Here is a 230,686-nt window from a genome sequence, read left to right on the forward strand (position 1 = left end):
AGCGGGAGAGGGATTCGCCTTATTGAAACAAATGATATATTCATAGAAGCTTCCTTGAATGAGCACATCCAAATTGAAGGAAGAGAAACTGCCGTAAAGCTCGTCATGAAAAGTAAATCTGGAAAACCAATGAAGGTAACTGTGGAAGGACAAGAGAACGAGCGGATACAGGTAAAAGGAAAGCATGATGTGGAGATGGGGGAAGAGCAGATTCTATCCCTACCTGTTCATATATTGGATGGTGATGAACCGAATGAATGGGTGACACATCCTCGTGCAGAGCTGATGGTTTGTGTGGATGGATTCTCTACACCTTTTGCGATTGGTCTTTTTCCAAAAAAGGCACTTAAAATAAATACGGTGTATATGCCGAAGCGGTATGATTTAAATAAAAACCAATATCTCTATCTTGAATTAGAGAATCATCTGAAGAAGGATGTTCAGGTTGAGGTGGAATTACCGGAGAATTCTCATGTTCAATGGGAAAGTATAATATATAAAACAACATTCTCTGAAAAGGGTATCCTGAAAATTCCTTTTACCATTCAAAAATATGGTTTTCTTCAAGCGGAATGCCGTATTACGGTTCTGTCAGACGACGAAAAATTTGTATGGATGGAGCCGCTAGCGATTTCGCTGCCATCATTTGGTGTAAAAGCAGGCGGTTACGATAAGGAATTTATTTATCTACAAAATGGATATAATAAAGTAAGGCTAAGAAAACGAAACAATGCCCTCGTTTTCGGCAATGAAACCAATAAAGATCAAAGAACCGCGCTATTATCGCCGAAATTCGGAAAGCCTTATATTGGAGAGCTTAGTAAAAAACAGGTCTCTCATTTTGAATGGGAGTATAGTGAGTACTCCGCCACTATGAAGCTATATTATGATGTTCACAAGCCATTTGCCATGAAGCTTGTATTATGCTGTGAACTATTTGGTGACGGACTATTAAACTATTGGATGGAAGTAGAAAATCAATCGGATAAACAAGTGACGGATGTATATATCTACCAGCCTGTACAGCATCATCTTCAACAAACATATATGCCATTGAAGAATGAAGTTGTTTATTTTAATGATGCGAAAATGTCGCATTATGGTTTATTAAATAAAGAAGAAGTTACAGGTAACTGGATGTTTTCCGATGATCGAAAGGATCCACATGGAATAGCTTGGGATCCAACCGTTCAAATTGGTTTTGAAGGCTGGTACTTTTATTTGGAGGAACAGCTTGGAGTTATCGGTCTAGGTGAGAAGGTATCCTCTAAACCAATCCGGTTTTCATTAGGTGCTATAAAAACGGTCGAGGAGTTTCAAACTTTTGCGGGCAATTTAGACTCTATTCCGCCTATTGCAAAAGAAACCGAATTGAGGACCGAGCTTTCTAATCCAGTGATGAAAAACAATCAGAAGCGATTATTTTTACAGAGAATCCAAAATCGATATTTTAACGGTAAACTAACATTATGGAACAATGGAGAAAAAATGAAGGAAATCCCTGTCCAATGTGAAGACAATCAGGATTTAGAAGTGGATCTTCATTCTAGCTCATCCGGCTTTATACCGATTGAATATCATTTGGAAAGTGAATCACAAAAAGTGCAAGGTTCCTTGCTTTTATTACATCAAACTTCATCCGAAACGAATGAACTAGAAGTGAATGATGGCAAGCATGTAAGCTATGAACTCGTTAATGGAGACTTAAGCTTTAAAATGGCGAATAGCTTTTTTCCAACGCTTTACTCCTTAACTTATAAGGGAGAAGAATGGTTAGATTCTGCTTATCCTGAGCCAGAGCCTAAAGCATGGTGGAATCCATGGGCTGGAGGTATTAGGACATACTTGAGTGGAATCAGTCTATTTTCATTCTTGAAGGAAACATCACAGGCGCGTTTTGTGAAAAGAATAGATCAAAAGCAAAATGAGTGGCAAGGCCTTGTCATGGAAACGAAAATAGAAAACCATGAAAAATGGAAGGGATTAAGGATTCAGCAATACTTTTTGACGTTGCCTGGCGTGCCAATGGTCGTGCATTTTACCGAATTGGAACATGCAGACAGAAATATTAATGAGTATCTAGTAACGGAAAAGTGGTGGAAACATCGCAATTTAAGGGAAACCATTATTCAGGTGCAGAACAAATCTGGGTCCGGTCAGTTCAGTGGTGGGATAGAAGAACAGGATTTTCGAATCAGCAATCCATATACTGTTACGAATCGTGATAGTACTCAGTATTTGCAAATTTATACGAACACGAAGGATCTTGACTCCGATTGTATATTTAGTGAACAATTCGCCATGACTGCAACGGCTGATTTTGTTAATATCGAACCAGGAGTAAGGCATACGACAAACCCAGTATTTTTATTGTTTCCACAAAAGGAAATGACGAAAGAAATGCTGGAGAGTTTAAAAAATATAAGATTCTAAAGCGGGAAAAGGGGATGGACTCATATGGTGCTAGGAACCATATATGTCCATCCCCCATTATTATATTTGGATTTTCCTGCCTTCTTTTGCGGATAAGCGGACCGCATCAAGAACTCTTTGAGTCTCATGTCCATTTTCAAAATCAGCAAGATTTGGATGTTTTTTACCGGATTTTAATGTTTCATATAATGCATCAAGTGCACGGTTAAAGCCATTGTAATATCGTGCTGCGACTGCTGGCATCTCATCTGGAGCTTTAAGGTCAGACATTAATTCTACCTTATCAAGTGGTCCATTATCCGAAGATAAGAATACCTGTTCATCATTTTTCATAACAAGCGTTCCTTTATTACCAAATACCTCTAAGCGCCAGCTATTATTTATTTGCACGGCAGAGGAAAGCAATTCCAGCGTAACGGTGGCATGGTTCTTTAATTTCCCTATTATTTGATAGGCATCATCAGCAGTACGGTGCTCTACATTCCCTTGGTCATCTTTATATTCAGGAACATGAGTAGTTAAAGCCGCAAACAGCTCTTGGAAGGTAGAATTGGTCCACCAATGGAGAGAATCTACCATATGAGAACCAAGTGCTCCCAGCATACCGCCTCCTGTTTCGGTTTTTCCTAACCAGCCGCGTGGGTTCGACACTAGGGATTGATAGCTTGGGAAGGTACATTCATAACGAATATGCATGATTTCTCCCAGAACTCCACTTTCGATTATTTCCTTCACCTTGGTTCTTGCAGGGAGGAAACGGAACTCATGATTAATCAGTCCGAGCTTTCCAGATTTATTACGAGCATGGATCATTTCTTCCGTTTCGAAAAGATGAAGGGCCATTGGTTTTTCGCATACGACATGAATTCCTTTTTCAAATGCGGCTAGGGTCATTTCTTTATGTAAATGTACAGCTGATGCAATAACGACAACATCTAACGGCTCTTGCTCAAGCATTTCCTTCCAATCGGTATAGACTTTTTCTACACCGCTTATTTGCTGAGCAATTTCCACATTTCCTCTAGAAACACTGGCAATAGCGACAACATCAAAGCCTTCATGAAAATTCATCATTGGTGCATGAACTTTGGCGCCGAAACCAGTTCCGATTATTCCAACTTTAAATTTAGTCATCTGCATCCACTCCTTTTCTTTTTATAGTAAAGGAATTAAGGATGGAATGCGAATGATAAGTAAAAAATAGTTTAATAGTATTGAAAATTGAGATATTATGGATTGTATAACAAAGAAAGAGTGGGATTGATGATGAAGAAAATAACGAATATCCATTATACAAAAAACGGAGATATAATAAACAACTAATGGAGTATGGAAGGTGAATGCTCCGGTTGTGTTAAAGAGGAGAGGCATTCATGTTAAATAAACAAGGTTTTGATTTATGGGCTAATGATTATGATAAAACAGTACAATTAAGTGAAGAGAGCAATACATATCCATTTGCCGGATATAAAAAAGTATTAGGCACTATTTTCAATGAAGTAATGCAAACGCCAGGTTCCAATGTACTCGATATAGGATTTGGAACTGGAATTTTAACGCAGAAATTATACGAAAATGGTCACCATATGGATGGAATTGATTTTTCTGCAAAAATGATAGAAATTGCCCGCAAGAAAATGCCTGCTGCAAACTTAATCGAATTCGATTTTGCAATGGGACTGCCTGTAGAGGTAAAAGGGCAAAAATACGACTACATAATTAGTACGTATGCATTACATCATCTAACAGATGAGAGAAAATTAGAGTTTATTAAAGATTTACTGCCTTTGTTAAAAGTAGGGGCAAAGGTCTTTATTGGCGACATCTCTTTCCAAACCCGCGCAGATCTGGAAGAGTGTAAGCAAGAAAGCATTGCCTATTGGGATGATGATGAATATTACTTTGTAGCAGATGAATTCATGCACTCTCTAAATGGAATAGTCCAATGTGAATACTATTCGATGTCCCATTGCGGTGGAGTGTTTATCCTTTCTATCTAGGAGAAATGAAAAAGGTGCCCTAATCAATAGGGCACCTTTTTACTCGAAATCGCAGGATACTAATGTCCCTGCTGATTTCGTAACGATTGTTCAGCGTAGGCAATCAGACGTTTCGTCATTTCACCACCGACTGAACCGTTGGCTCGAGCGGTCGTATCAGCACCAAGTTGAACTCCAAACTCATTGGCAATTTCCTCTTTCATCTGATCCAGAACATTTTCCGCACCAGGAACCAAAAGTTTGTTTCTAGCCATGATACATCACTCCCGACGAAGTTTTGAGCAATTCAATTGCTCATTGTTACTATCTCCCATTTTAGCCAATCTAACACAGCATCTCTATTTTGCATAAAAATCCTCGGTATAGAAAGGCTGTTGCTCCTGATTAAAAGCCACGCCAATTCCTAAATATTTATAATCCTTCTGAAGGATATTTTTACGGTGACCTAGAGAATTCATTAATCCCTCGTGTGCGAAAATACTGCTTAGCTGTCCATAAGCAATATTTTCACCTGCTAATATAAAACTGATATGATCCTTACTCATCCGATCGAAAGGCGATTGCCCTTTTAAATTTTCATGGGAAAAATAATGGTTTTTCGCCATATCCACACTGTGATCACGTGCCGTGATTTGAACATGCTGATCCCATGTTAGAACAGATAGATGATGAACGACGCGTGAAGCATTTGTTAAATCAAATAATTGATATTCAAATCCTTTTACTAGTGCCGGACTTGCTTTCGTATAAAAGGAATTCTTGCTTTGTTCTGCATTTTTGTCCATTAGCTGAATGGCTGTTACTTTATCCTGCTGGTATTTATCATAAAAAATAGTGACGTATGCTCCATCCAGCAGGTAAACATCATAATCACTTTTTTTATCAAACTGATAAATAATCATTCCCTTTTGAATACCGGTTAGGGGAGTACCAAGCTTTGCACGAACCGTCTTTTTTGTGACACCGATTTTTATTCCGTTTGTCGAGGCGATAAGATTTTGATTAGTGAATAGCCCAATCACTTTATTGCTTTTATTATACATCGCCATAAAATAGTGCTGATAATGTTGGTGATAAGTGTACCAATTTGTTCCATATTCATTAAGGGATGCCCGCTTTGGTTTTCCTACACGATGCTCAACCTCTTTTTTCGTTGCTCCTAATTCAATATTATTGACTGAAAAAATATGTTTGGTAGGTTTTTTTAATGAAACCTTTTCTTCCTTCACTGTTTCAGCTTGCGGCTGATCATTGCTCTTTAGGCCAAGCTGATTTAATAATTGTTGGAATTTATCCGATCCGGCGATTATGTCAGTATTACTTTTTAATTCTTGGAGCTTCGTTTCCATGGAACGAATAGGTAATTCTTTTTTTATAGTTTGCCAAGAAAATGCAATCAAAACAATGCAAATTCCCAGCATTAGAAAACGCGCCATATTTCTATCCTCCATTTCTATTAAAATTATAGACAGTTTCAAGAAATTATATAATTATACCGCAAAAACATAGCATTCTAAACCTATGTAAATTTTTAACTAAAGAAAAGGAATTTATATTACTATAAAGAATATTATAAAGAGTTGTGTTGAATACTGTATAATTTGATTTACATAATGGAAGTTATTTTTATTACCTAAGGAGGTAAAGTTATGAAGGTAGCGCAAAATGTGGAAATGGTTGAATTAAATATCCAGGGCTTTCATCTTAATCTGACTCTATTATGGGATGAGGAAATGGCGATATTAGTGGACACCGGAATGCCAGGACAGCTTTCATCCATTCAGGCTGCTATGGAAAATACAGGAGTACCATTTGAGAAGCTGAAAGCTATCATTTTAACACATCAGGATATCGATCATATTGGAAGCCTGCCGGAAATCCTGCAAGCATGCGACTGGAAAATAGATGTATATGCACATGAGCTAGATAAGCCATATATTGAAGGATCGAAACATTTAATTAAGGCTGATCCTGATAAAATTAGCAAAGAAGCTTGGGACTCTTTCCCTGAACCAATGAAAGCCTTGTACTTGAATCCGCCAAAAGCCAAAGTGGATCACGTATTGGAAGATGGCCAAGTCCTTCCATATTGTGGAGGCATAGAGGTAATCTTTACTCCTGGGCATACACCTGGTCATATTAGTTTGTATTTACAGGAAAGCAAAACATTGATTACAGGTGATGCGATGGTAATCAGCAATGGAAATCTGCAAGGACCTGTACAGCGCAACACTCCAGATATGGAAACTGCCTTGCAATCTCTTGGAAAATTTGTGGATTATGATATTGAATCAGTTATTTGTTATCATGGCGGTTATTCCAATGATAATGTACAGGAACAGATTTTGAAAATTGTTCAAGATAAGTAAGCTAGTAAAGTGATGACTTTTTAGGTCATCACTTTTTTACAAAGGGGAATTCAGGTATGTCAGTTGAATTATTTTTACATGATGTTTGTGCAATCTTCAAGCGTAACTTAAGGGAAAAACTAGTAGGGGTATACCTGCACGGGTCATTGGCCATGGGATGTTTCCATCCGGAGAAAAGTGATGTGGATGTATTAGTAGTTATTAGAGAAAAACTGGTGCGTGAAGAAAAGAACAAGCTAATACAGGAAATTCTTCAGCTACAGGGCTTTCGTTTGGAGATGAGTATAATATTAGAAAAAGAGGTTCAAGAGTTTCAATATCCCACGCCATTTGAGCTTCATTATTCGGAAATGCATAAGGAAAGGTATTTGCAGGATAAGGATTATCTTTGCAGTGACGGCCTTGATCCGGACTTAGCAGCACATTTGGTTATTACGTATGAGCGTGGGGTTTGCCTTTATGGAAAACCGGTTCGTGTAGTATTTAACCCCATTGATATTAGTTATTATAGAGAATCAATTTTATATGATATTAGCAATGCCGTAGAAGAAATTATGCATAATCCTGTCTACTATACTTTAAATCTGTGCAGGGTACTCTATTATTTGAAGGAAGGAATAATATCTTCCAAAAAAGAAGGTGGAGAATGGGGGATGGAAAACGTGCCAGCTTTCTATCGAAGGCTAGTTAAGACTTGCTTATTTCAATATATAGAGCCGGATGAACATGTCACATGGGATGAAGAAATGTTAATTGGTTTTGCAGAATATATGGTAAATGAAATACAAATAGAAGTAAATTCAATACATAAGGAGAATGGCAATAATGGTATTGGATAATTTCGAGGAATATGATGATCCAATTTTATATGATAAAGAAAATGATGTTTATATAGAGGACATCCCATTCCTATTAAAATGGGCATCTAAATCGTGTGGTAACATTATCGATATAGCCTGTGGTACAGGGAGAGCGACGATTCCACTAGCACAAAAAGGATTTAAGGTAATCGGGGTGGACGTACATAAGGGAATGTTATCTGCAGCGAAAAGAAAAGCAGAAGCTCAAGCTATTCAAATTGAATGGGTAGAGCAGGATTGCACCAAGCTTAGCTTAAAGGAGAAAGCGGGTCTTATCTACTCAGTAGGCAATTCCTTTCAGCATTTTCTTACGAATGAATCTCAGGATCAGCTATTAGAATCTGTGAGCAGGAATCTGGAAATGGGAGGCACTTTCATTTTCGGAACACGCTTTCCCAGCACAGAGGAACTGCTTCAACCTAGTAAAGAAGAATTTTGGAAAACATATTTTGAGGAAGAAACCGGGATTAGGGTAGATGTGTATACCACTAGTTTCTATGATTCTCTAACCCAAATCCAACATTATATCACTATAAGAAAATGGCTAGATGAATCCGGAAATATTCTGGATGAAAAAAGAACGAATATCCGTTTACGATATGTATTTCCTAAAGAAATGGAACGTTTGTTGGGAAGTCGTGGTTTCAAGATTCAGCATGTATATAGGAACTGGAAGGAAGAGCCGTTAACCAATGATAGTGATCAAATGGTGTATGTTTGTAGGAAAATAAGGGATTAAATTCTATTAAAGGGTGTCGTTGATTTTTTTTGTCGAATTCACAGAGCAGGATATATTTTCCTTATTGTCGAATAAGAAGGTAGCCTTACTTTTTTTGAAGTAAGGCTTTGATTATTTTATGAATCTATCGGAACGATATTTGAATAGGGGTAATAAAAATTGCCATTAAGTATTTTCGAACCTTACCTAGATGATTTGAAAAAGTATTGTTTTAAGTTAACGGGTACTCCTTGGGATGGGGATGATTTGTATCAAAATACAATTACAAAAATGTTGAAATACTCTTCTAATCTTAAACATCATCCTAATCCTAAAGGCTATATCTTTAAAACTGCATCGAATCATTGGCGAGATACCATCAGAAAGAACAGACGTGAGATAGTAGGCTTGGACATAAATACGGATTTAGTTACTTTTGATACAAGCCTATTAGATTCAATCGAAGCTCTGATTTCTTTATTGCCGTTTAAACAAGCATCAAGTTTATTGCTTAAAGAGTATTTTGGTTTCACCTCCATTGAGATTGCAGAGATGCTAGGTATGACGAATGGAGGTGTTAAAGCAGCAATACATAGAGCTAGAACAACGTTGTCAAAGGTAAAAGAAATAAAAAATAATCACGAAGAAGCAATTCCATCTCTAGTAAATCGGTTATTGGATGCTTTAAAAGAAAGTGATTTTAGAAGGATAGTGACAACCTATCATATTTTAGTTTCTAAGGGAGTCACGGTTAAAAAAAGTAATACACACTTTGTATTTGAGTTGTATGATCCAGATGGTAATGTACTAACTTTTCAAGAAAAAATATAAATTTGTTCGTATCTTTTCGAGAATTTGTTTCGTTATTTTATAAAGGTGGTGATTTTGTGAAATCAGTGAAACGAATCGACGCAGTATTTGTTCCAGTTACTAATATGGAGGCTTCCGAAAAATGGTACTTGAATACTTTTCCATTTAAAGTAGTATACCGTAGTAGCGATGGTCAATATGTTGGATTTCGCTTTAATGAAAGAGGAGAGTTAAAAACGGCATTAACTCTATATAAGGTCGATAAGATGCCAGAACGAAATCATATTGCATTTAATTTCTACTGTGAAGATGTAGATGGTTTCCATACATACTTATCAAAACAAAATTATAACGTGGGAGAAATCCACGGTGGTGATGGTATGAGATTTTTTGATTTATTCGATCCAGACGGAAATGGATTAGGAATTGTTACTTTTAAGGAAGTACCGGTTGATGAAATCGAATAATTATAAAGGGGAATAATGATGAATACAATTATCAAGAGAGTTGGAACTATTTATATTCCTGTTGAGAATCCTGAATTAGCTTCAAAGTGGTATCAAGAAAAATTAGGAGCTGTAGAAAATTTTAGAAATGATGATAAGGCTATTTTGGACTTTGCCAATCAAAGTTTCTTCCTAGTTAAATCGAAAAAAGGAGAGAAAGCTATTTTCCAAGATCATAATGGGAATGAGCATTTCTTAATGACATTTGAAGTAGATGGAATGGAGCAATTAAAAAAACTACATTCATTGCTGGCGGAAAAAGGGGTATCAGTAGGGAAAATCGAAGATAGAGGCCATCCAGGCAACAATTTTGTATTTTATGACCTCGATGGAAATAAATTTGATGTTTGGAGTGAATTAAGTCCAATTTTTAAAGAAAAATATCTGATTAATCAGTAAGTCATTCATCTATTATGGTGCAATAATCGAATGAGGAATATTGCATCTTTTTCTTTGTTTTTAAAAAATACCTTATCCCTTCTAAAGTGAATGGAGTATAAATCCTAGTTGCGCTGTTTTTGTGTACTAGTAAACATTGAATCACTGTAATCATTTGATGTGGGCAGCAGCATCTTCCTGATGTTAAATAGCTAATCATTCGCAAAATTTTAATGGGATTGATTAGCTATTTTTGGTTTGGCGGAATTATGTGCTGAATCCGCGGGATTAATACTAGATTTGGCGGAATTATCCGTCAAACTGGCGGAATTACTGGTTGATTTGGCGGAATTAGTCATTGTTACGTCTTAATCATTCCGTGATTTGTTTGAATTATGACTGAACTGCCTGAATTATTTCGAGTTTTGCCTGAATAAGGAGCGGAACCACCTGAATTATTGCAAGTTACGCATGAATGAGGAGCGGAACTCCCTGATATCCATCTAGTCTTGCCTGAATTACCGTACACTTAATTCGCGAATCTTTTGATAGCAGTCACAACCAACAATATGATCATTAACAAGCCCGGCAGCCTGCATAAAAGAATAGCAAATAGTGGACCCGACAAATTTGAAGCCGCGTTTCTTCAAATCCTTGCTCATTTTATCACTTAATTCAGTGGAAGCAGGCACCTCGCTCAAATCATGAAATTGATTTTGAATCGGTTTTCCGCCTACAAAGGACCAAATATATTCCCGAAACGATCCAAATTCCTCCACAATCTTCAAGAACGCCTGAGCATTTGTGATAACTGAATGAACCTTGAGCTTATTCCGGACAATTCCTTCGTTATGTAAAAGCTCAGTTATTTTTTTATCATCATATGTAATAATTTTTTTCGCATCAAAATGGTCAAAGGCTTCACGATAATTGTCTCTTTTCTTTAATATCGTGTACCAGCTTAGACCTGCCTGTGCTCCTTCCAAGCACAAAAATTCGAAAAGTAATCGGTCATCATATACCGGCACCCCCCATTCATGGTCATGATAATCCAGATAAATAGGATCATCATTTACCCATCCGCATCTGTTCATTGTTTTTTCTCCCTTCCAATAGGTAAAACTATTTTAGCGATTTGGAGTTAAAATTACAATCTAAATAATAGATTTTTTTTCTGCTCTGCTACCAATATAGAGCCTAAACCATAATAGAATAGTAGAAACTACAGAGGAACAGGCATGAAAAATAACCCATGGAAAGTATGTATGAGATAAAATCCCATGGGAAAGGAAGAAAAATGTCTCATAAAAAGAATGAATGAGACAAAATAGCATGGAGTAGGCGCAAAAAATGTCTCATAGAACGGATATAAGAGACAAAATTCTCTGGTCAGCCACATAAATGTCTCGTAGAACAATTAAAAATAGCACCTACCACAATCAAATATAGTCATTATTATAGACAAAATTAAAAGAAAGCCTTTTAACCATACACAAAATCACTCCACTCCAATAATCCTTCTAAAAAGACTCCTGAATTTTTCCCGATCTTCATTCGTAAAAGCCTTTGGTCCCTTTGTGCGTTTTCCGCTTTTTCGTTCCATTGCGCTTATATAACGGGTTTGCAATAATTGATCGATATTTTCGTTCGTATACAGAAATCCTTTGTGATGCAATACAGTGCAGCCTTTGGATAAAGCAAGGGAGGCAAGGCCGTAATCCTGAGTGATAATAATATCTCCTTTTTCGGCCAGCTTCATGATACGGTAATCTGCTGCGTCTACTCCTGTATCCACATATATTGTTTCGACACCGGCTGGCTGAACCTCCGTAGAGTAATGGGAAAAGCTCGTCACAAGCGTAACAGGAAGGGAGGCGTTTGTGGATTCCTCAATGATAATATTTTTAACGGGACAGGCATCAGCATCAACGTAAACTTTCACAACAAGCACTCCTTCGAACATGAAATTATATTCATTACTTTACCGCATTTTCCCTATCTTTAACAATCATGCATACAGCCTTCTTCTCAACGAACTACCAATAATTTAAAGCGAATTGTTCATTTAATAGCAAAATGCTAAAATAGGCAATATATTTATATTCCTTGCTTTTGGTTTTAAGAGGAGGAAAACAAGTTGAATCTAGGAGATTTTGAGCATTTAAGAGATTATGACAATGTTTTAATCACGGATGAAAAAGGAACTATTATTTTTTATGATTTTGCCGATTTAAAGGTTCTGAAGGAAATTGGTTTTCGGCCGGAAGAATTCATGGGAAAACAAATTACTTTCTTTTATAAAAACCTTACAAATGAAAATAGTACGATCATGCAGGTGTTGAAAACGGGAGATTCTGTTTGTAATATTCAACAGGAACTCATTACGAAGGATGGGACTCCGTTTTTAACTATTAATTCAACTTATCCCATAATGGAGAATGAGAGAATTATAGGGGCAATTGAATTCTCCAAACATTTTTACAGGAAGGAGAATATCCAGTCCCTTAATCAATTTGCCGGACACAAGGTTTATCGAAAAAATAATACCATTTATACAATAGAAAATCTTATTACGATACATCCCAAAATGAAGGCTATTAAAGAAAAAATTTATAAGGTTGCCAAAACAGATTCCACTGTTCTTATTTATGGAAAAACAGGTACGGGAAAAGAAGTAGTAGCACAGTCCATTCATAATTTAAGTAATCGTTATGCTTGTCCATTTGTTTCTATAAATTGTGGAGCGGTTCCTCCAAACCTTCTGGAGAGCACATTGTTTGGAACTGTTAAAGGCAGCTTTACCGGATCAGTGGATATGCCGGGTCTATTCGAAATGGCGGAAGGCGGGACGTTATTCTTAGATGAAATTAATTCGCTGGATGTATATTTGCAGGTAAAACTTTTGAAGGCTATTGAGGAAAAAGCCATAAGAAGAATTGGCGGAAGCAAGAACATTCATTTAAATATTCGTGTCATTGCCGCAACAAATGAAGATCCTGAAAATTTACTTTTAGAAAAACGATTACGGGAGGATCTATATTATCGCCTTGGAGTTGTACAAATCGACTTGCCTGACTTAATCGAAAGAAAAGAGGATATTAACGTTCTTCTGGAAGATTTCATTGATTTTTATAATAAAAATATGAATGTTCAGATTGAGCAAATTTCTCCAGAAGTGATAGAAAGCTTTAACCTCTACCCATGGCCAGGGAATATTAGAGAGCTGAAGAATGCTATTGAAACAGGGTATAATAACGCTACCTCTAATCGGATTACCTTAGACGATATTCCAAAAAGAATTAGGAACTATAGCGAACAGCGAATGGCTCATCCAAAGGAACAGGATGCACTATCCTTAAAGGACGCAGTGGAGCAATATGAAAAAAGCTTAATTATTCAAGAATTAAAGAATACAAATAGCAAGTTAACGGAAGCTTCCAAACGGCTTGGTATATCCAAACAATTACTAAAATACAAAATAGAAAAGTATCGACTATATTGAAAAGGAAAAGTGAGATGTATTGGAATCTCACTTTTCCTTTTTTGCGTAGATTAACAAAAGATAGTTTACAGTTGCTTGATTGAGTTTCAACTAACTCCCTGAAATATCCTCGAAATTAGGGTAAGTTTTTATATCGGAATTATGCTTTAATAATTGACGGACAAACTCTGTTTTGTTTTTGGGTGAAATTGCAACAGTATTAAACCTAGCATAATTAATTTCTATTCTATCCATAGATAGAGCAGGGGCTGTAAATGGATTTCGGATTGCCTTAATACTTTGAATTTCTGCAATCCTTATGTCCTTTTTAAATGGACCATATCGTATTTTGAGTAAATGGTTTTCGATTATATATTCCGTTCTTAAACAAATCCATATTAAGCAAAAACCAAAAGGAAATAAGGTAACAATTTTCACCCATTGCTTTGCTAAGAACTCAGGGAGCATCCAAACTCCTAAGTCCGGAAAGAAAATTGGTAGAACAATAAAGAAAATAGCGAACAACCAGATTGTAATGGTTAACCATAAGTCTTTTATGGAGGAGAAAACCATTCTATCCCTTCCTTTCATTACCATTTATACGTTCTTAAGGATGCTTAAGTTTTATGTAATGTCCCAATCATTTTTATTAATTGCTGCTTAATCACTCCGATTTTTTACCGTATCCCAGAATGAAAACCAACTCCAATAATGTCGCTACGCCATGGAATCATTTTAACTAGCCTTTTTGGTAAAAAATTTTTTACAGAAGTAAAATAATTTTTACTAATTACTCATCTAATTAACTCTTCTTATTTTGAAAAAACAGTTTCTCCTAGATTTAAAAAGTTGGCATGAATATTGCAACATAATTATTCGAGTAAACCAAAAAGGAAGCTCCTTTTACTTACTCCAAATATTGTAAACGGTTTCAATTGTGAAAATGGAAAGGAGTATTAACATGAGTTACATTAACAACTTTGTTCAAACATTTATAAATGGCATAATATTTACTTCCAATCCGAAACAGCCTTATGCAAATGCAATGGTTGTACGTGACGGAAGGATTGCTTGGATTGGCGATCAAGCCCAGTTGGAGAAGATGGAAGGAAACTGCGTAGACCTAAAGGGACGCAGAGTAATACCCGGTTTGATAGATGCTCATTTGCATCCATTGTTTTTAGCAGGTGCCTCCAAGCAAATAGCGTGTACTCCACCACTTGTATGTTCCATTTCGGATCTACAGAAACAAATTCAAATGGTACGTGATTCAAAGGAAAAGAATGAATGGATAGAAGGCTGGGGATATGATGAAGGTAAGCTATTAGAGGGCAGGGCACCGACACGTTGGGATTTAGATAAGGTTGCACCAGATGTCCCGGTTATTATTACAAGAACTTGTGCTCATATTATTTCCGTTAATAGTAAAGCGTTAGAATTAGCTGGAATTACAAAGAATACACCAAATCCTCCAGGTGGAGCAATTGATCGGGATGAACAGGGGGAGCCAACAGGTGTGTTGAGGGAAAGTGCAAAGGATCTCGTTCAGCAGATCATGCCAAAAACATCGTTAGAGGAAGATGCTGTATTACTTGCTGACCTTAGCCAAGAATTATTTTCATACGGCATTACAGCCATTACAGAGCTGATGGCAAAATCAGAGCCAAATGACTATTTGCAAATGTATCAAGTAGCAGCTGAAAAGGGTCTTAGACAACGTACTGTTTTGTACTATGTTTGGGAAGATGTAGGTAAAAAGAACATGATTGATATGCAGAAGACAGCTAGAGAAAATCAAGTCCATATCGGTGGAATCAAATTATTTTCGGACGGCAGTGTGTCTGGTCAAACAGCTTGGGTCAATCCACCTTTTATAGGACAAGAAGAAAACTACGGTATTCAAGTAACAACGTCTGAAATCCTATTAGCTGCCGCAGAAGCAGCAAAGCAGCATCAAATTCAGCTTGTCGTGCATGCGATGGGTGAACAGGCAATTGATTTGGTCATTGACACCTTCTATGGTCAAAAAGGATGGCTACAGGATGGACCATCGATCCGAATAGAACATGCCGCAATGCCAACACCACAAGCGATAAAGCGTGCAGCAGAGACAGGGATAGCCATTGTATCTCAACCAATTTTTCTATATGCGGAAATTGAAAGCTATCTGAAAAATTTAGGGGAAGAACGGACAAAGAGGACGTACCCGTTTAAATCTATGTTAGAAGAGGGAATCCAATTGGCCTTTTCCTCCGATGCGCCTGCGACTGCTTGGGCTGAGCCTGTGAATCCATTTGTAGCAATGAAATCTGCTGTTACACGCTTAGCCTATGATGGAACAGACACAGGACGGGATCAAAAGCTAGACATTGAAACAGTGATTAACCTATATACACGAGCAGCTCAAGAAATTACACGCATTCCTGATATTGGTCAGCTTTCACCTGGCTACCATGCTGATTTCATAGTTTTAAATCATGATATATTAACAATACCTTCAGAGGAGCTAGATCAACTTCAAGTAACGGAAACCTATATGGGCGGAAGTCTAGTCTACCAACGGACAACAAATGACAAATAATTACTAGAAAAATAGTTTTGATAGGCAAAAGTAAAAAAATATAAATAAGCGGACAATTAAATAAAAGGATGGGATGAAATGAAGGAAAAGAAGAAGATTTTTTACGGATGGTGGATAGTAGTAGTAACGTTTTTATTGATGACATTGATATATGCTCCGATTGCCAACTTAGTTTCCCTGTTTACGTTGCCTGTTACAAAAGATCTTGGATTTGAACGATCCCAGTTTATGAACTATTTTACTATCATGGCATTAGCGTCCATGGTTACCGGGCCAATAGCAGGAAAGCTGATGAGGAAGATGGATGTAAGAGCCTATTTAACCCTATTTATTTTGCTTGGAGGAATCTCCTTTATCGGGTTTGCTATTTCTACAAAATTAATCCACTTTTATTTATTTGCGGTTTTAATGGGTGCTGGTCTTGCAGGGGGAGCGATGATTCCTGCCTCTGTTCTTATTACCAATTGGTTTAATGAAAAACGTGGACTATGCTTAGGTATTGCATTATCTGGAACAGGATTCGGCGGTGTGATTCTTAGTCCTATAGTAAATTCGTTAATTATCTCTAACGGATGGAGATCTGGCTATCTTCTTATTGGGCTATTAATTATTGTAGTACTGGTACCTTTGTCCATTTTTGTCATAAGATTAAACCCAGCAGACAAAGGATTGCTGCCATTAGGTGGTGCATCCATACAATCAAATCAAAAGACTGTACTTACGGGTACATCTCAACGAAAAGCATTACAATCTGTATCCTTTTGGTCCCTTTGCCTAGCCATACTGGTAGGTGGAGTAGTTGTTAATAGCATGTTAATTAATCTAGCACCATATTTATCCGATATTGGAGCTACAGCGGAAACAGCTGCATTATTATTATCACTAGGATCCGCAATGGTTATCGTTGGAAAGTTATTAGTAGGAAGAGTGTTCGACAAGGCAGGCTTAATCCTCACCGTATTAATCATTTCTGCCGGAAGCATTGTAAGTTTTCTATTCATAATGAAAGCAAATGTATTGGTTCCCGCTATTCTATATACTATCTTCTCAGGGGTAGGTGCTACAGCAGTTACAGTAACACCTGCTTATCTAACAGGTGCACTATATGGCGAGAAAGAATATGCCGGCAAGTATGGAGTTGTCGCTATTTTTATCTCCCTAGGCGCTGCAATCGCACCGATTGTTTCAGGAGCGGTGTATAATATAAACCATTCTTATGGATTGCTCCTAAATGTATTGATTATCCTTGCTGTTGTACAATTTGTCCTATTTTTCATATCTGTTAAAACAAAACCATCATTTACCAATAACACATTGGATGAGAATATAGCTTGAGGTGAAAAGGAGAATGAGCATGTCTGTTAAACAAGAATCGCTATTAAGCGCAGAATCAATAAAGGAAGAGCTTATCGAGCATCGCAGATATCTCCATCAGCATCCTGAATTAGGATTTGACCTGCCTAATACAGTTGCATATGTGGAAAAAGCTTTAAAAGGCATGGGCATGGAGCCGATAAAAGTTGGAAAAGCAGGACTAACTGTAACCATTGGCAATGGTAATGGGAAGACATTGTTGCTGAGAGGGGACATGGATGCTTTACCAATTAAAGAAAATACGAATTTATCATTTAAATCTACGAATGAGTATATGCATGCCTGCGGCCACGATATTCATACGACATTTATGCTCGGTGCTGCAAAATTATTAAAGGAAAGAGAAAACGAGATTAACGGAACCATCAAAATCATGTTCCAGCCTGCGGAGGAAATTGGCGTTGGCGCAAAGGACATGATAGAGAACGGAATATTAGAAAATCCGCCTGTGGATGCTGCACTTGCCTTGCATGTTGATCCAAGTCTAGAGGTTGGGAAATTCGGCTACAAGCCGGGACTTGCTGCCTCCTCTTTGGATGGGTTTTTCTTGAATGTTCAAGGGAAGGGTGGACACAGCTCTGAGCCACAAAAAGCTATCGATCCGTTAATGATCATCAATGCTGTCTACAATCAATTAAATGTATTAGTCGGAAAAGAAGTCGATCCCGGAGAAAGAGCAGTACTTGTTATTGGTAAGATGGGTGGCGGAACAGCAGCAAATGTTATTCCTGACACCGCCTATTTAGAAGCAATACTACGTTCGTTTAACCCGGATGTCCGAAATCATATTTTTAATAGAGTACAGGAAATCATCGATGCAACGGTCAAAATGATGCGTGGAACTTATACACTGGAAACTATCTCTACTCCATCCTTGTATAATAATGAGGAATTATGTGAACAAATGGTTCCATTTATAAAAGAAGTAACAGGAGAGCAAAACTTACAGGTAAATGAGGAACCATTAGCTGGAACAGAGGATTTTTCCTACATTAGTAATGTTGTTCCGACGATGTTTATGTGGGCTGGTGCCAACGGTTTAGGGGAGAAAAACTATCCGCTTCATAATCCTAATGTTGTGCTAGACGAAGGGGTTATACCGGTAGGTGTCGCTGTCTTGGTTCATACAGCTATAGAATGGTTGAAGCATCGAAACTAGGAAAGTGCCACAATAGCCAAAAAAACAGATGAACAAAGAGGACAAAGCGAGAAAGCTTTGTCTCTTTCTATTTGAATCAGATATTTGTTTTATCGAATTACCAATGTCATGAATACATAGCAACCACTTCTGATGAATATGTATCAATGGAAGGAGGAATCAAAATGAGAGCTGGTAATTTTGATACAGTGTGCGAACAGTTTGCTCATATCCTTAACGGCAAGCATAAGAAGGGGAATGGATCCTGTTCTGTTGCCTTTAAACGTCCATTTGAAATAACGATGCAGGGAAAGAAAAGTAGTTCCATTCTTGGAGTAGATGTTAATTTTGAATCACTGGATTCAAATGGCAATGCACTCAATATTGCAGAAGTGGCCATTTTAGAGGAGGAAATCCCAGCCTTTACCTATACAGCGATTCAACAGGGTATTATTATTAGTGCACTTCATAATCATTGGTTGTATACCAATCCGGTCATAATGTATATACATCTTCAATCTGTCGAACCTCCTCTTCATTTTGCACAAAAAATGGCCAATTGCCTAAGTAGGCTTAAGCAATATCCAGTACCGACTGAATAATCTCACAACTATTAAAACACGACCCCACTGCACTGTAGAACCTACCCCCAATCTGTTTATGGAAACATCGCAGAAAAAGTAATGGTATATATTGGATAGTATATTGTATACTATTTACAGAGAATTCGGGAAAAGGGGTAAAAGATAATTGAAATCATATAGAAAATACATCATGCTTATTTTGACAATGATCCTGCTGACATCCTGCTCACAACCAGAGCAAAAGGAACAAAAAAATGCGGGTTTAACGATTGAACCACTTTTTTTAAATAAAAAAGAGCAAACTCTAGTCAGCAAAACTGGAGTCAGCTCCATCGAATATTTCATTTTAAATGGTCATCTGAAGAAAAATGAGGACCTTAAAATGGAACTCGAAAAATATGTGAATGGACAAAATACAAATGAAACAATGAGTTCCTGGGATGAACCACAACGAACCTTTGATAATAGAATCCTTTCTTTCGGTGTCCAATCCATGCATGAGGGAAACGGAATAAATTTATTGATCGGTTTAACGGAAGGATTATCAAGGACTTCGGAGCCAACAAATAATATAATTGCAAGTTCGCAAGGTAATATATTAAGGGAAAAAGTGAAATTAATAAAGGGAAAACCTGTCTATTTAGCTGCATGGGTAGGTTCCTCGAAAAATGAAATTCAAAGCGTAGTTCAAACAGAGGACTGGACATTACCAACCTTCATTAAGGAATCGGAATTGGCGTTTGTCTATAAAATTACGATAGTTGATAGAAAGAAATAATAGAAGGGCATATTAGCTTTAAGCAGTTCGCTTACGTTAAGGGCAAGATTCTGCAGTTAGAACTAATTAATTTGTGAAGCTATCATGACACCTTGTATGGGTTTAGGGAGAATTATTTTAAATCAGAAAAAATAGTTCCAAATAAAATGATTATTCATCTGTAGGGGTGCGATTGTTCTATGATGGGCAATCGCTTTCTATTTCTACTAAAGAAGAGGTTAGTTTGAGTTAAAATTTACTATGAGGGGGAAACTTGTGAAAAAGCTTTGGATTTTTATTAGTTTAGCAATTATATTAGTAACTATTTTAGTCGTAAATCAAAAATTTATGTTCAATCCATTATTATTTCATAGAAACGCAGTAACGTATAATACTTGGTCTGATTATATTTATCCCTCCAAAATAGAATATCTGTACTGGGACGAAGAAAAAGGTTGGACTATTGGAAAAGATAGTAGTGATAAAAAGGAAATAAAGTATATTTTTAGTAAATTGCAAGGCAGTTTGAAACAAGGAAAGGTTCCTCCAAATGAATATCGCAATAGCGCAATGAAAAAGGAAATGAAGTTAATCATTAGGCGATATGACAGTGCTATTTTACTTCAGTTCGATTACTATGAAGGTGGTAATGTTGCAGATTTAAGTAATGGGAACTTCATCAAAATACCACCGGATCTTAAAAGGAACCTATTAAAAAGAACCTTTAATTATTAAAAATGATATTGCAATATTGGATACTTGGATAAATAATTCTATTCCAAATAAATAAGTGTTTCCATAAGTTTTACATAGTCATTTCATAATCCAGAGCAACGTTTCAATGTAACCTAATTATTCTCTACATAGTCTAATGTCCTAAAGGATGGTGAGGATTTTGAAGAAATGGTCTGTCCCTTTGTTGCTGTTGAGTGTGCTTCTATTTGCAACAGGCTGTGGAACGAATAATGCATCTGATGGCTTAGCGATAGCGAAGAATGTCCAATATGGGAAAGATGATTACACGAAAATCGTTTCTTCGCAAAACCAATTAGGATTTGATTGGCTGCAAAATATCGAGAAGGACAAGTATGGCAATGCGTTTATCTCCCCAACCAGCTTATTCCTGGCATTAGCAATGGTCTATAATGGTGCGGATGGAGAGACAAATGCAGAAATAGCGCAGGTTTTGCATACAGAAGCGTTAAATAAGGATGAACTAAGTAAAGCGAATGCCTCCCTAATGGCTAAGCTGCACCAACACACAAAGAAAATTGAGCTGAATGTAGCCAACTCCATATGGTTAGACAAGAATTACCACATTCAAAAGAACTTTTCCCAAGTCAGCAAAGATTACTATAATGCAAAGATACAAGAAATCAATAAAAATGATCCCAAATGGCCAAGCTTGATCAATGATTGGGTAAGCGGGGCAACCAATCATAAAATAAAAAAGATCGTCGACCCCTCATCTGATTCTGATTTCATTGCTTTATTAATAAATGCTATCTATTTTAAAGGGAATTGGGAGAATGAATTTGATAAAAAGAATACGGTAAAAAGAAACTTTCATTTACAAGATGGATCGATAAAAGAAGTTCCGCTTATGAAACTAAAAGAGGAATTAGATTATATGGAGAACGATAGCTTTCAGGCAGTTTCCCTTCCGTATGTCAATGGAGAAATGAGCATGAAGATTTTTCTTCCAAAGGAAAACACTACACTCGATCAATTTGAAAAAATGCTGACATCTGAACATTGGAAGGAATGGAACCTCGATTTCCGTAGTAGACCAGGAACCGTTATGCTACCCAAATTTCAATTGAATTATCAGGTGATGTTGAACGACACTCTAAAGAAGCTTGGAATGAAGTCAGCATTTGCAGCAAATGCGAATTTTTCCAAAATGATTCAGGAGGACGCCCCCATCTATATTAGTAAAGTACAACAAAAAACCTTCTTAAATGTGGATGAAAAAGGTTCTGAGGCAGCTGCAGCAACCTCTGTCGCAATGACAAAAGGGGCTCCTAGTCGCGAAGAACCATTTCAAATGAAGGTCAATCGTCCATTTTTCATCACCATAGTAGATGATGGTACCGGTACCATTCTATTTATGGGTGCTATCTCGAATCCGCAGGAGGCAAAAAGGTAATGGTTTAGACGGGGTGTTATTTCCAATAATAATATTATGTAAATCAAAAGTTCAAGAGACGTATCTGCATAGTATAGATTCGTCTTTTTTATTGCTTCTTTTAAGAAAAGCCTCATCGGATTTTGTATTTTAACAATCGATACAAAACAGCTTTTATACTTTTTCTACCAACAAGAGTGATATTGTTTTAAAACGATATTTTAATTGACGGCAAATGTCTATGCATATAATATATATCGTATACGATATATCGCATGGGATGTTTTTGGAGAAAGGAGATAAAAGTATTGGATAATGCTGTATTCATTCGTGAATCCATTGATTTTTTGCATCGCTATATGATGAAGAGCCTACAGAAGCAAGCAGAAGAGCATGGTGTAACGATTCCGCAAGCAAGGGTTATTGGCGAGGTGTATGCTCATGATACAGTAAGCATTAAACAGCTCTCGCAAAATCTGAAAATGACGCAAAGTACGGTTTCCGATATCGTAGAAAGACTAACATCAAAGGGGTTTCTTGTGAAAACTCCAAATGTAAAAGACAAACGGTTGGTCGATATTTCCTTGTCTGATAGACTAGCAGAGGAAATCAATGAGAGCATATCAGAAATTGGGAACCAATCATTAATCGGAGTATTAAGTCTTTTAAGCCAAGAGGAGCAAGAGGTAGTGCATAAGGGTATGGGTCTGTTGGTATCGGCTGTGAAGGAAAAAATGGCGGCAGAGGGAATGGACCGGAATGAATTCTTTGATGTATTGTTCTTTCCAAGTGAAACCAAACAAGGAAAATAAAGATTGAACGGGAAAATGGAGGATACAGTGTGAGAAAGATTATTAAAGGACGGTGGGCGATCTTCGCTATTTGGCTTATTGCATCAATATTGCTTACCGTCATACAGCCAGACATTAACGCTATCTTGCGACAAAAAGGGCAGCAGGGCACGAGCAGCAGCAGTCCATCCGTGCAGGCAGACAAAATCTTGAAAAAGATGGATACCACAAAAGGCACGAATAACCTGATTGTTTTTTACGATAAAAACAAAATTTCGAATGATGAAATGCAGAAAATCGGTGATGCCGTTCAATCGATACGCGATAGCCAAAAAGAGCTTGGCGTAACCGACATGATTGATCCTTTCAATATGCCTGATGCAAAAAGCTCTTTACTATCAAAAGATGAAACAACCTTGATGGTGAGCTTTAAGCTAGATAAAAAAGGCAGAGAAGTAGATGATATCAAAAAGCAGCTGGACAGTAAGCTGACAAAAGTTCCAACAGAACACTATCTTAGCGGGGAAGAATTTATCAATAATGATTATTTGAAGGCATCTCAAGCGGGGGTAGAGAAAAGTGCCGCATTGACGGTCATCTTTATTCTAGTAGTACTAATCCTGGCATTTAGATCCGTTGTGACACCTTTCATTTCCTTAATAGCTGTAGCATTTTCGTATCTTGTTTCGATGGGGATTGCGGCGCAATTAATTGATAAAGCTGGATTTCCGATTACAAGTCTTACGCAAATGCTCTTAGTGCTCATCCTATTTGGAATTGGGACGGATTATAACATCCTCCTTTTCAATCGATTTAAGGAAGAGCTTTCACATGGTCACTCCGTAGATCAATCGATTATCAACACTTATCAAACAGCGGGTAAAACAATTGCGTATAGTATTTTGACTGTATTCATTGCGTTTCTTGCCCTTGTCTTTTCCGAATCACCAATTTATAAATCAGGTGTAGTGGTTGTTATTGGTGTTACGATTCTATTGCTGGAAATCTTAACCTTTACTCCGTTCATTATGAAGGTATTAGGAAAGAAGATGTTCTGGCCTTCCAAGAGCGTGGGTGGACATAAGGAAAACAAATTCTGGGGGGGAACATCCTCCTTTGCAACCAAGCATCCAGTAATCGTCACAATCATTATTGTGTTAATCATTGCACCAATGGTGTATTTACATCAGGAAAAGCTGAACTTTGATACGGTTGGTGAGCTTGGGAATAAATATCCTTCTTCTAAAGCTATTAATTTAGTGGCGAATCATTTTGGCAAAGGCCAAGCGATGCCTGCCACAGTAGTCATTGAAAATAACAAAGCTTTGGATAATAATGAATCCCTTGCTGTAATTGATCATTTAACAGATGAGCTTAGAAATGTGAAAGGTGTGAAGAAAGTATTATCGGTTACACAACCACAAGGTAGCAAGATTGATGATTTTTATGTAGATAGTCAAATGGGCTCTGTTACTGGGGGTATATCGAAAACACAGGACGGCGTCGATCAAATTCATGATGGACTGAAGGAAGCACAAGAAAAGCTCGGTTCTGCAGACTTTTCGAAGGTGAACGATATGGTCGATGGTACAGCGAAGCTTCAAGATGGAATGACGGCTTTAACGGATGGGTTAAAGCAAATTCAAGCTGGGTTAGATGACGGTTCCAGTAATCCGCAAACCATTAGCAGTGGTTTAGCTACGATAGAAACAAATCTTTCTAAGATGAGCAGCGGTGTAAGTATCCTTGCAGATAACTATGGGAAAATGCAAGGCGGTTATAAAGAAATGGGTAATCATTATCAAGAGGCTGCCCAGGCGTTACTAGGGGTAAAAAGTGCACTATCGCAAATGCAACTGATGGTGAATGCATTAGGAAATAGCTATGCAGATTCGAATAAAGATGCGAACTATCAAGCATTAAAGCAAACAATGGATCAGTTATCCGTCTCTTTAAGTCCCATTACCCCTGAGGGAATTCAAGCTTTAAATAAAAATTACAACACCGTAACATCGGGATTTGCAACGGCAAATAAGAATCTTGCGCAAATGGGTACTGGTTTATCACAAATGGCGGACGGTTTGAAAAAGCTGAAAGATGGATTAGGAAAAGCATCCAACGGTATCAACACGATCGTCACCAATATGAACGAGGTCAATGGTGGACTTGGACAAATGAAAACCGGTCAACAGCAGCTTGCAGATGGTCTAAATGGATTCAGCGTATTTGGAGATAAGCTCTCCGATGTAAACGGCGGGCTTAAGCAAATTTCCGATGGACTTGGAAAAACAAATGGGTATCTGACTCAGCTTCATACGAATAAAAGCTTCTTCCTTCCAAAGGAAGCTCTAACGAACAATGATTTTAAAAAATCTTTAGACGCTTATATGTCTGATGATAGAAAAATCACCAAAATGACCGTTGTATTAAGTCATGATCCTTATTCTAATGAAGCGTTAACGACAATTAACAAAATCAATAAAACCGTTTCATCAGGATTGAATGGTACAGCTCTTTCCGATGCCAAGAGCGGTACGGCTGGCTCCAGCGCAACCACAAATGATATGAACGATGTATTGTCTAGAGATTTAAATAAAACAACGATCATCGTTATTATCGGAGTCCTTCTTGTTCTGTTCTTTGTAATTAGATCTTTCTGGACACCAGTATTTATCACAGCATCACTTGTAGGGGCTTACTATGCAGCGATGTTCCTAATCAATTATATATTTATAGATTTGCTAGGATATGAAGGGATTTCTTCCTTTGTACCGTTCTTCTCCTTCATCATCATTGTTGCCTTAGGAGTAGACTATAGCATCTTCCTGATGATGCGCTTTAAGGAATACCAGCATATGTCTCAGAAGGAAGCTATTATTCTCGCTTCCAAGCATACTGGTGGAGTTATTATTTCAGCTGTTATCATACTTGGCGGAACCTTCGCCACATTAATGCCAGCTGGAATCGTATTATTATCGGAATTAGCTATTGCAGTCATTACTGGATTAATTTTACTTTGCTTTATTCTACTGCCAATCTTCTTACCGGCCCTAATTGCTCTTCCGGAAGCTTTAGCAAAAGTAGGGGCAAGAAAGCAGAAAGAAGAAATGAGTTTGAAGGAAAAAGCTATATAAGTTAGAGAGGAATAGTTCAAAAATGAATACAGGCGAGAGGTCATTTTCATCCTCTCGCCTGATATTTTTTTAGTTTTCTCCTAATGAAAATATAGAAAACCTTAAAATATAACAAATTTCTAATAAAGTAATAAGTTAGCTAAGTAAATAGTATCATTAATATTCAAAAGATTGGAAAAACACTAGACAAAGTACTCTGTCACTATATATAATAAAATGGAAATTGAATTACAAGTATGACGAATATTGTAATTTATTTGAAGTGATAATTTTTGCATACTGTACATTAAAAATGAAGTCCATACATATGAAATGCAATAAATCAACTGGTTTCAACGAACTCCATGTAACATCTCTGGATGCAATCAAGTAAAAGATATTAAAATTGCAGCTGGAAGCATATTACATCCACGTTAACACTTTTCTATGACCCCACAACACGAAATAATAATTTTTTCCACTAGGAACATACAATATTTTTCTTACTATGCAATTTTCAAACAAGGTGTAGCCTCATTTACAGCAAGTTTCATCAAGTATATTTGCATTATATCAATAGTAAAAATCGGTTACATAGAGCGAATCTATTTAAGCTGCCCATTGTTTTAAAGGAGGTGAGGGAATGAAAGAGTACATAATAAAAACCCATGGGTAGACAAGTCGTAGCAGACAGTACCCAAGGGTTAAAGGCGTTGGAGTATACCAACGTACAGTAAGTATACTCCATTTTTAGTAAAAATGTAATATCTTACAAAAATAAAAAGGGAGTGTTATGTATGTTAGAGATGACAAAGTATGTTATTAATAAAAAAACCTGTATTATTTTTCCTCATTATGATGAATTCGGGAATTTGATTGCAATCGTTATAGAATCAGATCTCCACATTATCGTTAAAATGAGCCCTCTCAATATCATTAAATATAGTCTATTAAAATATGGATCCGGTTATCAAGGAGCAAAGGACGGAGCAAAGCACATACTGGGGAATACCACGATGAATCCTATTATGCTCAGCGAAAAATTTGAACTCTACGCCATCCCAACTAAGTCACCAACAAATAAAGAATGTGTTTGGTTCATGTTGGGCCAATACAAGTTTCATAAACGGGATGGAAACAATCAATTAAAAGTTATATTTAAAAACGGTTTTCCAGTCAAACTCGATGTCAGTCAAAAAAGCTTTGAAAATAAATTGCAAAAGGGTTATCGACTAAAGGATCAGATAGAAGAAATAGGGCAGCAGCCATTTAATTATTCTGCATCCCATGGGTGCTCCGTTGTTGTGGAATCGTTGGAGAATGGCTATGCAATTAGAAAAGTTAATCATGATGAGGAAATTACGGATGAGAATTTTGGAGATGTTTTTTAAAAAATAAGGAAGAAGAATCTTTGTTTTAGTAAATGTAAAGCTTAATTGTTGGTAGTATTATTGTTATCCTCTTAAGTAGTTACTAAATCATAACCACTTTCTTCGAGAGAAGGAAAGTGGTTATGATGAATTAATGGATGAAAAATTGAACGCTTCTTATTACCGTTGTGTATTAATAGAACGGCCGTCTTGCTCCAAACCCAAACCTAGCTCCACGAAAGCCACGTCTACCGACAAATCCCGGACCGAAGCGGCGGAACCTCCTAAACGGAAAAGGACCAAAAAACATAGTATTCCCCCATTCTAATGTATTTAATACTTACACATATAGTGTATGAAAATTAGACAAACACTGCGCTTGTTTACTCTGAAAATAGACTAATATAAGAATTAAATAGGGCAAATGGGATGCATGTGAATGCAATTTTAAAAGCATCCATTACAGGTATGCAAATAGGCGAGGAGTTTGCGGCGTAATTTTTTCAGTGAATAATTGGTAAGTAGATACTTTTACGAAAGTGGTAGTCAATAATAATATTATGTAAACTCAAAAAAACTCGTACTAAAATAATAGGTCATACCGGGTACCATTATGTTACTTCTGTGTTTTATAGATATTTTTTTGTACTCCTCCTACTTTAATTATAGCATATAAAAAATGGTCAATATAGACTGTTTATTCCCATTTCATACTGCTAAAATCAAATAACATGAATGGGTAGGAGGGATACGGAATGAGTTCTTTAGTACTCAGCTTTCAGGAAATAGAAAAAACACAGCTTCATCTCGTTGGCGGGAAAGGATTAAATTTAGGGGAATTATCCAGAATTCAAGGATTACAAATACCAGAAGGATTTTGTATTACAACAGTAGGATATCAAAAAGCCTTCGAAAAAAACGAAAAGTTTCAAGCGTTGTTGAATCAATTAACAATTCTAAAAGTTGAGGAACGTGATCAAATTGGTGAAATTAGCAGGAAGATTCGCCAATTAATTATAGAAGCAGAAATTCCGTCTGATGTGGTGAATGCAGTTTCTGACCAACTCACCCAGTTTGGCGAGAAACATGCTTACGCAGTGCGTTCCAGTGCGACTGCTGAAGATTTGCCGCATGCCTCTTTTGCTGGCCAACAAGATACCTATCTAAACATCAAAGGAAAAGATGCCATTTTACAGCATATCAGTAAGTGCTGGGCTTCCTTATTTACGGATCGTGCAGTGATTTATCGCATACAAAACGGATTTGACCACAGACATGTTTATTTGTCTGTTATCGTTCAAAAGATGATTATCCCACACGCTTCAGGGATTTTATTTACCGCTGATCCAGTTACATCTAATCGAAAGGTTCTATCCATCGATGCCAGCTTTGGACTTGGAGAAGCACTGGTGTCAGGCTTGGTAACTCCTGATTGTTATAAAGTACAGGATGGAAAAATCGTCGAGAAGATGCTAGCAACCAAAAAATTGGCAATCTATGGACGAAAGGAAGGCGGAGCAGAGACACAACAGATCGATCCGAGTCAGCAAAAGACACAAGTACTTACGGATCAACAAATTCTACAACTAGCACTCATCGGAAGACAAATCGAAGCTTATTTTCGCCAGCCACAAGATATTGAATGGTGTCTGGTGGAGGATGCATTCTATATTGTCCAGAGTCGTCCAATCACTACTTTATACCCTATCCCAGAAACGAATGATCAAGAAAATCACGTCTATATTTCCGTTGGTCATCAACAAATGATGACGGACGCCATGAAACCATTAGGATTATCTTTTTGGCTGTTAACGACTCCTGCCCCCATGCGCGTGGCTGGTGGAAGATTATTTGTTGATGCAACGCCTCAGCTATCTACACCTACCAGTCAAAAAAATTTACTAAATCTAATGGGACAACACGAACCGCTCACCAAAGAAGCACTAACGACCATAGTAGAGCGAGGAAATTTTATAAAAATGATTCCAGAGGATGAAAAAGCGCAAAGCTCCGGCCCAATCAATAAGGGGATGTCTGAGGACTTTATGACAGAAATCAAAAACGATTCGGCAATCGTTCATGATTTAATTAAGAGTAGTCAAATATCGATAGAAGAGTTAAAACGAAACATCGAAACGAAATCGGGAACGGAGTTATTTCATTTCATTCAAGAGGATCTCCAGCAATTTAAAAAAATTCTATTTAACCCAAAAAGTTCTGCTCTGATTAGGATTGCTATGAATGCTTCCGCATGGGTCAATGAAAAAATGAACCAATGGTTAGGCGAAAAAAACGTAGCAGACACACTTTCTCAATCGGTACCAAACAATATCACTTCGGAAATGGGTTTGGAGCTATTGGATGTCGCAGATGCCATTCGTCCTTATCCTGAAATAATAGAGTATTTGCAACATGTAAATGATGACAGCTTTTTGGATGAACTCGGTAAGTTTGATGGTGGGCAGGAAGTCCAAGTTGCTATCAAAGCATACCTAAGTAAATATGGAATGCGTTGTGTCGGGGAGATCGATATTACAAAAACCCGGTGGAGTGAAAAGCCAGCTGCACTTATCCCCATGATTCTTAGCAATATCAAAAACTTTGAGCCTAATGCCAGCCAGCGGAAATTTGAGCAGGGGCTGCGTTCAGCTATGGAAAAAGAACAAGAGTTATTAGGTCGACTGAAGCAATTACCAGATGGAGAACAAAAGGCGGAAGAAACAAAACAAATGATTCACCTAATCCGAAGTTTCATTGGATATAGGGAATATCCGAAATATGGAATGATTAACCGCTACTTTGTTTATAAACAGGCTTTGTTAAAAGAAGCGGAGCAACTCATACAAGCTAATATAATTCGGGAAAAGGAAGATATATACTATCTTACCTTTGAAGAACTTCATGAAGTCGTCCGCACAAATAATTTGGATTACCAGATTATTAGCAAGCGAAAAGACGAGTATAAATTATATGAAAAACTAACTCCTCCACGTGTCATCACTTCAGATGGTGAAATTATTGTTGGTACGTACAAACGAGAAAATCTCCCTGCAGAAGCCCTTATAGGTCTACCTGTTTCTTCCGGAGTGATAGAGGGAAGAGCACGTGTTATCTTTAACATGGAAGATGCTGTTTTGGAAGAGGAAGATATATTAGTGACCACCTTTACGGATCCCAGCTGGACACCACTGTTTGTATCTATAAAAGGTCTAGTTACCGAAGTTGGCGGACTGATGACTCACGGAGCAGTAATAGCACGTGAATATGGCTTGCCAGCAGTCGTCGGAGTGGAAAATGCTACGAAGTTAATCAAAGACGGACAAAGGATAAGGGTGAATGGAACAGAGGGGTATATAGAAATACTATAATGTATTGCATGTTGTTTTTAGTAAAGCATCATTTCTCCATTTTATTATGGAGAAATGGTGCTTGTTATATTTATATCAATGAAAATGCACGATATACAATAAATAATACTTAATATTAGCAATAATATGATAATATTGATGAGATAGAAAAAAGCAATATTAAATCCGCAGTTTCTAAAGGAGGCATCATTATGAAGCAACTTTATATAAAGCAAAAGGTATTTAGTCTAAGTGAAAAATTCACCGTAAAGGATCAGGATGGGAATGACGTTTATTACGTGGAAGGTAGTTTTATGCACATTCCTAAGACTTTCTCGATTAAAAATTCAACCAGAGATGAAATTGCACTCATTACGAAGAAGGTGTTCAGCCTTTTACCGAAGTTCTTTGTTGAGGTAAATGGTCGAGAGATGTTAACGATTCAAAAGGAGTTTTCTTTCTTTAAAGCGCGCTATAGAATTGATGCTGCCGATATGGAAGTCCAAGGAAATTGGTGGGATATGAACTTTCAGGTATTACAGCATGGTGAACCAGTTGGAAATGTGAGCAAGGAGTGGTTCACTTGGGGAGATAGCTACAAGGTGGAAATATTGAATGAAGAGATGGAAGCCATCATTATTGCGATCGTTGTGGCAATTGATTGTGTTAAGGCTGATGATGCAGCTGCTTCCTCAGCTGGAGTACATTAATTCAGGTGCCATTCGGAATATCAAAAGAATTACAGTATCCAATTTATCCAGAATATGATTAGAACTAGCCATTATCAAAATACGTTTATACAAAAAGCAATCTCTATTTCGGAGATTGCTTTTTTGTTTCTTCCATAATATTAAACATTGAAAAATATTATTTTATTATAACAAAAAGTTCTTTGGTATTAAGAAAATGGAATACTTTGGTTTTAATCTAATAGAAAATGACTATTGTTTTCGTATATTTATCAAATATGTAAATTAATTTGAAATTAGATTAAAAATAGATTAGAATTATATTAGAATAAAATTAGGAGGATATGTGAATGAAAAAGATTATTTCCATTTTAGGTGTCGGGCTATTATCAGTAGGAGTGTTAGCTGCATGTTCTGATACGAGCGATGTAAGTACTGGTGGAAAAAACAATGCAACAAACCAAGAAGCAAAGAAGCAAGCTGCAAAAGCGGATGATAGTACGAAGAAATTCAATGCTGGAGTTTCCAAAGAATTCAACGGAATGAAAGTGAGCATTGCGGACGTAAAAATTACAAAGAAAAATATTCAGGTAGGACTTAATATCCAAAATACAACATCCAATACTATTTCCATGTACCCTGATCAAGGACATCTAGTTATTGGCGATTTGCAATTAGAAGCTAATATGTTTGATGGAACAGGTGATGTATCTGGTGATATCAGCGGCGGAGTTAAAAAAGACGGCGTTATCGTTTTTGACGCTCCACAAGGAAAAACATTAGACGTGAAAAAAATTAAGTCCATCGCATTCCATATGGGACAAATCCTAGATAATAAGACTTTCAAAAATATTGATGATGCTGTAGTTACGATTCCAGTAAAATAAGACATAGTAATTAAAATAAAGATTCATAGAAAAGTTGGTTTCATTAAATGGAAGCCAACTTTTTCTTTTACCTTGGGGATTGTTCTCAAGTTATCAGTATTGCTGGAATAGTAGAAGCTCTCATGATTATAAATCCTTGTTTTCAAGTATGAATGATTCAATTAGTTAATGCTGAATATTTAGAATAATGTAGAAAAATGTCGAAAGAAAGTTTTGAATAATCAGTTAAGTTAATGCTATACTTAAGGTAACTGGTAATGACGTCATGTACTTAGTGGAACTGGTAATGACGTCATGTACTTAGTGGAACTGGTAATGACGTCATGTACATTCATCGTTTCTAGTGTGTGGGAAACCATTGTAGAAATTGGTTACAAAGAGTAGGGAATTCACTCCTGCAAACTCTAGCAACAGTAATTCTATTAAATTTACTTTATATTATTTTTTGGTTAAAACGTAAGCGCTTTCTTAATTAGTATTGAAAATTATTGTAGTGAAGGGAGGGGCATAAAAAACTTTAAAAAAGTTTTTTATTGTTAGGGAGATAGACAATTTTAGAGAAGAATCGGGGAGGACAATACAATGACAAAAGTAACTATTATAGGAGCAGGCAGCTTTTTTACTCATGATATTGTAGTCGATATTTTAAATATTGAAGGAATGGATAAGGGCGTAATCGGATTAGTAGATATTGACGAAAAACGCTTGGAAATCGCCCATCGATTGGTTGAAAAAATCATACAGGTCACAGGGAAGAACTGGAGTGTTGTTTCATCGGTGAATAGGCGGGAAGTTTTACCTGGATCTAATTTTGTGATCAATCAAATAGAGGTTGCCGGATTATCAACTGTAAAACTGGAGTATGAAATTCCGCTTAAATATGGGGTAAATCAATGTATTGGCGATACCATGGGACCAGGAGGTCTTTTTAAAACCTTGCGCACATTACCTGCATGGCGAGACATTGTAGCTGATATAAACGAATTATGTCCGGAAACGGTCATCTTAAATTACACCAACCCAATGTCTGCAGTGACATTGGCGACAACCCGATTGACAGATAACCCGGTGGTAGGTCTTTGCCATTCGATTCAAAACACATCAAGGCAGCTCGCTAGTTATTTGGATGTCCCATATGAGGAATTAAAATGGAAAGCAGCAGGCATCAACCATATGTCGTGGTTCTTAGAGCTAATTCATAATGGCAAAGATATGTATCCTGTCCTAAAAGATAAAATAGCCAATAATCCTGATTTATTAGCAAAAGATCCTGTGCGTTTGGATGCCATGAAATATTTGGGAAGCTTTGTATCCGAATCCAGCGGTCACTTTTCCGAATATATTCCTTACTACCGGAAACGTCAGGATTTGATAGATAAACATTGCAGTGCCGGATATAACGGTGCAACAGGGTTTTATGCCAATAACTGGCCAGCATGGAGAAAAGAAAGTGATGAAAGTATTTTAAAGATATTATCTGGCGAAAGCGAGATCAAACTGGAATCCAGTAATGAATATGCGGCTACGATCATTGAGGCAATGGTCAAAAATACCCCAAAGGTAATTTACGGAAATGTTCCAAACAAAGGGCTTATTGAAAATTTGCCATCTTATGGGGTAGTAGAAGTCGCATGTATGGTGGATCAGAACGGTGTACAGCCATGTCAGTTTGGAAAGCTTCCTGAACATCTAGCGGCATTATGCCGGAGTAATATGGCATTTTTCGATTTAGCTGTACAAGCCGTATTGGAAAATGATAAGGAAAAGGCATTTTATGCCCTGACAGTTGACCCGCTGACATCTGCCGTTTGTTCCTTGGCGGAAATTAGGGATATGTTTGATGAGTTATTTGAAGCTGAGCGCGAGTATATTGGAGATTTAAGATAATGATCCAAACAGTAGGAATTTATAACTACAAAAAGCAGAAAAGAGGGGAATTCATTTGAAAAGAGTAAAAGTAATATGGATTATAGCCTTGATGTTTTTACTTCCATTGTCAGCATGCAGCAACAGTAGCTCATCTAACAATGGTTCAAGTGATGGAAAAGTAACATTGACGTGGTGGAGTCATGATGGACCGGCTTTTGTTAAGGCGAATAAAAAATTTATTAAGGATTACGAAGCAGCAAACCCCAATATAAAAATTAATCTGCAAATTTACCCATATGATGCTTTCGTTCAAAAGATTAAAGCTGCATATGCATCTAAGAATCCACCTGATATGGCCCAGGTATTTGGCAACTGGGTACCACAATATACGAAAAATGATTTACTTTCTCCAGTGCCTAATGACATGAAAGATTGGGTGAAATCCAATTTTTATGAACCAGCTTTAGGTGCGTACACGCATAATGAAGTCCCTTATGGAATTCCACAGGAATTTAATATTGAAAATGGCGGTGTATTAGCCAATCCGGACATGTTCCAAAAAGCAGGACTGGAATACCCAAAAACTTGGGATGAGTTTATAGCGGATGCCGAAAAACTTACAGTGACCGAAAACGGAAAAATTAAAGTAAAAGGCTTTGACTTCATTAATACGGACAATATCACATTTACCTTTTTGTCCCTTATTCTTCAACAAAAAGGAGAATATTGGGATGGCGATAAAATTAACTTTTCTACCCCGGAAGCCGTAAAGGCTATGGAAGAACTTAAAAAATTCGTTACCGATTATAAAGTAACAAACTTCCGAGATTTTGGCGGAAAAGAAGATACTACAGATTTGTTTTTCAAGAATAAGGCTGCAATGGTCGTGAGAGGACCTTGGTCGATTGCAGAAGGGAAGGAAAATTATAATTCTGAGAAGCTAGATTATATTCCGATGCCATCCTTTACGGAAAATCCTCCTTATTTTGCGGCAGAATCCGGATGGGGAGAAATAGTTGCAAAGAGTAGTAAACATCAAAAGGAAGCATGGAAATTTATTAGGTTTATGACAGAAAAAGAGAACGCAAAATATTTTAATATTACAACGTTTACGGTTCCAGCAAACAAAGAGGTAGCCGAGGATTCAGAATTTTTGAAAGTCTTACCAAAAATGAAAGCTTCCATAGATGTTCTTCCTCAAGGTAGATTTATTGGAAACATAGATACGGATTTCTTAAAGAAAACAATTAGTGATAACTTTCAATTGATTGCAGCGGATAAAATTTCCGTTGAAGATGGCTTGAAGAAAACGGAAACAACTATCAATCAAATGTTAGGTAAGTAATAGAGTAATCTAAATGGCCGGTATATCATGCTTGGTAGAACCACCTAATTACGGTGTAAAACGAGGGGTACCATTACCCCTCATTTCGCCGGATCCGTTTGTTTGTTAGTTAACTGGAGAAAGACGATTAATGTAAGCAATGGGGGATAGCGATGTCATCAATTCCTAAATCAACACTAACTAGTTCATCTATAGAATTTAAGAATAAGAAACGTAGAAAAACATCCCAAAGTAAGGCTCAGAAGCACTTTGTTTTCTTCTCTTTGACACCAATCATGATTGTTTTCTTAATTTTCTCGGCAATCCCCATTGTTTGGGGGTTGGTTTTATCCTTTTATCAATATAATCCACTGCAGGAGCATTCTCCATTTGTAGGTTTAAAGAATTATTTGGATCTATTAAAAGATGATGTCTTTATTAAATCCTTCTGGAATACCTTTAAATTTGTGATCATTGCGGTTCCCGCAAATATCGTTTTAACTTTAATGATTGCCATTGGTATCAATCGAATTAGAAGTAAACTTTTCCGAAATTTATTTCGGACCGTTTTCTTTTTGCCATGTATTGCCCCTTTAGCGGGTTCGGCAGTGGTATGGTCAACGATGTTTAATAAGGATACAGGACTTTTCAATGTTCTGCTAAATGCTTTACATATACCTGGAGTCGATTGGCTCACGGATCCATCTATAGCCATGTACTCTGTTATTGCAATGACACTTTGGGCGGATATGGGCTTTAATATAGTACTTTTTATGGCAGGCTTAGATTCCATTCCAAAAATGTTTTATGAGGCAGCAGAATTGGATGGTGCCAATCGCTGGAAGACCTTTTGGAATATTACGGTTCCGCTTTTAAGTAGAACATCTCTTTTTGTAACCATAATGACTTGTCTTTCCTATTTCCAAATGTTCCCTCAATTTCAAATTCTAACGAATGGAGAACCTCAGAATGAAACGAGGGTCCTAGCCTTAAGCATCTATGATCACGCTTTTACTTATATGAATATGGGGTACGCATCCGCAATCGCATCGGTACTGTTTGTCATCATCTTGATTATTACGATTCTTCAGCTGAAATTAGGAAAATCTCAGTGGGAATATTAGGGGGGACATTATGAAAAGGAAACTGGATATTCCATATATTATTCTGTTTGTATTGGTGTCGATTGGTGCCGTTATTATGTTTCTTCCATACCTTTGGATGGTTCTGTCCTCCTTGAAAGGAAATCATGAGATTCTTTCAGGTTCGACTAATATCATTCCAAAAAGTATCACCTTTGAAGGGTACAAGACGGTTTTTAAAGACGCACCATTTGTAAGATGGCTAATTAATAGTTTAATATCTTCCACACTTGTAACAGTGGCCACACTATTTACAAGTGCATTAGCAGGTTATATTTTTGCCAAATTCAAATTCAGAGGGAAAAAGCTTTCCTTTTTGCTCATATTGGCAACCATGATGGTTCCATTCCAGGTCATTATGATTCCCAGATATTTAATAGTTTCTGATTTAGGATTAATTAATAATCTACTAGCCTTGATTATTCCAAATCTAATAAGCGGTTTTGGCATTTTTCTAGCAAAGCAATTTATTGAATCTATTCCCAATGATTTAATTGAAGCGGCAAGGATTGATGGAGCAGGGGAGTTCCGAACTTTCTGGAGCTTGATCCTGCCTCAGATAAAACCAGCATTATCTGCTGTAGGTATTTTTACTTTTATGGCAACATGGAATGATTACTTATGGCCACTAATTGTCTTAAACGATCTAGATAAAATGACTGTTCCACTGGCATTGGTCTTTTTTAACGGACAACATATTGTGAATTATAATGTGGTCATGTCTGCCGGCGTATTAATCATGATTCCGGTTGTCATTGTATTTTTAGTGTTCCAGCGCCAATTCATTAAAGGGATGACCATGACTGGAATGAAGTAAGACAGGAAGTGTGACGAGAGAAAAAAGGGGAAATTGTTCTTAGCATCGCAGCCGTTGTCGCCACCTTGCTTATTGAGGGTACAATCAGACTTTAACTAGATTCTTCAAAAATACTAGGAGGATAGACTTGTGGGGAAAAGCATTTTTGTTTTAGGAGAATTGAATGTGGATTTAATTTTTTCCGGAGAAAATATCACTCCAGAATGGAATAGAGAAAAGCTGGTAGATCAATTCGAACAGGTTTTGGGTTCCTCTTCGGCAATTACGGCCTGTGTTTTGGCGGGGCTTGGTCACCACGTTTCTTTTGTAGGGGTAGTGGGGGATGACCCATTTGGTCATTTTTGTATGGACCAGCTGGAAGCAAAGGGTGTTAATACAGACTATATAACGGTTGTCCCTGAATTAAAAACCGGGGTGACACTATCCTTAACTACAACAAACGACCGAGCTTTATTAACATTTATGGGCGCTATTTCAAAATTAACGAAAGAATATTTGCCGGTGAATTTATATGAAATGGCCGATCATATTCATTTTGGTTCGTACTATCTACAGCAAGATATCCGGTCGCAATGGAGAGAAATTTTTGCCGAGGCAAAAAAACATCATATCAGTACATCCTTCGATACTGGTTGGGATCCTAACAATCAGTGGTATAAAGATGATTTATTGGAATTACTTGAGTTTACAGATCTATTTATTCCTAGTGAAGAAGAGTTGTTTCATATTTTAAATATCCATAATGTAACGGATATAAAGGCACATCTTCCTGAAAAACGCGGGATGGTAGCAATAAAAAGAGGGGGAAACGGTTCGCTCTTAATCGATCATAATGCCAATTACACAAGTGCTGAGGCATATAAAGTAAATCCGATGGATACCACTGGAGCCGGTGATTCTTTTAATGCGGGATTAATAACGGGCTTTTTGCAAAACAAACGTGGAAAAGAGCTTCTCCAGTTTGCCAATGCTTGTGGCGCATTGGCAACTTTAAGAATCGGCGGGGCGACTACGGTTCCTTCTTTGGAAGAGGTTCTCCACTTTCAAAACAGGTTTGCACAATAGTAAACCGAAAATGGGAAGACATCATAAGGAGTGGTAACCTTTTCAAGGTTATAGATAATATTTGAAAAGCTACCATAAAAGGAGTTAAACATGGTCAAGATTGATTCACGAATTCCACTATATTATCAATTAATGGATATATTAGTAGAAAAAATGGATTCAGGAGAGCTGAAAGAGAATGATCAGTTGCCTTCAGAGCGCGAATTATGTGATTCCTACCAGGTCAGCCGCACAACCGTTAGGCAAACAATGCAGGAATTGGAAAAGCAAAGGTATATTTATAAAATTCACGGGAGGGGAACGTTCGTTTCACCAAGAACGTATAGCCAAAGTCTGGTGAAATTCTACAGCTTTACGGAAGAGATGAAAAAATTGAACAAACAACCGACAACAAAAGTTGTTTCATTTGAAAAAATCCTTTGCGATAAAAAGATCGCTAAAGTCGTGAATTTGATGGTGGATAGCGAAATATTCAAGATTATCCGACTTCGGCTTGCTGACGGTGAACCGATGCTGTACGAAACATCTTATATTCCTGTCCAATATTTTCCCAACCTCTCACCTGAAGAATTGGAACAGACACCGTTGTATGAAGTATTCCGTTCCCAGTATAACGTGAAAATATCTAGTGCCAGGGAAAGCTTTAAAGCTGTAAGCGCCAATAAGGTGGAAGCAGATATGTTAATGATTAAGGAAGATTTTCCATGCCTGTTGTTGGAACGAATTACATACAGCCCATCTGCAGTGATTGAATACACCGTTTCGATAGCTAGGGGAGATAAATTCACCTATACGGTGGAACTAAAATAGGGGCTGTACGAATTTCTATTTTGTTCTGCTGGATTAAAATTAAAAAACGTTTGTGGAAGAAGTTTCAGACTAGTCGTTTGCCTATCTATGTAAGATTATAAAATTTAAAAACAAATAAAGTCAGGGAACACTTAATGAGATATAAATTAAATCAAATGAACCTTCATTTTGAAGGTTTTTTGTTTGCATATTATTATTATGGTTTCTGAATCCTTCATATCATTCGCTTACCCATATGTTGCAGAATCCTTACATAAGCAAGAGATTAGATGGTTATATGAAGCTTTTTACAATCAAATAGGGATGCTCATTGAAGATTACGAACAAATTTATAGCTCTTGGTTCTTCTTTCACGGTTCAAGTTTGTACGAAAGCAAATTAGTGAAAATTTTATTAACTGTTTAAATGATATTTCTGTTCTAGCCTGACCACCGGTTTCTTTAGGTAAAAACGAGTAAATTAAAAAACGATGACCGGGACATACTGTATTAACAAAAATTTGATCTTTTGTTAATTCCAAACTAGGTATGGGATGGCTGGGACTTGGCGATCATCGCCATCATCATTGATGGTATCGTTGAATTGATGAAATATTATGGTGGGATTCAATATCTTCTAGAAAAGGTTACGTCTAGGGTGAAAAGCAAAAAAGGGGGAGAAGCAGGCATTTCAGCACTAGTAAGTTTGGAAGATATCGCCACTGCCAATAATACTATTTCAATTGTTGCGGCCGGCCCAATTGCCAAAAAGCTCACGGAGGAATATGATATTGATCCGAGAAGAACAGCCAGTCTTCTCGACATCTTTTCATCTGCATTTCAGGGTATAGTGCCATATGGTGGACAATTCCTTGTTGTCGCAAGTCTTGCGAAAATTTCACCAGTGGCAATTATGCCTTACAGCTTCTACTCTATATAATGCTTGTGTGTTGGATATTAGCAATAGCCTTTGGTATTCCAAAATTTAAAAATATAACTAAAAATGAAGTAAATCCTAAATCTAGCTCGATGTAAGGATTAATAAAATGGGGCAGGTAATTTAATATAAATTATCTGCTACGTTTTAATGTTCTCATTATTACTCAAATTCAGTTTTTTCTACTTTGGTTATAGCATAAGTATATAATATTTTGTGCTAAAATAGATTGTAATACAGAAATTACTATACTGATGAAAACAAAGAATATTGGGTACATTAATTGACAAGTAATGGTACGGGAATATAATACATAATTAATTCGGGGGAGTGAAATTCATGAGTGACAAAAATACTACCTCACTTCAATGGGACAAGGATTTGGATGAACTATTAAAGAAAATGGGCATGGAAGGTAGTCCAATAGATGTCATACATTCTAAATTAGAGGCGGAATTTAAGGACAAGCTGTATATCGGTTTTTTCGGTTCCCCTGGAGCGGGAAAATCTACCCTGATGAACAAGATAGCTGGGAAGAAGCTTGCTGATGCTGGAGTGAAGCCTGGTGTAAAGCTAACGGAATTTGCATGGGGAGAGAATGATTCAATAATTTTTACGGATCTTCCAGGTTTCGGTGGAATTCCTGAGGAACACGGTTATGAAAATTATTGGGATGAATATGAAATAGATAAATTTGATGTGTTGATTTGCATTTTTGAATCCAAATTGAATGAAATGGATGTAACATTCTTCAAAAGAGCCATTGATTTAGGTAAAAAAGTTATTTTTGTAAGAAGCAAATCGGATGCTATTTATGATGAAGAAATACCCGTTTCAGAATTAAAAAAGGAAATTGAAGAGGAATTTATTAAAAAGGTGTTTGGGAAAGAGTTTTCATTATTATTTGTTAGTTCCAAGACTGGGGAAGGGATTGATGAGTTGTTATTTGAAATCTCCAGCCAGCTGGATGAGCAGTTGAAGGAAAAATTTTTTCGTAATGCAAAAAGCTATTCAGAGTCCTTTCTTAGGTATAAAGAAAAAGCCTCGTTAAAGACTGTTTTGCTTTTTTCCACTCTTTCAGCGGGAACTGGCGCTATAATGATCCCAGGAATAGGTGCAGCAATAGATATACCTTCTACTATAAAAATGGTGAAAGAAATTGGTCGAAACTTTGGATTATCAGAAAAGAGAATTAGCCTGTTGGAAAGTAAAGCATCCAGTGATTTGAAAAAATACAATTTAATCATTTCCACTTTAAGAAATGTCGGTAAGGAAATAGTGATAAAATACGTTGTGGAAAATGCCGGTAAAGAAGCGTTGAAGAATGTAACCAAATTAATTCCTATTATAGGTGCTGGTGCAGGATTTGCGCTTACCTATAATGTTGGCAAAAATACCATTAAATCTTGTAGTGAATTAGCACATGAGATTATGAGAATTGAGCTTGAGGAGCACTATAAGTAAATAACGTAAATGGTTGTGCAGCATTGGTTAATGGACCAGTGCTGTTTTTTTTGAAACTCAATACATATTTTGCAAAGCATTGCAACTTTGGAGGATTTTAGATCAAAATGGCGAATTTTGTAATCTGTATAAAAATATAGGGGGGAGATTTAATGCTGTTTCTTGATCTACTATTAATACTGTGTATCATATCATTATTTATTATAGTTCCGTTTTTGCGATATCAACAAAATAGTTACCGAAAAGAAACAAATTATTCATTCTTGAAAGTGTATTTAGATAAGGGACTATTAGGAGAATATCTTACCTATACGATGCTTCAAAAGCTTCCTGGAGAACATAAGACGATTGTAAATACTTACTTACCAAACAGTAAAGGTGGAACAACGGAAATCGATCTTGTATTCATCCACGAAACAGGGATTTATGTTATAGAATCGAAGAATTACAGCGGTTGGATATTTGGAAAGGAAAGCGACCGTAATTGGTGTCAAATGTTGCCGAATCGCCAAAAGAGTTATTTTTATAATCCAGTAAAGCAAAATCAAACCCATATGAATGCTTTAAAAAGAGAATTACCCACAATTGCAGAAAAGAATATGTTTTCTCTTATTGTTTTTAGCAATCGCTGTCAATTAAAGAAGATCTCCGTTGATATTGAAAATGTTCGTATAATAAAGCGGGATCAATTAACTTCATTACTAAAAAAGTTAATAATTAGGTCGCCGAAGATACTTAATCAAGATTCGATTTTCTATATTTATAGCAAACTAAAAGAGTATTCAAATGTATCACAAGAAGTAAAAATGAAGCATGTTGATCAGGTTAGGAAATATAAGTAATGAAAGGCTCTGGAATTTATTAATCAAATATTTTAATTAATGGATAGATTATTTATATAGAACATATTTGCAACTTTGATTGTCTTGATTATGAAAGAAAAGTAACCCTCCCTGTGTGCTAATAGGCGAAGGGTTACTCTTTCACTTTTAGCCACTACATTTCTTGCAGAGTAGCTATTGGAACGCTGAGGTTGGAGCACCGACGTTCTTTTTTATTGTATTCGTATAATTATTATAATATACGCATTAGTAAGGATCTTTATATGAAAGGGGAGAATAATGTCTTCTTCTTTATAAAAAATGACCTTAAAAAGTGATATTTATAAAGTCAATTTTCTTCCATCAATAATTCAACTGCTGGTACATCTGCGGGAGCCCACTTCAAGGAATCTAGATTCTCTCTTTTTAGCCAAAGAAGGGAAGAGTGCTCCTTTGGTGTTGGAATTCCTTCTACAATACTACATTTAATAGCAATTAAGTGGATGAGAAAGGTATCGTATTCGTGAATGAGTTCATTGTGTATTTCATGCGTTTCAATTTTACTGTTCAGTTCCTCATCAATTTCTCTAACTAAGGCAGAATATATATCCTCCTCTTTCTCAACCTTTCCACCGGGAAATTCCCACCTATTAGGATTAACCATTTTAGGTGAGCGAAGTGCACAAAGAATTTCTTTACTGTCATTTTCTATTATTGCTGCTACCACTTTGATCGTTTTTTTCATATTTCCTCCAATGTACTAGCTTTAATAGACCATGGGATTTTTTTTATTTTTAATTAGAAAAATTTTCTTATGCAATATTATACTTATTTTTGATTTGTAAATACAAAGTCAATGTTAGTAGCTAGAACAGGCGCCAATTGATGGAAAGATAACTACTATGGTTAAAACAAAAAACCTAAGTGATTATTTTCACTTAGGTCGCGATACTACTTTTATTCTTAATGATATTTCGACTACAAAAAGTAGTAATCTTAAATTATATCTTAGAAACCTGTTCTGTTGTTTTCGAACCCTGCACTCGTATTGTAGCTTTCCGAACTAAAACAAAATAAGAAAGGAATGCCAATAAGCTTGAACAGAAGATGGTGATGCCCATCGGAACGCCTGTATACGATCCAGCTATTCCGACAAGCGGAGCTGATAACGAGCCAAGTACAAATGGCAATAAGCCCAATAATGCAGAGGCACTGCCTGCAATATGTCCTTGTGACTCAATGGCTAATGCAAAGGACGTCGTCCCAATGATACTGATGGATAAAACGAAAAAGAAAATTGGGATGGCAACGGCGATTAGCGGTGCTTTTAATAGAAGAGCAATGAGTAAGCATATCCCCGCTAAGTTAGAGATTCCTAAACCGATCTTTAAGAATGTCCGCTCTGAAATAATGTCTGTTAAGCGGCCAACCGATTGACTTCCAATAATTAACGCTAAGCCATTCACTCCGAATAAGAGACTGAATTGTTGAGGAGTGACATGGTAAATATTTTGATAGACAAATGGAATACCAGATACATAGGCAAAAATTCCAGCAGTCGTAAATCCTTGCGTGAATGCGTATCCCATAAATTCTCGATCCTTGAATAGGGAGCCGAAATTGCTTAAGAGTTGAGGCAAATTACTAGGCACTCGTCGTTCCACTGGCAAAGTTTCTTTGAGCTTCAAGGTAACAGTGAAGATTAATATAGCCCCGATACATGCCAAAACAATAAAAACTCCGTTCCATTTTGTGAATGAAAGGATGATTCCACCAGCAACCGGTGCAACAATGGGACCGAGGTTACCGACTAATACCATTAATGTAAAGAACTTAGTTAATTCTTTTCCACTAAAAAGGTCTCGGACAACGGCTCTGGAAACCACAAGTCCACCGGCTGCAGAGAAGCCCTGAATGAAACGTGCTGCAATTAGGAAATAGATATTTGGAGCAAACGAGCATGTTAAGGAAGCTAATAAGTATAAGCAAAGGAAAAATATCAAAGGCTTTTTGCGTCCTTTTACATCGCTCAATGGTCCGATAAATAATTGTCCTGCCCCAAGCCCCAATAAACAAGCGGTTAAGCTGATTTGTACGAGTGAAGCGGTTGTATGAAAATCTTTTACAATAGTAGGGAAGGACGGTAAGTATGTGTCAATTGTAAAAGGGCCTAAAAGTCCAAGTGATCCTAACAGGATTGCAAGCTGTATTCGTTGTTTTCCACTAGGTGTGTTCAATATATTCTCGCCTTTCAATTAAATTATTATTTTCAATGGTACCGGTCTTGTTTTTACAATAGAAATATTCCTTCAGGCTATCCACAACACCCCCATACGACGTGAAGCAAATTTTGTACTAACTAACCGAAATACCATGGACCATTCATTTCGAAATCCGAAATTACGTAATCCCCATTATAACTTGATTTTATTTGCGGGTAAAGATGAAAATGAGCTCAGACAGCCTAATTTTGATGTATTCATGAAAATTCTGTAACTTTTTTATTTTAAAATTGGTCGAAATGTATGAACATATTTGAAAATGCAGCATATACTGCCTACTGTGAGAATTTTTAAGGGAGAGGTATTGAAATGGAAAACATTCAGTTAAAAACATCTAGAGAAAATGAGTGCAAGGATGGAAGTAACGGATATAAGATTATTGAAGTAAATGTTACGGATCCATCAGAAAGCTTATTTTCAGTAGTTACTCCTATCAAAAAGCAATAAAAGAAAAACATTATCAGTAAAGCTGTTTTTTACTGATACATAGAAAGATGGTTTTAGAGGTGCCAGGCACCATGCTTCTGCATGGTGCTTCATTATTTCATCTGCTGGTATTCCTTATATTTCAATAGGTGTAAAAAGGGGACAAGCATTTGCAGCTGATATTTTAATCTATCAAAAATGTTATAAATAAAAAATTAATTTTAGAAAATAAAAAAAATTAAAACAAAACTATTTACAGATTGAAATTTTTGATAAATAATATAGTCAAACGTCTAACGTAACCGCTTTCGAAGGAGCTGAACAATGCTTACAATCTACGATATTGCAAAAAAAGCAGGTGTCTCTGCAGCAACCGTTTCTAAAGTACTCAATGGAAGGTCGGATGTTGGCAAAAATACCATCGAAACCGTGAAACGAATTATCGAGGAGTCTGGCTACCAGCCGAATTCCATCGCGCGCGGATTAGCAACAAAGAAATCCAATACGGTTGGTGTGTTTTTTCAGGACCATTTAAATACAGGGTTTCGTCATCATTTTTTGCAGGATATTCTGGCAAGCTTTAAGGATGTGATTGGGGAGAGTGGCTACGATCTTATTTTTTTCGCAAATAATCATCCGAACAATCATGCTGAAACATTCGAAGCACGGGCAAAAAATCGAAATGTAGATGGTTTGTTCTTGCTTGGTGTACCTCGAACAGACCCTAATCTGATGGGAATTGTCCAAAGTGGTATACCTTGTATGTCCATTGATTTGGATTTAATTGGTCCAAAGGCCAATTATCTTTGTTCTGATAACCTCGGTGGCGCCATGATGGCCATTGATCATTTAGTGGAAATGGGGCATACAAAAATTGCTTTTATTTCCGATGTTTTTGTCACGAAACCTGGTTCTGATCGCTTAATTGGCTTCAAAAAAGCAATGGAAAAGCATCAGCTGCCTATATTAACCAAATGGATCTTGCCAGGAGATTTCTCTGAGAACGGCGGCTACCTTTCTGTAAAAGAGCTGCTGGAAAGCGATTCTTTGCCTACGGCTATTTTTTGTGCAGGCGATATGATGGCAATAGGGGCTATGAAGGCTATGGAAGAAAAAGGGCTGGAGGTAGGGAAGGATATTTCCCTGATAGGCTTTGATGATATAACTCTTTTAAAATATGTAACTCCAAAGCTAACAACCATAAGGCAAAAGAAAGAAGTAATGGGCCAATTGGCAGCCAAAGAATTACTGAAGCTAATGAATGATACTAATTATTCTGCTAGCCCCTTCACGATCGAAACGGAATTAGTGATCCGGGATACGGTTGCGAAATTGCCGGTTTACAAATAGATATGCATCTTTTCGTTAGTAGAAGATTTTAAGGAGGTGGTGTGTTGGCTAAGGCTAAGCTTTAGTCAGGAGAAATGTAAACGCTTTAATTCCTGTCACATTGAAAATTTTTTATTTATTTTCGAAACCGCTTTCGAAAAATTAGGGGGTATGTAAATGAAGATTAAAAAACTAGCAGCACCAATTCTGATGATCTTTATGGCTCTCACCTTAGTCCTGGCAGGATGTACCGATAAAACTACTACAAATTCAGGAAATAACAATAGTAAAGGTGGGAAGGCAGGAAAACCATTAGTGATTGGCTTGTCACCTGCAGGTCAATGGCAAGAGAACTTCAATCCATTCTCAAACACCGCAATGGGTGGAACAAACGGCTTAATTTTTCAGCCTCTTTATTATTTTGACCCTGTCAGCGGAAAGGAAAATCCAATGTTGGCAACGAAATATGAATGGACAGACGGCAATAAGACACTCGTTGCGACCTTGCGTGACAATGTAAAGTGGTCAGATGGGCAAGCATTTTCTGCAGATGATGTTATTTTTACATTTGATTTATTGAAAAAGGATCCAGCAGCAGATACTTCTGGTATTTGGAAGGAAGTCACTTCCGTGGAGAAGCAAGGGGATAATCAGGTTGCCTTTCATTTTGATCAGCCAAACGTTCCTTTTCAATCGTATGTTCTAGGGGTGGATATCGTACCTCAGCATATTTGGAAAGACCTTGGGGAGGCTTCCAAAGCAAAAATTACGAAACAGTATGCAATTGGAACCGGCCCGTATTTGCTAGATTCCTTTTCTCCTCAGCTATATAAAATGAAGGTGAATCCAACCTTCTATGGCGGCGAATATGATGTGAAAGAGTTGCAATTCCCAGTATATGCAAGTAATGACAGTGAGCAATTAGCCTTGACGAAAGGCGAGCTTGATTGGACAGGTATTTTTATTCCTGATGCAGATAAAGTGTATGTATCTGTAGATAAGGAACATAACAAATACTGGTTCCCGCCAAGCAACAACGTGACACTTTACCCTAATTTAACGAACCCTCTTTTGAAAGATGTCAACGTACGTAAAGCAATTAGTTTAGCGATTGATCGCAAAAAGCTTTCCGAGCAAGCAGCATCTGGATATGATCCCTTATCAAGCACAACCGCACTAATTCTCCCAAGAGACCAAGAATGGGTCGATCCAAGTATTCCACAAGAAAAATTAGAATTTGTTTTTAATAAAGACGAAGCCGTGAAAACATTGCAGGACGCAGGCTATAAAAAAGGCAAGGACGGCATATTTGTTTCTCCAGACGGTAAGAAATTGTCCTTTACTTTACAAACTGTTTCCGGCTGGACCGATTGGACTACCATGGCACAGCTGATTTCTCAAGGATTAAAGGAAATTGGTATAGATGTGAAAGTCCAACAGCCTGATTATGCTGCCTATGCAACAAATGTAACTGGTGGCAAATATGACTTGGCTATTTCTTGGACCAACTCCGGACCAGATCCATACAAACAATACCAAGATATGTTGAACAGCCATGGTAATTGGAACTTAGAAAAATGGAATGATCCAGAAACGGACGCTGCCTTGAAGAAATTCCAGGGCACTACCGACAAAGCGGTACAAAAAGAAGCCATTAATTATCTGCAAAATGTCATGGTTGATAAAATGCCAACGATACCGCTTGTGAATGGACCTGTTTGGTATGAATATAGGACGGAAAACTATACTGGATGGCCAACGGAGGATGATCCATATGCGAACCCAGCTCCATTTAACTGGCCAGCGCCATCCATTGTCTTATCGAAGTTAAAGCCTAACAAATAATATTTGATTGATAAAATTGCAATACAAAAGGAAAAGGGTACTTACCCTTTTCCCTTAAACTTAGTGTGTTTTCGTATAGCTGGTTATTTATCTTAGACTTCGCTCGGGACATCTTTTCTTTGAACGTTACTCATTCTTCAGATTTTGTCTGTAAAGCAATAAGGTTTAAGAAAAGGGCCTTTCCTAATAACAGGGGGGAAAATATGCGCTACGTACTCAATCGCCTTGGTTTTTTTGTCTTATCCTTATGGGCAGCCATTACGATTAATTTTATTCTTCCACGGATGATGCCGGGCAGTCCTGCTGATGCTATGTTTGCCAAATTCCAGGGAAGGCTGACACCGGAAGCATTAGATGCAATGAAGAAAGCCTATGGGGTGGGGCAATCTACTTTATGGCAGCAATATATTGATTATCTCCACGGTTTATTTACCTTTAATTGGGGCTTGTCCTTCATGCAATATCCAACACCCGTGAAGGATATGATTCAAGGAAGTATTCCTTGGACCATTGGTTTAGTCGGTATTTCGACGGTGCTTTCTGTTTTTATTGGAACGACATTAGGGATTTATATTTCTTGGAAAAGAAAAGGATTTTTAGATAATACCTTACCGATCGTTTCTATGATATTTCAAGCAATGCCTTATTTTTGGGTAGCACTTCTATTTGTTTTTATTTTTGGTTTTAAGCTCAACTTGTTTCCGATGGCACATGGTTATGACCCGTCCTTGACTCCTGGATTTAATGGGACCTTTCTAACCAGTATTTTTAATCATGCTTTCTTACCTGGGCTTACCTTATTACTCGGAAGCTTGAGTGGTTGGATTGTGGGGATGCGGAACAATATGATGTATACCCTTGGGGAGGATTATGTCACTTTTGCCGAAGCAAAGGGAGTAAGCACCTCGCGCCTTATGTTTTCCTATGCAGCAAGGAACGCTATTTTACCGCAGTTAACAAGCTTTGCCATCGCTATTGGCAATGTTGTTAGTGGATCTATTTTAACGGAACAAGTGTTTTCCTATCCGGGAATCGGGAACCAGCTGACCTCTGCTGTGCAATCACAGGATTTCCCAATGATTCAAGCATCGTTTCTTTTAATTGCTGTGACTGTATTAGTGGCGAACTTAATTGTTGATTTATTGTACAGTCGGTTGGATCCGCGGATTCGGACTGGGAGGGGATTAGAAGGATGAATACTGAAATTACTCCATCTTCGCAAATAAATAGGAAGACACCCTACCAATTTCTTCATTTATTCAAGCCATTAAAGCTATTTTTCAGTAATGGAAAATCAGCGACCGGTTTTATTATCTTTTTACTATTTTTAGTGGTTGCTATTTTTGCTCCGGTGATTGCACCTTATTCACCGACTGCAGCTATTTATGATCCTAATTTATCGCCGACTGCGGAGCACTGGTTTGGAACGACCAACACGGGCCAAGATCTTTTTTCCCAATTTATTTATAGTGCAAGAACGACGATGATTGTCGGTTTTGGGGCTGGAATTCTTTCCACCTTTATCGGATTGATCTTTGGTGTGATAGCCGGCTATCGGGGAGGATTAATCGATTCCATTCTTTCTTTTATCATGAATATCTTCTTAGTTATGCCAGGCCTTGCATTGCTTATCGTAATAGGAGCGTATCTAAAGTCTTCCACTCCTTTTGTGAATGGTTTAATTATTGCATTAACCGGCTGGGCATGGGGTGCACGCGTATTTCGCTCGCAAACGATGACATTGGCAAATAGAGATTTCATTTCTGCGGCCAAAATGTCCGGGAAATCTCCGCTAAGAATTATGGTAACGGAAATCTGTCCGAATATGATGTCCATTATCGCCGGGAACATTATGTTTGCGACATTAGGTGCGATACTTGCGGAAGCTGGCTTAGCCTATTTAGGATTTGAAGACATTAATTCAACGAGCTGGGGGACTATGCTATATTGGGCAAGCTCTAATGCCGCATTATTAAGAGGTGCATGGTGGTGGTTTGTACCGCCTGGGCTTGGTATTGCATTAGTGGGACTCAGTCTTGTATTGATGAACTTTGCCATCGATCAAATTACCAATCCTCGTTTGAAGGTTCAAAAAAGGAGGAAGAATCGTGGAAGATAAGCAGCCTATACTAGAGCTTGAAAATGTTTCCGTTGGCTATGATTCTCCATCTGGGATGGTTCAGGCCGTTAATAATGTCTCGTTGAAAATCTACGAAAATACCATTGTTGGTTTGATAGGGGAATCTGGTTCAGGAAAGTCTACATTAGGGAATGCCATTATGCGTTTGTTAAGGAACAATGCTGTCTTGACCTCTGGAACTATTAAGGTGATGGGAAAAGACGTTTACAGCATGAATAAAAATGATTTGCGAAAATTTCGTTGGAATCAAATGTCTATGGTTTTTCAAAGTGCCATGAACGCCTTGAATCCTGTCTTAACAATTGAAGAGCAAATACTGGATGTTTTTCTTAGTCATGATAAAGGTATGAGTAAAAACGAGGCTAGAAAGAAAGCAATCGAATTAATGGAAATTGTCAGTATTGATCCCAAGCATTTAAAAAGCTATCCACATGAGCTCTCAGGAGGGATGAGGCAAAGGGTGGTTATTGCGATTGCAATAGCTCTGGATCCAAAGCTTGTCATCATGGATGAGCCGACAACTGCCTTGGATGTAGTGGTTCAACGTTCCATATTGGATAAAATTAAAGAAATTCAACGAGTAAAAAAGTATGCAATTTTGTTCATCAGCCACGACTTTAGCTTAGTTTCAGAACTTGCATCGAAAGTGGCGATTATGTATGCCGGTCGTTTTATTGAAGTGACGGATACGATATCACTAATATCTTCCGATAGACATCATCCGTATACACAAGGCTTGCTTAAAGCGATTCCTCATTTAACTTCCGAAGATGTAACGATTGAAGGCATACCTGGAAATCCGCCAAATTTGGTCGAGCTTCCAAGTGGCTGTGCTTATCATCCACGTTGTCCGTTTGCTTTCGACTTATGTAAACAGTTGCAGCCGGAAATCCGGTACGTAGAGGGCAGGGCAATCGAATGTCATCTTTATGAAACGGTACATAGAGAGGGGTGAATTCCTTGAATCCATCATCTATTTTAGTAGAAGTAGAGGATCTTATCGTTAAGTATCCTGTTCGCGGGGATCGGAAAAAGAAATATATTACTCCAGTTGATAAGGTGAATCTTCAAATTAAGAAAGGGGAAGTACTTGCTCTTGTTGGGGAGTCTGGTAGCGGTAAGACAACGATTGGACGTGCTTTAGTGCGGCTTTTAAAACCAACAGAGGGCAACATCACCGTTCTTGGAAGAAAGATTCATGAGATCAAAGGGAAGGAACTGCATGAATATCGGCAGGTTGCCCAAATGATCTTCCAGGATCCGTTTGGGTCATTAAATCCGGTGAAAACGACCGAAAGTCATTTAAAGTTCCCTTTAAAAAAGCACCAGGGCTTTAAGGCGAAAGCGTTGGACGAAAAGGTGTCAGAATTACTTTTTCAGGTCGGCTTAACTCCTGTTGAGGAAATAAGGAAAAAATATCCCCATGAATTATCCGGTGGGCAGCGACAACGGCTGGCTATTGCTCGAGCGCTAGCAGTCAACCCGCAATTTATTGTGGCAGATGAGCCTACCTCCATGTTGGATGTGTCTATCCGAGCAGGAATTCTGCAGCTAATGAATGATTTGAAGCGGGATTTAGGTCTATCTTACTTATATATCACACATGATCTGGCATCGGCACGATATTTTGGCGACCGAATAATGGTTTTATATGGTGGGAAGGTAATGGAAATCGCCGAGTCAAAGGAATTAATCAAAAATCCGTTAAATCCATATACCCGATTGCTTTTAGCTGCCACTCCCGGCAGTGAATCGCAAATCGATTTAACGAATATGACGAATGATCCTCCTGATTTGTCGGTCGGCAGGAAAGGCTGTCCTTTCGTTCATCGTTGTCCTTTAGCAACGGAAATTTGCAAGGAGACAATGCCGGATTTAGTAGAGGGAGACCATAATCATTTTGTGGCGTGCCACCATTTAGATAAAAGGGAACAGTGGAACTAATGGTTCGAAAAATCAAGGATTGAAATTGAAAGGGTGAGAAAATGAAATCATTTCCAAATTCATTTACTTGGGGAGTTGCTACCGCATCCTATCAAATTGAAGGTGGAGCACATGAAGACGGTCGAGGGGAATCCATTTGGGACCGTTTTGCCCGCCAGCCAGGGAAAGTTTACAAACAACAGAATGGTGAAATTGCCTGTGATCATTATCATCGTTATGCAGAGGATGTCCAGCTTATGGCCGAGCTAGGAATAAAATCCTATCGTTTTTCCTTTGCATGGCCGCGACTTTTTCCTGAGGAAGGAAAGTTCAATCCACAAGGGCTGGAATTTTACAGACGTTTGCTTGATGAGTTAGAGGAAAAAGGAATTACGCCATCTGCAACCATCTACCATTGGGATTTGCCAACATGGCTTCAGGATAAGGGCGGGTGGACGAACCGGGAAACAGTCGATCACTTTGTGACATTTGCTAAGGTTTTGTTTGAGGAATTTGGGCACCGTATTAAATCTTGGATTACGCATAATGAACCATGGTGTGCTTCCTTTCTGAGCTATGCGCTTGGTGTTCATGCACCGGGACGTAAGGATTGGAATGAAGCATTGATTGCATCGCATCATTTATTATTGTCCCACGGCAAAGCAGTAGAATTGTACCGTTCCATGGGATTAGATGGAGAAATAGGAATAACACTCAATTTATCACCAACTATTCCAGCAACAGATTCTCCGGAGGATGCGGCTGCTGCGTATCGATCAGATGGCTTCGCTAATAGATGGTTTTTGGATCCTGTTTTTAAGGGACGTTACCCAGAGGACATGGTGGCATTATATGAAAATAGATTTGGTCCCTTAAGCTTTATCAATGAGGGAGACTTGGATACTATTGCTGCTAAAATAGACTTCTTGGGGATCAACTATTATTCACACAATATAGTAGAAGCGGATGAGAAAAATGATATTTTGCGAGCGACAACGATTGGGGAAACGGAAAATGTGACTGACATGGGTTGGGGAATCCATCCGGAATCACTATATCACTTATTGACTAGGTTGAAAACAGAGTATACCGATTTACCACTTTATATTACGGAAAATGGGGCAGCATTTCCTGATCAAAAAATAGACGGAAAAATAGAAGACAATGACCGCATTCAATATTTGCATGATCATTTTGCTGCAGCTCATCGCTTTATCGAAGAAAACGGAAATTTACAAGGCTACTATGTGTGGTCTTTTATGGACAATTATGAATGGTCCTTCGGCTACTCCAAACGTTTTGGAATTGTCTATGTTGATTACGAAACCCTAGAGCGAACTCCAAAGGAAAGCTATAAATGGTATCAAAAGGTGATTGAACATAATCAAATTGACTAGCTTTGCACTAGAATAGCCGAAAGGAGGAGTAGGAGTGAAGATTAAGCTTATTACTACTACCTATCAAAATGGTGAAAAGAATACATTGGAAAAAGAGAAGGATTTTTCCGCTGACAATGGGGTGGAGATGCAGGTTGTTAATCTGTATCCTGATGTGGAATATCAAGAATTTGACGGTTTTGGTGCTGCCATTACGGAAGCGGCAGGCTATACTTTTTCCTTGATGAGTGAAGAAAAGCAAAACCAAATACTGGATGCCTATTTTGGTGGAAATGGCATTCGCTATCAGTTTATCCGCTCCCATATCGACAGCTGTGACTTTTCTATTAATCCATATACAGCAATGGATGACCCAAATGATGCGGATTTCAAGTCCTTTAGCTTAGAAAGAGATGAAAAGTACATCATTCCTATGTTGAAAAGGGCTGAGGAAACTGCTGGAAAACCATTAAGTGTTATGTTATCCCCTTGGTCACCTCCAGCTTTTATGAAAACGAACGGATCCAGAACTGGTGGAGGTGCTCTGAAGCCTGAGTATCGGTCTTTTTGGGCAGAGTACATATGCCATTATATTAAAAAGTATCGGGAAAAAGGTTTTTCCATTGATATGGTCACCATTCAAAATGAGCCGAATGCCAAACAAACCTGGGACTCCTGTCTATACACATCACAGGAAGAAAAGGAATTTTTGCGAGATTATTTATATCCTAGTTTAACAAAAAATGGATTAGAGGATATTGCCGTCTTTATTTGGGATCACAATAAGGAAAGAATGTATGAGCGGGCACGTGCAATCATGGATGAAGAAACGAATAAGATGGTACAGGGTGTTGCTTTTCACTGGTATACCGGTGAGCATTTCGATGCCATCCAGCTTGTTCGAGATACATTTCCAGATAAAAAATTGTATTTCACAGAAGGCTGTGTGGAATATAGTCGTTTTTCACAGGAAGGGCAGCTGGAAAACGCTCAAATGTATGCTTATGACATTATCGGAAATATCAATTCCGGAATGAATGCCTTCATCGATTGGAATATCATTCTTAATAAAGAGGGTGGCCCCAATCATGTGAACAATTTCTGTGATGCACCGATTATGTGCGACACCGAAAATGACATCGTGGAGGAAAAATTATCTTATACCTATATAGGTCATTTCAGCCGTTATATTGAACCTGGTGCAAAGCGAATTGCTACGACAAAATATACGGATAGTCTAAGCTTGACCGCATTAAAAAATCCGGACGGATCTATTGTTATCGTTTTACTTAATCGTTCTAAAGAAGATATTCCTGTTCATTTGAGATTAAATGGTGAAGTTGCGGAGTTTTCGATACCTGGAGATTCGATTATGACGGGAATTGTGTGATGGTCATTTGTAATGAAGGATAGACGATAAATAGCCCTCCCAACATTGTTTATTGGGAAGGGTTATTTTTAACTTATTAGAAACGGACTTTTACTGGTATATATTTAAGGGCTGATGATTGTACATCGGCGTTTTTTATTTCATTTCCTAATTAAAATGATTACGTGGAAGGCAGTTTATCTATACTTCTTTAAATACCTACTGTACAATGAACTGTATTGAGGAAAAGTAAGGGAGACAAGGAAAATGGCCCCAATCACTTTTCAAACGTAATAGATACATAGGATGCAAATATTAAACTAACAGCTTAAGAGAGGGAAAGTTGAATGAAATTTTTTCTGGCAGGATTATCAGTGCTAACTTTGATCGTTGTAGGAATTGCAGCGTTCGAAGTTATCAATAATCCTACACCAATGAAACAGGTGGTTAGCAGTACTTCCGCAGCAAGTACGAAAGCATCTGCACACATTGAAAAAGTGAATAAACCAAATATTGACCGTAGAAAGGGGATTGACAGGCAAGGTTTTTGGGAGCTGTATAATTATTATATTGAAAAAGATAAATTAGCTTTTCCAAAGGTAAAACTGGATGATCATATAGATATTCTTGATTTATCTTTAAAAAAGGTTCATTTAGGAAATGGTGTCTATCTAGGTTATTATCATTTGGGCGATCAGAAGGAAAAATACGGTACCGTTTATCTGATTGGAGATGAAATCGATCATTTTGATATATCCACAATGAGAGATGCGTTTAAATTAGTAGCCAAAATAATGGAAGGAGAGAATTCTTCCTTTGTTTCCAATAGTAGTAATAATTTTAAAGAGCTTATAAAAGGCCGGGCAGCATATGGAGATCATCTAAAATGGACCTCTTCCTATAAAAACGCAGAGTTGCAATTCATGGGTAATCCTGATTTCACCAATAACAAGATTGCAGATACATCGAAGGTTACCAATAAGGATAATGCTTCGAATCATGAAGTAGATAAGAAAGTAGATTCCAATTCGCAAAATGAAGGATTTACCACAGCAGAATACGTTGAACACGTGAGCAAGGAACAAAAAGAGGCTATCATTGTGGCTATTTTGGGTAAAGACTTTAAATATGACCCAAATGTAGAATACAACACAGAAAATTGGACCATCTTAGAACAAGAAGCGTTAATGATGGCGGAATCACTTTACTATGAATCTATTGGAAAAGAATCGCCTTATAATTAGTTGTATTATACGTTATGCAGGGGAGTAATTAGAATTAGAACATTCTATTTTCTTATAGTTGAAAAATGTCTTATAGAGGCGAGTTTAAGGGACAAAACTCCAACAACTCAGAGCAAAAATGTCTCCTAAAACAAGTCTATGAGACAAAATGATAACAAAATAGATAAAAATGTCTCATAGAACCACTCTATAACACAAAATCTTAACTACCAACGAAAATAATGCCAGTAAGATCTTTCCTGCTACAGGCATTCCATGCAACTATACCTGTATCACATAAAAAAAATCGTACACCTAGAATAATAACAAACACTCATGAAATAATGTTTCATGCGTGTTTTCCTTTTCTAAAAGAAAGCCCATTTTCCATTAAAGCTTCCCTCAACTTAGGTAAGGAAGAGGGACCAAAGCCATGTAATTGCAGTAAATCTTTTTCGCTATATGTAGCTAGTTCTTCCAAAGAAGTAATTCCATTGTTTTCTAACGCTCTTCTTGCCGGTGCAGAGAGCAGGGAAAGGAATCCATTTTCGGGCTTCCGTTCCTGTTCGCAGATAGGACATACTGGGCAATCGCTGGTTTTATAGTATTTATGTCCGTTGCGGCATATACGTTCGTATTTTTCCGAGACAGGCATTTAAACACACCTCCATTTCATTAGTTTTCTATTCGGTATTGTATATTGTTCATAATCTCATGGACAATTTCGGAAATATCATCTGTATTTTTTGCACTGGTATCCAGCAAATGTTTCTTGTTGATATCCAATTGTCTAAATTCTTCGAGCAAAATAATACACCGTTCTCCCATTTGATTATCAGGAGCCCTCAATTGATCCCTGTTCAAAAGTGTTTCCGGATTCGTATATAACACAACATAGATGACGGTAATTTCCATATCCTGCAGTTGGTCTTTAAACCACTGGGCATCGTCCGGAAAAGTAACAAAATCTATGATGACATCCATCTTATTTTGAATGAAATTTCGGGTAAGAGATAAGATATTATTCCAAATCAAATTTAACTCGGTTTTGCTTTCCCATGGCTTTTGGCGCCCGCGAACATGCATATGGGAAACGTCATCACCGGAAATATAAGCACAGTTTGCCATAGCATTAACTAATGCACTGGAAGTCGTTGATTTTCCAACACCAGCTGGCCCAGAAATGATATATACCGTTTGCATAATATTCTCCTTTTTATAAAAATAAACCAAATTCATTTTATCATAAAAGTGCACTATGACGTGTTAGCCCTAATCAAAAATAAAGTTGTGTACAAATTGAAAACTTTTTATGTACATTTTGTGAATGGTTTGTTACAATTTAGTAAACGATTACATATAAAATGAGTAAGGATATAAAAAGGAGGGGTTAGAATGCTTAAAGCTATGATTGGTTTTTACATTCTTGCCATCATTTATTCTGTTTTTGGAGCAGCATATAGTGTCATGACTGGACATATTGAGCTTGTTACAGTTCATGTATTTGTTGGTTTAATTAGTGCTGGATTACTTGCACTTGTGAATATGGAAAAAAAGAAACTGAATAAAACAGTGGAGCAATAATAAAAGTACTTTTTATAGAATAAAATATGGATATACAGTAAGTGCATGCCGCCATTATAGGTGTCTTGCACTTTTTTGTTATAGAAAAATTTTTCAGGAGAGTGTACATATGACTTCCGAGGTTCTAAATACTTGTACAAAGCTAATTCAACAAGCGGAAAAAATAGTCGTGCTAACAGGTGCTGGGATAAGCACGGAATCTGGTATTAAGGATTTCCGTTCAAGGACGGGCATTTATAAGTTGGCACCAGAGCACATCCTTTCCCTTGATTATTTTTATCAGCATCCTAAAGAATTCTATGAATTCGCACTCGAAAATCTCTATCATCCTAATGCACTTCCTAACAAAGGTCATGAGATTTTGGCTAAATGGGAACAGGCGAAGAAGGTGACCGCAGTTATTACACAAAACATCGATGGGCTTCATCAAAAAGCAGGAAGCCAAAACGTTATGGAGTTTCACGGGACGATGAAAACGTCCACCTGTATGAACTGTAAGAAAAAATATACGACAGATGAAATGTTAATACGTATGAATACCATGGAACATTTTTATGAATGCGACAATTGTGAGACGGAAAAACGAGAGGAACATTTTATTAAACCAGATGTTGTTTTATTTGGCGATACAGGAGAATGGTTTACAACGGAAGGCTTCCATACCATTGTTCATTACATGAATGACGCAGATTTTGTGTTGGTATTAGGCACGAGTCTGCTAGTTGCTCCGTTTTCCATGTTTCCTCAATACCGAAAGCAAGGAGTACCACTTTGTATTATTAATAAAGGGGAAACACCTTATGATTTTAGCCGGGATACATATGTTATTCACGAATCTATCGGACAGACACTGCTGCAAATGGATAAGAGTTTGTAAAATTAGGGGGTATGGAAATGGAGCAGCTTGTGAAGCAAATTCAAGATCTGCTGAATGAGACAAAGGGAACTTGGGGAATTCATTTGGAGGATTTGGTGACGAAGGAAACATGGGCTTGGAATGAACAAGAAGTTTTCTTTGCTGCCAGTATTATTAAGGTACCTATCATGGCAGCTGTTTTTGCTGGATTTGACGAAGGACTCTATCGGCTAAGCGATACGATTTCTTTAAAAAGGGAAGATCAAGTTGGAGATCCAGTTGGAGGATGCGGTGTGCTACATCATCTAACACCAGGGATAAATCTGACTATTTACGATTACATCACACTAATGATTATACAAAGTGATAATACAGCAACCAATGTACTGATTGATCTCGTTGGGGTAGAAAAAATTCAACAAATCATGAAGGAAATTGGGATGGAGCAAAGTAGCTTTCATACGAAATTAATGACGGTTCCTGTCAAAGCAAAGGGAAGAAATCGAATAACAGCTTTCGATATCGCCACCCTACTGAAAAAATTGACCTCAGGCTCCATCATCTCACAGTATGCATGCGAACAAATGATTGACATTATGAAAAAACAGCATTTTCGGGATTGTTTACCAGAAAGATTTCCGGATGAGGAATCCAACATTATTGGAGCAAAGCCACCATGGGAGTTCGCCAATAAAACGGGTTGGGTAACAGGGATTCGGCATGACATCGGTATATTGTATTTTGGTAAAAAAGCAATGAATATTGTTGTTTTATCTAAAGATGTGGAGGATAGAGAAGCAAAGGCAATAATGGCTCAAATCGGAGAATACATTTTCCATTATTTAAAACAATAATAGGGGAGGAGTAAGATACACCTGTTCATTGGAGGTGAAATAATGGAAAAGCATTCATTTGAGTTTTCAGGTGAAGTTTTGGATCAGAGAAATGATCTGACCGGTCCTCGTCCGGAAGACAAGGCAGCATATCCGGAAAGACCAAAAAATGTTCCAATTCAAGAATCGAAAGGAACTCATAAAAAGTAAATAGAGAAAGGTCACTGTCTATTTTAGATCTAAGTTTTGGAAGCAATTTTAACAAATAAAGTCTTGAAAAGGACGGAATTACCCGTCCTTTTGTTTGCTAAAGAGTTATTTATTTAATTCATCTGTTAGTGCCTTAATCGCTTCCATTACTTCTTGCCTATTTTCACTATTATTCATTTCATTTCTGGCGTGAAGTAAAACCGGTCTAACGGATTCCACAGAACGCCCAAAATCATACATCCAATCATATCGAGGAACCATCCAGGTATGAAAATGGTGCGTTGTGTCTTCGTTGTAGAAATAATATACATATTCTATTCCCAATACGTTTCTTTGCGCTTGTCTAATTTTCGATAAAATTGTTATATAGTCAAGTTTTTCTTCTTCGGTTAATTCATCAAAGCATTTAATATGGCGTTTAGAAGCTAATATGACTAATCCCTTAATTGGATATGCAACATCCTGATGAGCGTGAAAATGTTGAGTTTCCAACATCACGCCTCCATCTGGTACGATCAGCCCGCTAGTTAAAGCACAGCTTAAACACTCAACTTCTACAGTTTTGCCATTTGATAAGGTAATTTTTCTCACAGATGCTCCCCCTAGAATACTACTATTGCTTTTGTTAAAAAAGAATTTTCTACCATAATCTTTTAAATCGTATCATATTTCAAAGTAATTAGTCTCTAAATGTTTAAAGGGAACAAATTTGAACATTGTACCTTTCACTTGTAATTGTAGATACTTTTAGTTATTTCAGTTTCCATAACAAATGAAACTTTTCCATTGCTCTAAATTTCCAAGCAAATTAGTTGGTTTTCTGAATATGTATTGATACTATATTAATAATCTTTTTTGGAAAGGAAATATAACATGGCAAATATAAATATTCCTGTATCCGTATTAAATTTAGTGCCGATACGGGAGGGTCAGACAGCAAAACAGGCGATCGATTCTATGGTGGATTTAGCGCAAGCAGTAGAGGATATGGGCTATACCCGTTATTGGATTGCTGAGCATCATAACACAACGACTTTAGTTAGCTCAGCGACTTCTATTTTAATAAAACATACATTAGAGCATACGAAGAAAATCAGAGTTGGATCCGGTGGTGTGATGCTTCCAAATCACGCTCCATTAGTAGTCGCGGAACAATTTGGGACGATGGCTACAATATATCCGAACAGAGTCGATTTAGGTCTTGGTCGTGCACCAGGTACAGATATGAAAACGGCAAACGCCCTTCGACGTGCCCAAGCTGATTCTGTTTTTACTTTCCCGGATGATGTGCAGCAATTGCTTACATACTTTGGTCCGGAAGAGGAGCAAGGATTTGTCAAAGCATTTCCAGGTGTTGGTACGGATATTCCGATATATATTCTGGGTTCTTCTACAGATTCGGCACATTTGGCGGCACGTCTTGGATTGCCTTATGTATTTGCTTCACACTTTGCTCCAAGACAAATGGAACAAGCGATCTCTATTTATCGGATGGAGTTCAAGCCGTCAAAGTATTTGCAAAGGCCATATATGATGGTTTGCTTGAATGTGATTGCAGGGGAAACAGATGAGGAAGCGAAATGGTTGTCTACTACAATGGAGCAGTTTATTCTGAATGTGGTTCGTGGTTCGCAAAATAAACTGCAGCCACCAGTGGAAAGCATGGACGGTATTTGGAATTATTATGAGGCAGAGATGGCAGATTCGATGTCGAGAATGACATTGCTGGGAAGCAAGGATAGTATTCGTGAGCAATTAACTGCTTTCCAAGAAGCGTATAATGTGGATGAAATTATGGTTGTATCCTATATTTTTGACCAGGAAAAACAAAAACGCTCCTATGAAATATTAAAAGAAGTGGTAGATAATAGATAGAAAGAAGCAATGTTCGAGGTGTATTGCTCTTTTACAATGGCCCTGAAGCTAGATTGGGACATTTTTTAATAGAATGCAGATGGTAAAATATTATCATTTTCTATTAGAAAAAAATAAAATAGGGGAACATATGTTTTTATATTGAATTTTATGATAATATTAGTATAGCTACATAAGCAGGGAGGGTGGCGGCACCTGTTTGGTTTCTTGTTCTGTGGAAATGTCACAGCAAGGAAGGGGGTGTTGCCTTCTGACGATCTTCGAGGCACTGGTTTTGATGATCAGCTTTGCATCATTGATAGTTATGATGCTAAAAGAAAAGTAACCCTCCCTGATGGTTAATGGCGAAGGGTTACTCTTTTTGCATTTTAGCCGCCGCTCTTCTTGCGGAGTAGCTAGCTCGAACGCTGATGTCCCCACATCGGCGTTCTTTTTATTGTATTCTTATATTAATTATAATATACGAAATATTAAAATGAAAGGGAAGAAGCAAATCAATTAGTATTTTGGCTTTTTAGTAAAGCATGAATTTTATACATTTGCACAGGATAAAACCAATCCTTTTGAATGGAAATTCCATAACACATCATGATATCGTTATTACTGTACAGTAGAAGTAGGAGTGATACAAATGAACACAATCATTGAAACAATACAAAATCATCGTTCCATCCGACATTATGAGGATCGTCCTCTTACAGATGAACAAATTAAAATGATAGTCGAAAGTGCACAAGCAGCAGCAACATCAAGCTTTGTGCAAGCTTATACAATTATCGGTGTGAAGGATCCAGAGAAAAAGAAGGAGCTTGCTCTTTTATCAGGGAATACTCATGTCGAGAAAAATGGACATTTGCTCGTTTTTTGTGCAGATCTTCACCGCCATGAGCTTGTGGCAGAAATGGAAGAGGTAAATGTACAGCAGTCTCTGGATACGACGGAAAATTTTATGATTGCATTAATTGATACGGCGCTTGCTGCACAAAACGCGGCAGTAGCTGCTGAATCATTAGGATTAGGCATTTGTTATATAGGCGGTCTTCGTAATAACTTAGATGGAGTTTCCAAGGTGCTGAACATTCCAAAATATGTTTTACCCTTATTTGCGATGACAATCGGATATCCATCGAAGATCAACGATAAAAAGCCGCGTTTACCATTTGAGCATATTTATCATGAGGATGGATATCAAACAGATTCAAGCATTTTAAAGAAGCAACTGGGTGATTATAATAAAATCATTCATGATTACTACATGGAGCGAACAAACGGGAAACGATCGGACACATGGACAAAACAAATGGCTCTGAAATTTAAGGAACCAAGCCGCACGTATATGAAGGAATATGTACAAAAACAAGGCTTTAATAAAAAGTAATCAAAGAGGTTTTTTTATCAAAACCTCTTTTAAATTTTTCTGATTGTTAAATAAAAAAATAAGCTACAAACATTAGTATGACGATTCCCCATTCGTTTTCCATAGCAGCTAAATTTTTAGGAGTGTTTGTTGATACAATTAAAAATCCCACCATATTAATGCTTGAATGTGGTGCCCAGCACGGTATTGTTTGAACAATTTTCCATAGTTTTCTATACTTTAATTATGTTCATTATTGGAAGGAGTCGATAATTGTTATGGAATTAATAGATCTTATTAAATCCCGCCGCTCGATTGGCGCTGTTGAGGAAAGAGATGTACCGGATGAGGTGATTAAAGAATTGCTAACGGCTGCGACATGGGCACCTAACCATAAAAAAACAGAACCCTGGAAGTTTCGTGTTGTAAAAGGGGAGGGGCGTAATAAGCTTGGTGAGGAAATGTCCCGAATAATGGAAGCAAAAACAAAGGGCTTAAGTAAGGAAGATGCACAGAAAAAGATTGAAAAAGCAAGGAAAGGTCCACTTCGTGCTCCTGCAATTATTATCATGGCGGCAAGCCCTACAGGAAAAGTACCAGAAATAGAAGAGATAGTGGCAACAGGGTGTGCACTGCAAAATCTACTATTGCTTGCAACCGAGAAAGGTTTAGCAACCATCGCAAGAACAGGCGAAATTGCATATGCCACTGAATTGAATAAATATCTTCAATTGGATGAAAACGACAAAATCATCGCTTTGGTATACGTCGGCTATCCAAAACAGGATTTTTCTATAAAAGCGGAACGAGTTCCAGCAGAGGAAAAAACGGTTTGGTTTAGATAAAATGAAAAAAGTGCCCTTCGTTCTAGAATAATATAGGAGTAGGGCATTTTAATTTTTATATTCGGGATGATTATGCCATTTGCATCCTAATAAATAACAATCCGTTTTAATGGCAGGTTCGAATTTCATTTTGGGGGTAAAGTCAGCACAAGAACGTTCGTATATTTATTCCAATTCCTTTTTAGAGAATGCAATTTAGACAAAATTACCGCTACCAATCCCTAAATGTCCGAAAGTATCTTACTAAATTAATTTATCCTCATCTCAAAATCCAAAAAAAATTGCCCCTTCATCAAGGGGCATTTCATTATATCCTATATAATTTAATCCTCATTACGCACCAACAGAGCCACACATTCCACATGAACCGTATGCGGGAATAAATCAACCGGCTGTACAGCTTTCAACGTATATCCAAACGGCGCAAGCTCTTTAATATCAGTAGCAAATGTATCAGGATTACAAGATACATAAACAATTCTCTCAGGCTTGGAACGACCTATTTTGCGCATTACCTTACCACCGGCTCCGGAACGAGGGGGGTCAAGCATTAACAGCTCTGGATGGCCAAAGCTTTCAAGTACCTGGTCGATACCCATACGTGCATCCTTTGCTAAAAAGTATGTGTTCGTAATTCCGTTATCCTCGGCATTCCGTTTAGCAGATGCAATAGAAGTTTCCACAATTTCAATACCCGCAAGCTCCGCTACACGACTTGCAAATGGAAGAGAAAAGGTTCCCACTCCACAGAATAGGTCAATCATTTTTTCTGTTTTCTTTGGCTGTCCCATTTCTAATGCGATTTCAACCAATTTCGCAGCTTGGGTAGGATTTGTCTGGAAGAATGTATCGAACCAGAGGCGGTAGCGGTAACCAGCCATCTCATCATAGATGAAATCACGTCCAGCTAAAATATGGCTTTTTTCCGATTGAGTACGATCTGCCCAATCTGTATTTTCCAGCCATAATAAGCTTTTTACCTGCGGGAATTTCTCCCCAATTCTTCCCACCAAGTCTTGGGAAGCTTGTTCAAGTTTTCCAGTGGGTCCTTCTGTCGCAAAAAGAGCAAGCATCATTTCACCAGTAGCAAAGGATTGTCGCACCATTAGATGACGAAGTAAGCCTTCGTGAGTATCCTTATCGTAGCCTGTTAATTGGTAAGCTTTTACCCATTCGGCAACTTCCATGGCTGCTTCTACCATTTCTTTACCTGCAATTAAACATGTTTCTAATGAGATAACTTTTCGGAAGTTACCTTGCTCATGTAAACCAAGAGAGCCATCCGGTGCAAAAGTGAATTCCATTTTATTACGATAATGCCAGGGCTCGTCCATCCCAATCGTGTCACGAACTAGCGCCGGATCAAAGCCTTGTTCCTCAATAGCATGCTTTACATGATTTGTTTTTTGCTGTAGCTGACCGCTATATTGCCAATGCTGCCACACACAGCCTCCACAGCGATCGAAATGCGGGCATGGCGGAGCTAATCTCTCTGGATGTGCCTCTAGTATTTCGTCTGGATTAGCTCTTCTTCTCCTGCGTTCAGGCTGATCCACCGTTACACGGACTTTTTCACCAGGCAGTGTTTGTGGAATGGTAAGCTTCAACTTTTTAGGATTTCCCAGTTCGTTTTCACGCCAAACCACTGCTTGGCCAGAGCCTTTTGCATCCAATTGGCGTATTTCGGTCACAAATGTTTGTTCCGTTGCATTCGTCAATCCATGTTCCTCCTCTTAATGTGTTTATTTATAAGTAAAATGAACTAAATTCAAGATCCATTTTTTTACTCAAAAAAATCTTATTCTTTTAACATACTTTCCTATTATAACGAATCAAAAACTATTTGGAAATAATTCATTTATACAAGCATACGAAAAGATCGTATTGTATAATAGTTGTAATATTGACTTTGAGGTGTCCGCTATGCAAGATCTTGGAATATGCCCGCTATGTGGTAATGGTAACCGATGCTGTAATTCGAAAAATTCCTCTAGCAGTACTTGCTGGTGCACAGTAGAAGAATTTCCTAATGAAATTTTTGAATTGGTACCGGAGGAGTATTTACGAAAAACATGTATTTGCAAAAGCTGTTTGGAAAAATTTAAAGAATCAGCGAAAAAGATCCAAATCTAACGACAAGATTTGGATCTTTTTATATTAATGTGGAATTTGCACCAATTTATCTGCAGTAGTTAGCTTACTTAACCTTAGTAACCAAAGAAGGAGACAGAATAAAAATATTCCTGCACACAAAAAAATGACCTTTGGATCTACTGCATCAAATAATGCACCAAATAATAGCGAACCAAGCGGACCTGTTCCAACCGATAATGTTTCCATCATTCCGAACACACGTCCGCGATGCTCTTGATCAATAGATTGCTGGATGACTACTCCCATTGGTGTATTAGCACCAATACTCATCGCAGAAAAGAAAAGCATCATCACCGAATAGAAAACAAAAGTATGTACACCGTTTAAGGAAAGAAACAATGGTATAGAAAGACAGACGATTATGGTGCACATTAAAAAGGATGAGCGTCTTATAAACATGAATGGCTTTTTAAGGTTACGCACGGATAAGTATAAGGATGCTATTAACATCCCAATCGCTCCGGCACCTTGTATGAAACCAACATGGGAAGAAGGAATGGAAAGCTTTTGCACTAGTACAAAGACAAGCCCAACACTTACCGCAGAAGAAAAAAAGTTAATCCACAAGGTTGCCATTAGTAAGGTTTGAACAAGCGGCTTTGTCCGCAAATATTGAAAGCCTTCCTTCATACTTTTAGCCATCGATTCTTTTTGCTTTTTCAATTTAACTTCAAATAATGTAAAATCCATTGTTACTTCCAAACAAAGCGCTATAAAATAAGCAATCATCATGACGAACAAAAAGACCTTCATAGAAATAAATCCAAACAGCATCCCGCCAATGGCAGGTCCACCAATCCCGCCGATAGAATACGAGATTTGGTTGAAGGATAGAGCTTTTTGCAAGCGTTCCTTTCCAACCAAGTTCGGTATAGAGCTGGAAAATGCTACACCATTAAATGCTCCGATGATGGAAAATATCGTTGTAATCGTGTAAATTGCCGGTACAGAGATTCCAAAAATCAATGTATAAATAATCAGTACTCCCACTGACAAGGTAATCCCACTCATACTCAAGATTACAATTCGTTTCTTCGGAAAATGATCGGCAACATATCCAGCTAAGGGAGCAGCAAGTGCCCTTGGTAAAACATTAAACATAATATTTGTCGCAAAGCTTAAAGCCGATCCTGTTATCGATAAAATATACAAGCTAATTCCGAAATTAAAAACGCCAAACCCTAATGATGTCAGCATTTTACTAACAAGAAAGGTATAAAGATTTCGCTGAGCCCTTCTAATCTTACGTATTTCCAACTCTATTACCTTCTTACTATATTATTTTGAATATATACATAATAAGAGGTAAGACAATAGTTGTCAAAGCATTTCGGGGATTGTGTGTAATTCTTTCAAAAGTATAAGAAGATAGAAAAAATAGATTAAATGTAAACTTTTATCGCTATTGGAAAATAATATAAGTATAATGGTGACAAAGCATATTGCATGGAGGATAATAAACTAATAAAATAGTACCTTATAAAGTTGAAAGTTGGGGTAAAGGCAGATGGAAAGTAGAATTCGTCATAAAAGGAAGAAAAGAATAAGAAAAGGTAGAGTTTTTATCCTTGTTTTTTTCCTTTTTATATTTGCTATATCTGGCTGGATATTATTTCAATATTATGATGGAGTTCGTCAATCATCTAAAGAAATTAAAAACAGTCCAGATGAGAAAATCATTTTTAACGGAAAAAAAGATAGTAATGGAAAAACGAATATATTGTTATTAGGTGTTGATCGTCGGAAAAATGAAAATTCATCTAATTCTGATACGATGATCATTGCTCAATATGACCCGGAAAAGAATAGTATTAAGTTGGTATCTTTAATGCGAGACATGTATGTCCATATTCCAGGTTACAACGGCATGAAGAAAATGAATTCATCTTTCTTGCTTGGTGGACCTGAATTAACAAGAAAAACAATTCAGGAAAATTTCGGTGTAGATATTCAATATTTTGTAATGATTGATTTTAAAGGTTTTGAAAATGTAATTGATACTTTAGCCCCTGAGGGAATCGAAGTCAATGTTGAACATGCAATGAGCGAAAACATTGGTGTTTCCCTAAAACCTGGTTTACAAAATTTAAATGGGAAAGAATTGCTTGGGTATGCTAGGTTTCGCCATGATGATCAAAACGATTGGGGACGGGTAAAAAGACAACAAGATGTTATAAAAATTGTTTCTAATAAAGTGTTAAGTGCAAATGGAATATTAAAAGCACCTAAATTATTGGGAACGATTCAACCATTTATAAAAACGAATATTAGTAACTTAGAAGAGTTAAATTTCATGAAAATCTTCTTGCTTCATCGACCAAATATAACGAAAACTTTAACCATTCCCATTAAGAATAGCTATACTATTGAAAGGGTGCCTGTCTTTGGAGATGTACTTAGAATTGATGAAGCTGCCAATCGAAATACAATTAATGCCTTTTTAAGCGATACATCAGAAGATGCTGTAGTAGGAAATTGAACTTTGCTACTACAACTTATTTTAATAGAGAGAAATGAATGAACAAACGCGTAGATTCTTTGGAGAGAACTACGCGTTTTTTTGTATTGGGAGGATGGATAATAGCATAATTTCCTTCGGTAAAAAAGTATTTAAGAGAAGAAAAAGTTAGTAAAAAAATGATACAATGAATAAGAAATATTTGTTTAAAAAAGGAAGAATTTCATAATTGGAGGAGGAAATGGAATGTTTGCATCAGTAAATATTTCGTAAACGAATGGAAGCAAGAAGCAGCGGTTACCCAAAAAGTGCTGGACGTGCTAACAGATGAATCGTTAAATCAAGAAGTTTCTCCAGGACTATACAGCATAGGAAGCCTGGCATGGCACCTAACTGGAGCAGTATACTACTTTCCTTCACAGGTAGGATTAACGTTCGAGGTTCCTGATCTTCAAAAGGAAGCGCCAAAATCTGCTGCGGAAATAAGCGCGACATACAAAACAGTAAGTCAGCGGTTATCAGAAGCATTTTCTGAACAGGTTTCAGATGAAGACTTGAACAAGATGGTGAATTTATTCGGAATGGATATGCCGGTTCAAGCTGTTTACCGTCTGCTAATTCAACATCAAGCTCACCATCGCGGACAATTGACTGTCCTTATGAGACTAGCTGGCTTAAAGGTTCCTGGCATTTATGGACCAAGCAAGGAAGAATGGGAAGCAATGAATGCTTGAAAAAGCTAACGATGAACAATAAACCGGCGCCTGCCGGTTTTTTCTACTTATAGAATATAATTTCATAACCTAAACCGTTTTTACATTCTATACTTAATGAATAGGAAAAAATATTACACATTTATGATAGTCCCTTGTAATCGAATCAGAGGGGCATTACAGAAAGTACAAATCGAAACTTCTTGGTCTTAGAAAACCCCATTTTTTTTATAATTAGAAATTACTTGAGTTTTTCTAATGTTTACCTCCATTAAAAAGAAAATTGTATTTACAACGAAAAATGAATAAGCTAAAATAAACCAAATAAATGCGATGAAGAGAAGAGTAGGTAAATGTCATTCTTTCCAGAGAGCTCCGGTTGCTGAAAAGGAGTAAGAATACATTATTGAACCAAGTCTCAGAGCTGCACATTGGAACTGGCACCTGCGAGGGATAGTGTGACAGGAGCTCCTGTTATAGAGCTAAGGTATAAGCATGGCTGATTCATGCCGTACCTGATAAGGTTAATATGGCGACATATTAATAAACTGGGGTGGCACCGCGATGAACAATCTCGTCCCCAAGACAATTGTCTTGGGGGTGGGATTTTTTTTATGGCTTTTTAATAAAGGCTCTTTTCCTAAACTTTGTTCCATTTGAAGTTCATTAATGTATGAATAATTCACTCAGAAAAGATGCCCCAAAGAAATAATAATTTCAGGATTTCCATCTATATACCTGCAGCAACAGGATACAATCAAGCGTTAAATATGTAATGCAAAGATAGCGTAAAAATCTACTAGAAAATAAGGAGTGAACATAATTGGAAAAAGAAATGCCTATTCATTCATTGGAAAAACTTATTTCAGAAGATGTGAGCAACAACCATTTTAACCGACCGATTTGTACTAGATTTCCACCCGAGCCGAATGGTTATCTTCATATAGGGAGTGCTTATGCCATCCATACCAACTACATGATGGCTAAGAAATTTAATGGTAGATTCCATTTACGCTTCGATGATACCAATCCCTTAAAAGAAGATTGGGAATATGTTCATTCCATCATAGAAGACATCGAATGGCTTGGATATAGCCCAGGGGAACGGATATATTATGGGTCAGATTACTCACAAGAAATTTTTAATGCTGCCGTTACTTTAATAAAAAAGGGAAAGGCGTATGTATGCGAATTATCACCAGATGAAATAACAGAATACAGGGGAACATTAACAGAGCCTGGAAGGAATAGTCCATACAGGAATAGAACGATAGAAGAAAATTTATCCTTATTTAAGAGGATGAAAAATGGTGAATTTCCAACTGCAGCCATGGTTTTACGAGCAAAAATAGATATGAACTCTCCTAATATCAATTTAAGAGATCCGGTATTATATCGAATCATCCATGCGGAACACTATCGAACTGGCGCGGAATGGTGTATTTATCCAATGTATGATTTTGCCCACCCGATTCAGGATGCAATAGAGGGAATTACACATTCCTTGTGCTCGATTGAGTTTAAAGATCATCGGCCATTATATGAATGGGTGTTAACAGAATTAGAGAGCACAGAACCACCAAAGCAAAGGGAATTTGGTAGAGTGAATCTTACTGGTGTGGTGACAAGTAAAAGATATTTACGTGAATTAGTTAAGGAGGGATATGTAGATGGATGGGATGATCCACGGCTGCCAACGATAAAAGGATTGAGAAGAAGAGGTTTTACTCCAGAAAGCATCCGCAGCTTTGTAGAGGAAATGGGATATGTACGTCATCAAAGCACAATTGACTATGCTATGCTGGAGCATGCTTTAAGAAGAGAATTAAAAGCGAAGGTTCCAAGTAAAATGGTTATTTTGAATCCTTTGAAGGTCACCATTACTAATTATGAAAAGATAAAAACCGAGTTATTAAAAATAGAAAATAATGCAGAGAATTCGGAATTAGGCTATCGGGAGGTTCCATTTTCAAAATCTCTTTATATAGAGAAGGATGATTTTATGGAGATTCCAGTAAAGGGATTTAAACGATTAACCTTGGATTCGGAGGTACGTTTAAAAGGTGCTTATTTTATTAAATGCAATGAAGTAGTGAAGGATGAGAAAACGGGTGAAATAATCGAGCTCCTTTGTACGTATGATCCAAAAACAAAAAGTGGAACAGGCTTTAATGAGCGAAAAGTAAAGGGGACCATCCATTGGGTATCTGCAGAACAAAGTGGACGGGCGGAAGTTCATATCTTTCAATCTCTATTGGAGGATGAACGTTTGGTAAATGCACCTAATCAATCATGGGAGGAAAAACTTAACCCTTTTTCCAAAGTAGTTTATCAAGACTGCGTCATTGAGCCCTCCCTTAAAAACTCCATAATAGAGGAAAAATTTCAATTCATTAGGCACGGATATTTTTGTGTAGATAAAAATTCCTCTCCAGAAAAATTGATCTTTAATAGGACGGTTGCTTTAAAGGACACGTGGAATAGAAAGAATGTATAAGTCCTTTGCATTCAAATTTTGCAAAGAGCTTCTTCATGGAGACTTTAAGAAGAAAGTTAAAATACTTTGTTAGCATTATCTTCTTGGTTATACAATTGAGAAAAAGGCAAATCTTTTCACCGATAGGTGTCGTCTAGAGTCTGGTGTTTCTATTCTAAATTGCATATCTTATTCGATTAAAATGGATGAAGCTGCTTTTTGTCGTTTTGGTTTAAATTATTACTTTTTACCAATATTACCGTATTAGTAATAAAAGAGTTTTGTGTTTGGAGTTACTGATTATGGTTAAAAGTGGGATTTACTGTATTATAAATATTATCAAGTATAATGCAGGGTATGGTATGCAAAGATCATACGGTTTGTGATTTGGTCTTTAGAAGGATAGTTATTGTCATAGAAATTGTTTCTAATATCTTAGTTTGGCGGACACAGATTCCGTTATCTGTGACAAAATTCCTTAATTTCATGTTTTACAAAAATAGAGTGATTTCTAGGTGATTTTCCTTCCATAACGGAACGTGAGTCCGCTTTGCGATTAAATCTAGGGCAATTAGTGAAAATAACGGGACCAGTGTCCTCTAAAAAATGGTGCCATGAAACACATTTAAAATAGGGGTGGAAAAATGTTTGATCCGACAGCGTATGAGAATATGAAGGTTGTCATTGAAGGAGCAGCTTATGATTTGGATATAGATGGAAACATCAAGGTGGTGGACCGGAAGGATATTATAGACTTAGCCAGGATGAATAGATGGTTTGAAATAACCTATCGATCGGTCTCTTCGTCGAAAGTAATGGCAACATTTACTTTGGAAGCAAATTTGAATCAGCTAGCTTCCGAGCTCCTACACCAAGTAAATGGGAATCAGGCAGGAGCGGATGTACATATTACTTTCTCGTGGGATGAAAATGGTAAGAACTATAAGGAAAGAATTAAAAAACATTGGGGTACAGACCATGTTTATGAGGAAAGAAAAATTGATTCCTCCAGTCATGGGGTGCGCGAGGAAGTGATAATCGGATTCTCTCGTGCTATAACAGAGGATATGATCGATGACTTAATCGAAATGTTTCATTATTCCGTCGAGACCTTAGAACAGTTGAATTAAAGCGAATTTGAATGAAATAGATATCAATACATATACTTCCCTTATAAGAATTAGCTAGTAAGGAGTTGTTTTTATGCATTGGTATGAAAAATTAAATCAATATTTTCCAATAGAAGAAATGAAGTCAAGGGAACATATGGAGACTTTACTGGAGGAACGCTCGGATATTTATCATAAGGATGAGGGACCAAATCATGTTTTAATGTACGCTGAGCTTGAAAATTTTGTATTTATTGATTATCTTTTTGTTTCAAAAAACGCACGTGGTCAAGGGCTCGGACATCAACTTATAGAAAAAATGAAACAGAAGGGGAAGCCTATTATTCTCGAAGTAGAGCCGGTGAATTACGAAGATAGTGATACGGAAAAAAGACTTAAATTTTATAAACGAGAAGGATTCGAGCATGCCAATTCCATAGGATATAAAAGAAGATCTCTGGCTACAAACGAATTAAGTGAAATGGAGATTTTATACTGGGCACCCAAAAACGAGTCAGAAGAAAAGATATATGAGGCAATGAAAAAAACATATAATTTAATTCACACCTATAAAGATAAAGAATTATATGGGGAATCCTATCAACCTGTAAAGGAAGTTTTGACGTTCGATGAAGAGTCCGAAAGCAAAAATATTTTGAAGGATTTGTAAAGTGATTACTCCATGTTTTTCATCGAGTAAATCATTGTTTTCAAAAGAAGACATTCATCTTTTCTAGGTTTAAAAGCTTTTGCTCATAAATGGTTAAATCAATATTTCCACGTAGAAAAATGTGGATTTTGGATTATTGGAGTATTCATGCTCCTTTATTCCGTATCTATAGCTATTAAAGGATTTAAAGAATATAAAAAAAATTTGTAGTCCAACCAACTGGCTGGGCTATTTTTTTATCGAATTTTTTTGTTCTACTGTGTATTACCCCTTCATAATGTATTATTACCAATACGATTTCGTACTAAGGATAGGATGATAGGATGTTGTTTTTAACGGAAATGCCAACAGAAGCTAGGGAAAAAATTCTTTATTCTGGTTTACAGCTGTTTACAGTTAACGGTTATAAAAATACATCTGTATTAGATATTGTTGAGCTGGCTAAGGTATCCAAAACTACCTTTTATCAGCATTTCAAAAGTAAGGAAAAGTTAATGGTCCAATTAGTGGAGGAAATAGCAACGGAAATTATTGAAGAAGTAACGATAGCAGTAAAGAATGAAGACAGAATTGGCTATATGGCATATGCCGGAATTAGGCGATACGTCGGGATCTGTTTTACCGATACGAAGGTGGCAAATCTTCTGCTTGTCGAATCGGTTGGTGTTTCTTTGGAAATTGAAAAGGTCCGGCATCATGCACACCGAACTCTTGCAGAATTAATCGTACGAACAGTTGACACGATTTTGCCGACAACCGTTTCCGAAATGCAAATCCGAATTATATCACAAGCTATGATTGGTGCGATTAATGAGGTGGTAGTACAAAATTTCCAAGAAGCCGAGCAAGAAGAAGATTATGATGAACTCGCGCGCCTCCTTAATCGAATGGTTATCGGATCTTTCGTTAACCTTGCATATTGAAAAAATACAGTACGCGTACGTATTCGTACATACAATGGAGGGATTTTTTCTTGATTTCATTTCAATCCACTGAGGAGGAACGATCTTTTACAAGGCTCGCAAAAGCATTTGCACAAGATTACATTCGACCTGCAGCAAGGGAAGCGGAGCAAACAAAAGGTGTAGGTGCAGAACTTATTCATGAAGTGTACAATTTGGGATTTTCCGCGTTGGAGCTTCCTGAAAGTTGGGACGGATTAGAATTGCCTTTGGTTACACAGGTAAAGATTTTAGAGGAATTAGCTTTTGGAGATTTAGCCATATTACAAGGTACTCCCGGATATGGGGATGCAAGTGTATGGATTCGTCTCGATCGCAATAATCCAGTGTTTAACTCGTTAAAAAAAGAAGATCCTCCCCAACTAGCATTTATTAATGATACTGAGCAATCCTTTACTGCTATCGAGAGTGAGCTAAGTTATATAGTAAACGGAGTATCGAACCCAATAAAAATGGCTGGTCCGGCTGACTATATAATACTTGCAGCTGCAGATTTAAAAGGCATGCCGATTTTATTTTTACTAAATAACAATCAATGGAGAAGGATTTCTGAAGAATATCGACTTGGTCTGCTTGCAGCAAATTTTGCTAGGATCCAGCTGGACCATACAAGAATTCCTATGCAACAAGTAATTGCGACAGGGGACAATGCTCAAAAGCTGCTGGATGAATCACTAGCTAGGCTTCGTGTGCTAGAAGCTGCAAAAGAAGTTGGATTACTAAATGCTGCACTTCAATACGCGACAAAGTATACAACAGAACGAAAAGCATTTGGCCAGGAAATTGCAAAGTTTCAAGGAGTTTCCTTTACCATTGCCCAAATGGCTATGAAAACAAATACAGCCAGAAATCTTGTACTGTATGCAGCTAATCAATTAGATAGGCAAGAAAAAGATGCTACATTGTGCAGTTTAGTCGCCTTGCATAATACGCATAAAGCCCTCCGATTTGTAACAGATGCAGCAGTCCAACTTCTTGGCGGACATGGATATGTACAGGATCATCTGGTTGAAAAATGGATGCGTGATGCACAGGCACAAGTTATATCATCTGAATTAGAAACCGATCTATTGCTTCAATCCGGGGAGCTTTTACTGAAGGAGGAAACGGAATGATTTCATTTGAACTATCACCCCATCAAAATCAAGTGAAGGAAATTGTTCATTGGTTTGCTGAGAATGAAATACGTCCCATCTCCTTGGAAGCGGATCGATTGAAAAAAGTTCCGGATCAATGGCTTACCAAAGTTAATACATTGGGGATTCAACTAAGTACTGCATCCTTCGGAGAAGAGGAAGAAAAGAAGACAAGCAATAAAGAACGGCAAGGAAATCGTCTTGGGGTTATTGCTTCTGAAGAGTTAGGCTGGGGAGATCCAGCCATTGCTTTAACGCTGCCTGGGCCAGGTCTAGGTGGTCCGCCTATTCAAGGCAGTGGCACTCCAGATCAAAAACAACGATTCTTAAGTATTTTTTCAAGAGATGAAGCACCAAAGTGGGGAGCTTATGCTGTGACAGAACCAGAAGCGGGATCCGATGTTTCGGGTTTGCAAACAACCGCAGCAAAAGTAGAAGGCGGTTATGTACTGAATGGACAGAAAATATTTATTACCAATGGTAAACGTGCTTCCTGGGTGGTCGTGTTTGCAACCGTCAACAATGAACTTGGTCGCGCTGGCCACCGTGCATTTGTGGTAGAAAAAGAGACACCAGGATTTAGTTGTTCCAGACTTGCCGATAAAATGGGTCTACGCGCCTCTGAAACAGCGGAACTAGTGTTTGATGATTGTTTTGTGCCCGAGGAAAATCTGCTAGGAGGTGAGGATTACTATAATCGCAATCCTTCTGGTTTCCGTGTAGCAATGAAAACCTTCGATACAACCCGACCGATCATCGCTGCAATGGCAACAGGGATAGCAAGAGGAGCATACGAATATACTTTAGAAATGGTAAAAAAGGAGTATCCAAAGCACGGTAGGAAATACTATATTGCTTGCGAAGCGCTAGGGGAAATCTATGAATCTATATTAGCTTCTCGATTATTAACCTGGGAGACTGCTTGGAAAGCGGATCTCGGTCTTCCAAATGCAATGGAAGCTGCCATGTGTAAAGCCTATTCAGGAAAAATCTGCCTCGAAGTTACATCCAAATGCTTGGAGCTCCTTGGACCTGTAGGATTAGAAAACCACATCGTTGAAAAAATGTACAGAGATGCAAAAATATTTGATATTTTCGAAGGAACCAATCAAATCCAACAGCTGATCATTGCAAGACATCTGTATGAACCATTTGGGTTAAGAGTTTAAGGGGGTGAAATTGGGATACTAAAAGTTAATTGTGATAGAGGTAGGGAGTTTGCTGAATTTTTCTTTCAAACGGATGTACCTGATTCGAGATGCGGAAAATGGAATTAGAATCACGTGAAATTTATAGGTAGGCGTAGGAATAAATAGCGAAAGTGCTGAATTTTTCGCCAAAATCGCATAAAACAGAATCTAACTGTGAAAGAAATAGATTAGAATTGTGCAAATTTCAAAGATAAGTATTGAAAAAATGATAGGAAACGCGGAATTGTTGGGTAAATATAGGAACCTTTTCAAGTTGTTGAAAACGATGAGACAATCTTGAACTTATTAAACTCTACTTTCACTTTAAATAATATTAAAGGAGGACCATTACGAATGACAAAATCAATCGACGATTACACATTAGAAGAAGCTATGCAAAAAATTGAGGATGCCCTTAATGAAAATCCAAATCTAATCGAAGGTTTTAACGCAGTATATCAGTATGATATTACAGGAGATGACGGCGGAACCTATCAATTACACTTAAAGGAAGGGGCTGCAAAAGTGTTTAATGGAGCAGAAACAGAGGCGGATTGCGTATTGACCCTCTCTGAAGATAACTTCAAACAGATGCTACTTGGTAAATTAAATGGGACGGTAGCGTTTATGTCCGGGAAGCTGAAAATTAAAGGTGATATTGGAAAAGCAATTAAAATGGAAGGGTTGCTTCGGCAATATAATGTGAACGACTATCTTTAATTTCTAAAAGGGCCCACCCCAAACAGGGCCCTATCATTCTCAAAAAGGAGGTGTTTTCATGAAAGCTCATAATCTAGTAGAAATGGTACATCGAACTGTCGAAAAATTCCCTCATAATATCGCACTTTCCCATAAAGTCAACGGAGCTTATAGAGGAATTACTTATCAATCCTTTTGGGAAAAAATTAAAGATGTTGCAGCAGCCCTTGTAAAACTGGGGATTGAACCTCAAGATAAAGTAGCTATTTTATCAGAAAACAATCCCGATTGGCCGGTTTGCGATATCGCCATCATGAGTATTGGTGCCATTTCTGTTCCAATTCACTCCACACTTCCAGCGGATCAAGTTTCTTTTATAGCAAAAAATGCAGATTGTAAATTAATCTTTGCACAAAACGAACAACAATCAAAAAAACTACATCAATCTTTATCTCATACCATCATCACTTTATCTCCAGTTAAAAATGTACTCTCACTCGATGACATCATTGATTTAGGAAAGCAGCATCCGCTTACCGATTGGGAAAGCCGTTGGCAAATGATAGGCCGGGACGATATCGCTACCATTATTCATACCTCAGGTACAACAGGCATACCAAAAGGAGCGATGCTTACTCACGGTAATATTCTATCGAATATTGAAGGAGTTCAATTTTGGGTATTGGAAGCCAAATCTACGGATATTTTACTCTCACATTTACCACTTTCCCATGTTTTTGAACGAATGGCAGGTCAATTCATGCCCTTATATGTGGGTGCTTCGATTGCATATGCTGAAAGCATTGAAACCGTTCAACAAAATTTGCTGGAAGTGAAACCAACGGTACTTGTAAGCGTGCCGCTTTTATTTGAAAAGGTGTATGCGCAAGCACAGAAGAAAATTGATGCAGGGACACCATTACGCAGGAAAATTTTTGATTGGGCCATAAAAGTGGGGATGAAACGCTATCAATTCTATTCCACCCATAGCTTTGATGAAATTTTTCGAATGGGTGAGCTACCCCGGAATATAAGAAGAAGCTGGAAGTTGGCAAATAAGCTTGTCTATCAAAAGGTAAAAAAAGAATTAGGAGGAAGATTACGCGGATTGATTTCCGGTGGCGGTGCATTAAACCCAGAGATTGCAAAATTCTTCTGGGCAGTGGATCTACCGGTATTAGAGGGGTACGGATTAACAGAGACCTCACCGGTAATATGTGTAAACCCGATGTCGCGTTCAAAGGTTGGCACCGTCGGAAAACCACTCCCTAATCTAGATATTCAGATCGGCCAAGATGGAGAGGTAATGGTAAAGGGACCAAGCGTGATGAAAGGATACTACCATGATGAGGAAGCAACCAAGAAGCAATTTCAAGACGGTTGGTTTTTAACGGGAGATATAGGCACAATCGATGAGGATGGCTATTTAAAAATTATCGACCGAAAAAAACGAATGCTTATTTTAACTACCGGTAAAAATGTAGCCCCACAACCAATCGAAAATGCAATAAACCAAAGTATCTATATTCAAAACTCTGTATTAATAGGGCATAATCAAAAATTTGTCCTAGCCATCGTTACACTATCCTATGAATATCTTATTCCATGGGCACAAAAGGAAGGGATGTACGGAGAAAGAGAACTCCTTTTAAAACAAAGAAAAATTCAGAGCTTGCTAAAAACAGAGGTTCAACGGTATACTGCCAAGTTTGCTCATCACGAACAGCCGAAGAAGCTCATCATTATTGATAAAGAATGGAGTGTCGAAGAAGGAGAATTAACTCCTTCATTAAAAGTACGTTTGCCCGAAATCGAAAAGAAATATAAAGCAATTATTGATAGAACTTACCAGGAGGAAAATGTGGAAGAGAATGGAGCAGTTAGTTTTTCGCTAAATGATATAGAAAGGGGAAAAGGATCATGACTTTGCCGCTAGAAGGAAAAATTGCTCTCGTTACAGGTGCTTCCAGGGGGCTGGGGAGAGCGGATGCATTAAGGCTTGCTCAGGCAGGGGCAGATGTGATCGTCACTGATATTTTAATAGAAGATGATGAAAATATCGAAACAACCTCCGAAGGTCTTGGACCGATGGCACAAATAATGGCACAAAGCCAACAAGTTTATACAAAATCGACAACCGAGCAAATTAAAGCAATGGGCCGCCAATCGAAAGCATACCGAATGGATGTAACAAACAAGGAGGAAGTGGAAGCGGTTTTTCAGGAAGTTGTCGATCTATTTGGAAGGATTGATATTTTAATAAATAATGCGGGCACATTGGATCATACTGCCCGATTAGAAGATCAAAATGATCAATTTTGGGAACGAGATCTACGCGTTAATTTGACAGGAGCATACCATTGCTGTAAAGCTGTTTGGCCATATATGAAAAAACAAAACTGGGGACGGATTGTAAATATGGCTTCCGTTGCCGGAACTCTTGGCGGGTACGGACAAGCAAGCTATTCTACAACGAAAGCAGGCGTCCTAGGGTTAACAAAATCACTGGCTCTCGAAGGAGCTAAATATAATATTACCGTTAATGCCATCGTTCCAGGAATTATTAATACGGAAGCCTTTCAAATGTCAAACCCAACGATGCGCGAACGGATGATTGCCAGAACTGCTTTTAAAAAGCCGGGAGAACCGGAGGATATTGCTAATGCGATAGCATTTCTTGTCTCTGAAGAGGCCGGTTATATCACAGGTGTAGGGTTGCCGGTTGCAGGTGGAATAGACTTATTTACTTTCTAAAAATCTAGGGAAATAGGAGGGACTTTCTCATTGACCAAGCATGATGCCGTTATTGTGGATGCTGTCAGAACACCAATCGGACGAAAAAAGGGATCTCTTGCCGGGATACGGCCTGATGAAATGGCCGCGTATGTTCTAAAGCAACTTGTCAAAAGAAATCAGTTAGACCCTATGGAAATTGAGGATGTCAAAATGGGGTGTGTGACACAAATTGGGGAACAAGGCTATAATATCGGACGCATGGCTGCCCTAATCGCCGGTTTTCCAGTTGAAGTCTGCGGGGTAAGCGTGAACCGGATGTGTGCATCCAGCTTAGAAACACTTGCTCAAAGTGCTCATGCCATTATGGCGGGGATGTCCGACTGTGTGATTGCTGCTGGAGTGGAAAGCATGAATCGAGTTTCAATGGGCAGTGATGGCGGTGATTTCAGTTCCAAATTATTGCAGCAGCATACCATTATTCCGCAGGGATTCTCAGCGGAATTAATAGCAGATAGATGGAAGCTCTCAAGAGTGGAATTAGACGAATTTTCCTTGGAAAGTCACGAAAAAGCAATAACCGCTCTAAAAGAAGGAAGATTCAACAATGAAATAGTTCCAATTGAAGCAAGTGATCGAAATGGGCAAACCTTTTGGATGCAGGAGGATGAAACACCGAGATCTAATAGCACGATGGAAGCACTTGCTACGCTTCATCCTTCCTTTCAACCTGATGGAAAAATAACTGCAGGTAACTCCAGTCAAATTAGTGATGGTGCCGCAGCTGTATTAGTTACCTCTAGGGAAAAAGCTGGTTTACTTGGATTAGCTCCACGGGCAAAAGTTGTCGCTACTGCTTTGGCAGGAGTAGATCCGGAGATTATGTTAACCGCAATCATTCCTGCTACACAGAAAGTTTTAAAGAAAGCAAAATTAACGATCCAAGACATGGATATTTTTGAAGTTAATGAGGCTTTTGCATCTGTTGTTCTAGCTTGGGAAAAGGAAATACAGCCTGACCCGTGGAAGGTAAACCCAAATGGTGGGGCGATCGCGCTTGGCCATCCATTAGGAGCAAGTGGTACTAGAATTATTGCCACTATGATCAATGAACTGGAAAGAACAGGTGGCCGTTATGGATTGGCAACCATGTGTATTGGCTTCGGCATGGCAGTGGCAGTCATTATTGAACGAGAGGGATTCATAAAATGAGCAAAAATTGCGAGATACAAGTGAATCAGAATGTTGCCATCTTCACTATTGACCGTCCACCTATGAATACTTTGAGCAGAGAAACGCTGTTGGAAATGGAAACACACCTGAATAACTTGGAACAGGATGATAAAGTTCGCGCCATTATTATTACAGGTTCAGGAGACCAATTTTTTTCTGCAGGTGCTGATATAACAGAGTTTAGCGATTTTGTTGATATGGAAAAGGCACGTCAGAACCTACAAGTCATGCATGGGGTTTTTCGAAAAATGGAGACATACCCAAAACCCATTATTGCATGTATAAACGGTAAAGCATTTGGCGGAGGAAATGAACTGCAAATGGCATGTCATCTTGCTATTGCCTCAGAAACGGCAGAATTCGCATTGCCGGAAATCAGATTAGGAATCATGCCAGGTTACGGCGGTACACAACGTCTTCCACGATTGATAGGGAGTCGGGCAGCATTGGAACTAATTCTTACAGGTAAAAGAATAACTGCTCAGAAAGCATTGCAATATGGATTAATTAACCGAATTGCAACTTCTAGTAATTTATTGGTAGAAGCCATTCACTGGGCTCAGGAAATGGCTTCTGGACCTCCAATTGCCATGAAAGCGATTCTGGATTCCGTCATCCGTGGTTTGGACCGTTCCTTGGAAGAAGGGATTGCCATTGAAACGGAAAATATGCTTCCTCTTGCAAAAACAGAAGATGCTATTGAAGGCGTCTCTGCCTTTTTTATGAAAAGAAAAGCAGATTTTAAAGGGAAATAGAACTCCCTAACTGGTCGGACTGTCTACATTCATTTAAAGAAGTTCGACCAGCGTTCCAATATCCTACTGGTAGTCCCAGCAAAATCAACTCCTCAAATTTTAGTTTCCTTTTTTTCTAATATTTCATCATGTAATACATTTATTTGTCCATTTCACTACTCCTTAGAAACTGCTAAATAATTTAAATGAGTTTGTATTTATATAAAGACATCCATCCAATAATGAATATCTATTGTAAGTATAACGTGCGTTGACATATTTTAATGGTTCAATTATCAATGAACTAAAAGGGATCTGTGAAATGGAATTATTTCAAACAGAAGAACTTGTCGATATCGTATATGGGAAGACGAAGGAAAGAGAATTAAAATTGGATATGATTAAACCCATCTCTGATCAACGATTTCCTGTTATTATTTATGTTCATGGCGGAGGCTGGATGGCCGGTGATAAGAGAAATGTTGGAGGGAAGTGGAATGCTTCCTTTGCACAATATGGCTTTGTTTGTGTAAATATTAATTTTCGATTAAGTGGGGAAGCAATATTTCCAGCACCTTTATTGGATGTCAAAGCGGCAATACGCTGGGTGAAAGAACATGCAGATCAATATAATATGGATGAAAATAAAATAGGAATATGGGGGCACTCTTCTGGGGGGCATCTATCAACTTTAGCTGCATTAAGTGCAGATCATGCTGAATTTTTAATGGGAGACGAGAAGGTTTCAGATAAAGTAAATGCAGTAGCTTCACTTGCTGGTCCCGTTGATTTATTATCAATGGGTACTTGGCATGACAATCCTAATTCACTTGAATCAAAATTTCTTGGTGGAAGCGTACAAGAACAAAAGGATTTAGCGCAGAAAGCCAATCCGATTAACTATATTAGGGAAAATGTGCCTCCTTTTCTAATCGTGCATGGGGATAATGATAAAATATGTCCAGTCCAACAAAGTAGAATGCTACATAATGAACTTCATAATTCCTCGTATCTTGAAATTAAAGGTGCAGATCATGACTTTATTGCTGGAACATTAAATATGGATGAAATATTGAAACTTGTTCTATCATTTTTTAACAAGACTCTTAAAACAGGACTAATGACCGCTGATGAAATACATGAACATCAAGAAGAAGTTGAAAAGGTGGTAAATTGGTTTATAACTAATAGTAAATAAATTCGAGAATAATTAATCCCAAGAAAAGACCTCATTTTATGGTGTGGTCTTTTTCATGTGTTAAAGAAGAAATATGGGTGTAAAGTCATCTTGTAGTTGGATAACCATAAATACTATATTCCTATGGAGTGTTGCTCCGAATGTTCTATTCTCTCTGATATTAAATTCATTTTATTACACTAGCCTTTCACTCGTAAATTGGGTTTAAGGCAAGAAAAAGACACCCTTGCTTTAATTGAATTTTTTACATACGAACTGAATTCCTTCTAACAGAGTATGTATACTAAGGTAAATATTTGGAAAAATAAACCGAATATATTTTTTGGATGAGTCGCAGGATGGAAGAGGAAAAACAGATTAGGCTAACTTCGGCAGAAATATCCCAATTGTGGCATTGATTTAGGTGTCATGTATAACAGATTAACTTTGGAAATACAACTTTATGCCAAGGGCAAATCTATGATTAATAATAAGTGGCTAGAACAGCCTCCTATGGCTCCGGATAGGCAAGATTTAAAAGGATAAATAAATAGGTAAAGGAAAGGAGGGTAAAGCCTTCCTTTTGAAAAAGAAATAAGGTGAAATTCCGTGAAAACATCCTATAGATCACCTTGGTCAGCATTGTTATGGTCATTTGTTCTTCCTGGGTTTGGTCAGTTTTATAATGGCCAATTCTTCTTGGGCTTCGTATTAATGGCTTTGGAGGTAATAATCAATACCTATTCTGGTTTAAACTTGGCAATTTACCATACATTTAGAGGAGAATTGCATCAGGCTCACCAGGTAGTACATTACAATTGGGGATTATTTTACCCTTCCATTTGGGGTTATGGTATGTGGCAAGCATACAACCAATCTGCTTTGATCAATGACCAGCTTAGGGTGAAAGGGATCCATGAACCTTTTAAAAAAGCGTATTTTACAGGAATGCTCTTTGGTTTGGTAGCTGGAATGGTGATTGGACTATTTTTTTCTTTTATATTACACAGCCCCGTCTATTCAGGTCTTGTAATTGGTGTAGTTGGAGCGATTATTGGTCATCTATTAGAAAAATTTATTTATAAAATTATTAGTAGGCATTGACCTGTTTTTTTGTTGACCAAAATAAGCGACAACAATATAAAAAAGAGGCTCGGGAGAATCCAAGCCATTTTGGGATGTCAATTGTGAATACAAAGATATAGCCTTGCATCCTACAAAAGTCATCCCTTTATTTATAAGTTGTTTAGTACCAGTTAATGGACGGTTCCTTTACCAATTGTGGTAAGATGCCAAGCTCCTTTGCAGCCGCTTCAATAAATTCTCTTCGGAAGAAATAGCTGCGATGGTAGACAATTTTATCATTTTCGACTTCCTGATACTGAATATCGTGAATTACTGGCCCATTTTCTGATTCTGCTACTACAACAATTACAAGTTTTCCCCATAAAATAAATTCCTTTGCCTTATGACCTGGAAGCCCGTAATACATTGATCCATTTCTGATTTCTTCCTTTGTAACTTCCAAAAAGCCTAAAGAAGCTTCGTAATGTGCATGATCACTGATAAGTGCAAGTAACCCTTCCAAATTACCCTCATTAAAGGCTTTTATATATGCTTGAATTACTTCGTTCTTATGGAGATTCTCCGTTTGTTCGGTTTTCCATCTGAAATCGTAGTTTTTTAATTTTTCTCTCATTCTCCTTCTCGTAGCATATATGGCACCAGGAGTAGTTTTGACCATGCTGGCCACTTCCTCCGCATGAAATTGAAAAATCTCTGTAAGTAAAAACACCGCTGTTTGTCTTGGCGTGAATAAGTGAAAAAGAACTTTTAATGCTTCTTCTAAATCAAGATTATCTGCAAATTCCACTGAAGGAAAATCTTCTTCCAATAGTTCACCAACATTTCGTTTCTCTCTGCGGCAATGATCAATCCAGGTGTTTGTTGCAATTCGGTATAAATAAGATTGGAGATTAGTAGGGTGCCATCTTTGATACAATCCTCCTAACACTTTAAGCATTGTTTCTTGGTAGAGATCTTCACCATCCCAAGGGGACCCCGTAAGATATCGGCAATAATTCCATAGACCTTCGCCATAATCAGATATAAGATGATCAAAATGTTGCCGAAGCTCCCTAGATGATTCATACAATGGATTCATTGTTTGTTCAGACAAAAAATTACCTCCTTCTAACAAATAGTTTCATATGTATAACGAATATAATTAAGATTATTATACTTGGAAGGGGGATTTTTTTTTTAGTTTTCTTTTTTTGAATTTTTGAAAAGTACCTAATGCTTGATTAATATTCAGAAATCACACGGACAGGAGTTCCGTTATCTGTGGCAAAACGAGGCAATTTCTGAAGTTTGAGGACACACAATCCGTTATTTTACAAAATCAATATGATTTACCTATGAATTATAGACGATAATGGAACATGGTCCTCTGAACTATTAAATAGAGGGAATTTTTTTATCATTAACCGATCCTCTGTCCTTAAGAAATAGCAGAACTATGGAAGCATCGATTCCACAACATGTATTAACTCTTTTTTGACTTTGATCTCGTCTTTATTTATATCTGAAAGTTCCACTTGATAGTGAATGCGACTTTCACAAAAATCAATTTGATAGCCATTTACGGTTTTGTGCAGCTCTACTTCTTTCTTGTTTTTTAATGTGAAGGAAGAAACCTTTTTACTTGACCGTTGACAAGAATAGACAGCAATTTTAAGAGACTTAGAAGAATTTTTATATATCCAGATAAAATCTCTATCGTTCATAATAGAAACCACATGTGTAACGGAAAACGGAAAATACGCTGGAACAAGTAGTTCTTTTCCATACTTAACTTTAAATTGATTTATTGGTTCATTCATGAAGGGATTCGATCCGTCTGCAACGATGATTATTTGAGATATTTTGTTTTTATCGATTTTTACTTCCCAAATAAATGCAATTCTTTGTATAAAATTACCCTTTGATATTTCTTCCTTCTTAAAGTAACCGATTAAAACCTTTGTGTTTTTATGAGGCGAGGGTAATGTTTGTATTCTTGTAATGGGTGTATTTTCTCTTATTTCAGGTAATAGAACATCTGGTCCAAGAAGAGATTTGGCATAATTTAAATTTCCATGCATAAAAGCATCTAAAAAGTTATGCAGAACATTTCGTTCCGAACCTGTAACACGTATGGAAGTATAGAATAAGGTTTGTGTTATAAGTATACAGATTAAAATTTTTCTGATTTTCATTTTATCACCCTTACTTAGATTTCCTTAGCTAACAAGTATTATGTACAACCTTGAAAATAATAGAGATATTTTAATAGGAATTCAGTAACTTATCTAGAAATAATAAGTAAAGTAATTTTCAGATGGAGGAATGAGTATGAATAAGCAGTATCCGATTGGAAAGTTTGAATATAACCAAGAAATAAATGAACAGGTAGTAAAGCAGTGGATGAGAGAAATCGATGAATTACCGGATAAATTGCAAAAAGCTGTTCAAGAGTTAAGTGAAGAACAGCTTGATACACCATATAGAGAAGGCGGTTGGACTATTCGTCAACTAGTGCATCATATAGCAGATAGCCATATGAATGCATATATTCGGATGAAGCTGGCACTTACAGAGGAGAATCCTACCATTAAACCATACCATGAAGGGAAATGGGCAGAGCAATCCGATTATTTGCTACCTATAGAGTTTTCTCTTACTATACTGGCTGGACTTCATAAGCGTTGGAGCTACTTATTACAGAACCTGAATTCGCATGATTGGAAAAAAACATTTAATCATCCAGATTCAGGTGAAATTACAATCGAGAAGAATATCGGCTTATATGCATGGCATGGCAATCACCATCTGGCTCATATTACATCGTTATGTAGAGAAAAGGGATGGATATAAGATAGTTGTACAGAACCCAATAATAATAGTGTATAAATGCACATAGGAGGAAATAATATGAATTCTCTCTTAGCAAACGAGTATCTAGTAACATTAGCTGCTGATGCTGATACCAATCGACTAATCCAATTTCTAAAAGATATAGCCCAATGGTTAAAGGATATGGAGGTCGACCAGTGGCAATATCTCCTGGGAGGAGGAGAGGATGGCGAAATCGCTGCCGCTGTGTCTGCTCAGTATACATATATCGTATTAAAAGATAAAGAGATCATTGCCACATTTACACTTGCTCCAACGCCAAGTGATTGGGATCATCATATTTTCGGTAAGGAAACAGACAACGATTCCCTTTATCTACATAGATTAGCTGTTTCTCCTAGCTATATGGGAAAAGGTCTAGGAAAGAATATTTTGCAGTGGATTCCAGAGAATATAGAAACAGAAAAGGGGTATATAAAATTAGATTGCGTCGCACATAATGTTAAATTAAACCGATTTTACCAAAACAATGGTTTTGATTATATAGGAGAAACAGATAGTCACAGTAAATATCAAAGAAACATAAGATGAAAGTTTATTTAAAAGGACTATCTTTTGTTTTTATTTATCCATTTAAAATTGGAAATTGAATATTTTTCCTTCTTTTTGCAAAAAAATAGTACTAGCAAATAGAAGGAAAGTTGACGTGAATGGATGATTCAATTACCACAGTTTATGAAATTTAGAAGGAATTCCAGCAAGAAAGACTATGTGTTGGTTAATAAGCCAACACATAGTCAATTGCGTAATATTCCCAAAGTCACCGTAATTACACCAGTCTTTAATGCAGCAAAATATCTGCACAAAACCATAGATTCCGTACAGAACCAAACAATAGGGATAGATAATATTGAATACATCTTAATCGATGATGGTTCAAAAGATGACTCAAGAGATATTTTGCTGGAATACTCCTCTAAATATGAAAATATTACAGTCGTATTCCTCCGATCGAACACAGGGACTCCCGGTTATCCTCGAAATATTGGATTACAGTTATCTACCGCAAAATACATCATTTTTTTAGATGCGGATGATTGGCTGGAGCCTGCGGGACTGCAAGTTTTATATAATATATTAGAAGAAACGGGCGACGATTATGCAGTGGGGAAGACGATTCAAGTTCAGGCTAAGGGAACAAAAATAGTGGGGGAGCATGAGTCCTGTTCGGAACGGAGAAGTGTGTCGCCTTTCTCGATCCCGCAAATATTTCAACACTTAGGGCCAAGAGCAAGAATGATAAGGGCAGATGTTATAAAAAAGAATCATATTGTTTTTCCTGAAATGAAATTTGCGGAGGATAAACAGTTTTTTATCGATGTGCTTTTACAATGCCGAACGATTTCCACAACTAGCGCTCCCATCTATTACTTAAATCGGGTGGAAAACAGTGACCGATTAACGAATCAAACCAATATTATGCAGAAAGCAAACTATAATTTAAAAGTCATTCGTTACATTATTCATAAAAATTTAGAAATCGAAAAAGAGAAAATGATCTTGAATCGATTATACGAGTTTGATTGCATCACCAGGTTTTTCACCACTCCACATTTTCAAAGAACAAGACTAAAAAGGTTGTATTATTTCAAATTAAAACAAATTTTGAAAACGACCAAGAGCTTGCAATACGATTTTTCCGATAATTTTTTTGAACCATTTAATAAGACCGTTTATCGTCTATTTTGCCAAAAACAATATAAGGAGCTTGTTAAGCTTTATGAATGGCAAAAAAACGAAAAGATAAAGGAAATTATGATTAAAGACAATCTTCCTTATTGGATTGTTCCATTTTTAGAGGAGTCTAGTAAATATATTAGGGCCTCTTTATATGCTGTATATAAACAGGAATTTATTGAAAACAATATGTATTATCTTGTTTTTAACCTATTCGGGGAATCATCTCATACTATTAGAGATGTCATTATCCGTGATGTGAACGACGCGCGTGTGGAACGAATATTGGAAGTGAAGATGGGTAACGAAGGTAACGGTAAGTTGGAGATACCTCTACAATTACTGCAGGACTTACCAAATTCTAATTACTCTATTTTTTTAAGATATAATGATTATCTGAAAGTGAACATTCGACGGAATGACCAACGACAACTCAAACACCGTTTTCAGGAACGAGAATTTGTTTTCTATCCTACTGTTTATTCGAATGTGGGGTTAAAAATAAGAAAAATAGTGAGCTGAAATCAATTCATGCAACATACTATTTTTAAGAAAGCTGCTTTTAAAGATGGGAGAGAAGTGGGGGATTTAAATGACCATTCCAATTGCCGTTCAAATGTATACATTGCGGGATGAAAGTAAAAAAGATTTCTCCGGTACATTAAAAAGAGTTGCCGAAATCGGCTATGATGGTGTTGAGCTTGCAGGATATGGCGGGATGAAACCAGCACAATTAAAGCAAGTGTTAGATAATCTAGGTCTAAAAGCCATATCCAGTCATATACCATTAGATGAATTAAAGACGAATTTGGAAACAGTTGTAGAAGATCACCAGGTACTTGATTGTCATTTCGTGGTATGTCCCTATTTAATGCCAGATCAAAGAAAAGAAGAGGACTACTTATCACTAATTTCCTTTTTAGAACAAGCTGGGGAAACATGCAGGGAAGCGGGATTAACATTGCTATACCATAATCATGATTTTGAATTAGAGAAGTTATCTGACGGTCGATCAGCACTTGAAACGATTTTTGCAGAAACACACGCGAACAATGTCCAAACCGAGCTTGATGTTTACTGGTTGACAAAAGCGGGAGAAGATCCCGTTAAATGGATGCAACGCTACAAAAACAGAGCTCCAATTGTTCATTTAAAGGATATGACCGTAGACGAGGAACAATTTTTTGCCGAGCTCGGAACAGGGGGAGTAGATTTAGAAGGAGTGTTAAAGACAGGTCAAGAATGTAATGTAAAATGGTGGGTGGTCGAACAGGATTTTTGCAGTCGTTCCCCATTGGAAAGCATTGAAATAAGCCTTCGTTATTTGAAAGAAAAACATAATAGTTAAAAAAGAAAACCTAATTGTACTGAACCCCAAAAGTTAGAGTTTTTGGTCTAACTTTTGGGGTGCGCATCAAATCGGTTTCCTTTTTATATTATACAAATTTACTAAAACCTTAAACTTGTACAAACGCATTCAACAGACAGGTACTAATTGCTAAATAGGCTTCCTGTGCATTAGTCGACATTTACTTTATTTCTATAGGTAAATTCTCCGCATGCTTATCAAATGGTTCATAGGTTACTTCCTCATAAAATTGTATTTGCTCTTTTACCCAGCCGGAATAAGATTCATATATATCTAGTAATTTTTGTTCGTTTTGAAATTCTGCAGGTATATCAAATCCTTCCTGATTCCCCAAATCATTCAACCATTTATGTATGATTTCATCACTCAATGTCTGTCTCTTTGATTCCAGTAGCTGCACAATATCTTCTATAAGCCAATTTGGATCTTCCAAACCCTCCATGATTGATTTAATTCTACTATCGGATTTTTCATTATCTTTTCTTTCTTTTTTGAAAATAGCCCCATACTTCATCTTCCTTCCGTTAGACTAATTTCCTTAATTATACAGAAAAATTTTTAGATGAAATACAGTATTTTAAAATAAAAAGGTACACATCAAATGTGTACCTTCATCTTTAACTCGCAAGCTGAGCCTTTTCTTTTTTCACTTGTTTGGTTTCCGTTCCTTTTAAACCATTGAAAAGAAGATTTAATATTATTGCTACAATACTACCGGAAACAATGCCGCTGCCAAGTATTAAACGAATGGATTCTGGAAGCTTAGAAATAACATCCGGTGCAATGGATACGCCAACTCCAATGGAGATAGAAGAAGCGATAATAAACATATTTTCAATTCGGTTAAAATCAACTTGTGAAAGCTGGCGGATCCCAGATGCAACCACCATTCCGAACATCGGAATCATCGCTCCTCCTAATACAGGATTCGGGATGATCGTTGTTAAAGCAGCTACTTTGGGTAGAAGTCCAAGGGCCATTATAATGATACAAGCTGAAAATACCACTTTACGAGATTTAACCCCTGTTAATGCGACTAATCCAACATTTTGCGAATAGGTTGTATAAGGAAATGCCTGAAAGATTCCGCCGATTACTTGAGCAAGACCCTCAGAACGAAGTCCAAGCTTAACATCCTTTCCGTCAATTTTCTTGCCGACAATATCACCTAATGCGAAAAATACTCCAGTTGATTCAATCATACTGACAATACTAACTAATACCATACTAATGATTGCGGATGCATGGAAGGTTGGAGGTCCAAAACGGAATGGTTCTACCATATGGAACCAAGACGCTTTGCCGACCCCGGAGAAATCCACAAGACCCATAAAGGATGCCACAGCAGTTCCTAATATTAATGAAAGAAGAATAGAAATCATTTTTAAATAGCCTTTAAAAAATCGATTCATTAAAACGATGGATAGAAATGTTATTGCCGCTAATAAAAGATTTGTGCCGCTGGCATAGCCAGGAGAACCTGCTTGTCCGGTGATATCTCCCATTGCTGCACTGATTAAGGAGGCACCGATAATCGTAACAACTGAACCTGTTACAACAGGGGGGAAGAACTTTACAATTTTATCCATGAATTGGGCTAATATGAATACAATAATTCCTGAAACAATAATGGCGCCGTAAATAGCTGGAATGCCGGATTCCTTCCCAATGGCAATCATCGGGCCAACGGCTTGAAAAGCACACCCTAGTAATATTGGGAGTTTAATGCCAAAATATTTACCACCAATAACCTGTAATAAGGAGGCAATTCCACAGCAAAATAAATCAATGGAAATTAAATACGTTAATTGCTCCGCAGTCATACCGATTTGCGGTCCGACAATTAGCGGTACCACCACTGCACCAGCATACATAGCAAGCACATGCTGGAAACCAAGTGCACCATAATTCCAAAAGCCTAGTTTTTTCTTCACGGTATTCACTCCTCTATTAATCTTCTAAGAATTCAACTGTATGATTGGTAAGGCTTTTGATTCTTGCTAAAGATAAAACATCATATCCTGCATCGCGAAGCTTCCTTCCACCTACCTGGAATGCCTTCTCGATAACGATTCCAATACCCACTACTTCTGCACCAGCTTGTTTTACAATAGATGCGAGTCCAAGAGCAGCTTCACCATGAGCTAAAAAATCATCTACTATTAACACCTTATCCTCTTGTGCTATGAAGGACTTGCCGATATGAATTTCGTTTTCTATTTGTTTGGTAAAAGAGAAAACCCTTTCGACCCAAACATCCCCCTTCATAGTCAGCGGCTTTTGCTTCTTCGCGAATACCATAGGGACTCCTAATTCCAATGCAGTTGTGAGTGCTGGTGGGATACCCGATGATTCAATCGTTAAGACTTTTGTTATTCCTTTACTTCCAAAATAAGATGCAAATTCTTTTCCCATTTCCATTGTTAATTCCGGATCTACTTGATGATTAAGAAAGGAATCTACTTTTAACACACCATCCGAAATAACTCGACCTTCTGTTCTAATTCTTTCCTTCAGACTTTTCATGTTGCACCTCCACAAAAAATAAAAAACCCCGCATGAAACCTTTTACAAGTGAAAAGTTCCATACGGGGTTTTACTCCACGTAAATATAAACTTTCACTCGTAGTCGGCTCATTTACGGCGAGCCGGTAGAAACTTGCAGACCATATCTCTGCGATTATACGAGATGAAACATTCGTGTTTTTTGAATAGTATAAGCCAATTATTTTATTTTGAAAAGAGTTTTTTCTTTTAAAAGCGAATTTTAAAGATTAAATTTTATGTAATATAAGGAAAATTTTCTTTTTAAGTGTATTTGCTTTTATATTGATTTCCGCTTCTTTTTCCATAATACTAAAATTATTAGAAGGGTAGGCTTACAGGAGGTTTCTAAGTTGAAAAGGACAAGGTACACTAATCCAGATGGAGATAGGAATTTAAATTCCTTTAAAAAACTAATGCGTTGGCAAAAGGAACGCCGTAAAAAAACAAAGGATTTATCCTATACCATACCGCAGGCTGCAGATAAAATGGAAGCCTATTTGAGGAGGAATAGAGAGGACTGTACGATCACTTGGATAGGACATTCTTCCTTTCTTATTCAATTGAACGGATTAAATATTGTAACAGATATTGTATGGGCAAGGAGGATGGGAATGGAGGTTCGATTATCAGAACCTGGGCTGTCTCCTGAACATATGCCTGAAATTGATGTTGTTCTCATCTCCCATAGTCATTATGATCATTTAGACATACCTTCTTTAAAGAAGCTAAAAGGGAATCCTATATATTTAGTTCCTATCGGTTTAAAGCGTTATTTTGAAAAAAAGAAATTTACTCCTGTTAAGGAATTTGCATGGTGGGAAAGTATCTCTATACAAGAAGTTCATTTTACATTTGTTCCTGCTAGACATTGGACAAGAAGAACCTTAACCGACACGAATACTTCTCATTGGGGTGGATGGATGATAGAAGGGAATGAGAAGACCATCTATTTTGCAGGGGATAGTGGCTATTTCGATGGATTCAAGGAAATAGGTGGAAAGTTTTCCATTGATTATGCCTTAATACCTATTGGAGCGTATGAACCGGAGTGGTTTATGGCACCGCAGCATATTAATCCGGAAGAAGCTGTTCAAGTATTTTTGGATGTGAAAGCGAAATCCTTTATCCCAATGCATTATGGTGCATTCCGTCTGGCGGATGACACTCCAAAAGAGGCAATAGATCGTCTGATGAATGCTTGGGAAAAGGAAGGTATAGAAAAATCACATTTGTTATTTTTACAATTAGGAGAAACATTAGAGTGTTGATGAATTAATTATCAGAAAAGTAGAACTTTATTATGAAAGCGCCTTCGACTATATTTAATACCCCTAATAATAATTTTAAGGAATATAATAAGAAAAGGCGGTTGAAGTACAAAAAACCGATTTTTAATTTGTTGCTTTTCGAATTTATTTATAAATCCTAATATAGTCTTAGCTCCAGGCATTTTTTCTTAAGAACACAATGAATTCATCACCAAAGATTTGCTAGATGATAAGATTTTTTTCTGCAAAAGCAACAAAACTTAAGAAAAAAGCCTAAGAGAAAAAGACAACAGGAGAAGAGAACATTGGATAAACAAAATAGCAGGTACAGATGGGTTGTTTTTTCTGCTGTATTATTTTCTTATTTTATAATTGTTAGTCAAAGAACGGCGCCTGGTCTTATAACAGACCAATTAATGAAGGAGTTTCATATTACTGCTGCAACCTTAGGAATACTTACGAGCATTCAATTTCTAGCATATGCCGGCTTGCAAATACCGATTGGTATATTGTCTGACCGTTTTGGCCCTAATCGTTTTCTAATTGCCGGTACATTATTGAATGGTATTGGGACTTTGATATATAGTGTTGCACCAAATGAGGGCATCTTATTTATTTCCAGACTTTTGGTGGGAACAGGGGATGCGACCATTTGGGTAAACCTCGTATTAATATTGAGTCAATGGTTTAAAGTAAATGAGTTTGTAGGCTTGCTTGGTTGGGCAGGGATGACAGGGAGCCTCGGATCTATTATGGCTACTGTTCCATTTTCCAGTTTAATCGCCAGTTTTGGTTGGCGGAAGCCGTTTTTTTCATTTGGAATCGTCCTTATTATCATTGGGATACTGCTTTATATTGTCTTGGTTCAAAAACCAAGTAAATGGAATATCCAAGAAAAAGCCCCTGTTAAAACTATAAAGAGGGAAAAAACACTTACCATTTTACGAAGGCTTTTTACTACACGCCAAGCATGGGCAACCTTCCTGTGCCATTTTGGGATTGTTGGTACATACGTTGGCTTTATCGGATCATGGGCAGTTCCGTATGGAATGAGTGTATATGGTATGTCCCGTTCTAGTGCCAGCCAATTGATTATGATTGGACTAATTGGTGCGATAATTGGCGGACCGCTTACTACTTGGATGTCTAGCCGTATAGGCTCGAATAAAAAGCCTTATATTGTTGTGCAAATGGTTATTTTTTTAAGTTGGTTTTCGTTTCTATTGTTCAATGGAAGGCCTCCGTACTACATGCTGATAATTCTCTTTTTAATTATTGGCTACGGAAATGGAGCAAGTGCCTTAACGTTTGCGGTTGTCAGAAAATCGTTTGATATACGGGAGGTAGGAGTCGTTTCGGGGTTTGCCAATACTGGCGGATTTTTAAGTGCCGTGCTGCTTCCAAGTATTTTCGGAAAAGTACTGGATCATTTTCATCATGCACCGAGCACAACAGGATATCATTACGGCTTCATTATCCCAGTTTTCTTTTCTTTATTTGCTATTTTGGGTGGTATCTTAATCAAAGAATCTTCTAAAGAAATAAAGCAAGGCGAAGCAGCGTTGGAGTCGAAACAAATGTAAAGGAAACACAATTTTTTGGATGCGACATCTATAATTTTCGTCCAATTTGATGGAAATTCACCACATTACAATCACCAAAAGAGCTTGGAGAATTCCAAGCTCTTTTCAATAAAAGCCCAATATAATGGCTTAACTTGTCTTTCCTATTTGGCTTTTGCAGAATGAAAGATTTCCTGCAAATCATTAAAATCAAAACGTGTTATTCCTGAAATCTTTCCTTGATCATTGAGAGTCATATATCCAGTGATGGTAGAAGTGTTTGTTTTGCCATCTTTAGAGCATTCTACCTCAGCTTTAAAGGTATAAGAATTAAATTTGCTATTTTCCAATTGTACATCCATATTTGTTGGTTTTAATTCATACCCAGCAGAATGTGCAGGCAATAGAACAGCAAACCCTAGATTGGTATTAACGAATTTTTCAAAGTACTCGTTTGCTATAAGACTCCCATATGTCTCTTTCAAATATTGATTTTGTGCCGGTATATCATCTGAATTAAGTATCTCTTTTAGTTCGTTCGTAGTGGTTAATTCTCTTTCCAAGAATGTTTTAATTGTCTTCACGTTTTTTGAATTAGTTTTCGAAGAAACGGTAGATGTGTTCTCACCTTTGTCTTTCGAAGTAGTAAGATTGGAACTCGAACAACCTGCAAATAAAATTAGTGCAGATGTTAAAATCACCAATTTAATGAAAAGCCCTTTCATAAAAGCCCCCCTTAGCATGAAGTATTTGATTATTTACGAAAATGTTTTCATACCTTTATTCCATTTCAAAACGCAAATTCAGAAAATTCAATCCCATAATAATGTTAACATATAAATCCATTTCCATAAATAGTATCATCCTTTAAAGCGTATCATTTATTCCAACTTTTAGGGGTCATCACTCTTGGCAATTGATATTGTCCAAACAATACTTGCTTTCTTTGTTGATTAATTTATACGCATTTGGAGCAACATACATTTGAAATAGTGCTTTCTTTCATAATTTGCAATTCGGTAATAAATGTGATTTTCCTATGTTGACAAGATGAGAAAACGGGAGTATAGTTACCCATGTTAATTGTTACCCAAGGTAACTAAAGTAGGGGGGGGCATTTCGTGCAAGGTTTTATTCAGCGTTTTATCCGATTATATAGACCGCTTATTAGTGAGTTAAATGAATTATTAAGTGAATATGATCTTTCCTATTCTTTATGGCAAATTATTTTTTATGTAAAAAATAACGGGAGCTCCACATTAGTGGATATTTCCAATTATTTTCATGTTGAAAAGCCATCCATTACCAGGACAGTCCAACGTTTAGAAGAAAAGGAATTGGTCAAACAAATTCCTGGCAAGGACAGGAGAGAAAAAATTATTCAATTGACAGAGCAAGGGGAGGAGATCTACCAACTTTGCCGTCAGAGAATAACAGAGCTCGAAGCTGGAATGATGAATGGCATTTCGAACGAAGAGCAAACGGTAACCTATAACACGTTGCCAAAAATAAGAGAAAATATTCTTAACAAAGAAGGGAACAACATTGAGTAAACCAAAGCTATGGACAAAAGATTTTTTAATTGTCTCGCTATCAAACTTTTTTCTGTATTTTACATTTTATCTATTAATCGCCACCATCACGGTATATGCAACGAATAATTTTAATGCATCACCAAGTGTTGCCGGTTTAGTATCCGGTATTTTCGTTATCGGTACATTGATTGCTCGTTTGTTTGCAGGAAAATATATTGAACAACTAGGTCGAAAAAATCTTTTATATTTTGGTTTAATTTTTGTTTTAATCACAACGCTATTATATTTTATTGCAAACAGCTTAACTTTTCTGTTAATCATACGTTTTATCAATGGGGCAGCATTGGGAATTGCGTCAACTGCGACAGGAACCATTGTTTCTAGTATTATTCCAAATGAAAGACGAGGGGAAGGTACTGGTTATTATGCCTTAAGTACGACTTTAGCTGCTGCTTTTGGTCCGTTTTTAGGAATGTTTATAAGTGAGCATATTGGATTTAATATGAACTTTACAGTCTGCTCTGTGCTTTTAGCATTAAGCTTAGTTGCAGCCTTCTTTTTAAAGGTACCAAAAATAGAAATATCCAAGGAACAGCTGCAGCAAATGAAAAACTTTTCGTTACGTAACTTTTTTGAAGCAAAAGCCATTCCTATTTCCATTATGAGTATTTTAGTTGGTTTAGGCTATTCCAGTGTACTTGCATTCCTAACATCCTTCGCACAGCAAATACATTTAGTAGACATTGCTAGCTTTTTCTTTATTATCTATGCCATTGCAATCCTTGTTTCAAGACCATTTACAGGAAGATGGTTTGATACAAAAGGGGAGAATATTGTCATGTATCCTTCCTTTATTGCATTGGCACTTGGATTATTTGTTTTAAGCCAGGCAAGTGCAGGTTATTTCATCATTATCGCTGGAATATTTATCGGTTTAGGATACGGTACGTTTATTTCAAGTGCACAGGCTATTGCCATTAAAGTATCGCCACGCCATCGCATGGGATTAGCAACTTCGACCTTCTATATGTTCATGGACGCTGGAATTGGGATTGGACCATTTATTTTAGGGTGCCTGGTACCATCCGTTGGTTATCGTGGTGTGTATGAATATATGGGTGTACTCCTATTAATTTGTGTATTTTTATATTATATTTTACACGGAAGAAAAGCTTCTAACGGTAATCAAGGAGAGGCTGTTGTAAATAAATAGAATTAGTTTTGACCATTGAGAACATTTGACTTGATCAAGTGTTCTTTTTTTGAAACTTGAATCGAGTTTTTTATAGGTTTAAGATTATTCCATGAAAAAATTATAAACCTGGTGAGGAGCTCTTGAATGCGAAAAGTAATTTTACCCTTTATGATAGTTCTAATCGGGATTATGGCATATCTAAATTTTAACTTGGATAGTTTTTCTAAGAAAAACGAGAACTTAGTGTTATCTAATGGAAAAGCAGAGCAGGTTGGAGCCAATCAAGAAACGTTATCAGGGATAGATTCGATTGTTAATAAAGCTATTAATGATAAAGTGACGCCAGGTGCGGTTGTGCTTATAACCAAAGATGGAAAGATTATTAAAGAAACGGCCTACGGAGATGCGGAGAAATACGATAGGGGAAAAATCCTTTCTCCACCACAAAAAATGACTGTTAATACTATGTTCGATCTTGCTTCCATTACAAAAGTGATGGCCACTACCCAAGGGATAATGAAATTAGTAGAAGAGGGAAAGATTTCGGTAAAGGATAAGGTCGTAAAATACTTTCCGGAATTCGGGAAATACGGTAAATCAAAGATTACGTTAGAAGATCTTTTAACTCATTCTTCTGGTCTACCTGGCTGGGAGCCCGCCTATTTATATGTAAATAATTCCTCTCAAATGCTGAAATACATTAATAATATGAAATTAGCCTATAAAACAGGGACCGATCGTGTATACAGCGATTTTAATTTTATGGTTCTCGGATATATTATTGAAAAAGTAACCCATACTTCCTTAGACAATTATGTGAAATCGACCATTTATCAACCACTTGGAGTAGATAGAACGATGTTTAATCCTAAGCAAAAGGGAATGAAGGATATTGCTGCGACTTCATGGGGAAATCCTTATGATTATAAAGAAACGAAGGCACTTGGAGCCAAGCAGTATACTAAATGGAGAGCTTATACATTTGTAGGTGAAGTCGAGGATGGGAACAGTTACTTTGCTAATGATGGGGTGGCAGGTCACGCCGGCCTATTTTCCACTGCTAGGGATTTGGCTGTGATGGGGCAAATACTTATTAATGGTGGTAAGTACGGAAAAAAGGATATTTTTGAAGAAAAAACAATCACCCAATTCACAACAGAGCATCGGTTTGGACAAGGCTTAGGTTGGGAAAGAAATCAGCCATTTATGGGCAAGCTTCATTCCAAGAATGCTTTCGGCCATAATGGATCCACCGGGACACAGATTATTATCGATCCGGACAATAATGTACAAATTATTGTATTAACCAATAAACTAAATAATGGTCTGCCTAAGAATGGTACTTATCCCAGCACAACAGCATTTTCCGCTAATATAGCGGATATCGTATACCAATCAATAGAATAGAAAAAGAAGAACCTGCCAATGCAATCGGCAGGTTCTCATACATTTGTGGTGATTGACACCATACGGTAGTTGTCTTTTGAACCAGATACCATTTGTCCGCAAATGGGACATTGTGCTCTCAACCCCTTGAAAGCGTTTACATTAAAGACCTCTAAGTTCCCGAAAGAAAAGGGTGAGCGAAACCAAGTTTTGCAATTACGATTGGTACAGCAAAGCTCCAAGATTTTATCCTCTGTCATTTTACTTGACCCCCTTTTTCTACTATGTATATTCAAATAAAGGGGAAAATGACAGAAAGGCAATTAATTTATTTCCAAAATGTGCACTTATGATTCGATAAATTAGGGTACCTACATAGAAAAGCCTCCTCTTACAGAGAAGGCTCGTATCTTTAGTTATTGTATTAGCCCAAGGCTTTTTAATCCGTTATATATCCCGGAATTGGTAACTTCCGTTGTTTTGTGCTTTGCGTAAGCAAATAAATCAGGATGTGCATTACCCATTGCAAAGCCTTCACCAACAAATTGAAGCATTTCTTTATCGTTCATACCATCTCCAAATGCTATCGCACATTCTGTAGGTATTTGAAGATGTTCTAGTATTTTTTGTACAGCAAAACCTTTGTTCACTTTATGGCGTATTACATCGTAGCAATGACGCATACCCTCCACATTTACTTGTGAAAGGTGGATGCCTTCCTGTTGATACAATTCTAATTCATGCTCCTTAAGATGGATAAGCGTTATACCTAGAATGTCATTTGCAATGGAAGGGGAATAAGGAACATTGTATTGTAGATGAAATCTTTTAATAAAATCAACCACATAAGGTGAATCTAGATCGGTAAAAGCATTTTGTTCACTAGTATAAAATACAATCTCATGTTGATGCTGTTTTGCTATTTGAAGATAATTTTCTACTAATGAAGAATCCATTGCCTCTTTCACAATATCTTTCCCATTTAATATAGCGTAGGCGCCATTATAGCCGATATAGGAGTTAATATCTAATTCAGCTGCAATATCAGAAATTTCATGCAGAGGTCTTCCCGTTGCTAGAAAAACCTCTATTCCTTGGCGCCTAACTTCCATTATGGCTTTTTTCGTAGAAGCTTCAATTGTATCATCTGGACGCATTATTGTACCATCAATATCTAGAAATAATATTTTGTAATGTTTCATGTCTGTCTCCATCTAGTTATTTTTTATCTAAAATCATTTTATCATAAAAGCATTTTAAGTACCTTTCAAGTGCATCCACATAGTATGTCCTACAAACCCATATGAAGTAGCGATAAAGCAAACAAATTGCCTTCTTATCTTATTCCAATTAATACAAATTATTTTCTGTAACGATGCATAACCACTTAACAAATCACGTTTTTGCTGTATAATATAATAGGATTAATTACAGCTTTATACCCTATTATTTTTATTAAATAATCGATTTATTTTGTTATATTTAAGCAGAAAGAGAGTGTTCAGTAATGGGTCGTAAATGGAATAATATTAAAGAAAAGAAAGCTTCAAAAGACGCAAATACAAGTAGAATTTATGCTAAATTTGGCCGCGAAATATTTGTTGCAGCGAAACAAGGAGAGCCAGATCCTGAATCAAATCAAGCATTAAAATTCGTGCTCGAGCGTGCAAAAACATATAGTGTGCCAAAACATATCATAGACCGTGCGATTGAAAAAGCGAAGGGCGGTTCGGATGAGAACTATGACGAGCTTCGTTATGAAGGCTTTGGTCCAAATGGTTCTATGGTGATCGTGGATGCCTTAACAAATAATGTGAATCGCACAGCATCTGATGTAAGAGCGGCATTTGGTAAAAATGGCGGTAACATGGGAGTAAGCGGATCTGTTGCTTATATGTTTGATTCAACTGCTGTAATTGGTATTGAAGGAAAAACTGCTGATGAAGCTCTTGAATTGTTAATGGAAGCAGATGTTGATGTTCGGGACATTATCGAAGAAGAAGAAACAATTATTGTTTACGCAGAACCAGAAAACTTCCATGCAGTGCAGGAAGCATTCACAAATGCGGGGATTACAGATTTTACGGTTGCAGAAATTACGATGCTTGCACAAAATGAAATTACTCTTTCTGATGATGCAAAAGCAAAGTTTGAAAAATTAATTGATGCACTTGAAGATTTAGATGATGTGCAACAGGTTTATCATAATGTCGATTTAAGTGAATAATACTCTTTCATGACCAAAGTATAGTTAGACCAATACATTTTTGGTTTGATTCTTTTAAAATCCATAATGATTTACGGGAATAAAAATCATCGTTTTTACTTTGATAAACAAAAACTCACTTTTTGTATGAATTATTTGCATATGAAAGGTGGGTTTTTTATTGTATTTAGATGATGTAGACTGTGAGTTTGAAGAGTATTTTATGACTTGAAAATTAAGAATTATTCTCTAAAAAAAATGAAGAATGCAAAGAGACAGAAGTATAAATTCTATCTTTTCTTTTCGAATAAATTTAAAATAAATTATAAAAATAAATGCTTGATAGGATACATCTATCAAAATGGGAGCCGGAATAATGTATAACGAAAATATTAAGAAACAGTTTTTAAACGATAACAAAACTGCATCAGATAAGTTGTTTTCTTTTTCAAGTTATTATGAGGAAATGTATAAAATGGATTTGTGTGATTTTAATCTAAATCAATATAAAATATTTATTACAGAAACAAGAAATAAAAGTAAAGAAGATTTGTTTGAAATAGTCGAACGTATTAATGATTATGTTGAATGGTCAATAAGAAAGGGGATAAAGCTAAATAACATCAATCCTCTTTCGATACTAGATGAAGAATGGATGGAGGATTTTTTTAAATAAAAAGGGGAAGAAGATAATCGGGTATTTACAATAACCTTCTAAGATCAAATGCTTCCGATGATGTTGGTCTTATTTATAAAATTTTGGCGCAGTTGCTTCAGGAATTGTAAAAAATAAAGGTAAAATGGATAATTTATCCTATTTAATTTGACTCATGTAATTATTACAAATTATGTTTACAATAATGTATGAATATTAATTTACCCCCCAAGTAAAATTTCTGAACTTTCTACCCAACTGATATCCAGTCTAATTGGCTGGATATTTTTTTGTTAAAGAAATATCATGATAGAGTTTCATTAAGTTATTGCAAAAATTAGCATATTCCTTATAAAAACATATTAATTTCATTCGTAAAATGAGACTATTAAAAGTGAATGTATCAGTATTTTTTATTTAGACGTTGTGCAGCAAGTGTATCATTAGGGGAGTAATGTAATTTTTACAACAGTATAAATACGGCAAACCTTATTTATCATTATAAGGTCTGCCGTATATTTTACTTATTTTTAATAGCTCCTTCGACGTCATACAAGCTTACATCTATTTCTGTATCCAATCCCATCGCCAATTTTGCCAGCTCTGAGCCAATATATGGTCCCATAGTTAAACCAGACGCTCCAAGTCCATTAGCGACAAAAATACCGTCAAAGCCAGGTAGCTTTCCAATGATGGGAAGAAAACCAGGTGTAAATGGCCGAAACCCAACTCTCGTTTCCAGCAAGGTAGCACTTGCTAAATCGGGTGCAAGCTCTAAAGCTTTATGTAAAATTTCTTGCATTCCACCGGCTGTAACTCTTGTATCAAAGCCTGTATCATTTTCATGGGTCGCTCCTGCTACAATTTTGCCTCCATTAAAGGCTAATAAATACTGGTCGGTTGGAGGCATAACAACCGGCCATTTACTCGTTTCAATACCGGGTAATAGTAAATGAAGTATTTGCGCTTTTTGAAAGGTAACCTGAAAATCTAGGCCAAGAGGTGCCAAGACTTGATTTCCCCATGCACCAGCCGTTACAATCACACAATCAGCTTGAATACAATTTCCTTCAACATTTACTCCTGTAATCTGTTTTCCGTTAGAAAGTAAAGTTGCTTCACCATGAATCATAGTCGCACTGTGCTTTTTGGCGCTATTTAATAATGCATCCCGAAGTGCACGGCCATCGACCCGAGCTGCTCCACTGACATGAACAGAGCCGTAACCGTCCGCTAGCAATGGAAACTTGCTTTTTGTTTCTTTTGGAGAGAGGATCGTTACATCTCCCATTTCAGGTGCTTCTTCTTTTCGCTTGAGAGCTCTCTTTTCCATCGTAACTAGCTTGTCATGGTCAGAATGGATGCTGATTGCCCCAACTTTTGCATATCCCGTATCCGTTTCTCCGTCTTTTTCAAGTTCTTTTATTAAAGTAGGATAATATTTAGCACCGCCTTTTGCCAATTGGTACCACGCTTTATTTCTCCTTTGAGAAAGCCACGGACATACAATTCCTGCTGCCGCATCGGTTGCTTGGCCAATATCCTTTCGATCGACAATTACTACTTCTTTTTTTGCCTTTGCAAGGTGATAGGCGGTAGCTGCTCCTAATATACCTGCTCCTATAACTATATATTTTTTCATGTTCATGACATCCTTTAAACTCTAGCTAACATTATTCTAAATATCTAAATACCATGTTTTATAATACCAATGGAATACACAGTGAAACAAGTATATATGCATATAAAATCCTAAATCAGCAAAATATACTTTTTAAAATAAAATACGAGTTTGATAAAGTATTGATAGGTGTCTTTACAGATGACTGGTTAAGTGTTATATTTCAAATGGAATTAATACATGAATCTTTTATTCCACAAAACTATTTTTTAAAAGGAGTACTATATGGAAAACAAGCAAACAGTGTCGCAAAAAAAGTTGCTGTTCATATCCGGAACAGGCTGGATGTTTGACGCCTTAGATGTAGGAATTTTATCCTTCGTAATCACTGCCCTTGCAAAGGATTGGAATTTGAATCCATCCCAAATGGGTTGGATTGGTAGCATCAATTCCATTGGTATGGCAGTCGGAGCGCTTCTTTTCGGAATTCTAGCCGATCGATTCGGTCGAAAATCGATTTTTATGATTACCTTATTATTTTTCTCTATAGGGAGCGGATTATCCGCATTTGCCCCAACACTAACAATATTTTTAATCTTACGTTTTTTGATTGGAATGGGTCTAGGTGGAGAGCTACCTGTGGCTTCTACACTTGTTTCTGAGAGTGTAGCCACAAAAGATCGTGGAAGAATTGTTGTTTTATTGGAAAGCTTTTGGGCAGGGGGCTGGTTAATAGCAGCACTTATTTCTTATTTCATTATTCCGAAATTCGGATGGCAAACCGCTTTATTAATTTGTACAATACCTGCTTTTTATGCCTTATATTTACGCTTAGGCTTACCAGATTCACCTAGGTTTCAAACGGTAACAAAAGAAAATCGCCAATCTGTATTGAAAAAAATACAAGAAGTTTGGTCGAAAAAATATGCGAAACGCACTTTGATGCTTTGGGTTGTTTGGTTTACTGTCGTATTCTCCTATTACGGAATGTTTTTATGGCTTCCAAGTGTTATGGTTCTGAAGGGCTTCAGCATGATTAAAAGCTTTGAGTATGTTTTAATCATGACGCTAGCTCAGCTTCCAGGATACTTTACAGCTGCGTGGCTTATTGAAAAAGCAGGGAGAAAATTTGTATTAGTTACTTTTTTAATTGGAACAGCTATTTTTGCATATCTATTCGGTAATGTTGAAAGCTTAACTTGGTTAATGATATCCGGAATGTTTCTTTCATTCTTTAATCTAGGTGCATGGGGTGCTCTTTATGCATACTCTCCAGAGCAATATCCAACTGTTATCCGTGGAACAGGAACCGGTATGGCAGCAGGCTTTGGCCGAATAGGAGGTATTTTCGGACCATTACTTGTAGGTAATTTAGTAGCTCAAAAGGTATCGACTGATTATATCTTTACGATCTTCTGTATCTCTATTGTGATTGGTGTACTGTTTGTATTATTTCTTGGCAAAGAGACGAAGCGAATGGAGCTTGAATAAAGGAAAAAAGGGCTATCTCAGATGAGATAGCTTTTTTCGTATAAAATTCTGTATAAATTTGATTGTATTTTCGAAATTAAATACATATAATCAATAATAACAAGACGTTCAAATTTATTTGAACGTTAAATAAAAATTGTAGGTGACTAAATGATGCAAGAGCAATTAGAAGTATATGAAATTACGACTTTGGAGGAGGCAAAAATCTTAACCAATGAGTTAAGGATGAAAATATTTTCAGTTTATTTTGATCAAAAGCCTAGAACTGCGAAGCAGCTTGCAGATGAACTAAACCTCTCAGCTTCCAAGGTCCATTACCATATTCAAGAATTGGTGAAGGCAGGGTTTCTTTTTCTATACGATACAAATGAAGTGAACGGAATTATGGAGAAATATTATTTGCCAATTGCCAAGGACTTTCGAATTCTTATCAATCAATTAGATATAGATGGCAGACAACAGATTGTGGATAGAACATTGAGTGATATGAAGAAACAACTTTTACAATCGATAAATCAAAACAACACAAACGTTTTTAGGACATTACATTTGCATCTTAATCAAAATGAAAAAGAGGAATTGGAAAAAGAACTGATTTCTATAATGGAGAAGTGGGAGAAACGAATAAAGGAAAGGGAACCAAAAGGGGAAAAAGGCTATGGGGTTCTTGTTTCCATGTTTGCAAAATAATCAATAAGCGGGGGGATTCGGTTGGCAGGAAATAAGGGGTTTCATACATTTTTATTCATATGGGGAGGGCAGCTTGGCTCATTATTAGGTTCCAGCTTAACTTCCTTTGCATTAGGGGTATATATTTTACAAAAAACAGGCTCTGTATCCAATTTTGCGATTACACTAGTATGTATGTCTGTACCAGGACTATTAATTTCACCATTTGCAGGAGCGCTTGTAGATAAATGGAGTCGCAAAGGGATGATGCTTGCGAGTGATTGCTTGTCCGGATTAGCGACATTAGGGATATTTTCCTCCGTATTTTTTACTGAGCTACAGTTATGGCATATCTATACAGCGGTCATTATGTGGTCCATTTCTGGAGCCATGCAATTTCCTGCCTACCAAGCAATAGTGGCACAGATTGTGGAAAAAAAACATCTTGGTCGGGCAAATGGCTTAATCCAGATGTCAGACGCTGCCTCAAGCATTGTTGCACCGCCTATTGCCGGAATATTGCTACCTATTATCCATATACAAGGGATTCTCCTCATGGACTTTTTTTCATTTTTTATTGCCATATTCTCATTGCTTTTGGCGAAAATACCTCCTTTTGTTGCTTCGGAATTATATAGAAAAAAACAGTCTCTATTATTAGATATTAAAGACGGTATTCAATATTTACGTTTTAACAAAGCTTTATTGTGGTTTTTAATGTACTTTTCGATGGCTAATTTTATATTAGGCTTTGAAAATGTATTGCTGCAGCCGCTCATTCTTTCCTTAAGTGATGCTAAAACCCTTGGATTTGTCATGTCATGTTTTGGATTAAGCATGGTTTTAGGAGGGCTGGTAATGAGCGCTTGGGGCGGTCCGAAAAGAAAGACAAGAGGAGTCTTTGGATTTGGACTCATTAGCTCCGTTTTTTTCACCTTTATATGGGGAACGAATTTTATTCCGGTCATGTGCGTATTTATCTTTATTTCCTTTTTCTTTTTGCCGTTTGGAAATACCTGCTCACAGGTTATTTGGCAAAGCAAAGTAGATCCTGGCATTCAAGGTCGTGTCTTTGCATTACGAAGAATGATTGCTATGTCACTCATGCCAATTTCCTATTTACTTTCTGCACCATTATTAGATCATGTATTTACTCCGTTCATGTCTCCACCAGCCATCGGCAGCAAATTGCTTGGCGGATGGCTGGGCGTAGGCGAGAATAGCGGAATACGATTATTTTTAATGACTTTAGGATTAATATGGATAGGAACAACAATTATTTTATCTTTTCACAAAGAAATTAAGTTATTGGATGACGATAGTAAAATAGAGGAAGAAACTCTCGCAACTACTGTTTAATCGGCTTTATTGTCTGCACTTTGTGCAGGCTTTTTAATTTGGAAAATAATTGTTGGTGGTATGGTTAAAACTATATTAAGAAAATCTCATTTCTGTAGGAAAAAAGCGTGAAAAGAAGGCGGATGATATGCGAAAATCAAAGGTTCAAATTCTGCTTTTGTTTTTAATAGCCAGTATTATTTGGATTTTCTTGACTGAATATATAATGAAATTTTTAGATTTGAGTCTATCCGTTGTCCTGGTTGTAGAAAGAATTAAAGGGATCTTTTACATTATTTTAACAGGTGGATTTATTTATTTTTCTCTAATAAAAAAAGAAGAATATGACTTGATTAAACAGGAGCAAAGGAAGCTATCCACTTTAATTAATTCTATGGTGGATTATGTTATTTTTAAAGATGGGAATGGACGTTGGATTCAAGCAAATCAATTTTGTTTAAAGCTGTTTCGATTAGAATTTGTAAATTATAAAGGAAAGACCGACGACGAACTTATAAAATATACCCCCTTTTACCGGAAGACACTGCTTCAGAACAAAGATAGAGATGAGCTTGCATGGAATGATGGAAAACAATTTCGGAGTGAAGAAATAATTCCACTCCGAACTGGAGAAACAAAAACCTTTGAAACCATAAGAGTACCGTTGAAAAATCCAGACGGAAGCAGAAAGGCGTTAGTAGTGATTGGTAGAGATATTACTAAAATGAAGGATACAGATGATCACTTGAGGAAAACAGAAAAGCTCTCGGTTGTAGGAGAACTGGCAGCTAGCGTTGCTCATGAAGTGCGAAATCCACTCACTTCTATTAAAGGATTTATTCAATTATTGGAATCAGGAGAGAATAAGAACAAAGCATACTTTGATATTATTCTTAAAGAACTGGATCGCATCAATGAGATTGTAGGGGAGTTGCTTGTATTAGCCAAACCTCAGGATATAATATTTCAAACATGTAATGTTGTTCCTATATTAAAAGATGTCTGTTCATTATTGAAATCTGAATCTAATATGCAATCCGTTGAATTAATCTTACATGTTGATGATGATATTCCGTCGATTAACTGCAATGTAAATCAATTAAAACAAGTATTCATCAATATTATAAAAAATGCAATCGATGCCTCCTATAAGGGTGGAGAAGTAGAAATCATAGTGAAAAATCAAAAAAACGGCTATGTTTTAACTCAGATAAAAGATAATGGAATAGGGATATCTGCCGAACGTCTCCAGCGAATAGGCGAACCTTTTTATTCTCACAAGGAAAAGGGAACTGGCCTTGGATTAACCATTTGCTTCAAAATTATTGAATCTCACCGTGGAAAAATATTATTTGAAAGTGAACTTAATAAAGGAACAACAGTGGACATTTTGCTGCCTATACAATCATAAGTTTATAGTAATATTGTTATGTAAACTAAAAAGTTTATTTAAAAGGATGTGCTCCTTTAGACACATCCTTTTAAATAATTATTTTGACCAATGAGTTTGAATAAACTCGTCACGCCCAGATTTTTTACGGTCTTCTTTATATTCATCGGGACTCTTTTTATAAAAGTCCTGATGATAATCTTCAGCAGGGTAGAAAGTAGCAGCTGGAAGGATTTCCGTAACAATTGGCTTTTTAAATTTACCACTATCTGCTAAAGCCTGCTTGGATCTTTCAGCGATTTCCTTTTGTTCCTCTGTATGATAAAAAATAGCGGTACGGTATGAATCGCCACGATCTTGGAATTGACCTCCTGCATCCGTTGGGTCAATTTGCTGCCAATAAATCTCCAGCAATTTTTCATATGGAAACACGGAAGGATCAAACGTTATCTGTACCACCTCATAATGGCCACTAGTACCGGATTTCACATCTTTATAGGTAGGATTCTCTAAGTGACCGCCTGAATAACCTGATACCACTTTTTCAATGCCATCCCACTGATCAAAGGGCTTTACCATACACCAAAAGCATCCGCCTGCAAACGTTGCTAGTTCTAAATGATTCGTCATGTTGAATTCCTCCAAAAAAAAGCACGATTTATTTAGGATATTATCATGTTCATAGATTGGAATCAATTAAGACACTTTATTCCTTTCTGCCAAGTAGGAAAAAAGCATGAGAAATTTGGGAAAAAATTTATCTTTGATGTTCTTAATAATGAAATTCCACAATATAAATGATGTATATTAAGGTGATGCCTCCTTACCACTATCAAACGGAGACACTCGGTCATGCTGTGGGTCCAAAACCTTAGACGCTTGTCGTCAAGAGTGTGATGTGAGGAGGGGTTAAATGCCCCAATCAAAATAATAGAAAAAATAATGATGCGTTTCTTTATGAAGAGTCGCATCATTATTTTTTTTATAAACAAAGAGACAAATAGATAATAAGTTCTATAGGGAGTTAAAAAAGGGGGAGTGGACGATTGACTTATCATCAAAGAATGTCTTTCTTTGCTGTTATCGATTCATTTATCGTGCTAACCGCTATATTCCTAAGCCGATTTTTGGTTACAGCATCCTTTTATGTTGTCACTATTCCAATTCTCATTAGTTCCATTGTTTTACTTATAAGCCACCATTTTTTCTCGTTTAGATTTAAACTATATAAAAAAGCATGGGAATATGCGAGTGTAGATGAGTTGTTAATTATTTGCAAATCGGTTACATTTTCTGTTATTACAGCAGGTCTTGTGCAGAAACTTATTAATCATGAAATATTTTTTCGTGTTCTAGTTGTTACTTGGCTACTTAATATTTTATTAATAGGTGGATCACGCTATTGCTGGAGAATTATCGGAGACAACGTTCTTTATAAAGTTCAAAATAAAAAAAGAACTCTAATCATTGGTGCTGGAGCTGCAGGACTAATGGTAGCTAGACAATTAAAACGTTCAAAAGATGCAGGGCTTTTGCCTGTAGGATTTATTGACGATGACAAAAAAAAGATGCATCTTGATATATTAGGAATTCCTGTATTAGGAAAGGTACCGGAAATAGAGCGAATAGTTAAGGAGAAAAATATTGATCATATCATTATTGCGATTCCTTCTTTGAAAAAAAGGGAACTAACGGTTATTTTCAATGAATGTCTAAAAACAAACGCAAAAACACAATTACTTCCTATGATTGAGGACTTACTTACCGGAAAGGTATCTATTAATCATTTTCGCGACGTGAAGGTAGAGGATTTATTGGGACGTGATCCCGTCGAATTAGATATTGAAAGTATTTCGGAAAACATTACTGATAAAACGATTTTAGTTACAGGAGCAGGTGGTTCTATTGGCTCCGAAATTTGCAGACAAATTTCAAATTTTGCCCCCAAAAAATTAATATTACTCGGTCATGGTGAGAATAGCATTTATACCATTAACTTAGAGTTACAGAATCACTTTTCCCATACATTTATAGATTATATTCCGGTCATAGGGGATCTTAATGATCTAAATAAGTTGATGTCTATCATGAAAACCTATAAGCCTGATGTTGTTTATCATGCTGCTGCCCACAAACATGTACCATTAATGGAGAAGTATCCCGAGGAAGCAGTTAAAAATAATTTAATCGGAACGGTAAATCTAGCAAAAGCCGCAAGTTCAAATAATGTCGAAACATTTGTCATGATTTCCACGGATAAAGCTGTTAATCCAACAAGTGTTATGGGAGCCAGCAAGAGACTTGCGGAGATGATGGTTCAATATTTCGATACCGTAAGCGAAACAAAATTTGTTGCCGTAAGATTTGGCAATGTTTTAGGAAGCCGAGGAAGTGTTGTGCCTTTATTTAAAAAGCAGATTGAGAATGGTGGACCTGTGACAGTGACACATCCTGATATGGTTCGTTATTTTATGACCATTCCAGAGGCATCGAGATTAGTTATTCAAGCGGGATCCCTGTCCAAGGGTGGAGAAATATTTGTACTGGATATGGGAGAGCCAGTTAAAATAGTGGACTTGGCCAAGAATTTGATAAAGCTTTCCGGTTACAATGAGGATGAAATAGATATTACATTTACTGGAATCAGAGCTGGAGAAAAACTATATGAGGAATTGCTTCAAAAAGATGAGGTGTATGAGCAGAAAATTTATCCCAATATTTATATTGGGAAAACATCCAATATTTATATAAATGAAATCGAAGATATTATGACTAACTTTTTGCACCTAGATAAGGAAGAGTTAAAAAGACGACTCTTAGATTTAGCTAACAGCCAAAAGATAGACCATGCAATATTACATGCATCAATATAAAAGCAGAGTTTTTATCTGCTAAGGCTAATTTCGCACAGATTGTTGCCTTTCGTATAAATTCATCAACCCGTATAACTCAAATACTTCGTGGTTTCTTTTCGTGAGAAAATTTACAAAAATTACCTATTAACTTTGTATATGACCTATATTAAGGTCTAAAAGCAACAAAGTGTACGAAAAGAGCTTTTGTTAAAAACAGAAATGTTGGATGTGATTTTTTGAAGAGAATGATAGATGTATTGTTGTCGTGCCTGTTGCTTCTGTTATTACTGCCCTTCATTCTAATCATTGGTGTTTTCGTTCGAATCAAGCTAGGATCACCCATTCTATTTAAACAGAAGCGACCAGGATTGTATGAGAAACCATTTTATCTATACAAATTTCGAAGTATGACCGACGAAATGGATCGGCATGGACAATTGCTGCCTGATGAACAGCGATTAATTCCGTTTGGAGTATTCCTTAGAAAGTATAGTCTAGATGAACTGCCACAGCTTCTTAATGTCTTAAAAGGTGATTTGAGCTTAGTTGGACCAAGGCCACTCTTAATGGAATATCTCCCATTATATACAAAGGAGCAAGCAAAAAGACATTTAGTAAAGCCAGGGATAACTGGATGGGCACAGATAAATGGCAGGAATACGCTCACCTGGGAGGAAAAATTTCAGCTTGATGTCTGGTATGTTCGACACCGTTCCCTATTTCTTGATTTTAAAATTCTATGGTTAACAGTCCAAAAGGTCCTGAAAAAAGAGGGTGTCTCACAGTATAACCATGTTACGATGGAAAAGTTTCAAGGAACTTTTCCACTTGAAAGAAAGGATAATAGATTATGAGAATTCTATTATCGGAAGAGGTGAATTAAATGCTAAAGTTAACAAAAAACAAACGTATTTATCTTTCCGCACCACATATGAGTGGAAATGAAATGAAATATATACAAGAAGCATTTGATTCCAATTGGATTGCACCGCTTGGTATTAATGTAGATGAATTCGAGATAGGAATCGCAAATTATATTGGAGCCAAGGGAGCTGTTGCAGTTAGTTCCGGAACTGCAGCCATTCACTTGGCTTTATTATTATTAGATGTTACTAGAGGAGATACGGTGTTTTGTTCCACTCTCACATTTGTCGCGAGTGCAAATCCAATTCTTTATCAAGGCGCCGAGCCTGTCTTTATTGATTCTGAACCAGAATCCTGGAATATGTCTCCCGATGCTTTAAAGAAGGCATTTGAGGATGCGGCTAGGAAAGGAAAGCTGCCTAAAGCCGTTATCATCGTAAATCTATATGGACAATCTGCTAAAATGGATGAACTGCTTTCCATTTGCAATGCTTTTCAGGTTCCAATTATAGAGGATGCAGCGGAATCGTTAGGATCCAAATATAAAGGAAAATATAGCGGAACATTTGGGAATTATGGAATATTCTCGTTTAACGGAAATAAAATAATTACCACATCCGGTGGGGGAATGCTTGTATCGGATAATGTAGAGGAATTAAAAAAAGCTCGGTTTTTAGCTACTCAAGCCCGTGATCCGGCCATCTATTATCAGCATAGCCAGTTAGGATATAATTATCGGCTCAGTAATGTTCTGGCTGGCATCGGTAGGGGCCAATTAGAGGTTCTGGATGAGCGGATTAAGCGAAAAAGAGAAATTTTTCAACTATATGAAAATGAATTGAAGAATCTTCCCAGTATCCATTTTATGAAAGAAATGAAGGACAGCTTTTCCAATAGATGGCTAACAGCAATAACCATTAATGAAAAGAAGGCTTGTATCACTGTGCAAGAGATTATTGAAGCATTAGCAGAGGATAATATAGAAGCAAGACCAATATGGAAGCCGTTACACCTACAGCCACTTTTCAAAAATGCTCCATACTATTCACATAATAAAGAAGAAAGCATATCCGAAACATTATTTTTAACAGGTATTTGCTTACCTTCTGGTACGAGTATGACAATGGAAGATCAGTTAAGAGTAATTAATTCCATAAAACAATTACTGGCTCATTCAATATAGTATAAAAGCTGATGTGGAGGTCTATATGGATAAAACAATCCAATTTTCTGATATGTTAACCATTCTAAAAAGGCGTTGGCTATTCATCGTACTCCTTACCTTTCTTGCGGCTTCCATTAGCGGTATTCTTTCTTATGTTATATTAAAACCTGTCTACCAGGCATCCACACAAATCTTAGTAAACCAAAAAAATCCAAGCACTCAAATAGATACATCATTCCAGCAAAGTAATGTCGATTTAATTAATACCTATAGAGATATTATAAAAAGCCCTATCATATTGGAAAAGGTAATCCATAATCTAAACCTCGATATGTCTATTGAAAACCTAAACAAAAATATTACCGTCACAAGCCAGCAAAATTCACAAGTATTTACTCTCTCAGTGCAAAATAATAACCCAGCAAAAGCTGTAGAAATTGCCAATAATATTTCCGATACCTTTCATGATGATATTCCAAGTATTATGAAGGTCGATAATGTTAATATTCTAGCGAAGGCAGAGTTAAAACAAAATCCAATTCCTATTAAACCGAACAAAATATTGAATATTACTATCGGTTTATTAGTAGGCTTTATGTTTGGTAGCGGAATAGCATTATTACTGGAAATTTTAGATAGCACCTTAAAAAGCGAGGACGATATTATGGATGTTCTTGGTGTGTCTGTAATTGGTACCATCCCAAGAATAGAAAAAATATCGACTAGAAGAAAAAGGAAATTTGCAAGGAAAAACGCGGGAGTTGAGACAATTGCCACAGAAGCAAAGGAATCTGGATAAAAAGGAAATCAGTTTAGTTGCTTATTATAAACCTCAATCGTACATTACAGAACAATACCGTTTGTTAAAAAATAATATCCAATTTTCTTCTGTCGATGAGGAAATAAAATCTATTGTTATCACTTCTCCTGAACCAGGGGACGGAAAAACTACTACATCTGCCAATTTGGCGATTGTTCTCGCCCAGCAGGGGAAGAAAGTTATTTTGGTAGATGCTGACCTAAGAAAGCCATCTATTCATTATTGCTTTAATTCAAGTAATCTACATGGGTTAACGAATGTATTGACCAAAGAAATCAGCCTACAAAGTGCAATTTTAAAAACACATATTCACCATTTAGAAATATTAACTAGTGGACCAATACCGCCAAATCCGTCGGAACTATTGGAATCCAAGGCAATGGAAATGATTCTTTTTCAGCTGCAAGAGAGTTATGATTTTGTCGTTATCGATACACCTCCTATTCTTGCCGTTTCTGACTCACAGATTTTAGCAAATAAGTGCGACGGGGTCATTTTGGTAGTATCAAGCGGCAAAACGCGAAAGGATGCAGCCTGGAAATCTAAAAATATTTTGCTTCGTGCAAATTCCCGTTTAATCGGTGTCGTCATGAATGGTATGGTGCAAGAAAGAGGAGAGGATTATTATCAATATGGCCCATCATCCAAATAAACGACCTTTGAAATCCTCGGCAATTAGGGAGATGAATGGTTTAATCGATACCCATAATCATATATTGCCATCCATAGATGATGGGCCAAAGAATTTGTCCCAGTCCTTAGAAATGGTGCAAGACGCAATTAATTCAGGGATTACTCATGTTTTTGCAACTCCTCATCATAGGAATGGACAATATGTGAATTCCAAAAAACACATCCTCCTCCTTGTGCAGGAGCTAAATTCTTACTTAAATCGTGAAAATATACCGCTTTATATTCATGCAGGACAGGAGGTAAGAATTCATCTCGACATCTTTTCCTCCATAGAAGAGGATGAAATACTGACAATGAATGATGGGGGAAAATACTTATTGCTGGAGCTCCCACCTATTGATCTGCCCCGAAATACGCAGGCAGTGGTCTATGAATTACTCTTAAGGGGAATTGTCCCAATAATAGTTCACCCGGAGAGAAATACCTTTCTGCAGCATAATCCTGAAAAAATATTCGATTTGGTCCAAGAAGGAGCACTCATTCAGTTAACAGCAGGAAGTATAACCGGTGCTTTTGGGAAAAAAATACGTATCTTTTCAGAAAAATTATTACAGCATCAATTAGCCCATTTGGTAGCATCTGATGCACATAACTGTACAAAAAGAGGATTCCTATTAAGGGAAGCGTATGAAATGATTACGGAATCCTTTGGTTTCGAACGCACGCTTTCCTTACAGGCAAACGCAGAGGCTCTCCTAAGTGGTAAACCAATCTTGACTGCACCTCCTGTACCAATAAAGAGAGGAATCTTATCTTTTATGATTAGCAGGTGAAGGATGGTGTTTGTTAAGTTGCATTCACTAGAAGCCAATTCTTATAATCATCGAAATAACCTTCTATTTAAAGCTGCTTTAATAATCATGGCGATTTTATTACACCAATCACAGGTAATATTGGGGATTAATATCTCTTTTTCCGATATTTTTTGCTTTGTTCTTTTTCTTCTTTTATTAATAAACAAAGAAGCAAGGATACCTGTTGCACCAACGATTTTCTTCTTAGTCGTTTCTATTACTGTATTATCATCTGCAGTTTTTTTTATTCCAGCCATTGTCATGTATAATCCTTCGGCAATGTCGTTAGCCAATGATTATATGAAGCTTGTGGCTATTTTTATTTACTTTATCGTTGGTTACAATCTTACAGAAAAAAGGTACGTCCTAAAAACGATAAAATGGTATTCACGTTCCGGAATAATGATTGGCGGATTAGGAACTATATTCACACTTTTTCATATTCATTATCTTTCTAGTCTTTTGTTTTTTGATAACACGAGATATAGGGGATTGATGATTGATCCAAACTATTTCTCCGTATTGCAAATATCTGCTTTTGTATATTTTAGCCGAGTAGAAATGAAGATGCGATATAAGTTAGCCGCATTTTTTGTTTTACTTTTTTCCGTGTTAATATCAGGTTCCAAAACGGGCATCATGACACTTATTGGCTATTTCACTTTTCGTCTTTGTGAATACATTCTGTTAAAAAGAAAAGGAATGCTCGTTATAATCGGACAATTGCTTGTTCTTGGGTGTTTACTTATCCTAATACCTGTTGTAGTGGCTTCTTTAGATTATATTTTCCAGTATTTAAGTAATGTAGTGCCCTCCTTTTCAAGAATACAGCTGCTTTTTACCGACTTTAGCGGAGCCTTTTCGGAAAATGGTTCCGGCAGAACCGTAACATGGGAAGTTGCTTTACACCTTATACAGCTTTCACCGCTTATTGGTATTGGCATCGGTACTTATTCGAGTATTGCAAACGAATTATTCTATGAAAATCATATTTCCCATAATACGTTTTTGCAATTATCTTCTGAATGGGGGTTACCGCTTGCATTTCTCTTTTTTATGTATATCTTGATTATCCTCTGGAAGGCAACCACAGCCAGAGTAAACAACAGCACTAATACGATATTAAGAGATATTATTATTATCCTATTATTAGGATCATTAGCTATTTCTTTAAATAATGCAAGAATTCTTTGGCTCGTTTTAGGTGCGTTAGTATCTTCATTAAAGCAGAATGATTCGGTCAAAAATGCGGGGGAGAAAGATGTTCAAGAGATTTTACCTTTATATCAAAAGGAAAAGGAATATCATGCATAGCTTCCTTGAAAATGCAGATTATATGTCTGCAGGAACTTATGCGTACGATAACAGTATTAAATATATTGCACGTTGCGACCCTTCTACCATCCATAAAGCGGATGAAATTTTTCAAAAGAATTATTATCAATTATGTATAAGGCTTCTTATTTTAGTGTTAAGAAAAATACTGTTTAATCACAAAATTAAGATTGCCCATATTCATCTGGACAAAGAAAACTTTTCCGGATCTGTCTTTAGACCTGTACGAAGTATAACAGGCTATAGTGACAGCAGAATATTCGACTTTGATCATCATAAAGTGATGAATATCTTCGCTAGAAAAGAAGTTTTTTATTCTACCATTAATCACTATGAATATTTCAAGAAGTATTTTCCCATTCCTCCCATGTTGATGAAGGATGAGGAAAATTTGTTCATTATGGAGGAATTAATTCCATTTAAGCAATTTAATAAGTGGGATGAGAACGACTACTCTTATGTTATAGAAGAATTATTTTATCGGTACTTAGAATATTTTAATGACTGCAAACAAAATGGAAATTTTTATTACAAGAACTCTCTTTCGTTATATCAGTCAGAGAGTGAAGCAAGTGAAATCCAATCGTTCTTCAAAGAAATTAATCCATGTTTATTAACGATGAATTTTCCATGTTTAAAGCTGCATGGGGATCTTTGGACGGCAAATATCATGCTGCTAGAGAGGGCAACCAATCAAATATATGTTATCGACTGGGAGTATTCCAATGATTATATATTCTTTTATGATATATTCCATTTAATATGGCTTGAGTTATATGTAAATAATAACGAATTTTATCTTTATAAATATATCCATGGTGAAATGGATATTTTTTTTGAAGGGATTTTTACTTTATTTGATTTAACCTTTCAAAAGGAACATCGTTTGGATTATTTATATATTTACTTTTTGAATTTTCACAAGGAAAGGGTAGTGCATTTACATAAAAGCGAAAGACAACATTTTATTCATCGGTTCAAAAAAACAGTAGAATCCATAAAGAAAGAAGGTACGAAGCATTTATATAAAAAAATAAGTCAGTAGGCGATTTGATGAAAAAAACCGTGATTATATTAATGCTAGTCACAATTATTTCGAAAATATTAGGATTTGCAAGGGATATCACATTATCGTATTTCTACGGGGCATCTAGTATCAGTGATGTTTATTTAATTTCCTTAACTATTCCTGCCATTATATTTTCTATCGTCGGAAAAGGGATATCCGTAGGATTTATTCCTATGTATACCCGAATCGAAAATAAAAGCGGGTCGCAAAAAGCATCCTTATATACCAATAATCTTTTAAATTTATTGATCGTTATTTCAATGGTCATATTTCTAATCGGTATTATTTTCACGGAAACGATTGTAAAGCTGTTTGCTTCCGGCTTTGAAGGGGAGACCCTTGCTCTAACCGTCCAATTCACACGAATTTCACTTACAAGTGTATTTTTTACCGCATTAATATATGTTTATTTAGCGTTCCTACAAGTTAAAGGAGCGTTTATTATTCCAGCTATTATGGGATTACCTGCCAATATTATCACGATTGGCGCTATTTTTTTAAGTTCCTATACAAGCATATATATTTTAACACTAGGAATCATATTATCCAGCTTGTCTCAGCTTTTGCTGTTATTTATATTTAGCTACAAGCATGATTTTCGATATAAATTCACACTAGATTATAAGGATGAAAATATAAGAAAAATGGCGATTTTAGCTTTACCTGCAATAGTTGGAACTTCGGTCGCGCAAGTAAATTTGTTAGTGGATCGGACACTTGCATCCCGAATCGTGAAGGGAGGGATAACAGCCCTCGATTATGCTAATACATTGAGTGTTGTGATTATTGGCGTGTTTGTACTATCCATCAGTACCGTGCTATATCCTAAAATATCGAAATTGATTGCAGAAGATAATATAGATGGAATGAAATCCGTGTTTTCAAATGCTATTAACATTATCAATATTTTAGTCATTCCTGCTGCAATAGGATGTATGTTCTTCGCAAAGCCAGTCGTGGAATTACTTTATGGAAGGGGTCGGTTTGATTCTGACGCAATAGAAATGACATCCTATGCCTTGTTTTTTTATTCTATTGGAATCATAGGTTTAAGCCACAGAGAAAATTTATCCAATGCATTCTATGCTCTTCAAGATACGAAAACACCAATGATTAATGCAGGGCTGGCAATGCTTCTTAATATTATTTTGAATCTTATTCTATCCAGAATACTAGGGATTGGTGGCATCGCATTAGCCACGAGTATATCGACGACCTTTTGCACTTTTTTGCTGATAGTGAGCTTGAGGAAAAGGTTGGGAAAGCTAGGTTTGAAAAAGCTGTCTTTCTCCTTTGTAAAAATTATTACCGCTTCAATCGTAATGGGAGGGATAAGCAAGTATTTTTATAACATATTAATAAGCAAAATTGGCATTATATCTACGTTTTTTCTTTCCGTAACGTTAGGAGTTTTGGTATACATTGCTATTTTACATCTTTTAAAAGTAAAGGAAATTGACATGATCGTTTTACTGCTAAAGGGGAAATTAAAGAAATCATTCGCTAAGGAAGCCGCTTAAGGGCCATACTTAACGGCAGGAGGAGTTCACATGAAAATTTTGGTTGTTTCTACTGTGTCAGGAACGATTAATTCTTTTTTAATTCCACATATAAAATGGTTAATCGAGCAAGGAAATGAGGTTAGCATAGCCTCTAATTACGTGGAGGACATGGACAAAGAATTAGTGGAGCTTGGTTGCTCCACTTATTGGATTCCTTTTCAAAGAAATCCCTTCAAAATAGATAACTATAAAGCTATAAAAAGTGTAAAACAAATAGTATTAGAGGGAAATTATGAGATGGTGCATGTTCATACTCCTATTGCCTCCTTACTGACCAGGTTCGCATGCCGAAAAATAAAAGGGCTTAGAATGGTTTACACTTGTCACGGATTTCATTTTTTCAAGGGAGCGCCAAAGAAGAATTGGCTTATTTATTATGCATTAGAGAGATTAGCTGCAAGATGGACAGATGTATTAATTACTATGAATGAAGAAGATTATGGTTATGGCATGAAATTATCATTAAGATCGAATATCCCTTGCTATAAAGTACATGGGGTTGGAATTGACTTAAATAAATTTTCCCCGATTACGCCAGAGGAAAAATTAACTTTGCGGGCGGAGTATCAATATGCTTCCGATGACTTCATTGTTATATATGTTGGCGAGTTAAGCCATCGAAAACAGCAAGATTTATTAATAAAAGCCATTAGCAGACTTCATAAAAATATCCATTCTATAAAGCTTTTACTTGTTGGTGACGGAGAAATGTTAGAACGATATAGAAAGTTGGCAGCTCATTATGATTTAAACAATCATGTAGAATTTTTAGGGTACCGAAGGGATATCCATAACCTTATGGCTTTGTCGGATATTGCAGTTTCCACATCCAGACAAGAAGGTTTGCCAGTAAATATTATGGAAGCCATGGCTACAGGCTTGCCCATAGTGGTGACTAATAGCAGGGGCAATCGAGATTTAATTACAGACCATTATAACGGTATTGTTGTTGGAATAAATGATGATGAAGCATGTGCAAGCGCAATTGAAAAAATATATATGTCTAATAAAATACAAAGTTATTTTTCTAAAAATAATTTGGATAGGATCCAAGCATATAATATAAAAAACATTCTTTCGGAAATGGCAGTAGTTTATTCTAAAATATTGGACGTCAAGAAGAAACCATTAGGAAATACTATAAAGCTACAGAATTATGGTGAGGAGCGAAAAATATGAGCGCTGAGCTTCGTATTGCCTATATTTTACAAATCCACAAAAACCCTGAACAAGTAAATAAGTTTATTGAACAGCTTAGTGCCGAACAAAACGCAGATGTATATGTTCATATTGATAGGAGACATTACGATCAATTAAAAAACAAGATAGTAAACCATTCAAACGTGACGGTTTTAAATCAAAGTTTGATTTGTGAGTGGGGAGATTTTAGCCAGGTCGAAACAACTCTTCTGTTACTGAGAGAAGTTTTATCTACACAGAAACATTATGATTTTGTCTGCTTAAAAAGTGGTCAGGATTTATTAGTAAGAGAAGGCTTCCACGACTTTCTGGCGATGAACAAAGGGAAAATATTTATGAATTTTTTAGATATAACATGGAAGAACAAAGGGGTAATTCTCCTTAACTGGCCAAAGGTAACACGACATAGATATAAACCCTCCCATCCATTTAGAATGTATAGAAGAACCATAAAGTTCTTATATGATAAAGGTATTAAGATTTTCCCCAATACAAATTATTGGCAGGGTGATTTTGAGCTTTATTGTGGTTCACAATGGTTTACGATTTCCTTCGAAGCAGCACAGTATATTACTCGCTTTATAGATGAAAATGATTGGTTTTATCGATATTTTGAAAAAACCTATACACCGGATGAATGGTTCTTTCACACGTTATTAATGAACTCACCATTTAAATCACAGATAGTTAATAACAACCATGTTTTCTTAAAAAAAGGGACAACAATAAGAGATAGAAATTCTCCTGTCTGTTTGACGGAAGCTGATATATCGATAATCGAGAAATCTCAGCAATTTTTTGCAAGGAAATTCGATGAAGCAATTGATAACAAAGTCATAGATTACTATGTGAATAAGATTTGTGGAGCAATCTCAAAAAGTAATTTTAATCATGAAAATTAATGGTGATATGAAAGCGGTGATATTATGAAGCTATCTTATAAAGAAATAGAAAGCCTCAGCAATCAATTCGGTACATCCTTTTATGTATTCGATGTTCATAAATTACGTGACAATTATCGAAAATTACACACAGCATTTCAAAGCAGATATCCAAACTTGATCATTGGCTATTCCTATAAAACGAACTATGTCCCTTATTTATGTAAGGAAATGGATTCATTAGGAGCTTATGCAGAGGTTGTTTCTAAATTAGAATATGATTTAGCTGTAAAAATTGGGGTGGATCCAAAGAAAATTATATTTAATGGACCGATAAAATCATGCGAGGATATTAAAGAAGCACTGGATAATGAAAGTTTACTAAATATTGACTCCCTTTATGAAATGGACCATGTCATTTCCTATTGTATAGACAATCCGGATCGGCACATAAAAATTGGAGTTAGATTAAACTTTGATATTTCTCGTTCCGGAAATAATGTACTTCAAGAAGGGTATGAAAAAAGCAGATTTGGGATTTGTGTTGCAAATGGAGATTTCGAACATGTACTTAGGAAATTCGCAGAAATAGAAAATATTATAGTTAGTGGACTTCATGCACATTTCTCCACGAAGGAAAGAAAAGTAGAATCCTATTGTTCCATTACAGAAGAGCTTTGTCGCATTGCTAAAAAATATAGGCTGGACACGATAGAATATATAGATATTGGCGGAGGATTTTATGGGGAATTACCTCCAGCGTTTGCTGCCCAAGCACCAAGCTTTGATGATTATGCAAGCGCCATTTGTGGGGTTCTTAACCGCGAATTTCCATACGAGAACAGGAAACCTTATTTAATATTGGAGCCGGGAATATCCTTAGTGGCGAATGTATTTACTTTTATAACAAAGGTCGTCGAAACGAAAAGTATAGATGATCAATTTTTTGTAGTCGTAGATGGAAGTGTTCATAATATAAAACCAACCATGCATAAACGCAATCTGCCTATGCATTTTTTTTATAGCCGCGAAGAAATTCAGGAAATCTGTCACTTTCATTTAGTTGGATATACATGTATGGAAAAGGATTACTTAGCTTTTGATGTGGAAGGGAAGCTTCCTGCTAAAAATGATTATATTTCGTTTGAAAATGTCGGGGCCTATACCATTGTTTTTAATCCTCCTTTTATAAAAGAACGTCCGGCTATTGTAGCATTTGACCATAATTCCTATATACAAATTCGAAAAAAGGAAACTCTAAAAGAGTTTCTTCATGAGGATTTATATTTATTTTCTTAGGGGAAGGGATATCATTGAATATTTTAATTACGAGTGCGGGCAGACGGGTTAAATTAGTTCAGTACTTTAAGGAGGAGCTCCAAAAAATTGGCGGGAAATTGATTGCCATTGATTGTGATTCAACAGCACCGGCTCTACTATTTGCAGATTACGCTGAAACGGTTCCAGTAATTACACATCCGGATTATATCCAAACAGTTAAATATCTCTGTAAAAAGTATCAAGTTCATGCATTACTGAGCCTCATAGATCCGGAATTAAGCATATTAGCCAACCATAAAAGTGAGTTTGCTAAGGAAAATATAAAAGTGATTGTTTCTAAGAAAGAATTAGTTGATATTTGTCTAGACAAATATCACACCTTTAAATTCTTACGAAAACATGGGATACCTGTAGTACCTACTTATGTAAAGAAAGATGATATTTTAGCAGACATTGATAACCAAAAGCTTTTATTTCCATTGATCATGAAACCCAGATATGGAAGTGCAAGTATTGGAATCGCGAAAATCCAATCAATCGAGGAATTGGATACGCTTTGGCTAGAAGATGATCAGCAAGTTATCCAGCCTTTCATTAGCGGGGATGAATTTGGAATGGACGGATATGTCGATTTGGTGAGCCTTGAAGTTACAAATATTTTTTGTAAAAGAAAAATAAAGATGAGGGCAGGTGAAACGGATAAATCTGTATCAATCTTGGATGATGAGCTTACCCAGCTGATGAGGAAAGTAATTAGTCTGTTAAAACCAATCGGTCCCATCGACATTGATTGCTTTAAAACAGATAAAGGATATCTCCTTTCTGAAATAAATCCACGATTTGGAGGCGGATACCCTCATGCACATGAAATGGGACAAAATTTTGTGAAAAATATCCTACACAACTTAACAGGAAAACCAAACGAAGTGATGGTTGCTAATTATGACGAAGGGGCTGTAATGATAAAGTTTGATGATGTGATGGTTCTTCCTTCGATTGGAGTGAAATTGGAATGTATAAAGTAATATCATATAAAGAAAGATCAGTGTGGGAAGAAAAATTATCACAATTAAACAAAAGAGATCTATTTTATCAACATACCTACTGTATGTTGAATCAATTTACGGGAGATGGCGACCCTTTTTTATTTTTCTACGAGGATGGAAGCGGGAATAGGCTTTGCTATGCATTTTTAAGAAGAAAAATTAATGTATTAGAATTTATGAAAGAAGAAACAGAATCGGATATTTATGATATTATAACACCCAGCTATGGCTATGGAGGGCCATTGTTTAATGAATTAAATACACAATTTTTAATAGATTTTAGACGAGAATTTGAAAGTTATTGTAAAAAGGAAAATATTATTTGCGAATTTATTCGCTTTCATCCTTTATATCAAAATCAATCGTTATTAGAGACATTAATGGATATATCGTATGATAGAGAAACCATTTTTGTAGATTTAACAAAAAGTGAAGACGAAATTTATCATGATTATCATAAAAATCATAAAAGAAATATGAATAAAGCAAGTAAAAATCAGTTGAAATTCAAGGTTTTTCAACACGAGAACCGTTTTCATGTCATCGAGAAATTTTATGAGATGTACAAAAACACAATGAATAAGGTAAAGGCATCATCCTATTCGTACTTTTCTTTGGATTACTTGGAAGAACTAATTAAAGGTTTTTATCATGAATCTATGATAGGGGCTGTTTATCATAATGAGCGGATGATTGCAGCAGCAATATGCCTTTATGATGGCAATGCCCTTCATTATCATTTGGGCTGTTCAGAGGAAGAATTTCTGAATCTCGGCTCCAATGTCTATCTCCTTCACAATATAGCAATTTGGGGGAAACGTAATGGTTTAAGTATTTTTCATCTAGGTGGGGGACATATCGGCAGAGACTCTCTTTTTCAATTTAAGCATCGGTTCAATCCGAGTGGGACATTACCTTTTTATATCGGCAAGAAAGTACATGATCCAATTCTATATAACCATTTAGTTGCTAAATGGGAGAACTATTACCAACAAAAATCCTTACCAGAATTTTTTCCGGCGTACCGTGGAAAAGTACGAACTCCTGAGAATTCATATGGCAATTAAAAAAAGAGGAAACGCTTTTTGTTCCTCTTTTCTCTATATAAATATTTTTTTTATCTCTTTAAATCGTTAATGCATTACTCTATGGTAGGCGACCAATCTGAGTATAGGCCGCTTCCATTACAGCCAGGGCAATCAATTGGTGCCGTATAGGCAGTAAAAGCGGGGATAAACCCTCTGCCGCTACAATCCGGGCATTTTCCCAGTGATTCCATAGTTGAACGATGCTTCTCATATCTATCTGCTCTCCAATTGGAAAATGCATTTAGCAACCCCACCGAAAATCACCTCCGAACTTGAGCAAGTCTTGTGGCAAGCCAGCCTTAATATTTCATTTATTCCATTTTTATTATCTCCAAAATATTCATATTTATAATGGCACGATCCTTAAACTTTATTTCTAATACAGCGAAAATCCTAGTAAGGACCTAACTTTTAGCATAAAAAATAAGCTTCTTAAGAGAAGATGGCCCGATCTATGACATAATTAGGATTTAAATATACGAAAAATCAAATGCTTTTGGAATTTAACATTCTATACTAAAAAAGTCTTTATATTTATGGAATTGTAGTCGTTTATACGGGTGCAAATGGTCATAAAATAACCGCAAAATGACAGAAGAGCTTAAGTAAAATTATTCAGTTAGGGGAGAGGAATTAGATGATTAATGTAGACAAGTAGGTACATGGAATTATTTTTGTAAGAATTTTCCGATAATTAAGAGCGGATGTGTTATAATCTTATATAACACAGTGGCAGGGTGGGAGTGGTTACTTCCTTTTGAGAGGGGGGATCACTGTTGATTACGATTTACCAGGCGTTATCTTTAATGATTATGTTTGGATCACTAATTCTAACAGTGATTTCGGTAGTTGTTACCATTAGTAAGAAGAAATAACCCACCCTGCTGGCCAAAGTTTCGGGTAGGTTATCTAGCTTAAAACGGGCCACTGCCGAGCTTGCGCTAAACTGTGTTAGGAACTGTGGTTGGGTGCCACTGTTCCTTTTTCATTAAATGGCATTTTTGCCCTCACTTTTTTATTATATTGTACTTAATTCATTATATACAAAAAAATTTTTATATTCAAATGAACAGGAATATTGTAATCTTATTTTAAAAAATCTGTGAGGAAACAGCCATGAAATTGATTATTCAAGAAGATATAAAAAATGTAAATTGGGAAGACATGCAAAAGGTTTATTTGTCTGTAGGGTGGGTAAAGCATTCACCTGATGTTATAGAAAAAATATTTATGAATAGCAATGTAGCAGTTATCGTGAAATCCGAGGAACAAATTGTAGGCTTTGGAAGAGCAATTACAGACGGAGTCTTCAATGCGGCTATTTATGACGTAGTGGTACATAAAGACTTTCAAGGAAAGGGAATTGCAAAACAAATTCTTACTGCATTATTAAAAAAGCTTGAGGGTATTTCCTGTATTCATTTAATTTCCACGACTGGAAACGAACTGTTTTACCGTAAAATGGGCTTCAAACACTTGAAAACAGGAATGGCCATTTATACTAATCCAGCTCTTGATCAAGAGTATTTAGAGTAATGGGGATAAATGTGTATACTTCTGAATATATTGACATAGGTAAATGGATGGGAATGCATAGGGGCTAAGCATCCCCTTAATTCCCATTATTTTCTTCTGATTTCTAGCAACCTGCCATTTGAATATTTGATTTTTACTGTCTCACCAATGGTGTAATTTAAAAAGGTATTGCAATCCATCACTAATATTTTCCCGTTATCAAATTCCATGGCACATGATTCTGTTTTGGAATCGGTTGGAATGGATAGCTTTTTCTTTGTTTTACTTCCCGTCATTTTTTCTCCTGGTTTGGATGAATAATATTTTTCCGTGATTCTTACCTTTTCAAATGTTTGGATTGGATGATAGATAACTAAAGTTAACAGACAAATAATTAATGCTGCTAATAGCATGCATTTTATCCATATTTTCTTCATTTTGCTCACCTTTTTCGAACTATTCAATGTTTAGAGTGCGACTTTAAGACTCTCAAAATACTAATTTAATATTTTCTATTAACTCAAATGTATGGGGCAAAACTAGTAATTATGATTTTATTTACTCAATTTATGGAATTGTGCTTTAAGAAAAGAATTTTAGGAGAGATCACATTTCATTGTTTTAATAAATCTGTTTATTTTTTGAAACTTTTTCCTTCTTTGGAAAGTCTAATATAATGAAAAGTTTAAAAATCGACTATTTATTATATTCACTACATATGTAGGAGTGACATAAATTTTGAAGAAATCGCAGTGCGTAGGAGGGTTTCATGAATAAGAGGGTCTTGCTCTATACATTTATCGTCAGTTTCGTTCTTGTCTTACTATCTCCATTTTTATTTCCAGTGAAAGTGACCAGCTTTAGTGAATTAAAGGCACTAAGATTCGGTTTTCCATATCCATTTATCGAACAAACAAGTAATATTGTTCCTGCAAGGGAGGACTTTCCAATTACCTTAACAATGCTAAATCCTTTGAAAAATGTTACCCAAATACTCCTTGGAAATTTGGCTTTATCCGTTTTCAATGTGATGGTATTGTATTTGGCATGCTGGTATCTCATTAAGCGAATCGTAATGAGGAAGAAACGGGTTGTCGGGAGAAATATGAACAGTTGAGGAAGCTGGAGGGGCAAACTTTTTTATTTTGTCCCTGTAATACAAATAAAAAACTGTTGAAAATGAATGATTTTCCATATATCATTAAATAAACTGAATAGTCATTTTATAGATTATGGTTGATTGAGTTATCTGAAGATTCGACAATATCGTATTATCTCGAACATTATGTTAAAAGGTTATACTTCCATTACAAATAATGCATTGGATTCGGGGGAAAAAGGATGCCACCTATAGTTTCAGAGGAGTATAAAGTCAATAAAAAGAAAGCTATATTAGAAAGTGCATTAAAATGTTTTGCACAGAAGGGGTTCGAATTAGCGACTATTGATGATATATGCGCTCTTTCCGGAATGAGTAAAGGATCGATTTATAATTATTTCAAGACTAAAGATGATATATACATACAGCTTATGAATGAACAGACAAAAGCAAACTTTGAATTTTTTCAGGAAAAATTCAAATCGATCACATCTGCAGCTGGAAAGCTTCAAATACTTTTCGAAACCTATAGGGAAATATCTTTGACAGAGGAATTCAAAAATTTAATTCTTGTCCATGGAGAGTTTTGGCTATCCTCTTCCCGCAAAGAGGATGTTAGGAGCATAATGCTCGAAAGATACCAGAATATCTATAAGAATTTTGTCATGACTATTTTAGAAGAGGGAAAAGAAAACGGAGAATTTAAAACGGATATTGATTCATCTGTGATTGCGGCATTGTTTTGGACAATCATTGATGGGATTTGTCTAGATTATGCGGTTATAGGTGATGAATATCCTTATTGCAAGGTGTTTCACAAAACGGAGGAAATGATTTTTTCATTAATTTCACGATGATCCTTAATCAAAGCAAGTGAAAGCAGGTGGCAATGGTGAGTACCAATAGCATGCATACACATTTAAAACACATTCACGAATTAAAAAGAAAGAGATCTATTCAAAAGGTGCAGGAAGCCATTGAGTTATTGACAGACCAAAAGGAGAAGATAAACTTTAACAGTATTTCAAAGGCATCTGGCGTCAGTAAAGCTACACTTTATAAAAACCCTGAAATTCGAGCTTTAATTGAGAAATTAAGGAAGCAAAATCCAACTGTACCAACACTTTTGCAAATAAGACGTGAAAAAGAAGAAAAATTTAAAGGGATAATGATTTCGGCATTAAAGAAAAAAATCAAGATTCTAGAAGAAGAAAATAATGAACTGCGGGAAGAATTAAATCAAGCATATAAATGCCTTGAGAAATATCGCAATTCCGCATCATAACACATCTTTAACTTTTAAAGGAGCCTTTTTGGAAGGCTCCTTTATTAATTGATGTTACTTAAGACGACTTCCAAAAAGGGTTATCAATGCTTTTACAATTAATACAATTGAGAAAAGAATAACAATAATTGCGCCAACTACCATTAATACAGTAGCAAGAGTTGCAGGTATGATAGATGTTGATACAAGTGTTGGAAGGATTATTAAGGCAAATCCGGATAGAATCGCGTAGAAATACTGAAGATTCATCTTTTCCACCTCCTTGTAGCAATATATGTACAATCTATATCATTAGTGAAAAAAATCCGCATTTCAATAGTTCCATCATCCCACTGCATACAATTTACGTTGCAGGTAAAGCTAATACAGAAGAAAAAATATCATTCAAAGTGGGGGAATACTATTGAAAAAAATTGCTGTTATTTTTTTATCTATAGTATTGATTATCATGTCTGCAGCCTGCAGTAACACTAAACGCAACACAGGCAGTGATAAGGACGGTAAAAATACACTATACCAAAATATTGATAAAAAAGGTGTAATAACTATTGGCACGGAGGGGACATATGCTCCTTTTACGTTTCACGATAGTACCGGAAAACTAACAGGTTTTGATATTGATATTGCCAATGAAGTGGCGAAAAGACTTCATTTAAAACCAAAGTATATTGAAACAAAATGGGATGGAATGATTGCTGGCTTAGATGCTAAGCGTTATGACATGGTGGCAAATGAAGTAGCAGTCAGACCGGATCGATTAAAAAAATATGATATGTCTAGTCCATATATCGTCTCTAAGGCAGTTTTAGTCGTTCGTAAGGATAATAACGACATTAAATCCTTGGATGATTTAAAAGGAAAAAAAGTAGGACAATCACTTGACAGTAATTATCGCAAGATTGCGGAGGATCACGGAGCAACTAATACAGTGGTAGATGGCTTTAACCAAGCGATTGATCTTATTACATCAAAGAGAATAGATGCAACGATTAATGATAGCTTATCCTATTTGGATTTGAAGAAGCGTCGTCCTGATTTGCCTATCAAACAAGTGTATGAAGAAAAGGAAGCGACCAGCAATGCTTTTCTCTTCCGAAAAGGAAATAAAGATCTTGTCGATGCTGTAAACAAAGCGCTTTCCGAAATGAAAAAGGATGGTACTTACTTGAATATTTCAAAAAAGTGGTTCGGCACCGATGTTTCAAAGTAAAGGATTGAAGAGACTATGCTTACAAACGGCCGTACAGAACAAATTATAGGAATCCTTCAAGATTCCTTTTTTCCATTATTAAAAGCAGGACTCTATTTTACCATTCCATTAACATTGATCACATTTGTATTAGGTTTAATTTTAGCCTTTTTCACTGCATTGGCAAGAATATCGGACATACGAGTATTAGGGTTTATTGCCCGATTTTATGTATGGATTTTTCGTGGTACACCTTTGATTGTTCAATTATTTATATTGTTTTATGGATTACCCAGTCTCGGAATTACATTGAATCCCTTTCCTGCTGCAATCATTGGATTTACCTTAAATGTTGGTGCATATGCATCTGAAATATTTCGAGCGTCCATATTATCCATTTCAAAAGGTCAGTGGGAGGCTGCATATTCCGTTGGAATGTCCAAATCTCAGGCGATGAAAAGGATTATTCTGCCGCAAGCAATGCGCGTATCTGTTCCACCATTAGGCAATTCCTTTATTAGTTTAGTAAAGGATACTTCATTAGCGGCAACCATTACTGTAACAGAGATGTTCCAAAAAGGGCAGCAAATTGCAGCTGCGACATATGAGCCGTTATGGCTATATATTGAAGTAGCTTTTATTTATTTAATATTTAGCACTGTGCTATCATATTTACAATCAGTGCTTGAAAAACGTTATGACCGCAGCATAGCTAAATAATGGGGGAACAGAAATGATTAAGATTGAAAAGCTTTATAAGAGGTTTGGTGAACTGGAAGTTTTAAAAGGAATTGATTTAGCCCTTGAAAAAGGAAAAACAGCCGTGATTATCGGTCCTTCAGGCTCTGGAAAAACAACATTATTAAGGTGTTTAAATTTGCTAGAGATACCGGATAACGGAAAAATTACATTGGGAAAAATCGCGACGGAATTCACCCCTCAAACCAAAAGGAAAAGTCGGGAAATTATGGCATTTCGAAAACAAACGGGAATGGTCTTTCAAAGCTATAATTTATTTCCGCATTTAACCGCACTTGAAAATATCATGGAAGGACAAGTAGTGGTTCTCAAAAGGTCAAAGGGGGAAGCACGAAAGAAAGCCATGACTTTATTGGAAAAAGTCGGATTAGGCGATCGTGGCGACATGTATCCGCATCAGCTTTCTGGTGGACAACAACAACGAATTGGCATTGCTCGGGCTATGGCTATGGATCCAGAGGTACTGTTGTTCGATGAGCCAACGTCTGCACTTGATCCGGAGCTTGTAGGAGAGGTTTTAAAGGTTATGAAGGATCTAGCAAATGAAGGAATGACCATGGTCATTGTGACACATGAAATGAAATTTGCCCAAGACGTTGCGGATCAGGTTATATTCATGGACCAAGGTATTGTTATGGAAAAAGGTACTCCTGATGAGGTTTTCGAAAAATCAACTAACCAGAGATTAATGCAGTTTTTAAATAAAGTGAGCGTCCGATAATTTTTATATAAGGGAAGGTGATCTATATGAATAAGAACATGCATTCAAAAGGAAATAAAAAGGAAAACAATGAGAACACGACAGAAGTAAAAGAGCGTATGCCTGCTGAACCACTGCCACAACCAAAAGATTATGATGAAATCGAATATTAGTATTGATAATGAATAAAACCTTGAATCTTTCAAAAGCTAAGAAAAGCTTTGATAAGTTTGTGTTGTAAACACAATAAAGCTTCTTTGGGAATTCACGAACTCCAGTGCGTCTTAGAAAATTATTTTGAAAGGTAAGGGTTTGTTATGTCTAATCAAAAGCTCATCAATTTTTTGAATCAGGAACTATCGAATTTTAATGTAATGTACGTGAAATTACATCGCTACCATTGGTTTGTACAAGGAAGGCATTTCTATTCTTTACATGTATTATTTGAGAATTTATATAATGAAATGGCTGCTGATTTGGATGAGGTTGCAGAAAGAATATTATCCATAGGCGGAAAGCCATTAGCTACCATGAGCAAGTATTTAGAGGAAACAACGCTTGTGGAGGCCAGTGCCGATGATAAGGAAAATGAAATTATTTCACAGTTAATAAAGGATTATCGGCAAATGGTGGATGAAATTAAAAATACCGGTGTGAAGCTAGCAGAAGAGGTGAATGATAATCCAACCGTTGATTTACTAAATGAGCTTCAGGGGAAATTTGAAAAGCATTTATGGATGCTTGGTGCACTAATAGCGTATGAATGAAAAAGTAAAGGGATCCTTTGATCGAAGAGGACAGGGGATCCGTTATCTGTGAAAAATGGTGCTTTCTAGGGTTAAACGGACACACATTCCGTTATCTTGATAAAATACAGCTATTTTCTAACGAATTACAAGGAATAACGGAACATGTGTCCTCCAAAAACTGAAGTCCCACTGAAAACTTATGTATTCCTCTTGTTTTTTTTCAAAAAGCGAAGCAACATAATACCTAAAACAATATAAATAACAACCATTATACTCAAAATGGGAATCCATATATTACTCATAGTCTGCAACTCCTTAATCTATACTTTCTATATTTTAGTATTCTTTACTGCAAGTGAAAAGTGTTTTGCTTTGAGAGGGAAATAATTAAATTGAGACTGCCTTTAAAGCATTTTCCAGTATTGCTAAAGCAAGCGGATGATTTTCCATCACAAATGGTACTTGGTCAGGTTCAATCCAAATTCGTGCAATGGACTCATGCTCTCGTAAAAAAGAAAGACACTCGGTAATATCCATGCGGTAAAATAACTGATAGCCGATAATAGGATACTTTCCATTTACATCAAAAAGCGTATTTTCTGTATGATTTACCTCCAGTGCCCCTAAATACTGTATGTTTCCTTTCACATATCCTTCTTCATATGCTTCACGATGAAAAGTCTCCTCAGGTGTTTCATTTACTTCTATATGTCCACCAGGCATATTAAAGCCGCGATTTTTAATATGAACAAGCATGATTTTTCCATCGAGAAAACAATAACCATGAACGCTTGTAACCAATTCTATTTTAGCCTGATAATTTGGAATCCATGTTAATTTAATACACTGACCATCCCAATTTACATAAGCATGATTCATTGAATTTCCCTCCATATTTTAAGGAATGATATAGGTGACCCTATAAATAATATTCTTGACTTAAAAAGCAATCCCTGTGAAAATCCCAATTAAATATGACAATCCTACAACAATTTAACAGGCAGAAAGGAAGATGTAAATGACTAATATTCGACCAGCATTCATGGATAGTCCATATTTTGTTGATGAACCCGGCAATTGGCATCTAAAGCCGGGAGCACCAGAAGAGCTCCAGAATGAACTAAGAGAGTATTTACAAGCACTAGAAGATGAAATGGTGCCTGGCGCGATATATGGAATCCATATTTCCTATCCATACGATGAATAAAAATATAGCTGTATGTTTAGTTTGGTAATTTCTCATTTCAGTATTTCGACCCTGCAAAAAGCGAAGAAGGAAAAAGGTATTCTGGAAGGCTTTATTGAACATATACATCATTTTCTCTACTGTGAAAAGGCCCGAAAACAAACGAAGAAAATGGATAATTGGTCTAGAAGAAGTGGGGGGAATTTGAGTGAATGTTACCTCAGAATCCATCTATGAACTAACTGATTTACGTGGCTTGGCAGGAAAAGTGCTTCTATTTGTTTCGATTACAATTAAATAAAGTTAAGTTAACAGCATTATTTTTCTAACGAGTATCCTGAACATTATGTAAAGGGATGCTCGTTTTTTAATTAGATTATCTAGCTAGAAGATATTCCTGATGATACCATACTCCTTTCAACTTTTTTCATCGAAGTATTCTAAACAGTATCATTTTTTGACATGATTTAAGGCTATTATAAACTCATCAAATGAAAAAACAAATCGTTTGATTAATTTTAAAAAAAAGGCAGGTTTTGAAGATGACAAATTATACCCTAGAAGAAAAAGACAGCTTTACTGTTTTAGGTATCGGAACAGAGCTTAAAAGACATTATACAGACTTTGCAGGTATAAACAAGGAAAAGGCAGACTTTTGGTCGGCTGTGAAACAAGATGGAACGCTTGATACTTTAAAAGCTATAGCCACCAATGACTATATTTTTGCCGTAAACGAAGCAGTGAATAACAAGATGATGCATTATGCCGGCGTCATGACAAAGAAGTCGGTACCAGAAGCAACGAGAGTCATTCCATTTCCTAAAGGAGAATACTTAGTTGTGAAAGGGGAAGGGAAAACATCTGATGAGTTGAGTAATAAGCTTGCTAGTATTGCCTTTAGTGAAGTATTGCCTGAAGTAAAGGATTTTGCCTATGTAGGCGGGCCAAATACTACGGTGGAAATGGGGCAGCGAAACGGCTTAATATTTGGTGAAATGTGGATTCCTGTTGTTAAAAAATAAAGAAGTAGGATCGAGAAATCTATCCGCTTTTCAATATTAAAATAGATGAAAAAAGGTACAGTAAAGTCTCATTTTATAGAATAGCTTTTCAAAAAATCAGAAGAGTTGTAAGAACAGATAATATTTTCATTAAAATTAAAGGTAGGGATTAGAAATGGAAAATAAAAGGAAAATTATTGCTTACTGGATAGTCACATCACTACTTGTATTTGCTATTATGTTAAGTGGTATTGGGCAACTCATGCACTATGGGGGAAACGTCGAATTAGTGACTAATATTGGTTATCCATTATACATTTTGACCATTCTTGGGATATGGAAAATGCTTGGAGCTATTGCACTAGTTGTCCCAGGTTTTCCTCGTCTTAAAGAATGGGTTCACGCTGGTATTTTCTTTTTAATGACTGGCGCGGCTTTATCTCATGTGTTTGCTAACGATTATGGTAATTACGGGTTTAATGTTATTCTTCCTCTATCTTATGCTGCACTAAATATCGCTTCATGGGTAATGAGACCACAAAGCAGAATCTTAGGGAGTCTGTTTGACAATACTGAAAAACGTGCAAAAAAACAAAGTTTAGCATTCAAATAGATCCATCATTTAAGTGTAATATTGGAAGATACAAGAAGAATTTCATTAATATTCCTATTAATTGCACTATATGGAATAAATAATAATTTATAGTTGGAAACCTCAACAATAGAGCGCTATCAAGTAAAAGGATAAGCGCTCATTTTTCATAATCGCTGTTTTCATATAGATGGTCGTTTTCGTATTTTGTTATATATATCCTATTATAGTCATAGCTCGGGGCATCTTTTCTTAAGAAAGTTATCCATTCTTATCCCATGCTCATGACTTTATTAAGATTTTTGTCTGAAAAAGCAACAAAGTTTAAGAAAAGAGCTTTCATAATAACTTCATTTTGTGATATTAAGATTTTGTATTTAATAAAGCAGTTAAAGAAGGATTTTAATTTTAAATAAAGAATTTATAGAGGTTAACCACATGAACGGTGAAATTTATATGAGGAAGTGTTTACAATGAATCTAAATGAGTATAAATGGGTCAGCGAGACTCGAAAAGTAATGCTAGACTTTTGCAGCGACCTAAATCCAGATGACTTTATTCGCATAAATGGGTTTGGCTGGCAAAGTATAAGAGAAACACTGGTTCATATTGCTGATTGTTACATTGCTTGGCTTGGCTCGTTTGTGTTATTAAAAACGAAAAAACCAATAACATCAAAGGAAGACTTGAAAGAATTTGGTTTAGACGAAATCAAAGAACGCTTTGAACTAGTAGATGCATATGTAAAGGAAGTATTTCAAGCATTCTCACAACAAATGGATAAGCCAATCGAGAGGGCAATCCCTTGGAGAGAAGGTGGGGAAGTGATATCTATGACACCAATGAAATTAATCATGCATACGATTACTCACGAATTCCACCATAAAGGACAGATTATGTCTATGGCACGTATGATGGATTATGTGCCACCAAATACAGATGTATTAGGAACGGAAGATTAGAACGGATCCCACTGTTTCACCGAATGAAAAAACACTTGTGCAGATCGCAATTTCCTATCCTACCCATCTTGAACAAAGAAAGTAGTATAATAAAAGGAATAACTTTATGAATAATGATTGGGAGGCATTTAATTTGAGTATTTATTCGCATTCTGCTCGGTTAATCAATGGGGAAGAGAAAAGTATGTCTGATTACAAAGGAAAGGTTATATTAATTGTAAATACCGCCAGCAAGTGTGGATTTACAAAGCAATTCGCAGAGTTACAGCAGCTATTTGAAAAATACTCTGAAAGAGGATTTATGATATTAGGGTTTCCATGTAATCAATTTGGGAATCAAGATCCTGGAAGCAATGAAGAAATTGCAGAATTCTGTTCCTTACAATATGATGTTTCCTTTCCAATGTTCGAAAAAATCGATGTAAATGGGGAAAATGCCCATCCAATTTTTCAATATTTAAAATCTCATGCTTCAGGTTTGTTAGGTACTAAAAATATCAAATGGAATTTTACAAAGTTTTTGATTAATCGCGATGGAGAGGTCGTTGGCAGATATGCACCAAATATGAGTCCAATAAAAATGGAAAAGGATATTGAATCGTATTTGGCTTAGAAGTACCTAAGTATTACGAATTGTGTTTCTATTTATCTATTAGGATTATAATGTTATGATAGAAAACGTTGTATGATTATAGACTAATAGAGGAAGATGAATATGACATTAACACAAAAAATCGCTTTCTTAGGTGCAGGTCCTATGGCTGAAGCCATAATTTCAGGATTAATTAATACGGAAATCATCCCAGCACATCATATATATGTCCAAAATCAGCATAATAAATCAAGGCTGATGGAGTTAAATAAAAAGTATCATATTCATATTGACCCTGTTGATATAGGAAATATGGATATTATTGTATTGGCAATGCAACCGAAGCATATTAAGGAGGCATTAGACTCCATAAAAAGTAAACTATCGGAAAAACAAATAGTTATATCTGTTGTTACAAGTGTAACAACTATGTTTATGGAGAACTACCTTAACAAAAAAACCCAGCTTATTAGAGTTATGCCGAATACCTCTAGTATGGTGGGAGAATCTGCAACTGCATTATCTTCGGGAAAATATACTTCTAAGGAATCTATTGCTTTGGCTACGGAAATCTTTAGAGGGATCGGTGAAGTATATCAAATAGAAGAAAAACATATGGATCTTTTTACTGGTATTGCAGGAAGTGCGCCTGCATACTTTTATGCGTTGATGGAAGAAATGGAGAAATTTTCGATTCAAAGCGGACTACCTAAAACAATGGTGCGCTCCATTATTGCTCAAACCGTTTTGGGTTCTGCAAAAATGGCGCTAGCGCAGGAAGAATCGTTTACAGAGCTTATCCAAAATGTTGCAGCGCCAAATGGACCAACTGCAAAAGGCTTACAAGCTCTACAAATTTATGGAGGCAATAAGGCTATAGTCGAGGCTGTAAAAGCAACTACTGAAAGATCAAAAGAAATGGGCAGTCCTTTCGCAGAGGATAGTATGTTGAAATTGAAATAATTCTGCTATTCGTTCATTAATCCCCGAATTTGAGGTGGATGCCGCTATATAGAAGATAATTCCACCAAAATCGAGGATTATTCCACCAATATCGAGGATTATTCCATCAATATCCAGGATTATTCCGCCAATATCTAGGATTATTCCGCCAATATCGAGGATAATTCCGCCAATATCCAGGATAATTCCGCCAATATCCAGGATTATTCCGCCAATATCAAGGATAATTCCGCCTATATCAAGGATAATTCCGCCAATATCCAGGATTATTCCGGCAATATCAAGGATAATTCCGCCAATATCGAGGATAATTCCGCAAATATCCAGGATAATCCCGCCAAATAAAAAAGTTGTGATGCAAACGTCATCACAACTTTTTTAATGAAAAACTGTTTCAAACAATAGAAAGATATTCAACACTACAACCAAACCTGCTACAATCCAGCCGATTATAGTGGTTATCCGATGATTGACCAAAGCCCCCATGATTTTTTTATTACTTGTAAAAATAATCAATGGAATAAGGGCAAAGGCAATACCAAACGAAAGTATTACTTGGCTTATTACTAAGGCACTTGTTGGATTAATTCCAATAATTATGATGAGCAGAGGCGGTATCATCGTAATGGCTCTACGCAAGTAAAGATTAATATGCCTATTGATAAAACCTTGCATTACAACATCGCCTGACATAGTTCCTACGGATGAACTTGAAAGTCCAGCAATGAGAAGTCCAAGACCAAAGGAAATGGATGCAACTGGACCTACATAATGACGAAACTGGTCATAAGCAACTTGCAAATCCTCCACTACTAATCCGTGTTTGTGAAAGAGAGCAGCTGATACGACAAGCATACTCATATTAATGGCACCTGCGATAATCATAGCGATAATTATATCGAAAAATTCAAATTTAAAAATTTGTTTTTTCTCTCTGTCATTTTTCCCAACAATACGATTTTGTGTTAGGGAAGAATGAAGATAAATTGCATGAGGCATAACAGTTGCTCCCAAAATACCAGCGGCCAACAATATACTGTCTACGCCCTGAAACTTCGGTATAAATAATCCTTGTGTCATCGCCCCAACGTCTGGTTTAGCTAAAAAGGTCTGTAAAGCAAATGCGAGTACAACCATTAGAACCATAGCGGCAATCCCTGCTTCCAAGGATCGGTAGCCTCTGCGCTGAAGCTCCAAAATGGCAAATGAACCAGCTGCCGTAATGAATGCTGCAGGTATCATTGGAATATTAAACAATAGGTAAAGTCCCAATGCCGCACCAATAAATTCAGCTAAATCAGTAGCAATAATGACAAGCTCACTTTGAATCCATAAGAATATGGATACTCTTTTTGGAAGTCTTTCGCGTGCAATTTCCGGAAGATTTTTCTGTGTTGCTATACCTAATTTTGCCGAAAGTGATTGTATGAGAACTGCCATTAAATTCGATACGGCAATCACCCAAAGTAAAAGATAACCGTATTTTGATCCGGCCGTAATATTCGTAGCGAAGTTACCCGGATCGATATAAGCAACTGCCGCAATAAAGGCAGGTCCTAAAAAAGGCAATATTCTTTTAATTCCTGATACTTCACCTCGTAGCACTGCTCTTGCTTTTGAAGTGGTATTATTTGTTTTTGGTATATATTTACGTGGTAATGTTTTATCGCTCAATTTTTGTTTCCTCCCTACTTAAAAGTGAACCTTTAACAAAAAAGTTTCCTTAGGGAAAGATTAGGTATATTTACATTGTATTCATGGAATTCAAAAATGTAAACTATTTTTACTTGTTTTTTAGATATAAAGTTTATAAGGTTTTGTAGAGGTTTGTTTCATTTCTTTTCTTAATTAAATCATGCCCAATTTGAGGCAAGTTCACTTGAACCTGATATTATTTTTATTTTTTGGAAAAGTGCTATACTTAAGGTATTTAGAAAGCAATTATACTTTTCAAAAAGAGGTGAGACGATGGAAAAAACGAATAAAACTGGGGTTACCTTTAATGTTCAGCCCTTTACAATTGAAAGAGGAAAAATAAAGGAATTTGCATTGGCGATTGGTGATAAAAATGAGATCTACTATGATGTGAAATCAGCAAGAGAGCAGGGCTTTCGTGATATTCCTATTCCGCCTACTTTTCCGACAGTAATAGAGATGTGGAGTGGCTTAAGTTTTGAAACATTAATAAAAGAACTAGAGCTAGATCCCTTGAAGGTGTTACATGGGGAACAGGAATATGAATATTTGGAGGATATTTGCGCCGGAGATGAAATTAGCTGTGTGGCAAAAGTCATTTCCCATACAGAAAAAAGAAGAATGAATTTCATCACCATTGAGAACCGGTTTTTCCGTAATGACAATCTTGTATTAATAGCACGATCCAATATTATTGAAAGATAAGGGAGTGTGGAAAATGAGCGAATTAGAAACGGTTCAAAAAGATAGGATTACCCATACTCAGCTCGTACGTTATGCTGGTGCTTCCGGAGATTTCAACCCAATACATACAGTCGTACCAATTGGAGAAAAAGCAGGCTTAGGTGGTGTTATAGCACATGGAATGTTAGTAATGGGAATGGCGGGCGAAGCATTGACAACATGGTTTCCAAGACAACATGTAAGAAACTTTAAAGTTCGTTTCTCCGCTATGACTAGACCAGGAGAAAAGCTGACGATTGTAGGAACCATTGAAGAGGAAAAAATGGTGAATGAGGAAGAGCGTCTTACTGGAAAAATATTTGTAAAAAATGAAGATGGTGAGGTAAAACTCAAAGGACGATTTGAAGTTATAAAGCCTTAATTATTAATTAGATATCTCCTTTGAGAAACTGGCTCTGTACAATATTTTTGACTTTGATTTCAAAAGAATAGTATCATTTTTATGCATGAGTATGGTTTCATAAGGCTGTTTTCGTAAAGATTGTTGTTTTTCGTACATTGTTCATAATCCTAATATTTTCTAAGCTCGGGGCATTATTCTTAAGAATGCTATTCTTTCGTTTCCGAGAGTTAGGTCATTTCAGGATTTTCGTTTGAAATGCGACAAAGTTTAAGAGAAGAGCCTTACATAAAGGAGAGAAAGTTCAAATGGATCAAAGAGATTTTCGTAATGCGATGGGTAATTTTGCAACTGGTATTACCGTTGTTACAACAGAAATGGATGGCAAGATAGAAGGTATGACAGTCAATGCATTTATGTCTGTGTCACTAGACCCAATGCTTGTAGTAGTTTCTGTCGATAAGCAAGCCCCTATGTATGATATCCTCCAGCAAACAAAAAAGTACGCAGTAAGCATATTGAGGGAGGACCAGGAAGACCTGTCGATGATATTTGCCGATCAAATTCCAGGAAAAGATGTGGTGGAATTTGACCGGCTCGATGGTCAGCCAGTTCTAACAAATGCAATAACAACAGTTGCATGCGAGGTTCAAGATATGGTAAAAGCAGGCGATCATATGCTATTTATCGGTAAAGTAACAGACATTTCTATACAGGAAGGGAATCCTCTTCTTTATTTCGGAGGAAAATATCATCATGTAAAGAACATCGATTAGGATGTTCTTTTTTAATATGAAATACAAGAACATCCGTTCTTCCTCCTTGAGACGGAGATAAAATCAAGCAAAAATAGGAGGATTTTGTTACTTAATCCTATATAATAGTTATAAGGTTTAAAATATACTGAATTTTTGGACCTTGATTACAATTGCAGGGGGTATTTTATGCTTAGTCAATCAGTAGTTCAAGATGTGCTCAACGAGGCCTTATCAACTGGCGGAGATTTTTCGGAAATATTTGTGGAGGATAGGTATTCCAATTCTATTTATTTGCAATCAGGCAGAATCGAAAAAAGCATATCTGGACGCGATTACGGAGTTGGAATTCGTGTTTTTAAAGGCTTGCAGAGTGTATACGCCTATACAACTGATTTCTCCAAGGATGGATTATTGAAGGCAGCAAGGAATGCAGCGCAAGCAATTAAAGGCGATGTACATATTTTGGCTAATCCATTAGAAAAAGCTACGTATCCTATAGTGAATCCGATTATTCAGTATCCATCAGAAGTAGAGAAATCAAGAAAAGTAGATGTAATGAAAAAAGCATATGAAATCGCGAAAAACTATCACTCTAGCATTTCACAAGTAACTGTCCGTTATTTAGATGAGGAACAAAATGTTCTCATTGCGAATTCAGAAGGGAAATTTGTTCGTGATAAACGAGTAAGAGGCAGACTTGCAATTCAATCAATTGCAGCACGCGGGAATCAAATGGAATCTGGCTTTTATGGACCCGGAGCATCTCAAGGCTTTGAGTTTTATGAGAATTTAAATTTAGATCATTATGCTGGCGAGGCATCAAGAATAGCGGTTACAATGCTGGATGCTGCTCCATGCCCAAGTGGAAAATTCCCGGTCATAATTGATAATGAATTTGGAGGAGTCATTTTCCATGAAGCATGCGGCCATGGGTTAGAGGCTGCGGCTGTTGCTAAGGATAATTCTGTATTTGCGAACAGGATTGGGGAAAAGGTAGCTTCGGACATCGTAACGTATATTGATGATGGAACTCTAGCAAATGAATGGGGCTCCATTAATATTGATGATGAAGGAGAATTGGCTAGAAAAAATGTATTAATCGAAAATGGAATTCTGAAAGGTTATTTGATTGATAAATTCAATGCCAGAAGAATGGGTATGGAATCGACTGGATCAGGAAGAAGGGAATCCTTCCGCTTTGCACCTACTTCCAGAATGACAAATACCTTTATTGCTCCTGGAAAATCGACTCCGGATGAAATTATTGCGAATACGGAGCATGGAATTTATGCGAAATATATGGGCGGAGGACAAGTAAGCCCTGCAACCGGAGATTACAATTTTGCCATAATGGAAGCATATGAGGTCAAAAACGGAAAGCTTGGGAAAGCACTTAAAGGAGCTACTTTGATCGGTAATGGACCAAAAACATTGCAGTTGGTTGACATGGTTGGAAATGAACTTGCACATGGGGCAGGAATGTGCGGTGCATCCAGCGGAAGCATTCCAGTTAACGTAGGACAGCCGATGGTTCGTGTTAGTGAAATCACAGTTGGCGGAAGCAAGGGGGAGTAATAGGATGAATCTACAGGATTTTCAAGCAAAGCTTTTTGATGAGGCGAAACAAGCTGGATTTACAGATGTAGAAGTCTATTTCGAAAAAACCGAGGTTTTTGGCTGTCAAATCTTTAAGGGAGAAATTGACGAATACGAAATTGCGGAAGAAGGCGGTATATCCTTCCGTGGTCTTTATCAAGAAAAAATGGGGTATTCATATGCTGAAAAAATTTCAGAGGACTCTATTCCCTTTCTAATATACAGTGCAAAAGAAAACTCCCTCGTTATGGAGGATGATGAAACAGAAGAAATATTTGCAGGGAGTGACTCCTATGAAGAGGCAAATTTCTTTTCAACAGAATTAGATGAAGTATCTATCCCTGAAAAAATTCAATTAATCAAAGATATCGAAAAGGAAATATTGCAATACGATCCGCGTATTACAGCTACAGATACCTGCAATCTAAAAAGTATGAGTACAACCCGTGCAATATCCAATAGTAAAGGACTTTTCCTGCAGGATAAACAAAATTATTTGTTTTTTATGATCAATGCTATTGCAAAGGATGGGGAAGAAACCAAAACGGCTTATAAATTTTTCACAACGAAAGATTTTAAATCCTTGGATCCTAAGCAAATTGCAAAGGAAGCAGCGGAAGAATCCTTGTCCTTCTTAGGAGCAAAGTCCATCGAGAATAAAGATTACCCGATATTACTGAGAAATGATGCTGCGGCTCAATTGCTTGCTACTTTTTCACCTGTTTTTTCAGCAGAGAATACTCAAGCTGGGAAATCATTATTACACAATAAACTGGGAGAAAAAATCGCGAATACAAATGTGTCGATTGTTGATAACCCATTATTAGAGACGGGATTAGCTAGCAGAACTTTTGATGGGGAAGGTGTTGCAACTAAAAAATTGGCGGTAGTAGAAGATGGTGTTCTTAAATCATTGCTTCATAACCAAAAGACGGCAAAGAAGGATGGAACAGTGACAACTGGCCATGCTTCTAAGGAATCGTACAAGAGCGCTTTAGCTGTCGGCCCATCCAATTTTTATATTCAGCCATCGGCCAAAAGTTTTGAAGAACTTTTGAGTACGATAGAGGAGGGTGTGCTAATTACGGAATTATCCGGTTTGCATTCTGGAACGAATCAAATTTCAGGAGATTTTTCTGTTGCCGCAAATGGGTATTATATAAAAAATGGAAAAGTAGAAACACCAGTCAATTTAATGACCATCGCAGGTAATTTTTATGATTTACTGAATAATATTGAAGAGGTCGGAGCTGATTTAATGTTCCCGTTTTATCATGTCGGCTCTCCAACTGTAAAAATTAACTCCTTATCTGTCACGGTAGAATAAAAAAAATACCAAGGTGGTGTCAGACACTACCTTGGTATTTTTTTAAACTTTTAATTATTCAGGCTCTTTTCTTAAACTTTGTTGCTTTTCAGACAAAAATCTTAATAAAATCATGTTCATGGATTATGAATGAATAACATTCTTAAGAAAAGATGCCCCTAGCTACGACTATATTAGGATATATATAACAATATACGAAAAACAAGAATCTATACGAAAACAACGATTATTTATAAATAATTAATGTTTGCCCAATACTAATATTATTAGATTTTAAATAGTTATTTTTCTTAATATCGTTTATCGAAACCTTATACTTTTTTGATATTTTAGATAAAGAATCGCCTTTTACAACCTTATATTTAATTGTTTTAGTGGTTATACTATTGATTTTTACAGTTGCCGGTATTTTCACTGTCGTTTTATAGTTTACTTTAAGGATTTGACCAGTGCGAATATTACTTGTTTTTAATTTATTATCTTTCATCAGTTGTGTCGTAGTTATGTGATACTTTTTTGCAATTTTTGATAATGTATCACCGCGTGCCACTTTATATTTGACTGTTTTTACGATGGTTTTTGTTATCGTTTTTGGTGTAGCAGGCTTTACAGATGTCTGTGTTTGATTGGCGGACTGGTTCTTTTGTGTAGTTGACGGTGTATTACTGTTCACAGGATTTTGACTAGAGGCACCTTGTGGTACTGTTCCTGTTTTTTGATCTAAAACGTTGCGAAAATAATCCCACATTGCTGGATCTTCCTGATTTAAACTCCAGCTTCCTGTACCTTTAAGGTTATACTTATGGACCAACTGTATTTTCCTCGTAATTGATTCCTGATTATCATACCAAAGAATGTAGTTACCCGCTGTTAATTCCACACCGCCAACCTTCATTGTCTTATCTGTAGGTTTTATGGTGAATGTAACCCTTGGTGCTTGTTCCATTGGATCAAATTCAACTTTACCATTATACTGCGCAATCATTCCATTAATTAACTTATGCGAAACCCCAGTACCTTTAATACTTCCCCTATCTGTACTCCATACCCTTCCGTAGAAAGGGATTCCTAAAACAATCTTATCAGGGGATACTCCTTCTTTTAATGCATATTGAATAGATTTTTCCACCCATGACAAACCAGCTACCGGTCCATCTGTTGGATCTCCATCCCAGTTTTCATCATATGCCATTATCATTAGATAATCACTGTTCAATGATAGGTTCTTATAATCGTACATACCCTGCCAACCCTTAGTCCAACCACCTGGATTGGCTGCTACTGCAACCGATACTTCTTTATCAGGCATTTGTTTTTTTAATTTTATAATGAAATCTGTGAAATTAGAGCGATCTTCCTCTGTTAAACCTTCAATATCGACATCAATACCATCTAAATGATATTGACTGATTTTGTCGGCAATTTGCTTTACCAATTGCTGTCGATTAGTAAGTGCTGCTCGGCCAAGGCTTTTATCCCAATTATTGCTTATATAAGGAACGACTTTTAAACCTTGACGATGCATTTCATCTATAAACGATTGGTCATATTTTGCAGTAACAACAAGATTACCCTTTGGATCTATTTCAAAATAATTAGGAGCAACGACATTAAGTGAGCCTTTGGTAGCTGCTACTTGTGTAAAATAAGAGCTTTTTGTTCCAACGAACAAATAGGACATATTAAACTTTGAAGTGTTAGCGGAAGCTTTAATCGAAAAGGCCTCCATTAAAGTTGCGGAAAAAATAGTTGTAGAGATTACTATGCTTGCAAAGGAATTACGCAATCGAGATTTATTCATTTAAGACTCCTCTCATATTACTATTATGTTACAAAATTATTATAGTAAGATTTCGAGTATATGAGAATGAGATAAATTATGGTAATAAAACTTTTTTAAAAGCTATTATTATAAAAAACTAGTTCATTTCAGCATGCATACACTAGAAAAAACATATTAAAATGAAGCGAGAGGGAATCTATTCTCTCTGAAAAATTGACCCCAAAAAATAATTTTGATAAAATTTTAAGGTTAGAGAAATATAGTTATTGTTTTTAGGAGGAATATTAAATGCATACAAGCGTTTCCACCGACCGTTCTATCAGTAAAAAATGGATCGGCTTATTTTTGTTTGCTGTCATTTTTGCAATTGGATTGTATTGGGCTAAATGGAATCCGTATTATCATAAAGCACTGCTAGCTTCAAAGGAGCATAACATTGGATCCTCTCTTTTAGAAGGAATGCAAAATGGAAGCTTTACGGAGGTCATTCATTCAGCGTGGAATTATTCCATCACATATTTTTTAGCAATATGGAAAGCGTTATTAGTTGCTACGGTTGCCGCATCCCTTATGCAGGTTCTAGTGCCGCGTGAGTGGTTAAACCGTGTGCTTGGAAAAACTGGATTTCTCGGAACTGTCAGTGGGGGATTATTGTCATTGCCGTCTATGATGTGTACATGTTGTGCTGCACCGGTTGTCTCCGGCTTACGAAAATGTTCCAGCTCTGTTGGCTCAGCAATTGCCTTCTGGTTTGGAAATACAGCGTTGAATCCAGCTGTTCTCATCTTCATGGCTTTCGTATTAGGGTGGAAATTTACGATTTTAAGGTTAATACTTGGTGTTATTCTTGTATTTGGTGTTAGCTATTTAGCTAATCGTATCAATAAAGACAACCTAACGGACCCTGGCATATTAGAAAAATTGAATTCGAATGAGACAAGTAAAAATAAACCTTTACTCGTTCGTTGGATAGTGGCTTTTAGTAAAATACTCGTTACGATTTTGCCATTATATATAGTATCCGTATTTGTTATGGGACTAATTATTTCTTGGCTATACCCAATTCTAAACAGTCATGGGATGGACTCTTTCTGGCTAATTATTGCATTTGCCATTATTGGGACTTTATTTGTCATTCCTACTGCTGCAGAAATTGCCATTATTCAGGCAGTACTATCTGTAGGAATTGGACATGGACCAGCAGCGGCATTATTAATAACATTACCGGTTATCAGTGTTCCCTCCATTATTATGGTAAGAAAGGCGTTTTCAAAAAGAACCCTTGCATTTCTAGCGGTAAGTGTTATGGTGCTCGGGATTGTCGCTGGCTGCATAGGATCAATCCTATTTTAATAGTAAGGATCATGTATTCATGCATGGTCCTTTTCTGTATGTATAGATAGTTTTTTCATCAATTAAAGGATTTTTCATAGTTGCTATCGAATTATAATTCGATTAATAAGAAGGAGTGGTGGAAGTGAAGGTTTGGTATGTAAGCTATGGATCGAATCTTTACCAGAGATAGATTTATGTGTTATATCGAAGGCGGGAAGCCGGAGGGATCGGAGAAAATAGAAAAAGGGAGCCGGAATCAAACTCCTCCGGAAGCAGAGGCAAAGGTGGAGCTTGCATATCCATTATATTTTGCAAAGAGTAAAAGCAAATGGGGGAAAGGCGGAGTCGCCTTTATCAGCCATGAAAAAAGTAAATCTGTTAGAACGATTGGCCGGATGTATTTGATTACCCAAGAGCAGTTTGAAGATGTTGTGGCTCAAGAAAACAATGAGGAGCATTTTACTATTGATGTCCAAGAAGTAATGAAACATGGTTATCAAGACATTAATTCAAGCTGGTACGGAAGAATCCTTTACTTGGGTAACAAGGACGGTGCACCAATGCTTACGTTTACGAATCCACTTCCAATGGAATCAGAAGCATTTACCGTACCGCCATCTTCCTATTTGAAAATTATAACCAGGGGATTAAAAGAGTTGGATATAAAGATGGAGGATATTCTCCACTATTTTAATCAATGCAATGGTATAAAAGGTCATTTTACAAATGAAGAGCTTCATAAATATATTGTAAACGGGGAGAGGCAGTGAAGAAGGTTTCCTTTTTTTCGTTATCCATCATAAGAATTTTCATGTTTATCCTTTTAAGTAGTACGTATATTTCCTTTTTAAGTCATGATGACATCTTTAGGCGAATATATATTTTTGCGGCTATGATCATTTTCATAATTAATCATTTTGGACAATTTTCTTCGGAAAAATTATTTGTTAAGTTGATATTTATTTCCATTGATTTCATTTTAAGTGCTGGCTTTGGTTTACTTTTCGCATCGGAAGGCAGTCTACTTTACATCATTTTTTTCGGAGTAATTTCTACCGGAGTTTTTATCCAAACCAATAAGAAGAAGATATTAATCCTATTTTCCTGTGTTTTTTTCGCGACTTGGCTCCTTATAACATATGTTAAATTTCTATTAGCACAGGAAATTTCCATAGAGGATAATATCTTGAACTTAATGTTCGTTATGTTTTGCGCGGTAGTCGGCAGCTTAATTCGCAATCTAACGGATGCGAGAGAAACGATTTCTAATCAATTTGTGCAATTAAACGGCTCACATGAAGAGCTTAGAAGGGCACATGAACAATTAAGCGAGTATTCCAAACAAGTGGAGAATTTAACCGTAATACAGGAACGAAATCGAATTGCCCGTGAGATTCACGATACGGTTGGACATAACATGACAGCATTGTTAGTACAAATCCAATTGGCTAAGGAGCTTCTAAAATTAGACGTTGAAAAAGGGGAAGAGGTTCTTACCATTTGCGAAAAGCTAACAAGAAATTCTTTGGAGGAAATACGGTTATCCGTAAGAACTTTAAGGGACGATGAAGGAATGCAATTAGCTTTCATCCCATCGCTTAGGGAAATGCTTTCTGATTTTTCTGCTATGTCCAATATGGAAACAAGCTTACATATAGTGGGGGATCCTGCAATGATAACTCCATCCGTACAGCCAACCATTAAAAGAGTCATCCAAGAATCCTTAACGAATGCAAAACGTCATGGAATGGCGACCTTTTATAAGAGTACAATTACTATTTTGAAAGAGAAAATATCCGTTGAAATCTTTGATAATGGTCAAGGGGTAAACAGTGTTGTGCCTGGCTTCGGACTTTTAAATATGAAAGAACGGATTCAAGAGCATGGTGGGGAAGTATTTTTTGAAAGTATAGAAGGGAAAGGATTTTTCATCACATTTTACATCCCTTTAAATAATCTAATGTGGAGTTCTGCGGAGGTAACTGGATGATAAAAATAATCATTGTGGATGATCAGCCCTTAGTACGGGAAGGGCTTGGCTCACTTTTAAATTTAAGACCGGAAATAGAGGTAGTGGGGACGGCAGGCGATGGCCTGGAAGCACTAGACATTGCTCAGGAAAAGAAGCCGGATATTGTATTAATGGATATTCGCATGCCCAATATGAATGGTGTGGAAGGTACACGAGCTTTATTGGATAAGCTACCTAATTTGAAGGTACTCATGCTAACTACCTTTAACGATAGTGACCTCATATACGATGCTCTTCAGCAAGGAGCATCCGGATACCTGTTAAAAGATATGTCTACGGACACGATTGTTCAATCCATTATGACGGTTTTTTATGGTGGCATTGTGCTGCCAAGAGATTTCACTAATCAAGTTTTGGAGGAGAAGCGGCGAAAAGAAGATACTAATAGTAAGTCAGATGAGCTTCCAAGTTTACTCAAAGAGCTCACCGAAAGGGAACTGGAGGTACTGAAGTATTTGGGGCTTGGATTAAATAATAAAGAAATAGCGAATACATTATACATAACAGAAGGAACAGTAAAAAATCATGTTTCTAATATTATTCAGAAATTAAATATTAGGGATCGCACACAAGCGGCAATATTTGCGGTCCGTTACGGCATCACTACTTTTCAAACATGACTTTTGGCATATTCATTCAGGAAAAGCGGCACATCGGTGTCGCTTTTTTTATGCCATAAAATCTATCTGGAGAGAGATGGAAACATCGCAGTTTCTCACTAAAATAAAGAAAGAAATTATATATAGAACTTTTCATTCGGGAGGAAAAATTCATGTTATCACTATCCAATATAAAAAAAAGCTTTGGTAATAAAAAAGTAGTCAGAGATATTTCATTCGACGTTCAAAAAGGGGAGGCCTTCGGTCTGCTTGGTCCAAATGGTGCCGGAAAATCGACGACGATTTCTATGATCTGTGGACTACAGCCATATGATGAAGGTGATATCCAAATAGATGGATTATCGGTGAAAAAAAAGCCGATGAAAATCCGTGAAAAAATTGGCGTCGTTCCACAGGATATCGCTCTTTACCCAACAATGTCTGCATTTGATAATCTTGTATTTTGGGGAAAAATGTACGGATTAACCGGTAAAAAGGTAAAGAACAGAGCGTATGAGGTATTGGAAATAGTAGGACTATCCGAACGCGCTAAGGACAAAATTGAAACCTTTTCAGGTGGAATGAAACGACGAATTAATATTGGAGCTGCACTTATGCACGAACCAGAGTTGCTTATCATGGATGAGCCAACCGTAGGAATAGACCCTCAATCCAGAAATCATATTTTGGAAACCGTGAAACGATTAAATGAAAGCGGGATGACCATTATTTATACGAGCCACTATATGGAAGAGGTCGAATATCTATGCAAAAGGATTGCGATTATTGATCACGGAAAGCTTATTGCAATTGGGGATAAAAGTGAGCTATGCAATCGCTTGGCAGGAGGACATATCCTGCAATTAACGGTTGATAATCCAAAGATAGATTTTATCATGGATCTAAAAAAAGTAGATGGATTCGAAAACGCCAATATAGTGGAGGATGGAATTGTCGAAATCTTGTTTGAGGATCAAAAGAAAGTATTAGCAGAAGTAATCTCCCTTGCATCTGCTCACGACATTTCCATTCAAGCAATGCAAATGAAAGAACCAAATTTAGAATCACTATTTTTACAATTAACTGGCCGTAATTTAAGGGACTAGGAGGAATTATAAATGAAAAGCATTGCGATTGCTATGAAGGACTTTTCGATCCGCTTAAAAGATCGAAAGGCGTTATTAATGATGATATGTATGCCAATATTATTAACCGTTATATTAGGTTCTGCTTTAAAAGGGGTTATGGGGGATTCCGCTTCCTTTCCCAAAACAAATGTTGCGGTATATCTACAAGATGAAGATTCCATGAGCAAACAGTTTGTTCAACAAGTGTTAAAAGAAAAGAAATTAAAAAAATCCATTCACGTAGAAATGGCGAATACCCAAAAAGAACTTAATCAGCTCATTAAGGATGAAAAAGCGGATGTCGGAATAATTCTTCCACAGAATTGGGGTACTGGTTTACAGAATACGGATATCAAGCCTGCCATCATTAAAGTATCCTCCGGGAAGGAGTTGGAGGCTAGTTTTGTCCAGCAATTAATAGAGACATATGTTAAAACAACTTCTGCGGTAACTGTCTCGGCAAAAACAGTCGTATCTGATTTAGCAACACTAGGTGAAACTGGGAAGAAATTAGACAAAATTGGAACAGAGATTACTACCAAATTGATAAATGAAACGACAGAAGAAAGCCAATTTGTTTCCGAAAAGCCACTAGGAAAGAAACCTGTCTCCGCCATTCAGTACTATGCAGCCGCAATGGCAGCTATGTTTTTATTGTTCAATGCAAGAGTTGGAGGAAAGTCTATTCTAGCAGAAAGAGAAAATATTACTCTAGCAAGGATGATCATTTCTCCTACCAGTAAAAATGCTATTATCATTGGAAAATTTTTAGGCACACTTTTTTATACATTGATTCAGTTTTTAATATTTATCGGTGCAACACATTTTATATTAAAAGTGAACTGGGGAAACAGTTTACTTCAGGTATTTGCTATTGCCTTTGCCTACAGTATTTCCGTTTCAGGATTATCCATGATTGTAGCGGCTTTTATGAAAACAGAAAAGATGGTGGAATCCTTAGGAGGTATGCTCGTACAAGTATTATCACTACTTGGAGGCTCGATGATTCCGATTTCCTCCTTTCCGCAAAGCATGCAAACCATGTCGAAACTGACACCAAATTCATGGGCTTTAACAAGCTTTACGAATATTATGTCCGGAACATCCTGGGATAGTTTAATACATCCAATTATCCTATTACTTGGAATCGGAATAGCTGCTGCGTTAATAGGAATACTCCGATTACGTTCAATTAATAATTAAGTATGGAGGAAAAATTAAATGAGAAAAGCATTATCTGTATGTTTTTTTGAAATAAAAAGAACATTAAGTAAACCTTCTGCCTTTATTTTAATGTTAGCATTGCCAATAATATTCACTTTGATATTCGGTAGTGTTTTTGGAAACAGCTCCTCACAAGCTTTCACATTGGCTATTGTCGATAAGGATAAAAGCCATGTATCAGCTGTTCTCATAAACCGTTTAAAACAAGACCAAACCTTAAAAGTTAAACGGAATGATGCAAAAAAATCTGCGGAATTATTAAAAGCTCACAATATCGATGGGATTGTTACGATACAAAAAGGCTTTCAAGAGGAACTAGCAACAACTCAAAATCCAAACGTAGTTTTTCAATATCAACCTGGATCACCTAGCAATACGATCATCAAGCAGTCATTAAATCAAGAAATAAAACGGATAAAGCTGCAGGAAATGTCTGCGATTGAATGGGGCAAAGCAAGTAATAACAATTGGTTGGCGATGTTCGATACAATATCGAGTTCAGAACGTAGAACAAATGAGCTAACAAAAATAGTTACGCTTAACGATTCTGCAAAATCCTTAAGCGGAGTGTCTTATAGCTCTGCTGGCTTTTCTATCATGTTTGTTATGATAATGATGATGTCTGTAACGGGAGTAATTATTGAAGCGAAAAATACAGGAGTATGGTCTCGATTACTAACAACATCGATTACAAAATTTCAATTGTTATTTGGATATTTATTAGCATTCTTTTTAATCGGCTGGATCCAATTTGGTATCTTAATGACCTTCTCCTCTATCGTTTTTCATGTGGAATGGGGAAATATTCTTGGTTTAGCTGCATTAGTCTCCTCTTTATTGCTTTGCGTAGTCGGACTAGGCTTGGCAATTGCCAGTATCGTAAAAACAACCGAGCAGCAAACAGCTATTGGTTCATTAATAATAGTATCAACCTGTATGCTTGGTGGAGTATATTGGCCGCTAAATATAGTTCCCGATATTATGCAAAAAATCGCTAATTTTGTGCCGCAATCATGGGCAATGAAGGGATTTACGAGCTTAATTGTTGAAGGGGGAGCCTTACCCGATATATTGACTCCTATTTCCATATTATTAATTTTTGCTGTAGCATTTCTCTCCTTTGGCTTATCCAGAGTTAGAGTATCCTAATTTATAACAGTTGTGCCGGAAATAATCCGGCACTATTTGTTTTTTAATTGTTCCTGTGCCATTCTGATCATTTCCTTTACCATATTGCCACCAATAGGCCCTCCAACTTTACCGGCTTCCTCAGAAGATAAGCTGCCATTATAGCCTTTTTTTAATGGTATACCTTGTTCACGGGCAACTTCATATTTAACATTGTTTGGATCTTGCGGATCGACCTTATATCCTTGTTTTGCCATTACCTCTCCTTTAAATTCATCCAATGCTCGGCGAACCCCCGGAACAAGTGTTTGTCTGTTTCTTCTTCCCATGCTTCAATCCCTCCTTTTCCTTAGTTTATCCCAGCAATTCCATTTCATTTAGTAACATCCGAAAAAAAAATGGAATCTAAATATGGACGAGGGGTACCATAATAAAGCATTTGATTATATTTTGGATAAATGGAGTCGAATTGGATATAGATAGGAGAATCAAGCAGCCGAGGATAGCAATTGAATAATTTTCGATCTCCGTAGAAAATAGCGGTTAAGGCAAGCGTAAGCTCTCTTTGAAAAATCAAGAAGCGTTTTTTTGAGGTTTGTACATCAAATTCACCTCGGCTAACGTACACTTTACCCCAAAGATGCAATTCCTCCTTATGCTGGATCCATTCTGCTAAAACTTCATCCCGGGTTTTGAAGTTAATGGCAGGAAGGTTATATTGGTTGCCGATACTTAAAAATAATTGGCCTGTAGTGTCAGAATGTGTCAAGGTATATTTTCGATGTTTAACTGGGGTACATTCAGTGGTAGATGGCATAAATGTAGTATGTAACTTGTCTTTATTAAAATTTGTCATTATCATCACTTCTTTCCGTATGAAAATAACTATATGGAATCATATGAATAAAAAGATAATGGGCTTTATGTGCACTAGAATCAGATGCTAATGTTAGTAAATATGGTGAAACTTATTAAAAAAGATGTACTAAAAGGAATACATATAGATTATAACGATAAGCAATATTAAGTTGATAAAGCACTAAAAAAATAGATACATAAAGGAGGCGTAGTTAGTATTGGCAGGAAATGATGTAGTGCAAACATTAAATGAATTTTTAAAAGGACAATATATGGGAATCCATGCATATGAATATCATATTCAAAAATTAACCGACCAAGACTTAAAAAGGGAATTTCAAAGGATCCAACAAGAACATAAAAACCACGCTTTAAAAATTGCAGAAAGAATTCAAAACTTGGGAGGAAAGCCGGTTGATGATGAAGGATTCATTCAATCAGTGGAAAGTTTCCTTAGTCAATTTATGATTCCAAAAACCGCAGTTGGAATAATTGAGAGTGCATTAAAAGGAGAAAGCTATTATGGAATTCGAATATCCGAAGATATCGTAAGAGGGGATTTAGATCATGAAAGTCAGCTATTAATCGCAGAGATATTAGATAAAGACAGAGAACATGTACATTATTTACAGCAACTACTTATTCAGAGTAATCAAAATTACTGTGCGAATACACACACAAGTCGGAAAGAAAATGAATAAAGACTGAATTTCCTCTATTACAAGGCGTTTTTTTCTTAAAAGCAACAGAATTTATGAAAAGAGTCTTATAAAAAAATAAGCCTACTCTTTCAAACATTTAATGGAAAAGCACATTCAAACATTTCTGTATTAATCTAACTACCATTACAAAAGATAAATTAGAATCTTAGCAGATTACGGAAGGAGTGTTTTTATGGTTAACGTACGCGAGGGGTTAATCCCTACAGTACTTGGAACAGCTGTAACAACCACAGGAGTGATTTTACAGAACAATAGAAACATGAAACCGTTAATCACAGGCTCGATTATTGGTTTTGGTTTGGCTCATGTAGTATTAGGGGCAATCGATTTAGTCGAGCATCAACGCTAAGGATTCGTAAAGGAAGGGCGTCTGCCCTTCCTTTAAAACGGTATTTTCAATTAAAATGAATCGCCATAGACGTAACTAACACCGAAGTTAAATTGTATATTTGATCCGATCTAGTTGAAGTAATCTATAGTGGACAGAATCCCATTTTATCAAGCCATGTAAATGCATGGCCACGGGGAATATTAATTTCCTAGTCCATTCCAATAAAAATCAACAATTTGTTCTGTCATTTCATCTAAAGAGCCAAAAATAGGTTTTTGATTAACATCCCTATAATTTCCTACTTTTAGTAAAGCCACAAAAGCGTGGGCACCTAATCGCGGATGTCCCTGAGGAATTTCACCTTTTTCCATTGCGGAAATTAATGCCTTCTCTAGTATTTCATACATTTTTTCTTCAGCGTGTTTCATCTGCAGTAATTGTTCTTCTGATAGAGATGCTTTTGCTTCCTTCATAAATCCATTAATATCAATATCAACAGTTGCTTGTAAATGCGCCTTGGCAAATTCAAATAATCGGTCTCTTAGCGGTTTGTCTGTTGAAAGAATGCCAAAAATACGATCTTTGATTCGCAGCATCATTTGCACCATTGCGTCCGTAAAAAGTTCTGCTTTCGATTTATAATAATAATACACGGTTGCTTTTGTTACACCACATTCTATGGCAACATCATCCATGGAGACTACTTGATAGCTTTTATTGAGAAACAGTTGAGTAGCTACATCTAAAATGACATTTTTAGTAGGCTTCTCTTGATGCTCTTGTTTTGGTCTTCCAAGTGGTCGATTTTCCCGTTGCATGTCCTTCTCTCCTAACAACTAGTATCACAATAATTATATCATATTTTAAACATTCCACTTGAATAATTAACCTACCAGTATATATAATTAATTATAATCAAAATAAATATAAAGGTGGGTAAATATGAAAAAGCATCCTTTGCATTTGTGGGGCACAATGGTTGGAGGACCTAAGACCCGTTGGATTACTCTTCTAATTTGGGTAGCACTTACACTAGTGTTATCTTTCACTTGGCCGGCCATCAACTCTCTTGAGGATGATTCCGCACCAGACCTTCCAAATTCGGCAATGTCGCAGCAAGCGGAGAAACTAATCAAAAAGGAATTTCCTAACGATGCGGGCAATCCCGTATTAATCGTTTGGTACAACAATAACAAGCTAGATAATCAAGACATTACAGCAATACAAAATGTCTTTAAGAAACTAAAAGAACGGCCATTAGCAAAACAAGCGACATTACCACCGTTTGATACGATCCCACAACCAGCCCTTGAGCAAAGCGTATCAAAAGATGGTACGACAATTGTAACCCCTGTATTTTTTGATAAAAATGCCGGAATAGAAATTCTCCAAAACAATATGGATGAACTAAAGGAAATCGTTAATAGTACAATGGATGAAAATCCAATTAATCGAAAGGTGTCAGATTCTGGTTTACATGTACGTTTATCTGGCCCGGTTGGCATTCAAACGGATGCCGTCAGTTTATTTAGTCAAGCAGATGTTAAATTATTGATTGCTACAGTACTTCTGGTATTAGTTTTATTGATTATTCTCTATCGTTCACCACTTATGGCCATTTTACCTTTAATTGTGGTGGGATTTGCATATGGGATTATTAGTCCAACGCTTGGCTTTTTGGCCGACCAGGGCTGGATTACAGCAGATGCGCAAGGTGTCTCCATCATGACTGTCTTATTGTTCGGAGCTGGAACGGATTATTGTCTATTTCTCATCTCCAGGTATCGTGAATTCTTACTTCATGAGGAAAATAAATTCAGGGCCTTACATCTGGCGGTTAAAGAATCAGGCGGTGCTATTTCAATGAGTGCCCTTACTGTCGTGATAGGGCTAGGAACATTATTGTTTGCTCATTACGGTTCATTCCATCGATTTGCCGTTCCATTTAGTCTCGCAGTGCTAATAATGGGGATTGCAGCTCTGACACTTTTTCCCGCTTTGCTTGCTATATTTGGAAGAGTGGCATTTTTCCCGTTCATCCCAAGAACAACCGATATGACAGAGGAATTGGCGAAGAAGAAAGGGAAATCTATAAAAATAAGAAAATCACAAGGACTCTTTAGTAAGAAACTTGGATGGGTAGTAACACGACGTCCGTGGACAGTTATTATTTCAACGCTTATACTTCTTGGAGGATTGGCTTCCATTGTTCCGCGTATTCAATATACCTACGATTTATTGGAGTCTTTTCCTAAAGATATGCCTTCTCGGGAAGGATTTAAATTGATCTCTGATCATTTTTCTCCTGGAGAATTGGCACCCGTAAAAATTGTTATTGATACAACAGGAAAAAACATATCTTTAAAAGAGGAATTGGAACAACTTCCGTTTATAACAGGAGTAACCCAGCAGAGGGAAGGAAAATTTCATCATCAATTTCAATTGTTCGAGGTGTCCTTGGCTGAGAATCCTTATTCTAGTAAAGCTCTAAGTCGAATTCCGGAGCTAAGAAGTAATCTAAAGAAAATATTAACGAAAGAGGGAATAGAGAATACTGAAAAGCATTTTTGGATTGGCGGCGAGACAGCTGCTTTATATGATACAAAAATGACTACAGAACGGGATGAATCCGTTATTATCCCTATTATGATTTGTATTATTTCTTTATTGCTTCTGCTATATTTACGTTCTATCATTGCAATGATTTATTTGATTTTAACCGTGGTTCTATCCTTCTTTTCTGCGCTTGGTGCGGGTTGGATTATTCTTCACATGGGGTTGGGAACTTCTGCTATTTCAGGAGCCATTCCTTTATATGCCTTTGTATTCCTTGTTGCATTGGGTGAAGATTATAATATTTTTATGGTATCGGAAATATGGAAGAATAAACGAACACAGCCTCATCTTGATGCAGTTTCAGGAGGAGTAGTCCATACGGGAAGTGTTATTACATCTGCAGGTCTTATCTTAGCAGGAACATTTGCTGTTTTGGCTACCTTACCAATCCAAGTTTTAGTGCAATTTGGTATTGTAACAGCTGTAGGAGTGCTATTAGATACATTCATTGTTCGACCACTTCTTGTTCCTGCAATTACTACCGTACTTGGCAGATTCGCATTTTGGCCAGGTAAACTTTGGAAAAAAGAAACCTTACATCAAATGTCCAAGTAACCCATATAATTAAAGGCTGTTTTGTATAATGTTAAAAATCCTAATATAGAATAAGCTCGAAGCATCTATTCTTACAAATGTTATTTGTCCATTTAAAGGGTTTTTAACTATAAAGCAACAGGATTTAAAGAAAGAGACTAATCATAATAATTATCATTTAAGACATAACAACCAAAGGATAATAGTAAAATATCCTTCGGTTGTTTTTCTTTTATGGAATATTCCATTGAGTGTAGAATCTCGATACGAAAAACTACTTTTATTAAAATATCATCTTGATTTTCAGACAAAAATAAAAGACAATACGTTTTGGGACTCTAAAGACGAAGGTGATACAAATGAATTGTGAAACTAGAGAAGAACTACAGCTTTTAATAGATGAATGTAAAAAATATACGGATGGTGGAGAGGTCGCCGACTATATTCCTGCACTCCAAAAAGCAAAGAGAAGCGATTTGTCCATTTCCATTTATTATCCGGATGGACGCGGATTTTCAGCAGGGGATTGTCACCAAACGATGACATTGCAAAGCATCTCTAAAGTATTGAGTTTAGCACTCGCACTCATGGATAGGGGAGTGGATTACGTTTTTTCCAGAGTAGGACAAGAGCCTACCGGTGACCCATTTAATTCTATTGCAAAATTAGAAACCAGCAAACCTTCCAAACCGTTAAATCCAATGATCAATGCAGGTGCCTTAGCTGTTACGCATATGATTAAGGGCGAAAATGTGGAGGAACGACTTAATAGATTGCTTGCATTTATTCAAGAAATTACCCAAAATGATCAAATCCAAGTAAATGAAGAGGTTGCAAGCTCCGAATTCAAGACCGCTGACTTAAATCGGTCTCTCTGTTATTTTTTAAGACAGCATCATATTATTGAAGAAAATATAGAGGATCTAATCGATCTTTACACGAAACAGTGTGCCATCGAGGTGAGCTGTTTGGATCTAGCGAAAATTGGCTGTGTATTAGCGATGGGCGGAGTAGAAATGTCCACCCAAAAACAAATTATTCCACATGAAATCGCTCGCATCTGCAAGACATTTATGGTCACTTGCGGCATGTACAATGCATCCGGTGAATTTGCTATTAAAGTAGGAATTCCTGCAAAAAGCGGTGTATCAGGGGGGATTATGGGTGCGGTACCAGGAAAATGTGGGATTGGATTATACGGACCCTCCTTGGATGAAAAGGGGAACAGTATTGCTGGAGTAAAGCTTTTGGAGAAACTATCGAAAAAATATTCCTTAAGCATGTTTTAGTGATTTTTTCTCGCTCTGGACAGTAGGACAAAACACAATTTAACAGTATGAGTGATAAATACATAGTCGTTTTTTTGTGATTTTGCATTAAATGTAAAAGAGACTACATATCATGTACAGAGGGGATGACACGTGAACCATTTCAGAAAAACGGTTGTTATAAGAAATCGTGAATGGGTGGAAATTGATTTTTGTCAGCTACAAAAAGGGGACAACTTTAAGATGTTTGAGCAGAATGGGGAAGAGGTATTGGATGAATTCGGCAATACATGGATGCAAGCGAAATCTGATCCTTATTACGATCTTGAGCTCGAATGCTGGTTAGTGGATATTGAATAGGGAAAGAGCCTCTAAAATTAGAGACTCTTCTTTTCCTTATCATACATGCATTTATTTTTTCAAGTCCTCGATGGAATCGATTTTCATATATTTAGGAACAACTAATCCGATTTTCACACCAGTCATACTTGTTCCAATATCATCAAATTTGCCATTATATTTTTTGGAATATGTTTGATGTGTTAGAGGAAGCCATGCAGATAGGGAAGCATCTGCACTGCCATCCGCAATTGCAGTCCACATTGGACCAGCTTCTACTTGCGTCAACGTAACATTATATCCTTGATCCTCAAGCACCTTTGCAATGACATTCGTACTAGCAATCTCACTATCCCAAGCAACATATACAAGCTTAATTTTCTTGCCCTTAACCTCATTCGTACCATCTGTCCATTCCGCTACCTTATCGGCATTGTCTTTTACCCATTTAGCTGCAGCATCGTCTGGTTTGGTACCTTCTTGTATATCCAACATAACTTTCCCCATATCATCCTCAGACCACTTGAAATTGCTTAGAATTTTGTATGCATCTGGAAGATCTTTATCCAAGCCCTTTCTGGCAATGGTATGAATTTCTTCTGCACCTCCATACACCCCTTTAGGATCTTTCAAATACTTCAAATCATATTTTGCAAACATCCAATGTGGGTTCCAGCCGGTGATAATAATAGGTTCTTTTTTATCATACGCCTTCTTTAATGCCGCAGTCATAGCAGCACTTGAGCCAGAAACAAGCTGCCATTTATCTAATTTATAGTCCTTAATAGCATTATCTGTTGCTTGCATAATGCCTGCACCTGGATCGATGCCGATTATTTTATGGTTAACACTATTAGCAACGGAAGAATTATCTGAACTTGCTTTGTTACTCCCGCATGCTGCAAGACTGAAAGAAAGTGCAGCTATGGATACAACACCAATTATTTTTTTCCACATTAAATATTCCCCCTTTTATTTCTCTTGCCAGCGTTTTGGGTAATTCTATCTAAAACGATGGCTACTATGACAATCGCAATACCGGCTTCAACGCCGACACCAATTTTTAATTGTGTTACTGCCCGATATACTTCTTCTCCTAACCCCGGTGCACCTACCATAGACGCGATAACAACCATGGAAAGAGCAAGCATAATGCTTTGGTTAATGCCTGCCATAATAGTCGGCATGGCGAGCGGCAGCTGAACCTTTATTAATCTTTGTGAGGTTGTAGAACCAAAGCTTTCCGTTGCCTCAATGATATCCGCAGGAACTTGTTTGATTCCTAAAATGGTGAGTCTAATGGTTGGCGGCATCGCAAAAATAACCGATGCAACAACACCTGGTACCACTCCTATATTAAAAAAGAAAATAGCAGGTAAAAGGTACACAAAAGCTGGCATTGTTTGCATAAAATCAAGAACGGGTGTTACGATTTTGCGAACCATTTCTTTTTGGGAGGACCATATTCCAAGTGGTATTCCCACGACAATGGAAATAATAACCGAAGTTAAGACAAGAGCCAATGTGTTAAGCATTGCATCCCAATATCCAAGATAATCTATCATTAGGAAGCCAATAAAAGTAAAAATCGCAATGCTTTTTTTGGTCAACCATAAAGCAAGCAACCCGATAATAATAGCTAGAATAATAGGTGGTAAAAGAGCTAATACCTTTACCATTCCATCTACTGAATTTTCAACAACAGAAGTGACCCCGTCAAACAGTCCTCCAAAGGTAGAGGTTAGCCAGTCGACAAAGTGATCAATCCAATCAGCTAGAGGAATTCTAGGGATCCATTTATCCATCTTAATTCACCTCCTTCAATGAAGAAGGTTCTAAGATTTCAGATTCATGAATATATGTTTCATTTCCCGCAAGCGCACCAATTAATGCACCTCGAATGACAATACCTCGCATTCTTTGACTCTCATCTACTACTGCTACAGGGATATTAGCTGTAGAAACAATTTCAAAGAGATCTGTCAGTAAGGTTTCACTTGGTACAGTCGAAATTTCTCTAATTAATACTTCCTGAAGAGATATCCCATTTTCAACAGCTTCTTTTGCGCTTTGCGCGGTCACTGCACCTAATAACCGATTTTGTTTATCTACCACATATATAGAAGAAATTCCTAGATTCTTCATCAATGCTAAGGCAACCCTTGGACCTTTTTCCACCTGAACCGTCTCAGCACGTTTCATAATATGTCCAGCAGTTAACACTTTAGAAAAATCGACATCCTCTACGAATCTTTCAACATATTCATTAGAAGGACGCATTAATATTTCTTCTGGTGTACCTATTTGCACAATATTCCCGTCTTTCATTAAGGCAATTCGGTCCCCGATACGCAGAGCTTCATCAAGATCATGAGTTATAAAGATAATCGTTTTGCCCATCGAATGATGCAATTCCAATAATTGATCCTGCATCTCTTTTCTAATAAGCGGATCCAATGCACTAAAAGCTTCATCCATTAATAAAATATCAGGATCATTTGCTAATGCTCTTGCCAAGCCGACCCGCTGCTGCATCCCACCGCTTAATTGATCAGGATATTGATCCTCATAGCCTTCTAAACCAACTAGTTTTAAAGACTGCAGCGCTTTTTCTTTTCTTGTTTGTTTATTGATACCTTGAATTTCTAATCCATATTCAGTATTTTGGAGAATGGTTCGGTGAGGTAATAATGCAAATTTTTGAAACACCATACTGATTTTTTTTCTACGGACATTACGAAGCTGTTCCTTTGTCATCGAAGTGATATTTTCGTTATCAATGAGAATTTCGCCATAGGTAGGCTCTATTAATCGATTTAACATTCGCACCAGTGTAGATTTTCCACTTCCGGAAAGACCCATAATAACAAAAATTTCACCTTCAAAAACCTCAAAATTAGCGTGATTTACTCCTATTGTGGCACCGGTTAATTTTAGGATTTCTTGTTTTGATTTTCCGTTTGATAGTAGTTGGGACGCTTTTTTTGTATGTTTTCCAAATATTTTTGTGACATTACTTACACTTACTTTTATTTTTTTGTTTTCTTCTATCATCCAATCACCCCTCTTAGTTGCCACCATTTAATTGTATAGATAAAAGCAGGGAAGACTCAAACTCCAAATTCCCCTATATTCCGTTTGTTCAGTTCATAAAGTAAAAACTGTACAGAGTTGATTAACTTTATCCTCCTTTTTCCTTCCATTTCCTCTTGAATCCTTCTATATTAGTACCCTTTACAATCCAAGATGAAACAGATAGATTATTAAAAGAGGATTTTATTCAGGCTCTTTTCTTAAACTTTGTTGCTTTTATAAAACAAAAGCCTTATAAATATCTTATTTAGGTTATGGAAAATAACTTTTAAATAAAAGATGTAACTAAACAAAGTCTAGATGAGGATGAAAAAATAAATATAAAAGCAGCAAGTAAAATCTGCTTAAATATTTTAACAATGGTTATAAAAACAGCCCTTTATGATTAGGATGTGAATTTCGATGAATGCGAAGGAACAGCTTGAAAAAATAAGAGAACGGGTCATCGAGTCAATTGCACAAAATATGAACCTTTACGGCATTGCTCCCTCTATTGGAAGACTGTATGGCATGATGTTTTTTCATCATGAACCATTAACATTAGATGAAATGAAAGAGGAGCTCGGAATGAGCAAGACAAGCATGAGTACGTCCGTTAGAGCTTTATTGGAATTAAAAATGGTGGATAAAGTTTGGAAAAAAGGAGTTCGGAAAGATCTATATATGGTGGAAGGGGACTGGTATCAGAATTTTATGGATCTTTTTTCGGTCAAATGGAGAAGCGCCATTTCCATGAATACAAATAATATTTCAAAATCCATCAAAGAACTTCAGGAAATGTTAGAAAATGAGAACGTAGAAATGGATACAAAGGAAATAATTAAGGGAGATATCGAAAAACTAGAATATACTATGGAATATTACGAATGGCTGAATCGTTTAGTCGATACGTTTGAAAGCCAGGAAATTTTTAATTTTGTACCAAAAAAGAATGAATAAAAATGTTAAATTAGGTTCAACTGCATGTTGGACCTATTTTTTTATTTGCATGAAATCATCATCTGTTTCATACCAATAAAGAGTGAATCCATTGTTGGAGGTTTTGTTTATGAAGCAAACAATCGGTAATTCAAATCCCATCCCAATAGAAGAGAAAAATTTAACGGATGATTTCCAATTATTTTTAGAAAATAATAAAGAAAATGTTTATGAGCTTATGAATCTTGTAAAGCAACTACAAGAATATAATCTTCTAACTTTAGTCAATCATTCCATGACGAAGCATTCCAATCGATTAACGGAACTAAATAGGAAAGATATCCATCAATTAATTAATGGAATCAAAAAAGGAATCGAAGAGGGTTCAGCCAACATAGACACAAGGAAGGATATTAATGCCTTTCAGTTAATGAAGTATATAAAGGATCCTGATATTAATCGTGCAGTAAACTTTCTTGTTCACTTTTTAAGAGGTATGGGAAGATCAATGAAATAACCTAAGGAAGGGCTGGAAATAACAGCTCTTCTTTTTTATTCCCATACAATTGTCCGTTTTTTGCATAGATTGTTGTTTTTCATAAATTGTTATTAATCCTAGAATCATCTTAGCTTGCGCATCTATTCTTAAAATGTTTATTCTTCATTACCAAGGATTAGGTGGTTTCTAGTATCTTCTTCATAAAAAGACGCATAAAAAATAGAGCCTATTATTAAGCATACTAATTTTAATATGATTACATGTTTTTGTATAAATTACATAATAGAGCATATATCTTGCCGTCTTATTACAAATATTTATACTTGAGATTGTAAAAGAGGAGGTACATAACATGAAGGCAATTGTAATTGAGGAATATGGAGATAGAGAACAGCTAAAGGAAATGGATGTTCCTAAACCAAAAATAAACGATAAACAGGTTTTAGTTGAAATGAAAGCTACATCCATTAATCCAATCGATTGGAAGGTAAGAGAAGGTTATTTAAAACAAATGATGCCATTCGAATTTCCGATTGTTTTAGGCTGGGATGCAGCAGGAGTTATCAAAGAAGTGGGGAATGATGTGAAAGGCTTTCAAGTTGGAGATGCTATTTTTTCGCGCCCAGCAACAACCCGTTTCGGTACATATGCAGAATATGTTGCGATTGATGAGGATTTATTAGCAAAGAAACCGGAAAACATCCGTTTTGAGGAAACAGCATCCATACCGTTGGCGGGGCTTACGGCCTGGCAAGCATTATTTGATACAGCACATTTAGAAAAAGGTGAAAAGGTGCTTATTCATGCCGGAGCAGGCGGCGTTGGCAGCTTAGCTATACAGCTAGCGAGGGAAAAGGGTGCTTATGTGACCACAACAGCAAGTGAAAAGAATCATGCCTTTTTAAAAGAGCTTGGTGCGGATGAAGTAATTGATTATAAAACGACTAATTTTGAAGAAGTATTACACGATTATGATGTTGTATTCGATACAATGGGAGGAGAGATCCAAACCAAAAGTTATCAAGTACTAAAAGATGGCGGACGATTAGTAACAATTGTAAGTGCGCCGGATCAAGACAAAGCGAATGAATTTGGCGTGACTGCCAGCCATGTTTGGCTTACACCGAACGGGAAACAACTTGAGCAGCTGGGTGCTTTACTTCAAAATGGGAAACTAAAAGCAATTGTTGGACATGTCTTTCCTTTCTCCGAACAAGGAATGAAAGAGGCGCATGCCCTTAGTGAAAGCCATCATGCAAAAGGTAAAATTGTCATTAGCTTCGAATAATACATACGCTTGGAGACTTCCAAGCGTATTTCTATACACTTTATTGTTCTGAAAATTTTATACATTTCGATATTTCGTGCAGGTATTTTGGTCTATAGGTCGAAATGAATGAATATAACCATCTTAGTACCTTCAAATAGAAATAGAACAATTGCCTTAGCTCTAGTCTATTGCGGAGACAAAATGGAAGTTTTATTTTTCAACGTCGGCCACGTAAGCTTTACTAAAATTAGTGAGGAATGAGACCGTGGCTTCTTGTAAGGACAGCAACTAAAGCTATATGCACTTGAAAAAAGTTGTGAATGCATAAATTGAGGGGGAATGAAAAAATGATGGACACACCACTACTATTAACCTCCATGATCGAACGAGCAGAGAAATATTTTCCGCGAAAAGAAGTCGTATCCAGAACATTATCCGGTATTCACAGATTTACTTACAAGGAAATAGGGGAAAGAACGAGAAGATTAGCAAGTGCCTTATCCAAAATAGGAATGAATAAGGGTGATAGAATTGGTACATTTGCTTGGAACCATCACAGGCATTTAGAGGCTTACTTTGCTGTGCCTTGCAGCGGTGCCGTACTTCACATGGTCAATATCCGCTTATCCCCAGAGCATTTATCGTATGTCATCAATCATGCCGAAGATAAAATACTACTCATTGACCCTGACCTCTTGCCCTTTATCGAAAATATTAAGGATCAATTAACTTCAGTAGAAAAATTCGTCATTATGGCTGATGAGAAGGAAATACCGGAAACTACTTTACATCCAGTCTATTCCTATGAAAAATTATTGGAAGAAGGAGACCCTACATTTTCATTTTCATCTGATATCGATGAGCGAACTCCAGCCGCAATGTGCTATACTTCTGCAACAACCGGCAATCCAAAAGGTGTTGTTTATACTCATCGGGGCATTGTCCTTCATAGTCTTACTATAGGACTTGCTGATACCCTTGGAATTTGTGAAAGAGATGTGGCAATGCCGGTAGTTCCTATGTTCCATGTTAATGCATGGGGACTGCCTTTTGCATCTGTCTGGTATGGAACAAAACAAGTCTTACCAGGTCCTTCATTTACCCCTAAGATTATTGCCGAGCTCATTGAGCAAGAAAAAGTAACTATTACCGGGGGAGTCCCGACCATTTGGATAGGTTTGTTAAAAGAATTAGAGGAAAATCATTATGATATTAGCAGTATAAGGCTACTAGTTTGCGGAGGAGCTGCCTCTCCAAAGGGATTGATACGTGCATTTGAGGAAAAATATAAAGTTCCATTTATTTCAGGCTACGGAATGACGGAGACAAGCCCAATTGTGAGTCTATCTACTTTTACAAGTGAGATGGATTCCTTATCGTTAGATGAAAAAATCGATATACGTGCTAAAACTGGGCTAGTTGTTCCCGGATTAGATATTCGCGTTGTGAATGAAAATGGTGATGTTCCGAATGATGGAGCTACAATGGGAGAGTTAATTGTCAGGGGACCATGGATTGCTGATGAATATTATAAGGATGAGCGTACAAAGGAAGCATTTAAGGATGGCTGGCTTTATACAGGCGATATTGCGGTAGTGGATGAAGACGGATATATTCGAATTACCGATCGGACAAAGGATTTAATAAAGAGCGGAGGAGAATGGATTTCCTCTGTTGCCCTTGAAAATGCTCTAATGTCACATGAGTGCGTTTTTGAAGCTGCTGTAATTGCCATTCCACACCCTAAATGGCAAGAACGTCCATTAGCCTGTGTTGTTCTCAAGGAAGCCTATAAGAACCAAATTTCTAAAGAAGAGCTTCACTCATTTTTAAAGACTCAATTTTCTAAATGGTGGATTCCAGACGAGATACTATTCTTAGAGGAAATTCCGAAAACCTCTGTAGGGAAATTTTTAAAAAGAACTTTGAGGGATCAATGGAAGCATTATTATGCAAATGCTGAGTAATGCTTGTCATTTAATGAGTATATTGTAAAATTATATTCATCATCTTGTTATTGAAAGGAAACCATCCACAGTAAAATGGCAGCAAAGAAAAAATTATACAAAAAAAGAAAAACGAAAAAACAATCCCCATTAATTATAATACTTATACCAATTGCGATTATGGTACTATATTTTTGGGCAAATAATCAAAATGAAAAGCTGAAGCCATCTAAGACAAGTGATTTAGAAATACCTGCTGTATATATACCAATATATAAGGCAGCGGAGCATAAATATGGTGTTCCATGGTATGTATTGGCTGCTCATCATCGTGTGGAAACTCGTTTTTCCACCATGAAAACAATGGTTTCTCCTGTGGGTGCGGAAGGTCCAATGCAAATAATGCCATGTACGTTTGTCGGCTGGAAACATCCAACTTGTTCGGGTTTGGGGAAAGGAAATATTCCCAAAAAGGATAAAGAAAACCCAGCCATCATCCAAAAATATGGAGGATATGGTGTAGATGCAGATGGAGACGGAATAGCAGATCCCTTTAATATTTATGATGCTGTATTTAGTGCTGCTAACTATCTTGCCCAAAATGGAGCTTCAAGCGGACATTTACGAAAAGCAATATACTCATATAATCACAGCAATGAATACGTAAAAGAAGTTTTACATTACGTAAAGGAATATAAGCAAGAATTTTAAAAAATGGTGCAAGGCACCACTTAAAAAAACTCCCCTTCAGAAGTGCGATCAGCCTCAATAGGGGAGTTTTTAAAAATACTAAAGGGTTATTTAATTACTTGAATAGACTTGTTATCTTTTTCTGTAACTTTACCAATAATGGCTCCATCTGCCATGCCTATTTGATGAAGGCTGCCAACATATTGCAGGGCATCTTCTTCGTTCATTGCAACAAGCAGGCCGCCTGATGTCACTGCATCACATAAAATAAGCTGCTGCTCCATAGACAAGGATGGATCATATAAAATTTCATCTGCTAACCATTGATGGTTTGATTTGGAACCTCCCGGAACCACTCCGTTCTTTGCTAGCTCATATGTCCCAGCTAGAATCGGAACTTTGCTGTATTCTATAACGAATGTAACATCACTTCCGCCAGCCATTTCACTAGCATGTCCCAGCAATCCAAAACCAGTAACATCTGTAACTGCATGCGGTTCAAATATTTGCAAGCATTCCGCTGCGTCTTTGTTCAACATTGCCATTACATTAGTGACCATTTCCTCTTGCTCGCGTGTCACTGCATTTCTTTTTATCCCGGTAGTCATTATGCCGACACCAATTGGTTTTGTTAAAACCAAAACATCCCCAGGCATTGCTCCAACATTTTTCCAAACCTTTTTCGGATGGACAATTCCAGTAACAGATAGTCCAAATTTCGGCTCCTGATCGTCAATGGAGTGTCCGCCAATTGTAATGGCACCCGCTTCATGAACTTTATCTGAAGCACCTCGAAGAATTTCTGCCAAAGTATCGGCACCTAGTTTCTTGATTGGATAACCAACAATATTTAAAGCTGTTTTTGGCGTGCCACCCATAGCAAATACGTCACTAAGGGCATTTGCCGCCGCTATTTGCCCAAACATATAAGGATCATCTACAATCGGGGTAAAATAATCGATTGTTTGAACTAGAGCTATATCATCCGTTAATTGATATACCCCAGCGTCATCTGATGTCTCATTGCCAACCAATAATTCCGGTACATTTTGTGTTTTCGGTAATTTACGCAAAACTTGCGCAAGGTCCTCTGGACCAATTTTGCAGCCTCAGCCAGCTTTTGTAGAAAGAGAAGTCAAGCGTAATTTTTCATGCTCACTCATCCGTACCACCTCCAATACTTTTTTAGTTTATCCCTTTTTCCCAAACATGAAAACAAATTTGCAATAGGATTACTTTCAATAATACAATGTTTTTAAAAAGAAAAAGGGGAGCGAGCAAAATGGTAGAAATGGTTCGTTCTATTCCGCCTATACATGAACTGCAAAAAAAAGACTTATTTATTGATATATTAAATAAGTATAACATTCCGCATGAACAATTAACCTCTATTTTAAAGGATGAAATAAAGGTGATACGGCAATCAATCATTGAAAATAGATGGAGAGGTCATCACCCTAAAACAGAGGAATTTATACAAGAATTGTTTACAAGAATGGAGAAATCAACTGTTCAACGATTTAGCTATTCGATAAAAAAAGTAATTAACGCAACCGGAACCATTCTCCATACAAATGTTGGAAGGGCCAGGTTGAGCGTAGAAGCAGCAGCACATGTAATGGAAACCGCTCTTTCCTATACCAATCTTGAATATGATATAGAAAATGGAACACGTGGTTCACGTCATACACATATTGAAGATATTATAAAGGCATTAACTGGAGCAGAAGCAGCGCTAGTCGTCAATAATAATGCTGCAGCTGTGTATTTTATTTTACATACATTTGCACAAGACAAAGAGGTCATTATTTCGAGAGGAGAACTTATTGAAATTGGGGGTTCGTTCAGAGTCTCGTCCATTATGGAGGAATCTGGAGCAAAGCTAATAGAGGTAGGTACGACAAATCGAACTCATTTCAAAGATTATGAAGATGCTATTAGTGAGCAAACCGCTATCCTTATGAAGGTTCATACTAGTAACTTTATTATAAAAGGATTTACTAGTTCGGTTGATACAAAATCACTTTACTCCATAAAAGAAAATCATCCGTCCTTGATTCTGTACGAAGACCTTGGCAGTGGAGCATTAATGGACTTAAGTCCTTTTGGAATTGGGAACGAACCGACTGTTAGTAGTAAACTGAAGGCTGGAGCCGATATTGTATCATTCAGTGGGGACAAATTACTTGGTGGACCGCAAGCAGGTATTATTGCAGGGAAAAAGGAATATATTGATAAATTAAAAAAACACCAACTTGCCCGCGTACTGCGCGTAGACAAAATGACAATAGCTGCACTTGAAGCGACCTTAATGCATTATTTAAAAGGGGAGGCATTGTCTAAAATCCCTGCCTTGTCCTCCATTACAATGGATTCCTCTATGATGAAACAAAGAACGGAAGCTTTTAAAAAGAGGCTTTCAAATGAAACACAAGACTTTACTATCACTATTAGGGAAGATACGAGCCAAATAGGAGGGGGATCATTACCCGAGATTACATTGGAAACGTATGTACTCAGTATAAAACATAAATATATGAAGGCAGAGGATCTAGCGAAGCAATTACGAAAGGGACAGGCCTGTATATTAACAAGAATTCATCAGGATGAGGTAATATTCGATTTTAGAACAATCCAAAAAGAAGAAGAAGACATTGTTCTAGAACAATTAATGAGAATCCCAGGTCAATGTTAACCTGGGATTCTTTCCTGTCAAACTTCAATTGAAGTTGGCACTTCAAATTTCACTCATGCGTACGCCGATATACAAGCGTTTCAACTTTTTTAATTACATATCATGATGTTGATTATGCTTCGCTCTTGTATGGTTGCGGTTTTTTACTTTTTTCGATCCGCTTAGTGGTTCAGGCTGTCCGTTGCCATGTCCTTTTTCGGCATTTTTTCTCATATCCTTACCATCATTTTTATTCGTCATCTTCATATCCCTCCTGTACTCTAGATTGTGCCGTCTTTAACAAAATATACAGAATAAAAAATGATAATTTGCACAATCTATTTCTGCGAACGATTAAAGGAAAGGGAAGAAGACGTCGATGCCATATCATAAGGATAAACAGCAAGCTTTTCAAGCTGCACAACAGGGTGCAAAGCAATTACAGGATGTGTACAATAATTTAGAAAAAGATAGTGCCAGCTATGGACAACAATTAAAACATTTAAGACAAGAAGTAAATGAAACCTATCAGCAAATTGAAAATGCTTTAGAAGTCGCCAGCGAAACCCAAAGAACACAGCTAGAAAAGTTTCGAAATGACCTTCAACAAATTGTAAACGAAGTAAATGAAATCTAATATTTCAGCAAAAAAACTCGCATTTCCGCGAGTTTTTTTGCATTTTAGTTTGAAATAATTATTTTACCTTTTTAAAAAGTGGGCGATGACTAGCTCTGGCACCTATGGGATAGGAAAAGCAATTCCGCTTTTCAACTATTGATTTTTCTTCTTTTTCTTATTGTTTTGCTTTTGAGCAGCCGTTAAAGGTTCATTGGATAGCTCTTCATTATAACCTGTACCCATTCCTTGCGATTTAGCCGCATTTGCTCCAGGTATAATATGATTAGCTTTTCGTTTTCCCATTATCGTCACCTCTACTATTTTTGTATTGGTATAAGTGAACGGTACATTATTGTAAAGCAAGTGAATATACCTTCCCTATATACCTGAAGGATAACTAACCATTAAAAAATGGAAGTTTCTATTTATTTTGTACATAACAAAGGAGATTAACCAGAAGAATAGTAATTGGAATGAAAAATTCTTGCAAAATTTGATTATGAATAATGCTAACGCTATGTCGATAAGTAATACTTATGAAAAACAATAACTTTCTTGTTATTTACTTATGTAACATCTTGTATTAAGATGTTAATGTGTGAAAAGTAAGAGACTACTATTCGAGCTTTTCTTCCATTAATCGACTTAAGATGTATTTTTGAAAAGAAGGGGGAATCTCAGGTGGCTAAAAATGACGTATTTAATTCACGTACATCCTTTGAATTAGAAGGGAAACGTTATAACTTTTATCGTCTTGCAGCTCTTGAAGAAGCAGGTATTGCAAAAGTATCACGCTTACCTTATTCCGTAAAAGTATTATTAGAATCTGTTCTTCGCCAAGTAGATGGCCGTGTTATTACAAAAGAACATGTTGAAAACCTAGCAAAATGGGGATCTGAAGAAGTTAAGGATGCAGAAGTGCCATTTAAGCCTTCTCGTGTTATCTTACAAGACTTCACAGGTGTTCCAGCCGTAGTTGACCTTGCTTCTCTTCGTAAAGCAATGGCTGATTTAGGTGGAAACCCTGATAAAATTAACCCAGAAATTCCAGTAGATCTTGTTATCGACCACTCTGTACAGGTTGATCAATATGGTACTGCTGATGCTTTAAGAGCAAATATGGATTACGAATTTGAACGTAATGCGGAGCGTTACCAATTTTTAAGCTGGGCTACAAAAGCATTTGATAACTATCGTGCTGTTCCGCCTGCAACAGGTATCGTTCACCAAGTAAACCTTGAGTATTTAGCAAGCGTTGTTCATGCAATTGAAAATGCAGAAGGTGAATTCGAAACATTCCCTGATACATTAGTTGGTACTGACTCTCATACAACGATGATCAACGGTATCGGTGTACTTGGCTGGGGTGTTGGTGGTATCGAAGCAGAAGCAGGAATGCTTGGACAGCCTTCATACTTCCCAATTCCAGAAGTAATCGGTGTTAAATTAACTGGAGAAATGCCTAACGGTGCTACTGCTACTGACTTAGCATTGAAAGTAACTCAAGTATTACGTCAAAAAGGCGTTGTTGGTAAATTTGTTGAATTCTTCGGTGCTGGTGTATCTACACTTCCATTAGCTGACCGTGCAACAATTGCTAACATGGCTCCTGAATATGGTGCAACTTGTGGATTCTTCCCAGTTGATGCCGAATCACTAGAGTATCTTCGTCTAACTGGTCGTCCAGAAGAACAAGTGAAACTTGTAGAAAAATATTTACAAGAAAACAATATGTTCTTTACTCCAGAAAATGAAGAGCCAGTTTACACTGATATTGTAGAAATCAATCTTTCTGAAATCGAAGCAAATCTTTCTGGTCCTAAGCGTCCTCAAGATTTAATTCCTTTATCCAAAATGCAAAAAGCATTCCAAGATGCTTTAACTGCACCAGTTGGTAACCAAGGCTTCGGTCTAAAAGATTCTGAAATCAATAAAGAAGCTGTTGTTAAGTTTAATAATGGCGAAGAAGCTACAATGAAAACTGGTGCTGTTGCAATTGCCGCTATCACCAGCTGTACAAACACTTCTAACCCTTATGTAATGCTTGGCGCTGGTTTAGTTGCGAAAAAAGCAGTTGAAAAAGGCTTAGAAGTACCTAAATATGTAAAAACTTCCTTGGCACCAGGATCTAAAGTTGTTACTGGGTATCTAAGAGACTCTGGTTTACAAACATACTTAGATCAATTAGGATTCAACCTAGTAGGTTACGGATGTACTACATGTATCGGTAACTCTGGTCCTTTAAAAGACGAAATTGAAAAATCAATTTCTGAAAGTGATTTACTTGTAACTTCTGTACTTTCTGGTAACCGTAACTTTGAAGGTCGTATTCATCCATTAGTGAAAGCTAACTACTTAGCTTCACCACCACTTGTTGTTGCTTATGCACTAGCAGGAACGGTTGATATCGATCTAGTGAACGATCCTATCGGAAAAGATAAAGATGGCAACGATGTATTCATGAAAGATATCTGGCCATCAACAGAAGAAGTAAATGCAGCAGTAAAAGAAACTGTTACACCAGAATTATTCCGTAAAGAATACGAAAATGTATTCAACGATAATAAGCGTTGGAACGAAATCAAAACAAGTAATGATCCATTATATACTTGGGATGAAGAGTCAACTTATATCGCAAACCCACCATTCTTTGAAAATCTATCACCAGATCCAGAAGAAGTGAAACCACTTAATGGCTTACGTGTAATTGCGAAGTTTGGCGACTCTGTTACAACAGACCATATTTCACCAGCAGGTGCAATCGGTAAAGATACACCAGCAGGTAAATATTTACGTGAACGCGGTGTGGAACCACGTGAATTCAACTCTTATGGTTCTCGTCGTGGTAACCATGATGTAATGATGCGAGGTACATTTGCTAACATCCGTATCCGTAACCAAATCGCTCCTGGAACAGAAGGTGGCTATGCTACTTACTGGCCAACAAATGAAGTTACTTCTATCTATGATGCATGTATGAAATACAAGCAAGATGGAACAGGACTTGTTGTATTAGCTGGTAAGGACTACGGTATGGGATCTTCTCGTGACTGGGCAGCAAAAGGTACAAACCTTCTTGGTATCAAGACAGTTATCGCTGAAAGCTTCGAACGTATTCACCGTTCCAACCTTGTATTGATGGGTGTTCTTCCACTTCAATTCAAGAAAGGTGAAAACGCTGAAACTCTTGGCTTAACAGGAAAAGAAGTTATCGATGTTCAAGTGGATGAGAATGTTAAACCACGTGACATCCTTACTGTAACTGCTACTGATGAAGCAGGAAACAAAAAGCAATTCGAAGTATTAGTACGCTTCGACTCTGAAGTAGAAATTGATTACTATCGTCATGGTGGTATTCTACAAATGGTACTTCGCGATAAATTACAAGCGTAATAATTTAGGACACATCTCGTTTTAAACGAGATGTGTTTTTTTATTTTCATCTTCTAAAAAAACATTCTTTACATAAAATACCCATATCAAATACAATCGGAGGGTAAAATGGGAAGAATCGTCGCATTCACTTTGCTTCTTTTTTTAACGAGTATTTTTGTTGTACATGCCATAGAAGATAAAAATCCAACTTCCAGAGAAAACAATCATATAGCTGTAGGTTCAAATATAAAAGAAAAAACACAACAAACACAAACTAGGGATGTTTTTAAAACTGGTCCATCGATTGGAATGTCTGCCCCTATCATAAAATCAAAAGACCTAAATGGAAATATTATCAATATTAGCGCTTTTAAAGGAAAAAAAGTATTGTTAAATTTTTGGGCTGCGTGGTGTCCACCATGCAAATCAGAAATTCCAGATCTAGTGAGTTTTTATAAAAAAAATCAAAATAAAGTGGAAGTGATCGGAATCAATATTGAAAGTACGGAAATCCAGGTAAAACAGTTCATCAAGAAATATCACATTACCTATCCGATTATTATGGACAAGAAAGAAGTAATTAGTGATGAGTATATGATCCAACCTATTCCGACTTCTTATTTTATTGACGAAAATGGCGTGATAATTGATAAATGGATTGGAGCATTATCGGAGAAGGAGCTAAATCAAATTATGTTTAAATAACACCTGTAAAGGGTGTTTTTTTTATTAAGGCTATTTTCGTATAGATTGTTGTTTTTCGTATATTGTTTTAAATCCTAATATAGTCCTAGCTCGGGGCATCTTTTCTTAGGAAATTTATTCATTCATGATAAAGATCATGTCTTTATTAAGATTTTCGTCTGCAAAAAACAACAAAGTTTAAGAAAAGAGCCTTTATTAAAAAGGAGAAATGTTCAAAAAATATTATAATTATGCAAATAACTGACCATACTAAATAATAGAAAAAGGCTGTTTTCTAATTATTAATGCTTTTCGTACTTTGTTATAACCGTTTAGCTTATGGGAATCTTTACCCAATAGGATTGCCCTTTCGAAAGCTAAAGAAAGACAGCATGTGATTTAAATAATAAAAGTACAACATTTTAAAGAAAAGAGCCTTGGAAAAGAATAAACCAAAAGGAGACAAGCATAATGAGAAAATCAATGAAAAAATCATTTGTTGATTTAGTTTTGGAAAATAGGCAGGAGCTTTTAAAAGATCGGGATGCAATGGAACGTATTGAAGAAAAATTAGAACAAAAACGGATGATAAAGAAAGCTGAATAAATCACATATTCCCTTCATTTCTGGAAAAACTGTTAGAAAAGGAGGGAATTTTACTTTGAGTAACCCAAAAAGAAGACCTCAGAATTATGTCCCAAACCATATTGGCACACAACCGCGTTCTGCAGGAGGCAATAAAGGGAAAAAGATGCAGGATAAATCCGGAGAGCATGCACAAGTAATGCAGACAAAAGGAGAGTAGTATCCTTGAATTTCCACCAATTCTTTTTTGATAACTAGTTACACTAATGATGTACCGAGTATTTGGTACATCTACTTTCATCAAGGAGGAATTTGCTGATGGCATGGAACAAACCGAAACCGGATGACCGTAGCGATAATGTAGAAAAGCTGCAAAATATGGTACAAAACACGATAGAAAATATGGAAAAAGCAGAAGCTACAGCAGAATTTGCTGATAATGAGCAAAAAGCAAATATTGAAGCAAAAAATGAACGCCGTCGTGAAAGCATCGATGCGATGAGAAGCGAGATCAAGGATGAGGCGGCAGCACAGGAAAACAATTATAAGTAGTATTAACGAATGAAGCCGGCCAACTGCCGGCTTTCCTGTTTTAATAAGAATGATGATTATAAATTAACCTCTTTCACCAAGTGAAATTGCATTTCAAATTTCACCAAGTGAAATTGCACTTCTAATTTCACTCATCCATAGGCCTATGATCAAGGCACTTGCGCTTTTCTAACAAGCCCTATTATTTTCCGAACAAAAAAATGCATGATACAATGATAATACGAGTTTTAAATTACTTGAGGTGAAATCATGAAAATATCTGAAAAAGAAATTGAAGTAAGATATGCAGAAACAGACCAAATGGGTGTTGTATATCATGCGAATTATTTAGTTTGGATGGAGCTTGGTCGTACTCAGCTAATAGAGGATTTAGGCTTTAAATACGCTGATATGGAAGCAAAGGGAATTCTTTCACCAGTCATCGATATACAAATTTCTTATAAAAAACCTGTACGTTATGGGGAAAAAGCTACAATAAAAACATGGGTAGAAGAGTACGATGGCATCCGTGTTGCTTATGGTTATGAAATTTATACTGGAAGTGGAGATTTATCGGTTACGGCAATTTCCAAGCATGCCTGTGTAAAAAAAGAATCCTTCCGACCTGTTTCCATTCGTAAATTATTCCCGGACTGGCATGATGCTTACGAGAAAGCCAAAAAGGGAAGCGAGATGTGAATGACCTATGGCATTTGGAATTACGAAAAAGCAATTAAAAGACTGGAAAAAGGCAATAGATAATGGAGAAATCGCATTTCTAACCCATTTTTGGCTGGATGAACGCTTTCCCGAAGCAAGATCTGTTACAAAGGTTGGATGCAGTGATTTATATAAACTCCAAAAATGGGGAGCTAATTACAACCTCAAAAAGGAATGGATACACCATCGTCCAGATGGCTATTCACATTTTGATTTACTTGGACCAAAACAAAAAGAAATTTTAACATCTGAAGGTGTGATCGACGAGCATATTAAATTTTTATAACCTTACAAGCCTCCACTCGAATAATTCGAATGGAGGTTTTCATTTTTTAAATATTTTTTATCCCATTCCCAATATTTAAAACACCTCTATTTTCGATATTTAAAATTCTGAAAATTATAGTAAAATTATCATATATCTATATTTGAAAAGTGAAAAAAATCCAGTCATACATAAAATGGGGGATGAATATGGAACACGATGTGATAGTAGTTGGGGCAGGACTAGCCGGACTTGTTGCTGCAACGGAAATTGCCGATGCAAAGAAAAAAGTCCTGCTACTGGACCAGGAACCGGAAAGCTCATTGGGTGGGCAAGCATGGTGGTCCTTTGGAGGATTATTCTTGATAGATTCGCCTGAACAACGTAGAATGGGCATCAAAGATTCTAGGGATTTAGCTTGGCAGGATTGGCTTGGTTCAGCGGGATTTGATCGTGAAGATGACGAGGATTATTGGGGGAAAAAGTGGGCGGAAAGCTATATAGACTTTGCAGCAGGAGAGAAGCGATCATGGCTCTATGATATGGGAGTAAGATTTTTTCCGGTAGTTGGCTGGGCTGAACGTGGAGGGTATTTGGCTGACGGACACGGAAATTCTGTACCTAGATTTCATATTGTATGGGGAACGGGTCCGGGGATTGTAGCACCTTTTGAAAGAAGGTTAAGAGAGCATATTATGAATGGATGGATTGATTATCGACCGCGTCATCGGGTAGATGATCTAATCGTAGAGAATGGGGCTGTTGTCGGGGTACGGGGTTCTATTTTAGAATCAAGTCCTGTAGAACGAGGGGAAGAAAGCTCCAGAGTAGTGGTAGGTGATTTTGAATTTACAACACAAATAGTTGCCGTTACTAGCGGTGGAATAGGAGCCAATCATGAATTAATCCGAAAGAATTGGCCCAGCAGGCTTGGGCCAGCACCTAAAGTGATGCTTTCTGGTGTTCCTGCCCATGTGGATGGCAGAATGCTTTCGATTACAGAAAAGGCAGGAGGGCGTATTGTAAACCGTGATCGTATGTGGCATTATACGGAAGGAATTAAAAACTGGAATCCTGTTTGGAATCTTCATGGAATCCGAATTTTGCCAGGGCCATCATCCATTTGGCTCAATGCGAAGGGGAGAAGATTTCCCGCTCCTAACTTCCCTGGCTTCGACACCCTTGGAACACTAGAAGCCATTCAAAAAACAGGATATAGCTATTCATGGTTTATTTTAACGCAAAAAATTATTGAGAGAGAGTTCGCCCTTTCTGGTTCAGAACAAAATCCTGATTTAACGGGAAAAAGCATCAGACAGGTAATGTCCAGAGCACTGCCGGGAGCATCGGCCCCGGTGCAAGCTTTTATGGATAAAGGAGAGGATTTTGTTATCGCAAACACCTTGTCCGAGCTTGTAGAAGGGATGAACAATATAACAGAGGAAAAACTATTAAATTATCAAGAAATCGAGAAACAAATTATTGCTCGTGATCGAGAAATAGAAAATACATTTACAAAGGATTTGCAAATAACAGCCATTCGTGGAGCACGTAATTATATCGGTGATAAATTGATACGTGTCGCAAAGCCCCACAGGATCCTTGATCCTAAAAATGGACCACTCATAGCTGTTCGGTTAAACATCCTAAGTCGAAAAACATTGGGAGGCTTGCAAACTGATCTATCTGGTCGAGTGCTTGATTCAGCAGGAAATCCTATCCTTGGCCTTTATGCAGCTGGGGAAGTATCTGGCTTTGGCGGCGGCGGCATTCATGGCTACCGGGCATTGGAGGGAACATTTGTAGGCGGATGTCTTTTTACAGGAAGAACAGCAGGCAGGGCCATAGCAGAAGAATTAAATTAAGAACAAAAGCGCAGACGCCTTGATTAATGGCGTACGGATTTTGGAGTCAAATTTCACTCCGAATAAACAAATCGATGCCCGCTGATCGTAGAGAGGAGACGTAGGAATCCGCAAGCTGTTAGGTGTTGTAGCTGGGCGTAGATATTTTGTTAAAAAGGTTACCAAAATGTTAAGTTTCATAATTCCCTAATATAAAAGCCTAAGTCACAATTTGACTTAGGCTTTTATTATGCTCTTCGAAAATGCTATTTTATTTTTTAAGGCCACTCATCATGTGCTGCATAATCTCATTATAAGAGTGATCTGCCATTCCATTGGCATAAGCGTCCTGCAAAGGATACAATCGATAATTTTTTAGTTTTTGATTATATACAAAAGTAGGGTAGAACTGAACATCTTCAAGCTTAATGCTTTTTCCACTTGATGTAACGTCTTTTGAAACCTTTATTTCAACCATGCCACCTATGTCTTTGTAATCCCACATTTGTCCAGAGATAAAGTTCCCGAGTGAGTACACAACCAGAGCATCCCGACCATCTTCGGTATGCATTTTTTCAATTGGCTGCAGAACATGAGGATGGCTTCCGAGGATAATATCTGCACCGCCATCTGTAAACAGCTTCGCTAATTGCTTTTGTTCCTCGTTAGGCTGGCGTTGATATTCGATACCCCAGTGCATACTTAAAATTACCACATCTGCTTGGGAACGAGCTTTTTTGAGCTCAGCAAGAATTTTATCCCTATCAATTAGATTTACCAAATAATCTTTTCCTTCGGGAACTGGTATCCCGTTCGTTCCATAGGTATACGAAAGAACCGCAATTTTTATTCCATTAATCGTTTCTATTCTTAGTGTATCTTGGTCCTCTTTGCTTTTAAAGGTTCCAACATGCGGAAGGTGCACTTTATCATAGTAAGAAAGAGCGCTTAACAATCCTCTTTCCCCCTTATCTAGTGCATGATTATTAGCAGTGGTTACAAAATCTACCCCTGCATCTTTAATGGCATCCACAATTTCGTATGGGCTATTAAAGCTTGGATAACTAGAAACACCGAGCTGCGCTCCACCAGGGGTGGATTCTTGATTCGCAATTAATAAATCAGGCTTTTGCATCATTGCTTTTACATTTTGAAAGATCGGTTTGAAGTTATATCCGTCTTTCGTTTTGGCATCCTCATACACCCAATCATGAATAAGAATATCCCCAATGCCCCCAATAGTGACATTGGAATGAAACTCCTTCGTTTTCAAACTTAAAGTTCGCGTTGTGTTTGTCTGAACTGTATATTCTTTTTTGGAAAATGCATTTTTCCAATCACCATATTGTTTAAATATCAAAATCCCTATTGCGCAAATTAAAAGCAAACATATGAATATTACACTGTAAAGCTTTTGTTTTCCCCTCATTCTTGTACCAGCCTTTACTTATTTTTATATCTATATGACATTTTAATATTACTATATGAAGGTCGATTCGTGTTGATTTATTTCGAAAATAGGCGAAATAAACAAAAAATAGGAGTAGATGAATAGCCTTTCGCGCTTTATTCCAACATTAATACACTGCCTAAGACAAAACACCTACTCAAAAATGATTCAATACAGTAATAAAATAGACAAGAAAAAACGCCCTAGTCCATTTATATTAGGGCGTACTTTCATTTAGGCTCTTTTCTTATACTTTAATGCTTTTTCAGAAGAAAATCCTAGTAACCACTTAACTCTTGGTAATGAAAGTACCTTCATAAGAAAAGATGCGCCGAGCTAAGATGATATTAGGATTTATAACAGTATAGGAAAACAACAATTTATCGAATACAGCTTTCATTCATAATGAATTATATCCATTTAACTTTTGGTTCCGTTTTTTCACGTATTCTCTTTATATTCGCCCGATGTCGATAGATGACGAAAAATCCTAATGCAAAAACTACTACAAATAGTGGCCAATCCTGCTGGATTAGCATATCAACAAATGAATAAACTATTGCAGCAATACCAGCAATAATAGAAGATAGTGAAACATATTTGCTAATTTTTAAGCTGACTAAAAATACGATAATAACAAATAAAAATAATATAGGGCTGTATGCAAGTATAACACCGCCTGAGGTTGCTACTGCTTTCCCACCTCTAAAGCCCGCAAAGATTGGAAACATATGTCCGATAACGGCTATAAGTCCAACTAGAAGAGGGTGGAAATGCTCTAATGGTACCCCAAAAAGTATTGGTAGAAGAGTTGCTAGTGTACCCTTTAAAATATCGGCAATTGTGACAGCAATTCCTGCTTTCTTTCCAAGTGTACGAAATGAATTCGTTGCACCAAGGTTTCCGCTTCCATGCTGGCGGATATCAATTCCGTAAAATAATTTCCCAACAATTAAGCCTGATGGGATGGAGCCTAATAGATAGGCGAGAATAAGTATAATTGCATAAATCATCGACATTTCTCCTTTAGAGGATTGTTTAAAATGTTAATCAAGCTTATTAATAAGTGCTTTATTATTGTATCACGTTAATATTGCTAAATAAAAAGGATTTTTCATCGCTGAACAATAATTTGTTTATGAAGGTTGGTGCAGCTGAAAGTCCAGGAAAGTTTTTTCATAGCTATATATTTACTCTTTTCATCCTAATAATCCTCCTGTACGATTAAGATAGGGGAAATTAGGAGGATACGATGGAAACTATACCTTTACGATCAAAACCAAAAAAGAATACGAAATGGCTTTTTAGTTTTAGCATACTATTTGTCATGATAACAGGGATATTATTATATATATATTACCCATTTGCATCAACAAAAAAAACAACCTATGTATCTGGCGAATATCCGATATTAATACAAGGTGCTATTCATGGAAACGCGATCCGCAGTGATAAGAACACTTTTATCCCGCTAGAAACAGTAAAGGATCAGATCGATAACAGTATTTATGAAGAAAGTAATTCCATAATTATTACAACCAAATTAAAGGTCATTCAAATTCCTATTAATCAAAATACGATATATGTAAATGCCAAAGCAGAGAAACTTAGTCATCCTATGCTAAAAGTAGTAGCCGGCAAGAAATATTTGGCTCTTGACATGTTGAAGTCTATTTACCCAATCCAATACCACTTAACGAATAAAACCAATGTTGTGTGGATAGAGAAATTGGGAGAGAAATATTATAACGGCAAAATCACTTCCAAAAAGGCAAGAAAGGCGTATCTTCGCCTGCGCCAAAACAATGACCTGCAGTCCCCATATGTCGCGGAGGTTGGTAAAGGGGAAGCAGTTCATATTGAACGTGTAATGAAAGATTACTATTTTGTTAGAACGCTCCAAGGAATCGGAGGATATATAAAAAAAGAATATGTTATAAAAGAAGGCCAGAAGCAAGTACATTTTCCCTTTCAAGCGGAAACAGTACGCCTGCTGCCTATTTCAAAGCCAATCCACTTATCCTGGGAGGCAGTTTATATAAAGACACCTGACCCTTCCCAGCTTCCTGCTATGCCTGGCGTTAATGCTGTCTCACCAACATGGTTTCGGCTTAAAAATGCAAATGGAGACATTTCTAATCTATTATCCACCGATTATATTAAATGGGCAAAACAGCATCATATGCAGGTGTGGGGACTTTTTTCCAATTCCTTTGATCCTGATTTAACAAAAGCTGCTTTTAGCAAATTTGAAAACAGACAAAAAATAATCCGAAAACTTGTAACCATCGCCAACAAAGAAAATTTAGATGGAATTAATATTGATATTGAAAACGTTCGTCCGGAGGATGGACCGCTGGTCACTCAGTTTGTGAGAGAAGCTTCTGCGAATCTCCATGCCAATCACAAATATGTATCTATGGATATTACTTTCATCGCAAAAGGAAATTGGTCCGAATTTTACGAGCGGGAGAAGCTGGGCAAAATGGTTGATTACTTAATTGTCATGGCATATGATGAACACTGGGGAACTTCACCGATTGCGGGAAGTGTTGCCAGTTTGCCATGGGTTGAAACTAATTTGCAATCCATCTTAAAATTAGTTCCAAATGATAAACTAATACTTGGTGTTCCTTTTTATACTCGCTTATGGAAAGAGGAATGGAAGAATGGCCAATTGAAAACAACTTCTAAAACATTATCCATGGATCAAGCGAATGAATGGATGAAGAAACACAAAGTAAAAATCCAATTGGATTCCAAAAGTGAACAACATTATGTTGAGTATTCGGACTCTAAATCAAATATTACCTATAAAATGTGGTTAGAGGATGAATATTCCTTAGCTAAAAGAGCCGAAATTGCGGGACACTATCAATTAGCGGGAATTGCTTCATGGGCAAGGTCATTTGGAAATGCGCAGGGCTGGGTTTCCCTGCAATCTACTCTTTCAGCTTACAAAAATAAATAAATTAACAACATTGATTAGTTAGGGGTTTTTAGTAATGAAAACATTTTTATCAGCCATCCAGTGGATGGCTTTTATGATTGCCGGTTCTATCGCAGCACCTATTGCCATTGCTGATTTATTTCACTTAAATCCAGTAGAAACTTCTGCTTTTATGCAAAGAACCATATTTGTATTGGGGATTGCAGGACTATTACAGGGATTCATTGGCCATCGCTTGCCCGTTTCAGAAGGACCTGCCGGCTTATGGTGGAGTGTATTTGCTATTTATGCAGGTTTTGTAGGTAGTATGTATTCAACCGGTATAGCAGCGCTAAATGCGTTATGCGGCGGTATGATTTTTAGTGGTATCGTTTTCTTTATCCTGTCTGCCTTGGGATTAATCGAAAAGCTGGCAAAGCTTTTTACACCAACGATAACGTTTATCTATTTATTCCTTCTTATTTTGCAATTAAGTGGTTCCTTTGTAAAAGGAATGCTTGGATTAACAGAAGAGCAAGTACATATTCAGCCGACTGTCGCCATTCTATGCATCGTTATTATCCTCGTAACGTTCTATCTTGGCAAAGTAAATATTCAATGGGTACAGCAATTTTCTATTATTTTTGGATTGCTGTTAGGCTGGATACTCTTTATTATTTTCGGGTTAGCTCCTAAGGTTCCTGAGAGTCACTCCATTTTTGCCTTTCCAAAGCTATTTCATTTCGGGAAACCAACCTTTGATTCAGGAGTTCTGACCACTTCCTTCTTCATTACAATATTATTAACGACCAATATGATTGCTTCCATACGAGTGATGGAGGAAGTGTTAAAAGGATATCATAATAAGCCTGTTAGCTATAAGCGTTCAGGGTTTATTTCAGGATTGAACCAAATTCTTGGAGGTATATTTTCTGCTATTGGGTCTGTCCCAATATCCGGCTCAGCTGGCTTTGTTGCTCAAACTGGAATAAAATCCATTAAACCATTTATTATTGGCGGGATTCTGGTGACTGTAATTTCATTGTTACCTCCGCTTATGCATATCATGTCTGCACTTCCCGCACCTGTCGGTTATGCGGTAACATTTGTTATTTTCACAAAAATGATTGGGCTTGCGTTATCAGAGATTGAAAAATCAACAGATCGAGACATTACATATACAACTGCAGGTATTGCATTAATGGTTGGAGTAGGTACGATGTTTCTGCCGAGTGAAGCTACGGTCAAATTACCTACATTCATAGGTTCACTTGTAAATAATGGATTAGTTCTTGGGACTATCATTGCTATTGGAAGTGAACAATATCTACGCTGGCAGAAAAAAAGAAAATCCGCTTCGATTTCAAGATAAGTTGCAGAAGGGAGCAGAAAAGCGTACGATAAATATATAAGATTGGGGGGTTCAAAGTGACAATTGAAATTCCGAGCAGAGATGAAATCAGAGAAATTTTAAAAAAAGCGAAGCGTATTGCTGTGGTTGGATTAAGCGATAATCCGGAAAGAACCTCTTATATGGTTTCTGAGGCTATGCAAAAAGCAGGTTATGAGATCATACCTGTCAATCCTTCCGTCCAGAATGTTTTAGGAGTACCAGCTGTTTCTTCCTTAAAGGAAATTGAAGGGCATATAGATATTGTTAATGTCTTTCGACGATCGGAATTTTTACTTGAAATAGCAAAGGAATTTGCAGAAATCGATGCAGATGTTTTTTGGGCGCAATTAGGTCTTGAAAATGAAGAAGCGTATCAGTTTTTAAAGGAAAAAGGATATACCGTTATAATGGATCGCTGTATTAAAGTAGAGCATGCATTGACAAAATGATTTTTCTTTAAACAAGCGTATACGTATTCGTACGCTTGTTTTTTATTACATTGAAAAACCACAGGCAAGATATATTGGCCTTTATAAAAAACGGAAGAAATAAAAAGCAAAAAATGCAAGAGGCACTAAAAAGTCATTTGCCAAATGGGAAAATATCGCTAAAATAGTTCATAGACGCTTGTTCGGAATATGATATAATGATAATCGAACGAACGTTCGTATTATCGATTTAATTATTACTAAGATTAGTTTTGATAGAGATAGAGAGCTGTGTTGTTGAAAGGGGAATTGTTGTGGCAAAAAAACAGAACTTGATTGAATATAATGATGATGCAATCCAGGTGCTAGAAGGTCTTGAAGCCGTCCGTAAAAGACCTGGAATGTATATAGGTTCAACGGATGCACGTGGATTACATCACCTAGTATATGAAATTGTCGATAATTCTGTTGATGAAGCCCTTGCCGGTAATGGGGATCATATTATTGTCAAAATCCACAAGGACAATAGTATTAGCGTCGATGACAGAGGGCGCGGTATGCCAACAGGAATGCATAAATTAGGAAAACCAACTACGGAAGTTATTTTTACCGTACTCCACGCCGGCGGTAAATTCGGCCAAGGCGGCTATAAGACTTCAGGAGGATTGCATGGGGTTGGGGCATCAGTCGTGAATGCCTTATCAGAGTGGTTAATAGTAACTATAAAACGCGACGGCTATGTATATGAACAGCGATTTAGAGACGGGGGAAAACCAGAGACAACCCTTGAAAAAATCGGGAAAACGAATCAAACAGGAACGAATATTCATTTCAAGCCGGATCCCACGATTTTTAGCACAACTACTTTTAATTACGATACTCTGTGTGAAAGATTGCGCGAATCAGCTTTTCTGTTAAAAGGATTAAAGATTGAAATCATTGACGAACGCTACGGACAAAAGGATACATTTCATTATGAAAATGGTATCGAAGCATTCGTTGAATATTTGAATGAAGGTAAGGATGTTCTTCATCCGGTTGTTTTCATTGATGGAGAGTCCAGCAATATTGAAGTGGAGTTTGCCTTCCAATTCAATGACGGTTTTTCCGAAAACATTTTATCCTTTGTTAATAATGTCCGCACCAAGGATGGCGGTACACATGAATCAGGTGCCAAGTCCGCGCTTACTCGTGTGATAAACGAATATGCACGGAAAGTAAATCTTTTAAAAGAGAGAGATAAAAATCTGGAAGGAACGGATATTCGGGAAGGGTTATGTGCTATTGTATCCGTCCGCATTCCGGAGGAGCTACTGCAATTTGAGGGGCAGACGAAAGGAAAGCTCGGAACTAGCGAAGCACGTTCTGCAGTGGATTCTGTCGTATCCGAGCATTTGGCCTATTTCTTGGAAGAAAATCCCGATGCCAGTAATTTATTAATTAAAAAGGCAGTCAAAGCGGCACAAGCACGTGAAGCGGCCAGAAAAGCACGTGAAGAAGCACGAAGTGGCAAAAAGAAAAAGAAATCTGAGAGTATTCTTTCCGGAAAGCTGACTCCTGCACAATCGCGTAATCCTGACAAGAACGAATTATATCTTGTAGAGGGTGACTCAGCAGGCGGTTCTGCAAAACAAGGAAGAGATCGCCGTTTCCAGGCAGTGCTGCCGCTGCGCGGAAAGGTTATTAATACAGAGAAGGCAAAGCTACAGGATATATTAAAAAACGAAGAAATAAATACCATCATTCATACAATCGGAGCGGGTGTAGGTCCTGATTTCAATGTCGAGGATGCAAATTACGACAAGGTTATCATTATGACCGATGCCGATACGGATGGAGCTCACATTCAAGTGTTATTGCTTACTTTCTTCTATCGCTATATGCGCCAACTTATAGAAGCTGGAAAAGTCTATATCGCTCTTCCTCCTTTATATAAAGTAAGCAGAGGAAGCGGGAAAAAAGAAGTTATAGAATACGCTTGGACAGAAAACGAATTACAAGCCGCCATTAAAAAAGTTGGCAGAGGTTACATGCTGCAACGCTATAAAGGTCTTGGGGAAATGAATGCAGATCAATTATGGGAAACAACCATGAATCCGGAGACGAGAACATTAATTCGAGTTAGGATAGATGATGCTGCAAGAGCAGAGAGAAGGGTAACCACTTTAATGGGGGATAAAGTTGAACCAAGACGTAAGTGGATAGAAAATAATGTTGCCTTTGGATTAGAGGAAGACCAAAGCATATTGGAAAATGAGAATCTTACTGTTGAAGGAGGGGAAGAAATCTAATGTCAACAGTTGAACGTTTTCAAGATTTACCGTTAGAAGAGGTCCTTGGGGATCGGTTTGGAAGGTACAGTAAGTATATCATTCAGGATCGCGCCCTCCCTGATGCAAGGGACGGTCTTAAGCCAGTGCAAAGACGTATTTTATTTGCGATGCATGTAGAAGGAAACACCGCTGAAAAAGGCTTCCGTAAATCCGCAAAAACAGTCGGAAATGTTATCGGTAATTACCATCCCCATGGGGATACGTCCGTATATGAGGCAATGGTTCGGATGAGCCAGGATTGGAAGGTCCGGAATGTTCTCATTGAGATGCACGGAAACAATGGTAGCATTGATGGGGACCCGGCAGCTGCCATGCGTTATACGGAAGCGCGTCTTTCGGCAATTTCATCCGAACTTTTACTCGATATTGACAAAAATACGGTTGATTTCATTCCGAATTTTGATGATACGGCAAAAGAACCTACTGTCTTACCAGCTAGATTCCCTAACCTTTTAGTCAACGGTTCAACAGGTATTTCTGCGGGTTATGCGACAGATATTCCTCCTCATCATTTAGGGGAAGTAATTGATGGAACAATCATGCGTATAGAAAAACCGGAATGTTCCGTTGATGAAATTATGACGGTCATTAAAGGACCTGATTTTCCAACGGGAGGAATCATTCAAGGTATAGATGGAATAAAGAAGGCGTATGAAACAGGTAAGGGAAAAATGGTTGTCCGTGGAAAAACTGCTATTGAGGATATGCGAGGCGGCAAACAGCAAATCGTCGTAACAGAAATTCCTTATGAAGTTAATAAAGCAAATTTGGTCAAGAAAATTGATGAGCTCCGACTCGACCGCAAAGTAGAAGGCATTTCAGAGGTTCGTGATGAAACAGATCGTACAGGTTTAAGAATCGTCATCGAATTAAAAAAAGACGCCGATGCGGAAGGTGTTCTTTACTATTTATTTAAGAATACGGATTTACAAGTAACCTATAACTTTAATATGGTAGCAATCCATAATCGCCGCCCTAAATTACTTGGCATTCTTGAACTTTTAGATGCTTATATTGAACATCAAAAAGACGTTGTGACGAAACGCACCAAGTTTGATCTAGATAAAGCGAAGGATCATCAGCATATCGTAGATGGCTTAATGAAAGCATTATCCATTTTGGATGAAGTAATTGCAACAATCCGAGGATCTAAGGACAAACGGGATGCAAAGGATAATTTAATAGCTAAATATGATTTCACCGAACCTCAGGCTGAAGCGATTGTATCCTTACAGTTGTATCGCTTAACGAATACAGATATAACAGCACTTCAAAAAGAAGCAATGGAATTAAACAAGACAATCGAGGAACTTTCTGCAATTCTTGAAAGTGAGAAAAATTTATTAAAGGTAATCAAAAAAGAACTCCAAGAAATTAAAAAGAAATACGCAGATGTAAGAAGAACGAAAATCGAAGATGAAATTGAAGAAATAAAAATCAATCTCGAAGTTATGATTCCAAATGAAGATGTCATCGTAACCGTAACCAAGGATGGCTATGTAAAACGGACAAGCATACGTTCCTATACTGCTTCCAATGGTCAGGATTTGGCCATTAAGGAAACGGATCGCTTGCTATTCCAAGAAGAAATTAATACGACAAATGTCATTTTAATGTTTACGAATAAAGGGAATTACTTATATTGTCCAGTACATGAATTGCCTGATATTCGCTGGAAGGATCTCGGCCAGCATATTGCAAATATAGTTCCGATTGAACGAGATGAACAAATTATCAAGGCGATCACGGTGAAGGATTTTACTGCACCACATTTCCTATTATTCGTAACAAAGAATGGCATGGTGAAAAAAACGGAGTTAAATCAATATGTTGCCCAAAGATATTCCAAACCTTTAGTCGCCATCAATTTAAAAGGAGATGACGAAGTGGTCGATGTTCATGTAACAAATGGTCAAATGGATCTGTTTATCGCCACTCACTTAGGCTATGGTCTTTGGTTTAATGAAGAAGAAGTAAATATAGTTGGTGCGAGAGCTGCTGGTGTAAAAGGTATTAATTTAAAAGAAGGAGATTATGTTGTCTCCGGAAAAATCGTCTCCAATCAAGAAACCAATTATATTTTCATTGCTACCCAAAGAGGTGCAACAAAGAAAATGAAAATAACAGAGTTTGATAAAGCAACAAGAGCAAAACGTGGGGTTGTAATGCTAAGAGAACTGAAAAGTAACCCTCACCGAATTGCTGCCATGGACGTCGTTGAAAATAGCGATATCATATATGTGAGAACTGCACAAAATAACATCGAAAGCGTAAATATCGCTGAAATGCGAGCAAATGACCGCTACTCCAATGGCTCCTTCCTATTTGATGAAACCGAAAACGGTTTGACAGAAGAAATGTGGAAGGAATTAGTATTAAAAAAAGAGAATGTAAATGAATAATACATTTTAAAGGAGCTTGTCATATTATTATGACAGGCTCTTTTTTATGGAGGAAAAAGTTACATACTTTCTTACTAATTGCCAATAATAAAAAAATCAACTTAAAGGGGAAGTGTAAGATGAAAAAAGAATATCTGTTAGCACTTACAGCCTTTTTCATGCTTAGCTTTACAACAGTCGCTATCACATACGCTGGAGAAGAAGCAGCTCCTGCAAGCATTATTATTAAAACATATAACAAGGATGTTAATGGAGATGGAAAAAAAGAAAAAATTCTTTTAAAAGGAATGCCTTATCAACAAGGCCATTCCTATTTCCAAAAAATTTGGTCTGAAATTGTGATTCCTAAACATCCTTTAGTTACTCTCCCATACAAAGCAGGAATGGCGCCAAAGCTTGAATTTGCAGATATAAATCATGATAAGGTTAAAGATATAATCAGTTCGAGCGCAACAGGAGGAAGTGCAGGGCTCTATCATTACAGAATTAATTCCTTAAAAGATAACCAGATCACGAATATACCTCTACCAGCTCCTTTAAATCTCCAAGGTCAATTTGAAAATAGTTATAAAGCTTTCATTAATATTGGAGATACAAAGGAAATCATCCGTTTAGATTTAGCGAAGAGAAAGAAGGATTATATAAGATTAGGTTTATTTCAGGATAACGGAAAATTAAATGAGCCTACTGAGCTAATAATCGCCCCTGTTGCACAATATAAAACTGTTAAAATAAAAGGAAAAAAGGGGTATGGACTAAAATCATACAGACAAATTAGCGGCGCCTATCACGCTGATCTTATCGGTGTTCTGGAAGCTACTTGGTATTACGATAATGGTAAATGGAACTTGGTTAAAACACAATGGAATGAAAGGTAAGTTTATTTCATCTCTAAAGTTGTTTAGAATCATTGGAAATTGGTAACCGTTTATAGGCAAGTATCATATACTGAGATAAGTATTCATTAAGGGGGATGCTTATCGTGGGCAAATTTCAAGCTGATACATTATCCGTAAATATTGCTCCTCCAGCTACTGCCTTTTTCCCATTAGAAGGACGCAAATACACATTATCACAGTCTGAATTCACCGGTAAATTTTCTTTATTCATCAGCAATCAATATAGTATTGCTTCCATTAATCCTCAATTAACGACCATTCTTAAAGCGGAATGGATTACATTTTTAGGGGAATATGCACTAAAAGGAATAATTAGCTTAGGCGGTTCAGAAAATGATGAAAGACTTACACAGGTCCGATATATGATTTATCAAAAGGAGCTACCAGAATTAATACGTTTACTCATTATGGCCGATAATCAATTTTTGAAAAATTATCCTTTGCTATTAGATTCACCTATCATTATCCAATATGATAGTCCATTTCAGGAATTCAATGGAACCGTTCACCTTGGTACCCCAAGACAATTTTTATTAAAACCTGTTATAACATAGTTAATCTAAGATTAAGAACATGAGAGAGTATTATTACTTTTTCATGTTCTTTTATTTTTCTAGGACTGTTTTCGTATATTGTTTATAGTCCTAATATAGTCTTACCTCGACATCCTTTCATTAAAAATATTCATTCATACTAAAGATTAAGTGTGTCCAATAAAATCTTCGTGAAAAAGCCATATAGTTTAAGAAAAATAGCCTTTCCTAATGGATTATTTTGGTGAGGAATGATATTTTTGAAGTGTATCTTAATAAAATTCATTAATCTAAAATAAGAAAACTTACATACAGTTGCAAAGTATAGTAAAACAGCAAAAATAAACAAAAAGAGAGAGGGGAAAGACCATGGAGCAATATATTTTGTCACTGGATCAAGGTACTACAAGCTCTCGGGCTATCTTATTTGATCATGACGGAAAAATGGTACATGCAGCTCAGAAAGAGTTTACACAAATATTTCCAAAGCCAGGCTGGGTAGAGCATAATGCAAATGAGATTTGGGGATCTGTTCTTGCCGTTATCGCATCTGTTCTTTCCGAATCAGGAATTAAACCACAGCAAATTGCAGGCATCGGCATCACAAATCAAAGGGAAACGACGGTTATTTGGGATAAAGAAAGCGGGCAGCCTATTTATAATGCAATAGTATGGCAATCACGCCAGACCTCCGATATTTGTGAGGAATTAATCGCAAAAGGCTATAATGATTTATTCAGGAGTAAAACAGGCTTATTAATCGATGCTTATTTCTCCGGTACAAAGGTTAAGTGGATTCTTGATCATGTGGAAGGAGCCCGAACAAAAGCCGAAAAAGGGGATTTATTGTTTGGAACGATTGATACTTGGCTTGTATGGAAATTATCCGGTGGTGCTGCTCATGTTACAGATTATTCTAACGCGTCCAGAACATTAATGTTCAATATCTATGATTTAAAATGGGACGAAGAGTTACTGAACATACTTTCCGTACCCAAATCCTTATTGCCGGAAGTTCGTTCATCTTCAGAAAAATATGCAAAAACCTCCACTGCCCATTTCTTTGGTCAAGAGGTACCTATAGCGGGAATTGCCGGAGATCAACAAGCAGCATTATTCGGTCAAGCTTGTTATCTTCCAGGAATGGCGAAAAACACCTACGGAACTGGCTGCTTTATGTTGATGAATACAGGTGAACATGCTGTAAAGTCAAAGCATGGCTTATTAACAACAATAGCATGGGGATTAAACGGGAAAGTGGAATATGCATTAGAAGGTAGCATATTTGTAGCCGGCTCAGCTATTCAATGGTTACGAGATGGTATGCGTATGTTCAACGATGCAAGCGAAAGTGAACTATATGCTGCAAAAGTAGATTCTACGGAAGGAGTTTATGTTGTTCCAGCCTTTGTTGGTCTTGGTACACCATACTGGGATAGTGATGTGCGCGGTGCGGTCTTTGGCATCACACGAGGAACAACAAAAGAGCATTTTATTCGTGCAACACTAGAATCACTCGCCTACCAAACAAGAGATGTTCTAACTGCTATGGAAACAGATTCGGGTATTTCATTAACAACGCTTCGTGCAGACGGTGGTGCAGTTAAAAATAACTTTCTAATGGAATTTCAAAGTAACATACTAGGGGTAAGAGTTGAACGTCCGATTGTGAATGAAACAACTGCTCTTGGTGCTGCATATTTAGCTGGTTTAGCTGTAGGGTTTTGGAGTAATCAGGAACAAATTGCTTCTCAATGGCAGATTGACCGAAAATTTGAACCAAATATGAAAGAGGATGAAAAGGAAGAATTATATAATGGTTGGAAAATGGCTGTTCAAGCAGCAAGAGCTTTTAAATAGAAGAACAGATGTTAAGAATATAAATTGAAATATCCACGAAAACATCATTTTTTCTGAAGGTAAAATACGAATCTTATGTTATTTCCATAGCTGTGTAAAAGTTAAGGCTGAAATCATTACACAATTATAAATTAGACAAACTAGTTTATAATTGTGTTTTTTTTGTGATTTTTCATATTCCCGGGAATAGTAATTAACTATTGTATGGAACACTTGAAAAAGTTAGGATATTTTCTTTTTTCACTGACCACTTTTGTCAGGGTTGACGTTATAAAATAAAAGGGACAATTAATTAAGGAGGTGACCAACAATGGTCATGTCATTGGAGCAATTTCGCAAAATATTGGAAGGGAATCGTCGTTTAACCGTTCGAACCATTGAGGCTTTCCCTGAAAACAAGTTATTCACCTATGCACCGGTCGTACCACTACGGCCATTCTCAAAAATGATTATAGAAATACTAGATATTGAAAGGGCATATATACGCGGGGTCGCTCTCGGTGAATGGGAATATAGCCCATCCTTTGCTGGTATTTCTACCAAAGAGGAACTTTTAGATGGTTGTCATGAAACAAAGGAAGATGTGCAAAAATGGTGGTCAAATATAACCGAGGAAAGGTTGTACACCGTAGAAAAAGATCCCTTTTTCGGTGGAGAAATGAGTCATTTCGAACGACTACATGGTGCATTGGAAAATGAAATCCACCATCGCGGCCAAGGCTTTATTTATTTACGTTTACTTGGGATTGAACCGCCAGCGTTTTGGGAGAGATAGTAAAAAGGGATAACATATGGGTTGTTTAAATGGAAATGTAGCAATAATTAAAGGGGCAGCAATGGGAATGGGAGTTCTGAAGCAAAAGTTGACGCAACAGTTCAAATGGAGATGAATGAATGGAATAAGATTTTGGATATTAATTTGAATAGTTGTGTAATCGGAATGAAATACGTGGTTCCTGAAAAAAAAGCAGGAGGCGGTTCGATCGTTAATATTTCTTCGAATTACAGCCTTGTTGGTATTGCAGGTACAAGTCCATATACCTCTGCTAAAGGGGCATATGGAAAAGATAAGATTCATGTAAATTCCGAACACCCTGGAATCATGTTTACACCAATGACATTACCAATGATGGAAGAAGGTGATGCTCTACATAAAACGTATACACAGCTTCGTACTTTGGTGAACCAGAGGATATTGCATATGGTGTACATTCTTTCTTCTGACGAATCCCGTTTTATGACTGGTTCTGAATTAGTTATTGACAGTGGATAGACAGCTCTATAATCCAATCCTAGTTTGCATACTATTAAAAAATAGAGTGTTCATTTAGTGAACAAAATACAGAGACTCCCAAAAGGGGAGTCTCTGTATTTTATTAAAACATTGATAAATTTTAGATTAACTTAAGCCCAGCAAACTGCACCAATGATAATTAAAAGAATAAACAGCACAACAATAAGTGCAAATCCGGCACCCATACCTGTTGGAGCAACTGGATAAGCGTATCCGCGTCTGCATCCACCGCAAAACATAACATTCACCTCAAATAAAAAATATATTTTCCATTAATAAGCCATACCACCGCCATAGCCGCCTCCAACAAAAGCTGCACCGACAATGATAAGCAAGATAAATAGAACAACAATTAAAGCAAATCCTGCTCCGTATCCTCCGCCATCAGACATTCATAAACCCTCCTTTTTATTAGGGATAAAATAGGATATGTCGAAATAGGGAAAGGTGGAAAGGCACCAAACTAATTTTAAAAAGCAATGAAAAAATTGATTTAAAAGACCATGCTGACATTACGTGGATATTATCCAATAAGACATCTTATGGAAAGGAAATTACAAAAGAGTTATAAATAAGATCTAATTAAGGAGCATGAAGATGTAGAAATAGTTGATGAGTCTATATATGGATTTAAAATTCATCCTAAATAATTTTCAGTTAAAAGAGGGGACAAGTAAACAAATAATTAAGATATGAATTCGAGGTAATTAAATGCAGGGCATAAACACAGTTTTTAGGAAAGGAGAACTATTCATCTATCCAAATTTAGATCCGAAATGTATAAATCTTTAGATTACCTTACAACAGGATTTATTAAGTTTAAAAAGTAAATTCTGTTATACAGTGATCCAATTCGCGTGTCTTTCATTCTTTAACCGAAAATGGGAAAGTGTGAGAAAATGTACAAGAAAAAAATTGATATATTTTCACCAATTCCATTCGTAAAAATGATGTTTTTAAATTAATATCCAAGATTTTAACTTATACATGCATAAACTGATACTGAACTTAAGACCTCTTGAAAAAGATATCTTCAATTTGTATAACTTGTTCCCAATGTATCAGACTTGGTCTGATACTTACGATATAATGGCGTAATATTTGATTCAATATCTATATTTTATCTTTTCTGAATGGTGGTTATTTAATGGAATATGATTGTAATAAGGCATTTACAGAAGCGTTCTATAAAGTTGATAAAATTACAAATACGTATAAAGATGTTCAATGGGGAAGTGACGAAAGTCAAAAAATAAGATTTCATTATTTAAATAAGCTTTTTAAATCAGACAATAAAGAGAGAGCTTCATTACTTGACGTTGGCTGTGGGATTGCACATTATTATGATTTTTTGTTGGATGGAAAATTCACCAACATTCAATACACTGGTTTGGATATCCAAAAAAGTTTTATCGAATACGCAAGCGAAAAACATCGTAATAGTATATTCATAAATAAGTCTCTTTTTGAACTTGAAACTGATAAAAAGTATGATTATGTAGTTGCCTCTGGAACTTTTAATGTAACACTGCCAAATGTAAACATGTACCAATATATCAAGCAATGTATCGATAAGATGTATGACCTTTGCAATAAGGGTATTGCGTTTAATTTATTATCCTCCAATACACCGAAGGAATATATGGGTGATAAAGAAACTTATTTCAATCCAATTGAGATTTTAAAGCTATGTTTCGAGCACACTAACAAAATAGATCTATACCATTCATATAAAATAAATGATTTCACAATTATTATTTTTAAATAATTCAAATCTCAATTAGGAATAATAGTTAACCCTAATTATTTCCAGTTGAGAAGAGGGATGCAAACAAATCAAAGTGATCTAATTTAGTAGTAGCTAATTAGATCACATTTTAGAGATAAAAGATAGAGAAGTATATATACAACTTTGTTTCATTTTATGTTATATATACAATTTGGCAGCGCAAATCTGTTTAATATGTATCAAATTTGGTTCACAAAATTATAGATTAACGTATTTTGTGATTTAAAAAAAGGAATTGTACGCAACTTAGCTTCAACATACATCAGGATTGATTTAGTTCAAAAATTTTATTCTGTCTCATTATTTAAAGTATTCTTTTGATATGAGACAGATTTTTATTTATTTCATGCGCTTCCTATAATATATATTATGTCGGGGGCGTTAAAGGAAAACAAAAGATTTTCTTTTATGGTTCCTTCTACTCTACTCTGTGTCTATAACTGCTATTTTTTATACTCTTTAAATCAATAAATTGAACGCTATATTCAATTACATCATTAATATATAATTGATGATCACTAGCAAATTTTTTAACAGCTTCTAATAATTCCTTGTCATATGTAGTTTTATATTGAACTCTGTCCTTCGGTCTAGAATCCTTATTAAAAGTAATCACCCCTTGAGATAAAACGCTTCTTAAACCATTTTCAATTAGATAATTTATATGTGAATCATTCTCTGTTGCTAAGGCTTGTAATTGATCTAAAATGGATTTACTAACGTTTGTCCTAAATTTAATTCTGGATTTATCTTGTGTATGTACTAAATTACCATTAATTAATTTCCACATATTAAGAACTCCTTTACATATGTCGTAACATATGTTCTCTTTTGTAATTTAGGTAGTTATTCTTTGAATCTTGATAAATAATGTTTGCTAACTTTGGAATTTCAGTTTTTCCTTTAACCCAAACCCGATATATCGAGTTACCCGCTTGACTCATAGTACTAGTAATTTCACTGCGTAATCCCTAACACTGAATGACATTTTTTTCATCTGTTATTCCAGGTATTCTAGGTACACCACAACTTCTCTTAATTAGTAATCTTTCTTAATTCGATTATGTATCCACTACCTCATCAAACAAATGAATCTATTTATATTATAAGAACAAACGTTTCTGTATTCAAGTGGAATACTTTAAAAATCAGATCATTGTTAATCCCTAACTATTCATTTCATTATCAATAACTTAGAAGAAATAATGAATAAACTGTGGACGGATCTCTTGTTTCCTAAAATAAAACATGGGATCCGTCCCCTAATTTTTTAATGATTGAGCTAATGTTTCTTTTCCGTAACTATATTTTCAAAAACCAAATCCCTTTACAATAAACAGCACGATAGATAAAACAGTTATTTATGAATTTCATCATTGCGATGCACGGAATTTTTGTATATATTTTTTCATAATAATCACCAAGGCCACTCAGGAATGGGTAATCCCACACAAACTCCACATGTTTTTGTCGGTCCAACTGCACAATATTTTCTAGTGTAGGGGTTATAACAAGCATCACGACAAACCAAAACGACTCCAGCACAATTTTTGAAATGATTATTTATTCTAATTGATTCTGGAGGACAATCCTTATAACCACAATCTTCAACAGTTGTAAAATGTTGTTGAATGGGATATGGATATGCATATTGACTTGGAAAATAAGGTGACGTAAAGGAGGAATCTCTATAATAATAGTTCATACAAAACACCTCATTATGATTTAATTTATTTTATTTTATTTTATGTGAGGTATTTGTCCTAAAACTGTGGTTTTGTCTATTACATAATTGGTCTGTTCCTATTATTAAATAAGTTAATAGTCACGTAATAAAGAGCACTTCATAATTAAAATGGATACAGGCAATGAATTGGACAGAATATTGTCTCTTTTATTTGTCTAGAATTACACTTTATTAATAAAATATGTATACTAGATTTTTTCATTTAAGAATTTAGTCTTTTACTATGTAAAGAAAATCCTGATTTTTTTCGAAGAATCAGGATTTTCAAATCTTAAAATTTGATAACAAGGTATCGGTATAAATTTGTTTTGTTTTAGAACTATTTAGTAGCAAATGCTAAAGTGGCTATCCTATCTATGTTCAGAATAGCTCTTAGGAGGATTAACATATTTACCGTCTATTTTCACACCAATTCCCTGATCATATACCATTTTGCCACCAAAGTACCCTACTGATAGGATTCCAACTGCGCATATTAAAGATAATATAGTTCCTATTGCTAGCCACTGTTTTATCATTTCCTTCTTTTTTATCACAAAGAAAAATCGGAATGCTGCAACAAGAAAAGAAAACCAAGTGGTAATAGTAGCTAATGTATCATGGTAATGAAAGTTATTCGTATTTCCGCGTGCATCGTGTTCAGGACCAGTTCCGATTGCCAACCAAGCACTTAAAAACGCAAGCAACCATAACCAATGTCCATTTCGGGATGCTGTTCGTTTAATAATAGCAAATAATAGATCATACAGTGCTAAAAGAGTAATAATGACTATAGGAAAGTGGACAACTATTGGATGTAGATGTGAAATAATTTCATTTATCATTGTATTACTTCCTTTCTAATGGATTAATTTATGTTTATATAAAGAATATAAAAATTTTAAACTATAATATGAAATAAATAGTTTGATATATAGCTATTCAGGAATGAACTTACACCTATTGGTTCACGACTGCTTCAACTCTGCAATAAGTGTAAATGTGTTCGCCTAAGTATTAATTTTCAAGAAAAACTCCTTGCTAATAAAAATGCCGCTGCTGCAGCTAAGCCACCTACAATCATTGTCTCTAATCCACTATTAATGATGGCTGTTCCTGTAAACTTCCCTTTCAATCCTCCAAAAATAAAGAGGATGATTAAAGTGAGGATAACAGAAGCAATAAGGCCATCACTTGGAACTTTGACAAAAAAATAAGGTAATAAGGGTATAATTCCTCCTACAATATAAGAGAGGGCTATAGTAACAGCACTGATCCATGCTCTTGATTTATTTGGTTTTTCCAATCCTAATTCAAAACGCATCATAAAATCTACCCATTTATCTGGAGATTGTTTCAGTTTTTGAACGATAGGTTCAATATGTTCTTCTTCTAAAGCGTATTCTCTAAACACAGCTCGGATCTCTTCCTCTTCTTTTTCCGGAAAGCGCTCTACTTCATCATATTCTCGCTTTAACTCTGAATGGTAGTGATCTGCATCTGATTTTGCCGCAAGATAGCCCCCAAGTCCCATAGCAATCGATCCGGCCGCGATTTCTGCCCCACCTGCAGTTAAAATCAATCCAGTTGATTGAACCGCTCCCGACAGTCCTGCTGCCAAAGCAAAAGGTACCGTTAAACCGTCAGACATGCCGATGACAATATCCCTGATCATATCATTTCCACTGAAATGCCGCTCAATATGTTGTGTTTCTACCATTCATTTGTCCTCCTTTCTTTATATGTATTTTTATGTTTTCACTAAATAAATGATTATAATCATACGTTTAACATAAAAACCTATAGATAAAGGACTAATTGAATATAATAAAAGTTCAGGTATAACAGAATTTTTTAATGGAATGCATAAGCAGTAACCTATTCGCCATATCGTTTGACAAGCTGATTGTTAAAATAATACCGGTTAAAAGTTGTCTAATTTACGCATAGAATTTTTCATATTATCCCCCTATCAATTATAAATTTTTTTATTAACAAAAGAACTAACGTTCGTTTTATGAATAAAAAAAAGAGAGAGTAAGACTTAATCTCCCTTCTCTACTTTCGAATAAACCATTGATTACAGCATTTTATCATAACAAAAATACGGATTACTTTTCCCGTGATACGGCATTTCTCCTACTTTCTTGTACCCCTGCTTTTCGAATAAATTCTGAGCTTTCTTATTCAAAGAGTATGTATCAATTCTCATATAAGGTACACCGTGTTTCAACGCATATTGCTCTGCATAATTAATCAACTTTGCAGCGTGTCCCTTCCCTCGAATATGCGGGCTGACAACAAGACGGTGGAATACAAAGGCATTCTCATCCTTTCTCCACGGTACAGGCTTATATTCCATCGGCTCGTTTTGATCTACCGTTATAGAGCCTATTACTTTCCCATCCTCTTCTAAAACAAATAAAGACTCATTAAGTATATCTGCTTCAAAAATTTTGGCTGTAGGATATGTATCATCCCATTGGTCGATATTTTCTTCCTTCATAATTTCAACCGTTTCCTGCACCATTTTTACAATCGAAGGTATGTCTGTTTCTCGTCCTTTGCGTATCATTCGTATCATCCTTCTTTTTCAGAGTTATATGTGATTATACTATCATATTTTATAATAATATCTCCGCATTAATATAAACAAACACTTTGCTTACAATCTCTCCTTCTATTAGAAAACTTTTTTAGAGAAAATCGGTCTAAATTTGTGCTTATATCAATATTTTTATAAGAGATGATGTATTTTCCGCATAAATAATTCTATTCAAAGGGGAGAACAAGCATGGTAGTAGTGCATTTCATTGAAAACAATTCTGTGGTATTAAGTCAGCTGCGGGATAATATACCTGTTGTGGATGAAAACATAAAAATTAAAGGACGTAAAGGAAAAGTAGTTAGCGTTAAGGAAGACGAAAACAAGCAGGTTCAAGTCCATGTTATCTTAGAGCAAGTGGTGAAAAATCAGCCTCAAGCGCTTGATAATAAAAAGAAAAAGAGATAAGAATATAAAAAACACTTTCTCAAACCAAGAGAAAGTGTTTTTTATTCTATCAGCTATTTTTTAAAAATAGTAGCAATGATTTTGTCATATGACATACCACTGTCAACTGTATAAGATCCTGGACGCAAACGGTTTTCTAGTTTCTTTCTCTCTATATCCTTAGAAAATTGAAAGGCGCTTTTTTTGATTAGTTTTGCTTTTAGTAGCTGTTTGCCGACATCATAACTTGTCATGCCCTTTGAAACTTTTACAGTTGTTCTGTACACCACTTTTTGATTGTTGTTGTCGGAAGTAGCATTTTTTTGATCTGCCGCTTTTGCATCGGCCATATTCTTATCATATTCTGCTTTCGTTTGAACAACATAGCCTTTGGTTTCCAGTTTACTTTTCATTTCCTCCTCGGAAGGAAGTACAGTGGTTTTCGAATGATTACCAACCTTATTTTCAGTCGCTTTTGCATCATTGTGATCACTGGATAAATACACAATACCAGTAATACTTGTTGCAATGAATACCCCTGCTGCAAAGCTGCCCAACAAGTTAATTCTCATTTGCAACTTTACCCCCTTCGTCCTTGGAAGTCAGAAAAGGAGCTAGCACTTCTTTAATTTGATCTTCAGATACCTTTTTTTGTGCTGCAATACTTTCAATTGAATATTTGCGATTATACAAATCTAGTACTTCGCGCGTGAAAACTCTATCTTCGGAAGAAAGTTGAATTCCCGCTTCCTTCGCCATAATTTCTAAGTCAAACTCAATATTACGGATAGAATCCTGCATATTATTGATATCGTCCATTACGGATAAGTGAACCATATCAATTCCTTTTTGTTCTGCTTTTGAAGCTTGGCGAGTCATTAAAATGGAAATGATGAGCAACAGAGCTGATACTACAAACAAAATGGTTAATGTCCATTCCATCAGAATAATGTCCTCCTTCTTTTGAATAGATCGTACCAAATTCTTATTATACACGCGAATGATATATTTTTCGATTTAAAATGTGTAAATACATCAAAAGTCGCAAGAATTCGACAAATAGAACCTATGTTACCACAGTTAACCATCCAACAATTACCTATTAAAAGTTATTAAAAATAGAAATTTCACTTAGTATTGATTCGTTTTTCATATAGAATTATATGTAAATGTTATATTTATTTCTTCTATTAATAGAATGTAAGAAGAATCTTTATATGAGGTGATTATATTGGAAAATACTTATTTTTTCACAGGTTTTCCTGGCTTCATTGCTACCTCTTTAATAAAACAAATTATTCACAATGGATATTCCTTCAAACATATGTACCTTCTTGTACTTCCTGGCCAGTTAGAAAAAGCACAAACGGAGATTAATAAAATTTCCTTCGAAGAAAACGTCAGCACCGATCTTTTCATCATTATTACAGGTGACATTACTAAACCACAGCTCGGAATCGAGCAGCAAATAAACGAACAAATTAGAAAAGAAATTACCCATGTCTTTCATCTAGCTGCTATCTATGATCTTGCCGTTCCAGAGAAAATTGCCATGGATGTAAATGTTAATGGAACGAAAAATGTGAATGATTGGATATTAGCTTTACCTGCATTACAGCGATTTGTTTATTTCAGTACTTCCTATGTAGCCGGAAAACGCGAAGGCCATATTTTAGAATCAGAATTAGAGATGGAGCAAAGCTTCAAGAATCATTATGAAAGAACGAAGTATGATGCAGAAGTCTTAGTAAAAGAAATAATGAATGCGGTTCCAACTACCATTATAAGACCTGGCATTGTCGTAGGGCATTCCACATCAGGAGAGACCATTAAGTTTGACGGACCATATTTTATCTTGAATTTTTTGGATAAACTTCGATTCTTCCCTATTATCCCCTATCTTGGAGCGGGTAAGGCAGAGGGGAATTTTGTCCCAGTGGATTATATTTTTAATGCGACCATCTACCTTTCTCATGTTGATGCAGGCATCGGAAAAACATATCAATTAACGGATCCAAGGCCATATACGATGAAGGAAGTATATCGATTGCTTATGAAGGAATACCTTGGAAGAGAACCGCGAGGCACTATACCTCTTTTTCTTGCCAAATCCCTCCTCTCTCTTGCTGTATGCAGAAGGTGGCTAAGGGTAGAAAAGGAAGCCCTCGATTATTTTACTTGTATGGCACATTATGACTGCTCACAAGCCCAAAAGGACTTGCAAGGTTCAGGAATTTCCTGTCCTGATTTTACCGAAGTTATTCCCGCTATGGTACACTTCTATAAAAGACATAAAAATGATTCTGATAAGCATCTTAAAATTAAATAGCTATTCATTCGAGGGGGCCAGTGCCATGGAAAATTATCATCTTTTAATAAAAAAGCAGAAAAATTTCTTTTTAACCAATAAAACAAAAGACATCGAATTTCGAATCAATGCCCTTACTCGCTTAAGGTCTGCAATTATAGCCAACGAAAAGGAATTAATGGCCGCTCTGAAATCCGATTTAAATAAGTCCGAATTTGATGCTTATTCTACAGAAATCGGGGTTGTTCTTGAGGAGATTCGATTTATATTACGAAATTTGAAATCATGGATAAAGCCGAAAAAAGTGAAAACGCCAATCACACATATAGGTTCAAAAAGCTACATTTACTCTGAACCGTATGGGGTAGCGCTAATCATTGCACCCTGGAATTATCCATTTCAGCTTGCAATCGCACCTTTAATTGGGGCAATAGCTGCAGGAAACTGTGCTGTTATAAAGCCTTCTGAGCTTACGCCTAGTACTTCCAAATTGATTGCTAGTCTAATAAATAAAATATATCCGGAAGAGTATGTTTCCGTTGTATTGGGAGGAGTAGAGACTAGTACTGCCCTTCTTCAGGAAAAAGCGGATTACATCTTTTTTACCGGTAGTGTGCCCGTAGGAAGAATCATTATGGAAGCTGCAGCTAAAAACTTAACTCCCTTAACATTAGAGCTTGGTGGTAAAAGCCCTTGTATTGTTCATGAAGACGCGAAGTTAAAACTCGCAGCAAAGCGTATTGCTTGGGGGAAATTTATGAATGCTGGCCAAACCTGTATAGCTCCCGATTACTTGTATTTGCATCAAAATATTAAGAAGGAGTTTTTAGCTCATTTAAAAGATGCCATCATGGAATTATATGGTTTGCAGCCCCTCCAAAACGAACATTTTACACATATCGTCAGTGAAAAGCATTTTTCCAGATTAACCTCATTTTTAACCAATGGAGAAATTAGAGTGGGAGGAAATATAGATCATGAAAAGCTTAAGATAGAACCCACAGTTTTGACGAATATTTCTTGGGAAGATCCAGTAATGGAGGATGAAATTTTCGGCCCCATTCTTCCAGTATTGGAATATACGAACCTGACAGATATCATAAATGAAATTAGAAAGCATCCTAAGCCACTTTCCTTATATCTTTTTACCGAAAGTAATTATGTGCAAAGGGAGATTCTTAACAACCTTTCCTTCGGTGGAGGCTGTGTCAATGATACCGTCTATCATTTCGCCTCCCCTTATCTTCCATTCGGAGGTGTCGGAAACAGCGGAATTGGTGCTTACCATGGAAAAGGAAGCTTCGATACGTTTTCACATCAAAAAAGCATTTTAAAGCAAACCACTCTATTTGATATACCTGTACGATATCCAAATGTAAAAAACGGCCTCCGAAAAATAAAGATGTTTTTAAAATAAACAAGGCATTCTCCTTGTTTATTTTTTTGTCTTCTAGGGAGGAAGTATAACCCTTTCAAATCTATCATAAAAATCCTCCACAGGTATTTTATATGATCATCGCCTGATTGCTCTTATATTGTAGAAAGACTCTACACTAAACAAAGTAAGTGCAGAGTCTATAAACCTTTTATATTTATTTTGTATTTAAAACAGAAACCAATTGGTTCGCCTTAGGACTTCCAATTCCGGTTACAAGATCATAACCAGGTAGTGCAGATAAGCCATTGCTACCAGTCGTTATATCATGAAAATAGGTTGCATATCCACTACTTCCAGTTGTACCTGCAAGACTATAGACCTTGTTTAAAAACTCTGTGCTTGAAAGAGATTGAGAGTGTCCTTCATTTGCCAACGCAACTAGAGCTCCCCACGCAGGTGCGCTAAAGCTTGTTCCACCAACTTGGAACCATCCCATTTGCCCTTGATTTCGTGTACTTGTGTAGACATATACACCAGTATTCGGATCTCCATCAAAAGCAACATCTGGAATACCGCGTTTTGTGCCGACAACATTTTTCCAATTAGATTGATAGGAAGGTGTGCTTACATAGGTGCTCTGTGCGCCACCAGAACCAGACCATGCGGACTCACTACTATAACTACCATCACTTGTAACATTGAGAGTTGTACCGCCTACGGCTACCACATATGGTGAAGATGCTGGCCAAGAGCTTCCTTTTCCGTTGTCTCCTGAAGAAGCAAGATAGGTTATTCCACTATGGTTAAAGTGACTATCATAAGTTGCTTCACCAGAGAATTCGGAACCCCCCCAGCTATTGGAAATGATTGTTGCACCATGATTTGTTGCATAATCTTCGGCAACTAGTAAGTCTGCAATAGATGCCGACTTTGCTGAAACTACCATAATTTTTGCATCCGGTGCAATAGCATGTGCCCATTCAACATCTAAAGCTGTTTCAAGTGCCCAACCGCCATCTGTTTTTGGCTTTCCTTGTGGATAGTCCACTTCTATATTGGCTGCAGTAAGACCGAATTGTTGACTGAATGTTTGTAAATCATTCACAATCGTAGGGCTTCCATATGCTTCAATAAGTGCGATTGTCTGGCCTTTTCCCGTTTTATTAAGTTGATCAATTCCGTATGCCTTTTTGATATCTATAGGGTTAAAAACCCCATTGACATCATTCGGTTTAGCGTTGTTCGTTATGTACTTAAAATAGATTGGATTTTGTACGGCCATTCCTTCCATTTTCTTTGAGTCAGATACCGTCTTAGCATGGATAGATGTGCTTCCAGCAAAAACACTGAATGAGACTAATGCTGCGGCAAATCCAAACTCAGCTTTCTTTAGAAATTTTCTCACTTGGTACTCCTCCTTTAATAGATTTTTAGAATAAAAGCTAAAAACTATGAAGCTGTAAAAAAATATTAATTTTTTTATATAGTATTGTAAATGAATCCATCGATTCATTTACAAAAAATACAGAATTTTCTCTTCCGGATGATATATCTTTTGAACTATGTATTAATCTGGACGGAAAGCTTACCAATGAAATAATTTTTCTTTACAACATAAATTATTTAAGTGCACTAATTTCAATAAATTTCAAATAATTAATATACCAAAATATTATTTTTTCTAAAACTATTAATTTTGTGTTTAATAGGAATAAAATATAACTTGTATACGGTAATAATTGTTAAATCAAGAAATAAATAATTTCTTTAGGGTTTCTAACAGAGAATTAACCCTAATTGATTATTGGCACCAAAATCCCTTCTTTTCCTACCTTTATACCCAGGATTCTTTTCCTGACTCTCTAAAAAAATAAAAACCAATCTCGTACAGGTATACAGGAATCGGAATTATTTATCCAAGAATGTACATTAAGAAGGAATGTAATAAAAATGAACAAGGAAAACAACCTTGTTCATTTTTTACTCTTATAAAGAATCTCTGCTCTTAATTATCCATCATGAAATATTCCATTCCATAATACACTATTTATGACAACTCTTATCTGCATTAAGGAGGCACAAGGGGCAATGAAATTCCAAGACCTAAAGAAAATAAAACTATCAGAGCCTCTTCTCTATATTAAGCGGGAGTTAAAGAAAAAACGAAAAAAACCTTTGGATCAATATAAACTAACAAGCGAGGAAATACTCCTTATCAGACGCATTAAAGAAGAAACAAGTAGATTAAACATCAACAATATTACAAGAACCAAGGCATACTTTGAATTCTATAGGCTTTACCCTGAAATACATTGGGCATTTCTTGGACATATGGTATCACGAAATGGCGGTTGGAATATGACCGATCTTAAAGGTGAGATCTTGTCGAGGATATTAACAAAAAGAGAAGCGGAATTGTTTTTTACCTTTCTAGAAAGAGGGAATTGGCTGATATTTCAAGATGTGTATCCTCAATTACTGGTGTACCAGGAATCCTTAAAAAGACAGCAAAACTTGTTTCATCTATTAAAGCATATGAATATTTCAATATTCATGGAAGTAATTTGGGACTATTTCTGGCTGTACCATGATTTATATATTCTTACTGTTGCACAAATTATGAATGAGCAAAGCTATTTAGAACAAAGAGTATTGAAGGATCATATCTATAAGAAGGAAATTTTGGATTCCATAGAATTCAAATTACAAGACTTACTTTCCATGAATCATATATTATTCCCCTTTCTTCTTCAAGACAAAATAAAGCTGATAGGTCAAACTCTTCATCATTTCGAAAGCTTGCACGAACGGATTATGCTGGGAAAACGTCTATATTTCATCTTATTTCGCAATCAAACGCTTCTAAATCTAATAGAACGCTGGGCAGAACAGGTTCCACACACCGGCTCTCGCAAGGACTACTGGCCACACATCTTTAATGATGTAGATGAAGGGGTGCCAGGCACCGTATTTAAACCAAAAATAAAATCATGTGAACTGCTGCCTAGTGCAACCAAAATCTATAGTCCGAGGCTAGATATTGTTTGGAAGAATAGAAAGCAGGAACCGGCAGAAATAATAGATTGGTATAAGGATTGGAAAATAATTTATTACTTAATGGATAAGGAAGAAAAGGCAGATGAAAATATTGAAAAAGAATATTGTAAAACACTTGAAAGACTCGAGCTCGCAGCCAATACAAAAAAGATCATATCCCATTTCTATTAAAAGCTTACTTCCAACCATTTTTGTCGCATCCCTTATTGGATCTTACCTAGACCTATACTTTGTTGGAAAAGGGCTGTATGTTTTCCCCAAGCGTCCAATGCCGGATATATTTCAAATTAATATTGCATTTACTCTCTTTGGTCTTCCCGTTTTTGTCACTGCCTTTCTTTTCGTTTGTAACCGGTTAAAGTCATGGCAGAAAATATGGTATATTTTCATAATCAGCTTAATAATGTCAGGATTCGAACGCATTTCAGAAGAACTCGGATATTTTATCCATACAGATGCTTGGAAACATATATACTCCTTTCTAGGATATATAATCTATTTAACTATTATTTATATTTTTTTTGAATGGCTTAAAGACTAACCGAATGTTTTTTCATATTCTACAAGTGTAAGCTGCTGTGTTAGCTTTTCCTCACCTATTAATATAAAGCCTGCTTTTTCATAAAAATGTCTGTTTTTTACGTTATCCTTTTGTGTTTTTAAAGTCCACTTTTTAGCTTTCGGATACATTTCTTCCACCATCTTCAAAACTTTCATACCGTAGCCTTGATTTTGAAAGGACGGGCTTAGACAAATTTGATTCAAGACATAATGTGTTTCGGAAATTCTACGAATATCGATGGAACCGGCAATCATTCCCTTAATATAAATCGTATAATGCTGTGCAAAGATTATTTTTTGAAAAAGGGAATTCATGGTTTCTGCTGCAGGAGATCCAGCAAAATCTCGATATTTTTCCAAATCATCATGAAATGCTTCTCTTTGAATGTCTAGCAACGCCTGCGCATCCTCCACCTTTGTTTTCAACACTTTAATATCCATATCCCCCACCCCTTGCAAATTATTTCCCCTTTTTCAGCTTTAATTTCGTTCTTATTCCAGAATAAATTGCAATAACGAGTCCGCCAACAACATCGGCAATCAAATCTGTCATTGTATCGGAATTACCTCCACCCTGCATGGTGGTTCCAAAAAATTGATCACAGGAAAACTCATATACTTCCCACAATACTCCCCCGAGTCCAGCAAATCCAAAGGTAAACAAAAATACAAACCAAGGAGAGATTCCTGCACCCGCTTTGCGATGAATAAGTCTTTCATATAAAGCAACGGCTGTAAAAGCCAGTATACCACCGCTAATAAAATGAACAAATGTATCCCACCAGCCAAGACCATACCAACCTCTAATCGTGCCTAGATATTGGGATCCAAATAGAAAAATAAAATAGGAAATGATGATGGGTAAATTAAATTTTAGCTTCGTAAATAACGCCAACAAAAGTGGGATTGCCCCGCAAACGACACCTCCAACACCGACCCATGCCTTCTTCATTTCTTCCGTCTGAAAGTGATAAAATGCCATAATCCCCATAAAAATCACGTATAACAAGCTAATGAAGATCACAAATTTGCGATTCATCCTATCACCTCCGAAAAATTATATCCGCTGCTTCCGTACAGCACCATACATTGCGATTATTAATCCGCCAACAAGACCTGCGAGCAAGTCAAGCATTGTATCCGTGTTTCCCCCACGCTGCATTGTATGTGTAACGAATTGATCTCCTAAAAACTCATATATCTCCCATAATATGCTTGCAAGAACCGCCAGCGATACAACAAAAAGAAAAATAATCATGCGAGATATCTCGCCTCTAATAGTTTTACGGGCAAAAACCTTGAATAAAGTAATTCCTATATACCCAACCAATATTCCTTTATATAAATGGAGGGTTGAGTCCCACCATTTATAATGGAGATAAAAGCTTGCAATCGATCCTAAATAAGTAGTACAAAATAAGAACAAATAGTAGCCGAAAATCGTTGGAATGTTAAATGGATTTTCCTTCAAAAATAATAAGCCGAGAGGTAAAGCACTGACTATGATGCCACCAAGTGCAACCTGCCATCGTGATGAATCTCCCTTCGAAATATAAATAACCATAAGGATTGCCATAAATACAATAAAAATGATACTTAGAAAAATAATTAGGAATTTCTTCACCCGACTATTCCCCTTTAATAAAATTGATATACTTATAAAATATCCCATCCTTTCAAATACATCCGTATTGATTTATTATTGCAATAAAAAAACTGTCCCATATGGTGTCAGTCACCTTACAGGACAGTTCTTGTAATTCTTATTTATTCATAAAAGCCTCGATTTCTTCCACGGAACGAATAATATCTTTAGATAGGTTATCGTATCCATTTTCAGTAACTAACACATCATCTTCTATACGAATACCGATGCCTTCTTCTTCGATATAAAGACCAGGTTCTACCGTTAATACCATTCCCGGCTCTAAAACCTTGTCTCGATAATTTCCAACATCATGTGTATCAAGACCTAGCGAATGACTGACACCATGATAATAATATTTACTGATTTCACTTTCTTCTTTGATTAATCCGAGCTTAAGACACTCTTCCGCTAAAACCTTCTTCGTATGCTCATTGAGCTTCGTGAACGGTACTCCTGGTTTAATAAGCTCAGTTGTTTCTTTTAATGCTCTTAGTACAATATTGTAAAATGTTTTTTGTCTTTCACTGAATTTACCATTCACAGGGAAGGTAAAACTGATGTCTGCGCTGTAATAGTCGTACTGAGCTCCTAAATCCAACAGAACGAGGTTTCCATCTTCCGCAACCGAATTATTTTTATCATAATGAAGAACTGTACCATTTTGTCCACTTGCAACAATTGTAGGGAAGGCAAAATCCTTCACTCCCTCAGATTTGAGCACGAAATCAAAGTGGGCTTCAAGCTGATATTCCTTCATACCAGGTTTGGCATTGCTCATAAGATTGTAAATCCCATTTTTCGTAATTTCGATAGCTTGTTTGATTTTTTCTATTTCTTCCGGTTTTTTGTACAGTCTTAAATCACAAATAATCGGATAGACATTTTTAATTTGTAGGAAAGGAAAATTTGTCTGCACTTCTTTTACAAAAAGCTGCGGTTTTGTTGTAACGGTATCTAATTCACTTCTTTCTAAATCCACATAAAGTCTTGCAGACTGCAAGGAAGAAACTGTTCTTGAAAAAAACGTACGGAACTGCTCTGTGAATTGTATATTTTTAACACCGGAAAGTTCCTGAGCCTCCTCTGTTGAAACAGTCTTTCCAACCCATTTTTCCATGACAGGATCCGATTTTTCAATAAATAGGTATTCGTCAACCTTATTATCTCGCTTAAAGGCAAGAAAAATATTATTTGGCTCATTAATACCGGTTATATAATAAAAATTGCGATTAGGCACAAATTTATACGCTTCATCCGCTGACTTATGTGGTGCTTTGCCGGCAAATAAAACAAGCAATGTATTCTCCTCAAGCTGTTGATATAAATTTTCACGATTATGTACAAAAAACTCTTTGTTCAAGACAATCCCTCTCCTCTGCTATTTCTATTATTTTATTTATCTTTTTATTATACTCCACTATTTGAATTTTTTTAATTAATAAATCTTATAAAAAAAGAAGCCCGTTTTAATACGAACTTCCTTTTTGGAAATATTATTTTTGCTTCAATATTTCTTTCAGTTTTTGATATTCCTCCACATCAATTTCTCCGGATGCTAAACGCTTATCCAGGATGCTAAATGAATCCGGATAGTTTTCATTTGAAAAATATCTTCTTCCCTTTCGTATCCTAAAATTTACGAATAGAAGAATAAGGATTAATATAAACAGAAAACAAAATGGATGAACAACTCCCCAATAATGCATAATTATCTACTCCTTTTATTTTTTATTAAACCAATGGCAGCTTGCGACATAACTAAAGCTCTCCAAAATAACACTAATGCAATAATCGGATGCAGCGCGGAAACAAAAGGTACTTTTCCAATGAGACTAGCAGTAACATATTGTAATACAATCATTAGAAAGAGGCTTGCACTATCCCATTTCCACAATTTAGGAATACCTCCAAACAAGGAGATAATGAACATAATGACTGGTATAAACTCAAATAAGTGAACAAAACTCTGATGGTATGACCAATCTCCAATATGAACAAATATTGCTATCCCAGCAAAAAACACTTGGACCAAAATACTAATGAAAAAAAGTATGGATAGAATCATATAAATCATTCTAAATGTGTTTTTACCAGGTACTTGATGGTCCAAATTAATCATCTCCTCTATGCTGCTCGGATTCTTCTTCCCCATGGCTTGTATACGGAAATAGCGTACATCACTGCCAAAGAGAATATTTGCAGACAAATCCCTGTCCAAAGATATGCCTGATTAATGACATCGACAGATTGGTTCTCCGTAGATAAAGTGAAAGCTTGTAATGTCCATACCTGCATACCCCATAAATTGATAGCAATCACAAGTAAGGTCAAACCCTCCTTCGCAAGAATCCAATAATAACGAAACAATCCCCATTTTGTCCCTACAGACAGAATAATTCCGGTAATAGTTGTCCCAATAGTCGATGCACGAACCGATGTTTTTGCTAAAATGGTCATTGCATGAAAACAAGCGTTGGCCGTCTGATGATTACCGGCAGAAGCAGTGATACTGAAAATCAGAAAAGCTATCATATTTCCAAACATAATTGCTGCAAACAAAAGATGGAATGTAAGCAACAGCTTTTTGGACTTTACGGAAAGCTTCAGTCTCCTCCCCTCCTCATAGATAAACTATCTTTTTACAAGTCTTATTGTATGGGGCAAATCTAAACCCGCTCTTAACCAAATATTTAATAATTATTAAATGAATGAAGTTCATAATGGTATTTAATCCTTTAATTAATAAAAAAAGAAAGCCATTCTTTATCCTTTTTTAAGAGATTAAGAATGACTTTGTTTATGGTTTTAAGCGATACCCAGTTCCCCAAACCGTTTCTAAATAGTTTGGATTACTCGGATCCACTTCCATTTTTTCACGTATTCTTCTTACATGGACCGTAACCGTTGATGTGTCTCCAAGCGCATCGAAGCCCCAAATTCTCTCAAATAAATGCTCTTTGCTGAAGACTTGATTAGGATGCATTGCTAAAAAGGTTAATAAATCAAACTCTCGAGCAGTCAGTAAGATTTCTTTTTCATTTACAAAAACTTGCCTTGAGCTCTTATTAATATATAATCCGCGAATTTGTATATCATCCAAAGGCTCGTTTTTTCGAATGAGCCTTTCATATCGAGCAAGATGCGCTTTAACCCTAGCTACTAACTCACTTGGGCTAAAAGGCTTCACGATATAATCATCTGCTCCGAGGCCAAAACCGCGGACTTTATCAATATCATCATTTTTAGCAGTTACCATTAGGATCGGGATGTCTGTCTGTTTTCTAAGTTCCTTACATAGCTCAAAACCATTACCATGTGGAATCATCAAGTCTAAAATAACTAAATCGATGCTTCCGTTCACTGCTAAATCCATAGCTTTCCTTCCGTCCTCTAGCATATGGACCGCAAATCCCTCTATCTCTAAATAATCCCTTTCTAGCTCTGCTATACTTTGATCATCTTCAATGATTAAAATACGCTTCATTCGTTATCACCTTCAGTAACCGGTTTCTTAAGCGTAAAATGGATGGTTAATCCTTCTCCCTCTGCGCTCTCTGCCCATATTTTTCCACCATGAGCTTCTATTATTTGCGATGCTATTGCCAGTCCTAGTCCGCTCCCGCCTGTTTTCACATTTCGAGATGGATCCGTTCGGTAAAAGCGGTGGAATATCCTATTTATTTCAGCAAGTTCAACCCCTGGACCATTATCTTTAATGGATACTTGAACAACTTTATCCGTATCTTTTATGTTGATACCAAGCTTACATATTTCTTTATCATTGTATTTGATACTGTTTCTTACAATATTATTCATCACACGAATGAACTTATCAGGATCCATTATAACTCGAAGTGACCTTTCAGCTACTAGAGATACCTCAAGATTGCTTACATTTTCAAGACTTAATTCTTCTATATAGTCCTTCATAAAACGTTGAATGTTTACTTCTTCAAAATGAAAAGGCAAACTCTTTACATCTAGTTTGGAGTATAACGAAAGTTCATCTATTAAACGGTCCATATGCTCTGATTTTGCATGAATCGTACGAAGATATTTGGTAAGCTTTTCTTCTGTATTGGCGACCCCATCCATGATTCCTTCCACATAACCTTTGATTGACGTTATTGGTGTCTTCAAATCATGGGATATATTTGCGATCAATTCTTTGCGATTACTTTCAAATTGCTCTCTTAATTCCAATGATTCCTTTAACTTTTTTCGCATAGAGTCGAAGCTTAGGACGAGTTTTCCTAATTCATCCTTGCTTGATGACTTCATTTCAAAATCTAAATTCCCTTGGCTAATTTTCTCTGCTGCAGAGCTCAATTGACGAACGGGTCTTAATATACTTCTGGACATGAAATAGGATAGAACTGCATTGGTGGATACCAAAATAATCACAATGCCGAAAAAAATAAGAGGAAAATAACTTCGAGCAAATTGTGCAAAATTTATACTTTTATCGATGAAAAAAATGGTCCCTTCTGCACCATCCTTAAAATAAAAATCATGTTGCCTCACCGAATATTGTATATGGTTAAACCATACGACTGGACTGTAACCTTCCTTTCCGAATACCGGAAGATCCCTGTCAGCTATTTTTGACACATATTTCGATCGGTATAATGTTTCGTTTCCTTTTCTTATGATGAATCCCGTTTGGCTCTTCTCCAAATTTTTGCTTACAGAATCAAGATAATCTTTGTCCGATAATTTTTTCGGTTGGAGGGCTGCGAGCTTAGTTAGTTGATTAAAGGTAGAAGTATTATTGCTGCCGGGATCTTGCCAGCCTTGATGTAAATGACTGTTAAATATCCTAAAATCCCCTCTAAATACAACATTCAATAATATAAAATAAAGGATTAAAATAAATATCGGCATTAAAACCATTGCAGCATTAGAAATAAACAGCCTTTTTCGGATTGACATAAAAACACCTTCATTATAGTTTCATTACTTTGTACAGTAGTACCTATTTCTTAAATGGAGCAAAACAAATTCTTAACAATTTATTAAATTTATTTGGTTACTGATATATTCAAAGATTATCATGATGTCGATTCTTTATCCATGATTTTAAAAAGGCTTATTTCTAAATGTTGCTGATATGTAGACAACCCTTTTTCATGTCTGTGTCTAAAAAAGATAACAACAAATATGATTTATGGAGATATTGCAAGATTTTCTTGGGGTATATTATGAAAAGTTACTTTTATTAAACGTCATGGGCTTGATTGCTCGGGCATTCTTTTTAATACAATTTATATAATACTTTTTGTTGCTGCTTTGCACAGAGATGTTGTCCAATAGAGAGTAAATATGAGACATTTTGTCTTTCACTCACCTTATGAAAGACATTTTATCCTTGCTTGCCACACATTTTGTCCTTCATCCACCTTATGAAAGAGATTTTACCCTTGCTTGCTACACATTTTGTCCTTCATCCACCTTATGAAAGACATTTTGCCTTGGTCTACCACACATTTTGTCCTTCATCCACCTTATGAAAGACATTTTAGCTTTGTCTGCCACACATTTTGTCCTTCATCCACCTTATGAAAGACATTTTGCCTTTGTCTTCCACACATTTTGTCCTTCATCCACCTTATGAAAGACATTTTGCCCTTGCTTGCTACACATTTTGTCCTTCATCCACCTTATGAAAGACATTTTGCCTTTGTCTTCCACCTATTTTGTCCTTCATCCACCTTATGAAAGACATTTTTCCCTTGCTTGCCACACATTTTGTCCTTCATCCACCTTATGAAAGACATTTTATCCTTGCTTGCTACACATTTTGTCCTTCATCCACCCTATGAAGGACATTTTAGCTTTGTCTGCTACACATTTTGTCCTTCATCCACCTTATGAAAGACATTTTGCCTTTGTCTACCACACATTTTGTCCTTCATCCTATCCTGAATCTAACCTTTTAAATCCATCGTCAAGCTAGCCCAAGCCTCAATGGAAAGTAGCTTTATTCAAAGAGCCTCAAATAAAATGAGTCAATTTCCAATATTTTAAAGCTATTCTTCCTAAATAATTGTAAAAAATAATGTCAAATAGTTTGTAGAATGAGGTAAAAATCCATGAAACAAAATGTATTTATCATATTATTACTGTTTCTGTTTACTGGCTTCTGGTCTACTAGTACATATGCGACTACAAATAATAATGAAAATCTGGTTGACTTCCAAATCGAAATGCTTGATTGGAAAAAGGTGAATAAAATTATACCTCGCTATTCCAAATTTACCGTTATTGATGTTGAGACGAGAAAAAGCTTTCGAGTTCAAAGAAGAGCGGGAAGATTTCATGCAGACGTACAGCCCTTAACGAAAAAAGATACGAAGATTATGAAAGAAATTTATAACGGTCAATGGAGCTGGCGCAGGAGGGCAATCCTAATACAATCCCAGAATAAATTAATCGCCGCTTCCATGCATGGGATGCCTCATGGAGCGGGAGCACTCGATAATGGCTTTCGTGGTCATTTTTGCATTCATTTTAAGGGAAGTGTGACACATCGGTCCGAAAGGTCTGACTTATCTCACCAGGTAATGATCCATAAGGCTGGAGGAACAATTGATGAGTTTGTTCGTGATTTAACAGCTGATCAATTGACAACTACTTTTTTAGTATTTATAAAAAATGGAGATTTGGGATTAGCTAAAAAAGTAGCATTAACCAACCACAAAAAAATAAAAAAAGAACTCCAAAAAATTAAAGCCATTGATGCAATCAATTGGAAACTGTTGAATTCAGAAGAACTAGATCCATATGCCTTGGAAGCATCTATACCTGTGGAAGTAAGTATGATGGTTAAAAAAGTAGGTCCGGTAAAAACAACGGTCACCTTTCAACTGATTAGAACATCGCCAATCTCACCTTGGAAAATCAATGTAGATCCTTTGCTGTCCCTAACGAAGAAGTAATTATAGATGGAGGTGGAACAAATTCATGAAAATACTTATAGCTTTATTCATAATGTCTACCTATGCAATTGCGGAAAATACTATAAACCTAACTCTAGAAGGAAAAAGTCTTGGAGCAGTTCAAAGATCAGAATTTGTTCTGCCTCCATTTGATTATTCCGTGATTAACGATGAAAAGATGAACCATTTTCTAAAACAAATGGAAGAAAAAACATATAAGAACCCAATGAATGCAACCTTTAATGAAAAAGGGGCATTAATAAGCGAAAAGCCAGGTTATAAGCTTAATAAACCGAAATTTATGGATATGTTTTATACGGCTTATTTTAAAAGTGGTCCCGCCGCTTTTGAGGTTCCCCTACAAACTATTTATCCTAGAGTGGATAGCGAACTTCTTGATAATCTTCGTGAGAAAAGAATTGGCAGCTATGTTACTTTCTTTAATAGTTCCAATAAAGAGCGCACACATAATATTCGACTTGCTGCGAATGCCATTAACGGTCATGTTGTTTTTCCAGGAGAAACATTTTCTTTCAATAAAATTGTGGGTAAACGAACTGTTGCAAAAGGCTATCTTCCAGCACCTGTCATCGTTAGAGGCGAGCTTTCCGAAGGTGTTGGCGGTGGTATTTGCCAAGTCTCCTCCACTTTATTCAATGCTGTTGATAAGGCTAGTGTCGACATTACAGAACGGTATTCCCACAGTAGGCGTGTGCCATATGTTCCGCCAAATAGAGATGCCACCGTAAGTTGGTATGGCCCTGATTTTAAATTTAAAAATCCTCACAATCGACCACTCCTGATAAGGGCACGAGTGATTGGAGGACAATTATTCGTTGTCGTTTTATCATCTGATGAAATTATATACAAGCCTAAAGATATACCTAGTGCACCAAAAAGGCTGCCAGTGGAGGTTAACTCCAAACAAAAAGGCGAAAACTAGTTTTATTAAAAAATCAACGTTTCAGCAAAACGTTGATTTTCTAAACCTTTAAGATTGGCTTGTAAACATACGTCTATAATTATCCAGAAGATTAGTTAGTCTATGAGATAGGTCTATCAGCCAATTCGGATCATTTTCGGAAATATCTATATCTACTGCCCTGTAAAGTCTTGTAAAGGAAAGAATATTATGCACCCTTTTAAACCATGCAGCATCCTTCCATAATGCTGAATCGATTTCTGTCACGCTTGTATACCCTAATAAAAATTGTCGGACGCAAGGATTTTCCATATTAACACCATTTCCCATTACATCTCTTAGAGCAAACAAAATATCTGCACCATACCAATGAATCGAACAATCATCAAAATCCAATATTCCTATTGTACCGCCGTCCCAACGAAGATTATCGAGTTCAAAGTCAAAATGGATCATACCTATTTGTTTTTCTGGAATTTGAATGGTTTTTGCCCATTTTATGATTTGTTCTAATTCTTTTAGGGCAGCTGTTTCAGCTTGCGGCAGCTGTTTTTTCACCTGGGATAATTGCTTTAACCAATGCGGACGAAGCTCGTTCAAATGTTCAGGAAGCGTTTGCAAGCTTTGATGAAGCTGCCCAAGCGCTCTCCCCCATTCCACATATTGGTCCTGAGATAAATCTTCTATTTCATATTGCTTTCCAGGCAAGCCTTCAAATACTACTGCAAAATATTCTCCGTTATCAGCATGGATGCTTTCAATAAATTGCTGATTTCTTGACTTCACAGGCTTCACTACTTTTACTGGAGTGCCTTGCAAATAGAGTAGGATTTCTATTTCGGCTTCCATCCACTGTTTTTCACGCTCAGAGGATTCATTAAATCGCAAGAAATGGGTAACCCCTTCCTTTTTGAAGATAAATACAAAGTTTGCGGAAGATCGGAAATAATAGACAGATCCTTTGTCATATCCCCATCTTTCTAAAATCTCTTCAGCAAATGGACTGCGCCACTCCTCATTCACTGTTTCTACCACTTTTCTCATTGTGCTTAATTTCATCATTTTGATATCCTCCAAATTCAAATAATAAAATGTGGAAAATAACAAAATGGATATAATGCTGTTTTTTCTCATGCAAAAAACCACGGAATAATTTTCATACATTCTGTGGTTTTTATGCAATCCTTATAAAAATATCCGAACATTCATTACCAATCAAGACTTAATTTAATCCGCAGGAGTGATTGGCAATAATCATTATATCCATCGTTATTTTCATACAGATTGACATCGCACATTTCACTCCCTTCCTTTTAATTAAGAAAAATATACCAATGATTGTATGTATTGTCAATCATAAATAATTATTCATTGAAATGCTGCTTGCAATATTCCTCTACCATTTCCTTCTCATCATCTTCCAATTCAAAATCAAGGTATTGATCTGTTATTTTTTCATAAATTTGATATTGCGCCACACGGGATTCGTTACCTTCCACAACAAATATCGTTTTTATGTATAAACCATTTTGGGAATAAAGCTCATCCTCTTCTGGAACTTCAATTGTAAGGATAAATTCATAACGATCCCCTGTTAAAATCCCTGTAGGGTCTTCTAGCTTCTCTATCGTATGTCCAGTAATATTCATTATTATCGTCCTTTCACATTTCTTTACTTGTATGTTCTATTAACACCTTCATTATTATACACTTCACATGAAATGAATAAATAGATTTTCATGTTATTTATAAAGATTCATTTCGTAAACTTTGTTGCGATTGGACCTTAATAAGGGTCAAATACTTAGGTCTCCAAGCAATTTCAGCAAATGTTCTTACGAAAAGATGCCGCGAAGCATTTAGTTTTACGGGTTGAAAACTTATTACGAACAACCACAATATATGCGAGAGTATCCTTCATAAAAATTGTAAGAAAAACTCTTATTTTAATAAATGCATCTTACCTTCTGCTTCGTTCCAGGGTACTGAATAACCAGCGCCTTTTGAACAAAAAATCGAAGCGGAAGTGTATTCGGGATCTGCATCCTTGTTGTATTGAATTCTATCTATTACTTCCTGCTGATTATGGCAAGGATAATAACCTCCAAAAGTAAGACTTATAAATCCTCTTCCTTGAGTAAAGGAGGCAAGCACCGTACTATATTCCATAAAGGTGGCTACTGGGGCTTTCCCTGTAATAATTGCTTTATTCCCGTAGGTTTCAGGAGATTCAAAATTTCCATGTGCACTCTGCACATCTGCTAAAACCCTTCCCATTAGCTCTATCTCAACCTTAATTTTAAATTCATAATAGGGTTCCAGCAAAATGTTTTCTGCCTTCTCCAAACCTTGACGTAAAGCTCTTAATGTCGCTTCGCGAAAATCACCGCCACTTGTATGCTTGAGATGGGCTCGTCCAGTTAGTAAAGTAATATGTAAATCTGCTAAAGAAGAGCCCGTAAGAATGCCGCGATGCTCTTTTTCGAAAAGATGATGTTGAATAAGATTTTGATAACTTAAAGGTAAATCATCCACATGACAAGCACTGGAGAAGGTGATCCCGTTTCCTTTTTCACCAGGTTCTAATTGGAGATGAACCTCCGCATAATGTTTTAGCGGTTCAAAGTGGCCATATCCGTTCACTTTCGATGCAATCGTTTCCTTGTATATAATTTTTGGCTTTTCGAAATATACCTTGATTCCAAAGCGATCCTGAACAATTTGCTCCAAAACCTCCAGCTGAATTTTTCCCATGACATGAATGTGGATTTCTTGCAGTTGTTCCTCCCATGTCACCATAAGAGAGGGATCCTCGTCATCAAGAATTCGAAAAAATTTCAATGCGTCTTTTGCGTTTATATTTGCATCAATAATAACCTTTGATTTTAGCGTTGGTATCATCTCATATTGTATATGGTCCTGTGATGTGCCAATTGTATTGCCGATAGACATGGACGATAAACCTGTTACAGCAAACAACTCACCAGCACTGACTTTATCAACAGGGTAAAACCTCTTCCCATTATATTTTCTTATTTGCGTAACTTTTTCCTTAAATAGTTGCTCCTGCTTTGTATAGGAAATCTCATCTCTGACTTGCAAAGACCCGCTTAATGCTTTAAAAAAGGTCAATCTTGTTCCATTGTCATCATAACGTATTTTGTATATTCTACCGGAAAAGGGACCCTCTGATGAATAGCTACTAAACGTTAGCACATCTAAAACTTCGAGAAATTCTAATATGCCAAAATCCTGTAAAGCGGAACCTGATGAAATTGGGAAAATGATATTTTGCTTAAACATGTTTTTCATTTCTGTTAACCATAGCTCTTTTTTTTGATAACCATTCATCATATATTCTTCTAATAAATATTCATTACGTTCAGCAATAAATTCAGCCAATTCCTCATTCATTTCCCCATTTGTAAAAGCATCATCTAGACGAAAAACATCTTCTGTTAAATTCAACTTTATATCTTCTATCACTCTATTAATATCAGCACCTTCCCGATCCATTTTATTAATAAAGAAAAAGGAAGGGATTTTATGCTTTCTTAATAAGTTCCAAACTGTCTCCGTATGACCTTCTACACCTTCGACGGCACTTAAAATAATAATGGCATAATCCATCACTTGAATAGCGCGTTCCATTTCCGCTGAAAAATCAACATGTCCAGGTGTGTCAATTAGCGTATACATAGAATCACCAAAAGTGAAATCCGCCTGATCGGCAAAAACAGTGATTCCTCTCGCCTTTTCAATAGAATGACTATCTAAAAATGCATCTTGATGATCCACTCTTCCTCTATGGGCAATACTTTTGGTATGAAATAACAGCTGTTCGGCAAATGTTGTTTTCCCCGCATCCACATGTGCTAATATACCAACTGTTTTATGACTCATTATGACACCTCATATGTAATAATTGTGTTGTAGACTATTATAACATTGTCCATCGATACACACTCTTTTATATATGCTTAGTACATACAAATTTAATATACCGCAGCCCGCAACTACAAGAATTCAAATTCTCAATTTAATGCTGACAACCATCACAATAATAGGTTTTATGCGATGATATCAACTCCATTTTAATCATGGAGCTGCATCTCTTACATGCTTCTCCTTCTCTTCCATGAACTTTCAGTAAATCTTCGTATCTTCCTGTTAAGGAATCGCCGCTGAAAAACGGGTGCTCCATATATCCGCCATTTTCAACAGCAGTTTTTAACACAGTACTAATAGAGTGATACAATTCATTTATTTCTTGTTCCGATAATTGCGTAATGTTTCTAGATGGTAAGATTTTGGCTTGAAAGCAAATCTCGTCCGAATAGCGATTTCCAATCCCAGCAATAAATCTTTGATCTATTAAGACTGACTTTAATTTTCCGTGCTTATTCCTTAACATATCCCGAAATGCAGATTCGGTAAAATAATCACTTAAAGGCTCAGGACCTAAATCTGAGAGGATTTCCTCCACTTTTTTTATATCATGTAGATGAAGATATCCTAATCGTAAACCAATAAAATATAAATGGTGCTCCCCAAACGATAGACGAATTTGCACCGTTCTTTTCGGCTTGTCCGCTTCCAACCCGTAAAACATCCAGCCACCAAGCATTAAATGTAATAACAAAACATAATGATTATCTGTGTAAAATAATAGGTGCTTGGCTCTTCGGTCTATTTGTGTAATTTGCTGGGATGTAATCTTTTGAATAAATACGTCTGGCACCACATTAACTGATTTATTTCGGTTAATTTGAACTTCTGTGATATTCTTATCTAAAATAAATCGGTTCAATTGTAATTTGTAATGCTCCATTTCCGGAAGCTCTGGCATAATTAAACCTCCTATTCCTATATTAGGTTTATTATTCCCTAGAAACCGAAAGAAACTGACAAACTAAAAAACTCCGTCACTTATGGACAGAGTAATGACATGATTTCTGTTGGTTTATTAAAAATATGATCTGCCTCATGAAATCCTTCTTTCGTTTTCGCTCCCCAATATGCCAAACCAAATTTTGCTCCAGCTAATTTTGCACATTGCATATCATAATTAGTATCCCCGATATAGATCGTCTCTTCCGGTTTTGCCGCCAAAAGATCCAAGCATTTTTGCAAGGGGTCTGGGTTCGGTTTATGTTTAAGCGTATCATCCGCACAAATATAATGATCAAAGTAATCCGTTAATCCAAAGGGTTCAAACCCATCCGCGAATTCTTGTCTTGTCTTAGATGTAACAATTCCGAGTTTTACATCACAACAGGCTAAAAATAAAATTACTTCCCTTAAACCGGTAAAAATAGAAATCTCATGAAGGTATCTGGATTCTAACTGAATCCAACGATTAAGAACAAGCTCTGGATTAGAAACGTGAATAAGTTTTAATGCATCTTCTCCAGGGATTCCTAGTGCAAATCGTAATTCTTCTAGAGGCAGGAACTTATCTTCCACTTCCAATGCCTTTTGTAAAGATTTTAAAATAGCCATTTCTGTATCCAATATTGTTCCATCAATATCAAAAATAACATTTTTATACACTCTATTCTCCTCCCCATATCATTGATGCATTACTTAGCTATAATTAATTCAACCCCATGATCTTCTATTTTTTCTTTTATTGCCGTTTCTGGTACCTTATCGGTGATTATCGTATGTATATTTTCAAACCCTGCTAAACAAAAAAACCTTCTTTTCTCAAATTTGGAATGATCCGCAAGAACAATTACTTTATCGGCTCTTTTCATAGCTTCCTGAATTAAAGAAACTTCCTCTTCATAAGGAGTGGTTAATCCATCCAATGATATACCGCAAGAACCAATGAATGTTTTATCTACATGATATTTTGCCAGCATACCTGCTGCTTGTGACCCGTAAACAAACCGTTGCTCATTATTTATCATTCCTCCAAGCAGATAAATCTTTATTTTCTCTTTTTGCGTCAATAGTCCCGCAGTATCTATTGCATTCGTAATGACAACATTATTTTTAGTAGACATATAATCCATCGCATGACGAACGGTAGTTGAATTATCTACAAACAAATAATCGCCATCCATGATCATAGATGCTGCTTGTTTACCTATCATTTTTTTAGAGGGGACTTCGGATAACATTCTTTCTTCATAATTAGGGGTATCTTTTGATAACGAAGGAAGAATCGCTGCACCACGCGTTCGAATGATTTTCCCTTGTTCTTCCAATTTCACAATGTCTCGCCGTGCAGTATCCCTAGAAACATCGAAATGCTCACATATTTCCTCAATACTAATGCGGTGACTTTTTTGCAATAGTTTCATTATTGAAAGCAAGCGCTCATCTTGAAACATAAATACCTCCCAATTTTAAGTGATATTAAGTGTTCGTAAGTAAAACTAAGTATTTGATTTTATTATATGCTATTCAGGTTTAGTGTCAAATTTATTTAATAAGGTCAGAATTGAACTTACATAATAAAAAATGCCCCCGAAAACATGGCCATGTTTAAGATTTATAACAATATTCAAAAGTAGTAAGGTGGAATAGGATTATGGATTTTAAAACTTCTTGTGAGTCAGCTCATAAAAAAGTTGAAAAATAGTGATTTTTATATAAAATAAAAAATTAAAACGAAAATACATTGACACTAGAATTTCAACTTGCTATATTAGTAGACATACTTTATCGCTTAAAAGCGCAAACGTTTCAAAGCTATTCAAATTAAATTAAATACATGCGTTGAAGGGAACGTAGTAGCCACTGTAAATTGATTTTAGAGAGCTGATGAATGGTGAAAAATCAGTACAATTGCAATTGGTGAATTTCACTCCTGGAGCATTCTTATTCTCCAAGAATAGGAACGGTTAATAACCGTTATAACAATGAAGAGGTAAGCTAAATGCTTGCAATTAGGGTGGTAACGCGATCAAATAATCGTCCCTACTAGGATTTCGTCCTGGTAGGGACTTTTTTTATATAAATTTATTAATGCTTTGACAAGTTTACACAGCTGATGTATTTTTCATGAAACATGAATACAAAAGCATACTATCCATATCATTTATTATGGACAACTATAGTGGAAAGGCTGGAGCAGCATGGAAAAAAACCAACAGGATTTGAAGAAAGGGTTACTACCAAGACATGTGCAATTTATTGCCCTCGCAGGCATGATTGGGACAGGCATATTTAAGGGAAGCTCAGATACACTCTCGATTGCGGGCCCAAGTGTTATTTTTGCCTACTTATTAGGCGGATTATTGTTATTAATAGTAATGGTTGCTTTAGGAGAAATGGCCATAGCCTATCCCGGCATGAATGTTCAGCATTTAGTAAATAAAGCATTTGGGCATCGTGTTTCCTTTATTGTCGGCTGGCTTTATTGGATCAACTGGGTGATTGTAACGATTGTTGAATTACTTGCCGGGGGCAGCTTCCTACAATACTGGTTTCCAAGTTTGCCATTATGGTTACTGAGTTTTCTTTGTGCAGCTATTATCATTGGTATTAATTTATTTCATGTAAAATTTTACGGTGAGCTTGAGTTTTGGTTTGCCGGCATTAAAATTTTCGCACTTATAGCATTCATTATTTTAGGATGCCTCATATTATCGGGAATTGTTCCAAGTCATATACAGCATCCAATTTCCAATTACACTGCACATGGTGGATTCTTCCCTCACGGCTTGAGTGGTACCTTAAGCGCATTTTTAGTAGTAATGTTTTCTTATGGAGGAGCGGAACTTATTGGAGTTGCTGTTACAGAAACACAGGATTCCAAAAGAGTTTTGCCCAAAATAATCAAAGGAACCGTTTGGAGAGTAATCATTTTCTATATTTGCCCGATTCTGATTATCTGCGGTTTAGTTCCATGGGACAAGGTGTCGAGTGTTGACAGTCCGTTTGTCCAAGTGTTCGGAATTGCCGGATTGCCTGGAGCAGCAAATATTATGAATTTCGTTCTTTTAACAGCGGTGCTTTCAGCTGCAAACTCTGGGATATATGCAACCTCCAGAACACTATTTTCAATGGCACAAACAGGCGAAGCTCCAAAAAGCATTTTAAAGGTCTCGAAAAACGGAATTCCATTAAACGGAATCTTCATTACGGCTATTCTTATTTTAATTGGTGTATATCTCGCATATCTTACACCTGAAAATATTATCAATTATTTAATGACTATTCCGGGCTTTACAATTATGTTTATTTGGATCAGTATTTGCTTTTCCCAATTAAAGCTGCGTCCAAATTATAAAGAAATGCCATATTTTCAAGTTAGATGGTTTCCAGTGACGACCATATTTGCATTGATTGGTTTATTAACGATTTTTATATCATTTTTATTTAACCCAAATAATATTATTGGAACAGGTGTGAGTGTTATTATCATTCTGCTCCTTACTATCCTTGCATTTACTCATAAAAAATGAGGTTACAAACGTAACCTCATTTTTTTGCGGACCTTGATAGTACCGCTAATTCCATATAAATTGCAATCATTTCCTCGAACTTAATCCGTACTAATCCGCTTGAAGAAGGGGCAACAAAATCCATAATGCCAGGGATTACAGAGGTCTCCTGACATCCCCAGGAAATTTTTCGTTTTCCGCTATACTCTTGATAGACTCCTTTTCCTACAAAACAAACGATTCGAGGTTTATATTTCTTTATTTTACTAATTAGAATTTCTTTTCCTTCTTGATACTCTTCCTTTGTAATTTCCTCTGCACTTTTCGTTGGTCTTGCAACAATATTTGTCAAACCGCAGCCTAAATCCAATAATGTGTAATCTTCTTCCGGCGTCAATTTTCGCGGTGTAATACCTGCCTCGAACAATAATTTCCAAAATCGATTATTCGGATTTGCAAAGTGATGGCCTGTTTGACTGGACCGGATGCTTGGATTAAAACCTACAAATAAAATATCTAGATTATCTTTAAGATGGTCTTGAATTGGCTTCATCATTCTCACCTTTTTATAATTTCATTAAATTCCCGTGTCAAAATATTATTTTATATTGTTCTTCAAGTCCTCCAAATTCCAAATAGCCGTCACCCAATCCTGATAAAACTCTGGTTCATGGGAGACGATTAATACTGTCCCATCGTACTGAGAAAGCGCATTAGATAGTACCTCTTTTGCTGCTATATCTAAATGGTTGGTGGGTTCATCCAATACTAGCCAGTTACTTTCTTCAAGCATTAGATGACATAATCGGACCCTTGTTTGTTCTCCACCGCTGAGCGACTGAAGCGGCTGAAAAATATGTTCCTTTTTTAAACCGGCTCGTGCTAAAGCCTGACGTATTTCCTTTTGTGTCATTTTTTCATGGAAGGACCAAATATATTCCAATGGAGTGAGATCAGTTGTTATATTTTCTTCTTGTGCAAAATAGGCTGGCTTCACATATTGGCCAAATTGAACCGTTCCATTAAATGGAGTAAGCTCTCCCATGATGGTTTTTAACATAGTTGATTTTCCAATTCCATTATGCCCGATAATAGCTACTTTATCTCCCCTTTTTAACGTTACACTAATGGGAGGTAACAAAGGAGAAGCATAGCCAACCTCCAGTTGTGTAGTTTCAATTATTTTACTAGTTGGGCGTACGGTTGCTTTAAATTGAAATCTTGGTTTTGGTATATCATCCGGTTTTTCCAATCTTTCTATTTTCAATAGCTTCTTTTCTCGAGACTTTGCTTGCTTGGCAGTTGAGGACCTAGCTTTATTTTTTTGTATATAGGTTTCAAGCTTTTGAATTTCCTCTTGCTGCCTGCCATATGCAAGGAGCAGCTGCTGTTTACGAAGCTCATACGTCTCCATAAACTTCTTATAATTTCCTAAATAGCGGGTTAACTGATAATTTTCTAGATGATATATGACATTAACAACTTCGTTCATGAACTCGGTGTCATGTGATATTAAAATAAAGCTATTTGGGTAATTTTTCAAATAACCCTTTAACCACTCAATATGAGAAACATCTAAATAATTGGTAGGTTCATCGAGCAATAAAATATCTGGTTCCTTTAAAAGCAGATTAGCAAGCAATAGCTTCGTTCTTTGGCCACCACTTAAAGCAGAAACATCCGTATCCATTCCCAATGCCTGGATGCCAAGACCATTTGCAATATCTTCAATTTTCGCATCCACGAAATAAAAATCGTGATGCTCCAACAACTCTTGGATATATCCAAATCGATGGAGAAGCTTAGGTAACTCATTTTCACTGCTATTTTCCATCTTTCTTGATACATCCAGCATTTCCGCTTCAAGCAAATATAAATGCTTAAAGGCATTGCGCAAATAGTTCCGAATAGTTAAACCTTCCGACAAATCCGCATGCTGTTCCAGAAATCCGACGCTAATATTCGGAAGCCACTCGATGGAACCATGATCGGGAAGCACACTCCCTGTTAGAATCCTCAATAATGTAGACTTTCCCGCTCCATTTGGACCGACCAATCCTACTCGTTCCGACCTCAAGAGACGGAAATCGATATCTTTAAATACTAATTTATCCCCGTAATAATGGGTTAATTTTTCTACATTCACAATACTCATATGATCAAACCTCCATTATGTTCTATAAGAACCAATCGCAAAACTGGAGGACATTTATAGACTATACCGCATAAAAAGATATAGACAAAAAAAGACAGGGAAACAAACCCTGCCTTTTTCACGCACAAAAAACACGAATATTTTAAAAGGGAATAGGTCTGATTATCCGTTGTTTCACGATTGGTTTTGCTAAAAAAGGGCATACTTCTCCCTGTCAAGCTAAAACCATTTGAAAAACAACGGACATACTCATATCGACCTTATTCCTCCTTTGTTGTTAAAAATTAGTATTCCACTTTATTTTATCTAAATTTGATTCCATTGTAAAGATACATCGTACAAAATATTCACAACATTACATTTTCTTCTTCTTAATCAGCATAAGGCCACTAATAAAATAGACAACCGATGCTAAATAAAATATTGTACCTATCGTAATAAAATCTATTATATATCCTGTTAAAATAATCGCTATCGCTGCACCGACGGAGGTCCATATGTGGTACTTCCCTATCTCTATTCCTGCTGTTTCTTTATTCACATTTTTAGCCAGAGCCGTTTTTTCTGTATTTTTTTGCAGTGCTCCTAGGATCCCCATGATAATTTGCAAAATATATACTTGCCAGACCTCCGTCACAAGTGGAAAGAATAACA

The 230,686-nt window shown here is 36.5% G+C and carries 226 protein-coding genes, 1 pseudogene, 1 riboswitch and 2 other annotated features (2 of these 230 cut by a window edge); of the genes and pseudogenes, 161 read left to right on the forward strand and 66 right to left on the reverse strand.

Annotated features, from left to right (window positions below):
- Nucleotides 1–2,433 carry the 3' portion of a GNAT family N-acetyltransferase gene (locus tag KHA87_RS06035; RefSeq protein WP_213093188.1) on the forward strand. It extends 630 nt beyond the left edge of the window, so 2,433 of the gene's 3,063 nt are visible here — the last part of the coding sequence; the start codon falls outside the window, past its left edge; it ends in the stop codon at nucleotides 2,431–2,433.
- A 60-nt stretch (nucleotides 2,434–2,493) separates the two neighbouring features.
- Here KHA87_RS06035 and KHA87_RS06040 read toward each other — a convergent pair whose 3' ends face one another.
- Nucleotides 2,494–3,567, reverse strand: a complete 1,074-nt coding sequence (locus KHA87_RS06040) for a Gfo/Idh/MocA family protein (protein WP_213093189.1) — start codon at nucleotides 3,565–3,567, stop codon at nucleotides 2,494–2,496.
- A 239-nt stretch (nucleotides 3,568–3,806) separates the two neighbouring features.
- Here KHA87_RS06040 and KHA87_RS06045 point away from each other — a divergent pair, with 239 nt between their 5' ends.
- Nucleotides 3,807–4,433, forward strand: a complete 627-nt coding sequence (locus tag KHA87_RS06045) for a class I SAM-dependent methyltransferase (RefSeq protein ID WP_213093190.1) — start codon at nucleotides 3,807–3,809, stop codon at nucleotides 4,431–4,433.
- A gap of 59 nt (nucleotides 4,434–4,492) precedes the next feature.
- On the opposite strand, the gene KHA87_RS06050 is transcribed toward KHA87_RS06045, so the two are convergent.
- The gene (locus tag KHA87_RS06050; RefSeq protein ID WP_213093191.1) at nucleotides 4,493–4,687 is read right to left on the reverse strand and encodes an alpha/beta-type small acid-soluble spore protein; all 195 of its coding nucleotides are present in this window, start codon (nucleotides 4,685–4,687) and stop codon (nucleotides 4,493–4,495) included.
- A gap of 84 nt (nucleotides 4,688–4,771) precedes the next feature.
- On the reverse strand, nucleotides 4,772–5,869 hold the full coding sequence (locus KHA87_RS06055) for a CAP domain-containing protein (RefSeq protein ID WP_213093192.1): 1,098 nt from the start codon (nucleotides 5,867–5,869) through the stop codon (nucleotides 4,772–4,774).
- Nucleotides 5,870–6,082: 213 nt separating this feature from the next.
- Here KHA87_RS06055 and KHA87_RS06060 point away from each other — a divergent pair, with 213 nt between their 5' ends.
- From KHA87_RS06060 to KHA87_RS06085, 6 genes are all read left to right on the forward strand, one after another.
- Nucleotides 6,083–6,802 (forward strand): MBL fold metallo-hydrolase, encoded by a 720-nt coding sequence (locus KHA87_RS06060; protein ID WP_213093193.1) that lies wholly within the window; start codon nucleotides 6,083–6,085, stop codon nucleotides 6,800–6,802.
- A 56-nt stretch (nucleotides 6,803–6,858) separates the two neighbouring features.
- Nucleotides 6,859–7,641 carry an aminoglycoside adenylyltransferase domain-containing protein gene (locus tag KHA87_RS06065; RefSeq protein ID WP_213093194.1) on the forward strand — a complete coding sequence of 261 codons (783 nt, stop codon included), beginning with the start codon at nucleotides 6,859–6,861 and terminating at the stop codon, nucleotides 7,639–7,641.
- On the forward strand, nucleotides 7,628–8,401 hold the full coding sequence (locus tag KHA87_RS06070) for a class I SAM-dependent methyltransferase (RefSeq protein WP_213093195.1): 774 nt from the start codon (nucleotides 7,628–7,630) through the stop codon (nucleotides 8,399–8,401). Before KHA87_RS06065 ends, KHA87_RS06070 begins: the two co-directional genes overlap by 14 nt.
- Nucleotides 8,402–8,560: 159 nt before the next feature.
- Nucleotides 8,561–9,211, forward strand: coding sequence for an RNA polymerase sigma factor (locus KHA87_RS06075; RefSeq protein ID WP_213093196.1), 651 nt, complete (start codon nucleotides 8,561–8,563; stop codon nucleotides 9,209–9,211).
- Nucleotides 9,212–9,267: 56 nt separating this feature from the next.
- Nucleotides 9,268–9,657, forward strand: a complete 390-nt coding sequence (locus KHA87_RS06080) for a VOC family protein (RefSeq protein ID WP_213093197.1) — start codon at nucleotides 9,268–9,270, stop codon at nucleotides 9,655–9,657.
- 18 nt (nucleotides 9,658–9,675) lie between these two features.
- On the forward strand, nucleotides 9,676–10,095 hold the full coding sequence (locus KHA87_RS06085; protein WP_213093198.1) for a VOC family protein: 420 nt from the start codon (nucleotides 9,676–9,678) through the stop codon (nucleotides 10,093–10,095).
- Nucleotides 10,096–10,592: 497 nt separating this feature from the next.
- On the opposite strand, the gene KHA87_RS06090 is transcribed toward KHA87_RS06085, so the two are convergent.
- Nucleotides 10,593–11,168 carry a DNA-3-methyladenine glycosylase I gene (locus KHA87_RS06090; RefSeq protein WP_213093199.1) on the reverse strand — a complete coding sequence of 192 codons (576 nt, stop codon included), beginning with the start codon at nucleotides 11,166–11,168 and terminating at the stop codon, nucleotides 10,593–10,595.
- Nucleotides 11,169–11,572: 404 nt separating this feature from the next.
- Nucleotides 11,573–12,016, reverse strand: coding sequence for a YaiI/YqxD family protein (locus KHA87_RS06095; protein ID WP_213093200.1), 444 nt, complete (start codon nucleotides 12,014–12,016; stop codon nucleotides 11,573–11,575).
- Between the two features lie 195 nt (nucleotides 12,017–12,211).
- Between KHA87_RS06095 and KHA87_RS06100 the strand changes: the two genes are divergently transcribed.
- Nucleotides 12,212–13,576, forward strand: a complete 1,365-nt coding sequence (locus tag KHA87_RS06100) for a sigma-54 interaction domain-containing protein (protein WP_213093201.1) — start codon at nucleotides 12,212–12,214, stop codon at nucleotides 13,574–13,576.
- A gap of 90 nt (nucleotides 13,577–13,666) precedes the next feature.
- Here the strand turns inward: KHA87_RS06100 and KHA87_RS06105 are convergent, their stop codons facing one another.
- Nucleotides 13,667–14,128, reverse strand: coding sequence for a PH domain-containing protein (locus tag KHA87_RS06105; protein ID WP_213093202.1), 462 nt, complete (start codon nucleotides 14,126–14,128; stop codon nucleotides 13,667–13,669).
- A 388-nt stretch (nucleotides 14,129–14,516) separates the two neighbouring features.
- On the opposite strand from KHA87_RS06105, the gene KHA87_RS06110 reads away from it, so the two are divergent.
- From KHA87_RS06110 to KHA87_RS06220, 23 genes are all read left to right on the forward strand, one after another.
- A complete protein-coding gene (locus KHA87_RS06110; RefSeq protein WP_213093203.1) occupies nucleotides 14,517–16,136 on the forward strand; it encodes an amidohydrolase in 1,620 nt (539 codons plus the stop codon).
- 78 nt (nucleotides 16,137–16,214) lie between these two features.
- A complete protein-coding gene (locus KHA87_RS06115; protein WP_213093204.1) occupies nucleotides 16,215–17,471 on the forward strand; it encodes an MFS transporter in 1,257 nt (418 codons plus the stop codon).
- A gap of 19 nt (nucleotides 17,472–17,490) precedes the next feature.
- On the forward strand, nucleotides 17,491–18,669 hold the full coding sequence (locus tag KHA87_RS06120) for a M20 metallopeptidase family protein (protein ID WP_213093205.1): 1,179 nt from the start codon (nucleotides 17,491–17,493) through the stop codon (nucleotides 18,667–18,669).
- A 164-nt stretch (nucleotides 18,670–18,833) separates the two neighbouring features.
- Nucleotides 18,834–19,250, forward strand: a complete 417-nt coding sequence (locus tag KHA87_RS06125; protein WP_213093206.1) for a DUF1259 domain-containing protein — start codon at nucleotides 18,834–18,836, stop codon at nucleotides 19,248–19,250.
- Nucleotides 19,251–19,398: 148 nt separating this feature from the next.
- Nucleotides 19,399–20,010: a hypothetical protein gene (locus tag KHA87_RS06130; RefSeq protein WP_213093207.1), complete on the forward strand. Its 612-nt coding sequence runs from the start codon at nucleotides 19,399–19,401 to the stop codon at nucleotides 20,008–20,010.
- Between the two features lie 255 nt (nucleotides 20,011–20,265).
- Complete coding sequence (locus tag KHA87_RS06135; RefSeq protein WP_213093208.1) at nucleotides 20,266–20,724, forward strand: hypothetical protein; 459 nt, start codon at nucleotides 20,266–20,268, stop codon at nucleotides 20,722–20,724.
- 160 nt (nucleotides 20,725–20,884) lie between these two features.
- Nucleotides 20,885–22,138, forward strand: coding sequence for a serpin family protein (locus KHA87_RS06140; protein ID WP_213093209.1), 1,254 nt, complete (start codon nucleotides 20,885–20,887; stop codon nucleotides 22,136–22,138).
- 287 nt (nucleotides 22,139–22,425) lie between these two features.
- Complete coding sequence (locus KHA87_RS06145) at nucleotides 22,426–22,929, forward strand: MarR family winged helix-turn-helix transcriptional regulator (protein ID WP_249310146.1); 504 nt, start codon at nucleotides 22,426–22,428, stop codon at nucleotides 22,927–22,929.
- A 29-nt stretch (nucleotides 22,930–22,958) separates the two neighbouring features.
- Entirely contained in the window at nucleotides 22,959–26,042 is a 3,084-nt protein-coding gene (locus KHA87_RS06150) for an MMPL family transporter (protein WP_213093211.1), read from the forward strand.
- Nucleotides 26,043–26,818: 776 nt separating this feature from the next.
- The gene (locus KHA87_RS06155) at nucleotides 26,819–27,412 is read left to right on the forward strand and encodes a competence protein ComK (RefSeq protein WP_213093212.1); all 594 of its coding nucleotides are present in this window, start codon (nucleotides 26,819–26,821) and stop codon (nucleotides 27,410–27,412) included.
- Nucleotides 27,413–28,146: 734 nt separating this feature from the next.
- Complete coding sequence (gene ppsA / locus KHA87_RS06160; RefSeq protein ID WP_213093213.1) at nucleotides 28,147–30,759, forward strand: phosphoenolpyruvate synthase; 2,613 nt, start codon at nucleotides 28,147–28,149, stop codon at nucleotides 30,757–30,759.
- A 191-nt stretch (nucleotides 30,760–30,950) separates the two neighbouring features.
- Nucleotides 30,951–31,448: an LURP-one-related/scramblase family protein gene (locus KHA87_RS06165; RefSeq protein WP_213093214.1), complete on the forward strand. Its 498-nt coding sequence runs from the start codon at nucleotides 30,951–30,953 to the stop codon at nucleotides 31,446–31,448.
- 329 nt (nucleotides 31,449–31,777) lie between these two features.
- Nucleotides 31,778–32,314, forward strand: coding sequence for a hypothetical protein (locus KHA87_RS06170; protein WP_213093215.1), 537 nt, complete (start codon nucleotides 31,778–31,780; stop codon nucleotides 32,312–32,314).
- 582 nt (nucleotides 32,315–32,896) lie between these two features.
- Entirely contained in the window at nucleotides 32,897–34,201 is a 1,305-nt protein-coding gene (gene melA, locus KHA87_RS06175) for an alpha-galactosidase (RefSeq protein ID WP_213093216.1), read from the forward strand.
- A gap of 55 nt (nucleotides 34,202–34,256) precedes the next feature.
- Entirely contained in the window at nucleotides 34,257–35,528 is a 1,272-nt protein-coding gene (locus KHA87_RS06180; RefSeq protein WP_249310148.1) for an ABC transporter substrate-binding protein, read from the forward strand.
- Between the two features lie 152 nt (nucleotides 35,529–35,680).
- Nucleotides 35,681–36,631, forward strand: a complete 951-nt coding sequence (locus KHA87_RS06185; RefSeq protein WP_213093217.1) for a carbohydrate ABC transporter permease — start codon at nucleotides 35,681–35,683, stop codon at nucleotides 36,629–36,631.
- A 10-nt stretch (nucleotides 36,632–36,641) separates the two neighbouring features.
- Entirely contained in the window at nucleotides 36,642–37,466 is an 825-nt protein-coding gene (locus tag KHA87_RS06190) for a carbohydrate ABC transporter permease (RefSeq protein ID WP_213093218.1), read from the forward strand.
- Between the two features lie 129 nt (nucleotides 37,467–37,595).
- Nucleotides 37,596–38,531 carry a carbohydrate kinase family protein gene (locus KHA87_RS06195; protein ID WP_213093219.1) on the forward strand — a complete coding sequence of 312 codons (936 nt, stop codon included), beginning with the start codon at nucleotides 37,596–37,598 and terminating at the stop codon, nucleotides 38,529–38,531.
- Nucleotides 38,532–38,621: 90 nt separating this feature from the next.
- A complete protein-coding gene (locus tag KHA87_RS06200; RefSeq protein WP_213093220.1) occupies nucleotides 38,622–39,341 on the forward strand; it encodes a GntR family transcriptional regulator in 720 nt (239 codons plus the stop codon).
- A gap of 183 nt (nucleotides 39,342–39,524) precedes the next feature.
- Nucleotides 39,525–39,746: a hypothetical protein gene (locus KHA87_RS06205; RefSeq protein ID WP_213093221.1), complete on the forward strand. Its 222-nt coding sequence runs from the start codon at nucleotides 39,525–39,527 to the stop codon at nucleotides 39,744–39,746.
- A 138-nt stretch (nucleotides 39,747–39,884) separates the two neighbouring features.
- Nucleotides 39,885–40,259, forward strand: coding sequence for a Na+/H+ antiporter NhaC family protein (locus KHA87_RS06210; protein ID WP_249310150.1), 375 nt, complete (start codon nucleotides 39,885–39,887; stop codon nucleotides 40,257–40,259).
- A 336-nt stretch (nucleotides 40,260–40,595) separates the two neighbouring features.
- Nucleotides 40,596–41,720 (forward strand): GTPase, encoded by a 1,125-nt coding sequence (locus KHA87_RS06215; RefSeq protein WP_213093222.1) that lies wholly within the window; start codon nucleotides 40,596–40,598, stop codon nucleotides 41,718–41,720.
- A gap of 152 nt (nucleotides 41,721–41,872) precedes the next feature.
- Nucleotides 41,873–42,562 carry a nuclease-related domain-containing protein gene (locus KHA87_RS06220; protein WP_213093223.1) on the forward strand — a complete coding sequence of 230 codons (690 nt, stop codon included), beginning with the start codon at nucleotides 41,873–41,875 and terminating at the stop codon, nucleotides 42,560–42,562.
- A gap of 328 nt (nucleotides 42,563–42,890) precedes the next feature.
- Here KHA87_RS06220 and KHA87_RS06225 read toward each other — a convergent pair whose 3' ends face one another.
- Together KHA87_RS06225 and KHA87_RS06230 are read right to left on the reverse strand one after the other, a co-directional pair.
- Nucleotides 42,891–43,286, reverse strand: a complete 396-nt coding sequence (locus tag KHA87_RS06225) for a (deoxy)nucleoside triphosphate pyrophosphohydrolase (RefSeq protein ID WP_213093224.1) — start codon at nucleotides 43,284–43,286, stop codon at nucleotides 42,891–42,893.
- Nucleotides 43,287–43,542: 256 nt separating this feature from the next.
- Entirely contained in the window at nucleotides 43,543–44,778 is a 1,236-nt protein-coding gene (locus KHA87_RS06230; RefSeq protein WP_213093225.1) for a multidrug effflux MFS transporter, read from the reverse strand.
- Nucleotides 44,779–45,132: 354 nt separating this feature from the next.
- On the opposite strand from KHA87_RS06230, the gene KHA87_RS06235 reads away from it, so the two are divergent.
- From KHA87_RS06235 to KHA87_RS06280, 10 genes are all read left to right on the forward strand, one after another.
- A complete protein-coding gene (locus tag KHA87_RS06235; RefSeq protein WP_213093226.1) occupies nucleotides 45,133–45,270 on the forward strand; it encodes a hypothetical protein in 138 nt (45 codons plus the stop codon).
- 303 nt (nucleotides 45,271–45,573) lie between these two features.
- Entirely contained in the window at nucleotides 45,574–46,599 is a 1,026-nt protein-coding gene (locus tag KHA87_RS06240) for a LacI family DNA-binding transcriptional regulator (RefSeq protein ID WP_213093227.1), read from the forward strand.
- 156 nt (nucleotides 46,600–46,755) lie between these two features.
- Nucleotides 46,756–48,423 carry an ABC transporter substrate-binding protein gene (locus tag KHA87_RS06245; RefSeq protein WP_213093228.1) on the forward strand — a complete coding sequence of 556 codons (1,668 nt, stop codon included), beginning with the start codon at nucleotides 46,756–46,758 and terminating at the stop codon, nucleotides 48,421–48,423.
- Nucleotides 48,424–48,626: 203 nt separating this feature from the next.
- Complete coding sequence (locus tag KHA87_RS06250; RefSeq protein WP_213093229.1) at nucleotides 48,627–49,619, forward strand: ABC transporter permease; 993 nt, start codon at nucleotides 48,627–48,629, stop codon at nucleotides 49,617–49,619.
- Complete coding sequence (locus KHA87_RS06255) at nucleotides 49,616–50,542, forward strand: ABC transporter permease (RefSeq protein ID WP_213093230.1); 927 nt, start codon at nucleotides 49,616–49,618, stop codon at nucleotides 50,540–50,542. Before KHA87_RS06250 ends, KHA87_RS06255 begins: the two co-directional genes overlap by 4 nt.
- Nucleotides 50,532–51,518, forward strand: coding sequence for an ABC transporter ATP-binding protein (locus KHA87_RS06260; protein WP_213093231.1), 987 nt, complete (start codon nucleotides 50,532–50,534; stop codon nucleotides 51,516–51,518). Before KHA87_RS06255 ends, KHA87_RS06260 begins: the two co-directional genes overlap by 11 nt.
- 5 nt (nucleotides 51,519–51,523) lie before the next feature.
- Nucleotides 51,524–52,507: an ABC transporter ATP-binding protein gene (locus KHA87_RS06265; RefSeq protein WP_249310152.1), complete on the forward strand. Its 984-nt coding sequence runs from the start codon at nucleotides 51,524–51,526 to the stop codon at nucleotides 52,505–52,507.
- A gap of 41 nt (nucleotides 52,508–52,548) precedes the next feature.
- On the forward strand, nucleotides 52,549–53,883 hold the full coding sequence (locus tag KHA87_RS06270) for a GH1 family beta-glucosidase (RefSeq protein ID WP_213093233.1): 1,335 nt from the start codon (nucleotides 52,549–52,551) through the stop codon (nucleotides 53,881–53,883).
- 34 nt (nucleotides 53,884–53,917) lie between these two features.
- Nucleotides 53,918–55,252, forward strand: a complete 1,335-nt coding sequence (locus KHA87_RS06275) for a glycoside hydrolase family 30 protein (RefSeq protein WP_213093234.1) — start codon at nucleotides 53,918–53,920, stop codon at nucleotides 55,250–55,252.
- Nucleotides 55,253–55,578: 326 nt separating this feature from the next.
- Nucleotides 55,579–56,475 (forward strand): hypothetical protein, encoded by an 897-nt coding sequence (locus KHA87_RS06280; RefSeq protein WP_213093235.1) that lies wholly within the window; start codon nucleotides 55,579–55,581, stop codon nucleotides 56,473–56,475.
- A 328-nt stretch (nucleotides 56,476–56,803) separates the two neighbouring features.
- On the opposite strand, the gene KHA87_RS06285 is transcribed toward KHA87_RS06280, so the two are convergent.
- Both KHA87_RS06285 and KHA87_RS06290 read right to left on the reverse strand, forming a co-directional pair.
- Entirely contained in the window at nucleotides 56,804–57,109 is a 306-nt protein-coding gene (locus KHA87_RS06285) for an RNA polymerase alpha subunit C-terminal domain-containing protein (RefSeq protein ID WP_213093236.1), read from the reverse strand.
- Nucleotides 57,110–57,129: 20 nt separating this feature from the next.
- Entirely contained in the window at nucleotides 57,130–57,657 is a 528-nt protein-coding gene (locus tag KHA87_RS06290; protein ID WP_213093237.1) for an AAA family ATPase, read from the reverse strand.
- Nucleotides 57,658–57,849: 192 nt separating this feature from the next.
- Between KHA87_RS06290 and KHA87_RS06295 the strand changes: the two genes are divergently transcribed.
- From KHA87_RS06295 to KHA87_RS06310, 4 genes are all read left to right on the forward strand, one after another.
- Nucleotides 57,850–58,038 carry a hypothetical protein gene (locus tag KHA87_RS06295; protein WP_213093238.1) on the forward strand — a complete coding sequence of 63 codons (189 nt, stop codon included), beginning with the start codon at nucleotides 57,850–57,852 and terminating at the stop codon, nucleotides 58,036–58,038.
- Nucleotides 58,039–58,147: 109 nt separating this feature from the next.
- Nucleotides 58,148–58,915 (forward strand): NAD-dependent protein deacylase, encoded by a 768-nt coding sequence (locus tag KHA87_RS06300; RefSeq protein ID WP_213093239.1) that lies wholly within the window; start codon nucleotides 58,148–58,150, stop codon nucleotides 58,913–58,915.
- 17 nt (nucleotides 58,916–58,932) lie between these two features.
- Nucleotides 58,933–59,748 carry a serine hydrolase gene (locus tag KHA87_RS06305; RefSeq protein ID WP_213093240.1) on the forward strand — a complete coding sequence of 272 codons (816 nt, stop codon included), beginning with the start codon at nucleotides 58,933–58,935 and terminating at the stop codon, nucleotides 59,746–59,748.
- A gap of 42 nt (nucleotides 59,749–59,790) precedes the next feature.
- A complete protein-coding gene (locus KHA87_RS06310; protein ID WP_213093241.1) occupies nucleotides 59,791–59,937 on the forward strand; it encodes a hypothetical protein in 147 nt (48 codons plus the stop codon).
- A gap of 105 nt (nucleotides 59,938–60,042) precedes the next feature.
- Here the strand turns inward: KHA87_RS06310 and KHA87_RS06315 are convergent, their stop codons facing one another.
- The gene (locus tag KHA87_RS06315; RefSeq protein ID WP_213093242.1) at nucleotides 60,043–60,528 is read right to left on the reverse strand and encodes an HIT family protein; all 486 of its coding nucleotides are present in this window, start codon (nucleotides 60,526–60,528) and stop codon (nucleotides 60,043–60,045) included.
- A 282-nt stretch (nucleotides 60,529–60,810) separates the two neighbouring features.
- On the opposite strand from KHA87_RS06315, the gene KHA87_RS06320 reads away from it, so the two are divergent.
- The 3 genes from KHA87_RS06320 to KHA87_RS06330 all read left to right on the forward strand — a co-directional run bounded on the left by KHA87_RS06320 (nucleotide 60,811) and on the right by KHA87_RS06330 (nucleotide 64,014).
- A complete protein-coding gene (locus KHA87_RS06320; RefSeq protein ID WP_213093243.1) occupies nucleotides 60,811–61,812 on the forward strand; it encodes an LLM class flavin-dependent oxidoreductase in 1,002 nt (333 codons plus the stop codon).
- Between the two features lie 631 nt (nucleotides 61,813–62,443).
- Nucleotides 62,444–63,190: an oxygen-insensitive NADPH nitroreductase gene (nfsA, locus tag KHA87_RS06325; protein WP_213093244.1), complete on the forward strand. Its 747-nt coding sequence runs from the start codon at nucleotides 62,444–62,446 to the stop codon at nucleotides 63,188–63,190.
- A 257-nt stretch (nucleotides 63,191–63,447) separates the two neighbouring features.
- Nucleotides 63,448–64,014 carry a nitroreductase family protein gene (locus KHA87_RS06330; protein ID WP_213093245.1) on the forward strand — a complete coding sequence of 189 codons (567 nt, stop codon included), beginning with the start codon at nucleotides 63,448–63,450 and terminating at the stop codon, nucleotides 64,012–64,014.
- A gap of 323 nt (nucleotides 64,015–64,337) precedes the next feature.
- Here the strand turns inward: KHA87_RS06330 and rlmD are convergent, their stop codons facing one another.
- A complete protein-coding gene (rlmD, locus tag KHA87_RS06335; RefSeq protein WP_213093246.1) occupies nucleotides 64,338–65,732 on the reverse strand; it encodes a 23S rRNA (uracil(1939)-C(5))-methyltransferase RlmD in 1,395 nt (464 codons plus the stop codon).
- 205 nt (nucleotides 65,733–65,937) lie between these two features.
- On the opposite strand from rlmD, the gene KHA87_RS06340 reads away from it, so the two are divergent.
- Complete coding sequence (locus tag KHA87_RS06340; RefSeq protein ID WP_213093247.1) at nucleotides 65,938–66,147, forward strand: cysteine-rich CWC family protein; 210 nt, start codon at nucleotides 65,938–65,940, stop codon at nucleotides 66,145–66,147.
- A 24-nt stretch (nucleotides 66,148–66,171) separates the two neighbouring features.
- Here KHA87_RS06340 and KHA87_RS06345 read toward each other — a convergent pair whose 3' ends face one another.
- Nucleotides 66,172–67,425 carry an MFS transporter gene (locus KHA87_RS06345; protein WP_213093248.1) on the reverse strand — a complete coding sequence of 418 codons (1,254 nt, stop codon included), beginning with the start codon at nucleotides 67,423–67,425 and terminating at the stop codon, nucleotides 66,172–66,174.
- 250 nt (nucleotides 67,426–67,675) lie between these two features.
- Here KHA87_RS06345 and KHA87_RS06350 point away from each other — a divergent pair, with 250 nt between their 5' ends.
- The 15 genes from KHA87_RS06350 to KHA87_RS06420 all read left to right on the forward strand — a co-directional run bounded on the left by KHA87_RS06350 (nucleotide 67,676) and on the right by KHA87_RS06420 (nucleotide 84,562).
- On the forward strand, nucleotides 67,676–68,647 hold the full coding sequence (locus KHA87_RS06350) for an LCP family protein (protein ID WP_213093249.1): 972 nt from the start codon (nucleotides 67,676–67,678) through the stop codon (nucleotides 68,645–68,647).
- 287 nt (nucleotides 68,648–68,934) lie between these two features.
- The gene (locus KHA87_RS06355) at nucleotides 68,935–69,360 is read left to right on the forward strand and encodes a DinB family protein (RefSeq protein ID WP_349305556.1); all 426 of its coding nucleotides are present in this window, start codon (nucleotides 68,935–68,937) and stop codon (nucleotides 69,358–69,360) included.
- A 303-nt stretch (nucleotides 69,361–69,663) separates the two neighbouring features.
- Nucleotides 69,664–69,924, forward strand: a binding site (T-box leader).
- 250 nt (nucleotides 69,925–70,174) lie between these two features.
- A complete protein-coding gene (locus KHA87_RS06360; RefSeq protein WP_213094259.1) occupies nucleotides 70,175–71,836 on the forward strand; it encodes a glutamine--tRNA ligase/YqeY domain fusion protein in 1,662 nt (553 codons plus the stop codon).
- A gap of 623 nt (nucleotides 71,837–72,459) precedes the next feature.
- Nucleotides 72,460–72,945 (forward strand): hypothetical protein, encoded by a 486-nt coding sequence (locus tag KHA87_RS06365; RefSeq protein ID WP_213093250.1) that lies wholly within the window; start codon nucleotides 72,460–72,462, stop codon nucleotides 72,943–72,945.
- Between the two features lie 73 nt (nucleotides 72,946–73,018).
- Nucleotides 73,019–73,594 carry a GNAT family N-acetyltransferase gene (locus tag KHA87_RS06370; protein ID WP_213093251.1) on the forward strand — a complete coding sequence of 192 codons (576 nt, stop codon included), beginning with the start codon at nucleotides 73,019–73,021 and terminating at the stop codon, nucleotides 73,592–73,594.
- Nucleotides 73,595–73,917: 323 nt separating this feature from the next.
- Nucleotides 73,918–74,517, forward strand: coding sequence for a TetR/AcrR family transcriptional regulator (locus KHA87_RS06375; RefSeq protein WP_213093252.1), 600 nt, complete (start codon nucleotides 73,918–73,920; stop codon nucleotides 74,515–74,517).
- A gap of 50 nt (nucleotides 74,518–74,567) precedes the next feature.
- On the forward strand, nucleotides 74,568–75,671 hold the full coding sequence (locus tag KHA87_RS06380) for an acyl-CoA dehydrogenase family protein (RefSeq protein ID WP_213093253.1): 1,104 nt from the start codon (nucleotides 74,568–74,570) through the stop codon (nucleotides 75,669–75,671).
- On the forward strand, nucleotides 75,668–76,861 hold the full coding sequence (locus tag KHA87_RS06385) for an acyl-CoA dehydrogenase family protein (protein WP_213093254.1): 1,194 nt from the start codon (nucleotides 75,668–75,670) through the stop codon (nucleotides 76,859–76,861). Before KHA87_RS06380 ends, KHA87_RS06385 begins: the two co-directional genes overlap by 4 nt.
- A gap of 375 nt (nucleotides 76,862–77,236) precedes the next feature.
- Nucleotides 77,237–77,602 (forward strand): SCP2 sterol-binding domain-containing protein, encoded by a 366-nt coding sequence (locus KHA87_RS06390; protein ID WP_213093255.1) that lies wholly within the window; start codon nucleotides 77,237–77,239, stop codon nucleotides 77,600–77,602.
- Between the two features lie 58 nt (nucleotides 77,603–77,660).
- Nucleotides 77,661–79,505: an AMP-dependent synthetase/ligase gene (locus tag KHA87_RS06395; RefSeq protein WP_213093256.1), complete on the forward strand. Its 1,845-nt coding sequence runs from the start codon at nucleotides 77,661–77,663 to the stop codon at nucleotides 79,503–79,505.
- Nucleotides 79,502–80,335: an SDR family NAD(P)-dependent oxidoreductase gene (locus tag KHA87_RS06400; RefSeq protein WP_213093257.1), complete on the forward strand. Its 834-nt coding sequence runs from the start codon at nucleotides 79,502–79,504 to the stop codon at nucleotides 80,333–80,335. The genes KHA87_RS06395 and KHA87_RS06400 overlap by 4 nt, the downstream gene beginning before the upstream one ends.
- A 30-nt stretch (nucleotides 80,336–80,365) precedes the next feature.
- On the forward strand, nucleotides 80,366–81,526 hold the full coding sequence (locus KHA87_RS06405; protein ID WP_213093258.1) for a thiolase family protein: 1,161 nt from the start codon (nucleotides 80,366–80,368) through the stop codon (nucleotides 81,524–81,526).
- The gene (locus tag KHA87_RS06410; RefSeq protein WP_213093259.1) at nucleotides 81,523–82,302 is read left to right on the forward strand and encodes an enoyl-CoA hydratase/isomerase family protein; all 780 of its coding nucleotides are present in this window, start codon (nucleotides 81,523–81,525) and stop codon (nucleotides 82,300–82,302) included. The genes KHA87_RS06405 and KHA87_RS06410 overlap by 4 nt, the downstream gene beginning before the upstream one ends.
- A 301-nt stretch (nucleotides 82,303–82,603) precedes the next feature.
- Nucleotides 82,604–83,479, forward strand: coding sequence for an alpha/beta hydrolase (locus KHA87_RS06415; RefSeq protein ID WP_213093260.1), 876 nt, complete (start codon nucleotides 82,604–82,606; stop codon nucleotides 83,477–83,479).
- A gap of 588 nt (nucleotides 83,480–84,067) precedes the next feature.
- Nucleotides 84,068–84,562 (forward strand): DUF5683 domain-containing protein, encoded by a 495-nt coding sequence (locus KHA87_RS06420; RefSeq protein ID WP_213093261.1) that lies wholly within the window; start codon nucleotides 84,068–84,070, stop codon nucleotides 84,560–84,562.
- A gap of 142 nt (nucleotides 84,563–84,704) precedes the next feature.
- Here the strand turns inward: KHA87_RS06420 and KHA87_RS06425 are convergent, their stop codons facing one another.
- Nucleotides 84,705–85,637 carry a sigma-70 family RNA polymerase sigma factor gene (locus KHA87_RS06425; protein WP_249310154.1) on the reverse strand — a complete coding sequence of 311 codons (933 nt, stop codon included), beginning with the start codon at nucleotides 85,635–85,637 and terminating at the stop codon, nucleotides 84,705–84,707.
- Between the two features lie 340 nt (nucleotides 85,638–85,977).
- On the reverse strand, nucleotides 85,978–86,718 hold the full coding sequence (locus KHA87_RS06430) for a hypothetical protein (RefSeq protein WP_213093262.1): 741 nt from the start codon (nucleotides 86,716–86,718) through the stop codon (nucleotides 85,978–85,980).
- 136 nt (nucleotides 86,719–86,854) lie between these two features.
- Here KHA87_RS06430 and KHA87_RS06435 point away from each other — a divergent pair, with 136 nt between their 5' ends.
- The 4 genes from KHA87_RS06435 (at nucleotide 86,855) to KHA87_RS06450 (ending at nucleotide 90,440) form a co-directional block, all read left to right on the forward strand.
- Entirely contained in the window at nucleotides 86,855–87,376 is a 522-nt protein-coding gene (locus KHA87_RS06435) for a YfiT family bacillithiol transferase (protein ID WP_213093263.1), read from the forward strand.
- A 57-nt stretch (nucleotides 87,377–87,433) separates the two neighbouring features.
- Complete coding sequence (locus KHA87_RS06440) at nucleotides 87,434–87,946, forward strand: GNAT family N-acetyltransferase (RefSeq protein ID WP_213093264.1); 513 nt, start codon at nucleotides 87,434–87,436, stop codon at nucleotides 87,944–87,946.
- 123 nt (nucleotides 87,947–88,069) lie between these two features.
- Nucleotides 88,070–89,614, forward strand: coding sequence for a glycosyltransferase family 2 protein (locus KHA87_RS06445; protein WP_213093265.1), 1,545 nt, complete (start codon nucleotides 88,070–88,072; stop codon nucleotides 89,612–89,614).
- A 70-nt stretch (nucleotides 89,615–89,684) separates the two neighbouring features.
- Nucleotides 89,685–90,440, forward strand: coding sequence for a sugar phosphate isomerase/epimerase family protein (locus KHA87_RS06450; protein ID WP_213093266.1), 756 nt, complete (start codon nucleotides 89,685–89,687; stop codon nucleotides 90,438–90,440).
- Nucleotides 90,441–90,621: 181 nt separating this feature from the next.
- Here KHA87_RS06450 and KHA87_RS06455 read toward each other — a convergent pair whose 3' ends face one another.
- From KHA87_RS06455 to KHA87_RS06465, 3 genes are all read right to left on the reverse strand, one after another.
- Nucleotides 90,622–90,975: a hypothetical protein gene (locus tag KHA87_RS06455; RefSeq protein WP_213093267.1), complete on the reverse strand. Its 354-nt coding sequence runs from the start codon at nucleotides 90,973–90,975 to the stop codon at nucleotides 90,622–90,624.
- Nucleotides 90,976–91,078: 103 nt separating this feature from the next.
- On the reverse strand, nucleotides 91,079–92,395 hold the full coding sequence (locus KHA87_RS06460) for a nucleobase:cation symporter-2 family protein (protein WP_213093268.1): 1,317 nt from the start codon (nucleotides 92,393–92,395) through the stop codon (nucleotides 91,079–91,081).
- Nucleotides 92,396–92,411: 16 nt separating this feature from the next.
- Nucleotides 92,412–92,987 (reverse strand): xanthine phosphoribosyltransferase, encoded by a 576-nt coding sequence (locus tag KHA87_RS06465; RefSeq protein ID WP_213093269.1) that lies wholly within the window; start codon nucleotides 92,985–92,987, stop codon nucleotides 92,412–92,414.
- 80 nt (nucleotides 92,988–93,067) lie between these two features.
- Nucleotides 93,068–93,169, reverse strand: a riboswitch (purine riboswitch).
- Nucleotides 93,170–93,421: 252 nt separating this feature from the next.
- On the opposite strand from KHA87_RS06465, the gene KHA87_RS06470 reads away from it, so the two are divergent.
- Together KHA87_RS06470 and KHA87_RS06475 are read left to right on the forward strand one after the other, a co-directional pair.
- Nucleotides 93,422–94,276, forward strand: coding sequence for an MBL fold metallo-hydrolase (locus tag KHA87_RS06470; protein WP_213094261.1), 855 nt, complete (start codon nucleotides 93,422–93,424; stop codon nucleotides 94,274–94,276).
- Nucleotides 94,277–94,581: 305 nt separating this feature from the next.
- On the forward strand, nucleotides 94,582–95,859 hold the full coding sequence (locus KHA87_RS06475) for an MFS transporter (protein ID WP_213093270.1): 1,278 nt from the start codon (nucleotides 94,582–94,584) through the stop codon (nucleotides 95,857–95,859).
- Between the two features lie 143 nt (nucleotides 95,860–96,002).
- On the opposite strand, the gene KHA87_RS06480 is transcribed toward KHA87_RS06475, so the two are convergent.
- A complete protein-coding gene (locus KHA87_RS06480; protein ID WP_213093271.1) occupies nucleotides 96,003–96,563 on the reverse strand; it encodes a hypothetical protein in 561 nt (186 codons plus the stop codon).
- 396 nt (nucleotides 96,564–96,959) lie between these two features.
- Here KHA87_RS06480 and KHA87_RS06485 point away from each other — a divergent pair, with 396 nt between their 5' ends.
- The 3 genes from KHA87_RS06485 to KHA87_RS06495 all read left to right on the forward strand — a co-directional run bounded on the left by KHA87_RS06485 (nucleotide 96,960) and on the right by KHA87_RS06495 (nucleotide 99,975).
- Complete coding sequence (locus KHA87_RS06485) at nucleotides 96,960–97,391, forward strand: MarR family winged helix-turn-helix transcriptional regulator (protein WP_213093272.1); 432 nt, start codon at nucleotides 96,960–96,962, stop codon at nucleotides 97,389–97,391.
- Entirely contained in the window at nucleotides 97,384–98,586 is a 1,203-nt protein-coding gene (locus tag KHA87_RS06490; RefSeq protein WP_213093273.1) for an MFS transporter, read from the forward strand. The genes KHA87_RS06485 and KHA87_RS06490 overlap by 8 nt, the downstream gene beginning before the upstream one ends.
- A 126-nt stretch (nucleotides 98,587–98,712) precedes the next feature.
- On the forward strand, nucleotides 98,713–99,975 hold the full coding sequence (locus tag KHA87_RS06495) for a serine hydrolase (protein ID WP_213093274.1): 1,263 nt from the start codon (nucleotides 98,713–98,715) through the stop codon (nucleotides 99,973–99,975).
- Nucleotides 99,976–100,370: 395 nt separating this feature from the next.
- On the opposite strand, the gene KHA87_RS06500 is transcribed toward KHA87_RS06495, so the two are convergent.
- A complete protein-coding gene (locus tag KHA87_RS06500; RefSeq protein WP_213093275.1) occupies nucleotides 100,371–101,156 on the reverse strand; it encodes a Cof-type HAD-IIB family hydrolase in 786 nt (261 codons plus the stop codon).
- A 305-nt stretch (nucleotides 101,157–101,461) separates the two neighbouring features.
- Between KHA87_RS06500 and KHA87_RS06505 the strand changes: the two genes are divergently transcribed.
- Nucleotides 101,462–102,181 carry a YebC/PmpR family DNA-binding transcriptional regulator gene (locus KHA87_RS06505; protein ID WP_213093276.1) on the forward strand — a complete coding sequence of 240 codons (720 nt, stop codon included), beginning with the start codon at nucleotides 101,462–101,464 and terminating at the stop codon, nucleotides 102,179–102,181.
- 355 nt (nucleotides 102,182–102,536) lie between these two features.
- Nucleotides 102,537–102,836 carry a phage lytic cycle repressor MrpR family protein gene (locus KHA87_RS06510; protein WP_213093277.1) on the forward strand — a complete coding sequence of 100 codons (300 nt, stop codon included), beginning with the start codon at nucleotides 102,537–102,539 and terminating at the stop codon, nucleotides 102,834–102,836.
- 499 nt (nucleotides 102,837–103,335) lie between these two features.
- On the opposite strand, the gene KHA87_RS06515 is transcribed toward KHA87_RS06510, so the two are convergent.
- Nucleotides 103,336–104,457: an NAD(P)/FAD-dependent oxidoreductase gene (locus KHA87_RS06515; protein WP_213093278.1), complete on the reverse strand. Its 1,122-nt coding sequence runs from the start codon at nucleotides 104,455–104,457 to the stop codon at nucleotides 103,336–103,338.
- A 264-nt stretch (nucleotides 104,458–104,721) separates the two neighbouring features.
- Between KHA87_RS06515 and KHA87_RS06520 the strand changes: the two genes are divergently transcribed.
- The 4 genes from KHA87_RS06520 (at nucleotide 104,722) to KHA87_RS06535 (ending at nucleotide 109,345) form a co-directional block, all read left to right on the forward strand.
- Nucleotides 104,722–105,927: an MFS transporter gene (locus KHA87_RS06520; protein WP_213093279.1), complete on the forward strand. Its 1,206-nt coding sequence runs from the start codon at nucleotides 104,722–104,724 to the stop codon at nucleotides 105,925–105,927.
- A 153-nt stretch (nucleotides 105,928–106,080) separates the two neighbouring features.
- Nucleotides 106,081–106,617, forward strand: a complete 537-nt coding sequence (locus KHA87_RS06525) for an ArsR/SmtB family transcription factor (protein ID WP_213093280.1) — start codon at nucleotides 106,081–106,083, stop codon at nucleotides 106,615–106,617.
- Between the two features lie 21 nt (nucleotides 106,618–106,638).
- Nucleotides 106,639–107,955: an MFS transporter gene (locus KHA87_RS06530; RefSeq protein WP_213093281.1), complete on the forward strand. Its 1,317-nt coding sequence runs from the start codon at nucleotides 106,639–106,641 to the stop codon at nucleotides 107,953–107,955.
- 127 nt (nucleotides 107,956–108,082) lie between these two features.
- Nucleotides 108,083–109,345, forward strand: coding sequence for an ATP-binding protein (locus KHA87_RS06535; protein WP_213093282.1), 1,263 nt, complete (start codon nucleotides 108,083–108,085; stop codon nucleotides 109,343–109,345).
- A 78-nt stretch (nucleotides 109,346–109,423) separates the two neighbouring features.
- Here the strand turns inward: KHA87_RS06535 and msrA are convergent, their stop codons facing one another.
- Complete coding sequence (gene msrA / locus KHA87_RS06540; RefSeq protein WP_213093283.1) at nucleotides 109,424–109,954, reverse strand: peptide-methionine (S)-S-oxide reductase MsrA; 531 nt, start codon at nucleotides 109,952–109,954, stop codon at nucleotides 109,424–109,426.
- A gap of 416 nt (nucleotides 109,955–110,370) precedes the next feature.
- Here msrA and KHA87_RS06545 point away from each other — a divergent pair, with 416 nt between their 5' ends.
- The 14 genes from KHA87_RS06545 (at nucleotide 110,371) to KHA87_RS06610 (ending at nucleotide 125,956) form a co-directional block, all read left to right on the forward strand.
- On the forward strand, nucleotides 110,371–112,197 hold the full coding sequence (locus KHA87_RS06545) for a polysaccharide biosynthesis protein (protein WP_283249417.1): 1,827 nt from the start codon (nucleotides 110,371–110,373) through the stop codon (nucleotides 112,195–112,197).
- A gap of 218 nt (nucleotides 112,198–112,415) precedes the next feature.
- Nucleotides 112,416–113,033 carry a sugar transferase gene (locus KHA87_RS06550; RefSeq protein ID WP_283249418.1) on the forward strand — a complete coding sequence of 206 codons (618 nt, stop codon included), beginning with the start codon at nucleotides 112,416–112,418 and terminating at the stop codon, nucleotides 113,031–113,033.
- Between the two features lie 29 nt (nucleotides 113,034–113,062).
- The gene (locus KHA87_RS06555) at nucleotides 113,063–114,226 is read left to right on the forward strand and encodes an aminotransferase class I/II-fold pyridoxal phosphate-dependent enzyme (RefSeq protein WP_213093284.1); all 1,164 of its coding nucleotides are present in this window, start codon (nucleotides 113,063–113,065) and stop codon (nucleotides 114,224–114,226) included.
- A 25-nt stretch (nucleotides 114,227–114,251) separates the two neighbouring features.
- Nucleotides 114,252–115,007, forward strand: a complete 756-nt coding sequence (locus KHA87_RS06560) for a YveK family protein (RefSeq protein WP_213093285.1) — start codon at nucleotides 114,252–114,254, stop codon at nucleotides 115,005–115,007.
- Complete coding sequence (locus KHA87_RS06565) at nucleotides 114,979–115,680, forward strand: CpsD/CapB family tyrosine-protein kinase (protein ID WP_213093286.1); 702 nt, start codon at nucleotides 114,979–114,981, stop codon at nucleotides 115,678–115,680. The genes KHA87_RS06560 and KHA87_RS06565 overlap by 29 nt, the downstream gene beginning before the upstream one ends.
- Nucleotides 115,622–116,494, forward strand: a complete 873-nt coding sequence (locus KHA87_RS06570; protein WP_213093287.1) for a tyrosine-protein phosphatase — start codon at nucleotides 115,622–115,624, stop codon at nucleotides 116,492–116,494. Before KHA87_RS06565 ends, KHA87_RS06570 begins: the two co-directional genes overlap by 59 nt.
- 3 nt (nucleotides 116,495–116,497) lie before the next feature.
- Complete coding sequence (locus tag KHA87_RS06575; protein WP_213093288.1) at nucleotides 116,498–117,829, forward strand: O-antigen ligase family protein; 1,332 nt, start codon at nucleotides 116,498–116,500, stop codon at nucleotides 117,827–117,829.
- Nucleotides 117,822–118,895, forward strand: a complete 1,074-nt coding sequence (locus tag KHA87_RS06580) for a phosphotransferase (RefSeq protein WP_213093289.1) — start codon at nucleotides 117,822–117,824, stop codon at nucleotides 118,893–118,895. Before KHA87_RS06575 ends, KHA87_RS06580 begins: the two co-directional genes overlap by 8 nt.
- 8 nt (nucleotides 118,896–118,903) lie before the next feature.
- Nucleotides 118,904–120,439, forward strand: a complete 1,536-nt coding sequence (gene murJ, locus KHA87_RS06585; protein WP_213093290.1) for a murein biosynthesis integral membrane protein MurJ — start codon at nucleotides 118,904–118,906, stop codon at nucleotides 120,437–120,439.
- A gap of 30 nt (nucleotides 120,440–120,469) precedes the next feature.
- Nucleotides 120,470–121,660 carry a glycosyltransferase family 4 protein gene (locus tag KHA87_RS06590; RefSeq protein ID WP_213093291.1) on the forward strand — a complete coding sequence of 397 codons (1,191 nt, stop codon included), beginning with the start codon at nucleotides 120,470–120,472 and terminating at the stop codon, nucleotides 121,658–121,660.
- Nucleotides 121,657–122,583, forward strand: a complete 927-nt coding sequence (locus KHA87_RS06595) for a beta-1,6-N-acetylglucosaminyltransferase (RefSeq protein WP_213093292.1) — start codon at nucleotides 121,657–121,659, stop codon at nucleotides 122,581–122,583. Before KHA87_RS06590 ends, KHA87_RS06595 begins: the two co-directional genes overlap by 4 nt.
- A gap of 24 nt (nucleotides 122,584–122,607) precedes the next feature.
- On the forward strand, nucleotides 122,608–123,861 hold the full coding sequence (locus KHA87_RS06600; protein ID WP_213093293.1) for a type III PLP-dependent enzyme domain-containing protein: 1,254 nt from the start codon (nucleotides 122,608–122,610) through the stop codon (nucleotides 123,859–123,861).
- A gap of 14 nt (nucleotides 123,862–123,875) precedes the next feature.
- A complete protein-coding gene (locus KHA87_RS06605) occupies nucleotides 123,876–124,868 on the forward strand; it encodes an ATP-grasp domain-containing protein (RefSeq protein WP_213093294.1) in 993 nt (330 codons plus the stop codon).
- On the forward strand, nucleotides 124,856–125,956 hold the full coding sequence (locus KHA87_RS06610; protein ID WP_213093295.1) for a GNAT family N-acetyltransferase: 1,101 nt from the start codon (nucleotides 124,856–124,858) through the stop codon (nucleotides 125,954–125,956). The genes KHA87_RS06605 and KHA87_RS06610 overlap by 13 nt, the downstream gene beginning before the upstream one ends.
- 74 nt (nucleotides 125,957–126,030) lie before the next feature.
- On the opposite strand, the gene KHA87_RS06615 is transcribed toward KHA87_RS06610, so the two are convergent.
- Nucleotides 126,031–126,231: a methionine aminopeptidase gene (locus tag KHA87_RS06615; protein WP_213093296.1), complete on the reverse strand. Its 201-nt coding sequence runs from the start codon at nucleotides 126,229–126,231 to the stop codon at nucleotides 126,031–126,033.
- Between the two features lie 522 nt (nucleotides 126,232–126,753).
- Here KHA87_RS06615 and KHA87_RS22125 point away from each other — a divergent pair.
- Nucleotides 126,754–126,852, forward strand: a complete 99-nt coding sequence (locus tag KHA87_RS22125) for a putative holin-like toxin (RefSeq protein ID WP_249310156.1) — start codon at nucleotides 126,754–126,756, stop codon at nucleotides 126,850–126,852.
- Nucleotides 126,853–127,093: 241 nt separating this feature from the next.
- Nucleotides 127,094–127,513 (forward strand): GNAT family N-acetyltransferase, encoded by a 420-nt coding sequence (locus tag KHA87_RS06620; protein WP_213093297.1) that lies wholly within the window; start codon nucleotides 127,094–127,096, stop codon nucleotides 127,511–127,513.
- Between the two features lie 86 nt (nucleotides 127,514–127,599).
- Here KHA87_RS06620 and KHA87_RS06625 read toward each other — a convergent pair whose 3' ends face one another.
- Complete coding sequence (locus tag KHA87_RS06625; RefSeq protein WP_213093298.1) at nucleotides 127,600–127,929, reverse strand: hypothetical protein; 330 nt, start codon at nucleotides 127,927–127,929, stop codon at nucleotides 127,600–127,602.
- Nucleotides 127,930–128,261: 332 nt separating this feature from the next.
- Here KHA87_RS06625 and KHA87_RS06630 point away from each other — a divergent pair, with 332 nt between their 5' ends.
- The 3 genes from KHA87_RS06630 (at nucleotide 128,262) to KHA87_RS06640 (ending at nucleotide 129,876) form a co-directional block, all read left to right on the forward strand.
- Nucleotides 128,262–128,609, forward strand: coding sequence for a hypothetical protein (locus tag KHA87_RS06630; RefSeq protein WP_213093299.1), 348 nt, complete (start codon nucleotides 128,262–128,264; stop codon nucleotides 128,607–128,609).
- A gap of 224 nt (nucleotides 128,610–128,833) precedes the next feature.
- Complete coding sequence (locus tag KHA87_RS06635; protein ID WP_213093300.1) at nucleotides 128,834–129,448, forward strand: TetR/AcrR family transcriptional regulator; 615 nt, start codon at nucleotides 128,834–128,836, stop codon at nucleotides 129,446–129,448.
- Between the two features lie 35 nt (nucleotides 129,449–129,483).
- Nucleotides 129,484–129,876: a DUF6262 family protein gene (locus tag KHA87_RS06640; RefSeq protein WP_349305557.1), complete on the forward strand. Its 393-nt coding sequence runs from the start codon at nucleotides 129,484–129,486 to the stop codon at nucleotides 129,874–129,876.
- A gap of 54 nt (nucleotides 129,877–129,930) precedes the next feature.
- Here the strand turns inward: KHA87_RS06640 and KHA87_RS06645 are convergent, their stop codons facing one another.
- A complete protein-coding gene (locus KHA87_RS06645) occupies nucleotides 129,931–130,125 on the reverse strand; it encodes a hypothetical protein (RefSeq protein WP_213093301.1) in 195 nt (64 codons plus the stop codon).
- 154 nt (nucleotides 130,126–130,279) lie between these two features.
- On the opposite strand from KHA87_RS06645, the gene KHA87_RS06650 reads away from it, so the two are divergent.
- The 5 genes from KHA87_RS06650 to KHA87_RS06665 all read left to right on the forward strand — a co-directional run bounded on the left by KHA87_RS06650 (nucleotide 130,280) and on the right by KHA87_RS06665 (nucleotide 133,291).
- Nucleotides 130,280–131,086 (forward strand): amino acid ABC transporter substrate-binding protein, encoded by an 807-nt coding sequence (locus KHA87_RS06650; RefSeq protein WP_249310158.1) that lies wholly within the window; start codon nucleotides 130,280–130,282, stop codon nucleotides 131,084–131,086.
- 15 nt (nucleotides 131,087–131,101) lie between these two features.
- Entirely contained in the window at nucleotides 131,102–131,785 is a 684-nt protein-coding gene (locus KHA87_RS06655; protein WP_213093302.1) for an amino acid ABC transporter permease, read from the forward strand.
- A gap of 13 nt (nucleotides 131,786–131,798) precedes the next feature.
- Complete coding sequence (locus KHA87_RS06660; RefSeq protein WP_213093303.1) at nucleotides 131,799–132,545, forward strand: amino acid ABC transporter ATP-binding protein; 747 nt, start codon at nucleotides 131,799–131,801, stop codon at nucleotides 132,543–132,545.
- Nucleotides 132,546–132,571: 26 nt separating this feature from the next.
- Nucleotides 132,572–132,697 (forward strand): hypothetical protein, encoded by a 126-nt coding sequence (locus KHA87_RS22380; protein WP_283249419.1) that lies wholly within the window; start codon nucleotides 132,572–132,574, stop codon nucleotides 132,695–132,697.
- A 144-nt stretch (nucleotides 132,698–132,841) separates the two neighbouring features.
- Nucleotides 132,842–133,291 carry a Dps family protein gene (locus KHA87_RS06665; protein WP_213093304.1) on the forward strand — a complete coding sequence of 150 codons (450 nt, stop codon included), beginning with the start codon at nucleotides 132,842–132,844 and terminating at the stop codon, nucleotides 133,289–133,291.
- Nucleotides 133,292–133,660: 369 nt separating this feature from the next.
- Here KHA87_RS06665 and KHA87_RS06670 read toward each other — a convergent pair whose 3' ends face one another.
- Complete coding sequence (locus KHA87_RS06670) at nucleotides 133,661–134,152, reverse strand: NUDIX hydrolase (RefSeq protein WP_213093305.1); 492 nt, start codon at nucleotides 134,150–134,152, stop codon at nucleotides 133,661–133,663.
- 139 nt (nucleotides 134,153–134,291) lie between these two features.
- Between KHA87_RS06670 and KHA87_RS06675 the strand changes: the two genes are divergently transcribed.
- From KHA87_RS06675 to proC, 6 genes are all read left to right on the forward strand, one after another.
- Nucleotides 134,292–134,480: a hypothetical protein gene (locus KHA87_RS06675; RefSeq protein WP_213093306.1), complete on the forward strand. Its 189-nt coding sequence runs from the start codon at nucleotides 134,292–134,294 to the stop codon at nucleotides 134,478–134,480.
- A 521-nt stretch (nucleotides 134,481–135,001) separates the two neighbouring features.
- Nucleotides 135,002–135,481 carry a GyrI-like domain-containing protein gene (locus KHA87_RS06680; protein WP_213093307.1) on the forward strand — a complete coding sequence of 160 codons (480 nt, stop codon included), beginning with the start codon at nucleotides 135,002–135,004 and terminating at the stop codon, nucleotides 135,479–135,481.
- A 154-nt stretch (nucleotides 135,482–135,635) separates the two neighbouring features.
- The gene (locus KHA87_RS06685; RefSeq protein ID WP_213093308.1) at nucleotides 135,636–136,073 is read left to right on the forward strand and encodes a DoxX family protein; all 438 of its coding nucleotides are present in this window, start codon (nucleotides 135,636–135,638) and stop codon (nucleotides 136,071–136,073) included.
- A 452-nt stretch (nucleotides 136,074–136,525) separates the two neighbouring features.
- Nucleotides 136,526–137,014, forward strand: a complete 489-nt coding sequence (locus KHA87_RS06690) for a DinB family protein (RefSeq protein ID WP_213093309.1) — start codon at nucleotides 136,526–136,528, stop codon at nucleotides 137,012–137,014.
- 133 nt (nucleotides 137,015–137,147) lie between these two features.
- Complete coding sequence (locus KHA87_RS06695; RefSeq protein WP_213093310.1) at nucleotides 137,148–137,627, forward strand: glutathione peroxidase; 480 nt, start codon at nucleotides 137,148–137,150, stop codon at nucleotides 137,625–137,627.
- A 102-nt stretch (nucleotides 137,628–137,729) separates the two neighbouring features.
- Complete coding sequence (gene proC / locus KHA87_RS06700; protein WP_213093311.1) at nucleotides 137,730–138,569, forward strand: pyrroline-5-carboxylate reductase; 840 nt, start codon at nucleotides 137,730–137,732, stop codon at nucleotides 138,567–138,569.
- A 378-nt stretch (nucleotides 138,570–138,947) separates the two neighbouring features.
- Here the strand turns inward: proC and KHA87_RS06705 are convergent, their stop codons facing one another.
- A complete protein-coding gene (locus KHA87_RS06705) occupies nucleotides 138,948–140,213 on the reverse strand; it encodes an Nramp family divalent metal transporter (protein WP_349305579.1) in 1,266 nt (421 codons plus the stop codon).
- A 324-nt stretch (nucleotides 140,214–140,537) separates the two neighbouring features.
- On the opposite strand from KHA87_RS06705, the gene KHA87_RS06710 reads away from it, so the two are divergent.
- The 5 genes from KHA87_RS06710 to KHA87_RS06730 all read left to right on the forward strand — a co-directional run bounded on the left by KHA87_RS06710 (nucleotide 140,538) and on the right by KHA87_RS06730 (nucleotide 145,029).
- Nucleotides 140,538–140,969, forward strand: a complete 432-nt coding sequence (locus KHA87_RS06710; protein ID WP_213093313.1) for an FAS1-like dehydratase domain-containing protein — start codon at nucleotides 140,538–140,540, stop codon at nucleotides 140,967–140,969.
- Nucleotides 140,970–140,982: 13 nt separating this feature from the next.
- Nucleotides 140,983–141,369, forward strand: coding sequence for a MaoC/PaaZ C-terminal domain-containing protein (locus KHA87_RS06715; protein ID WP_213093314.1), 387 nt, complete (start codon nucleotides 140,983–140,985; stop codon nucleotides 141,367–141,369).
- A 287-nt stretch (nucleotides 141,370–141,656) separates the two neighbouring features.
- Nucleotides 141,657–142,124, forward strand: coding sequence for a flavin reductase family protein (locus KHA87_RS06720; protein ID WP_213093315.1), 468 nt, complete (start codon nucleotides 141,657–141,659; stop codon nucleotides 142,122–142,124).
- Between the two features lie 168 nt (nucleotides 142,125–142,292).
- Nucleotides 142,293–143,681: a TldD/PmbA family protein gene (locus tag KHA87_RS06725; RefSeq protein ID WP_213093316.1), complete on the forward strand. Its 1,389-nt coding sequence runs from the start codon at nucleotides 142,293–142,295 to the stop codon at nucleotides 143,679–143,681.
- A 4-nt stretch (nucleotides 143,682–143,685) separates the two neighbouring features.
- Nucleotides 143,686–145,029, forward strand: coding sequence for a TldD/PmbA family protein (locus tag KHA87_RS06730; RefSeq protein ID WP_213093317.1), 1,344 nt, complete (start codon nucleotides 143,686–143,688; stop codon nucleotides 145,027–145,029).
- Between the two features lie 226 nt (nucleotides 145,030–145,255).
- Here the strand turns inward: KHA87_RS06730 and KHA87_RS06735 are convergent, their stop codons facing one another.
- Complete coding sequence (locus tag KHA87_RS06735; protein WP_213093318.1) at nucleotides 145,256–146,830, reverse strand: glycosyl hydrolase family 18 protein; 1,575 nt, start codon at nucleotides 146,828–146,830, stop codon at nucleotides 145,256–145,258.
- A 270-nt stretch (nucleotides 146,831–147,100) separates the two neighbouring features.
- On the opposite strand from KHA87_RS06735, the gene KHA87_RS06740 reads away from it, so the two are divergent.
- From KHA87_RS06740 to KHA87_RS06770, 7 genes are all read left to right on the forward strand, one after another.
- A complete protein-coding gene (locus KHA87_RS06740; protein ID WP_213093319.1) occupies nucleotides 147,101–148,165 on the forward strand; it encodes a permease in 1,065 nt (354 codons plus the stop codon).
- 176 nt (nucleotides 148,166–148,341) lie between these two features.
- Entirely contained in the window at nucleotides 148,342–148,917 is a 576-nt protein-coding gene (locus tag KHA87_RS06745; protein ID WP_249310159.1) for a hypothetical protein, read from the forward strand.
- 425 nt (nucleotides 148,918–149,342) lie between these two features.
- Nucleotides 149,343–150,137, forward strand: a complete 795-nt coding sequence (locus tag KHA87_RS06750; protein WP_249310330.1) for a sensor histidine kinase — start codon at nucleotides 149,343–149,345, stop codon at nucleotides 150,135–150,137.
- Nucleotides 150,134–150,799: a response regulator gene (locus tag KHA87_RS06755; RefSeq protein WP_213093321.1), complete on the forward strand. Its 666-nt coding sequence runs from the start codon at nucleotides 150,134–150,136 to the stop codon at nucleotides 150,797–150,799. Before KHA87_RS06750 ends, KHA87_RS06755 begins: the two co-directional genes overlap by 4 nt.
- A gap of 152 nt (nucleotides 150,800–150,951) precedes the next feature.
- Complete coding sequence (locus KHA87_RS06760) at nucleotides 150,952–151,884, forward strand: ABC transporter ATP-binding protein (RefSeq protein WP_213093322.1); 933 nt, start codon at nucleotides 150,952–150,954, stop codon at nucleotides 151,882–151,884.
- Between the two features lie 12 nt (nucleotides 151,885–151,896).
- A complete protein-coding gene (locus KHA87_RS06765; RefSeq protein ID WP_213093323.1) occupies nucleotides 151,897–153,108 on the forward strand; it encodes an ABC transporter permease in 1,212 nt (403 codons plus the stop codon).
- Between the two features lie 18 nt (nucleotides 153,109–153,126).
- Nucleotides 153,127–154,278 (forward strand): ABC transporter permease, encoded by a 1,152-nt coding sequence (locus KHA87_RS06770; RefSeq protein WP_213093324.1) that lies wholly within the window; start codon nucleotides 153,127–153,129, stop codon nucleotides 154,276–154,278.
- A 32-nt stretch (nucleotides 154,279–154,310) separates the two neighbouring features.
- Here KHA87_RS06770 and KHA87_RS06775 read toward each other — a convergent pair whose 3' ends face one another.
- A complete protein-coding gene (locus KHA87_RS06775) occupies nucleotides 154,311–154,586 on the reverse strand; it encodes an alpha/beta-type small acid-soluble spore protein (protein WP_213093325.1) in 276 nt (91 codons plus the stop codon).
- 44 nt (nucleotides 154,587–154,630) lie between these two features.
- On the reverse strand, nucleotides 154,631–155,113 hold the full coding sequence (locus tag KHA87_RS06780) for a staygreen family protein (protein WP_213093326.1): 483 nt from the start codon (nucleotides 155,111–155,113) through the stop codon (nucleotides 154,631–154,633).
- 274 nt (nucleotides 155,114–155,387) lie between these two features.
- Here KHA87_RS06780 and KHA87_RS06785 point away from each other — a divergent pair, with 274 nt between their 5' ends.
- Both KHA87_RS06785 and KHA87_RS06790 read left to right on the forward strand, forming a co-directional pair.
- Nucleotides 155,388–155,816 (forward strand): ferritin-like domain-containing protein, encoded by a 429-nt coding sequence (locus KHA87_RS06785; RefSeq protein ID WP_481748351.1) that lies wholly within the window; start codon nucleotides 155,388–155,390, stop codon nucleotides 155,814–155,816.
- 193 nt (nucleotides 155,817–156,009) lie between these two features.
- Nucleotides 156,010–156,186 (forward strand): asparagine synthase, encoded by a 177-nt coding sequence (locus KHA87_RS06790; protein WP_213093328.1) that lies wholly within the window; start codon nucleotides 156,010–156,012, stop codon nucleotides 156,184–156,186.
- Between the two features lie 182 nt (nucleotides 156,187–156,368).
- On the opposite strand, the gene KHA87_RS06795 is transcribed toward KHA87_RS06790, so the two are convergent.
- A complete protein-coding gene (locus KHA87_RS06795; RefSeq protein WP_213093329.1) occupies nucleotides 156,369–156,986 on the reverse strand; it encodes a TetR/AcrR family transcriptional regulator in 618 nt (205 codons plus the stop codon).
- Nucleotides 156,987–157,110: 124 nt separating this feature from the next.
- On the opposite strand from KHA87_RS06795, the gene KHA87_RS06800 reads away from it, so the two are divergent.
- The 3 genes from KHA87_RS06800 (at nucleotide 157,111) to KHA87_RS06810 (ending at nucleotide 160,946) form a co-directional block, all read left to right on the forward strand.
- Nucleotides 157,111–159,339: an MMPL family transporter gene (locus tag KHA87_RS06800; RefSeq protein ID WP_213093330.1), complete on the forward strand. Its 2,229-nt coding sequence runs from the start codon at nucleotides 157,111–157,113 to the stop codon at nucleotides 159,337–159,339.
- A gap of 338 nt (nucleotides 159,340–159,677) precedes the next feature.
- Nucleotides 159,678–160,607, forward strand: coding sequence for a glutaminase A (gene glsA, locus KHA87_RS06805; protein WP_213093331.1), 930 nt, complete (start codon nucleotides 159,678–159,680; stop codon nucleotides 160,605–160,607).
- A 132-nt stretch (nucleotides 160,608–160,739) separates the two neighbouring features.
- A complete protein-coding gene (locus tag KHA87_RS06810; RefSeq protein WP_213093332.1) occupies nucleotides 160,740–160,946 on the forward strand; it encodes a hypothetical protein in 207 nt (68 codons plus the stop codon).
- Nucleotides 160,947–160,997: 51 nt separating this feature from the next.
- On the opposite strand, the gene KHA87_RS06815 is transcribed toward KHA87_RS06810, so the two are convergent.
- From KHA87_RS06815 to KHA87_RS06825, 3 genes are read right to left on the reverse strand one after another with little or no spacing between them, the layout of a single operon-like run.
- Nucleotides 160,998–161,882, reverse strand: a complete 885-nt coding sequence (locus tag KHA87_RS06815; RefSeq protein ID WP_213093333.1) for a glycine betaine ABC transporter substrate-binding protein — start codon at nucleotides 161,880–161,882, stop codon at nucleotides 160,998–161,000.
- A complete protein-coding gene (locus tag KHA87_RS06820; RefSeq protein WP_213093334.1) occupies nucleotides 161,882–162,730 on the reverse strand; it encodes an ABC transporter permease in 849 nt (282 codons plus the stop codon). Before KHA87_RS06820 ends, KHA87_RS06815 begins: the two co-directional genes overlap by 1 nt.
- A gap of 1 nt (nucleotide 162,731) precedes the next feature.
- A complete protein-coding gene (locus tag KHA87_RS06825; RefSeq protein WP_213093335.1) occupies nucleotides 162,732–163,979 on the reverse strand; it encodes a quaternary amine ABC transporter ATP-binding protein in 1,248 nt (415 codons plus the stop codon).
- Between the two features lie 441 nt (nucleotides 163,980–164,420).
- Between KHA87_RS06825 and KHA87_RS06830 the strand changes: the two genes are divergently transcribed.
- From KHA87_RS06830 to KHA87_RS06850, 5 genes are all read left to right on the forward strand, one after another.
- The gene (locus KHA87_RS06830) at nucleotides 164,421–164,957 is read left to right on the forward strand and encodes a GbsR/MarR family transcriptional regulator (RefSeq protein ID WP_213093336.1); all 537 of its coding nucleotides are present in this window, start codon (nucleotides 164,421–164,423) and stop codon (nucleotides 164,955–164,957) included.
- A 109-nt stretch (nucleotides 164,958–165,066) separates the two neighbouring features.
- Nucleotides 165,067–165,453, forward strand: coding sequence for a helical membrane plugin domain-containing protein (locus tag KHA87_RS06835; RefSeq protein ID WP_213093337.1), 387 nt, complete (start codon nucleotides 165,067–165,069; stop codon nucleotides 165,451–165,453).
- A gap of 334 nt (nucleotides 165,454–165,787) precedes the next feature.
- Nucleotides 165,788–166,723, forward strand: coding sequence for an NADP-dependent oxidoreductase (locus KHA87_RS06840; RefSeq protein WP_213093338.1), 936 nt, complete (start codon nucleotides 165,788–165,790; stop codon nucleotides 166,721–166,723).
- Nucleotides 166,724–167,052: 329 nt separating this feature from the next.
- A complete protein-coding gene (locus tag KHA87_RS06845; protein ID WP_213093339.1) occupies nucleotides 167,053–168,672 on the forward strand; it encodes a long-chain fatty acid--CoA ligase in 1,620 nt (539 codons plus the stop codon).
- Nucleotides 168,673–168,747: 75 nt separating this feature from the next.
- Nucleotides 168,748–169,362, forward strand: a complete 615-nt coding sequence (locus KHA87_RS06850) for a lytic transglycosylase domain-containing protein (protein ID WP_213093340.1) — start codon at nucleotides 168,748–168,750, stop codon at nucleotides 169,360–169,362.
- 86 nt (nucleotides 169,363–169,448) lie between these two features.
- Here the strand turns inward: KHA87_RS06850 and selD are convergent, their stop codons facing one another.
- Complete coding sequence (gene selD, locus KHA87_RS06855) at nucleotides 169,449–170,504, reverse strand: selenide, water dikinase SelD (protein WP_213093341.1); 1,056 nt, start codon at nucleotides 170,502–170,504, stop codon at nucleotides 169,449–169,451.
- A gap of 119 nt (nucleotides 170,505–170,623) precedes the next feature.
- Between selD and selA the strand changes: the two genes are divergently transcribed.
- The gene (selA, locus tag KHA87_RS06860) at nucleotides 170,624–172,036 is read left to right on the forward strand and encodes an L-seryl-tRNA(Sec) selenium transferase (RefSeq protein ID WP_213093342.1); all 1,413 of its coding nucleotides are present in this window, start codon (nucleotides 170,624–170,626) and stop codon (nucleotides 172,034–172,036) included.
- A 93-nt stretch (nucleotides 172,037–172,129) separates the two neighbouring features.
- Here selA and KHA87_RS06865 read toward each other — a convergent pair whose 3' ends face one another.
- Nucleotides 172,130–172,276 (reverse strand): small acid-soluble spore protein P, encoded by a 147-nt coding sequence (locus KHA87_RS06865; protein ID WP_213093343.1) that lies wholly within the window; start codon nucleotides 172,274–172,276, stop codon nucleotides 172,130–172,132.
- A gap of 118 nt (nucleotides 172,277–172,394) precedes the next feature.
- Between KHA87_RS06865 and KHA87_RS06870 the strand changes: the two genes are divergently transcribed.
- The gene (locus tag KHA87_RS06870; protein WP_213093344.1) at nucleotides 172,395–172,652 is read left to right on the forward strand and encodes a hypothetical protein; all 258 of its coding nucleotides are present in this window, start codon (nucleotides 172,395–172,397) and stop codon (nucleotides 172,650–172,652) included.
- Nucleotides 172,653–172,787: 135 nt separating this feature from the next.
- On the opposite strand, the gene sspO is transcribed toward KHA87_RS06870, so the two are convergent.
- The gene (sspO, locus tag KHA87_RS06875) at nucleotides 172,788–172,937 is read right to left on the reverse strand and encodes a small acid-soluble spore protein O (protein WP_213093345.1); all 150 of its coding nucleotides are present in this window, start codon (nucleotides 172,935–172,937) and stop codon (nucleotides 172,788–172,790) included.
- A gap of 378 nt (nucleotides 172,938–173,315) precedes the next feature.
- Here sspO and acnA point away from each other — a divergent pair, with 378 nt between their 5' ends.
- The 8 genes from acnA (at nucleotide 173,316) to KHA87_RS06915 (ending at nucleotide 180,659) form a co-directional block, all read left to right on the forward strand.
- Nucleotides 173,316–176,027 (forward strand): aconitate hydratase AcnA, encoded by a 2,712-nt coding sequence (gene acnA, locus KHA87_RS06880; RefSeq protein ID WP_213093346.1) that lies wholly within the window; start codon nucleotides 173,316–173,318, stop codon nucleotides 176,025–176,027.
- Between the two features lie 108 nt (nucleotides 176,028–176,135).
- On the forward strand, nucleotides 176,136–176,714 hold the full coding sequence (locus KHA87_RS06885) for a TlpA family protein disulfide reductase (protein ID WP_213093347.1): 579 nt from the start codon (nucleotides 176,136–176,138) through the stop codon (nucleotides 176,712–176,714).
- 450 nt (nucleotides 176,715–177,164) lie between these two features.
- Complete coding sequence (locus KHA87_RS06890; protein ID WP_213093348.1) at nucleotides 177,165–177,299, forward strand: FbpB family small basic protein; 135 nt, start codon at nucleotides 177,165–177,167, stop codon at nucleotides 177,297–177,299.
- Between the two features lie 55 nt (nucleotides 177,300–177,354).
- The gene (locus KHA87_RS06895) at nucleotides 177,355–177,498 is read left to right on the forward strand and encodes an acid-soluble spore protein N (protein WP_213093349.1); all 144 of its coding nucleotides are present in this window, start codon (nucleotides 177,355–177,357) and stop codon (nucleotides 177,496–177,498) included.
- A gap of 98 nt (nucleotides 177,499–177,596) precedes the next feature.
- The gene (tlp, locus tag KHA87_RS06900; protein WP_213093350.1) at nucleotides 177,597–177,830 is read left to right on the forward strand and encodes a small acid-soluble spore protein Tlp; all 234 of its coding nucleotides are present in this window, start codon (nucleotides 177,597–177,599) and stop codon (nucleotides 177,828–177,830) included.
- A 249-nt stretch (nucleotides 177,831–178,079) separates the two neighbouring features.
- Nucleotides 178,080–178,508 (forward strand): acyl-CoA thioesterase, encoded by a 429-nt coding sequence (locus KHA87_RS06905; protein WP_213093351.1) that lies wholly within the window; start codon nucleotides 178,080–178,082, stop codon nucleotides 178,506–178,508.
- 7 nt (nucleotides 178,509–178,515) lie between these two features.
- Nucleotides 178,516–178,815, forward strand: a complete 300-nt coding sequence (locus KHA87_RS06910; protein WP_213093352.1) for a hypothetical protein — start codon at nucleotides 178,516–178,518, stop codon at nucleotides 178,813–178,815.
- 188 nt (nucleotides 178,816–179,003) lie between these two features.
- Entirely contained in the window at nucleotides 179,004–180,659 is a 1,656-nt protein-coding gene (locus tag KHA87_RS06915) for an FAD-binding dehydrogenase (protein ID WP_213093353.1), read from the forward strand.
- A 250-nt stretch (nucleotides 180,660–180,909) separates the two neighbouring features.
- Here KHA87_RS06915 and KHA87_RS06920 read toward each other — a convergent pair whose 3' ends face one another.
- A complete protein-coding gene (locus tag KHA87_RS06920; protein WP_213093354.1) occupies nucleotides 180,910–182,067 on the reverse strand; it encodes a CapA family protein in 1,158 nt (385 codons plus the stop codon).
- Between the two features lie 431 nt (nucleotides 182,068–182,498).
- The gene (gene plsY, locus KHA87_RS06925; protein ID WP_213093355.1) at nucleotides 182,499–183,101 is read right to left on the reverse strand and encodes a glycerol-3-phosphate 1-O-acyltransferase PlsY; all 603 of its coding nucleotides are present in this window, start codon (nucleotides 183,099–183,101) and stop codon (nucleotides 182,499–182,501) included.
- A 239-nt stretch (nucleotides 183,102–183,340) separates the two neighbouring features.
- Between plsY and KHA87_RS06930 the strand changes: the two genes are divergently transcribed.
- From KHA87_RS06930 to KHA87_RS06975, 10 genes and pseudogenes are all read left to right on the forward strand, one after another.
- Nucleotides 183,341–185,059: a glycosyl hydrolase family 18 protein gene (locus tag KHA87_RS06930; protein ID WP_213093356.1), complete on the forward strand. Its 1,719-nt coding sequence runs from the start codon at nucleotides 183,341–183,343 to the stop codon at nucleotides 185,057–185,059.
- Between the two features lie 34 nt (nucleotides 185,060–185,093).
- Nucleotides 185,094–186,389, forward strand: coding sequence for a purine/pyrimidine permease (locus KHA87_RS06935; protein WP_213093357.1), 1,296 nt, complete (start codon nucleotides 185,094–185,096; stop codon nucleotides 186,387–186,389).
- A gap of 56 nt (nucleotides 186,390–186,445) precedes the next feature.
- Nucleotides 186,446–186,859 carry a CoA-binding protein gene (locus KHA87_RS06940; protein ID WP_213093358.1) on the forward strand — a complete coding sequence of 138 codons (414 nt, stop codon included), beginning with the start codon at nucleotides 186,446–186,448 and terminating at the stop codon, nucleotides 186,857–186,859.
- 311 nt (nucleotides 186,860–187,170) lie between these two features.
- Nucleotides 187,171–189,129: a DNA topoisomerase IV subunit B gene (parE, locus tag KHA87_RS06945; protein WP_481748352.1), complete on the forward strand. Its 1,959-nt coding sequence runs from the start codon at nucleotides 187,171–187,173 to the stop codon at nucleotides 189,127–189,129.
- Nucleotides 189,129–191,573 carry a DNA topoisomerase IV subunit A gene (gene parC, locus KHA87_RS06950; RefSeq protein ID WP_213093360.1) on the forward strand — a complete coding sequence of 815 codons (2,445 nt, stop codon included), beginning with the start codon at nucleotides 189,129–189,131 and terminating at the stop codon, nucleotides 191,571–191,573. The genes parE and parC overlap by 1 nt, the downstream gene beginning before the upstream one ends.
- A gap of 119 nt (nucleotides 191,574–191,692) precedes the next feature.
- Nucleotides 191,693–192,451: a hypothetical protein gene (locus KHA87_RS06955; protein WP_213093361.1), complete on the forward strand. Its 759-nt coding sequence runs from the start codon at nucleotides 191,693–191,695 to the stop codon at nucleotides 192,449–192,451.
- Between the two features lie 104 nt (nucleotides 192,452–192,555).
- Entirely contained in the window at nucleotides 192,556–193,026 is a 471-nt protein-coding gene (locus KHA87_RS06960; protein ID WP_213093362.1) for a staygreen family protein, read from the forward strand.
- Nucleotides 193,027–193,374: 348 nt separating this feature from the next.
- Nucleotides 193,375–194,865, forward strand: a complete 1,491-nt coding sequence (gene glpK / locus KHA87_RS06965; RefSeq protein ID WP_213093363.1) for a glycerol kinase GlpK — start codon at nucleotides 193,375–193,377, stop codon at nucleotides 194,863–194,865.
- A 310-nt stretch (nucleotides 194,866–195,175) separates the two neighbouring features.
- On the forward strand, nucleotides 195,176–195,640 hold the full coding sequence (locus tag KHA87_RS06970; RefSeq protein WP_213093364.1) for a DinB family protein: 465 nt from the start codon (nucleotides 195,176–195,178) through the stop codon (nucleotides 195,638–195,640).
- Between the two features lie 99 nt (nucleotides 195,641–195,739).
- Nucleotides 195,740–196,138: pseudogene (locus KHA87_RS06975) on the forward strand (SDR family oxidoreductase); the annotation flags it as partial.
- A gap of 131 nt (nucleotides 196,139–196,269) precedes the next feature.
- On the opposite strand, the gene KHA87_RS06980 reads toward KHA87_RS06975, so the two are convergent.
- Together KHA87_RS06980 and KHA87_RS06985 are read right to left on the reverse strand one after the other, a co-directional pair.
- Nucleotides 196,270–196,398 (reverse strand): YjcZ family sporulation protein, encoded by a 129-nt coding sequence (locus tag KHA87_RS06980; RefSeq protein ID WP_213093365.1) that lies wholly within the window; start codon nucleotides 196,396–196,398, stop codon nucleotides 196,270–196,272.
- 33 nt (nucleotides 196,399–196,431) lie between these two features.
- On the reverse strand, nucleotides 196,432–196,551 hold the full coding sequence (locus KHA87_RS06985) for a YjcZ family sporulation protein (protein ID WP_213093366.1): 120 nt from the start codon (nucleotides 196,549–196,551) through the stop codon (nucleotides 196,432–196,434).
- Nucleotides 196,552–197,306: 755 nt separating this feature from the next.
- Here KHA87_RS06985 and KHA87_RS06990 point away from each other — a divergent pair.
- Nucleotides 197,307–197,927, forward strand: a complete 621-nt coding sequence (locus KHA87_RS06990; protein ID WP_213093367.1) for a class I SAM-dependent methyltransferase — start codon at nucleotides 197,307–197,309, stop codon at nucleotides 197,925–197,927.
- Nucleotides 197,928–198,366: 439 nt separating this feature from the next.
- On the opposite strand, the gene KHA87_RS06995 is transcribed toward KHA87_RS06990, so the two are convergent.
- The 4 genes from KHA87_RS06995 to KHA87_RS07010 form a co-directional block, all read right to left on the reverse strand.
- The gene (locus tag KHA87_RS06995; RefSeq protein WP_213093368.1) at nucleotides 198,367–198,738 is read right to left on the reverse strand and encodes an rRNA methyltransferase; all 372 of its coding nucleotides are present in this window, start codon (nucleotides 198,736–198,738) and stop codon (nucleotides 198,367–198,369) included.
- A gap of 1,307 nt (nucleotides 198,739–200,045) precedes the next feature.
- Nucleotides 200,046–200,519 (reverse strand): DUF2231 domain-containing protein, encoded by a 474-nt coding sequence (locus tag KHA87_RS07000; protein ID WP_213093369.1) that lies wholly within the window; start codon nucleotides 200,517–200,519, stop codon nucleotides 200,046–200,048.
- A 179-nt stretch (nucleotides 200,520–200,698) separates the two neighbouring features.
- On the reverse strand, nucleotides 200,699–201,394 hold the full coding sequence (locus tag KHA87_RS07005; protein WP_213093370.1) for a VIT1/CCC1 transporter family protein: 696 nt from the start codon (nucleotides 201,392–201,394) through the stop codon (nucleotides 200,699–200,701).
- Nucleotides 201,395–201,754: 360 nt separating this feature from the next.
- On the reverse strand, nucleotides 201,755–202,249 hold the full coding sequence (locus tag KHA87_RS07010) for a GNAT family N-acetyltransferase (RefSeq protein WP_249310167.1): 495 nt from the start codon (nucleotides 202,247–202,249) through the stop codon (nucleotides 201,755–201,757).
- A 219-nt stretch (nucleotides 202,250–202,468) separates the two neighbouring features.
- Here KHA87_RS07010 and KHA87_RS07015 point away from each other — a divergent pair, with 219 nt between their 5' ends.
- Nucleotides 202,469–202,687, forward strand: coding sequence for a hypothetical protein (locus KHA87_RS07015; RefSeq protein WP_213093372.1), 219 nt, complete (start codon nucleotides 202,469–202,471; stop codon nucleotides 202,685–202,687).
- Nucleotides 202,688–202,740: 53 nt separating this feature from the next.
- Here the strand turns inward: KHA87_RS07015 and KHA87_RS07020 are convergent, their stop codons facing one another.
- Together KHA87_RS07020 and KHA87_RS07025 are read right to left on the reverse strand one after the other, a co-directional pair.
- On the reverse strand, nucleotides 202,741–203,238 hold the full coding sequence (locus tag KHA87_RS07020) for an MltG/YceG/YrrL family protein (protein ID WP_213093373.1): 498 nt from the start codon (nucleotides 203,236–203,238) through the stop codon (nucleotides 202,741–202,743).
- Nucleotides 203,228–203,608 carry a hypothetical protein gene (locus KHA87_RS07025; RefSeq protein WP_213093374.1) on the reverse strand — a complete coding sequence of 127 codons (381 nt, stop codon included), beginning with the start codon at nucleotides 203,606–203,608 and terminating at the stop codon, nucleotides 203,228–203,230. The genes KHA87_RS07020 and KHA87_RS07025 overlap by 11 nt, the downstream gene beginning before the upstream one ends.
- Before the next feature lie 280 nt (nucleotides 203,609–203,888).
- On the opposite strand from KHA87_RS07025, the gene KHA87_RS07030 reads away from it, so the two are divergent.
- Together KHA87_RS07030 and KHA87_RS07035 are read left to right on the forward strand one after the other, a co-directional pair.
- On the forward strand, nucleotides 203,889–204,995 hold the full coding sequence (locus KHA87_RS07030) for an SDR family oxidoreductase (protein ID WP_349305559.1): 1,107 nt from the start codon (nucleotides 203,889–203,891) through the stop codon (nucleotides 204,993–204,995).
- A 25-nt stretch (nucleotides 204,996–205,020) separates the two neighbouring features.
- Nucleotides 205,021–206,391 carry an aldehyde dehydrogenase gene (locus tag KHA87_RS07035; RefSeq protein ID WP_213093376.1) on the forward strand — a complete coding sequence of 457 codons (1,371 nt, stop codon included), beginning with the start codon at nucleotides 205,021–205,023 and terminating at the stop codon, nucleotides 206,389–206,391.
- A 175-nt stretch (nucleotides 206,392–206,566) separates the two neighbouring features.
- On the opposite strand, the gene KHA87_RS07040 is transcribed toward KHA87_RS07035, so the two are convergent.
- Complete coding sequence (locus KHA87_RS07040; protein WP_213093377.1) at nucleotides 206,567–207,757, reverse strand: S53 family peptidase; 1,191 nt, start codon at nucleotides 207,755–207,757, stop codon at nucleotides 206,567–206,569.
- Nucleotides 207,758–208,440: 683 nt separating this feature from the next.
- On the opposite strand from KHA87_RS07040, the gene KHA87_RS07045 reads away from it, so the two are divergent.
- Both KHA87_RS07045 and KHA87_RS22580 read left to right on the forward strand, forming a co-directional pair.
- Nucleotides 208,441–209,580 carry a DUF2515 family protein gene (locus KHA87_RS07045; RefSeq protein ID WP_213093378.1) on the forward strand — a complete coding sequence of 380 codons (1,140 nt, stop codon included), beginning with the start codon at nucleotides 208,441–208,443 and terminating at the stop codon, nucleotides 209,578–209,580.
- The gene (locus KHA87_RS22580) at nucleotides 209,492–209,950 is read left to right on the forward strand and encodes a CBO0543 family protein (RefSeq protein ID WP_481748337.1); all 459 of its coding nucleotides are present in this window, start codon (nucleotides 209,492–209,494) and stop codon (nucleotides 209,948–209,950) included. The genes KHA87_RS07045 and KHA87_RS22580 overlap by 89 nt, the downstream gene beginning before the upstream one ends.
- Here the strand turns inward: KHA87_RS22580 and KHA87_RS07050 are convergent.
- From KHA87_RS07050 to KHA87_RS07090, 9 genes are all read right to left on the reverse strand, one after another.
- Nucleotides 209,947–210,411: a GNAT family N-acetyltransferase gene (locus KHA87_RS07050; RefSeq protein WP_213093379.1), complete on the reverse strand. Its 465-nt coding sequence runs from the start codon at nucleotides 210,409–210,411 to the stop codon at nucleotides 209,947–209,949. The two genes, KHA87_RS22580 and KHA87_RS07050, sit on opposite strands and share 4 nt — an antisense overlap.
- A 19-nt stretch (nucleotides 210,412–210,430) precedes the next feature.
- Nucleotides 210,431–211,009 carry a DUF2238 domain-containing protein gene (locus KHA87_RS07055; protein WP_213093380.1) on the reverse strand — a complete coding sequence of 193 codons (579 nt, stop codon included), beginning with the start codon at nucleotides 211,007–211,009 and terminating at the stop codon, nucleotides 210,431–210,433.
- An 18-nt stretch (nucleotides 211,010–211,027) separates the two neighbouring features.
- Nucleotides 211,028–211,594, reverse strand: coding sequence for a DUF2238 domain-containing protein (locus KHA87_RS07060; RefSeq protein WP_213093381.1), 567 nt, complete (start codon nucleotides 211,592–211,594; stop codon nucleotides 211,028–211,030).
- A gap of 139 nt (nucleotides 211,595–211,733) precedes the next feature.
- The gene (locus tag KHA87_RS07065) at nucleotides 211,734–212,978 is read right to left on the reverse strand and encodes an aminopeptidase P family protein (RefSeq protein ID WP_213093382.1); all 1,245 of its coding nucleotides are present in this window, start codon (nucleotides 212,976–212,978) and stop codon (nucleotides 211,734–211,736) included.
- Between the two features lie 133 nt (nucleotides 212,979–213,111).
- A complete protein-coding gene (locus KHA87_RS07070) occupies nucleotides 213,112–213,324 on the reverse strand; it encodes an SHOCT domain-containing protein (protein WP_213093383.1) in 213 nt (70 codons plus the stop codon).
- A gap of 2 nt (nucleotides 213,325–213,326) precedes the next feature.
- Entirely contained in the window at nucleotides 213,327–213,728 is a 402-nt protein-coding gene (locus KHA87_RS07075) for a DUF6220 domain-containing protein (RefSeq protein WP_213093384.1), read from the reverse strand.
- 14 nt (nucleotides 213,729–213,742) lie between these two features.
- On the reverse strand, nucleotides 213,743–214,150 hold the full coding sequence (locus KHA87_RS07080; protein ID WP_249310171.1) for a hypothetical protein: 408 nt from the start codon (nucleotides 214,148–214,150) through the stop codon (nucleotides 213,743–213,745).
- A gap of 265 nt (nucleotides 214,151–214,415) precedes the next feature.
- A complete protein-coding gene (locus KHA87_RS07085) occupies nucleotides 214,416–215,102 on the reverse strand; it encodes a response regulator transcription factor (protein ID WP_213093385.1) in 687 nt (228 codons plus the stop codon).
- The gene (locus tag KHA87_RS07090; protein ID WP_213093386.1) at nucleotides 215,099–216,550 is read right to left on the reverse strand and encodes a sensor histidine kinase; all 1,452 of its coding nucleotides are present in this window, start codon (nucleotides 216,548–216,550) and stop codon (nucleotides 215,099–215,101) included. The genes KHA87_RS07085 and KHA87_RS07090 overlap by 4 nt, the downstream gene beginning before the upstream one ends.
- A gap of 1,160 nt (nucleotides 216,551–217,710) precedes the next feature.
- Here KHA87_RS07090 and KHA87_RS07095 point away from each other — a divergent pair.
- Together KHA87_RS07095 and KHA87_RS07100 are read left to right on the forward strand one after the other, a co-directional pair.
- The gene (locus KHA87_RS07095) at nucleotides 217,711–218,556 is read left to right on the forward strand and encodes a hypothetical protein (RefSeq protein WP_213093387.1); all 846 of its coding nucleotides are present in this window, start codon (nucleotides 217,711–217,713) and stop codon (nucleotides 218,554–218,556) included.
- 25 nt (nucleotides 218,557–218,581) lie between these two features.
- Complete coding sequence (locus KHA87_RS07100; RefSeq protein WP_213093388.1) at nucleotides 218,582–219,499, forward strand: VanW family protein; 918 nt, start codon at nucleotides 218,582–218,584, stop codon at nucleotides 219,497–219,499.
- A 48-nt stretch (nucleotides 219,500–219,547) separates the two neighbouring features.
- Here KHA87_RS07100 and KHA87_RS07105 read toward each other — a convergent pair whose 3' ends face one another.
- The 6 genes from KHA87_RS07105 to KHA87_RS07130 all read right to left on the reverse strand — a co-directional run bounded on the left by KHA87_RS07105 (nucleotide 219,548) and on the right by KHA87_RS07130 (nucleotide 225,819).
- Nucleotides 219,548–220,540, reverse strand: coding sequence for a phosphotransferase enzyme family protein (locus KHA87_RS07105; protein WP_213093389.1), 993 nt, complete (start codon nucleotides 220,538–220,540; stop codon nucleotides 219,548–219,550).
- A gap of 302 nt (nucleotides 220,541–220,842) precedes the next feature.
- Nucleotides 220,843–221,127, reverse strand: coding sequence for a DUF6509 family protein (locus tag KHA87_RS07110; RefSeq protein ID WP_213093390.1), 285 nt, complete (start codon nucleotides 221,125–221,127; stop codon nucleotides 220,843–220,845).
- A gap of 292 nt (nucleotides 221,128–221,419) precedes the next feature.
- Entirely contained in the window at nucleotides 221,420–223,381 is a 1,962-nt protein-coding gene (locus tag KHA87_RS07115; protein WP_213093391.1) for a GTP-binding protein, read from the reverse strand.
- Between the two features lie 136 nt (nucleotides 223,382–223,517).
- Nucleotides 223,518–224,327 carry a DNA-formamidopyrimidine glycosylase gene (gene mutM, locus KHA87_RS07120; protein WP_213093392.1) on the reverse strand — a complete coding sequence of 270 codons (810 nt, stop codon included), beginning with the start codon at nucleotides 224,325–224,327 and terminating at the stop codon, nucleotides 223,518–223,520.
- An 80-nt stretch (nucleotides 224,328–224,407) separates the two neighbouring features.
- Nucleotides 224,408–225,031 carry an HAD family hydrolase gene (locus tag KHA87_RS07125; RefSeq protein WP_213093393.1) on the reverse strand — a complete coding sequence of 208 codons (624 nt, stop codon included), beginning with the start codon at nucleotides 225,029–225,031 and terminating at the stop codon, nucleotides 224,408–224,410.
- Nucleotides 225,032–225,060: 29 nt separating this feature from the next.
- Nucleotides 225,061–225,819, reverse strand: coding sequence for a DeoR/GlpR family DNA-binding transcription regulator (locus KHA87_RS07130; RefSeq protein ID WP_213093394.1), 759 nt, complete (start codon nucleotides 225,817–225,819; stop codon nucleotides 225,061–225,063).
- 379 nt (nucleotides 225,820–226,198) lie between these two features.
- Nucleotides 226,199–226,413 (forward strand) — a binding site (T-box leader).
- A gap of 153 nt (nucleotides 226,414–226,566) precedes the next feature.
- On the opposite strand from KHA87_RS07130, the gene KHA87_RS07135 reads away from it, so the two are divergent.
- Nucleotides 226,567–227,898 carry an amino acid permease gene (locus KHA87_RS07135; RefSeq protein WP_213093395.1) on the forward strand — a complete coding sequence of 444 codons (1,332 nt, stop codon included), beginning with the start codon at nucleotides 226,567–226,569 and terminating at the stop codon, nucleotides 227,896–227,898.
- A 16-nt stretch (nucleotides 227,899–227,914) separates the two neighbouring features.
- Here the strand turns inward: KHA87_RS07135 and mug are convergent, their stop codons facing one another.
- The 3 genes from mug to KHA87_RS07150 form a co-directional block, all read right to left on the reverse strand.
- Nucleotides 227,915–228,430, reverse strand: coding sequence for a G/U mismatch-specific DNA glycosylase (gene mug / locus KHA87_RS07140; protein WP_213093396.1), 516 nt, complete (start codon nucleotides 228,428–228,430; stop codon nucleotides 227,915–227,917).
- A 45-nt stretch (nucleotides 228,431–228,475) separates the two neighbouring features.
- Nucleotides 228,476–230,032 carry an ABC-F family ATP-binding cassette domain-containing protein gene (locus KHA87_RS07145; RefSeq protein WP_213093397.1) on the reverse strand — a complete coding sequence of 519 codons (1,557 nt, stop codon included), beginning with the start codon at nucleotides 230,030–230,032 and terminating at the stop codon, nucleotides 228,476–228,478.
- Between the two features lie 355 nt (nucleotides 230,033–230,387).
- Nucleotides 230,388–230,686, reverse strand: partial view of an MFS transporter gene (locus KHA87_RS07150; RefSeq protein WP_213093398.1) — the 3' portion only. The gene runs 238 nt beyond the window's last position; only the last 299 of its 537 coding nucleotides appear in the window; the start codon falls outside the window, past its right edge; the stop codon is at nucleotides 230,388–230,390.

The sequence above is a fragment of the Bacillus sp. FJAT-49736 genome (assembly GCF_018343615.1).
In the GTDB taxonomy this organism is placed as follows: domain Bacteria; phylum Bacillota; class Bacilli; order Bacillales; family Bacillaceae_C; genus Margalitia.

Coding starts and splice junctions, on each gene's coding strand:
- KHA87_RS06820 (WP_213093334.1), bottom strand. CDS start 162,730: ATGGATAAATGGATCCCTAGAATTCCTCTAGCTGATTGGATTGATCAC.
- KHA87_RS07070 (WP_213093383.1), bottom strand. CDS start 213,324: ATGCATTATTGGGGAGTTGTTCATCCATTTTGTTTTCTGTTTATATTA.
- KHA87_RS06385 (WP_213093254.1), top strand. CDS start 75,668: ATGATTTCATTTGAACTATCACCCCATCAAAATCAAGTGAAGGAAATT.
- KHA87_RS06935 (WP_213093357.1), top strand. CDS start 185,094: ATGAAAACATTTTTATCAGCCATCCAGTGGATGGCTTTTATGATTGCC.
- KHA87_RS06480 (WP_213093271.1), bottom strand. CDS start 96,563: ATGAAAGGGCTTTTCATTAAATTGGTGATTTTAACATCTGCACTAATT.
- KHA87_RS06225 (WP_213093224.1), bottom strand. CDS start 43,286: ATGAAAAAAACGATCAAAGTGGTAGCAGCAATAATAGAAAATGACAGT.
- plsY (WP_213093355.1), bottom strand. CDS start 183,101: ATGATTTATGCAATTATACTTATTCTCGCCTATCTATTAGGCTCCATC.
- KHA87_RS07110 (WP_213093390.1), bottom strand. CDS start 221,127: ATGAATATTACTGGACATACGATAGAGAAGCTAGAAGACCCTACAGGG.
- KHA87_RS06395 (WP_213093256.1), top strand. CDS start 77,661: ATGAAAGCTCATAATCTAGTAGAAATGGTACATCGAACTGTCGAAAAA.
- KHA87_RS06365 (WP_213093250.1), top strand. CDS start 72,460: ATGTTTGATCCGACAGCGTATGAGAATATGAAGGTTGTCATTGAAGGA.
- KHA87_RS06755 (WP_213093321.1), top strand. CDS start 150,134: ATGATAAAAATAATCATTGTGGATGATCAGCCCTTAGTACGGGAAGGG.
- tlp (WP_213093350.1), top strand. CDS start 177,597: ATGGCATGGAACAAACCGAAACCGGATGACCGTAGCGATAATGTAGAA.
- KHA87_RS06715 (WP_213093314.1), top strand. CDS start 140,983: ATGAGCGAATTAGAAACGGTTCAAAAAGATAGGATTACCCATACTCAG.
- KHA87_RS06845 (WP_213093339.1), top strand. CDS start 167,053: ATGATGGACACACCACTACTATTAACCTCCATGATCGAACGAGCAGAG.
- KHA87_RS06840 (WP_213093338.1), top strand. CDS start 165,788: ATGAAGGCAATTGTAATTGAGGAATATGGAGATAGAGAACAGCTAAAG.
- KHA87_RS06330 (WP_213093245.1), top strand. CDS start 63,448: ATGGAATTAATAGATCTTATTAAATCCCGCCGCTCGATTGGCGCTGTT.
- KHA87_RS06830 (WP_213093336.1), top strand. CDS start 164,421: ATGAATGCGAAGGAACAGCTTGAAAAAATAAGAGAACGGGTCATCGAG.
- KHA87_RS06185 (WP_213093217.1), top strand. CDS start 35,681: ATGTCATCAATTCCTAAATCAACACTAACTAGTTCATCTATAGAATTT.
- KHA87_RS06340 (WP_213093247.1), top strand. CDS start 65,938: ATGCAAGATCTTGGAATATGCCCGCTATGTGGTAATGGTAACCGATGC.
- KHA87_RS06765 (WP_213093323.1), top strand. CDS start 151,897: ATGAAAAGCATTGCGATTGCTATGAAGGACTTTTCGATCCGCTTAAAA.
- KHA87_RS06040 (WP_213093189.1), bottom strand. CDS start 3,567: ATGACTAAATTTAAAGTTGGAATAATCGGAACTGGTTTCGGCGCCAAA.
- glpK (WP_213093363.1), top strand. CDS start 193,375: ATGGAGCAATATATTTTGTCACTGGATCAAGGTACTACAAGCTCTCGG.
- KHA87_RS06250 (WP_213093229.1), top strand. CDS start 48,627: ATGCGCTACGTACTCAATCGCCTTGGTTTTTTTGTCTTATCCTTATGG.
- KHA87_RS06655 (WP_213093302.1), top strand. CDS start 131,102: ATGCTTACAAACGGCCGTACAGAACAAATTATAGGAATCCTTCAAGAT.
- KHA87_RS06595 (WP_213093292.1), top strand. CDS start 121,657: ATGAGCGCTGAGCTTCGTATTGCCTATATTTTACAAATCCACAAAAAC.
- nfsA (WP_213093244.1), top strand. CDS start 62,444: ATGAACACAATCATTGAAACAATACAAAATCATCGTTCCATCCGACAT.
- msrA (WP_213093283.1), bottom strand. CDS start 109,954: ATGACGAATCATTTAGAACTAGCAACGTTTGCAGGCGGATGCTTTTGG.
- KHA87_RS06495 (WP_213093274.1), top strand. CDS start 98,713: ATGCGAAAAGTAATTTTACCCTTTATGATAGTTCTAATCGGGATTATG.
- KHA87_RS06635 (WP_213093300.1), top strand. CDS start 128,834: ATGCCACCTATAGTTTCAGAGGAGTATAAAGTCAATAAAAAGAAAGCT.
- KHA87_RS06620 (WP_213093297.1), top strand. CDS start 127,094: ATGAAATTGATTATTCAAGAAGATATAAAAAATGTAAATTGGGAAGAC.
- KHA87_RS06440 (WP_213093264.1), top strand. CDS start 87,434: ATGAATTCTCTCTTAGCAAACGAGTATCTAGTAACATTAGCTGCTGAT.
- KHA87_RS06735 (WP_213093318.1), bottom strand. CDS start 146,830: ATGAATAAATCTCGATTGCGTAATTCCTTTGCAAGCATAGTAATCTCT.
- KHA87_RS06090 (WP_213093199.1), bottom strand. CDS start 11,168: ATGAACAGATGCGGATGGGTAAATGATGATCCTATTTATCTGGATTAT.
- KHA87_RS06680 (WP_213093307.1), top strand. CDS start 135,002: ATGACAAATTATACCCTAGAAGAAAAAGACAGCTTTACTGTTTTAGGT.
- KHA87_RS06930 (WP_213093356.1), top strand. CDS start 183,341: ATGGAAACTATACCTTTACGATCAAAACCAAAAAAGAATACGAAATGG.
- KHA87_RS06155 (WP_213093212.1), top strand. CDS start 26,819: ATGTTAGAGATGACAAAGTATGTTATTAATAAAAAAACCTGTATTATT.
- KHA87_RS06915 (WP_213093353.1), top strand. CDS start 179,004: ATGGAACACGATGTGATAGTAGTTGGGGCAGGACTAGCCGGACTTGTT.
- KHA87_RS06985 (WP_213093366.1), bottom strand. CDS start 196,551: ATGTCTGATGGCGGAGGATACGGAGCAGGATTTGCTTTAATTGTTGTT.
- KHA87_RS06920 (WP_213093354.1), bottom strand. CDS start 182,067: ATGAGGGGAAAACAAAAGCTTTACAGTGTAATATTCATATGTTTGCTT.
- KHA87_RS06570 (WP_213093287.1), top strand. CDS start 115,622: ATGGTATGGTGCAAGAAAGAGGAGAGGATTATTATCAATATGGCCCAT.
- KHA87_RS06690 (WP_213093309.1), top strand. CDS start 136,526: ATGAATCTAAATGAGTATAAATGGGTCAGCGAGACTCGAAAAGTAATG.
- KHA87_RS06630 (WP_213093299.1), top strand. CDS start 128,262: ATGAATAAGAGGGTCTTGCTCTATACATTTATCGTCAGTTTCGTTCTT.
- KHA87_RS06740 (WP_213093319.1), top strand. CDS start 147,101: ATGCATACAAGCGTTTCCACCGACCGTTCTATCAGTAAAAAATGGATC.
- KHA87_RS06785 (WP_481748351.1), top strand. CDS start 155,388: ATGGGAATCCATGCATATGAATATCATATTCAAAAATTAACCGACCAA.
- KHA87_RS06360 (WP_213094259.1), top strand. CDS start 70,175: ATGCCTATTCATTCATTGGAAAAACTTATTTCAGAAGATGTGAGCAAC.
- KHA87_RS06290 (WP_213093237.1), bottom strand. CDS start 57,657: ATGCAAACGGTATATATCATTTCTGGGCCAGCTGGTGTTGGAAAATCA.
- KHA87_RS06450 (WP_213093266.1), top strand. CDS start 89,685: ATGACCATTCCAATTGCCGTTCAAATGTATACATTGCGGGATGAAAGT.
- KHA87_RS06215 (WP_213093222.1), top strand. CDS start 40,596: ATGAGTGACAAAAATACTACCTCACTTCAATGGGACAAGGATTTGGAT.
- KHA87_RS06850 (WP_213093340.1), top strand. CDS start 168,748: ATGGCAGCAAAGAAAAAATTATACAAAAAAAGAAAAACGAAAAAACAA.
- KHA87_RS06500 (WP_213093275.1), bottom strand. CDS start 101,156: ATGAAACATTACAAAATATTATTTCTAGATATTGATGGTACAATAATG.
- KHA87_RS07115 (WP_213093391.1), bottom strand. CDS start 223,381: ATGAGTCATAAAACAGTTGGTATATTAGCACATGTGGATGCGGGGAAA.
- KHA87_RS07045 (WP_213093378.1), top strand. CDS start 208,441: ATGAAATTCCAAGACCTAAAGAAAATAAAACTATCAGAGCCTCTTCTC.
- KHA87_RS06725 (WP_213093316.1), top strand. CDS start 142,293: ATGCTTAGTCAATCAGTAGTTCAAGATGTGCTCAACGAGGCCTTATCA.
- KHA87_RS06885 (WP_213093347.1), top strand. CDS start 176,136: ATGGGAAGAATCGTCGCATTCACTTTGCTTCTTTTTTTAACGAGTATT.
- KHA87_RS06890 (WP_213093348.1), top strand. CDS start 177,165: ATGAGAAAATCAATGAAAAAATCATTTGTTGATTTAGTTTTGGAAAAT.
- KHA87_RS06435 (WP_213093263.1), top strand. CDS start 86,855: ATGAATAAGCAGTATCCGATTGGAAAGTTTGAATATAACCAAGAAATA.
- KHA87_RS06200 (WP_213093220.1), top strand. CDS start 38,622: ATGGTCAAGATTGATTCACGAATTCCACTATATTATCAATTAATGGAT.
- KHA87_RS06955 (WP_213093361.1), top strand. CDS start 191,693: ATGAAAAAAGAATATCTGTTAGCACTTACAGCCTTTTTCATGCTTAGC.
- KHA87_RS06255 (WP_213093230.1), top strand. CDS start 49,616: ATGAATACTGAAATTACTCCATCTTCGCAAATAAATAGGAAGACACCC.
- KHA87_RS07130 (WP_213093394.1), bottom strand. CDS start 225,819: ATGTTTCAAGATGAGCGCTTGCTTTCAATAATGAAACTATTGCAAAAA.
- parC (WP_213093360.1), top strand. CDS start 189,129: ATGTCAACAGTTGAACGTTTTCAAGATTTACCGTTAGAAGAGGTCCTT.
- KHA87_RS06430 (WP_213093262.1), bottom strand. CDS start 86,718: ATGAAAATCAGAAAAATTTTAATCTGTATACTTATAACACAAACCTTA.
- KHA87_RS07145 (WP_213093397.1), bottom strand. CDS start 230,032: ATGAGTATTGTGAATGTAGAAAAATTAACCCATTATTACGGGGATAAA.
- KHA87_RS06060 (WP_213093193.1), top strand. CDS start 6,083: ATGAAGGTAGCGCAAAATGTGGAAATGGTTGAATTAAATATCCAGGGC.
- KHA87_RS06390 (WP_213093255.1), top strand. CDS start 77,237: ATGACAAAATCAATCGACGATTACACATTAGAAGAAGCTATGCAAAAA.
- KHA87_RS06995 (WP_213093368.1), bottom strand. CDS start 198,738: ATGTGGAAATTAATTAATGGTAATTTAGTACATACACAAGATAAATCC.
- KHA87_RS06645 (WP_213093301.1), bottom strand. CDS start 130,125: ATGAATCTTCAGTATTTCTACGCGATTCTATCCGGATTTGCCTTAATA.
- KHA87_RS06120 (WP_213093205.1), top strand. CDS start 17,491: ATGTCTGTTAAACAAGAATCGCTATTAAGCGCAGAATCAATAAAGGAA.
- KHA87_RS06280 (WP_213093235.1), top strand. CDS start 55,579: ATGAAATTTTTTCTGGCAGGATTATCAGTGCTAACTTTGATCGTTGTA.
- KHA87_RS06415 (WP_213093260.1), top strand. CDS start 82,604: ATGGAATTATTTCAAACAGAAGAACTTGTCGATATCGTATATGGGAAG.
- KHA87_RS06370 (WP_213093251.1), top strand. CDS start 73,019: ATGCATTGGTATGAAAAATTAAATCAATATTTTCCAATAGAAGAAATG.
- KHA87_RS07080 (WP_249310171.1), bottom strand. CDS start 214,150: ATGATAGCTTTTCTGATTTTCAGTATCACTGCTTCTGCCGGTAATCAT.
- KHA87_RS07105 (WP_213093389.1), bottom strand. CDS start 220,540: ATGATGAAATTAAGCACAATGAGAAAAGTGGTAGAAACAGTGAATGAG.
- selA (WP_213093342.1), top strand. CDS start 170,624: ATGGTAGAAATGGTTCGTTCTATTCCGCCTATACATGAACTGCAAAAA.
- KHA87_RS06065 (WP_213093194.1), top strand. CDS start 6,859: ATGTCAGTTGAATTATTTTTACATGATGTTTGTGCAATCTTCAAGCGT.
- KHA87_RS06070 (WP_213093195.1), top strand. CDS start 7,628: ATGGTATTGGATAATTTCGAGGAATATGATGATCCAATTTTATATGAT.
- KHA87_RS06295 (WP_213093238.1), top strand. CDS start 57,850: ATGCTTAAAGCTATGATTGGTTTTTACATTCTTGCCATCATTTATTCT.
- KHA87_RS06050 (WP_213093191.1), bottom strand. CDS start 4,687: ATGGCTAGAAACAAACTTTTGGTTCCTGGTGCGGAAAATGTTCTGGAT.
- KHA87_RS06170 (WP_213093215.1), top strand. CDS start 31,778: ATGAAAAAGATTATTTCCATTTTAGGTGTCGGGCTATTATCAGTAGGA.
- KHA87_RS07050 (WP_213093379.1), bottom strand. CDS start 210,411: ATGGATATTAAAGTGTTGAAAACAAAGGTGGAGGATGCGCAGGCGTTG.
- KHA87_RS06660 (WP_213093303.1), top strand. CDS start 131,799: ATGATTAAGATTGAAAAGCTTTATAAGAGGTTTGGTGAACTGGAAGTT.
- KHA87_RS07085 (WP_213093385.1), bottom strand. CDS start 215,102: ATGAAGCGTATTTTAATCATTGAAGATGATCAAAGTATAGCAGAGCTA.
- KHA87_RS06625 (WP_213093298.1), bottom strand. CDS start 127,929: ATGAAGAAAATATGGATAAAATGCATGCTATTAGCAGCATTAATTATT.
- KHA87_RS06555 (WP_213093284.1), top strand. CDS start 113,063: ATGCTAAAGTTAACAAAAAACAAACGTATTTATCTTTCCGCACCACAT.
- melA (WP_213093216.1), top strand. CDS start 32,897: ATGACAAAAGTAACTATTATAGGAGCAGGCAGCTTTTTTACTCATGAT.
- KHA87_RS06750 (WP_249310330.1), top strand. CDS start 149,343: ATGTTCGTTATGTTTTGCGCGGTAGTCGGCAGCTTAATTCGCAATCTA.
- KHA87_RS06590 (WP_213093291.1), top strand. CDS start 120,470: ATGAAAATTTTGGTTGTTTCTACTGTGTCAGGAACGATTAATTCTTTT.
- KHA87_RS06815 (WP_213093333.1), bottom strand. CDS start 161,882: ATGTGGAAAAAAATAATTGGTGTTGTATCCATAGCTGCACTTTCTTTC.
- KHA87_RS06520 (WP_213093279.1), top strand. CDS start 104,722: ATGGAAAACAAGCAAACAGTGTCGCAAAAAAAGTTGCTGTTCATATCC.
- KHA87_RS06240 (WP_213093227.1), top strand. CDS start 45,574: ATGCTTACAATCTACGATATTGCAAAAAAAGCAGGTGTCTCTGCAGCA.
- sspO (WP_213093345.1), bottom strand. CDS start 172,937: ATGGGAAAACGAAAAGCTAATCATATTATACCTGGAGCAAATGCGGCT.
- KHA87_RS06760 (WP_213093322.1), top strand. CDS start 150,952: ATGTTATCACTATCCAATATAAAAAAAAGCTTTGGTAATAAAAAAGTA.
- KHA87_RS06320 (WP_213093243.1), top strand. CDS start 60,811: ATGGCAAATATAAATATTCCTGTATCCGTATTAAATTTAGTGCCGATA.
- KHA87_RS06745 (WP_249310159.1), top strand. CDS start 148,342: ATGTGTTATATCGAAGGCGGGAAGCCGGAGGGATCGGAGAAAATAGAA.
- KHA87_RS07055 (WP_213093380.1), bottom strand. CDS start 211,009: ATGAATCGCAAATTTGTGATCTTCATTAGCTTGTTATACGTGATTTTT.
- KHA87_RS06165 (WP_213093214.1), top strand. CDS start 30,951: ATGAAGCAACTTTATATAAAGCAAAAGGTATTTAGTCTAAGTGAAAAA.
- KHA87_RS06795 (WP_213093329.1), bottom strand. CDS start 156,986: ATGCAACGGGAAAATCGACCACTTGGAAGACCAAAACAAGAGCATCAA.
- KHA87_RS06465 (WP_213093269.1), bottom strand. CDS start 92,987: ATGAAAAGTCTGAAGGAAAGAATTAGAACAGAAGGTCGAGTTATTTCG.
- KHA87_RS06980 (WP_213093365.1), bottom strand. CDS start 196,398: ATGTTTTGCGGTGGATGCAGACGCGGATACGCTTATCCAGTTGCTCCA.
- KHA87_RS06600 (WP_213093293.1), top strand. CDS start 122,608: ATGAAGCTATCTTATAAAGAAATAGAAAGCCTCAGCAATCAATTCGGT.
- KHA87_RS06970 (WP_213093364.1), top strand. CDS start 195,176: ATGGTCATGTCATTGGAGCAATTTCGCAAAATATTGGAAGGGAATCGT.
- KHA87_RS06580 (WP_213093289.1), top strand. CDS start 117,822: ATGCATAGCTTCCTTGAAAATGCAGATTATATGTCTGCAGGAACTTAT.
- KHA87_RS06350 (WP_213093249.1), top strand. CDS start 67,676: ATGGAAAGTAGAATTCGTCATAAAAGGAAGAAAAGAATAAGAAAAGGT.
- KHA87_RS06525 (WP_213093280.1), top strand. CDS start 106,081: ATGCAAGAGCAATTAGAAGTATATGAAATTACGACTTTGGAGGAGGCA.
- KHA87_RS06905 (WP_213093351.1), top strand. CDS start 178,080: ATGAAAATATCTGAAAAAGAAATTGAAGTAAGATATGCAGAAACAGAC.
- KHA87_RS06105 (WP_213093202.1), bottom strand. CDS start 14,128: ATGGTTTTCTCCTCCATAAAAGACTTATGGTTAACCATTACAATCTGG.
- proC (WP_213093311.1), top strand. CDS start 137,730: ATGACATTAACACAAAAAATCGCTTTCTTAGGTGCAGGTCCTATGGCT.
- KHA87_RS06115 (WP_213093204.1), top strand. CDS start 16,215: ATGAAGGAAAAGAAGAAGATTTTTTACGGATGGTGGATAGTAGTAGTA.
- KHA87_RS06310 (WP_213093241.1), top strand. CDS start 59,791: ATGGAAAAGCATTCATTTGAGTTTTCAGGTGAAGTTTTGGATCAGAGA.
- KHA87_RS06045 (WP_213093190.1), top strand. CDS start 3,807: ATGTTAAATAAACAAGGTTTTGATTTATGGGCTAATGATTATGATAAA.
- KHA87_RS06400 (WP_213093257.1), top strand. CDS start 79,502: ATGACTTTGCCGCTAGAAGGAAAAATTGCTCTCGTTACAGGTGCTTCC.
- KHA87_RS06685 (WP_213093308.1), top strand. CDS start 135,636: ATGGAAAATAAAAGGAAAATTATTGCTTACTGGATAGTCACATCACTA.
- KHA87_RS06270 (WP_213093233.1), top strand. CDS start 52,549: ATGAAATCATTTCCAAATTCATTTACTTGGGGAGTTGCTACCGCATCC.
- KHA87_RS06535 (WP_213093282.1), top strand. CDS start 108,083: ATGCGAAAATCAAAGGTTCAAATTCTGCTTTTGTTTTTAATAGCCAGT.
- mug (WP_213093396.1), bottom strand. CDS start 228,430: ATGAAGCCAATTCAAGACCATCTTAAAGATAATCTAGATATTTTATTT.
- ppsA (WP_213093213.1), top strand. CDS start 28,147: ATGAGTTCTTTAGTACTCAGCTTTCAGGAAATAGAAAAAACACAGCTT.
- KHA87_RS06190 (WP_213093218.1), top strand. CDS start 36,642: ATGAAAAGGAAACTGGATATTCCATATATTATTCTGTTTGTATTGGTG.
- KHA87_RS06220 (WP_213093223.1), top strand. CDS start 41,873: ATGCTGTTTCTTGATCTACTATTAATACTGTGTATCATATCATTATTT.
- glsA (WP_213093331.1), top strand. CDS start 159,678: ATGAATTGTGAAACTAGAGAAGAACTACAGCTTTTAATAGATGAATGT.
- KHA87_RS22380 (WP_283249419.1), top strand. CDS start 132,572: ATGAATAAGAACATGCATTCAAAAGGAAATAAAAAGGAAAACAATGAG.
- KHA87_RS07015 (WP_213093372.1), top strand. CDS start 202,469: ATGGTAGTAGTGCATTTCATTGAAAACAATTCTGTGGTATTAAGTCAG.
- KHA87_RS06305 (WP_213093240.1), top strand. CDS start 58,933: ATGGAGCAGCTTGTGAAGCAAATTCAAGATCTGCTGAATGAGACAAAG.
- KHA87_RS06910 (WP_213093352.1), top strand. CDS start 178,516: ATGGCATTTGGAATTACGAAAAAGCAATTAAAAGACTGGAAAAAGGCA.
- KHA87_RS07010 (WP_249310167.1), bottom strand. CDS start 202,249: ATGATACGCAAAGGACGAGAAACAGACATACCTTCGATTGTAAAAATG.
- KHA87_RS06285 (WP_213093236.1), bottom strand. CDS start 57,109: ATGCCTGTCTCGGAAAAATACGAACGTATATGCCGCAACGGACATAAA.
- KHA87_RS06790 (WP_213093328.1), top strand. CDS start 156,010: ATGGTTAACGTACGCGAGGGGTTAATCCCTACAGTACTTGGAACAGCT.
- KHA87_RS06055 (WP_213093192.1), bottom strand. CDS start 5,869: ATGGCGCGTTTTCTAATGCTGGGAATTTGCATTGTTTTGATTGCATTT.
- KHA87_RS06510 (WP_213093277.1), top strand. CDS start 102,537: ATGTATAACGAAAATATTAAGAAACAGTTTTTAAACGATAACAAAACT.
- KHA87_RS06835 (WP_213093337.1), top strand. CDS start 165,067: ATGAAGCAAACAATCGGTAATTCAAATCCCATCCCAATAGAAGAGAAA.
- KHA87_RS07005 (WP_213093370.1), bottom strand. CDS start 201,394: ATGGTAGAAACACAACATATTGAGCGGCATTTCAGTGGAAATGATATG.
- mutM (WP_213093392.1), bottom strand. CDS start 224,327: ATGCCAGAGCTTCCGGAAATGGAGCATTACAAATTACAATTGAACCGA.
- murJ (WP_213093290.1), top strand. CDS start 118,904: ATGAAAAAAACCGTGATTATATTAATGCTAGTCACAATTATTTCGAAA.
- KHA87_RS06665 (WP_213093304.1), top strand. CDS start 132,842: ATGTCTAATCAAAAGCTCATCAATTTTTTGAATCAGGAACTATCGAAT.
- KHA87_RS06870 (WP_213093344.1), top strand. CDS start 172,395: ATGCCATATCATAAGGATAAACAGCAAGCTTTTCAAGCTGCACAACAG.
- KHA87_RS06780 (WP_213093326.1), bottom strand. CDS start 155,113: ATGACAAATTTTAATAAAGACAAGTTACATACTACATTTATGCCATCT.
- KHA87_RS06770 (WP_213093324.1), top strand. CDS start 153,127: ATGAGAAAAGCATTATCTGTATGTTTTTTTGAAATAAAAAGAACATTA.
- KHA87_RS07035 (WP_213093376.1), top strand. CDS start 205,021: ATGGAAAATTATCATCTTTTAATAAAAAAGCAGAAAAATTTCTTTTTA.
- KHA87_RS06560 (WP_213093285.1), top strand. CDS start 114,252: ATGGATAAAACAATCCAATTTTCTGATATGTTAACCATTCTAAAAAGG.
- KHA87_RS06235 (WP_213093226.1), top strand. CDS start 45,133: ATGGAAAACATTCAGTTAAAAACATCTAGAGAAAATGAGTGCAAGGAT.
- KHA87_RS06455 (WP_213093267.1), bottom strand. CDS start 90,975: ATGAAGTATGGGGCTATTTTCAAAAAAGAAAGAAAAGATAATGAAAAA.
- KHA87_RS06110 (WP_213093203.1), top strand. CDS start 14,517: ATGAGTTACATTAACAACTTTGTTCAAACATTTATAAATGGCATAATA.
- KHA87_RS06865 (WP_213093343.1), bottom strand. CDS start 172,276: ATGACGAATAAAAATGATGGTAAGGATATGAGAAAAAATGCCGAAAAA.
- KHA87_RS06470 (WP_213094261.1), top strand. CDS start 93,422: ATGCGTTGGCAAAAGGAACGCCGTAAAAAAACAAAGGATTTATCCTAT.
- KHA87_RS22580 (WP_481748337.1), top strand. CDS start 209,492: ATGAAAATATTGAAAAAGAATATTGTAAAACACTTGAAAGACTCGAGC.
- KHA87_RS07000 (WP_213093369.1), bottom strand. CDS start 200,519: ATGATAAATGAAATTATTTCACATCTACATCCAATAGTTGTCCACTTT.
- KHA87_RS06300 (WP_213093239.1), top strand. CDS start 58,148: ATGACTTCCGAGGTTCTAAATACTTGTACAAAGCTAATTCAACAAGCG.
- KHA87_RS06445 (WP_213093265.1), top strand. CDS start 88,070: ATGATTCAATTACCACAGTTTATGAAATTTAGAAGGAATTCCAGCAAG.
- KHA87_RS06670 (WP_213093305.1), bottom strand. CDS start 134,152: ATGAATCATGCTTATGTAAATTGGGATGGTCAGTGTATTAAATTAACA.
- KHA87_RS06505 (WP_213093276.1), top strand. CDS start 101,462: ATGGGTCGTAAATGGAATAATATTAAAGAAAAGAAAGCTTCAAAAGAC.
- KHA87_RS06825 (WP_213093335.1), bottom strand. CDS start 163,979: ATGATAGAAGAAAACAAAAAAATAAAAGTAAGTGTAAGTAATGTCACA.
- KHA87_RS07090 (WP_213093386.1), bottom strand. CDS start 216,550: ATGTCAATCCGAAAAAGGCTGTTTATTTCTAATGCTGCAATGGTTTTA.
- KHA87_RS06800 (WP_213093330.1), top strand. CDS start 157,111: ATGAAAAAGCATCCTTTGCATTTGTGGGGCACAATGGTTGGAGGACCT.
- KHA87_RS07100 (WP_213093388.1), top strand. CDS start 218,582: ATGAAAATACTTATAGCTTTATTCATAATGTCTACCTATGCAATTGCG.
- KHA87_RS06710 (WP_213093313.1), top strand. CDS start 140,538: ATGGAAAAAACGAATAAAACTGGGGTTACCTTTAATGTTCAGCCCTTT.
- KHA87_RS07135 (WP_213093395.1), top strand. CDS start 226,567: ATGGAAAAAAACCAACAGGATTTGAAGAAAGGGTTACTACCAAGACAT.
- KHA87_RS06575 (WP_213093288.1), top strand. CDS start 116,498: ATGGTGTTTGTTAAGTTGCATTCACTAGAAGCCAATTCTTATAATCAT.
- KHA87_RS06610 (WP_213093295.1), top strand. CDS start 124,856: ATGTATAAAGTAATATCATATAAAGAAAGATCAGTGTGGGAAGAAAAA.
- KHA87_RS07025 (WP_213093374.1), bottom strand. CDS start 203,608: ATGGAATGGACATTAACCATTTTGTTTGTAGTATCAGCTCTGTTGCTC.
- KHA87_RS06245 (WP_213093228.1), top strand. CDS start 46,756: ATGAAGATTAAAAAACTAGCAGCACCAATTCTGATGATCTTTATGGCT.
- KHA87_RS06720 (WP_213093315.1), top strand. CDS start 141,657: ATGGATCAAAGAGATTTTCGTAATGCGATGGGTAATTTTGCAACTGGT.
- KHA87_RS06375 (WP_213093252.1), top strand. CDS start 73,918: ATGTTGTTTTTAACGGAAATGCCAACAGAAGCTAGGGAAAAAATTCTT.
- KHA87_RS06675 (WP_213093306.1), top strand. CDS start 134,292: ATGACTAATATTCGACCAGCATTCATGGATAGTCCATATTTTGTTGAT.
- KHA87_RS06085 (WP_213093198.1), top strand. CDS start 9,676: ATGAATACAATTATCAAGAGAGTTGGAACTATTTATATTCCTGTTGAG.
- KHA87_RS06730 (WP_213093317.1), top strand. CDS start 143,686: ATGAATCTACAGGATTTTCAAGCAAAGCTTTTTGATGAGGCGAAACAA.
- KHA87_RS06775 (WP_213093325.1), bottom strand. CDS start 154,586: ATGGGAAGAAGAAACAGACAAACACTTGTTCCGGGGGTTCGCCGAGCA.
- KHA87_RS07020 (WP_213093373.1), bottom strand. CDS start 203,238: ATGAGAATTAACTTGTTGGGCAGCTTTGCAGCAGGGGTATTCATTGCA.
- KHA87_RS06125 (WP_213093206.1), top strand. CDS start 18,834: ATGAGAGCTGGTAATTTTGATACAGTGTGCGAACAGTTTGCTCATATC.
- KHA87_RS06515 (WP_213093278.1), bottom strand. CDS start 104,457: ATGAAAAAATATATAGTTATAGGAGCAGGTATATTAGGAGCAGCTACC.
- KHA87_RS07095 (WP_213093387.1), top strand. CDS start 217,711: ATGAAACAAAATGTATTTATCATATTATTACTGTTTCTGTTTACTGGC.
- KHA87_RS06410 (WP_213093259.1), top strand. CDS start 81,523: ATGAGCAAAAATTGCGAGATACAAGTGAATCAGAATGTTGCCATCTTC.
- KHA87_RS06990 (WP_213093367.1), top strand. CDS start 197,307: ATGGAATATGATTGTAATAAGGCATTTACAGAAGCGTTCTATAAAGTT.